The organism is Dictyobacter halimunensis, from assembly GCF_036245075.1.
Genome location: NZ_BSRI01000002.1, coordinates 4,556,053 through 4,786,738 on the forward strand (window position 1 = coordinate 4,556,053; position 230,686 = coordinate 4,786,738).

At 57.5% G+C, this 230,686-nt stretch carries 192 protein-coding genes, 2 tRNA genes, 2 pseudogenes and 1 riboswitch (2 of these 197 running past the window's edge); of the genes and pseudogenes, 110 read left to right on the top strand and 86 right to left on the bottom strand.

Translation table 11 applies throughout. The features are described from left to right. Positions 1-1,115 carry the 5' portion of an SWIM zinc finger family protein gene (locus tag AABA21_RS32710; protein ID WP_338256721.1) on the bottom strand. It extends 211 nt beyond the left edge of the window, so 1,115 of the gene's 1,326 nt are visible here — the first part of the coding sequence; it begins with the start codon at positions 1,113-1,115; its stop codon lies beyond the left edge, outside the window. Between the two features lie 242 nt (positions 1,116-1,357). Between AABA21_RS32710 and AABA21_RS32715 the strand changes: the two genes are divergently transcribed. The 6 genes from AABA21_RS32715 (at position 1,358) to xylB (ending at position 6,476) form a co-directional block, all read left to right on the top strand. Continuing rightward, the gene (locus tag AABA21_RS32715) at positions 1,358-1,744 is read left to right on the top strand and encodes a hypothetical protein (protein ID WP_338256722.1); all 387 of its coding nucleotides are present in this window, start codon (positions 1,358-1,360) and stop codon (positions 1,742-1,744) included. Between the two features lie 70 nt (positions 1,745-1,814). Next, the gene (locus tag AABA21_RS32720; RefSeq protein ID WP_338256724.1) at positions 1,815-2,207 is read left to right on the top strand and encodes an Hsp20/alpha crystallin family protein; all 393 of its coding nucleotides are present in this window, start codon (positions 1,815-1,817) and stop codon (positions 2,205-2,207) included. Positions 2,208-2,705: 498 nt separating this feature from the next. After that, positions 2,706-3,458 carry a hypothetical protein gene (locus AABA21_RS32725; protein ID WP_338256726.1) on the top strand — a complete coding sequence of 251 codons (753 nt, stop codon included), beginning with the start codon at positions 2,706-2,708 and terminating at the stop codon, positions 3,456-3,458. 40 nt (positions 3,459-3,498) lie between these two features. Further along, a riboswitch (Fluoride riboswitch) is annotated at positions 3,499-3,583 on the top strand. Positions 3,584-3,655: 72 nt separating this feature from the next. Next, complete coding sequence (gene crcB, locus AABA21_RS32730) at positions 3,656-4,042, top strand: fluoride efflux transporter CrcB (RefSeq protein ID WP_338256728.1); 387 nt, start codon at positions 3,656-3,658, stop codon at positions 4,040-4,042. Beyond that, on the top strand, positions 4,043-4,549 hold the full coding sequence (crcB, locus tag AABA21_RS32735) for a fluoride efflux transporter CrcB (RefSeq protein WP_338256730.1): 507 nt from the start codon (positions 4,043-4,045) through the stop codon (positions 4,547-4,549). It abuts the gene before it with no gap. A 388-nt stretch (positions 4,550-4,937) separates the two neighbouring features. Next, the gene (gene xylB / locus AABA21_RS32740; protein WP_338256732.1) at positions 4,938-6,476 is read left to right on the top strand and encodes a xylulokinase; all 1,539 of its coding nucleotides are present in this window, start codon (positions 4,938-4,940) and stop codon (positions 6,474-6,476) included. Between the two features lie 56 nt (positions 6,477-6,532). Here the strand turns inward: xylB and AABA21_RS32745 are convergent, their stop codons facing one another. Both AABA21_RS32745 and AABA21_RS32750 read right to left on the bottom strand, forming a co-directional pair. Beyond that, the gene (locus AABA21_RS32745) at positions 6,533-7,273 is read right to left on the bottom strand and encodes an endonuclease III domain-containing protein (protein ID WP_338256734.1); all 741 of its coding nucleotides are present in this window, start codon (positions 7,271-7,273) and stop codon (positions 6,533-6,535) included. Between the two features lie 114 nt (positions 7,274-7,387). After that, positions 7,388-9,484: a protein kinase domain-containing protein gene (locus AABA21_RS32750; protein ID WP_338256735.1), complete on the bottom strand. Its 2,097-nt coding sequence runs from the start codon at positions 9,482-9,484 to the stop codon at positions 7,388-7,390. Positions 9,485-9,878: 394 nt separating this feature from the next. Between AABA21_RS32750 and AABA21_RS32755 the strand changes: the two genes are divergently transcribed. The 6 genes from AABA21_RS32755 to AABA21_RS32780 all read left to right on the top strand — a co-directional run bounded on the left by AABA21_RS32755 (position 9,879) and on the right by AABA21_RS32780 (position 18,246). After that, positions 9,879-11,291, top strand: coding sequence for a sugar porter family MFS transporter (locus AABA21_RS32755; protein ID WP_338256736.1), 1,413 nt, complete (start codon positions 9,879-9,881; stop codon positions 11,289-11,291). Positions 11,292-11,777: 486 nt separating this feature from the next. Continuing rightward, a complete protein-coding gene (locus AABA21_RS32760) occupies positions 11,778-12,461 on the top strand; it encodes a metal-dependent transcriptional regulator (RefSeq protein ID WP_338256738.1) in 684 nt (227 codons plus the stop codon). A 122-nt stretch (positions 12,462-12,583) separates the two neighbouring features. Further along, the gene (locus AABA21_RS32765) at positions 12,584-13,906 is read left to right on the top strand and encodes an Nramp family divalent metal transporter (protein ID WP_338256739.1); all 1,323 of its coding nucleotides are present in this window, start codon (positions 12,584-12,586) and stop codon (positions 13,904-13,906) included. Between the two features lie 313 nt (positions 13,907-14,219). Continuing rightward, complete coding sequence (locus tag AABA21_RS32770) at positions 14,220-15,455, top strand: NAD(P)/FAD-dependent oxidoreductase (RefSeq protein ID WP_338256741.1); 1,236 nt, start codon at positions 14,220-14,222, stop codon at positions 15,453-15,455. Positions 15,456-15,816: 361 nt separating this feature from the next. Then, positions 15,817-17,544: a zinc-ribbon domain-containing protein gene (locus AABA21_RS32775; RefSeq protein ID WP_338256742.1), complete on the top strand. Its 1,728-nt coding sequence runs from the start codon at positions 15,817-15,819 to the stop codon at positions 17,542-17,544. A 411-nt stretch (positions 17,545-17,955) separates the two neighbouring features. After that, a complete protein-coding gene (locus tag AABA21_RS32780; RefSeq protein ID WP_338256743.1) occupies positions 17,956-18,246 on the top strand; it encodes a hypothetical protein in 291 nt (96 codons plus the stop codon). Between the two features lie 154 nt (positions 18,247-18,400). On the opposite strand, the gene AABA21_RS32785 is transcribed toward AABA21_RS32780, so the two are convergent. Together AABA21_RS32785 and AABA21_RS32790 are read right to left on the bottom strand one after the other, a co-directional pair. Further along, complete coding sequence (locus AABA21_RS32785) at positions 18,401-19,051, bottom strand: response regulator (RefSeq protein WP_126597536.1); 651 nt, start codon at positions 19,049-19,051, stop codon at positions 18,401-18,403. A gap of 71 nt (positions 19,052-19,122) precedes the next feature. Further along, positions 19,123-20,199 carry a sensor histidine kinase gene (locus tag AABA21_RS32790; protein WP_338256745.1) on the bottom strand — a complete coding sequence of 359 codons (1,077 nt, stop codon included), beginning with the start codon at positions 20,197-20,199 and terminating at the stop codon, positions 19,123-19,125. 780 nt (positions 20,200-20,979) lie between these two features. On the opposite strand from AABA21_RS32790, the gene extP reads away from it, so the two are divergent. From extP to AABA21_RS32825, 7 genes are all read left to right on the top strand, one after another. After that, positions 20,980-21,789, top strand: a complete 810-nt coding sequence (gene extP / locus AABA21_RS32795; protein WP_126597538.1) for a selenite/tellurite reduction operon b-type cytochrome ExtP — start codon at positions 20,980-20,982, stop codon at positions 21,787-21,789. Between the two features lie 56 nt (positions 21,790-21,845). Beyond that, complete coding sequence (locus tag AABA21_RS32800) at positions 21,846-22,397, top strand: hypothetical protein (RefSeq protein WP_338256749.1); 552 nt, start codon at positions 21,846-21,848, stop codon at positions 22,395-22,397. 25 nt (positions 22,398-22,422) lie between these two features. Continuing rightward, positions 22,423-23,109 (top strand): QcrA and Rieske domain-containing protein, encoded by a 687-nt coding sequence (locus AABA21_RS32805; protein WP_338256750.1) that lies wholly within the window; start codon positions 22,423-22,425, stop codon positions 23,107-23,109. 204 nt (positions 23,110-23,313) lie between these two features. Further along, a complete protein-coding gene (locus tag AABA21_RS32810) occupies positions 23,314-23,895 on the top strand; it encodes a hypothetical protein (protein WP_338256751.1) in 582 nt (193 codons plus the stop codon). A 38-nt stretch (positions 23,896-23,933) separates the two neighbouring features. After that, positions 23,934-24,293 carry a cupredoxin domain-containing protein gene (locus AABA21_RS32815; protein ID WP_338256753.1) on the top strand — a complete coding sequence of 120 codons (360 nt, stop codon included), beginning with the start codon at positions 23,934-23,936 and terminating at the stop codon, positions 24,291-24,293. A 113-nt stretch (positions 24,294-24,406) separates the two neighbouring features. Further along, entirely contained in the window at positions 24,407-25,804 is a 1,398-nt protein-coding gene (locus AABA21_RS32820; protein ID WP_338256755.1) for a hypothetical protein, read from the top strand. Between the two features lie 373 nt (positions 25,805-26,177). Beyond that, positions 26,178-27,011 carry a hypothetical protein gene (locus AABA21_RS32825; protein WP_338256757.1) on the top strand — a complete coding sequence of 278 codons (834 nt, stop codon included), beginning with the start codon at positions 26,178-26,180 and terminating at the stop codon, positions 27,009-27,011. A gap of 90 nt (positions 27,012-27,101) precedes the next feature. Here the strand turns inward: AABA21_RS32825 and AABA21_RS32830 are convergent, their stop codons facing one another. Both AABA21_RS32830 and AABA21_RS32835 read right to left on the bottom strand, forming a co-directional pair. Continuing rightward, complete coding sequence (locus AABA21_RS32830) at positions 27,102-27,665, bottom strand: DUF2269 family protein (RefSeq protein ID WP_338256759.1); 564 nt, start codon at positions 27,663-27,665, stop codon at positions 27,102-27,104. A gap of 109 nt (positions 27,666-27,774) precedes the next feature. Beyond that, complete coding sequence (locus AABA21_RS32835) at positions 27,775-28,047, bottom strand: hypothetical protein (RefSeq protein WP_338256761.1); 273 nt, start codon at positions 28,045-28,047, stop codon at positions 27,775-27,777. 153 nt (positions 28,048-28,200) lie between these two features. Here AABA21_RS32835 and AABA21_RS32840 point away from each other — a divergent pair, with 153 nt between their 5' ends. Beyond that, a complete protein-coding gene (locus tag AABA21_RS32840) occupies positions 28,201-29,631 on the top strand; it encodes a serine/threonine protein kinase (protein WP_338256763.1) in 1,431 nt (476 codons plus the stop codon). A 190-nt stretch (positions 29,632-29,821) separates the two neighbouring features. Here AABA21_RS32840 and AABA21_RS32845 read toward each other — a convergent pair whose 3' ends face one another. Beyond that, positions 29,822-30,814, bottom strand: a complete 993-nt coding sequence (locus AABA21_RS32845; RefSeq protein ID WP_338256765.1) for a quinone oxidoreductase family protein — start codon at positions 30,812-30,814, stop codon at positions 29,822-29,824. Between the two features lie 132 nt (positions 30,815-30,946). Here AABA21_RS32845 and AABA21_RS32850 point away from each other — a divergent pair, with 132 nt between their 5' ends. Further along, positions 30,947-31,501: a winged helix-turn-helix transcriptional regulator gene (locus AABA21_RS32850; protein WP_338256768.1), complete on the top strand. Its 555-nt coding sequence runs from the start codon at positions 30,947-30,949 to the stop codon at positions 31,499-31,501. On the opposite strand, the gene AABA21_RS32855 is transcribed toward AABA21_RS32850, so the two are convergent. Next, positions 31,498-32,514: a LacI family DNA-binding transcriptional regulator gene (locus AABA21_RS32855; protein WP_338256770.1), complete on the bottom strand. Its 1,017-nt coding sequence runs from the start codon at positions 32,512-32,514 to the stop codon at positions 31,498-31,500. The two genes, AABA21_RS32850 and AABA21_RS32855, sit on opposite strands and share 4 nt — an antisense overlap. Positions 32,515-33,012: 498 nt before the next feature. On the opposite strand from AABA21_RS32855, the gene AABA21_RS32860 reads away from it, so the two are divergent. From AABA21_RS32860 to AABA21_RS32895, 8 genes are all read left to right on the top strand, one after another. After that, complete coding sequence (locus tag AABA21_RS32860; protein ID WP_338256772.1) at positions 33,013-34,296, top strand: ABC transporter substrate-binding protein; 1,284 nt, start codon at positions 33,013-33,015, stop codon at positions 34,294-34,296. Positions 34,297-34,463: 167 nt separating this feature from the next. Then, a complete protein-coding gene (locus AABA21_RS32865) occupies positions 34,464-35,417 on the top strand; it encodes a carbohydrate ABC transporter permease (protein ID WP_338256774.1) in 954 nt (317 codons plus the stop codon). Between the two features lie 48 nt (positions 35,418-35,465). Then, positions 35,466-36,362: a carbohydrate ABC transporter permease gene (locus tag AABA21_RS32870; protein WP_338256778.1), complete on the top strand. Its 897-nt coding sequence runs from the start codon at positions 35,466-35,468 to the stop codon at positions 36,360-36,362. Between the two features lie 3 nt (positions 36,363-36,365). Continuing rightward, positions 36,366-37,493 (top strand): glycoside hydrolase family 43 protein, encoded by a 1,128-nt coding sequence (locus AABA21_RS32875; protein WP_338256780.1) that lies wholly within the window; start codon positions 36,366-36,368, stop codon positions 37,491-37,493. Between the two features lie 40 nt (positions 37,494-37,533). After that, a complete protein-coding gene (locus AABA21_RS32880) occupies positions 37,534-39,552 on the top strand; it encodes a glycoside hydrolase family 43 protein (RefSeq protein ID WP_338256782.1) in 2,019 nt (672 codons plus the stop codon). A gap of 307 nt (positions 39,553-39,859) precedes the next feature. Continuing rightward, entirely contained in the window at positions 39,860-40,261 is a 402-nt protein-coding gene (locus AABA21_RS32885) for a (deoxy)nucleoside triphosphate pyrophosphohydrolase (RefSeq protein ID WP_338256784.1), read from the top strand. Between the two features lie 145 nt (positions 40,262-40,406). Next, positions 40,407-40,859 carry a DUF1622 domain-containing protein gene (locus AABA21_RS32890; protein ID WP_338256786.1) on the top strand — a complete coding sequence of 151 codons (453 nt, stop codon included), beginning with the start codon at positions 40,407-40,409 and terminating at the stop codon, positions 40,857-40,859. Next, a complete protein-coding gene (locus tag AABA21_RS32895) occupies positions 40,846-41,169 on the top strand; it encodes a DUF1622 domain-containing protein (protein ID WP_338256789.1) in 324 nt (107 codons plus the stop codon). The genes AABA21_RS32890 and AABA21_RS32895 overlap by 14 nt, the downstream gene beginning before the upstream one ends. Before the next feature lie 90 nt (positions 41,170-41,259). Here the strand turns inward: AABA21_RS32895 and AABA21_RS32900 are convergent, their stop codons facing one another. Next, on the bottom strand, positions 41,260-42,381 hold the full coding sequence (locus tag AABA21_RS32900) for a TIGR03118 family protein (RefSeq protein ID WP_338256791.1): 1,122 nt from the start codon (positions 42,379-42,381) through the stop codon (positions 41,260-41,262). 424 nt (positions 42,382-42,805) lie between these two features. Between AABA21_RS32900 and AABA21_RS32905 the strand changes: the two genes are divergently transcribed. Together AABA21_RS32905 and AABA21_RS32910 are read left to right on the top strand one after the other, a co-directional pair. Continuing rightward, the gene (locus AABA21_RS32905) at positions 42,806-44,041 is read left to right on the top strand and encodes a glycoside hydrolase family 1 protein (protein ID WP_338256794.1); all 1,236 of its coding nucleotides are present in this window, start codon (positions 42,806-42,808) and stop codon (positions 44,039-44,041) included. A gap of 379 nt (positions 44,042-44,420) precedes the next feature. Next, the gene (locus tag AABA21_RS32910) at positions 44,421-45,878 is read left to right on the top strand and encodes a hypothetical protein (protein WP_338256797.1); all 1,458 of its coding nucleotides are present in this window, start codon (positions 44,421-44,423) and stop codon (positions 45,876-45,878) included. 176 nt (positions 45,879-46,054) lie between these two features. Here the strand turns inward: AABA21_RS32910 and AABA21_RS32915 are convergent. The 3 genes and pseudogenes from AABA21_RS32915 to AABA21_RS32925 form a co-directional block, all read right to left on the bottom strand. Then, a pseudogene (locus AABA21_RS32915) lies at positions 46,055-47,226 on the bottom strand (aminotransferase class V-fold PLP-dependent enzyme). A 90-nt stretch (positions 47,227-47,316) separates the two neighbouring features. Further along, positions 47,317-47,616, bottom strand: a complete 300-nt coding sequence (locus AABA21_RS32920) for a YciI family protein (RefSeq protein ID WP_338256802.1) — start codon at positions 47,614-47,616, stop codon at positions 47,317-47,319. Beyond that, positions 47,616-48,155 (bottom strand): TetR/AcrR family transcriptional regulator, encoded by a 540-nt coding sequence (locus AABA21_RS32925; RefSeq protein WP_338256805.1) that lies wholly within the window; start codon positions 48,153-48,155, stop codon positions 47,616-47,618. Before AABA21_RS32925 ends, AABA21_RS32920 begins: the two co-directional genes overlap by 1 nt. 528 nt (positions 48,156-48,683) lie before the next feature. On the opposite strand from AABA21_RS32925, the gene AABA21_RS32930 reads away from it, so the two are divergent. Next, on the top strand, positions 48,684-50,228 hold the full coding sequence (locus AABA21_RS32930; RefSeq protein ID WP_420917240.1) for a class I adenylate-forming enzyme family protein: 1,545 nt from the start codon (positions 48,684-48,686) through the stop codon (positions 50,226-50,228). Between the two features lie 33 nt (positions 50,229-50,261). Then, positions 50,262-51,059 (top strand): crotonase/enoyl-CoA hydratase family protein, encoded by a 798-nt coding sequence (locus AABA21_RS32935; protein ID WP_338256809.1) that lies wholly within the window; start codon positions 50,262-50,264, stop codon positions 51,057-51,059. Positions 51,060-51,154: 95 nt separating this feature from the next. Here the strand turns inward: AABA21_RS32935 and AABA21_RS32940 are convergent, their stop codons facing one another. Then, positions 51,155-52,351, bottom strand: a complete 1,197-nt coding sequence (locus tag AABA21_RS32940) for an NAD(P)/FAD-dependent oxidoreductase (RefSeq protein ID WP_338256811.1) — start codon at positions 52,349-52,351, stop codon at positions 51,155-51,157. 339 nt (positions 52,352-52,690) lie between these two features. After that, on the bottom strand, positions 52,691-52,990 hold the full coding sequence (locus AABA21_RS32945) for a hypothetical protein (RefSeq protein WP_338256813.1): 300 nt from the start codon (positions 52,988-52,990) through the stop codon (positions 52,691-52,693). Between AABA21_RS32945 and AABA21_RS32950 the strand changes: the two genes are divergently transcribed. From AABA21_RS32950 to AABA21_RS32970, 5 genes are all read left to right on the top strand, one after another. After that, the gene (locus AABA21_RS32950; protein ID WP_338256814.1) at positions 52,984-54,108 is read left to right on the top strand and encodes a MalT transcriptional regulator family protein; all 1,125 of its coding nucleotides are present in this window, start codon (positions 52,984-52,986) and stop codon (positions 54,106-54,108) included. The genes AABA21_RS32945 and AABA21_RS32950 overlap by 7 nt on opposite strands. Further along, positions 54,020-56,086, top strand: a complete 2,067-nt coding sequence (locus AABA21_RS32955) for a winged helix-turn-helix domain-containing protein (RefSeq protein ID WP_338256815.1) — start codon at positions 54,020-54,022, stop codon at positions 56,084-56,086. The genes AABA21_RS32950 and AABA21_RS32955 overlap by 89 nt, the downstream gene beginning before the upstream one ends. A 188-nt stretch (positions 56,087-56,274) precedes the next feature. Beyond that, positions 56,275-56,472, top strand: coding sequence for a hypothetical protein (locus AABA21_RS32960; protein ID WP_338256817.1), 198 nt, complete (start codon positions 56,275-56,277; stop codon positions 56,470-56,472). A gap of 49 nt (positions 56,473-56,521) precedes the next feature. Beyond that, positions 56,522-56,842: a DUF1330 domain-containing protein gene (locus AABA21_RS32965; RefSeq protein WP_338256820.1), complete on the top strand. Its 321-nt coding sequence runs from the start codon at positions 56,522-56,524 to the stop codon at positions 56,840-56,842. A 48-nt stretch (positions 56,843-56,890) separates the two neighbouring features. Next, the gene (locus AABA21_RS32970; RefSeq protein ID WP_338256821.1) at positions 56,891-57,721 is read left to right on the top strand and encodes an alpha/beta fold hydrolase; all 831 of its coding nucleotides are present in this window, start codon (positions 56,891-56,893) and stop codon (positions 57,719-57,721) included. Between the two features lie 210 nt (positions 57,722-57,931). Here the strand turns inward: AABA21_RS32970 and AABA21_RS32975 are convergent, their stop codons facing one another. The 5 genes from AABA21_RS32975 to AABA21_RS32995 form a co-directional block, all read right to left on the bottom strand. Beyond that, positions 57,932-61,330, bottom strand: coding sequence for an FG-GAP-like repeat-containing protein (locus AABA21_RS32975; protein ID WP_338256823.1), 3,399 nt, complete (start codon positions 61,328-61,330; stop codon positions 57,932-57,934). Positions 61,331-61,693: 363 nt separating this feature from the next. Then, positions 61,694-62,848 (bottom strand): glycine oxidase ThiO, encoded by a 1,155-nt coding sequence (gene thiO / locus AABA21_RS32980; RefSeq protein ID WP_338256826.1) that lies wholly within the window; start codon positions 62,846-62,848, stop codon positions 61,694-61,696. A gap of 584 nt (positions 62,849-63,432) precedes the next feature. Further along, a complete protein-coding gene (locus AABA21_RS32985; RefSeq protein ID WP_338256828.1) occupies positions 63,433-64,266 on the bottom strand; it encodes a hypothetical protein in 834 nt (277 codons plus the stop codon). 44 nt (positions 64,267-64,310) lie between these two features. After that, positions 64,311-65,225, bottom strand: coding sequence for a hypothetical protein (locus tag AABA21_RS32990; RefSeq protein ID WP_338256831.1), 915 nt, complete (start codon positions 65,223-65,225; stop codon positions 64,311-64,313). 219 nt (positions 65,226-65,444) lie between these two features. Next, positions 65,445-65,696, bottom strand: coding sequence for a P-loop NTPase family protein (locus tag AABA21_RS32995; RefSeq protein WP_338256833.1), 252 nt, complete (start codon positions 65,694-65,696; stop codon positions 65,445-65,447). Positions 65,697-66,265: 569 nt separating this feature from the next. Between AABA21_RS32995 and AABA21_RS33000 the strand changes: the two genes are divergently transcribed. Then, positions 66,266-68,959 carry a beta-propeller fold lactonase family protein gene (locus tag AABA21_RS33000; RefSeq protein WP_338256836.1) on the top strand — a complete coding sequence of 898 codons (2,694 nt, stop codon included), beginning with the start codon at positions 66,266-66,268 and terminating at the stop codon, positions 68,957-68,959. 268 nt (positions 68,960-69,227) lie between these two features. Here the strand turns inward: AABA21_RS33000 and AABA21_RS33005 are convergent, their stop codons facing one another. Beyond that, positions 69,228-70,145 (bottom strand): HAD family hydrolase, encoded by a 918-nt coding sequence (locus tag AABA21_RS33005; RefSeq protein ID WP_338256839.1) that lies wholly within the window; start codon positions 70,143-70,145, stop codon positions 69,228-69,230. A gap of 429 nt (positions 70,146-70,574) precedes the next feature. Here AABA21_RS33005 and AABA21_RS39600 point away from each other — a divergent pair. After that, a pseudogene (locus AABA21_RS39600) lies at positions 70,575-70,748 on the top strand (SMP-30/gluconolactonase/LRE family protein); the annotation flags it as partial. A gap of 110 nt (positions 70,749-70,858) precedes the next feature. On the opposite strand, the gene AABA21_RS33015 reads toward AABA21_RS39600, so the two are convergent. The 3 genes from AABA21_RS33015 to AABA21_RS33025 all read right to left on the bottom strand — a co-directional run bounded on the left by AABA21_RS33015 (position 70,859) and on the right by AABA21_RS33025 (position 72,533). Beyond that, positions 70,859-71,080 carry a hypothetical protein gene (locus AABA21_RS33015; protein ID WP_338256843.1) on the bottom strand — a complete coding sequence of 74 codons (222 nt, stop codon included), beginning with the start codon at positions 71,078-71,080 and terminating at the stop codon, positions 70,859-70,861. 326 nt (positions 71,081-71,406) lie between these two features. Beyond that, positions 71,407-71,724, bottom strand: a complete 318-nt coding sequence (locus AABA21_RS33020) for a hypothetical protein (protein ID WP_338256844.1) — start codon at positions 71,722-71,724, stop codon at positions 71,407-71,409. An 86-nt stretch (positions 71,725-71,810) separates the two neighbouring features. After that, positions 71,811-72,533, bottom strand: a complete 723-nt coding sequence (locus tag AABA21_RS33025; RefSeq protein WP_338256847.1) for a hypothetical protein — start codon at positions 72,531-72,533, stop codon at positions 71,811-71,813. A 342-nt stretch (positions 72,534-72,875) separates the two neighbouring features. On the opposite strand from AABA21_RS33025, the gene AABA21_RS33030 reads away from it, so the two are divergent. Continuing rightward, positions 72,876-74,345, top strand: coding sequence for a glycogen synthase (locus tag AABA21_RS33030; RefSeq protein WP_338256849.1), 1,470 nt, complete (start codon positions 72,876-72,878; stop codon positions 74,343-74,345). A gap of 54 nt (positions 74,346-74,399) precedes the next feature. On the opposite strand, the gene AABA21_RS33035 is transcribed toward AABA21_RS33030, so the two are convergent. Then, positions 74,400-75,911 carry an MDR family MFS transporter gene (locus tag AABA21_RS33035; RefSeq protein ID WP_338256850.1) on the bottom strand — a complete coding sequence of 504 codons (1,512 nt, stop codon included), beginning with the start codon at positions 75,909-75,911 and terminating at the stop codon, positions 74,400-74,402. A gap of 503 nt (positions 75,912-76,414) precedes the next feature. On the opposite strand from AABA21_RS33035, the gene AABA21_RS33040 reads away from it, so the two are divergent. The 4 genes from AABA21_RS33040 to serA all read left to right on the top strand — a co-directional run bounded on the left by AABA21_RS33040 (position 76,415) and on the right by serA (position 80,776). After that, positions 76,415-77,479: a LacI family DNA-binding transcriptional regulator gene (locus AABA21_RS33040; protein ID WP_338256852.1), complete on the top strand. Its 1,065-nt coding sequence runs from the start codon at positions 76,415-76,417 to the stop codon at positions 77,477-77,479. Positions 77,480-77,485: 6 nt separating this feature from the next. Continuing rightward, positions 77,486-77,647 (top strand): hypothetical protein, encoded by a 162-nt coding sequence (locus AABA21_RS33045; RefSeq protein ID WP_338256854.1) that lies wholly within the window; start codon positions 77,486-77,488, stop codon positions 77,645-77,647. Between the two features lie 232 nt (positions 77,648-77,879). Beyond that, positions 77,880-79,043 carry a pyridoxal-phosphate-dependent aminotransferase family protein gene (locus AABA21_RS33050; RefSeq protein WP_338256856.1) on the top strand — a complete coding sequence of 388 codons (1,164 nt, stop codon included), beginning with the start codon at positions 77,880-77,882 and terminating at the stop codon, positions 79,041-79,043. Positions 79,044-79,084: 41 nt separating this feature from the next. Then, entirely contained in the window at positions 79,085-80,776 is a 1,692-nt protein-coding gene (gene serA, locus AABA21_RS33055; protein WP_338256858.1) for a phosphoglycerate dehydrogenase, read from the top strand. 189 nt (positions 80,777-80,965) lie between these two features. On the opposite strand, the gene AABA21_RS33060 is transcribed toward serA, so the two are convergent. Beyond that, positions 80,966-81,307, bottom strand: coding sequence for a hypothetical protein (locus AABA21_RS33060; protein WP_338256861.1), 342 nt, complete (start codon positions 81,305-81,307; stop codon positions 80,966-80,968). Positions 81,308-81,660: 353 nt separating this feature from the next. Here AABA21_RS33060 and AABA21_RS33065 point away from each other — a divergent pair, with 353 nt between their 5' ends. Next, a complete protein-coding gene (locus AABA21_RS33065) occupies positions 81,661-83,013 on the top strand; it encodes a spinster family MFS transporter (RefSeq protein WP_338256862.1) in 1,353 nt (450 codons plus the stop codon). A gap of 43 nt (positions 83,014-83,056) precedes the next feature. On the opposite strand, the gene AABA21_RS33070 is transcribed toward AABA21_RS33065, so the two are convergent. Next, positions 83,057-83,129 (bottom strand) — tRNA-Gly (locus AABA21_RS33070). Positions 83,130-83,338: 209 nt separating this feature from the next. On the opposite strand from AABA21_RS33070, the gene AABA21_RS33075 reads away from it, so the two are divergent. Then, on the top strand, positions 83,339-84,100 hold the full coding sequence (locus tag AABA21_RS33075; protein WP_338256863.1) for a PspA/IM30 family protein: 762 nt from the start codon (positions 83,339-83,341) through the stop codon (positions 84,098-84,100). Position 84,101: 1 nt separating this feature from the next. Here AABA21_RS33075 and AABA21_RS33080 read toward each other — a convergent pair whose 3' ends face one another. The 4 genes from AABA21_RS33080 to AABA21_RS33095 form a co-directional block, all read right to left on the bottom strand. After that, positions 84,102-84,458: a hypothetical protein gene (locus tag AABA21_RS33080; RefSeq protein WP_338256865.1), complete on the bottom strand. Its 357-nt coding sequence runs from the start codon at positions 84,456-84,458 to the stop codon at positions 84,102-84,104. A gap of 313 nt (positions 84,459-84,771) precedes the next feature. Beyond that, positions 84,772-86,946 (bottom strand): molybdopterin-containing oxidoreductase family protein, encoded by a 2,175-nt coding sequence (locus AABA21_RS33085; RefSeq protein ID WP_338256867.1) that lies wholly within the window; start codon positions 86,944-86,946, stop codon positions 84,772-84,774. A 97-nt stretch (positions 86,947-87,043) separates the two neighbouring features. After that, positions 87,044-90,085, bottom strand: coding sequence for an exonuclease domain-containing protein (locus AABA21_RS33090; RefSeq protein ID WP_338256869.1), 3,042 nt, complete (start codon positions 90,083-90,085; stop codon positions 87,044-87,046). Positions 90,086-90,139: 54 nt separating this feature from the next. Continuing rightward, the gene (locus AABA21_RS33095) at positions 90,140-90,754 is read right to left on the bottom strand and encodes an XTP/dITP diphosphatase (RefSeq protein ID WP_338256871.1); all 615 of its coding nucleotides are present in this window, start codon (positions 90,752-90,754) and stop codon (positions 90,140-90,142) included. A 371-nt stretch (positions 90,755-91,125) separates the two neighbouring features. Between AABA21_RS33095 and AABA21_RS33100 the strand changes: the two genes are divergently transcribed. Then, positions 91,126-91,197 (top strand) — tRNA-Thr (locus tag AABA21_RS33100). A gap of 89 nt (positions 91,198-91,286) precedes the next feature. On the opposite strand, the gene AABA21_RS33105 is transcribed toward AABA21_RS33100, so the two are convergent. Then, positions 91,287-91,562 (bottom strand): hypothetical protein, encoded by a 276-nt coding sequence (locus AABA21_RS33105; RefSeq protein ID WP_338256873.1) that lies wholly within the window; start codon positions 91,560-91,562, stop codon positions 91,287-91,289. A 557-nt stretch (positions 91,563-92,119) separates the two neighbouring features. On the opposite strand from AABA21_RS33105, the gene AABA21_RS33110 reads away from it, so the two are divergent. Both AABA21_RS33110 and AABA21_RS33115 read left to right on the top strand, forming a co-directional pair. Continuing rightward, complete coding sequence (locus tag AABA21_RS33110) at positions 92,120-92,845, top strand: hypothetical protein (protein WP_338256874.1); 726 nt, start codon at positions 92,120-92,122, stop codon at positions 92,843-92,845. Positions 92,846-92,984: 139 nt separating this feature from the next. Beyond that, on the top strand, positions 92,985-93,365 hold the full coding sequence (locus tag AABA21_RS33115) for a hypothetical protein (RefSeq protein ID WP_338256876.1): 381 nt from the start codon (positions 92,985-92,987) through the stop codon (positions 93,363-93,365). Between the two features lie 67 nt (positions 93,366-93,432). Here the strand turns inward: AABA21_RS33115 and AABA21_RS33120 are convergent, their stop codons facing one another. The 4 genes from AABA21_RS33120 to pyk form a co-directional block, all read right to left on the bottom strand. Next, on the bottom strand, positions 93,433-93,984 hold the full coding sequence (locus tag AABA21_RS33120; protein WP_338256877.1) for a DnaJ family domain-containing protein: 552 nt from the start codon (positions 93,982-93,984) through the stop codon (positions 93,433-93,435). Between the two features lie 32 nt (positions 93,985-94,016). Continuing rightward, positions 94,017-95,222 carry a nickel pincer cofactor biosynthesis protein LarC2 gene (gene larC2, locus AABA21_RS33125; protein ID WP_338256878.1) on the bottom strand — a complete coding sequence of 402 codons (1,206 nt, stop codon included), beginning with the start codon at positions 95,220-95,222 and terminating at the stop codon, positions 94,017-94,019. A gap of 236 nt (positions 95,223-95,458) precedes the next feature. Then, positions 95,459-96,328 (bottom strand): RNA polymerase sigma factor, encoded by an 870-nt coding sequence (locus AABA21_RS33130; RefSeq protein ID WP_338256879.1) that lies wholly within the window; start codon positions 96,326-96,328, stop codon positions 95,459-95,461. A 273-nt stretch (positions 96,329-96,601) separates the two neighbouring features. Continuing rightward, on the bottom strand, positions 96,602-98,053 hold the full coding sequence (pyk, locus tag AABA21_RS33135) for a pyruvate kinase (RefSeq protein WP_338256882.1): 1,452 nt from the start codon (positions 98,051-98,053) through the stop codon (positions 96,602-96,604). 606 nt (positions 98,054-98,659) lie between these two features. On the opposite strand from pyk, the gene rpsP reads away from it, so the two are divergent. The 8 genes from rpsP to AABA21_RS33175 all read left to right on the top strand — a co-directional run bounded on the left by rpsP (position 98,660) and on the right by AABA21_RS33175 (position 105,998). After that, a complete protein-coding gene (gene rpsP, locus AABA21_RS33140) occupies positions 98,660-98,953 on the top strand; it encodes a 30S ribosomal protein S16 (RefSeq protein WP_338256884.1) in 294 nt (97 codons plus the stop codon). A 54-nt stretch (positions 98,954-99,007) separates the two neighbouring features. Further along, complete coding sequence (locus tag AABA21_RS33145; protein ID WP_126597586.1) at positions 99,008-99,238, top strand: KH domain-containing protein; 231 nt, start codon at positions 99,008-99,010, stop codon at positions 99,236-99,238. Between the two features lie 46 nt (positions 99,239-99,284). Then, positions 99,285-99,842, top strand: coding sequence for a ribosome maturation factor RimM (gene rimM / locus AABA21_RS33150; protein ID WP_338256889.1), 558 nt, complete (start codon positions 99,285-99,287; stop codon positions 99,840-99,842). A gap of 200 nt (positions 99,843-100,042) precedes the next feature. Then, positions 100,043-100,273 (top strand): hypothetical protein, encoded by a 231-nt coding sequence (locus AABA21_RS33155; protein ID WP_338256890.1) that lies wholly within the window; start codon positions 100,043-100,045, stop codon positions 100,271-100,273. 450 nt (positions 100,274-100,723) lie between these two features. Beyond that, positions 100,724-100,966 carry a hypothetical protein gene (locus AABA21_RS33160; RefSeq protein ID WP_338256893.1) on the top strand — a complete coding sequence of 81 codons (243 nt, stop codon included), beginning with the start codon at positions 100,724-100,726 and terminating at the stop codon, positions 100,964-100,966. A gap of 438 nt (positions 100,967-101,404) precedes the next feature. Beyond that, the gene (locus tag AABA21_RS33165; protein ID WP_338256895.1) at positions 101,405-103,279 is read left to right on the top strand and encodes a transketolase; all 1,875 of its coding nucleotides are present in this window, start codon (positions 101,405-101,407) and stop codon (positions 103,277-103,279) included. A 198-nt stretch (positions 103,280-103,477) separates the two neighbouring features. After that, entirely contained in the window at positions 103,478-105,100 is a 1,623-nt protein-coding gene (locus AABA21_RS33170; RefSeq protein WP_338256896.1) for a diacylglycerol/lipid kinase family protein, read from the top strand. A gap of 406 nt (positions 105,101-105,506) precedes the next feature. After that, positions 105,507-105,998 carry an LURP-one-related/scramblase family protein gene (locus tag AABA21_RS33175; RefSeq protein WP_338256898.1) on the top strand — a complete coding sequence of 164 codons (492 nt, stop codon included), beginning with the start codon at positions 105,507-105,509 and terminating at the stop codon, positions 105,996-105,998. 78 nt (positions 105,999-106,076) lie between these two features. Here the strand turns inward: AABA21_RS33175 and AABA21_RS33180 are convergent, their stop codons facing one another. After that, positions 106,077-106,733, bottom strand: coding sequence for a DoxX family protein (locus AABA21_RS33180; protein WP_338256901.1), 657 nt, complete (start codon positions 106,731-106,733; stop codon positions 106,077-106,079). Positions 106,734-107,233: 500 nt separating this feature from the next. Next, complete coding sequence (locus AABA21_RS33185) at positions 107,234-108,031, bottom strand: ribonuclease HI (protein WP_338256903.1); 798 nt, start codon at positions 108,029-108,031, stop codon at positions 107,234-107,236. A gap of 613 nt (positions 108,032-108,644) precedes the next feature. Here AABA21_RS33185 and AABA21_RS33190 point away from each other — a divergent pair. The 4 genes from AABA21_RS33190 (at position 108,645) to AABA21_RS33205 (ending at position 113,527) form a co-directional block, all read left to right on the top strand. Then, a complete protein-coding gene (locus tag AABA21_RS33190) occupies positions 108,645-109,655 on the top strand; it encodes a phosphotransferase (RefSeq protein ID WP_338256904.1) in 1,011 nt (336 codons plus the stop codon). A gap of 69 nt (positions 109,656-109,724) precedes the next feature. Then, positions 109,725-110,732, top strand: a complete 1,008-nt coding sequence (gene deoC, locus AABA21_RS33195) for a deoxyribose-phosphate aldolase (RefSeq protein ID WP_338256905.1) — start codon at positions 109,725-109,727, stop codon at positions 110,730-110,732. Between the two features lie 18 nt (positions 110,733-110,750). Next, on the top strand, positions 110,751-113,210 hold the full coding sequence (locus AABA21_RS33200; RefSeq protein WP_338256906.1) for an aldehyde dehydrogenase family protein: 2,460 nt from the start codon (positions 110,751-110,753) through the stop codon (positions 113,208-113,210). Between the two features lie 77 nt (positions 113,211-113,287). After that, positions 113,288-113,527 carry a hypothetical protein gene (locus AABA21_RS33205; RefSeq protein WP_338256908.1) on the top strand — a complete coding sequence of 80 codons (240 nt, stop codon included), beginning with the start codon at positions 113,288-113,290 and terminating at the stop codon, positions 113,525-113,527. A gap of 40 nt (positions 113,528-113,567) precedes the next feature. Here the strand turns inward: AABA21_RS33205 and AABA21_RS33210 are convergent, their stop codons facing one another. Continuing rightward, the gene (locus tag AABA21_RS33210) at positions 113,568-114,248 is read right to left on the bottom strand and encodes a response regulator (protein WP_338256910.1); all 681 of its coding nucleotides are present in this window, start codon (positions 114,246-114,248) and stop codon (positions 113,568-113,570) included. A gap of 2 nt (positions 114,249-114,250) precedes the next feature. Continuing rightward, positions 114,251-115,417 (bottom strand): sensor histidine kinase, encoded by a 1,167-nt coding sequence (locus tag AABA21_RS33215; RefSeq protein WP_338256912.1) that lies wholly within the window; start codon positions 115,415-115,417, stop codon positions 114,251-114,253. 336 nt (positions 115,418-115,753) lie between these two features. On the opposite strand from AABA21_RS33215, the gene AABA21_RS33220 reads away from it, so the two are divergent. Then, positions 115,754-116,182: a hypothetical protein gene (locus tag AABA21_RS33220; RefSeq protein WP_338256913.1), complete on the top strand. Its 429-nt coding sequence runs from the start codon at positions 115,754-115,756 to the stop codon at positions 116,180-116,182. A 69-nt stretch (positions 116,183-116,251) separates the two neighbouring features. Here AABA21_RS33220 and AABA21_RS33225 read toward each other — a convergent pair whose 3' ends face one another. Both AABA21_RS33225 and AABA21_RS33230 read right to left on the bottom strand, forming a co-directional pair. After that, entirely contained in the window at positions 116,252-117,787 is a 1,536-nt protein-coding gene (locus tag AABA21_RS33225; protein WP_338256915.1) for a PDC sensor domain-containing protein, read from the bottom strand. A 30-nt stretch (positions 117,788-117,817) separates the two neighbouring features. Further along, the gene (locus tag AABA21_RS33230; RefSeq protein ID WP_338256916.1) at positions 117,818-118,450 is read right to left on the bottom strand and encodes a DUF4388 domain-containing protein; all 633 of its coding nucleotides are present in this window, start codon (positions 118,448-118,450) and stop codon (positions 117,818-117,820) included. Positions 118,451-118,820: 370 nt separating this feature from the next. On the opposite strand from AABA21_RS33230, the gene AABA21_RS33235 reads away from it, so the two are divergent. From AABA21_RS33235 to AABA21_RS33270, 8 genes are all read left to right on the top strand, one after another. Continuing rightward, a complete protein-coding gene (locus AABA21_RS33235; protein ID WP_338256918.1) occupies positions 118,821-119,576 on the top strand; it encodes a sigma-70 RNA polymerase sigma factor region 4 domain-containing protein in 756 nt (251 codons plus the stop codon). Positions 119,577-119,854: 278 nt separating this feature from the next. Beyond that, positions 119,855-120,670, top strand: coding sequence for an anti-sigma factor (locus AABA21_RS33240; RefSeq protein WP_338256920.1), 816 nt, complete (start codon positions 119,855-119,857; stop codon positions 120,668-120,670). Between the two features lie 20 nt (positions 120,671-120,690). Continuing rightward, positions 120,691-123,654 (top strand): CHAT domain-containing tetratricopeptide repeat protein, encoded by a 2,964-nt coding sequence (locus AABA21_RS33245; protein ID WP_338256922.1) that lies wholly within the window; start codon positions 120,691-120,693, stop codon positions 123,652-123,654. 59 nt (positions 123,655-123,713) lie between these two features. Further along, on the top strand, positions 123,714-124,010 hold the full coding sequence (locus AABA21_RS33250) for a hypothetical protein (protein WP_338256924.1): 297 nt from the start codon (positions 123,714-123,716) through the stop codon (positions 124,008-124,010). Between the two features lie 123 nt (positions 124,011-124,133). After that, positions 124,134-125,606: a 3' terminal RNA ribose 2'-O-methyltransferase Hen1 gene (locus tag AABA21_RS33255; RefSeq protein WP_338256925.1), complete on the top strand. Its 1,473-nt coding sequence runs from the start codon at positions 124,134-124,136 to the stop codon at positions 125,604-125,606. Positions 125,607-125,623: 17 nt separating this feature from the next. Next, complete coding sequence (locus tag AABA21_RS33260; protein ID WP_338256926.1) at positions 125,624-128,188, top strand: polynucleotide kinase-phosphatase; 2,565 nt, start codon at positions 125,624-125,626, stop codon at positions 128,186-128,188. A gap of 105 nt (positions 128,189-128,293) precedes the next feature. After that, positions 128,294-128,674, top strand: coding sequence for an ACT domain-containing protein (locus tag AABA21_RS33265; RefSeq protein ID WP_338256927.1), 381 nt, complete (start codon positions 128,294-128,296; stop codon positions 128,672-128,674). Between the two features lie 118 nt (positions 128,675-128,792). Further along, positions 128,793-129,617, top strand: coding sequence for a phosphatase PAP2 family protein (locus tag AABA21_RS33270; RefSeq protein WP_338256928.1), 825 nt, complete (start codon positions 128,793-128,795; stop codon positions 129,615-129,617). A gap of 63 nt (positions 129,618-129,680) precedes the next feature. Here AABA21_RS33270 and AABA21_RS33275 read toward each other — a convergent pair whose 3' ends face one another. Next, positions 129,681-130,079, bottom strand: a complete 399-nt coding sequence (locus AABA21_RS33275) for a helix-turn-helix domain-containing protein (RefSeq protein ID WP_338256929.1) — start codon at positions 130,077-130,079, stop codon at positions 129,681-129,683. Between the two features lie 392 nt (positions 130,080-130,471). Here AABA21_RS33275 and AABA21_RS33280 point away from each other — a divergent pair, with 392 nt between their 5' ends. The 3 genes from AABA21_RS33280 to AABA21_RS33290 all read left to right on the top strand — a co-directional run bounded on the left by AABA21_RS33280 (position 130,472) and on the right by AABA21_RS33290 (position 132,452). Continuing rightward, entirely contained in the window at positions 130,472-130,753 is a 282-nt protein-coding gene (locus tag AABA21_RS33280) for a hypothetical protein (RefSeq protein ID WP_338256930.1), read from the top strand. 33 nt (positions 130,754-130,786) lie between these two features. Beyond that, complete coding sequence (locus AABA21_RS33285; protein WP_338256931.1) at positions 130,787-131,398, top strand: ATP-dependent Clp protease proteolytic subunit; 612 nt, start codon at positions 130,787-130,789, stop codon at positions 131,396-131,398. 262 nt (positions 131,399-131,660) lie between these two features. Then, positions 131,661-132,452, top strand: coding sequence for an alpha/beta fold hydrolase (locus AABA21_RS33290; RefSeq protein WP_338256933.1), 792 nt, complete (start codon positions 131,661-131,663; stop codon positions 132,450-132,452). A 315-nt stretch (positions 132,453-132,767) separates the two neighbouring features. Here the strand turns inward: AABA21_RS33290 and AABA21_RS33295 are convergent, their stop codons facing one another. From AABA21_RS33295 to AABA21_RS33330, 8 genes are all read right to left on the bottom strand, one after another. Next, positions 132,768-133,478, bottom strand: a complete 711-nt coding sequence (locus tag AABA21_RS33295; protein ID WP_338256935.1) for a LamG domain-containing protein — start codon at positions 133,476-133,478, stop codon at positions 132,768-132,770. 161 nt (positions 133,479-133,639) lie between these two features. Next, positions 133,640-134,668: a GAF domain-containing protein gene (locus AABA21_RS33300; protein WP_338256937.1), complete on the bottom strand. Its 1,029-nt coding sequence runs from the start codon at positions 134,666-134,668 to the stop codon at positions 133,640-133,642. A 145-nt stretch (positions 134,669-134,813) separates the two neighbouring features. Then, positions 134,814-135,935, bottom strand: a complete 1,122-nt coding sequence (locus tag AABA21_RS33305) for an SDR family NAD(P)-dependent oxidoreductase (RefSeq protein ID WP_338256938.1) — start codon at positions 135,933-135,935, stop codon at positions 134,814-134,816. A gap of 223 nt (positions 135,936-136,158) precedes the next feature. Then, positions 136,159-136,365: a hypothetical protein gene (locus tag AABA21_RS33310; protein WP_338256939.1), complete on the bottom strand. Its 207-nt coding sequence runs from the start codon at positions 136,363-136,365 to the stop codon at positions 136,159-136,161. A 12-nt stretch (positions 136,366-136,377) separates the two neighbouring features. Next, positions 136,378-137,175, bottom strand: coding sequence for a COG4280 domain-containing protein (locus AABA21_RS33315; RefSeq protein WP_338256940.1), 798 nt, complete (start codon positions 137,173-137,175; stop codon positions 136,378-136,380). A gap of 127 nt (positions 137,176-137,302) precedes the next feature. Next, positions 137,303-138,172: a class I SAM-dependent methyltransferase gene (locus AABA21_RS33320; protein WP_338256941.1), complete on the bottom strand. Its 870-nt coding sequence runs from the start codon at positions 138,170-138,172 to the stop codon at positions 137,303-137,305. A gap of 110 nt (positions 138,173-138,282) precedes the next feature. Continuing rightward, on the bottom strand, positions 138,283-139,050 hold the full coding sequence (gene fabG / locus AABA21_RS33325; protein WP_338256942.1) for a 3-oxoacyl-[acyl-carrier-protein] reductase: 768 nt from the start codon (positions 139,048-139,050) through the stop codon (positions 138,283-138,285). A gap of 683 nt (positions 139,051-139,733) precedes the next feature. Then, the gene (locus AABA21_RS33330; RefSeq protein WP_338256943.1) at positions 139,734-140,324 is read right to left on the bottom strand and encodes a pentapeptide repeat-containing protein; all 591 of its coding nucleotides are present in this window, start codon (positions 140,322-140,324) and stop codon (positions 139,734-139,736) included. 496 nt (positions 140,325-140,820) lie between these two features. On the opposite strand from AABA21_RS33330, the gene AABA21_RS33335 reads away from it, so the two are divergent. Next, complete coding sequence (locus AABA21_RS33335) at positions 140,821-141,123, top strand: gamma-butyrobetaine hydroxylase-like domain-containing protein (protein ID WP_338258516.1); 303 nt, start codon at positions 140,821-140,823, stop codon at positions 141,121-141,123. A gap of 133 nt (positions 141,124-141,256) precedes the next feature. Then, positions 141,257-141,379: a hypothetical protein gene (locus AABA21_RS33340; protein ID WP_338256944.1), complete on the top strand. Its 123-nt coding sequence runs from the start codon at positions 141,257-141,259 to the stop codon at positions 141,377-141,379. Between the two features lie 106 nt (positions 141,380-141,485). Here AABA21_RS33340 and ltaE read toward each other — a convergent pair whose 3' ends face one another. Then, on the bottom strand, positions 141,486-142,565 hold the full coding sequence (ltaE, locus tag AABA21_RS33345) for a low-specificity L-threonine aldolase (RefSeq protein ID WP_338256945.1): 1,080 nt from the start codon (positions 142,563-142,565) through the stop codon (positions 141,486-141,488). A gap of 241 nt (positions 142,566-142,806) precedes the next feature. On the opposite strand from ltaE, the gene AABA21_RS33350 reads away from it, so the two are divergent. Next, entirely contained in the window at positions 142,807-143,964 is a 1,158-nt protein-coding gene (locus AABA21_RS33350; protein ID WP_338256946.1) for an AI-2E family transporter, read from the top strand. A 3-nt stretch (positions 143,965-143,967) separates the two neighbouring features. Here AABA21_RS33350 and AABA21_RS33355 read toward each other — a convergent pair whose 3' ends face one another. Together AABA21_RS33355 and AABA21_RS33360 are read right to left on the bottom strand one after the other, a co-directional pair. Beyond that, a complete protein-coding gene (locus AABA21_RS33355; protein WP_338256948.1) occupies positions 143,968-144,147 on the bottom strand; it encodes a hypothetical protein in 180 nt (59 codons plus the stop codon). 296 nt (positions 144,148-144,443) lie between these two features. After that, entirely contained in the window at positions 144,444-145,514 is a 1,071-nt protein-coding gene (locus AABA21_RS33360) for a LacI family DNA-binding transcriptional regulator (protein WP_338256950.1), read from the bottom strand. A gap of 282 nt (positions 145,515-145,796) precedes the next feature. Between AABA21_RS33360 and AABA21_RS33365 the strand changes: the two genes are divergently transcribed. The 3 genes from AABA21_RS33365 to AABA21_RS33375 are packed head-to-tail and all read left to right on the top strand — an operon-like array spanning position 145,797 to position 149,882. Beyond that, positions 145,797-147,383 (top strand): protein kinase domain-containing protein, encoded by a 1,587-nt coding sequence (locus tag AABA21_RS33365; protein WP_338256951.1) that lies wholly within the window; start codon positions 145,797-145,799, stop codon positions 147,381-147,383. Positions 147,384-147,402: 19 nt separating this feature from the next. Beyond that, positions 147,403-148,041, top strand: a complete 639-nt coding sequence (locus AABA21_RS33370; RefSeq protein ID WP_338256952.1) for an RNA polymerase sigma factor — start codon at positions 147,403-147,405, stop codon at positions 148,039-148,041. Then, on the top strand, positions 148,041-149,882 hold the full coding sequence (locus tag AABA21_RS33375; protein ID WP_338256953.1) for an anti-sigma factor family protein: 1,842 nt from the start codon (positions 148,041-148,043) through the stop codon (positions 149,880-149,882). Before AABA21_RS33370 ends, AABA21_RS33375 begins: the two co-directional genes overlap by 1 nt. Positions 149,883-149,958: 76 nt before the next feature. On the opposite strand, the gene AABA21_RS33380 is transcribed toward AABA21_RS33375, so the two are convergent. Then, the gene (locus tag AABA21_RS33380; RefSeq protein WP_338256954.1) at positions 149,959-152,187 is read right to left on the bottom strand and encodes a protein kinase domain-containing protein; all 2,229 of its coding nucleotides are present in this window, start codon (positions 152,185-152,187) and stop codon (positions 149,959-149,961) included. 261 nt (positions 152,188-152,448) lie between these two features. Here AABA21_RS33380 and AABA21_RS33385 point away from each other — a divergent pair, with 261 nt between their 5' ends. Then, positions 152,449-153,513: a hypothetical protein gene (locus AABA21_RS33385; protein WP_338256955.1), complete on the top strand. Its 1,065-nt coding sequence runs from the start codon at positions 152,449-152,451 to the stop codon at positions 153,511-153,513. Between the two features lie 338 nt (positions 153,514-153,851). After that, entirely contained in the window at positions 153,852-155,030 is a 1,179-nt protein-coding gene (locus AABA21_RS33390; RefSeq protein WP_338256956.1) for a DUF4185 domain-containing protein, read from the top strand. A 122-nt stretch (positions 155,031-155,152) separates the two neighbouring features. On the opposite strand, the gene AABA21_RS33395 is transcribed toward AABA21_RS33390, so the two are convergent. The 5 genes from AABA21_RS33395 to AABA21_RS33415 form a co-directional block, all read right to left on the bottom strand. Next, a complete protein-coding gene (locus AABA21_RS33395) occupies positions 155,153-157,456 on the bottom strand; it encodes a peptidase domain-containing ABC transporter (protein ID WP_338256958.1) in 2,304 nt (767 codons plus the stop codon). A gap of 6 nt (positions 157,457-157,462) precedes the next feature. Beyond that, positions 157,463-157,651, bottom strand: a complete 189-nt coding sequence (locus AABA21_RS33400; protein ID WP_338256960.1) for a hypothetical protein — start codon at positions 157,649-157,651, stop codon at positions 157,463-157,465. Positions 157,652-157,871: 220 nt separating this feature from the next. Then, entirely contained in the window at positions 157,872-158,141 is a 270-nt protein-coding gene (locus AABA21_RS33405; protein WP_338256962.1) for a hypothetical protein, read from the bottom strand. A 73-nt stretch (positions 158,142-158,214) separates the two neighbouring features. Further along, a complete protein-coding gene (locus tag AABA21_RS33410; RefSeq protein WP_338256963.1) occupies positions 158,215-158,460 on the bottom strand; it encodes a hypothetical protein in 246 nt (81 codons plus the stop codon). A 106-nt stretch (positions 158,461-158,566) separates the two neighbouring features. Continuing rightward, positions 158,567-158,791, bottom strand: coding sequence for a hypothetical protein (locus AABA21_RS33415; RefSeq protein WP_338256966.1), 225 nt, complete (start codon positions 158,789-158,791; stop codon positions 158,567-158,569). Positions 158,792-159,215: 424 nt separating this feature from the next. Here AABA21_RS33415 and AABA21_RS33420 point away from each other — a divergent pair, with 424 nt between their 5' ends. Continuing rightward, on the top strand, positions 159,216-160,466 hold the full coding sequence (locus AABA21_RS33420) for a phospholipase D-like domain-containing protein (protein ID WP_338256967.1): 1,251 nt from the start codon (positions 159,216-159,218) through the stop codon (positions 160,464-160,466). A gap of 152 nt (positions 160,467-160,618) precedes the next feature. Here the strand turns inward: AABA21_RS33420 and AABA21_RS33425 are convergent, their stop codons facing one another. After that, entirely contained in the window at positions 160,619-161,545 is a 927-nt protein-coding gene (locus AABA21_RS33425; protein ID WP_338256969.1) for an SRPBCC family protein, read from the bottom strand. Positions 161,546-161,724: 179 nt separating this feature from the next. Here AABA21_RS33425 and AABA21_RS33430 point away from each other — a divergent pair, with 179 nt between their 5' ends. The 3 genes from AABA21_RS33430 (at position 161,725) to AABA21_RS33440 (ending at position 164,470) form a co-directional block, all read left to right on the top strand. Further along, entirely contained in the window at positions 161,725-162,675 is a 951-nt protein-coding gene (locus AABA21_RS33430; protein WP_338256971.1) for an AraC family transcriptional regulator, read from the top strand. A 38-nt stretch (positions 162,676-162,713) separates the two neighbouring features. Then, positions 162,714-163,343 carry an HD domain-containing protein gene (locus tag AABA21_RS33435; protein WP_338256973.1) on the top strand — a complete coding sequence of 210 codons (630 nt, stop codon included), beginning with the start codon at positions 162,714-162,716 and terminating at the stop codon, positions 163,341-163,343. A 509-nt stretch (positions 163,344-163,852) separates the two neighbouring features. Beyond that, on the top strand, positions 163,853-164,470 hold the full coding sequence (locus tag AABA21_RS33440) for a Tm-1-like ATP-binding domain-containing protein (RefSeq protein WP_338256974.1): 618 nt from the start codon (positions 163,853-163,855) through the stop codon (positions 164,468-164,470). A 53-nt stretch (positions 164,471-164,523) separates the two neighbouring features. Here the strand turns inward: AABA21_RS33440 and AABA21_RS33445 are convergent, their stop codons facing one another. Beyond that, the gene (locus AABA21_RS33445) at positions 164,524-165,051 is read right to left on the bottom strand and encodes a YceI family protein (RefSeq protein ID WP_338256976.1); all 528 of its coding nucleotides are present in this window, start codon (positions 165,049-165,051) and stop codon (positions 164,524-164,526) included. 404 nt (positions 165,052-165,455) lie between these two features. On the opposite strand from AABA21_RS33445, the gene AABA21_RS33450 reads away from it, so the two are divergent. Next, the gene (locus AABA21_RS33450; protein WP_338256978.1) at positions 165,456-166,544 is read left to right on the top strand and encodes an RNA polymerase sigma factor; all 1,089 of its coding nucleotides are present in this window, start codon (positions 165,456-165,458) and stop codon (positions 166,542-166,544) included. A gap of 7 nt (positions 166,545-166,551) precedes the next feature. Then, positions 166,552-167,622: a hypothetical protein gene (locus tag AABA21_RS33455; protein ID WP_338256980.1), complete on the top strand. Its 1,071-nt coding sequence runs from the start codon at positions 166,552-166,554 to the stop codon at positions 167,620-167,622. 47 nt (positions 167,623-167,669) lie between these two features. Here the strand turns inward: AABA21_RS33455 and hutI are convergent, their stop codons facing one another. The 4 genes from hutI to AABA21_RS33475 form a co-directional block, all read right to left on the bottom strand. Next, entirely contained in the window at positions 167,670-168,929 is a 1,260-nt protein-coding gene (gene hutI / locus AABA21_RS33460; RefSeq protein ID WP_338256981.1) for an imidazolonepropionase, read from the bottom strand. Between the two features lie 118 nt (positions 168,930-169,047). Next, a complete protein-coding gene (hutH, locus tag AABA21_RS33465) occupies positions 169,048-170,754 on the bottom strand; it encodes a histidine ammonia-lyase (RefSeq protein ID WP_338256982.1) in 1,707 nt (568 codons plus the stop codon). 86 nt (positions 170,755-170,840) lie between these two features. Then, positions 170,841-172,505 (bottom strand): urocanate hydratase, encoded by a 1,665-nt coding sequence (gene hutU / locus AABA21_RS33470; protein WP_338256983.1) that lies wholly within the window; start codon positions 172,503-172,505, stop codon positions 170,841-170,843. A 124-nt stretch (positions 172,506-172,629) separates the two neighbouring features. Further along, entirely contained in the window at positions 172,630-173,925 is a 1,296-nt protein-coding gene (locus AABA21_RS33475) for a formimidoylglutamate deiminase (RefSeq protein ID WP_338256984.1), read from the bottom strand. A gap of 195 nt (positions 173,926-174,120) precedes the next feature. On the opposite strand from AABA21_RS33475, the gene AABA21_RS33480 reads away from it, so the two are divergent. Continuing rightward, on the top strand, positions 174,121-175,053 hold the full coding sequence (locus tag AABA21_RS33480) for an IclR family transcriptional regulator (protein WP_338256985.1): 933 nt from the start codon (positions 174,121-174,123) through the stop codon (positions 175,051-175,053). Positions 175,054-175,099: 46 nt separating this feature from the next. Here AABA21_RS33480 and AABA21_RS33485 read toward each other — a convergent pair whose 3' ends face one another. Next, positions 175,100-175,936 (bottom strand): nucleotidyltransferase domain-containing protein, encoded by an 837-nt coding sequence (locus AABA21_RS33485; protein ID WP_338256986.1) that lies wholly within the window; start codon positions 175,934-175,936, stop codon positions 175,100-175,102. Positions 175,937-176,199: 263 nt separating this feature from the next. Between AABA21_RS33485 and AABA21_RS33490 the strand changes: the two genes are divergently transcribed. Continuing rightward, positions 176,200-177,243, top strand: a complete 1,044-nt coding sequence (locus tag AABA21_RS33490) for a phosphotransferase family protein (protein WP_338256987.1) — start codon at positions 176,200-176,202, stop codon at positions 177,241-177,243. An 85-nt stretch (positions 177,244-177,328) separates the two neighbouring features. Continuing rightward, the gene (locus tag AABA21_RS33495) at positions 177,329-178,147 is read left to right on the top strand and encodes an APH(3') family aminoglycoside O-phosphotransferase (RefSeq protein WP_338256988.1); all 819 of its coding nucleotides are present in this window, start codon (positions 177,329-177,331) and stop codon (positions 178,145-178,147) included. A 323-nt stretch (positions 178,148-178,470) separates the two neighbouring features. On the opposite strand, the gene AABA21_RS33500 is transcribed toward AABA21_RS33495, so the two are convergent. Further along, positions 178,471-179,439 carry a peptidoglycan-binding protein gene (locus AABA21_RS33500; protein ID WP_338256990.1) on the bottom strand — a complete coding sequence of 323 codons (969 nt, stop codon included), beginning with the start codon at positions 179,437-179,439 and terminating at the stop codon, positions 178,471-178,473. Between the two features lie 722 nt (positions 179,440-180,161). Between AABA21_RS33500 and AABA21_RS33505 the strand changes: the two genes are divergently transcribed. Beyond that, positions 180,162-181,085, top strand: coding sequence for a helix-turn-helix transcriptional regulator (locus AABA21_RS33505; RefSeq protein WP_338256991.1), 924 nt, complete (start codon positions 180,162-180,164; stop codon positions 181,083-181,085). A 33-nt stretch (positions 181,086-181,118) separates the two neighbouring features. On the opposite strand, the gene AABA21_RS33510 is transcribed toward AABA21_RS33505, so the two are convergent. The 4 genes from AABA21_RS33510 to AABA21_RS33525 all read right to left on the bottom strand — a co-directional run bounded on the left by AABA21_RS33510 (position 181,119) and on the right by AABA21_RS33525 (position 186,443). Beyond that, on the bottom strand, positions 181,119-181,844 hold the full coding sequence (locus AABA21_RS33510; protein ID WP_338256992.1) for an ABC transporter ATP-binding protein: 726 nt from the start codon (positions 181,842-181,844) through the stop codon (positions 181,119-181,121). A 317-nt stretch (positions 181,845-182,161) separates the two neighbouring features. Continuing rightward, positions 182,162-182,950: a hypothetical protein gene (locus AABA21_RS33515; protein WP_338256993.1), complete on the bottom strand. Its 789-nt coding sequence runs from the start codon at positions 182,948-182,950 to the stop codon at positions 182,162-182,164. Next, positions 182,947-183,462 carry an RNA polymerase sigma factor gene (locus AABA21_RS33520; RefSeq protein WP_338256995.1) on the bottom strand — a complete coding sequence of 172 codons (516 nt, stop codon included), beginning with the start codon at positions 183,460-183,462 and terminating at the stop codon, positions 182,947-182,949. The genes AABA21_RS33515 and AABA21_RS33520 overlap by 4 nt, the downstream gene beginning before the upstream one ends. A 176-nt stretch (positions 183,463-183,638) precedes the next feature. Beyond that, entirely contained in the window at positions 183,639-186,443 is a 2,805-nt protein-coding gene (locus tag AABA21_RS33525) for an ABC transporter permease (protein ID WP_338256996.1), read from the bottom strand. A 554-nt stretch (positions 186,444-186,997) separates the two neighbouring features. Here AABA21_RS33525 and AABA21_RS33530 point away from each other — a divergent pair. After that, entirely contained in the window at positions 186,998-187,993 is a 996-nt protein-coding gene (locus AABA21_RS33530; protein WP_338256998.1) for a GNAT family N-acetyltransferase, read from the top strand. Positions 187,994-188,092: 99 nt separating this feature from the next. Here AABA21_RS33530 and AABA21_RS33535 read toward each other — a convergent pair whose 3' ends face one another. Further along, positions 188,093-189,259 (bottom strand): YncE family protein, encoded by a 1,167-nt coding sequence (locus tag AABA21_RS33535; RefSeq protein ID WP_338256999.1) that lies wholly within the window; start codon positions 189,257-189,259, stop codon positions 188,093-188,095. A gap of 756 nt (positions 189,260-190,015) precedes the next feature. Between AABA21_RS33535 and AABA21_RS33540 the strand changes: the two genes are divergently transcribed. The 7 genes from AABA21_RS33540 to AABA21_RS33570 all read left to right on the top strand — a co-directional run bounded on the left by AABA21_RS33540 (position 190,016) and on the right by AABA21_RS33570 (position 197,829). Further along, positions 190,016-190,717: a hypothetical protein gene (locus AABA21_RS33540; protein WP_338257000.1), complete on the top strand. Its 702-nt coding sequence runs from the start codon at positions 190,016-190,018 to the stop codon at positions 190,715-190,717. Positions 190,718-190,734: 17 nt separating this feature from the next. Continuing rightward, entirely contained in the window at positions 190,735-191,514 is a 780-nt protein-coding gene (locus AABA21_RS33545) for a cytochrome c oxidase subunit II (protein WP_338257002.1), read from the top strand. After that, positions 191,511-193,454 carry a cytochrome c oxidase subunit I gene (locus AABA21_RS33550; protein WP_338257004.1) on the top strand — a complete coding sequence of 648 codons (1,944 nt, stop codon included), beginning with the start codon at positions 191,511-191,513 and terminating at the stop codon, positions 193,452-193,454. Before AABA21_RS33545 ends, AABA21_RS33550 begins: the two co-directional genes overlap by 4 nt. A 21-nt stretch (positions 193,455-193,475) precedes the next feature. Continuing rightward, positions 193,476-194,072: a hypothetical protein gene (locus AABA21_RS33555; protein WP_338257005.1), complete on the top strand. Its 597-nt coding sequence runs from the start codon at positions 193,476-193,478 to the stop codon at positions 194,070-194,072. Positions 194,073-194,333: 261 nt separating this feature from the next. Continuing rightward, the gene (locus tag AABA21_RS33560; RefSeq protein WP_338257006.1) at positions 194,334-195,947 is read left to right on the top strand and encodes a cytochrome c oxidase assembly protein; all 1,614 of its coding nucleotides are present in this window, start codon (positions 194,334-194,336) and stop codon (positions 195,945-195,947) included. 175 nt (positions 195,948-196,122) lie between these two features. Beyond that, positions 196,123-197,115: a heme o synthase gene (locus tag AABA21_RS33565; protein WP_338257008.1), complete on the top strand. Its 993-nt coding sequence runs from the start codon at positions 196,123-196,125 to the stop codon at positions 197,113-197,115. Positions 197,116-197,157: 42 nt separating this feature from the next. Next, a complete protein-coding gene (locus tag AABA21_RS33570) occupies positions 197,158-197,829 on the top strand; it encodes a TlpA family protein disulfide reductase (RefSeq protein WP_338257010.1) in 672 nt (223 codons plus the stop codon). Between the two features lie 383 nt (positions 197,830-198,212). Here AABA21_RS33570 and AABA21_RS33575 read toward each other — a convergent pair whose 3' ends face one another. The 7 genes from AABA21_RS33575 to AABA21_RS33605 form a co-directional block, all read right to left on the bottom strand. Next, the gene (locus AABA21_RS33575) at positions 198,213-200,120 is read right to left on the bottom strand and encodes a hypothetical protein (RefSeq protein ID WP_338257011.1); all 1,908 of its coding nucleotides are present in this window, start codon (positions 200,118-200,120) and stop codon (positions 198,213-198,215) included. A 563-nt stretch (positions 200,121-200,683) separates the two neighbouring features. Continuing rightward, positions 200,684-203,968: a type 2 lanthipeptide synthetase LanM family protein gene (locus AABA21_RS33580; RefSeq protein ID WP_338257012.1), complete on the bottom strand. Its 3,285-nt coding sequence runs from the start codon at positions 203,966-203,968 to the stop codon at positions 200,684-200,686. A gap of 62 nt (positions 203,969-204,030) precedes the next feature. After that, positions 204,031-204,345 (bottom strand): NHLP leader peptide family RiPP precursor, encoded by a 315-nt coding sequence (locus tag AABA21_RS33585; RefSeq protein ID WP_338257013.1) that lies wholly within the window; start codon positions 204,343-204,345, stop codon positions 204,031-204,033. 55 nt (positions 204,346-204,400) lie between these two features. Continuing rightward, positions 204,401-204,748, bottom strand: coding sequence for an NHLP leader peptide family RiPP precursor (locus tag AABA21_RS33590; RefSeq protein WP_338257014.1), 348 nt, complete (start codon positions 204,746-204,748; stop codon positions 204,401-204,403). A gap of 81 nt (positions 204,749-204,829) precedes the next feature. Next, positions 204,830-205,177 (bottom strand): NHLP leader peptide family RiPP precursor, encoded by a 348-nt coding sequence (locus AABA21_RS33595; RefSeq protein WP_338257015.1) that lies wholly within the window; start codon positions 205,175-205,177, stop codon positions 204,830-204,832. A gap of 193 nt (positions 205,178-205,370) precedes the next feature. Next, positions 205,371-206,696 carry a WD40 domain-containing protein gene (locus AABA21_RS33600; RefSeq protein ID WP_338257016.1) on the bottom strand — a complete coding sequence of 442 codons (1,326 nt, stop codon included), beginning with the start codon at positions 206,694-206,696 and terminating at the stop codon, positions 205,371-205,373. A gap of 90 nt (positions 206,697-206,786) precedes the next feature. Continuing rightward, a complete protein-coding gene (locus tag AABA21_RS33605) occupies positions 206,787-207,392 on the bottom strand; it encodes a DinB family protein (protein WP_338257017.1) in 606 nt (201 codons plus the stop codon). Positions 207,393-207,639: 247 nt separating this feature from the next. On the opposite strand from AABA21_RS33605, the gene AABA21_RS33610 reads away from it, so the two are divergent. Continuing rightward, entirely contained in the window at positions 207,640-210,228 is a 2,589-nt protein-coding gene (locus tag AABA21_RS33610) for a tetratricopeptide repeat protein (RefSeq protein ID WP_338257019.1), read from the top strand. Here the strand turns inward: AABA21_RS33610 and AABA21_RS33615 are convergent. Continuing rightward, the gene (locus AABA21_RS33615; RefSeq protein WP_338257021.1) at positions 210,225-211,640 is read right to left on the bottom strand and encodes a WD40 repeat domain-containing protein; all 1,416 of its coding nucleotides are present in this window, start codon (positions 211,638-211,640) and stop codon (positions 210,225-210,227) included. The genes AABA21_RS33610 and AABA21_RS33615 overlap by 4 nt on opposite strands. Before the next feature lie 781 nt (positions 211,641-212,421). Between AABA21_RS33615 and AABA21_RS33620 the strand changes: the two genes are divergently transcribed. The 3 genes from AABA21_RS33620 to AABA21_RS33630 are packed head-to-tail and all read left to right on the top strand — an operon-like array spanning position 212,422 to position 215,204. Further along, positions 212,422-213,489 (top strand): ABC transporter ATP-binding protein, encoded by a 1,068-nt coding sequence (locus tag AABA21_RS33620; protein ID WP_338257023.1) that lies wholly within the window; start codon positions 212,422-212,424, stop codon positions 213,487-213,489. A 31-nt stretch (positions 213,490-213,520) separates the two neighbouring features. Then, positions 213,521-214,381 (top strand): ABC transporter permease, encoded by an 861-nt coding sequence (locus AABA21_RS33625; protein ID WP_338257024.1) that lies wholly within the window; start codon positions 213,521-213,523, stop codon positions 214,379-214,381. A 7-nt stretch (positions 214,382-214,388) separates the two neighbouring features. After that, entirely contained in the window at positions 214,389-215,204 is an 816-nt protein-coding gene (locus tag AABA21_RS33630; RefSeq protein ID WP_338257026.1) for an ABC transporter permease, read from the top strand. A gap of 72 nt (positions 215,205-215,276) precedes the next feature. Here AABA21_RS33630 and AABA21_RS33635 read toward each other — a convergent pair whose 3' ends face one another. Then, positions 215,277-215,651: a hypothetical protein gene (locus AABA21_RS33635; protein ID WP_338257027.1), complete on the bottom strand. Its 375-nt coding sequence runs from the start codon at positions 215,649-215,651 to the stop codon at positions 215,277-215,279. A 226-nt stretch (positions 215,652-215,877) separates the two neighbouring features. Between AABA21_RS33635 and AABA21_RS33640 the strand changes: the two genes are divergently transcribed. After that, on the top strand, positions 215,878-219,411 hold the full coding sequence (locus AABA21_RS33640) for a protein kinase domain-containing protein (protein ID WP_338257028.1): 3,534 nt from the start codon (positions 215,878-215,880) through the stop codon (positions 219,409-219,411). 347 nt (positions 219,412-219,758) lie between these two features. Here AABA21_RS33640 and AABA21_RS33645 read toward each other — a convergent pair whose 3' ends face one another. Together AABA21_RS33645 and AABA21_RS33650 are read right to left on the bottom strand one after the other, a co-directional pair. Next, the gene (locus tag AABA21_RS33645; protein ID WP_338257029.1) at positions 219,759-221,492 is read right to left on the bottom strand and encodes an N-acetylmuramoyl-L-alanine amidase; all 1,734 of its coding nucleotides are present in this window, start codon (positions 221,490-221,492) and stop codon (positions 219,759-219,761) included. Between the two features lie 456 nt (positions 221,493-221,948). After that, positions 221,949-223,157, bottom strand: coding sequence for a PLL family lectin (locus AABA21_RS33650; protein WP_338257030.1), 1,209 nt, complete (start codon positions 223,155-223,157; stop codon positions 221,949-221,951). 488 nt (positions 223,158-223,645) lie between these two features. On the opposite strand from AABA21_RS33650, the gene AABA21_RS33655 reads away from it, so the two are divergent. The 4 genes from AABA21_RS33655 (at position 223,646) to AABA21_RS33670 (ending at position 228,285) form a co-directional block, all read left to right on the top strand. Further along, entirely contained in the window at positions 223,646-225,142 is a 1,497-nt protein-coding gene (locus AABA21_RS33655) for an RNA-guided endonuclease TnpB family protein (RefSeq protein ID WP_338257031.1), read from the top strand. A gap of 252 nt (positions 225,143-225,394) precedes the next feature. Next, entirely contained in the window at positions 225,395-225,892 is a 498-nt protein-coding gene (locus tag AABA21_RS33660; protein ID WP_420917241.1) for a DUF4334 domain-containing protein, read from the top strand. A gap of 309 nt (positions 225,893-226,201) precedes the next feature. After that, positions 226,202-227,317, top strand: a complete 1,116-nt coding sequence (locus AABA21_RS33665) for a methyl-accepting chemotaxis protein (protein WP_338257033.1) — start codon at positions 226,202-226,204, stop codon at positions 227,315-227,317. Positions 227,318-227,427: 110 nt separating this feature from the next. Next, complete coding sequence (locus tag AABA21_RS33670; protein WP_338257035.1) at positions 227,428-228,285, top strand: arginase family protein; 858 nt, start codon at positions 227,428-227,430, stop codon at positions 228,283-228,285. Positions 228,286-228,310: 25 nt separating this feature from the next. Here the strand turns inward: AABA21_RS33670 and AABA21_RS33675 are convergent, their stop codons facing one another. Both AABA21_RS33675 and AABA21_RS33680 read right to left on the bottom strand, forming a co-directional pair. Further along, positions 228,311-229,528: an MFS transporter gene (locus tag AABA21_RS33675; protein WP_338257036.1), complete on the bottom strand. Its 1,218-nt coding sequence runs from the start codon at positions 229,526-229,528 to the stop codon at positions 228,311-228,313. Then, a complete protein-coding gene (locus AABA21_RS33680) occupies positions 229,528-230,106 on the bottom strand; it encodes an ArsR/SmtB family transcription factor (protein ID WP_338257037.1) in 579 nt (192 codons plus the stop codon). Before AABA21_RS33680 ends, AABA21_RS33675 begins: the two co-directional genes overlap by 1 nt. Before the next feature lie 288 nt (positions 230,107-230,394). On the opposite strand from AABA21_RS33680, the gene AABA21_RS33685 reads away from it, so the two are divergent. Beyond that, positions 230,395-230,686 carry the 5' portion of a hypothetical protein gene (locus AABA21_RS33685; RefSeq protein WP_338257039.1) on the top strand. It continues 194 nt past the right edge of the window, so 292 of the gene's 486 nt are visible here — the first part of the coding sequence; the start codon lies at positions 230,395-230,397; its stop codon lies off the right edge, out of view.

Sequence of the window (230,686 nt, forward strand, 5' to 3'; positions counted from 1 at the left end):
TGGATCAAGCAGAGAAAGCGCTCCTGCCAGGGATTGCGACCGAGCTGCCGCGCTACGCCATCCTGGAAAGCGGCGAAGCTGGCGACTCCGGGGAGACGCTCCTGAATGGGCAGGCTGATGCCGTGGCGCTGGGCGAAGAGGGCGCGCTGCGGTACCACTCCAGGCCAGTAGACCAGTTCGGCCTGCTGATGGGTGCCCAGCGGATAATTCTCGCCAAATGGCGCGCCCATGTAGGAGAATTGCAGGACGAAGGTCGACTGGCTGCTGGCGGTGCCATACAGCCAGGTGCGCTGGGCGCGGCCGCGCTCGACGTTTTCGCGCGTCTGCCCCAGGAACAGCCAGTCATCGCTGATGTGGCTGCCCCGCTCGAGCACCTCCGGTTCTTTCAGCGCCCAGCCGACCAGCTGGCGAACGTTCTCTTGCATCTCCGCGCTCAGACGCTCCTGGTGCTGATAGGCTTCGCTCAGCAGTGCCAGCTTGCCCATCTGTGCCAGCAGCTTACTGGTCCAGTCCTTTGAGGCGTTGGGGATGGCGGCCAGGGCGCGGACGCGCGTCGCCAGTCCGGACGCCTGGGCGTCGACCATCTGCGCCGCCTGTTCCTCCCAGAAGGAGTTTGGCTGCGCCTCCAGGCTGCCCAGGCCGTTGCGGATCAGATCGTTGAGCCAGAGATCAAGCTGGTTGATGCCCTGCTGAACCTTCTCCTCGCGTTTCTCTATCGTTTTTTTTTGTTTGGCTGCATCTGGCGGCTGAGCGGCGCTGGTTGAGCGTGTCTCCTGGCGCTTCTGCTGGGCTTCGCGCTTGCTTAACCAGCTGCTCACCCATTCGACTGGCTCGCTCTCTGGCAGGGCTGTGGGGACCGAGGCGGCCAGAAAGAGGAGGCCGAGGCTATGTTTACAGGGAAGCTTGCGACTAGGACAGCTGCACTGGGTGGTGAATGTTGAGCGCTCGACGCGCACCTGGTAGAGGCTGCTCCCCTGGCATTCCCCCCAGATCGCCTGTCCGTTGTGCCCCAGGTTGCTCCAGAATTTCTCCAACGCGAGCTTCTTGCCTGCTTTGGCCGCGCTGGCATCGGGTGCCATCTGGCTGACCTGGTCGGTGGTGATGTGTAATTCCACGAGTGCGATTCCCCCGAAGAAGTTTTTTTTGTTCTACCATTATATTCTTTTCATGCCCTACCATTGCGGAAAGTCGTGCCGCGTAGAACTATGCTCCTGACTGAAACTTGCGCCCCTACTTCGTACGTGTGAGTTGTAGGACTTACCATGACGTGCACGGCTGATTTTCCAGCTCGATCCGTCGCCCTGACGCAGCGTGGCAGGGATGGATGCGTTTTTCTGATTTAGGAATGGAGGCACATATGGGTGCTCATCATGAGCAAGAATATACACGTAATCGTAGTGAGCAGGCTGAAGAATTGAATAGCGAGGCCCGTGATAAGGGCACAACGCCAGAAAAAATTCAGAAACAGTCACCTGCCATATCATCGGAGGGGGCCGTTCCGGGTCAGAAGCCAGACCACAAGCTGGTAGATGGCTACGCGATGACCCAGGGTGGTGAGACCGCGCAGCCCCAGCGCAATGAGAGTGAGGGCTACGATCCCACGCATAGCGGGGTACGTCGTTCACCCAATAAGCCGGGCGCGCCGACCGAAACTCCGGGCCGTGACGAAGGGACCGCCTGGTCTTCTCAGGAGCAGATGGGTAGCTTGAAAGATACCTATGACGAGAAGAATCCCGCTGAATAACCTGCCTGGTCTGGTGGTTGGTAGGGTTGAAAGTGTTGATATCAGTATGCAGAGCAGAAAGGCGTGAGGTATGCAAGAGAAAGCTAAGATTCAACACATACCGGTAAAAGTTTATCGCACAGCTGATCGTTTAATGGTTGCCGCTCCGATGCCTGGTCTGCAGCCAGAAGATATAACGGCCCAGGTGTCTGAGAATGGACACCTGATTATTGAGGGCGAGTTGCGCGGTATGCTCAAGGATCTCAAGGAATTGCTGGTGGACGAGTGGAGTGTAGGTGGCTATTATCGCGATATCGAACTGCCCGACAAGGTGGACGGGGTGCACGCCAACGCCAACTATGGCAACGGCGTTCTGGTAATCGCCTTCCCCTTAAGCGAGCAGATACAACCCGTAACGCTCAAACTGCAAAAGACGGCCACCGATCGCGGCGGTCGCAGTGGCAACGCCGGCCACACCTTCTAAATTTAATAACGTTTGTGAGGTGGTAGTGTGACACCAGGGAGGGGTGCATTCGCACCCCTCCCTGGTGTCACACTACCACCTCACAAACTTAAGGGATGCAGAGCCTCCTGACTGGGGGCGTGGGGGCTGTGCCCCCACCATCTCCCCCTCCCCGCCCGCAGGGCGGCACATTGAAGAAGTGAAGATATAGGCTGGATTGTGGCCACAATCCAGCCTATATCTTCACTTCTTCCTTTATGTAACAGGTTAAGAAAAGAGGGTACCGGTAAAGTTTTCTTAAGCCCGTATCAAACCACTGTTCATTTTAATTATTATATGTTTCAATATAAGAATAATAAGAGGATCGTTACAGACACGTAACGATTAACATGTATGAACATTGTTAATGACTGAGTGTGGTTTCGTGTATTGCTAATGAATGAGTGTGGTTTCGTGTTATGTCGGAATTCGTATTTTCATTGTATAGGTTTTATATCGCATAATAAATGAGGTGAGTGTGTGTTAACCCAACATGCTGTAGCACTTGAAGAAATACCTCCGCCGGTTCTGACTCCCTGCTACACATCGACGGTCAGTTCAATGAGCCTGCTGGAGTTGGTGCGGTTCTGTAAACAAGAGATGGTTAATTACTGCCGTGGTGAGGTCGGAGATGATTGCTATGCCCTGGAGATCTTCCGACGCGCTATGAAGTTACATGATGCGCAGGCCTGGGACGCGTTGCAGCAATGTTTTTCAGGGATCGTCCATACCTGGATGCGCCGCCACTCCAAGCGTGAGCGCGCCTATGCCCTCGATAGCGAAGAGAACTATGTCGCGCAGGCGTTTACACGTTTCTGGCAGGCTAGCGTTAATAATTCCGAACTTAAATTTACGTCGTTGGCCTCGGCCTTGAACTATTTGCGCGCCAGCTTGAATGGCGCCATTATGGATACGTTACGCGTATATACGCATCCAAATGAGATCCCGTTACCGGATGCAAGTGATCCGGTCTATAATTATGAACTGGCCGCCGAAGAGCCAGAAGATTTTGAAGAGCTGTGGTTTGTGGTGCGGTCTCTCCTGAGTGGCGAGCGCGAGATCCGGCTGGCCTATTTACATTTTCATTGCGGGCTCAAGGCACGCGAGATTATCCAGTTCTGCCCCGACGAGTTCAACGATGTGCAAGAAGTCTATCGTTTGCGCCATAACATTTTTAAGCGCCTGACGCGCCACGCCGACCAGATTCGCTGGCGCCTGAGTTGTATCGCCTGAGTGGATATGGTATCATAGCCAGAGATAGAATTCATTATTTGATCCAACTGGTGATGGAGCTCACCCGGTCAATGTTTGTATCGCGTTGACCAAACTGCAGAGAAGCTGATGGCTCCTGATGATGCAACGTAATAAGAGCCGCATCATCAGGAGTTTTTGTGTATTTAGCGATCTCAAAAGTAGGTAAAACAGGCTGTATGAATGTACCTTTTCTCGTGCAACTGGTAGGTATTGGGTGCGCAGGTGCTGTGGGAGCTGTCGCGCGTTACATGCTGGGATACATGATCACCCGGCGCGCCGGCTCTACGTTTCCCTTTGGAACGCTTGTCATTAATGTGAGTGGCTCGTTTTTTATTGGTCTCGTATTTGCGCTGACCGCCCGACACGTGGTGAGCCCCGCCGTTCAACTGATCCTGGCCACCGGTTTCCTGGGTGGCTATACCACCTTTAGCACTATGTCCTGGGAAGGGGTGCAGCTGGCTCGTGGTGGCAGGATATGGGCCAGCGCGTTGTACCTGGGGGAAAATGTGGTTCTGGGTATGCTGGCCGTATCCCTGGGCATCGCTGCAGGATGGTGGCTCTAAATGGGAAAAAAGCACCTGAATATATTGGGACTCGTGATTGTCTTTTGTGGTGGGTTTCTCGGCACGATCGCGCGCTATCTTCTCAGCCATGATATTCAGACCAGTCTGGGCAACAACTGGCCCTACGACATCCTGCTGATCAACATCACTGGCGCCTTTGCCTTGTCCCTGATCTCCACGCTGGCTGATGCCTCGCTCTACATCAGTCCGGCGCGCCGCCTCTTCCTCAACGTCGGCTTTATGGGCGCCTACACCACCTTCAGCAGCCTGGCTCTGGGCGACTTCACCCTCCTGAGCGGCGAGAAGGCCCTGCTGGCCCTGCTTTACCTGCTCTGCAGCATCATTGGAGGCATCATCGCCGTCGTACTCGGCCAGATCCTTGGCCTGCGTATCGTCCAGCGTCACACTCCCGCCACCGCCAGGCTCCCCGAATTAGAGGACATCACCCACAACGAAGTCCTCGAAGAAGAACGTTTATCCCCCCCATCATCACCCCCCTCTCCGTAGGTGCCGGACTCGCCCCAATACATTCAATGTAAGATCACGCAAAATGAGCAAAGACCACAGTACGTGCGGGGCTTGCCCCCGCTTGCTTGCTCCCCAAAAGAAAAGGTTCCTTGAATGCGACCAGGTACGGTTGCATGCGAAGCATAGCATCATACTCGTTGCTTATTCGAGCGGCGAGGAAACAAGCGGGGGCAAGCCCCGCACGTACTCTCCTCTCTTTTCTTGTTGCTTGCTCTAAAATTGAATGTTATTGGGGCTCACCCCGGCTTTCCGTACCCGTGCGTGTACATTTCATGAAACACGTGACCGTTACCAGAGCATTGGGCAAGGTGATCGTTTTTGGCGTACAATCATAAAAACGACACTCTGTTTGGTAAAGGAGCATTGTATGCAAACCCTGCTTGGTATCGATCTCGGTACAACCGGTGTTAAAGCTGCCCTCTTCGCGGCCGAGGATGGGCGCGTCATCGCTGATGCCTTCATTGAGTATCCATTATTTCACCCCCACCCTGGCTGGGCGGAGCAGAATCCCGCTGAGTGGTGGGAGGCCACCATCTCCGCCATTCGTCTGTGCCTGCGGGCCGGTGCTAGCAAGGGCGCGGCGGCCGAGGATGTGCGTGGACTCGGCCTGTCGGGCCAGATGCATGGCGTGGTCCTGCTGGACGAGCAGCAGCAGGTGTTGCGCCCCTGCATCATCTGGGCGGACCAGCGCAGCGACGATCAGTGTCGCTGGATTACCGAGAAGGTGGGGGCCGCTCAACTGATTGAATATGTGAGCAACCCGGCCCTGACAGGATTTTCGGCCCCCAAATTGCTGTGGGTGCGTGATAATGAGCCAGAGATCTTCGCGCGGGCCCGGACTATGCTGTTGCCAAAGGATTATATTCGCTATCGTCTGACCGGCGTGCTGGCGATGGAGATCTCGGACGCGGCCGGCACCTGCCTGTTGGACGTGAAGCATGGGGCGTGGTCGCAGGAGGTACTGGCCGCCCTTGAGCTTGATCCCTCGCTCCTCCCTCCGGTGGTGCCGGCCGACGCGGCCAGCGGAACCATTACGGCCGAGGTGGCCAACCAGACCGGTCTGCTGGCTGGCGTGCCGGTGGCGGGTGGTGGTGCCGATAACGCCTGTGGAGCCGTCGGCAATGGCGTGGTTGAGCCCGGACTGGCCCTGGTATCGGTCGGCACCAGCGGCATCGTGCTGGCCCATTCCAGTTCTCCGCAGGTAGATACCTCGGGCCCCGTTCCGCGCGTGCACACCTTTAACCATGCCGTCCCCAATGCCTGGTATCTGATGGGCGTCACGCAGGGCGCGGGACTCTCGCTGCGCTGGGTGCGCGACAACATCGGCCTGCCCGAGCGGGCGCTGGAGCGCTGGACCGGGATCGATCCCTATGAGCTCCTGTCGAAGGAGGCTGAAGGCGTTCCCGCCGGTAGCGAGGGCCTGGTCTTCTTGCCCTACCTGCAGGGTGAGCGCACACCCCATCTAGACGCGTATGCCCGCGGCGGCTGGATCGGCCTGACCGCCAGCCACGATCGTCGCCACCTGGTTCGTTCGGTGCTGGAGGGTGTGGCCTTTAGCCTGAAGGACTGCTATGCCATTATCCGCGAGCAGGGCCTGCAGCTTAACCAGGTGCGTGCCACCGGTGGCGGCGCCAAGAGTCCCCTCTGGCGCCAGATTATCGCTGATGTTCTGGGCGTCGAACTGGTCGTCACCAACTCCTCTGAGGGACCCGCCTTTGGCGCGGCCCTGCTGGCTGGAGTCGCCGGCGGCGTCTACTCCTCGGTACAGGAAGCCTGCGCCCAGACCGTACGCGTGGTACAGCGTACCGCTCCCGACGCCGCGACCTCTCCTGCTTATGAGCAGGCCTACGAGATCTACAAAGCCCTCTATCCAGCTCTCAAGCCCATTATCAGCCGTCCCCTTTAACCTCTCCTATACGCAATAAGGAAGCAGGAGCTGCTCGCAGAGCAGTTCCTGCTTCCTTATTGCGGCTTCACCACCGTTTTATAGTAGTCGCAGAGGTCGGTGATGGGGCAGCGGTTGCAGCGGGGATGCTCGTAGACGCAGACCCGCTGGCCGTGGCGCAGCAGGGCTTTGTGGAAGTTGTAGATGCTGCGCGCGTCCTGCGGTAGCAGGGCCTGGAGCAGGGTATGGGCGGCGTCGGCCGTAACCTTCTTGCCGATCAGCCCCAGGCGACCGGAGACGCGGTGGACGTGGACATCGACCGGCAGCAGCGGCAGGCGACAGGAGAAAAGCAGGACGCAGGCCGTCGTCTTGGGTCCCACCCCCTCGAAGCGGTTGAGCCAGGCAGCTCCCTCCTCAACCGGCAGGTCGCGTAGGAAGTTGAGATCGAGGTTGCCCCGTTCCTCTGTAATCTGGCGCATGATCGTTTGCAGGCGCGGGGCCTTGACCTCGGGCCAGTTGACGTTGGCGATGGCGTCCTGCACCTTTTCGGTGGGGGCATCGCGCACCGCCTCCCAGGAACCAAACGTCTTCAATAAACTATCGTAGGCCGCGGCCGTCTGCTCATCTTTGGTGCGATGCGACAGGATGATATCGACCAGCATGCTCATTGGATCTTTCTTTGACCATTCGGAGACGCCGTATGCCTCGGTCAGCCGCTGGCTGACCTCCAGCGCCTTTGCCGAGAGCGCCACGATATCCGGTGAGGGATAGCCATAGTCCGCCCCATTGCGCGCCGTTCGTGCAGGTTGTTTTACCATATTCCCATCCTTCTACTACACATGTCTGGAATCAGGTGCTGTTACCTGTATACACGGATCGGCAGGGGTAAGACGTTCCAGGGTAGCGCCGGGGAAGCGCCCGCGCGGGGCGCTTCATGCTAGCTGGAAGGCGTTGATCTCATTGTTGGCGATGATCACCCAGCCGTTGGCTACGTATGGACGGCTCATCCTGTCGGCATGCAATTTCAGCGGCGGCTGTATCAGCTTGCCGTTGTGGATATCGAATATGTAGAGCTCGGCGCTTCTGGTGGTGAGATAGAGAAGACCATCAACCACCAATGGGGTCGCGTCCGCTTCGTTTTTGAGATAGACGTTCCAGATCTGCTTGCCGCTAGCCAGCTCGACGGCGGACATTTTGGTGCGGGCCGTGCTGTTGCCAAAGACGCCCTGGGTGGTGAAATAGGCGATGCCGTTGGAGATTTCGATCTCATCGACGATCGCGTTTTCCAGCGGAATCGACCAGTAGGTCTCGCCGGTCTGCATGTCCAGCGCGTAGAGCTGCTCGTTGTAGGCACAGATACAGACGACATGTTCATCGAAGGGGACAGCAGCGTGGACCCGGCCTACATCGGCGTAGCTGGCCAGCTTCAGGCCGCGTTCGGCGTCGACCGCGTAGCAGTGTCCCCGCCCGGTGGCGATGTAGACGACGTTGTTGGCGATCAGTGGCCGTCCCTGCTGCGGCGCTTTGAGCGTCACGTTCCAGTATTGCTGCCCGGTGGCCGCGTTGAGCGCATAGACGGCGTGCCGGGAGTAGGCATAGACGATGTCGTTGGAGACGATGGGGGTGGCCTTGAGGTTGTCCTCGGTCTCGACGGTCCAGTAGAGCTCGCCTGTGTCGGCATCGAGGGCTGAGACCTTGCCTCCGTCTTCGATGTTGCCCGATGCGAAGTAGATCAGACCCTCGGAGACGACCGGGGCCTCGAAGATGCCGTATTGTGTTTTGTACGACCACAGGTGCTCGCCGGTTGAGAGGTCGAGGGCGCGCAGGTGGCGTGGACTCATGGTATGCAGGCTGGCTCCATTGTACGTGCCCGCGTAGACGATGCCGTTGGCTACCGTGGGCTCCGAATAGTAGACCTGGTTGAGCCCGCTGGTGGTGTTCCAGATGGGACGCAGCTGGCTGCCCGCGCGAGTCGCATGTTGCGAGGTCTGCGTTGAGGCGCGCTTCTTCAAAAACGCTGGCGGCGTCACCGGTTCGTTGCGCCTCCCGTGCCTGCCCTCGGCCGCCGTGGGATCGGTCTCGATAAAGCCGCGCTCCCCACGCTGCGTCTGCCGCGCTATCGGTTCCCTTGAGCTTGTGATCACCTCCCCTGGCTGATCCTGGGGCGCTGGTGCCTTGGCCTGCTGGGATTTTCTGGGCGCGCTGGCGTCAGTTGCATCGATCAGAGCCTGAATGAAATCGGAGACACTCTCATAGCGGTCGTCGCGCTCCTTCGCCAGTGCCTTGAGAACGGCTATTTCAATGCCCTCGGGGATGTCCGGATTAAGCTCACGCGGCTCGATAGGGGCCTCATAAATATGCTTGTAGCCGATGGTATAGGGATCGTCGGCCATGAAGATCTGCTGTCCGGTAAATATCTCGTAGGCGATGCAGCCGAGCGCGTACTGATCGCTTTTCTTGCTGATCTTGCCTTTGAACTGCTCCGGCGACATATAGGCCGGCGTGCCGATCTCATCGACGCGGCGCGTCTTTTGGATCTGCAGGGCGATCCCGAAATCGGCCAGCAGGGCATCGCCCCGCGCGTTAAAGAGGATGTTAGCCGGCTTCAGGTCCCGGTGCACCACATCCATATCATGCGCATGCTGGAGGCCACGTCCGATCTGCTGTAAGATGCGTACGGCCTCATCCGTATCTATCGGCTGGCCATTGAGCCCATCCAGGCGATCCCTCAGTGAGCCGCCGGGCGCGTATTCAGCTACAAAGAATGGATATCCCTCATATAAGTTAGCATCCAATACCTGCATAATATTGGGATGAGTCAATTCGTCTAGTATCACAGCCTCCTGGAAGAAACGATCAAATTCTTCTTGCGAGTTCAATGCTGTATTGAGCACTTTGATCGCTACTGGTGGCTTCTGTGATAGGAGGAAGTGCTTGCCCAGATACACACTTCCGAAGGCTCCCTGCCCCAATGATTCCACAAGAATATAACTGGCTAATTGCTTTCCTAATAATTCGTCCTTCACCATACGCATCCTTTGCACCGCGAAACTAACTGCTAATGTTGAATAGAATTATATACGATTTATCTTATATAAAGAAGAGTATCATAATTAGAGGGGCCGCAACACCATTGTTCAGAAGGTGTGATATGGCGGGGAGGGCGCTGCAGATGACGCTAGCGCGTGCCAGCTGAAAAAACATCAGCTTAAAGATCCACCGGCATAATCCATCGAAAGATGGATGTTCAGTTATAGTTGCGCTCATTATACTATGCTCGACACTATCATCCGCTCCTCATTGACGAGCAGCTTAGCTGGCCTTTTTCCAGGTAAACAGTGGTTGGTACGGCGTCGGATTATGATACATGAAAAAAAGCTATGGGACTGGCTGGTTTCATTCCTATGACGGGGGAGGTATTCTATGCAGAAAGCTACCGCTCCTCATTCGACGAAGAAGTTATCCGTCTACTTCATTACCAGCGTTGCCGCTTTAGGAGGTCTGCTTTTCGGTTATGACACGGGTGTCATCTCTGGCGCGCAGCTCTTCCTCGTAAAGACGTTTTCGCTCAATCCTCAGCAGCAGGAGCTAGCCGTTAGCGCCGTTCTCATCGGTGCTATCATCGGCGCGATTGTTGCTGGGAAGGTAAATGATGCCTTTGGACGTAAGAGAACACTTCTGCTACTGGCTGTTATCTTCACGCTAGGTGCGCTCCTGACAGCCGTCTCGCCGAATTACACGCTCTTTCTTATCTTCCGAGCCATCGTCGGCCTCGGTATTGGTGCGGCCGCCAGTGTCGTACCCGTCTACATCTCGGAAATGGCGCCGTTCCAGATGCGTGGTAAGCTGGTTACATTCAACCAGCTGGCCATCACGATCGGCATCGCAGTCTCCTACTGGGTGGATCTGGCCTTTGCCCATGCTGGCATGGGTTGGCCTCCTATGTTCGCGACGGCCGCCATCCCTGGTCTCCTGCTCTTTCTCGGCATGTTGATGAGCCCGGAGACGCCGCGCTGGTATGCCAGTCGGGGACGCTGGGTCGAGGCTCGCCAGGTGTTGGAACGTATTGAAGGAGCCGACCCCGAGTTTGAGATCGCGGAGATCCATACCTCTCTGAGCGTTGAGCAGCATCAGGGGCGCATTCGCGATCTGTTCACGCCGGGCGTGCGCATGGCCTTGCTGGTTGGTGTCGGGCTGGCGGTATTCCAGCAGTTCGTGGGTATCAATACCGTGATCTACTACGCGCCAACCATTTTCCAGTCGGCCGGTGTGTCTTCAGCCAGTAGCGCGATCCTGGCTACCAGCGTGGTCGGTGTGGTCAATGTGCTGGCTACCATCGTTGCCCTGCTGTTGCTCGATAAGGCTGGTCGACGTGTTCTACTGATCTCAGGCTGCATCGGCATGATCATTGGCCTGGCCCTGCTGGGCGCCATCTTCGCGACCGGGGCGGGCAACGCGGGTCTGCTGACCCTGCTGGCGTTGATGATCTATATCATCTCCTTCGCCATCAGCATGGGCCCCGTCTTCTGGCTGATGAGCGCCGAGGTCTTCCCGACCTCTGTGCGTGGTGCCGGCGCCAGTGTCTGTTCGTTCTCCAACTGGGTCGCGAACTTCATAGTCAGCGTCACTTTCTTGAGCCTGATTGGAGGCATTGGAACCGCCCACACCTTCTGGCTCTACGCCGTCATTGGCGTTGCCGCCCTGATCTTCTGCTGGTACCTGGTGCCCGAGACCAAAGGCAAGACGCTGGAGCAGATCGAGGCTTACTGGAACAATGGACGTCGCTGGATCAAACCCTCTACGCTCTCCAAGGCCAGACTCAAGCCCACACCGTAACCTTTGTGAAATTTCTACAGAAGCAGGGGTTGCCGTCCAACCAATCAGTGAGGACGGCAACCCCTTTTCGCTCCTGATCTGTTCCTTTTTTTATGCCATAACCCCGAATGCTGTGCAGAGTATCCAAAAACGTCATTGACGACGGCGCGCCTTGCTTCCTATACTGGTATCGTGAGCAAATAACCCTCGCGGACCCCTTTCCGGCTGCCAACAGGGTTCGCCTGCTATTATCGTGCGGCTACGTTTCTCCTCGGAGCACAATGAAGTGTTGAGTCGCACATGCTCACCTCTTCCCTCAAATCATTCCTGAAGAAAGTGACGAGCGCCCTGGTTGCTCACGCCATTGGCGTGAGCAACCAGGGCGCTCGTCACTTTCTTCTTCTTCGTGCCGCCACAGGCGGCACGAAATCTCCCCTTGACCATATTTTAGCAATATGGTAATATATTTTTAGCCTACTAAAAAATTATTTTTGGAGGAGAAGGAAATTGCAGAAGCCTATTCAGGAGCTTGCTCCACGCATCAGCGATTGCCTCAAGCTTATCTATAGTATGCAAGAGCACAATCAAAAGGTCTCAACTTCCGCGGTGAGCGAGAGGCTGCGCGTGAGCGATGCGACCGCGACAATGATGTTTAAAGACTTCGCCGCCGCTGGCTGGGTCGAGCACGTCCCCTATCATGGTGTGCGCCTGACTCCCCTTGGCGAGCAGAAGGCGATAGAGGTTATTCGCCATCACCGGTTGCTCGAACTGTATCTGGCGCGCGAACTGGGCTATAGCTGGGATAAAGTTCATGAAGAGGCTGACCGGCTGGAGCACGTCATTTCTGAAGAGTTCGAAGCCAGGCTCGACCAGCTGCTGGGCTACCCCACCATCGATCCCCACGGCGACCCCATCCCCAGCAAAGACGGGGTGATCGCGGTACGCCGGGGCATCAAGCTTTCCCAGATGGAGGAGGGGCAGTGCGCGCAGATCTTGCGCGTCAGCGATCAGGATCCCGAAAAGTTGTGCTACCTGGGCAGCATGGGCCTCTATCCTGAATCCCGCGTTCAGTTGCTCGCGCGCGCGCCCTTCGGGGGTCCACTGCAGATCCGGGTTGGTGAGGAAGGGGCTCAGGTCGATCATATGCTGGGGGCTGAACTGGCGGAGCATATTATTGTCTCGGCTTCATAGCGCGTCTCACATATCTAAACCTGGCCGTATACACATTAAGACGTATTACTATGCCAGGCAGGTACCGCTCGCTGTCCTTAAATAATAGTATGTGACATATATTGTAGATGAGGAAGTCTCGTATGGCATTATTAACAAAATCACGTAGCAAAGTGGAATATGAGGCACCTGTACATCTGCGTCTCCTCTGTGCGGGGAAGCGTTTGTGGACCGGTAATAACCGCCTGGGTCTGGGTGCGCAAGAGATTCTGAAGGCGCTGGGCCCTGGTTTTTTGGTCAGTGTTGGATATATGGACCCCGGTAACTGGGGGACGAACCTGGCCGCGGGCGCTGGCTTTGGCTATCAATTGCTGTGGGTGATCCTGTTCAGCAATATCATCGCTATCTTCCTGCAAATTGCCTCATCTAAACTGGGGATCGCGACCGGCAAGGATCTCGCTCAACTTGCGCGAGAGTATTTCCCTCGTCCGGTTGTCATGGCCTTCGGCGTTACGGCTGTACTTGCCATCATGGCCACCGACCTGGCAGAGATCCTGGGTGGCGCCCTGGGCTTTCAGATTCTCTTTGGCATCCCTCTGGTCGTCGGCTCGATCATGACCGCCATCATTGTGATGGCCCTGCTCGGCTTGAGTCGCTGGGGCTTTCGCAAGGTCGAGTATATTATCATTGGCTTTGTCTCGGTTATCGGATTAGCGTATGTCTATGAAACGGCCTTGCTGCACCCGAACTGGGGGAGCGCGGCGTTTCATGTAGTTGTACCGCAATTATCTTCTGGCAGTATTATGGTTGCCGTTGGTATCCTTGGTGCGACGGTGATGCCGCACAATGTGTTTCTGCATTCCTACCTTTCTCATCAGCGCCTCAGTGGTCCTGAGGCCCCGCTGGCCGAGCGACGGCAGGTGTTGCGCCTGTCGAAGATCGATACCATCGCCGCGCTCAACGTCGCCTTCTTTGTCAATGCCGCCATGCTGGTGGTGGCGGGTGCCGTCTTCTATCATCATGTCAATGCTGATAATCTGGACCTGTCGACCGCCTATGTCTCGCTGATCCCGGTGCTGGGTACCCTCGCCGCTATCGCCTTCGGCATTGGACTGCTGGCGTCGGGCCTCTCGTCCTCTATGACCGGAACGCTAGCTGGACAGGTCGTCCTGCAGGGATTTTTCCAACGCTCGATCCCGGTCTGGGTCTGGCGTACCATTACGCTGATTCCGGCCCTGATTGTCGCGGCGCTGGGCATCCCGACGGTCCAGGTGCTGGTGATCAGCCAGGTCGCCCTGAGCCTGCAGTTGCCTTTCACCATTGTCGCGGTGATTGCGCTCTCCCGCCGCCAGGATCTGATGGGCAAATTTACCGATACGCGTGCCCTGTCCATCATGCATATCCTGCTGGCGCTGCTGATTACCGGCCTTAACGTCTGGCTCATCTACAGCTACCTGCCCCTCTAATCATGGGTATGGTGACACTGTCGGGTGGTCGCGATCGCCCGACAATGTTACCATACGCCCATAGCCACACATGTCATACTCGACCATGGTATTTACCGGTCGAGTATGCTAATATTTTGCTAACCTGGCATAACGAATCAGCAAGAATGTCCAGGGAGGCAATCACCCTGGGTGCGAATATAAGGGGTGCAGGAGGGCTCGCCGCCATCCTGCACCTCCCGCTTGGGGAGCGTAGAGGGCTAACCCTCTGCTTAAATTAACGCCTATGGGGTAAGTCCCTGGTCAGCGATATTTTCATATAAGGAGAGACTTTTTGGCAACTCACGAGAAAAGATATGTGATCATCGGCAATGGCGTTGCCGGCACAACAGCCGCAGAAACCCTGCGCAAAAACGATCCCAACTGCAATATTCATCTGCTCACCAATGAGCGCTATCCGCTGTACAACCGCGTGTCGCTGCCACGTTTCTTGCAGGGTGTGCTGCCAGAACAGAAAGTCATGATCCGCGACTTCGCCTGGCATGAGCAGCGCAACATCCAGTTGATTACCGAGGTCCTGGTCTCGAATGTCAATACCGAGGAGCGCGTGGTCCGTACCGAGGATGGGCGCGAGTTCCCCTATGACGCCTTACTAGTCGCTAGCGGCGGCTGGGCCAATCCTCTCAATGTCCCTGGTGCGAGCGATACCAAACATATTTACAACTTTGTTACCCTCGACGATACCAAAACCATTGTTGAGCGCATGCTGGAGTCACGTACCGCGCTGGCCTATGGCGGCAGCTTTATCGCCTATGAGCTCTGTGACGGCTTCGCCATGCGCAAGCTGAATACCACCTGGCTGATGCGTGGTCCCTACTGGCTGCGCAACTCGCTGGATACCGATGGCGGCGAGGTCGTGGATAACATCGCCAAAAAGTTCGGCGTTGAGGTCATCCACGGCGACGAGATCGATTCGGTCGTTCCTTCCAATGGCGTACCGAGCTACGTCAAGACCAAGAAGGGGCGTGAGATCCAGGCCGACATGATCGGTGTGGGCCTGGGCATTACACTCAATACGCAGATTCTGGAGGGCTCACCCATCGAAGTCAATGGCGGCGTGGTCGTCAACGAGTACCTGGAGACCAATATCCCCGGCGTCTACGCGGCCGGTGACGTGGCGAACTTCTACGACTCCACCATTAAGCGCCACCATACCATGGGCACCTGGGATAACGCCAAATCCCATGGGCAGGTCGCGGCCACCAACATGGCTGGTGGCAAGCAGGCCTACGTGGACATCCCGACCTATACCAGCCCCTTGTTCGACGTCAATATCGCCGTCGTTGGGAGCGCCGAGTCCAACAATCCCGAGATGGAGACCGTCGCCCTGCGCGAGCCGGGCGAGAAAGGCAACGAGAACTATCGCCGCCTCTTCTTCCAGGAGAACAAGCTGGTCGGCGTCCTGATGATTGGTAGCCCTAAGGGACGCAAGAAGCTGATCGATGTCGTGAAGAACCAGCAGCCCTTCGCCACCGCCGCCGAGCGCGAAGCCCTCCTCACCCTCAAATAAAGAAAAGGCTTCATGAAAAAGTTGTGGGGCGGCATGTGCGCAGTGCGCACATGCCGCCCCACAACTTTTTCATGAAGTTAGAGAAGAGAGATCTGAGAGCGCTCCTTCCCGTTATATATGGTGGTGCAAGAAGAGCGCTCCTTCCCGTTATATATGGTGGTGAGGAGAGAGCGCCCCTCACACCACCATATACAACCCGCCGGGTGCTACGCACCCGGCCAGGCATAAAAAAGAATTCCAAATAATATCCGAATATGTTTATTAATGTATATATGTGCTATCTTTGAGGCTGTTACTTGACTGTTTGCAGCTTTTCAGCTAACGTAAAGTGCGATAAGAGCTAGTTAGTAGGAGATGCTCCGTGGCGACAGTATGTACCCATTGTGGGACGGAAATACCGCGAGATGATGTGCGGTTTTGCAATCATTGCGGCGCCCCCATTCCTGATCATCCATTACATTCTGATGCGCGCATGGCGGCCGGAGAGAATGCACCTGACAAGATCAACGATGCACTGGAATCATCATCGTCATTGCCAGAGCAGGTGGCCCGGCAACCATTCGCCCCATCGAATCGGGCTGCCGAGGCGGCCAACGCGAAGAAAGTTGATAATTCCAATGTGACGCCCTGGCTGGGCATTCAGGGATATGATGCTCCTGCGCCACCTCCCCGACCAGAGTCGCGTGTTACTACCAGAGAAGAACAGCCTGCCGCTGGACCTTCTACCGGCAGCGGTGAGAAGGCGCCCGCGCAGCGCTCGTCCCGGCCCGCTCCGGCCCGGCCCATCGATAATGGGGCCGCCGGTGGCAATGCCGGTGCGCGCCGCTCCGGACAGGGGGCCCGGTTTGGACGCGGGCGGGGGAACCCGGATCAGTCTCCGACCAGCTTTACCTGGCCTGAGCCGATGACGCATGTCATCGCGGGACGCGAGGATGCCAGTAATTCCCAGGATGAGCCAAAGGATGCTTTTCCAGTCCTGCCTACGACGCCCCCACCTGCTCGTGAGTTGCATACAAAGTTCTGGGACAACGTTGAGGAGGCACCAACCGTAACCGACGTGCCCGCTCCTTCGGCCTCTGAGCCTTCCTCCGACTCGCCTGCCGCTGCTCAAGCGCGCTCGCAGTCGCGGGAAACAGAGATTGAAGATCTGCCGACGAGCACCTTCTCTCTGGCAGACGTTGAAGAAGAAGATCCAACCTCAACGACACTGACCCATTTGCCGACTACGTCCCTGGCCGCGGTGCCTTCGTCCGTGCAGCCGCAGAGCCGGCAGCAGAGGCAGGACGAGGCTACCCCATCCAGGGAGCCGGCCGCTGATGAGCATATCGATCAGATGCCAACCGCGCAGTGGCAAAAGCCGGACCTGGTGAAGGGGCAGACGCCATCGAGCCCCGGCAGGGGAAATTCGCTGTCCGGCCTGACTTCCTCTGTTTCCCAGGATCAACAGCCTGCGGCCGTGGCATCGGTCCAGCCGCCGGTTGCCGCTGCTGTTGCGGAACCCGTTGGGCAGGAACGCCCGGCGTCACCACCCTCATTCGCGCCAGCGCGGCCAGAGAAGGCGAAAAAGCGCCTGACCCTCATCGCTATTGCGGCTGTCGTTCTGGTCTGCCTGCTGGCTCTGGGAGGCTGGTTCTTCGAGTCTCATTCTTCCACGTCCGTTCAGGCCACCCGGCCAGTGCAGTCGGTGACGAATGATCCCCTTGGCGTATCCCTGGAGTATCCTACGGGATGGAAGAGTAGCCTCGCGGGCACAACTCTGAAGCTGGCCGATAGTAGCAATACCGCCCAGATCACGATTGCCAGATCTGCGTCCGGCACTACCGATGCCGCTAAATACCTGCAGCAGCAGGCGACGAAGCTGGGTATGACCAATGCGAAGCCCGGCGGCACCGTCACCTTTGCCGGGACCAACTGGAAGCAGATCCAGGGCGACTTTCAGGTCTCGGGCGCCAGCTATACAGGTACCATTTATGCCGGTATGCATAATAATCAGCTCTACACCTGGACACAGGTGGCCCCCAAGAATGTGGCGCAGGATGAGGAGAGTCTGGTGTTCGCACCCGCTCGCTCAAGCCTGCAGTTCCGCTAAAGTCAGCATTAACAGGCCGGACAAAAAGAGATTGCGCCGAGATGCGCAATCTCTTTTTGTCCGGCCTTTTCTTATAGGTCTCTGCGCCAATGAGAGACGCCGCACAACGTTTGGGACTGCTTGTATGGTATAATGACACTCGGCCCGACTCGCGCGGGCTGATTATCCTATATGGCTGTTACAGGTATATTAGAGCGGGACTCTATTTGTATGCATGCGTAATCCGTCGCGTCTCGGCAGCGATATACCTTTGGAATAAAGTTTTGCTCACCGGCATAGGATCTTTGCAACGCATCAATTTGGAGAAAGGAGCGCGTAGCAGCATCACTACTACGCCACATGGACAAGCACATGGACGATATTCATTTCGAACGCCATTTTCGCACGCCCCACTCAGAAGGTTATTACATTATGCAGGGTAACAACCTGCAGAGCAATAACCGCCTGGGAACCGTTGACATACACTTTACCACGACCGCGGTGCATGGCACCCTTATTTTGGAGCGTGAACTGGAAGAGTCGGATCTGACAAAGCTGATCGAGCAGATTGATGAGGATCTGGTGCTTTCTGCCGATATGCCGCGTGACGACTTCCTGGTCAGCGTCTACGTCGGTAAAGATGTTGGTTTCTACAGCGATGAGTATTTCGCTGAAGAAAATAATGAGTCTCTCGACTTTGACGAGGACGACGACTCTCTTTAATGCCAGCGTGGGGGCGCTGACGCCCCCAATCTTATTTATCGAAGGGGTGTCTGGGGCGCGCAGAGCGCGCCCCAGACACCCCTTCGATTCATGCGATCCCCGTAGGTGCCGGGCTTGCCCCAGCTTTGCCGCGAAGCGGCATTGTACCCGAGCGTTAATCTTCCAGAAGCCCGCGGCGCATGGCGTATTTGACGAGTTCGGCGCGGCTGTGGAGGTTGAGCTTGTCCATGATGTGGGTGCGGTGCGTGTCGACGGTTTTGGGACTGATGATCAGGCGTTCGGCGATCTGGTTATTGGTATGGCCTTCGGCGACCAGCTTGAGGATCTCGCGTTCGCGTTCGGTCAGGCTGCTGTAGCTGTCGCGCTCTTCGCCGGTGCGTACGCGTTGCAGATAGTCTCCGACGACGACCGATTGGGCGGTGGGGGAGAGATAGAATTGCCCGCTTTTAATGACGTGAATGGCGGTGATCAGTTCGGTGTCGGCCGCCTCTTTGAGCATGTAGCCGGCCGCCCCGGCGCGCAGGGCCTGGAAGACGTATTCATCATGCTCATGCATCGTCAGGACCAGGATTCTGATGTCGGGCAGCAGGCGCCTGATCTGTTTGGTGGCTTCGATGCCGTTGATGTCGGGCATCGTAATATCCATCAGGATGACGTCCGGCTGGAGGCGTTGCGCCTCCTGAATTGCCTGACGACCATCCTGCGCCTCGCCCACGACCTCCATATCGGGCTGAGCGTTCAGCATCATTTTCAGGCCCGCGCGTAAGATAGTATGGTCATCGGCCAAGAGTATCCGTATCTTCATGTTTTTATTTCATCCCTAATGGTGCTTCTATGGCATTGTGCGTCAACAGTCAACATTGTCGATCCAACCGCTCAGGTCGCGACGGCCACGTTAGAGGATGCGAGCTGGATGGGGATGTGGGCGCGAATCACAGTGCCCTGTCCGGGATGCGATTCGATATCCAGTGAGCCATCGAGCAGTTGCGCCCGCTCAAACATGCCGACCAGTCCCCAGCCGCGCTCCTGGCCGAGGGTGGGTTTTGTCTTCAACTTCTCGACGTCAAAGCCTTCGCCATTATCGGAGATCGTGACATCGATGGCGTCGTCCCCTTCGCGTAAAATGACGCTTACCTTGCGCGCATGCGCGTGACGGGCCACGTTGGTGAGCGCCTCCTGTACGATGCGATAGAGGACCGTTTCGGTCTCGGAGGTCAGGCGGTCCTTCATGCCGGTGGTCTGGAAATCAACATCGATATCGGTCTTCTGCTGATACTCTTTGATATACCAGCGCAGCGCGGGCATCAGCCCGAGGTCGTCCAGCGCGCTGGGACGGAGATCGATGCTCAGGCTGCGAATGGCGCGCAGGGTCTGGTGGGCCAGCTGGCGCGTCTCCGTGATGCGTTCGCGCGCCTCGGGCGATGTAATGGATTCCTCCAGGACAGCAAGGCTGATCAGCAAGGAGGTCAACACCTGCGAAGTCTCATCGTGGAGCTCGCGCGCTACGCGTTTGCGCTCCTCTTCCTGCGCGTTAATGATCTGCGCCGCCCGCTGGCGGTTCGCCTCATCGATGGCCTCAAGCATCATATTGAAGGTGCGCGCCAGCTGATCGGCCTGTGGATCTGTCCCCGTCAGCGGGGCGCGCAGCGTCCGTTCGCCTTCCTGCACCCTGTTCATCACCTTTCCCAGGTCTAGCAGAGGACGGAACGCGAACTGCAGCAAAACAAAGTTGAGCGCAATGCTGACCAGCCAGCCAACGGCCACAAAGATGATCAGAGGCACATAGGAAAATGTATTGAGCCTCGTCGCCAGCCACGTACCGCCGGTTGCCCCCGCGAAAATAATCGCGCTATTGGCCAGCAGCACACGGTAGAAAACGGGCAATTCGTTCAGGGCCCCCAGCAGCCTATGGCTGCGAGGCGTTTTATTCTCATGTATTTGAGCGTCAGACATCGCGAAAATCTCTTTATATGCACAAATTTGGAAGGTGTAATGATATCTATAGTAATTGTATCGGTTATTCTAACCGACGTCAAACCAGCTCTGCCTCTGCCGCACTCGCCGCCTGCGGCGGCAGAGAATTAAAAAAGAGAGGAGTGATGGTGGGGCGCCTAGCCCCACCATCACTCCTCTCTTTTTTAGACAGAGGGTTAGGCATGCAAAGTCAGGGTGTTGGATGACCCTTGTATCCCCCTCTGCAAAAGGCGGGAGGTGCAGGAGGGGCGCCTAGCCCCTCCTGCCGGGGTTTGGGGTGTCCCCAACTTGCAAAGATTTCATAATTTTGCTGCCCCGCGCTAGCGCGGGGCAGCAAAATTATGAAATCAGGTACACCCCATGAAAAAATCAGGTGCATACCTGATGCCTGAGCCTCACAGGCACTGTATCTTAGGTTTATATGTCTAATGGAAGGATTGAGACGCTTGGGAAAATAATCCGTTTCTCTTCCATCTCGTATAGACAATCCATTATAATCTATGGTGAAGAGGGCAAAAGTTCTAACTTTATCTCAGCAACATGCCGTCGTCGCTCGACTTGTGAAACATACTGTGGAGAAAGAGAAATGCTCGGTATGCTCGGACGGCTGACAGGCAATGTCGACTAGAGGGGGTACCAGTGTTGAGGTACGTATGCTATAATCAGCGACACATTACAAGAAGAACTTTTGCGATGATATCTTTCCAACCTGATCAAGCCTAGCACCTTTTTTGGGCTTGATTCTTTTGAGGAGGCACAGTGAGCTCTACCAATAAAAGCTTGCTCGACGCGGCCACGCAGAAGATCGTCGAGAGCCAGGTCTGGCGTTCCATCTTCCGGCACGGCTATCCAGATACTCCATTGAACCAGTCTCTGGTCATGATGAGTAACGTATTTTTACATCTTCATCCGGTGAAAGTTAGCCGGCAGGCGATGAAGATCACGTACACCTGGTGTATGGGCGGCATCTCATTTTTCTTATTCTTGCTGCTAACGATTACCGGCGTTTTCCTTATGTTCTATTATGTACCTGATACAAATGTTGCCTATCAGAATATTAATCAATTAAGTAGCGCTGTTTCCTTTGGTCATCTTGTGCGCAATATGCACCGTTGGGCAGCCCACTTGATGGTTGTATCGGTGACGTTGCACATGATTCGTGTCTTTTATCATGGTGCATATAAGCCACCCCGAGAGTTCAACTGGGTGGTTGGTGTGCTGCTATTCTTTGTTACTCTGTTCTTGAGTTTTACCGGTTACCTGTTGCCATGGGACCAGATCGCTATCTGGGCTATCACGGTCGGTACTAACCTGGCTCCGTATACGCCGTTGCTGGGCAACCCCGTATATAAAGTGTTGGTAGGTGGCGGTGCCGTTGGTCAGGCTACGTTGATCCGCTTCTATGTTGGTCACGTCATCCTGTTGCCATTGGCCGGTGCTATCCTGATGGCGGTCCACTTCTGGCGTATTCGTAAAGATGGTGGTGAGGCTGGTCCTCCTCCTCCTTCACGTCGAGAGTTGGAAGCCCGTGCCGAGCGCGACCAGACGCTGTCTGGCGTGCGTGGATAAAGAGCCAGGCCGTAGGATGACCCTACGGTGTCATGCATGCATGAGAGGATACCTCTATGTCGATTGAACAGAAAGAACCACCAAAGGTACAACAGCAGGTGTCGACGCCGGCGGCACAACGCCGCTACCGTACCCTGGCGGTGGTGAAACAGGAGGCGATTACACGTGTAGAGAAGCCACTCGAAGATTCGGTCTTCGTGTGGCCCCACCTGCTCGTACGTGAGTTCTTTGCAGCGACCGCCTTGATGGTGATGGTTACGCTGCTCTCATTGGTTATCGACGCTCCTTTGCAGGAACCGGCGACTCCTAATACAACGCCAAACCCGGCGAAAGCCCCCTGGTACTTCCTGGGCTTGCAGGAACTGCTGCACTACTTCCCGCCAACCACGGCTGGTGTGCTGGTACCAGGTTTTACGCTGGCTGCCCTGGCAATTCTGCCATATGTAGACCGTAATCCGAGCCGCGCTTATGCTGATCGTAAGGTTGCAATTGTAACATTTACTATGTTTGTTGTTTTCTGGGCGGTGATTACGTTGGCCGGTAGCTTCTTCCGTGGCCCCGGCTGGCTCTGGGTGTGGCCGTGGCAGCATGTCTACTTTGATCTATAGGCTGAGGAAAGAGGATTTCTGACTTATGAGTATTGATACACCTCCCATTTCACCGCAGCAGTATGAAGTGCTGCACGGTGGTGGTGCAGAAGCTGCTGAGATTGCGAAGCAGCGTATCTCACGCCGACGTTTCCTTCGCCGGTCCATGCTGGCTGTCTGGGGTGTTTCTGCCACCTCCGCGGTTGCCGGAGCTCTATTCTATATGTATCCCAACCTGTCGGGTGGCTTCGGCTCAACCCTGACGGTAGGTAAGGTGAGCGAGTTCAAGGCGTCGAAACCTTCTGAGTTTAAACTGGAGCAGCAGGGCGTCTACCATCGTCCGGTGGCTCGTACCTATATCATTCACCTTGATCCATCGACGCAGTTCTTGCTGAAAGGCGGCGATTTAAGCAGTCAGCTCTCTTCGGAGAACGTGGTGAAGGATAAGGACGGCTCCTACTGGATCGCGCTCTATCAGAAGTGTGTGCATCTTGGCTGTACCGTGCCGTTCCGTGATAACTGTGATAGCTTCAAGTGCCCTTGTCATGGTTCGCACTACAACGTCACCGGTGAGTACCTGGATGGTCCGGCTCCGCGTAGCCTCGATCGTTTCCAGGTGTCGATCCAGGGTGAGGATGTCGTGGTTAATACCGGTGTCATCAATTCAAACGTTGCGCACCCTGATGTCACAACGAGATTGGTCGCGGCCCCTACTGTGGATTGTTCCTTATAAGGTGCCGTTTGGTATTCTGACTCGCGTCAAATATGCATTCGTAAAACCAATACATCACAAGCAAGCTGTCTCTACTGGTCGCGATTCGCATATCGGAAGAGGCAGTCTGCTTCTGCAAGACAAGAAATTCGCGCTGAGAACACCTTGAGGTTAGCGCCCTCATGGGCGAGGGACCGATAGGCTGCATATCAAAAGGTGTGTATTATGGGAAATTTAGTACAAGCTGTGGTGGGTATCATCATTCTGCTGGTAGTCGTCGGCGGCTTGCTGTATATATTCTACTCGAGGACAAACGCGGTAGAGAAGACGGGCTTTGGCTCGATCATCATGCTGGGCCTCGTCGCCCTGATGATCCCGGTCTTCTGGATTGTTGAGGGTGGAAATCAGGTACAGGCTACCACCAATCAGCAGAACCTGGCCATTCAGCGTGGCATGCAGACGTACGCGACGAACTGTACGCTCAACTGTTATGCCATTGTGAACAATAAGGTGCAGAACGCGACCTATAACGGTTATGAGATGAGCTACTTCAGCTCCCAGACTGACGATAATCTTCGCCGTATTATTAGCGCTGGCATTTATAATCCTAAGGCCGTGAATCAGCCCGCCAATCCCAACGCTATCCCGAAGGCTGATACCTATGGTGGTGCGTTGCTGAGCAATGATATCGATTATTTGATGGCTTTTATCCGCTCGACTGATCCAAAAATCATGAGACGAACGGTCTTAATGGTCTGCCAGACTACCTGCAGGCCAACAATACGACCCTCTATAATGCCGCGGTAACCTACGGCAAGGAAGGTCAGTTTGGTGCATCTCAGGACATGAGCAATCAGTCCAGTATTACGCTGAACATCGTTGATCCTGGCACCAATGGCGTGACCTGCCAGAGCCAGTCGGGCTGCTTTACGCCGATCAATGTCAAGGTCAAAGTTGGCACCAAGATTACGTGGGTCAACAAATCCAAGCTTGCGCACACGATTGTCGCTGTTCAGGGTCAGGATATCGCGCAGCCGAAGGCGGCCAGCCAGATCTTTGACTCCAAGAAGCAGATCGCGTCCGGCGATTCGTTTACGTATACAGTTACTGATGCTGCCTACAATTTCAATTCCGATACGCATCGCGTGCTGTACTACTGTTCGATCCACCCGGATATGGTGGCACAGCTCGTTATAACGAAGTAACTGTTGAGATCGCGTCCCGGCCGGGACGCGATCCCGTTCCAGATTCTGATCGCTGCTCATGCCGGTTCGCTGGATAATTATGATGAACGGCATGTCGAAAGGAATTGCGATTCATGCAACAAGCAACACAAAAACGTGAATTGCCGGAACGAATGTCGTGGGCGCGTGCAATGATTTTTGCCATTGGCTTTTTCTTGCTAGCCGCGATCCTCGTTGGGCAAATTCCGGGTTATGTTTATAATGCGATGACGGCATCGAGCCTGGTGGAGTTCGAGCGGGGCACGTTCAGCCTCGGTCTGATCTGCCTGGCCTGCTTTGCTGTGATCATGGTCATTGAGTTCCTGTTTGATCCCAAACCGGTGATCTCTCCAGTTCTGATGGCGGGCGTCGGTGCTATTATTACGATCGTTGGCCTGGCGATAACCGTCGCGGTCTCCGTGACCGGTTACCAGTCGTTCCCGAGCGCGACCACGAGTATTGCTCCCCTGCTGGGCGGCAAGTTCCTCTGGTTCCAGCCGAACGCGATCGACCTGATCGCGGTGGGCCTGATCATTCTGTTCGTCGGCCTGGCCACCGTCTTCTACAGTGTGCTGGCGATGGGCGAGAGGCGTAATCCAGATCGACGAGACCTGGGTACGACTCCGGCGATCCGCATTATGCTGATCATCTCCAGCCTGCTGCTGATTTTCTTTGTCTATTGTTACAACTACAATCCATTGCCGGCCAGCGTTCAGTCGGTTGTGCTTAACATCGTTCTCGGTGTCTCGGTATTTCTGGCCCTGGGTGCCTTCGCGCTGCGCCTGCACTATCTGATGCGCCCGGCGCGTAAGAACACCATGGCGGGTCTCTACGCGGTTGGCGCGCTGGGTCTGGCTCAGACCGGTGCCCTCCTGCTTGTGTTCTGGCTGGTAGCCTATCCTTTGCTGACGTTTCTTCATCCATTGCCAGTACTGGGACCCTACCTGACCAACTGCACACGCGCGAGTGTCATTCCTGGTAGCTGCTCTTTCTCGCAGGATGCCGGCTATATCATCGATGCTGTGATTACCTCCAGCTTCTTTGGTGCGATGCTGGCCGCGATCTGGGCCTGGAAGTCCAATCGTAACATGGTGGTTGTCGGTGGCGTAGTGATTACGGCTGTGATCGCTCTGACCGCCCTGGTGATGCACACCTCGGCCACTGCTCTGCCAACGGCCATGATGCTGTGCGCCGCCATCCTGATCGTGGCGACCGTCTGGAGCATGGCTGCCCGCCGTGAGTTCGCCGTGGTTGGTGAGAGCAACCTGGGCTGCCTGGGCCAGTGGCTGGTCGTGGGCACCTGTCTGTTCATCTATCTGTCCGCGTTCGCCTTCTTCTCGATGGCCAACTTCGCGGCGGAAGAGACGCCACCAAACATCCCGAACCCCATCAATACCGCTGGCGCCACAGATTCGTTTGTGATGTTCGCGCTGTTCGCGGTGCTGGGCGCGATCCAGTTCTTCTTCCTGGCTCGCAATCGCTACCGCGTCTAACCCACGCAACCCTGTCCCAAAAGAAGAAAAAGAGGAGGGCCGATCAACACGATCGGCTCTCCTCTTTTTTTCCTGTTCAACTTGCCATTACTATAGCATATATTTCATCGCTATTTTCAATAGATTTTTGCGATATTTCATCGCAGCATCAATTTACAGGCGAACGACGGATATGATGTCTATTCCTGCTCGTATATATATGACTTGCTTGCAGATTATTCTGTCGTGGTTATATTCTTTATCATGAGCAGGTTGACTTTTCCATGCGATTTATTTACTATTGCGAATAGAACCGCGTTTTTCGCTCTGGCAACAGGATGTCCTTAAGGAAGAGTACTTGCTTTTAGTTGATTTCAAGGAGGAAATGATGCTCATGAGGCAGAATAAGGCAAACGTTCACCGTATATTGGGCAAAGGCGCGCTTATTGGATCATTAGTCGTGTGTCTCGCGTCGCTATTTGCCGTGGCATATACAACATCGGCCTATGCGAAGCAGAATATGACCACCCACCATTATGGCGGGAAAAACTTTGCGGGCTGGGATACGGTCGTTGGCGATGGTATCTATGCCGCACCCGGCGAAGCCCCCGTTTCCACCAGTGACATTGAGACCGATAATTTGCCAGATTACAGTCTCCTGCAGGCCAACATCCAGAGACGTGTGATCATGGCTCACAACATTACCTACAAGAAGATCATTGATAGCCAGGCGTTGACGGCGGCTCACGAGGTGGGTTATACATTTCGGCTACCATATCTTCCCTCTACAAGCAATACCAGCGAAAATGCTCAGACGCTTGAAGGCGGCCTGTTTGTGTGGGACGGCGCTAACACCCGGCTTGATTATGGCGCGGCCTTTCAATGGCGGCTCAATCCCTGGGCGCCAGATTTTGGTAAGCTCTATGCCTGGCAGGCCAATGCCGATGCGGGCCACTGGGCAGAGATTGGTTACCTCAAACCTGACACCGCGTGGCACCACCTGGAGATCCGGCTCGATATCCAGGCGCGGCAGGCTATCTTGAATGTTGATAATATCCAGGATACGTCCGCCTTTTCAAGCGTTACCAAGCCCGCTGATTGGGGAACCGAGGTCGCGGCGCGTTTGCAGGCAGAAATTATCAGCATTGATCCTCGACCGAGCAACCAGATTCGTGCTTTGCATCAAGGAGAATTCAAGAACTGGCACTGGAACTGGCTTGCTCAATAAGTATGCTAGCGTTCCCCACTCGGCAGCGACACGGCGTGCATGCACGCCGTGTCGCTGCTAACTCGCGCCCGGATGCGCCTGGTTTCTATTCTACATAGCGACCCGGATGCGGCGTGAAGCTTTCAGCGATAGCTGTCCCGCGATGAGGCCGACGCCGAGGGCTATGATCATCACTACAGTCGAGCCGAGCCAGTCAGGTTTGATGACCATGAGCGCGACCGCCCCCAGAGCCATGATCGCTGGGAGTAGTGTATAGGCTTGCAGCACTGGATCTATCGTCAGCTTGCGCAGGGAGGCGGGCACCGGTCCATCCTGCGCATCTTCCATGGCTCTCTGAATGGCCTTCATGCGCGGACCGTTGATTACCGGGCTCAGTATGCCCAGAATGACCAGTATGCCCAGCGAGAGGTCGATCCAGGCCTGATTCCAGCCCCACGTGGTGAGAGCCATGAAGAGACCGCTGGCGAGAATCAAGATGGCCGAGATGGGGAGCACCGTCCCAATCACATGGCTGATAGCCATCCACTCACGCATCTGCGTCGTTGTTTGCGCGCCGCGCAGCCGCGCTACGATTATGAGCTCCAGACTCATAGCGATAAACAGGCCGAGAACACCAATGATATGGAGAAGTAGTGCATAGGGATACAGTTCCATGATCAATTATTTCCTTTTCTTTTTTACCTAAGTTTGTTAAATGACCTTTGGTAACTAATAGGCAAAAACATATGCCATGCGATCCTGGGAATGAGACTTTACGACGAAGCTATCTTCTCTCTGAGGAGGTACCCGGCGCGGATGTCGGGGCTGCGTGTTCCCAGGCTAGCAGACTATCCTGAATCGACTGCTCAAGCAGGTGCATGGCCTCGCTCTGGCCTCCGATGATGCGGTCCGCCATCGTTAGCGTTACCAATCCATGGGCGGTGCTCCATACGATATTTACCTTTTCGGCCAGGTGATCCTGCGGCCAGCTGCGAGATTCGAACACCCGCCGAATCACGTCGACCACCACATTTTCACAAACAGCGCTTTCTGGCAAAAATCCATTCTGGTGTAATGTCGCTATGGCGACATTACACCAGAATGGATTTTTGCCAGAAAAATAGCCTATTTTGTGGCACGAAGCGCCTCCTACATACGTGTAAACAATGTAGGGAAATATGATTTTATATTTATGAAGAGCGAGAATACTATGCAAAATTTAGTAAATACAAATATAGCGCATTACACTATCGTTCGGCATCTCGCCAAAGGGGGGATGTCCGATATCTACCTGGCGCGTGATACCCATACCGATCAGGAGGTGGCGCTGAAACTGGTTCCTACGAATAACCAGGAGCATTGCCAGCGCTTTCAGCAGGAGGTGCGCGCCGCGGCCTCTCTGAGCCATGATCATATTCTGCCAGCCCTGGACCATGGCGAGTTCGATTCCTGGTGCTACCTGGTGATGCCCTACGTTTCTAACGGTACCCTGCGTGATCTGACGGAAGCGGGTCCCCTTAGCCTGGAGGAGACGGGCACATATTTGCATCAAATTTCATCCGCTCTGTACTACGCTCATCAGCATGGCATCATTCATCGCGATATCAAGCCGTCAAATATACTGATGCGCGACCGGGATTTTGCGTACCTGGCAGATTTCGGACTGGTTAAGAATACCCGCAGTGTGGCCGAGAGCCTGACCGAGACCGGCTTTTTAATCGGGACCGCTGCCTATATGGCGCCCGAACTGGCCGAGGCGGACGCGACCTATCTCAGCGATATTTACTCGCTGGGGATTATTCTCTTTCAGATGCTGACCGGCGATGTGCCGTTCAAGGGCTCAACCCCGGTTGGAACCTTTATGCAGCATCTCTCTAAGCAGCCAACACGTCCTTCTCAGATCAACTCCCAGGTGCCGGCAGAATTGGACGCGGTGGTTCTCCGTACGTTGGCGAAGGAACCGACGCGCCGCTATCAGTCGGTGCAGGCTCTTGATCAGGCTTATCAAGAGGCGCTGGCTGCCTATGCGCGACGCTGCGCGGACAGCCAAAGAACAACGCAGCGCGTCGGCGTCCTGCTCCATAAACGCCCCCGCAGTGTGGTAGCGGCGGCCGCCGCGCTGGCGGCTATGGCCACGCTCTCGCTGGGCGCGTCGGCGCACGTGTTTTATAATGCGTATACCATACCCGATGCCTCTGTTGCTAACAGCATTGTTCAGCAAACTAATGGCACCTCTCCAATCCTTGATCAGGCGCTCTATATGGGCAACAACCTCGGGAAACCGTTTCTCCCGAGGCCGACCGCCACGCCGACTCCCGCGCCCGTCATGCCGACTCCCCCGCCGATTACGCCAGCTAACACGGCGGCTCCTATTATGCCAGCCAAAACGGCGGTTCCCGTTACTACCACTCCGGCCCCGGTAGCCAATCCGGCCACCAGCCACGCTAGTGCTAAGTCCCACGGCCATGAGAAGGCAAAAAAGGATGGCTCCGATCACCATGAGAAGGTAAAAAAGGATGTTCCCGATTACCATGAGAAGGTAAAAAAGGATGTTCCCGATTACCATGGTGGCGATAATAGCAAGGGTCCTGAAAAGCACAATGGCGGCGACCATGGCAAGAGCCACGGCGGCAAAGAATAAAAAGTGAGTCGGGTAAAGCATGCTTTCACCCGACTCACTTTTTATTTGTCGATGATCACGGCCGTCCCCCGGTCATCGGGAGTAGGGGATAGCCACCGTAACCACCACCTTCTGTGCCGCCATGGGCATGGATCGCTTCGTTGTCGTTCTGATGTTCATTACTGGCCTGTCGTTTTCTTTTTCCTGGGAATTAGATGCGGAGCAGCATTTTGCCGGTGGAGGCGCGCGATTCCAGGAGGCGGTGGGCTTCGCTGGCCTGTTCCAGAGGGAAGATAGTGGTGATATCGATCTTGATATGGTCGTGGGCGACCAGGTCGAGCGCCTGGCGCGCCGTGGTGGCTACCAGTTGTGGGGCCACAGCACTTAACCTGCCGAGGCTATAGCCCATGACCGCCTTGCTCTCAAGTAAGAGCGCGCCCGGTGTAGCCGGCAGGGCTTGCGGTCTGCCCTGGGGATCGTTGGCGTTGCCGAAGATAACGAGCCGCCCAAACGGTGCCAGGATCGAGAGGCTCTGGCTGCGAATTGGCTCTCCAATGGCTTCAAGTACGATATCAACCCCGCGCCCTGAGGTAAGCGCGCGCGTCTCCTCAAGGAAGTTCTCATAGAAGATCACGTGGTCGTAGCCAGATGATCTGGCGTAGTCTGCTTTCTCGCTGCTGCTCACGGTACCAATAACCTGTCCTGCTTCCAGGTAGCGCGCCATCTGGACCGCGATGGACCCTACACCACCGGCGGCGGCATGAACGAGCACCGTATCACCCCGTCGCATGCGCGCGACATTGACGAGCAGATCATAGGCCGTGGGAACTATGGTGGGAAAGGCCGCCGCCGTCGCCAGGTCGATCTCCTTATCCGACGCGTCCAGGGGAAAGGTCAGGACCGCTTGGGCCAGGGCGATCTCCGCGTAGCCACCACTCTCCGTAAAGGCGGCTACAGGCTGTCCGACGCGCAGCTCTTCGACTCCTGCGCCAAGCTCCTGGATGTATCCAGATACATCCAGGCCAGTCACAAACGGCGGCTGCTCGCTGTGTCGTCCGCCACGCCGCGCCATCGTTTCCGCGTAGTTTACGCCCGCGTAAGATACCTTGATCGCCACCTGTCCCGGTCCCGGCTTAGGGGTTGGAACATCACGTACCTTCAATACTTCTGGCCCACCAAACTCAGTCACAACGCTTGCTCGCATCCCTGTACTCCTTTTTTATGACTATCATCTCTTTATCTCGCTCGAAGAGAACAATACAACTCTGATATCAGGAAGTATAGAGAAGTTACTTCTATCTTGTAAGGAGGTACCAGAAAGTGGTATAGTTACCGCATGGTAACCAGAAAGAAGCCTGTTGAACCAACTATTCACCCGGACTGTCGGACGCGACGCGGGCTGGAATTGATCGCGGACCAGTGGACAATGCTCGTTGTGGTGGCCCTCCAGGAGGAGACCCTGCGCTTCAGCGATCTGCACGCGCATATTGAAGGCATCTCCAAGAAGATGTTGACGCAGACGCTGCGCAAATTAGAGCGTAACGGCCTGGTGAAGCGCGTCATCTACCCGGTCATCCCGCCCATGGTCGAATACTCCCTGACGCCTCTGGGCCGGACGTTGATCGATCCGATCTGGGCGCTACGTGCATGGTCTGAAAGCTACATCGAAGAGGTCGAGCAGGCGCGCACAACCTACGACCAGCAGGATAAAAGCCTCCTTCAGGATCAGATCATCGCCCTCGTCCGCGACCGCGCCCCTCGTAGGTTCGGGCCTTGCGCCCGATTTCCCCATCTCGTCCGAAAACGTTCCCATATGTTCGGGCCTTTGCGCCCGATTTCCCCTTCGCTTCTCGAAAACGTTCCCATATGTTCGGGCTTCGCGTCCGATTAAGCCCGGCGGCCGGCGGTGCTTTCGCGTACGATGAGTTGGAAGGGCGCTTGCGTCTGGCGCGGGGGACCGCTGTAGGTCTCTTCGATGCGGTCGAGCAGGAAGGAGACGGCGAGGTCGCCGATCTGCTGTTTGTTGGGGGCAATCGTGGAGAGGGAGGGGACCGAGAAGGGGCTCTCTTTGATATCGTCAAAGCCGATCACAGCGACATCCTCGGGTATGCGGTAGCCCCCCTCGTAGAGCGCGCGCATGGCGCCCAGTGCCAGCAGGTCGTTGAAGCAGAAGACCGCGTCGGGCGGCGTCTCCAGCTCCATCAGCTGGTGCATGGCCCGAATGCCGTCGATGCGATCATATTCAACCGAGCGAATTACCAGGTCTGGATTCCACTCCATGCCAGCCTCGATCAAGGCTTCCCGATAGCCCTGCAGGCGCAGGCGGGCGGTGTCCCCGGCGCTGACCTCCTGCGCGCCGATGGCCGCGATCCGTTTGCGCCCCAGGCTGATCAGGTGCTGAGTGGCCAGTTTGGCCGCCGCCACGTTATCGATGACCACGTGATCATAGGGGACGTTGAACAGGCGCTCGCCCAGCAGCACCAGCGGAACATTGACGCGCCGCTTCTGCAGATCCTCTGCCTCCAGAGCTAGCGGACTGAGGATGACGCCGTCGATCAGGTGCGGATACATGCCGTTGATGACCAGTGTCTCCTTTGATCGCTCTCCATCCGTAGAATCAATAAGTACCGTATATGAGCGCGCGGTAGCCGCGTTGATGACGGCCTTGCCGATATCAGAGAAATAGGGATTGGTCAGAAAGGGGATCGCCAGCGCCAGAATACTGACACGGCCCTTGCGTAGATAGCGCGCGGGGAGATTCGGCTGATAATTGAGCTCCGCCAGAGCCTTGTTGACACGTTGCCGCATCTCAGGTGTGACATGCTCATATCCATGCACGACATTCGATACCGTCTTGATCGAGACACCGGCCCTTTGTGCCACGTCCTTTAATGTCACTCCCACGCCTCTCTCTCCTTTTTGAGACTTCTTCCTGAGTTTATAAGGAAGAATGTAGCATAGCCGTGCTCAACTGTCAAATTTTCCTTTTCACGTTCGCTGGCAAGAAGGAATTCAAACATTTACGGAAAAATTAAGCAGCCGGAATATTGACTTTTTTCATACCCTCGTGTTATAGTGTTTACAACGTTGTAAACACTATAACATGAACCGCGATAATCAAAGATACGACAGATAGACATGCTGCGAAGCATAGCCCTGATAGGATAGGATGTGGAGATCTTTTCCTGGCAGGTTGTTTGTCTGGCGTTATCTTTTCCTTCAGGAACCTCTCACCGTCATTTTTCATTTATGGTGGGTTGGCGACATGCTGATCGATATAATGACATGTTGTCATGTACTGATGGGCTTTATCGCATGTAAAGTGGCCAGGCTCAACGCAGAGTTTGTATGGTATTTATTGGAGGACAGGATATGTCTTACGGGTCAAAGAGGATGATGGGTGTGTCTGCACTCATGTTGACCATTCTTACGGTTGTGCTGTCCGCGTGTGGCGGTTCCACAGGATCGACCAGTAACACGGGGCAGAGCGGCAGCAATTGTTCAAACGTACAGCTTACCTTCTGGAATGCTTTGAGCGGCCCTGACGGCCCGGTGGTCCAGCAGCTGGTAACGCAGTACAATTCATCTCATCCCGATAGTAAAGTAAAGATGAGCATCATTCCGTTGAACAATTTCGCGACCAAGCTGGATACGGCTGCGGCATCCAAAACCCTGCCCGACGTGGCGATCATTAATGAAGACCAGATCGCGACGCAGGCGTTCCGCAACGTGATTTCCCCGATTGATGATGTGATGCCGAAGATCGGCTATAGCGCTAACGATTTCCCAGCCCGCGCCTGGTCTCAGGACGAAGTGGCCGGCAAACGCTATGGCATTCCTCTGTTCATCAATACTATGACGATGTTCTACAATGCCGATCTGCTGAAGCAGGCTGGCCTCAGCAATCCCCCTACGAACGATGCTGAGTTCCAGAAAGCGGCCGCCGCGATGAATACGGGTGGCAAGCATGGCTTCCAGATTACCACCGGTTTCCCGGTGCAGCAGATCTTCCAGCAGCTCTTGCATCAGTTTGGCGGCAGCGAGTTCAATGCCGACAATACACAGGCGACCTGGAATAGCCCCGCTGGCCTTAAGGCACTGCAGTGGATGAAGAATGCGCAGGCTAAATACTCGCAGCCCAAACTGCCAGTTGATGCCGATGTAAACTCCTTCAAAGCTGGTAGCGCCGGTATGATCTGGAATGGTATCTGGCAGGACACCAATGTGACTGGCGATGCCGTTGAGTTCAAGGGCGAGGCGGCGGCGACCCCGCAGATCGGCACGCAGCCTGCAACCTGGGCTGGTATGGGTTCACTGACCATCCCAAGCAGCAATACATCGAGCTGCACCCGTTCGGCGGCGGCGACCTTCATTAAGTACGTAGTCGACAACTCGGCCAAGATGGCTCAGGGCGGTGACCTGCCCGCGTACCGCAAGGCACGCAACGATGCCTCCGTCCAGAACATTCCTTTGATGAAGGCGGTCTCTCCATCGGCTGAGAACCCTGTCTTCCCACCTTCGGTGCCGGGTATCTCCGATGCCTTTACCCCGCTGGGCAATGCGGTCGGCGCGGTGATGGCGGGCACGAGCCAGGATCTGCAGAAGTCCCTGGATACTTCGGTTAACCAGGCCAACCAGATCCTGAAGCAGAACCAGCAGAAGTACGGATCCACACCGAAGAAGTAACCAGTCTTCAGAGGGTGTGTGTCGGTGCGCTGCTGAGCATTCGGCCAGGCTTGTGCATCATAAACGAGAAGTAGAGTAGATACGTACGTTTCTGTATCACGTCCAGACTTGCCCTTCCATGTGCGGGTCGGGGCGTGATATAGCTTCTATTCGGAGAGACTGCATCAATGTCGAGCGTAATACAGCCACAACAAGTGGCGGATGATACCACTGTCCGAAGAGGGGGGGCGCGCAAGTTTCGGCTTACCCCATACCTGTTTATCTTGCCGCATTTTATCTTCTTCGTCATGTTTATCGGTTATCCATTCTTTAATGGACTCTATCTTAGTCTGTTTCGCTATGATTATCTGCAGCCGGCGACCAATGCTTTCGTGGGCCTGCAGAACTATCTGGATCTCTTTACGCAGGGGAGCGTGACCTTCCAGAATTTCTGGAACTCGCTGTGGAATACGGTCCAGTTCGTGGTCTATAGTGTGCCACTGCTGGTGGTCCTTCCGCTGCTGCTGGCCCTGTTGCTTAATGCCAAGATTCCGGGCGTGACCGTCTTCCGTACGATCTACTTCGCTCCGTGGGTGCTCTCGGTCTCTGTGGTGGGTCTGCTGTGGTGGTGGATCTTCCAGAGCGCGGGCGGCCTGGTCAATACCTACCTGACCATGTGGAATCTGCCGGCGCCGGAATGGCTGTCGACGCTGCCGTGGGCCTGGGTCTCTATCGTGATCGCGACTATCTGGTGGACGATGGGCTTCAATATGATCATTCTGCTGGCGGCCCTGCAGGGTATCCCGACTGAACTGTATGAGGCGGGCAGCGTGGATGGGGCCAATAAATGGAATATGTTCTGGAGCCTGACACTCCCTATGCTGCGACCGATCCTGCTCTTTATCGTGATTACGTCGATCATTGCCTCATTCAATCTGTTCGGGCAGCCGTTTATTATGACCCAGGGTGGTCCCGCTCTGCCTTCGGGCAGCGGCGCGACGACGCCGGTGATGTATGAAATCTACAATGAGGGTATCGTGCGTCATTTCGTGGGTAGTGCCGCGGCCATGTCTTTAGTCGTCGCCGTTATCATGATTGTGATCTCTTATGGGAACTTCCGCCTTTTCCGGGAGCGTTCATAAGCGATCCTTTGGTGAAAGCATTGCAAGAATAGAAGGAGTGTATTGAGAATGGCAACGACGGCCAATTCACGCGCGAAGAGCCAGCGCCCTGGCGCGGATATGCGACGCCAACGTCAGATAAACACCATCTGGCAGCGCACCTTGATCTATATCGTATTAATCTTTATCGCGCTGCTGATCATCCTGCCCCTGCTGTGGATGCTCTCGACATCCTTGAAGCCCAAGGCGGAATGGTTCCTGCAGCAGATCTATTGGATCCCGAAACGCTTTACCTGGAAGAACTATACCGATCTCTTTAACAATCCCGATACGCCGATCGGCCGCTGGTTCGTGAATAGCCTGGGGATCGCCGCTGTCAGCACCGTGCTGACGCTGTTCCTGGATGCGCTGGCCGCCTATGCCTATGCGCGGCTGGAGTTCGTGGGGCGCAAGACGCTCTTTACCATCTTGCTGGCGACGCTGTTTATGCCCGGCCTGATGTTTTTGATCCCAAACTTTTTGACCATCTATAACCTGGGACTGCTCAATAGCTACGCGGGCGTGATCCTGCCTGGACTGGCCGGCGTCTTTGGCGTCTTTTTCTTGAGCCAGTTCTTCCAGTCGATCCCGAAAGAGCTGGAGGAGGCGGCGCAGATCGATGGCGCCACTACCTTCCAGACCTTTTATCAGATCGTGCTGCCGCTGTCGAAGCCGGCTCTGGCGACTCTGGCTGTGATTACCTTCCTGGCCAGCTGGAACGATTTCCTGTGGCCGCTGCTGGTGTTGCAGGACCCCAATATGTATACGCTTCCTCCCGGCCTGAGTACCCTGCAGAGCTCGTATGTAACGCTGTATGGACCAACCATGGCGGCGGCTGTGATCGTGGCGATTCCGGTGTTGATCATCTATGTCGCCTTGCAGCGCTTTATCGTCCAGAGTGTGGCCAATACGGGCTTGAAAGGTTAAGAGATGATCTCTTCACTGCTTCGTTCTTACAGTAAGAGCGTCAAATCAAGTCAGGTGAATCAAATCAGGTTGTGGCTGGGATCTCTGCTCCTGCCTGTGGTGTTGCTGTTTATCACCACAGGCTGCGCGCAGCAGGGGCAGCAGACTCCGGCAAAGAATAAGGCAGGAACTATGCAGCAACAGACCTTCCAGAATCCGGTGATCGATAGCGATTTCCCGGATCCTGGTATTATCCAGGATGGCAATTATTACTATTCATACGCGACCAACGCGGCGGGCAAGAATATACAGGTGGCTCGCTCCAGCGATCTGGTGCATTGGGAGATGTTGTCCGATGCGCTGCCGGCGCTGCCATCCTGGGCTGTGCAGGGCGGCTCCTACGTCTGGGCACCAGATGTGATCAAGATCGGCAATCAGTATGTGATGTACTATACACTGCGCGATTCGCAGACCAATGTGCAGTGCGTGAGCGTGGCGGTCAGCGATAAGCCTGATGGTAAGTTCAAGGATAGTAGCACGAAGCCGTTTATCTGCCAGCCCGATCAGGGTGGGACCATCGACCCGTCCCCTTTCCGCGATGGCGATAAGCTCTACCTCTATTTCAAAAATGACGGCAATAGCATCGGCCTGACCACCTATATCTGGGTGCAGGAGCTGTCGGCCGATGGCCTGAGCCTCATCGGTAAGCCGGCTCAGCTGATCCACAACGATCAGAACTGGGAGGGTAACCTGGTGGAGGCTCCCAACATGTTCAAGCACAACGGGAAATACTACCTCTTCTTCTCCGCCAATAGCTACGCCGACGAGTCCTACGCCGTCGGTTACGCCCTCTGCCAGAGTCCGACCGGACCCTGCCAGCCGGCGGCCGAGAATCCCGTTCTGGCCAGCCAGATGAAGAAGTCCCCCTTCGTCATCGGCCCCGGTGGACAGACCCTGTTCCAGCTTGGCGATCAGACCTGGATCATCTATCACGCCTGGAATACCAATGCGGATGGATCGCGTGGCGATAGCCGCTGTATGTGGCTCGACCGCGTTACCTGGCAGGACGATAAGCCTCATATCCAGGGTCCAACAACGCAGCCTCAGCCCGTTCCTTCTGTAAAGGGATCGCAAGGTGAACTGGCCCGTTAGGCCGATAGAAAGAGCGAGGTATTTTCTGGTGGAGCGTGTGATGTCTGTACAGCAGCAGGAGGCATTGTGTAACCCTTTCTGGTCAAAGGGCTTTGCCGATCCATTTGTATTGAAGGTGCGGGGACGCTACTATGCGTACGCTACCGAGGGCGAGGCCCATCCGGCGGAGCATTCCCGTGTCTTCCCTATTCTGACCAGCAGCGATATGGTGTCCTGGCGCGAGGTGGGCAAGGCCATGGCGCACCTGGGATCCCCACATTTCTTCTACTGGGCGCCCGAAGTGACCGAGCATAACGGCCAGTTCTATATGTACTATGCGGTACATACGGAGGAGTTCGCGGGCGGCATTCGCGTCGCCGTCGCCGATCGGCCCGAGGGTCCCTTCATCGATAGCGGCCACGAGTTGACGAAGGATCTTGTGCCCTGGGCCATTGATCCGCATGTCTTTAAAGATGACGATGGGCAGTGGTATCTCTACATGACCATCGAGTATGTTGATGCCGCGTCTGGCCTGGTCGGTAGCGGCAACGCCGTCGCTCGCCTGCGCGATCCCTTTACCCTGCAGGAACCGTTGACGCGCGTGACGCGTCCTACGCAGCCCTGGCAACTGTTTGAGCAGCGGCGCGCCTCCAAGGGTGGCCTCGACTGGTACACGGTGGAGGGGCCGGCCGTGCTGCGCCAGCGCGGACGCTACTATCAGATGTATTCCGGCGGCTGCTACTACCGGGACAACTACGCTATCAGCTACGCGGTGTCCGATACCCCCATGGGACCTGATGGGTTACACGACACCTCCTGGCAGGACTGGTCGGGGCGGCAGGGAGATCCCCGCCTCGTGCATGGCGATGCGTCGCTGATCGGTCCCGGCCACAACTCGGTGGTGCTGGCGCCAAACAACGCCGATTACTACATCGCCTATCACGCCACCCAGTCGGGCATGAAAGTGCGCCAACCGTGCCTGGATCGCCTCTTTTTCCATGGCGATGAACTGTGGACCCCGGCCCCGATCCACACGCCGCAGGCGGCCCCCGCCATGCCGCGCCTGCGCGATCTCTTTGATGCCCCCGAACTCCAGCCAGCCTGGCGGCAACTGTCCGGCCACTGGACTATTTCGGCCGATGAGGAAGCGGTGGCGCAGAGCGACGAGCGCGCGCAACCTGCTGAACTGCGCCAGCAGGTGCAACTCGGCAGCGATTGGCTGCTTGAAATCAACCTCAAACACCTGGGCGGCTCCGGTGGCTATGGTGTGTTGCTGCGCGGCGATGATAGCGATAGCCCGCTTCAAATCCTTCTTACCGCCGATAGGCAGCTTGTTTGTATAGATACAGCCAGCGGCGCCAGCCAGTCCTGGCCCTTGCCGGAAGACATCCTGCTTGAGTGCTGGCATCAGCTTCTGCTCTCGCTGTCCAGCTCCGTGCTCGACATTCGCTTCGACGGCCGACCAGCCATCGAGACCATCCTGTCCCGGCCGGTCCACAGCTTCGCCCTGACGACCGACGCCTGTTCGGCCGCCTTCAGCGGCATCAGCCTGACCGACCACTTCCGCGACGAGTTCCTCAATCCAGACCACGCGCCAGTTCTGCTGGGCTGGTCCGGTGTTCTCGCGGACTGGCAGGTCCGTGACGACGCGCTGCACCAGACCAGCGCTGCGAACGGCACCCACGTCATTTATAAAGGCTCTCGCTACACGCAGTTTGAATGCGGTGCTACCATGAAGTTGGAGCAGGGAAGTGGCGAGAACGGGGAAGGTACCATCGGCCTTGCATTGCAGGCCGAGGAGGGGGAGCCGATCATTATCTGGCTCCAGCAGGAAGCCACAGGCGCCACCTTGAGGCTCAAGGGAGTACGGGAAGAGAGCGCGCAGACGCTGCCCAACGTCGACCTCCATGGCTGGCATACCCTGCGCCTGGAAGTTCGGCCCGACCGGGCTCACGTTTTCCTCGATGGGCCTGAAATCGCCGAATTTCCTATATCCGAGGGAGCCCGCCGCATCGGCCTCGCTACTAGCCATGCCGCCGCATCGTTCATCGGCGTCTGGCAAACCAACCAATCATCGTAGGTGTCGGACTTGCCCCAATACGTTCAACGTAAGGAAATGCAGAAATAGAAAGAGAAGCAGTACGTGCGGGGCTTGCCCCCGCTTCCTTGCTCGCCGCTCAAAACAGCAACGGAAATGATGCGATGCATCGCATGCAACTGTTCCTGGGCGCTTTGAAGGAGCTTTTCTTTGTGGGAAGCAAGCAAGCGGGGGCAAGCCCCGCACGTACTGTGGTTTTTTCTCTTTCTGCATTTCCTTACGTTGAACGTATTATGGCAAGTCCGATACCCACAGGGGGCGTTTGGTTGAAATGAGGGAGAACGTGTCGATGAAAAAGGTTACCGCGGCTATTCTTGTGTTGGATGGGAAAATTCTGATCGCCAGGCGACAAGAGGGCGATGTGCTGGAGCACAAATGGGAGTTTCCCGGCGGCAAAATTGAACCTGGCGAGACGCCGGAGCAATGTCTCAAGCGTGAAATGATGGAGGAGTTCGGCGTCGAGGTCGAGATAGGCAATTTTTTCTGCTCGACGGTCTACCGCTATCAACATATCGAGATTGAGCTGCTGGCCTATCATACGGCGTACCTGGCGGGCGAATTTCAGCTCAATGTCCATGCCGAGATACGATGGATCGCTCCCGGCGATCTTAAGCACTACGATTTTTCCGCCGCCGACATTCCTATCGCCCATCAGTTATATGAGAAACTCAATACACCACATCGCTCCTAAATGCCTTGAGAGAGCTTGAGCGTTCGTGTGGTGCCAGCGGAGCCGGCGGTCCTCCATAACTTTTTAGAGCTTTTCAACGTGTTTGCTAATAGAGAAATATATCGTAATAGAATATTTTACCTTATTCGCTATGGCAATGGAGGAAATGTTGGAAACGCTATTGAAACTGTGGACTGGCTATCTGGCATCAGGGGTGGAAGGGATAGCTGGACTACTTATTGCCATTGCCGCCCTGCAGGCGACCGTTCGCGCTCTGCTCCTCTTTTTGGGTAGGGGAAAGGGAACCAATCAGCAGCAGGAGCCACAGACGGAGAATATTCGTCTGCGCCTGGGTCGCTGGCTGGCTCTGGCCCTCGAATTTGAGCTGGGCGCTGATATCCTGCGTACCGCTATCGCGCCGACCTGGAACGAGATCGGCCAGCTGGCCGCCATCGCTGCCATTCGTACCCTGCTCAACTACTTCCTGCAGCAGGAGATCGATCGCGCGGCCCGCCGTCAGCCCGACACGTCTCTGCAGCCACACACGCCGCGCTCCGGATCAACAGAAGAAGCAGCTCCCACCGCTACCAGGAGGAGCATCACCAATGCTCTTCAATAGCTTTTTTAACTTTACTACCTGGGCCACGCTCATCGAGTTCGCGGGCGCGCTGCTGATCATCGCGTATATCCTTGCTTCCCTGTTTGTGTTGCTGCGTACCCGCGATATTACGCGCGCCCGCCTGGTGGTCGCTGATGGCGTGATTACCGGCCTCAGTTTCAAACTCGCCGGTACCCTGCTCAAGACCATCGACCTACGCAGCTGGCAACAGATTCTGATGTTCGCGGTCATCTTTGCCCTGCGCACCCTCCTGAAACGCTTCTTTACCTGGGAACGCGCGCGCCTGCAACGTCAGGAATCTCAGCTCTAAATCCATGCCGGACTAAGGGTTACGGGAACGCCCATTCATGCTCCACGTGGAGCATGAATGGGCGTTCCTTTGAGACTTGCTTAAAGCGTACTATTTGTGCTTTTTATTGTTGTTATCTTTGTCAAACTCGATCGAGCCGAACAGACCATGTGCCTCGTCCGCGATTCCGGCGGCAAAGAACAAGGTGTTCCGTGGACCCGCCAGTTCATCGTTTCCGAAGGCCAGGCCCCACAGTCCATTGATGACAATGGGTGAGCCGAACTTATTATTCAGTGATCCGAGGAACGTGCCCGTCATGGGATTGAACGCGTTGATATGACCGTCGCCAAAATTGCCTACCAGCAGAGCATTGCTGAACGGGCCGAAATCCTTTGGTGCCAGAGTCATTCCCCAGGGCGAATTGAGCACGCCATGCGCGATCAGGCGCTGCAGCAAAATTCCATTCGGGCTGAAGACATCAACGAAGCCATTGCCCGGACCCGCTACATCGTCGTGCTTTTCTGCATTCTGCAGGGCAAAGCTAACAAAGATCTTACCATTAATGTTCTGGATACCAAAGGGAGCGAAGCACTGGGTAGTGTTGGGGAGACATGTATTCGCTATCACTGGATCGGTGAAGGATTTGACCAGGTTAAATTGTCCATCGAACATCTCAACGGTGCCAAAGCGGAAATTGGCGGCGTAGAGAAAGTCCCTGCCCGCGGAATTACGCCCGATGGCCAGTCCTTTATAGACGGCCCCCAGGCCAACCTTTGAACGATCTACCTTAAGAATGGCATGGGTGAGATCCACATTGGGATTCCAACCGGAGATGGTGCCGTCTTCGGTGGCGAAAATGAATTTGCTGGGACGCGATCTCCCATTGGCAGAGATGACAAAATCATCTGTATTGTTGAAGACATTGCCTGTTGGGGTCGCGGTTGTTCCAGACGGGCTGCCTGACGGTGGCGGGATAGTAATCACGAGCGGATTACCTACCGGGAAGGCTTTTCCGTTTCCCAGATAAGATGTCGCGACGCCGGTGCCATTGTCCGAAACGATCCACGGACCCTTAGGACTATGCGAGATGCCCCAGGAGTTGACCAGGTTGGGATCAAGAAAGCGGGCGACACCCGCGATATCAGAAACCAGGTTGGTCTGTTGATAAAAGCCTCGATTAGATGGGCCGCCTGTGGCATGCGTAGGCGATACATATAATGCCCCGCTTACCATCACCGCTCCTATCAGAGCGATAAGCACGAATCGTAAAGATGTACTGTACCCCTTCGGAAAGAAAGAGAAACGCATCGAAAGCCTCACTTTCCACAATTCACTCTAGTGCTAGATCGAGTGCATTCTTTCTGACACATTGAGAAGTTTCTTTCACAATCTGAAATCTCATCTGAAAATTTGATCAGTTGTAAGTGTAATAATCTTAAATTAGTGGAAAAGTGGCATATATATATTCTGAGATGCATGATTGACACTTGATGGCTTGTTCGTTAAGGCGATTGTTGTGTACAATTAACCCAACAATGCCTGGTGTGAGGCGATTATGCGATTATGAGTAAAATTGACCCTATCTATGTCTCATGAGGCAGGCAAATGACCGCGCTCGAAGACGAGTGCATATCCGCATCGAGAGAAGGAGCAGATCATGGAGTTTTCGTTTCCCTCTGGATTTTTCTGGGGTATGGCCACGGCGGCCCACCAGGTGGAAGGCGGTAACGTCTACAACGATAACTGGGTACTGGAGCACGTGCCCGGGACTTCCTATGCCGAGTCGTCGGGCGATGCCTGCGACCACTATCATCTCTATGGCGAGGACATTGCCCGGCTGGCCGAGCTGGGCTTCAATCTCTATCGTTTCTCGCTAGAGTGGGCGCGCATCGAGCCGGAGGAGGGGGAGTTCTCCCTGGCTCAGCTCGAACATTATCGGCGCGTGCTGGCCGCCTGCCATGAGCATGGCGTCACCCCGATGGTGACCTTCCATCACTTTACCTCGCCGCGCTGGCTGGCCGCGCAGGGCGGTTGGGAGGGACAGCGGACCCCGGAGCGCTTCGCCCGCTTCTGCGAGCGGGCAATGGCTCATCTGGGTGATCTGATCCCCCAGGCTTGCACGATCAACGAGGTCAATATCGGACCGCTCATTTCATCTATTGTTCCGAACTTTGCCTCAACGCGTACACAGCCCTGGTACGAGGAGGCGGCACGTCGCGTCGGTAGCGATGCCGCGCACTTCGCTCCATTTCTATTTGCCGATGTTTCACATGGTCGCGAGATCATTATGGCGGCTCATCACCGAGCTGTAGAGGCCATCAAAGCCGAGCGAGGCGACTGCCAGGTCGGCCTGACGCTGGCGATGCAGGACATCCAGGCCGGACCCGGTGGGGAGGAGATGGCCGCACACATGCGCCATGAATTGCAGGATGTCTATCTACAGGGGACGCAAGGCGACGACTTTATCGGGGTGCAGACCTACTCGCGCCAGCGCTTCGGTCCACAGGGTCCGCTCCCGGCGGAAGAAGGGGTTGAGCTGACGCAGTCCGCATACGAGTTCTGGCCCGAGGCGCTGACGGCGACGATCCGCTACGCCAGCCAAGCGACGGGCCTGCCCGTGATCGTGACGGAGAACGGCATCGCCACCGAGGACGATACGCGGCGCATCGCCTATGTCGAACGCGCGCTGCGGGGCGTGGCCGACTGCCTGCGCGAGGGCATCGACGTGCGCGGCTACACCTACTGGTCGGCCCTCGACAACTTTGAGTGGCAATCAGGCTTTGCTCCAAAGTTTGGCCTGATCGCCGTTGATCGCCAGACGCAGCAGCGCACCGTCAAACCCAGCGCCCGCTGGCTCGGCCAGGTCGCTCAGGCCAACCGCCTCCCACAATAAAGAAGGTTGTAAGCGCAAAGCAGGGAGTTGCAGGAAGGGCGGCGAGCTTCTCCTGCAACTCCCCTTCCCCATTACCTCAACAAATAAAATGGGGGATTGCGCATCGAATTTTAGCTCTTCTTAAAAACTCATTCTGAGAAAGATGATGTTTTTTTTATTATAAGCACAAAGAACCTTTGAAATTCGCCTAATAACACAACAATTAAATGCTATTGAAAAACGAATATTGCACTTCTAGTGTTGAAATAATTTGCTGCATGTGTTACTATTGGAAAATACTTTGAAGGAGCAAATATAACATTTTCTGAGGATCTACTACCTGTTTCTTTACGATCTCTCTACTGTTCGCTAGAGAGAAGATACAAGGAGGTTACATAAAATGCTCAGGATGCAGGCACCTCGTCAACTTCTCCTCAGACTGGCAGCGTTTGTTCTGGCATTGCTCAGTCTCCTCTTTTTTGCTTTTCCTGCTCAAGCCAGTGGTGCAAGCTTCACAACATTTGAGCTTTCAAATACTCCGGGAACCGTCTGTCCGGGCGGCACAAATTGTACGAATAATGCCTCGGAGCCGCAGATCCGATCCGATCCTGCCGGACACTTCTTTGCCTCCTCAGAAAATGGTTTAGGCTCGGGTACCGAGGCATGGAGCTCTTTCGACAGTGGGCTTCACTACACGGCCCTTACTTCACCCAATGCAGTATCAAAAGGTTCGCCTGTGGCGCCTGGTGGTGGTGATACTGATGTAGCTACCGCGCCGGTGAAAAATGCGGCAGGTATGTACAACGTCTATGTCGCGAGCTTAAACCTGGCTAATATCGATGTGAGTACATCTAAGGATGCGGGGAAGTCGTGGACGTTGAATCCGACCAGCGCCTCTGTACCCGGTGATGACCGCGAGTGGATCGCCGCCGATGGGGCCTCCAAAGTTTGTATCTCGTATCATGATGTGTCTACTAATAACATTGATGTCAATTGTAGCTACAACGCGGGAACAGCCTTTACCCAGCTTGGTGAGGCCTTTGATGTCAACCATGCCTTCCTGGCGCAGAACAATGAGATTGGTAATCTGGTGATTGATCCCAAGACTCATTTCATCTACCAGACCTTTAGCGGCATCGCCAACGCTGGCGAGGTGTCATGTAGTCAGGCGGGCTCTTGTGGCTACCATGTAGTCTGGGTGGCTGTCTCCACGGATGGAGGCAAAACGTTTACCGATCATATGGTCTATAACAATCCTGATAAGACGGTTAGCTATGGGCATCAGTTCGTCAATATGAGCGTCGACCGTGCGGGCAATGTCTACTCGGTCTACAGCGACAATCACAACGTTTCCTATAGTTTCTCGACTAACCATGGCACAATCTGGTCTGCTCCTGTCGTGGTTAACGCTGCCCCGTCCAATACGGCCATTGAGCCCTGGAGCGTCGCGAATAAAGCTGGCAAGATTGATATTGTGTGGTATGGCACCTCCTATTATGACGGAACAACGCCGCCGGATAGCTATCCTTCGAGCGCGGCCTGGTATGTCTACTTTGCTCAGAATGTGAGCGCGACAACTGCGGGCAGCGCCTTCACCCAGAATCAGGCGACGCCTATCGTTCACTATGGCGGTGTCTGTGAGGGAGGCATCAGTTGTACCGGCAATCGGGATCTCTATGATGATTTTGGGGTCGCGGTCAATCCCACCAATGGTATGGCCTCGATCGTCTACAGTGATGACCAGTACACCAATGACGCCAATAATCCACCCCAGGCGGGCTGTACAGCGTCGACGTCGAACTCAAGCAAGTGTGATCACACGTCGATTGCGACGGAGACCGCAGGGACAGGTATCTAGCCGGTAGTCGTTCCTATCCACGGACGGTATGGTATGCTTGCTCCCCCATCCTTCAGCCGGAGGATGGGGGAGCAATCTTTATTTGTTCGATATCACGCGGGCGCTCGCCGCGAGGCGGCCCATCCCCTGATGACTCCATGTTGGGCAAGCCCGACAGCGATGACGTTTCACGTTCTTTACAGGGCAAACGCGGAGTCCGCGAAGATTGTTCGCAGGGCCGTCAATAGGCGCTCGACGTCGGCGGGACTGTTGTAGCCCTGGATCGAGATGCGGATGAAGCGCTGACCGTTCCAGACCATCACCGGGATCTCGATGCGCCACTGCTCGCGCAGCTGACGCTGCAGAGATGCCGCATCGCCATCGGGCAACTGTACGGAGCACATCTGCCCCAACCAGCTATCGGGGCAGATCGGTCTGATTCCCGTTAAATTGACGATCTGCTGGCGCGCGGATGCCGCCAGTTCGTGACACGCAACCCGCACTGCGTCCCAATCATGCTCGCGCTGGAACGCGATAGCGGCGGGGACGCTCAGATAAGCCGAGGGATCATCGGTGCCGAGCCAGCCGAAATAGTCCTGGAACCGTGAAGGACCCGGCGCCAGGCTCTCCCATCCCCAACTAACGACGAGCGGCTGCAAGAGCTCCTGCCGCTCGGGATGCGCATAGAGGAACGCGGCCCCCTTGGGCGCGCAGAGCCATTTATGGCAATTGCCGATATAGAAGTCCGCGCCGATCTCTTCGAGATTGAGCGGGATCTGCCCGGGAGCGTGCGCCCCGTCGACGACCGTGATGATGCCCGCCTCGCGTGCCCGCTGGCAGATCTTCGCCACCGGAAAGATCAGCGCCGTGGGTGAGGTGATATGACTGATGAAGATCACCTTTGTGCGCGGCGTCACGCCTCGCCACAGGTGCTCGATCATCTCCTCCTCGCTTTCAATGGGAAGCGGAATTGGTTGGTTGATGTAGTGCATCCCACGCTGCGTACAGAGAAACTTCCAGGTACGGTCCGACGCCCCGTACTCATGATTCGTCGCCAGTACTTCATCACCAGGCCCCAGCGCGAGCGAGCGCGCCACGATATTTACCCCGACCGTCGTGTTGTGCACAAATACAAGATGATCGGCCTGCGTTCCCAGATAAGTGGCCAGTGGTGCGCGCGCCTCATCCAGCAACCCATGAATGCGGCGCCCCAAAACTCAACGGGATCCGACTCCAACTCCCGCTGCCATCGTTGATAGCTATCAAAAACCGGCCTGGGACACGCCCCAAAGCTGCCATGATTCAAAAACGTAATATCCGGACGCACCTGAAACTGCTCTGCCGCCACTGGTAGTTCGACAACGCTCATAAAGAAGATCCCTTTCGTTCTCTGCTTCCCCTCTCGCCAGACTGAACATGAGAAAGGATAATGAATAATAATTATGTAAACAATACTTCATTATTGGACATTCCGAGCCTGGTACTGATTAAAGTAGGCATGCCAGGGATGAATATGCGGCTCAAAGACCCGCGCCTGCACCGCGGGATCTTGAAAGACCAGTTCCCGCGCCTGCGCTTCGTCGGATGTGTCGAGAATGCCCAGCCCGCCCTGGTTGTCCAGGAAAAAACCACCCATAAGAAGCTGCTTGCTGATAAAGCGCTGCTTCATATATCGGCCATGCTCACGAAAAAAGGGCTGCTCGGTGACGGCTTTCTCTTCTATCCAGGCCGGCCCATGTGTATAGATCACGACGAACATTATCGCATCTCCTTTTCAAAACACTGTTGTACCAGCTGGTATAAAGCGCCGAGATCCTCGCCCTCGATGGGTGGAATGATGTGCTGGCTGCCAACGTAGATGCTGTAGAGTACCCTGGCGAACTGCCGGGCGGAGAGGTGATCGGCCCCGCTGTCAGCGACCAACTCTTCCAGATACTCCAGGCGCTGCTGATCGATGCGCTGCTGGTGCATCCGCACCTGTTCATCCTGTAACGCCCAGGCGCGCAGGGCAACATCGAGCCGGGGAGGCTGTAGGCTCGCTCGTATCACCCGCGCCAGCTTTTCTGACGGGGCAGCCTCCTTTTCGGCCCATTGAATAATGCGCAGCGTCCCCTCTTCGGCCCAGAACTCCAGCAACCGCTCCTTAAAATCCTGATAATTGGCGAAGTGATGGTAAAAGGACCCTTTGGTCACCCCCAGACGATTGGTCAGGGACTCAATCGTGAGAGCTTCGGCCCCCGCCTCTTCAAGCAAGGTAAGTCCTTCCTCCAACCACCTGCGCCTGGTGAGAAGCGCCATGATTCATTCCTCCTTTATTCACTACATTTCTCTTTTTCAAAGCATACCATACGGTATGGTATGCTTACAAGAGGCAACGATTTACCTGGGAATGGGGCCGTTACGCTCCAGGCCAGGGCTTGCCCCCAATATGTTCAGCGTAAGAAAATGCATGAAGAGAAAAGACCACAGTACGTGCGGGGCTTGCCCCCGCTTTTGTCCTTCCTGCTCGGAGAAGCAAAAGAAAGATGCTCTGCATCAGCAAAATCTTGCATTGATGAGCGGCGAGTAAACAAGCGGGGGCAAGCCCCGCACGTACTTTGTCTCTTTCCTTGTTGCTTGCTCTCAAGTTGAACGTATTGAGGGCAAGCCTGGCATCTATGGCGGCGATCATCTTTCTTTGGGGCAAAAGGTGAAATTTTACCATTTGAGGAGCGACGATCTTTATTGCAGCGACGCACTTTTTTCTGTTACACTGAATGCGGCGTTAGGGTCGGATCATGATATTTCCAGCTGCACTTGTAGTTGTGCAGAGAGAAGGAGGCGATGATGCTCACTGTTGATCTTATTCGCCGGGGTGCGCGTCAGCATGCTGAGCGCCGGGCGGTGCTTTTCGGCGATCAGATGCTGACGTTTCGAGATGTGGATGATATTTCTAATCGCTTCGCGCACGCGTTGATCAATGCCGGGCTGGACAGGGGCGTGAAGATCGCGCTGCTGGTGAACAATGGCCTCTATAGCATTCCCCTGGACTTTGCCTGCGTGAAGGCTGGGCTGAACCGGGTGCCACTGAACTCACGTCTGTCGCTGCGCGAACATCAGCATATGCTTGCCGAGACGGGCGCCCAACTGCTGGTCTATGGTCCGGATCTGGCGGTGCGCGCGGGTGAACTGAAGCAGCAACTGCCACAGTTGAAACTGCTCAGCCTGGGTGGCGGCGGCTCCGACGATGCCGATCTGCTCGATCTGGCGCGCACGGCTGATTCCACCGATCCCAATCTGCCCATCGAGCCGGATGATGTGCTGTTAACGCTCTATACCTCGGGCACGACGGGCACGCTGAAGGCGGCCCAGCACACGCAGCGCAGCTACGCGGCGATCTGTGCTAATATCCTGGCCAATCTGCTGACCGTCGAACGGGACGATGTGATGCTGCACGCCGCCTCGCTGATCCACGCCAGCGGGACCTTTGTGCTGCCGTTCTGGCTTCATGGCGCGGCGTCCGCGGTGCTGGCGCGCTTCGAGCCAAACGAGTTTCTGGCCAGCATCGCGCGCTGGAAAGTGACCAAGATTAACCTGGTTCCCACCATGCTGACGATGCTCTTCTCGCTGCCGGGCATCGAGCAGGTCGATGTCTCCTCGCTCAACGCGGTAATCTATGGCGCCTCGCCTATGCCTCTGCCGGTCATTCAGCGCGGGCTGCAGCTCTGGGGACCCATCTTTACGCAGTACTATGGCCAGACCGAGGTGCCGCTGTGCATCAGCGTCCTGCGCAAAGAAGACCATGTGGGACCGGGCGCGGAGGAGCGCCTTTTGTCCTGCGGGCAGCCGGTGGTCGAGGCAGAGGTGCGGCTGATCGATCAGGAGGGCAGAAATGTGGCTGTGGGTGAGCCGGGCGAGATCGTTGTGCGCGCGCCATTTGAGATGGCCGGCTACTTCAACGCGCCAGATCTGAACGCAGAGACGTTCCTGCCGGCTGGCTGGATTCGCACACGCGACATCGGCCGCTTCGACGAGCAGGGCTACCTCTACCTGGTTGATCGCACCTCGGATATGATCGTCTCGGGCGGCTATAATGTTTATCCTCGCGAGGTCGAGGATGCCCTGCTGGCGCACCCGGCGGTGCAGGAATGCGCGGTAGTTGGCGCGCCGGATGAGCGCTGGGTTGAGACGGTCGTGGCCTTCGTCGTGCTCAAGCCGGGTGCGCGGGCGACTGAGGAAGAATTGATCAGCAGTGCCCGCCAGCGGCTGGCGTCCTACAAAGCCCCTAGATCGGTGCGCTTTATCGAGCAGGTTCCCAAAAGCGCCGTCGGTAAGGTCTTGCGACGCGCGCTACGCGATCCGCTCTGGCAGGGCTACAAACGTTCGATTTAAACGACGCAGCTACACGAGAGGAGGAACGCGATTATGTCAGTGCGGGTTGAACGCGAGGGACCGATCACCACGGTGATCCTGAGCCGGCCGGAGGTGCGCAACGCCGTCGATCGCCAGACGGCGCAGGAACTGGCCGATGCCTTCCGTGCCTTCGATGCCGATCCCTTCGCGCTGGTCGGTGTGTTGGTAGGCGATCACGGCCAGTTCTGTGCTGGCGCGGACCTCAAAGCCTTCGCGGCCGGCGAGGGTAATCGAGTCGAGCCCGACGGCGACGGTCCCATGGGTCCCAGCCGCATGCTGCTGAGCAAGCCCGTCATCGCCGCCATCAGCGGCTACGCCGTGGCCGGTGGACTGGAACTGGCGCTGTGGTGCGACCTGCGCGTCATGGAAGAGGACGCCGTGCTGGGCGTCTTCTGCCGCCGCTGGGGCGTTCCCTTAATCGATGGCGGCACCATCCGCCTGCCGCGCCTGATCGGCCTCAGCCGCGCCCTGGATCTGATCCTGACCGGCCGAGCCGTTGGAGCGCAGGAGGCGCTGTCCATGGGACTGGCCAACCGCGTCGTCCCGCACGGCCAGGCGCGCCAGGTCGCCGAAGAACTGGCCGGCCAGATCAGCCGCTTCCCCCAGGCCTGCATGCGCAGCGACCGTCTTTCCGCCTACGAACAATTCGATCTGAGCTTCCAGGAAGCGCTGGCGAACGAGTTCCAACACGGGTTGAGCGTACTTCAAGCGGAAGGAGCCACCGGCGCGCAAAAGTTCGCTGGCGGCGCGGGCAGGCACGGCAGCTTTATCATCGATGATGATCCAGATGCCGGGCAGCACAACCATTGAACGTCGAAGAGATGCTCCTGAACCAGCGCGGCCAGGAGCATCTCTTCGACGCTAAGATTAAGGGAAGAGCTTCAGGTGGGCGATGATAGTATAGCTCACGCTAGCAGACTGGCAATATGCTCAGGAGCAAAGAATTCAGCAGCCGGTACCGAGCCTTGCAGGACACCAAGATAACGAGTTGACTCTTCCGGGTCAGCCGCAATAGCGCTCAATAGCGTTTGCGTATCAGGTGGCAGTGGTGCTAGCCTGGCAAACTGCATGGTGGACTGATATTGTGGCAGGCGACTTTCATTGCGTTCCTTCTCATACGCTGCCAGTGTTTCCTCCATTGTCGTCTCTCCGGACAGGCCACGCATAAGTGCTTTTGCCAGCATATCAGCATCTTCCAGCGCATCAGCAATACCCTGAGCCAGGATGGGATCTTTATGATAGCCAGCGTCACCCACCAGTGCCCAGCCCGGACCATACGGCTTATGGAAGAAATTGGGAACGTGCCCGGTACCGATGAAACGGCCCACTTGCTTTTCTGGACGCACCTGCGTAGCCAGCTCTGGTATCTGGTCAATGAGTTCGTAGTAATGGGTAGCTACATCGGTGCGGATACGCGCGAATTCTTCGGTCGGCCACTGAGCGCCAACCAGCAACAGATTATCATTCGTGGGAACTGTTACTGTGAAATGATGAGGACGGATATAGGCCTTCACTCCAGAAACAATGGTGGTATCACGAAAGAAACTATAGTAGCCGCAGGTCAGGGTCGGAGCTATATGATATGCTTCTGGTTTGACAGTGCGAGCAACAAACGAGTGTACACCATCGGCCCCGATGACAATTCGTGCTTTCTCAGTCACGCTTGTTTCCTGTTCTGTACGGGCGCGAATGCCAGTAATATACCCATCTTCGTTCATCAATAATTCTTGCACGGTGGTATTATCGCGGAACTCCGCTCCGGCTTCCACCGCCGCCGCTACCAGAAGAGGATCCAGCAAATAGCGCCGTGGCGCGCAGGAAAAATCGATCCCATCAACCGGATAAAATCCGGCCTTCAACTCCATCGGACCCAGGTCAAACGTTGCCGACCGTAGTTGTGGGCAATCGGTCGCTAATACATCATCCAATATGCCCCAACGCTTCAGCAAAGCCAGACCTCGCGGATGGGTGTATAAGCCAGACATGATATCAGCCGGAAAACGAGCTTTATCAACGAGTAGTACGCGGTAACCCCGGCGAGCCAGCAACATCGCCAGCGGTGCCCCAGCACAACGAGCACCAACAATAATCGCGTCATACATAGAGGTTGTCTCTCCTTTTCTTTCCAGCGCGATGCAGTAAGAACCCCCTCATCAATAAAAAGTGAATGTTGAAATAGGAACAGCAAATAATGGCAGAGCATGAACATCATACCCATCCCCCCATTTTTACTCATGCCCATCTAAATTGATTTTGCTACTCCGATGTATCAACGTGTGCCAGACATTTTTTGGTCCATAAAAATGTAAGGAGGTATCTTATGCTTATATTCATTCCTGTAACCTGTATATGCTTTCGCGCCTCCAGCGCTGGGTGTCATTCATGTTATTGTAAAAAGAGAAGGTGGCAAGAAACACGAAACGCCCGTGTAGGGTCGACCTTCAACGGTCGACCGGGCCGCTTGCGGCCCCCGTACCCAGCCGGTTCGGCTTCTCGTGGAAAACATCTCGCCCCACGTGGTACCCGGTAAGCAACGTTCGCTTTTGGGTACGCCTGCGCGACGTTGCGGGTGGGGACGACGTGGGTTGCCGTCGCTGGCGCTGGCGGCCCGGTCGACCGTTGAAGGTCGACCCTACAGTGTTGTACGCCTTGCTCATCAATACGGCGTGTGCTACACTGGCTGCTGTTGGGTTGGGTGCAAAAAGCGGAGGAAAACGTACAGTAGAAAGCGTCCATGCCAAAACGATCACTCTACATCCTCGCCTGGTCCACGGAGCACCAGCGTTATGAGCTCTCTCGCGGAGGAAGCCTCCAGCGATGCTTTGCCTTGCATGACGAGCAGCCCTGGCTGGACTGGCTCGGTGAGCAGACCTCCTTTGCTTTTCACGGGCAGCGTGGGCATCTGAGCGTGGTCAGGGAGGGACGGGCGCGCGGCGGGGGATACTGGTATGCGTATGGCACCCCGCAGGGTGGCTCCCGCAAACATTATCTTGGCCCGACGCCGAAGGTGACGCTGGCACGCCTGGAAGAGGCGGCTGGTTCCCACACGAGCCTTCCTCCAGCGCCGTCGCGCCAGCCTCTTGCGCTGCCCGTGCTCGCCTCCAAGCTCTCGCCTCCACGGCTCCCGGCGACGCTGGTTGAGCGTGTCGATCTGCAAGCGCGTCTGGAGCAGGCGCTGGCCCTCCCGTTGACCCTGCTCTCCTCTTCTGGTGGCTGGGGGAAAACGACCCTGCTCTCCGCGTGGGCGCGGCGTTCATCTCATGTGATTGCCTGGCTCTCGCTCGATGAGATGGATAGCATCCCTGTTCGCTTCTGGAGCGCCGTGATTGCGGCACTGCGTACCCCCCATGCCGGGATCGGCGCGACGGCGCTGGCCCTGCTGTACGCGCCGCAGCCCGTGCATCTTTCGCTCATCTTGACCTCCTTGCTCAATGACGTGGCTACCCTGGAAGGGACCACGGTGCTGGTGCTGGATGACTACCATCTGATCACAGATGCCGCCATCCATGAGTCCCTGCTGTATGTCCTTGAGCATCTGCCCACCAATCTGCGCCTGCTGCTCTCGACCAGGGTTGATCCCCCTCTTCCGCTCGCCCGCCTGCGCATGCGCGGGCAGATGAGCGAGATCCGCGACCAGGATCTGAGCTTTCGAGCCGACGACGCCCGGCATTTCCTGCTGCAACGCATGGAACTGCCCCTGGCGGAGACGGAGGTCACAATCCTGGAGCAGCGTACCGAGGGGCTGGATCGCGGGTCTACAGCTCGCGGCGTTGGCGCTGCGCCAGAGCACGGACCACGCCGCCTTTGTGCAGACCTTCGGCGGCAGCCATCGCTATGTGCTGGACTATTTTCAGGATGATATCCTGGCTCATCTGCCGCCAGCCGCGCAGGATTTCCTGCTCCAGACCGCCATCCTCTCGCGCTTACATGCCCCGCTCTGCCAGGCCGTGACCGGCGAGACGGCCAGCCAGGAGCTTCTAGAGGGTCTAGAGCGCGAGAATCTCTTTCTTGTTCCCCTGGATGAAGAGCGGCGCTGGTACCGCCTGCACGAACTGTTTCGCCAGACCCTGCTGGCGCGCCTCACCATGAGCCATCCCGAGCGGGTCCCCGTCCTGCATCTGCGCGCTGCCCACTGGTACGGGGCGCAGGGAACGCTGCGCGAAGCCCTCGCCCATGCACTCGCCGCTGAGGACTTCGCCTATGCCGCCCATCTGATGGAGCGTGCCGCCGCCGAGGCATGGACCATGGGAGAAGCGCGCACCGTCCACGCGTGGATCGCGCTGCTGCCGGACGAAGTCTTGCGCGCCCATATGCCTTTTGCGCTCGTCGCGGCCCTGCGCCTGCTGCACACCCTCTTTGGAGCTTCGGATGAGCAGCAACGAAGCGCGGTCGGACCCACGATCGACCGGGTAGAGCGTTTGCTGAGTGAAGCGGACCTCACCACAGCGGAGCATGAACGCCTGCGCAGGCGCGTGCGCCTCTTTCACCTGTGGAGCGCGGCCAGCCGGGCCATCGGGCTCCGCGATATGACGCGCCTTCAGCAGTGCTGCCAGGAGATGCTGCCGCTGGCCGGGGAAGACGAGATCATCTGGCAGATGGCGCCGCTGTTTGTCAATGTTATCCTGTGCATGAATACGCTGGAGGCATGTGATGATCTCAAAGCGGCCCTGCTGGCCGCGAGTCAACAGGCGGAAGAGACGCAACAACGCTATGAATGGCTGCGCATCAGGCAGTGGCTGGCGCTGATCCTCTGGGAAGCAGGAGATCTACACCAGGCCGAACAGGAGTGCCGCCAACTCCTCGCGCTGCTCGAACGGGAGGGCACGCAGCACACCTCCATTGAAGGTTATCTCTTCCTCACCCTGGCCCGCATCTGCTGGTCCGGCAATCGCTGCGAAGAGGCGCATTCCCACCTCGCCAGCGCGCTCCGCCTCGCCCAGGACTGGCAGTATATGGCCCTGCTTGCGGAATGCGTCGAGTGCGAGGTGGTGTTCGCCATCGACCAGGGCAGACTCGACGAGGCGGAGCAGGCGCTGCATACGCTGCGGCACCTGGCACAGCAGGGCGGGATCGCTATTCGTCTCCCCCAGGTCGAAAGTGTCCAGCTGCGGCTCTGGTTAGCGCAGGGAAACCTCGCGGCGGCGCAGGACTGGGCCGCTCAGACCCGTTTTGATCAGGACGGTTCCTGGGAAACCTCCCTCTCGCTGGCCCGACTTCAACTGGCGCAGCACGCCTATGTGGCAGCCAACTCCATACTGACGCGTCTGTTGAGCAGTGCTGAACGGGGCCGACGCCGCGAGCGGGTCGCGCAGACACTGGCGCTCCAGGTGCTTGCTCTCGCGAGCCTGAAGGAGCGCGAGCAGGCCCGGCAGCTCGCGCTGCGCCTGCTCCAGGTAGCGAAACCGGTTGGTCTGATCCGTGTTTTCCTGAACGCCGGCGAACCTATGCGCCGCACACTGCAGCAGCTCCACGCCACACGCGCAACCGAGACCACGCTCCCTGCCGACCTCTCTGGTCATCTCACACTCCTGTTGGAGGCTTTTGAGCAAGAGGAGAGGCGGCACCATCTCTCGGCGCCGCCTCTGACCCGGCACAGAGAAGCCAGCCTTTCGCCTGATGCCGCGCCCGCCCGGCCGACCCTTCATGAACCGCTCAGCTCTCAGGAACAGCGCGTGTTGCGCCTGCTCGTCGCCGGCCAGACCTATGCCGAAATAGCCCACGAGCTGATCGTTTCCCCCAACACGATCAAAACCCAGGTGAGCAGCATCTATCGCAAGCTGGGTGTCAGCCGCCGCGCCGAAGCCAGTCTCGTTGCCCAGCAGCTCCACCTGCTCTAACCTCTATATTCTTCGTCCTCTTTCTGAGAGATGTTCTCCTACCACCATGGTTGTGTACAACCGCGATGCACCCAACACCAGGGAGCCAATCACCCGTTTAATCACCAAATCAGGTGAAGGCAGGCGCCAGCTTCTCCAGCTATACTTCTTTGCGTGAGGTAGATCACCACCAGTCAGGAGGAACAAGGATGCACGTGCAGATCAGCGTGAAAGGGCATCTGGCCCTGCGCTGGCAGGAATGGTTTGGCGGACTCCAGATCGCGCATCTGGAGGATGGCACATCGCTCCTCAGCGGAACCCTGCCAGACCAGGCCGCACTCTATGGGGTGCTCTGGCAACTCTGTGACCAGGGGATCGCGTTGCTCGCGTTCACGAGCAGCCATTGAGGCGCACATCAATATTTCCAGCTCAAAGACTGAAAAAGGAGATAGATGCATGGCAACGTATGCTGTAGCTCGCTTATGGGATGTCGTAATGGGACCGCAGATTGTCCAGTACTTAGAAGAGATCGATGCGACACTCGCCCCATTCCAGGGCCACTTCCTGGTTCATGGCGGAGGGTTCGAGAAGCTTGAAGGAGATTGGACGGGAGACCTGATCATTATCGAGTTCCCGAATCGGCAACACGCTCAGGCCTGGTACAACTCAGAAGCCTACCAAAAAATCCTTCCCTTCCGCCTATCCAATACAAAGGGGGAAGTGATTCTGATCGACACCGTACCCGGTGATCATAAAGCCACAGATATTCTCGGATGAGTAAGAGGAGAGTAAGCCACTCTCTCAAAGAAAGAAGAGGAAGAAAAGATGCCATATATTCACACCAGCGATTCCACCCAGCTCTATTACCGCGAATGGGGCACAGGTGCCCCCTTACTCTTCGTCAGCGCCTGGGCCTTTAGCGGCGCCATGTGGGAGTACCAGATGCTCCACCTCTCCGAACGCGGACTGCGCTGTATCGCCTTTGATCGTCGTGGGCATGGCCGCTCGGATGATCCCGGACGTGGCTTTAACATCGATCGCCTGTCCGATGACCTGGCGGAAGTGATCGAGCAGCTCGATCTGCGTGATCTGACCCTGGTCGGCAACTCGATGGGCTGCGGTGAGATCGTCCACTATCTCGCGCGCCACGGCACCAGCCGCGTCGCCCGCGTCGCGCTCACGAGCGGTATCACCCCAGGCACGCTCAAATCGGCGGAGAACCCGCAGGGACTTCCGAAGGAGGCCTCCGAGTTCGCTATCTCGATGATGCAGCAGGACCGTCCGCTGTACATGACGGATGGTGCCATCAAATACTTCAACCTGGGATCGACGTGGCCGGCGCCGCCACTGCTCTCCTCAGAGATGGTGCAATGGGCGATCCGGCTCATCCTTGAGTGCTCACCCAAAGCCAGCATCGAGTGCTTCCGTGTCTCCGCGCAGACCAATTTCCTGCCCGATCTGCCCGCCTGTACCGTGCCCACGCTGGTTCTGCACGGCGAGGCCGATCAGATCGCTCCCCTGGACTTGTGTGCCCGCAGGACCGTCCAGGGCATTGCCGGCAGCGAACTAAAAACCTATCCCGGTGGCGGCCACGGCATGTTCCTCACCCACAAAGAGCGCCTCAACGAGGACCTGCTAACCTTTATTCAAGGCTAGCAGGTCACAGATCCCTCTGAAAATATAGCTTATACTCTTTCCCATAAGCTCTACGTGCTTGGCGAGCTCAAAAAGAAGCTCAACAGTTGGTGCATCGGAGGCTCATTCGAGCCTCCGATGCACCAACAAATAAAACGCAGCAGGCATCCGCATGCAGATGCCTGCGCGGGGCGCTCATGCGCCCCGGAAAAAAGCGTGTCTGACACTCCCTTAGGTGCCAGGAAGCGAGATTGGCTGAAGTGAGGTGTTTTCCCAGCCGTTGGTACAAGTAAAAAAGTCCTGGCGAGAAACTCCTAACTGAGTGAATAGATCATCCATGACTGCCTGGGCAGGATACAGGGCCGGATTAATGGGGTGTTCGTAGCCGGGTACACCGTTCCAGCTTGTGTCACCTTTTGAATTGCCTGGCGTATGGATGATATACAGATTGCCCACATAGCTCCCTGAAGGAGGTGGGGAAGCCCAATAGGCATACGCTGGTGCGCCTACATCGGTTTCCTGATATTCAACAAAGAGGACAGGTTTCGTCGCCGGGTAGTTCCTCCACTCGCTGACGACGTAGCTTTGAGGAATCAGCGTCCGGTAGAAGCCAATTTTCGTCTGGTTGTGGATTTTTTCTACCAGTTGTTGTTGATCTGATGGCAGCCAGGTCCAGATCGTTTGAGCCAGGCGCGCCACAATGGAAAGGAGGAGCCCATCTTGTAATATCCTCTCCGTTTGCCTCCCATTTAAGTTTACGAGAGATTGATACACACTGATAATATTGGCCTGAATGCCTGCTGAGTTTGGCGGCGCGGGTTGATTAGAGGTAGCAGCCCCGGACGCGAGTGCCCCAAACAGATCTGACCCCACGAGCAAGGCCATCTGCCCTATTCTTCCCTCAGGTATAACACTTGCTACACCCAGGGCGTCACCCATAATTGTCAGCAAGATGTCAGACCAGGAGTTATCGGATGGAGGGGTCGAGGAAATATCTTGTAGTTTGCTGACGACATCGTTCAAATCTCCTGTTTGCTCTATTTGCAAGGCGTTGAGGAGGGTACCCGTTCGCTGATACAATGTCTGCACCTGGCCGGCTGCCTGTAGTTCTCGCGCCAGGATAGATTTTGTTGCGTCCCAGTCCTCCTGCGTATAATTGGGAGCATTTGGCGGCCTCTGAAGATCATTAAGTTTACCAGGCGAGAGGGAATCCTGGAGACTTAGATTGACATAGCGCGCGCGAATATTTCCCTGACTTGCGGAGTCCAGCTGGCTGCTGATGTATTCGTAAGCTGCCTGTTGCGCAGGTGTAAATTGGGGGAAAGGAGTTATTGGCAGTGTTAGCAGTTGTTGCAGGCTCTCCGGTGTGATCCATCTGGCCCCCACGACTGTAGCCAGGTGTGCGCCTGGCCCCAGGTCGCCAGAGTTCCCACTACCCTCATCCAATCCCCAATATGCAGCTAACCCGGAGACGTTTTCTGTCGGGGGATAAAGCATATCCGCCTGGATCTTCTGGGCTGTGCGTGCTTCTTGCCACAGCGCAATATTACGCAAGTTGCCACTGAAAAAGCGCTCTCCACCGGCTCCTCGTGCTCCGATCGCCCACGCTCCCTGCACCGCGACCGCTCCGGTGGAGTCTGTATTCCTGGCTACTTCCTGCCCATTACGATAGAGTATCCACTGAGTGCCATCATAGACACCGCTGAGGTGAACCCAGCGCCCCAGGTCGGAGAGGGGCATGGGGAAAACGGCTACATGGTCTGCGCCGTTCCAGGAGCCCACCTGGTACTGCCCATTGGCGATCCGTAGAAAGACTTCTCCCGCGGGATTGAGCGCATAGCCGTGCGCGATGATATTGCGTATGCCGTCGTTGGCGGCTGGCTTCAGCCATGCCTGCAGCGTGATCGGGCCGGTGAACTGCAGATCGCTGGGATTTCCAGTATCAGTGCTGGAACTCCTAAGATCAACGAACGCGCCTGTCCCATCGAAGTTGAGTGATACATCGTAGTTCAGGCTGGTGACAAAGGTAGGCCACACCGTGGGGACCTCGGACCAGGTGAATACGATACGTTGTTGCTTCAGCGGGCTTCCCGCTGGTAATTGCACACGCAGCACAAGGTCAGGAAGGTTGCTATTCGCGCGATTGAGCCGAGCCGTAAAGAAGTGCCCCGGCAGCACTGCCAGCTGGTAGGGACCCGCAACCTGCGCGCCAGCGGTTGTTGCCTGAGCCGCCCTGCGACCTTGAATGCTGAAGAGTGTACAGGTAAATGTGTTAGAGTCTCCTGCTGGGATTACTTGTTGTATTGCGAACGTGCCATCTGGTAGCGTAGGGTCGGGTTGAAGACGATAAGAGACCTCGTAGTGTGGGGCCTGAAACAGTACTGGCATATTCATGAGAGAAGTATTGTAGTGCCATCCAGTGATACCAATGGCTGCGCGTGCGAGCAGCTCGGCCTGCCCATCGCCATCGATATCGGCCGCCTGTATGGTTGAGTAGTATTGCGGGTTACTCCAACCGCCTGTATCATTCAGCCCGAGGGTATCGCTTTGCAAGTTGTTCCACGTGCTCGTTGCGAGATTAAATGCATAAGCAAGTAATCCTCCGCTCCCGCGTACAAGCAGCTCGGCCTGCCCATCAGCGTTGATATCGGCCAGTCGGAAGGTTCTGTAGTATTGTGGTAGGCCCCAACCAGCGCTATCGGTCATCCCGAGATCTCCCGCGTTCAGGTCATACCAATACTTATGCGTGACATCAAAGGCATAGGTGAATAGTCCAAAGGGCCCCCGGAAGATCAGCTCATCTCGCCCATCGGCATTGATATCGGCCAATTGGAACGTTTCATAGTATTGTGGCTGATTCCATCCATTAGCATCTTCTGTTCCTGGAATGGGGGCATCGAGATCTTGCCATTTGTTATTGGAGAGATTAAAGGCGAAGGTGCGCAGACCCGCCGCGCTGCGCACAAGCAACTCGGCCTGCCCATCTCCGTTAATATCGGCCAGTCGGAAGGTTCTGTAGTATTGTGGCTGGTTCCATCCCCCAGCATCGGTCAGGCCGAGAGCACCAGCATTTAAGTCATACCAATACTTACGCGTAACATCAAAGGCGTAGGTGAATAGTCCAAAGGGCCCCCGGAAAATCAGTTCATCTCGCCCATCGGCGTTGATATCGGCCAATTGGAACGTTTCATAGTACTGTGGCTGGTTCCATCCGTTGGCATCTTCTGTTCCTGGAATGGGGGCATTGAGGTCCTGCCATTGTTTGTTTGTTCGATTAAAAGCGAAGGTGCGCAGACCCGCCGCGCCACGCACAAGGAGCTCAGCCTGCCCATCGCCGTCAATATCGGCGACCCGCAGTGTTCTATAATATTGTGGCTGATTCCATCCCCCAGTGTCAGTGAGCCCGAGCGTACCAGCCTGTAAGTCCTGCCATTGCCTGCTTGCAGGATTGTACGCATATGTGCGCAAGCCGGCGCTGCCACGAATCATAAGCTCTACTTGCCCATCTCCATTGATATCGGCCAGCCGCAACGTCTCATAGTACTGTGGCTGATTCCAACCAGCCGCATCGCTTAGCCCAAGGTTACCAGCTTGCACGTCTTGCCACTGGCTCCCCATAGAAGTAGGCATAATGAGATTCCTTTCATAGCAAAATAGAAGAACATCAAACTTTACAACCATCAAATAACGCCGCAAGAACTGGTAATAAATGCCATATGCATGTTTTTTCAGCTAATCAGCCGATCAAATTTGCAATGAGGAGTACTACCGTATTGTTGCAGAAATTGATCCCCTTAAATTAAGAGGATACATGATACGACCTGGATTATCAATAAATTTGACATGAAATTTTTGGGTTTACGAGTATAAAGATTCTTTGGGGTAGTAGCAAATACTATGGAGAGTGAGCAGCTTTTTGGTTGGCATGAGGAGGGAAAGAGCTGGGCCTGCCCTTCCATGCGTGAGCATGTCCAGCTCTTTCGGGAGCGTGTTTTAGCGCGCTACGAGGCCGCGCCATCCTCCAAAGCGATCTGGATCGAAGGTGCTCAGATCCAGGTCGAAGGGGGTGACGTGCCGCTGTATCTGTTCGGCTATGATGTGCCCGACTAACGGCCCTGCTAAGATCCCGTCTCTGTACAGGCCACCGGCGAGCCACAGCCCATCGGTGCTCTTGCTCGGCCCGATGAGGGGCAGGTCATCGCGTGAACCCGGGCGTATGCCCGCCCAGGAGCGTTCGAAGCGCGCGGACCCCAGAGCAGGAGTGAGCTTCTGCACCGTTCCCGTCAGGCTCGCGATTCCTTCCACGGTGACCGCTTTGTCGAATATCCCGCGCTCTATGGTCGACCCCACGCAGATCGAGCCATCGGCCTTGGGGACGATGCAGCCCATGCCGGAATAATAAATGGTGTGGCGCAGGTGCTGGTGGGGTAAAGGGCTCAGGGCCATCATCTGCCCCTTCACAGGGAAAACAGGAGCTTGATCTGGCTGAGAATGCCATGCGGATGTCCATGCTCCCGCGGCGAGCACCACCGCTGCGGCTGCTATAGGTCCCTGATCCGTTTCTATCCCCACGACCTTATTTTCACGCACAATCATCTTCCCAACCGTTCTCCCCTCGAAGATGCGCGCTCCATGCCTGCTTGCGGCTTGCGCAAAGGCCTGCGTCAGCTTTGGGGACTGCACGTTGTGTTCCCGTGGTGAAATAAGCGCGCCCTGTACCCGGTCTGATAGGAGCGGCTCCGCCTTTAGAGCCTCTTCACGATCCAGCCACCGCAGGCCTGGCAGCACATCTTTATAGATATTCTCTACCTTCTGCCATTTCGTGGCTGCCTCATCATCAAAGGCCAAACGCAGTGTCGGAGTGTGCGAATATCCGATGTGGGTATCCGAGAATTGCTGTATTTCTTGCTCTACCTGCTCATGAAACTGCAAAGCTGTAAGGTAGAACCGCTCAAGTGGTTGAGCGGGATCAGTATTTTCTCCTCCCAGAGGGGCCAGCATACCCGCAGCTGCCCGCGAGGCCTCTTCCGCCACAGACCCCTTATCAAGCAAGGCCACGGCTATCCCGGCCCTGGCCAGATAGTATGCAGTTGCACAGCCTACAATCCCCGCGCCAACAATGGCAACATCATATTTCTCACTTGCCATGTCTTCCTCCTTTTATACTCGCTTGACGCAGCGTCGAAAATACAGGTGGCATCTACGCTTCCAACTCGATCATTGATTAGTCGTGGTACTGCTAGATAACACTATTAGCGATCCACCAGCCACAGGAGATGGTTATGGCGTTGGTGTTGGAAGTAGTGTTGAAATGTTTGTACCATCTTTCACTTTTGAGCAAATGTAGCTGCCCACCAAATTTAGCAAGCCGCTATCTCGCACGATATAATGCAACGAGGCTCCCTTGCTTTGTATATCGCCTTCACATAACTCGTTGCCTTGAGGTGCTTCACTCATATGATAGAGCATTTTGCTTTGTGAACTAACAACTTCATCACAGGCATGGTTAGCGGCTATTCCTGATAGCGTAACATTGGCGGCGGCTCCGCTCACGCCAATTGTACAGGTAGTGGATATGGGAAGTATGAGATCACCATATGCTAAATATGAGTATGCACAATAGCAGATGATAAGTATTGCACATGCGCTACCAAAGATGAGCACTTTGTTTGGAGGTCTATACACGTTCTAAACCCTTCCTCTTAGAATCTTTGATTTCTCTTGCACGTAATTTACAGACAATACTGTGTAACAATCTGTCCATAGGTCGATTGGCCATCATCGCCGAGTAAGAGGCACCGTCCATGCAGATACTCTGCTTCCGGCTGACCGCAAGAAACATGCATCCCACTTGAGGCCGGACTGCTATCATTACATGACATCGAATCGGTTTCTACTTGTTGCCATGCGCTTCTGGCTTCATTTCCGTTTGCGTATACCCATAATCCAAAGTGCCATGTGTCTGCACACTGTTGTGGAGATTCAAAGGGACAGCCGCCCCATTGGACGGAACTGCGGGCATATACGTTGATGAAGTAATTATCATGCGACCAATCCCATATGGTGTCATTGGTCGATTCTATAAACATATGCTGGTCTTGCTCTTGCATGTGTTTCACAATATCCATGGCCGTATAATCATTGTTTGGTGCAGGTATAACCGCCGTGGTGGGAGTGGCAGACGTGACCGCCGTGGTGGGAGTGGCAGATGTAACTGGAGTAGGCGTGTTTTTCACATGGTTAAGGGCCGTTGCTGTTGGATGTATTTTCTGCTGTGGAATTGCTGCCACATTTTGGTGAGAGGCAACAGGTGGCAGGATAAAGAAGAGAGCGGTCGCTCCAACTATACATCCAATCAAAAACATGCAAACTTCAGATAAATAACGTCGATGAAGAGGCACTCTCTTTGTGTGGCCTGGAGCGGATGGGTGAACCGCGATAGCATACGGATTACTATAATAATGCTCCTCGTTTTCTGGCAAACCTTCATAGGGATCAGGTGCTACAGATAAAGTAGGATCAAGCTTTGGATATTGGGTCTCATTCTCCTGGTTATGGTTATCCATACTTTGCTATTCTCTTTCTAAAAAGCGTAATATCCTGCACTCAATCAATTGGGGCTATTTCCGCATCCAGCTGTATTGTTCATGACATAACCACGCCAGTACCAGGGATTTCTACCAGACATATAGCCAGTATTGGATTGCTCGAAAATGAAGACGGTGGCATTCGGCTCTGTTTGTAGCGTTCCCGGTGTATTTGGTTCTTGTGTTGTTCCAACGATATACATCGTACGAGCGTTGTGTATCACAATCCAGGGAGGCAATCCTTGTGAATTATAGTTGTTATTGCAGGTATAGCCTTTTTGTGCTGCCGTAATGACGGGATATTGAATGAGAAAACCTAGACTACCACTAACCAGTTGATCATGTGTATCTTTCCAATTTCCAGAACCTCCATCAGTATATAGGGCAAGGGCTTGAAAATTATTGGTATCAGTTGCTTTACTGATGGTATCGTACTGTTTCGCAGACATCGCTTCTGCGAACCCCTTGATATAAGTGTCAAAATCAGGCGATTGCGTTGCTTGTACAGCATCTAGTGTAGGTGTTGGTGCCATCATCGTCACAGGCGCTGTAGGAGTAGAAGAAATAGCTGTGCTTTTCTCCTGGCTTAAAACTGTCGCAGTTGAAGGTATGTTCTGTTGCCGGGCTGCCATTGTATTTGGGTGTGCATTAACTGGCGGTAATAATGGCCTGATAATATAAAGGATAGTAGCCCCAATCATGCATCCGATTAAGAATGCGCAAAAGCCCGAAAAATAACGATTATTCAGGTATGTTTTTCTGGCGTTCCGACTGGGAGGAGGTGGAGGAATTGGAATAACATGCAGGTTATCATAATAATCCTCTCCTTTTTCTGTTGCATCTTTAACTAATGGACCTGCATTGGAGTCAGATGCCGCTGCTAATGTCGGGTCGAGCTTTGGATGGCTTACTGCTTCTTTTTGATTATAAACATCCATGGTCAATCATTCTCTTTCCTAAAGAATGTAGTAAAACGAGCACTTTTGTATCCATAATACTTATAAATTGAATAGCTAATTAATAATACACCAGGGGAAATTATACATCTTGCAACATTGCAAAACAACTATGACGCCATATTTCTCAAGAAGACTTTCCAGGTGAATCGCCCCAGGGTAAAGCAGATGATTGCTAATCCCAAACGTAATCGAAGCAAATCAATTTAAGATCCTCTCGTCTAAGCTGAATGCGCTTGCCGCTGTCCTGTTTCTTCTCAGGGTTGCTTTGTTGATGATGGGGGCGAAGTGGCTGACGACCTTCGCGCGCTCTTTGACCTCGGTGCCGCTATCCATGCGGCGGATGGTCGGCTCTCCAGCGCTGGTGCGCCAGTTCTTACCCTCCTCATCCTGAGCGCACAGATTGCGGTAGAGGTAGCGCGCCGTGTCCTTGTAGTAGGTGAAGATGAGCACCTTGCGCCCATTGAGTTCGCCGGCCAGCAGCTCTTTGAGCTGGGCCAGCTTGGCGTCGCTCTCGCGAGTCTAAGCACAACAAAATATTACTTATATGGATTTTATCGATACCAAAATTAAAAGAGGCTAATATTGTTTTTATGGTGGGAAAAGCCCAACATGCAATTGGCGTTATTGTCAAGCATAGGTGTCCGACTTGCCCCAACCTACCTTCAATTTAATCATTATTGTTATTATTTATAATAAATTTAACATAATGTTGAATTTGTGTAAAAATTCACTTAATATAACCGGGTTAGTATTCCCTTTGTACTCCTGCCTCCATATACTGATATATGTTGAATAAGCCAGACATGTATTTATATATGCAGGTATGTGGTTTTTGTGCATCTATACACAAATCACTGCAATGGATCATACCTCTGCCATCCGGGCTTCATCGACCTGCCGCTACTATATTAGCAGCAAGACGAGCACGCATTTTGTGCTTGCGATGCCAGGATGAAGAGGAATTGAGCCACTGTGACGTGAAACGCAACTGTCGTTTTCATAGCAGGAAAGTTATGTATATGCAAAAACAGATAAGGGGTTGGTCGCATCTGCTCAATGTGGTACACGGACACCGCAGAGTAACGGCCATCACCGCTATTCTTCTAGTCGCTCTGGCTGCGGTACCTTCAACTATCTTTGCCGCTCAGCAGGGCTCTCCCTCAAACGTGCCGGGGACACACGATGGTCGCACGCAATTGATCAATAATTGGACCGTGACACCGGCAGGGCGGCAGACCGATCTGGGTGATCTGCCGTTGAACTCTGTGCTTTCCCCTGATGGTCGCTATCTGCTGGTTTCCAATAGCGGCGCTGGCGTCCAATCACTGCAAGTCATTGAGACAAAAAGCAATACAGTTATCCAGAGCATTCCTTATGATGTCCCTCATAGTGTCTTTGTCGGTCTGGCCTATAGTCAGGATGGCAAAAAGGTGTATGCCTCGGGCGGTGGTGAGGATGTCATTCATACGTTTGATGCCGCCGCGTCTGGTAAACTGACCGCTACCGGCGATATCAGCATTGGTACGAAACAGAGTAATCCCTTTCCAACCGGGTTAAGCGTGAGCCGGGACGGCACAAAGCTGTATGTGGCCAACAACCTTGCCAATACGGTCGCCGTGGTTGATACGCAGACCCGCCAGGTAACGCAATCCATCAAGATTGGATCGTATCCCTATACCACACTGATGAGCAAAGATGGCAAGACCATCTATGCCTCAAACTGGGGCGATGCGACAATCTCAATCATCAATGCCGCCACCAATGCGGTTACCGCTACTGTTCCGGTGGGACAGCACCCCACTGCTATGGCGCTTTCTCCTGATGGCACACGTCTGTATGTTACAGATGCCAATAGTGATGCCGTTTCTGTCGTTAATACAGACGACGCGAAAGAGGCCGAGCGCATTTCTGTCTCTCCTTATAAGGGTGCGCCTCTGAGTAGTAGTCCGCAGGGACTGGCAATCAGCCCCAATGGACAATTTTTGTATGTCGTTGATGCCGGTAACAACGAGGTGGCCGTAATTGAGCGGCACGGGGACAGGCATAGCGTTATCGGTCGCATTCCGACGGCCTGGTATCCTACCTCGGTGAGCTTCAATCCGACAAGCAATATGCTCTTAGTAACCAATGGCAAAGGCCTGGGTGCCGGACCCAACGATAAGCCGGGTACCGATCCCAATCCTACACGTCGCAATGCTCCTGTTGTCAACGGGGTTACAGGCTACAATGATGGATACTGTAACTGCAGCTTCGACCAGTATTCTGGCAGCATGATTGTTGGCACACTCTCCAGTATTGCACTTCCCGGTCGTGGTCAGCTGGCGGTATATACGGACCAGGTTGCGCGCAACGATCGTGAGCAGGGCAATAATGAGGCTGAGAATGAAGCCAATGGCAACAACCCTATCCCACTGCATGGTCAGAAATCACCGATCAAGCATGTCATTTATATCATTAAAGAGAATCGCACCTACGACCAGGTCTTTGGCGATATGCCGTCTGGCAATGGTGATCCCAACCTGACGCTGTTCCCAAAGAACAATACACCCAATCTGCATGCCCTGGCCAATCGTTTTGGTCTGCTCGACAATTTCTATGCTGATGCAGAGGTCAGTGCCGATGGGCATAACTGGGCGACCTCCGCCAATGCCACTGACTATAATGAGAAGATGTGGCCGCAGAACTATTCGCCCGGTCCTGGCCGCAATCGTCCTTACGATTTTGAGGGTGATAGCAAGATCAACCTGTCGCCGGGAGGCTATCTCTGGGATTCTGCTGCCCAGGCGGGCATTAGTTACCGCGACTACGGTGAGTTTTATAAGTTCAGTTCGGCGGCCCCTCATCTGATCCCGGCCGATCAGGCAAGCTCATGCCCTGGACCGATCGCCCACTCCTATACCGGTGTAACTATCCCGGCAGGCCAGGTACTCTGCTTCCCCGCGGGCTCGGTGAACCCGCAGACGACCCCGAACCTGGTGGGCCACTTTGATCCCAAATACAGAACGTTCGATAGCAACTATCGCGAGTCCGATCGTGTCGCCGAATGGCAGCGCGAGTTTAACCAGTTTGTCTCTAACGACAATCTGCCACAGTTAGAGTTTCTGCGCCTGCCCAATGATCACACTCAGGGCACCACGCCTGGAAAGCTCACGCCGCAGGCCGCGGTGGCTGAGAATGATAACGCCGTGGGACAGGTCATCGATACTCTCAGCCATAGCAAATACTGGGGTTCAACGGCCGTCTTTGTTACCGAAGACGATGCCCAGAACGGACCCGACCACGTAGATGCGCATCGTACCGAGTCGCTGGCCATCAGCCCCTATACGTCGCGCACGCAATCTGCAACCGATCATACGCTCTATGATACGGCCGCGATGGTTCGCACCATGGAGCTGATCCTTGGCCTGCATCCGTTGAGCCAGTATGATGCTAACGCCGTACCCATGTGGCGTTCATTTACCAATAAGCCAAACCTGGCGCCCTATACGGCGCTCCCCGAATCCATCCCGGTCACCCAGACGAATAGCACGACCGCCTATGGAGCTCAGGACTCGGCCAAGATGAACTTCGCCCAGGAGGACGAAATCCCCATGGATCAGTTAAATCAGATCCTGTGGCACTCGGTCAAGGGGGCGAATGCGCCCTATCCAACCCTCTCCAATTCATTGGGGAGCAATAATGTCCCGGCAGCCTCGCGTGATAGTGATGGCTAAAACCCCTTCTCTACACTGAATTTCAGAGATAGTATCAGGAGAGCAGCCAGGGAACGGAGATGTCACATCCGTTCCCTGGCTGCTGTTTTTCCTGACCTTCATTCAAGGTTAGCTGTCTACAGGTTCGAGTCATTGATCAACTGGATCAGTTCCTCATGAATATGGCTATTGCTATAGATGAAGAGTGGCTTGCTCGTATTGTGCGTGATGGTCGTGATCTTATTGTCAGCAGGTGAGGGGTATATAAACGGCTCTGCTGCCAGTCCCCTTAAAGCCAGGACAATAGTTCACTTAGATTGTCAATGATGAGTTGTGGCCTGATATGACCCCTGGCAAAGCATTCCATAGCCGGGTACTCGTCCTCACCAATGCGCTGTGCTAAAGATGCCGCGAGACCTTCTTTCTTGAAGAGGTCCATTTGACGCTGGTTATATTCAGCCACGGAAATGCCCTCGTTCGCCTCCATATGCGCCTGAATTTCAGCATAGTTTTGGGGCTTCCAGACGGCAAAGATGCCAAGCTGTTGTGAACCGGCAACATCAGCAATCAGGGAGTCTCCGACCATCATTGTCGTCTTCACGTCGGCGTTGCAGGCGTTCAGCGCGTGTAAGAAGATGTCAGGATTGGGTTTACGGATGTGCAGATCAGCTGAAATGGCCATCTTGCCATAATCGAGATAGGTAAGTAACCCCATGCGCTGAAGATCTTCCCGAAACGGTACACCGCCCCAATAGCGGTTTGTAACGATACCCATCTGGAAGCCACGCGTCTGTAGTTTTTGTAATGTAGATATGGTATCCGCAAATAAGCGACGCGATCGCGCGATATTTACCTGTAACGCATCAAAAATAGCCTGTCCTAATGCCGGATCGGCGTTCTGCCAGCCTGAAGCATGTAAAACCTGCTGAACCATGGTAGATCCGAGAGGCTCAATGTAGGGATCTTTTTCAATCTCAATCTTAAACTGTTTCAACAGCATGTCTCGCAGCAATCTGCCCGCCTCGCTGTCATTTTCGCTTAGCAGGGGACTGGATTGCTGAGTCTGCCGAAGTATATCGATGGCCCGTTGATTCGCCTCTCTTTCCAGCTGACTTAGATCGCGTTCATCGCGATACCAGAGCGTGTGGCCCAGGTCAAAGAGTAAGCATTGGAACGTGCGATCAATGGTTATGCTATTTTGTCCCACGAACATTTCCTCCACATTTAGGGTTTAGTATTTTTCCCTTCACCTTGCCCGCGTAGCGGGCGAACAACCCACAAACGGAGTTTAGCAAAGTACTGGTATTGACAACCCAAGCATAGAACAGAGCATTTAACTGCAGGTTATATCGAGATTAAATTAGTATAAATTTGTTACAATTAACATATGTTACAAATAAACTCTGTACTCTAATTACACCGACAATGACAGATTTCGGTTGACCCAGACAGACGAATCACACCGGATTTTGAGCTCCCACGGACCCGCTTATCTTTCGTTTCCATATATATATCTTCCTGTAAGAATGGCTTAGAAGTGATGATTTTCATCACGGTCAAGCAGGAAATTTTTATCTCGCATGACGGTTTTTTACAGAGAATATGGCGAGAAAGCCCCGTCCATTCATGGCTGATTCTTACCTTAATCACCCTGGATGGCAGAGCTCGGAAAGTTGCGGATGATCTCTCTTTCCCCAACGGTATGGTGATAACGCCTGATAACGCAACACTGATTGTCTCAGAATCCTTCACGGGTCGGCTTCTTGCATTTGATATCGCCTCAGATGGCAGTCTCTCCAATCCGCATGTCCCTCGTCTGGTTCATCTTCTGCCTGTTTGAAGTGTTTGGTGAGATTGCGGGCCCGTGTTTCATAGTGTTCGCGCAGGTGCTGGACTACTTCCTGCGAGACTTCATCGGGATCAGGCGAGAAACTCGGCAAGCGGGAAAGAGTGATGATTACGGGATGGGACCAGATAGTTCTGCCGGTGAGCTGTGAACAGGACCGAGTTAATGCCTGCGTGATGGGAGCGCGGTGCGACGGAGAGGATCTGATCGGGATAGTGGCCGTCCATCGCGAGCCGAACGCGATTGAAGATTGCAATCGTCGGCTGGAAGATGTCGCTGCGCAGGATGACGGCCATGTCATTCTGCTCCAGTCGGACCGGACCAAAGCCAGGAGGTGCTGGTCACTCGGGAACGTCTTGGCCTCCTGGACTGCATATACCTTCTGTTTTTGTTTCTGAGACGTTGCCAGGTCAATCGGCATATAATCCGGGTAGTGTGTTCCAGCCTTGAAAAAAAGATTTTTCTAAACTGGGGATATAGTGCTGGAAATAAGGAAGTCCCCAGGCTACCAGGATGTCTACTCCCGTGGAAACAGTAGGTGGAAATTGCTGTTCGAGATTCTGTAGAACGGACTCCAAATGTTGCTGCGCCTCCTGCAAAGCCTTCGCATTCGCCGGGACGTTTAATGTCGAGCGATGATATGGTTGTGGAGAGGATGGACCACAACTGGAATCGTATCAGAGCCACTGCCGCTTAAACCTGAACTATTAACATTGACGATGCGAGTACTGGGGACGATATACTGTTCTTGCGGTAAAGGTTGGCCGTCCGCGAAAGCAACCTGCTGGGGCTTTTTAGCAAGATTGTCGATGAACTCATAGAAGACGCCGGCAGATGCCAGGGCCACGCTGAGGGTGCGTCCCGTCCCTACAAGAAACTCTCGTCGACTCAATTCCTGGCAGGGTTCTTCCGCGGATATGTTTTCGTCACTTTTTTGCATACAATGACCTTGCTACCTGGTAATGGGATCCTTCTCTTTCATCTGCGAATCTCTAGCACAATTGGGATGGAGTGAGGATAGAACTGCTATTCATTTTTATCCCTCTTACTGACGTTGGCTGCTGTTTGGCCAAAGAAGTAGCCCAGGAGGACAAGAAAGCCATCATTGAGGATCTGTGGTGTTACCACATGGGTAAAGGTTGTGACTATCAAACAAATGACAATAATAAAGAGTAATAAGGCTCCTAGAATCGTTGAGATAGACTCTTTTGCCAGCAAAGATTGCCGTATTGCCCATTGCTCTTTGAAAACTTCTCTCTCTGCCATTTTCTTATCGATGTCGTCTTGTGCTTTTTTCCTTTCCTGCTCCAACTGTAGGATAATTTCTTGTGATTTGGAGTTAGAATCAATCAACATTGAAATTTGATTTTTTAATTCATCTTGCGTTTCATCCCTGGCATTAGAAACTATTTTTACAAGCTGATTTTCAGAGGATTTAGTTCTTAGATGATCCATTACAATTGCCTTAAGCCTGAGGAGGATTACACGAATCTCAGTATTCCCAATGGGAGGAGTTGTATCGCTATTAAGCCTGATCAATAAATCCAGTGTTTCTGATCTTTTTTCAAGCTCTTCAAAAGATTGTCCTCCCAGGCTATCCTCATTAAGACCCAATTTCGCTAAAACTTTATAAAATGGGTGCAACATAGCTGCGGATAGTGCTTTTCTTCCGCCATCGCTTGATTTGTTTATTGTGGTAATGATATCCATTACATCACCTACATATACTTTATCTATTGAATCATACATTTGCTTTTTACCTATCCTCCTATTTGTATCATGGTATAAACCCATACTTAATTAAAATGTATCGACTCCCTTTTTTTAAAAGATTAATTTTTCCAAGATCTTATATGATATATGTTACCTTTTTGATGGAAAAATATATCGTAAACCTGCCCGACCAGCCTCTCAAAGAGTAAAAATTTTGGTAGTCAATTGGCAGCAATCTGTACCGATTACAACAGATTTTAGCCGATCCAGACAGACGAATCACGGCGGATTTTGCGCTCCCACAGATCCGCTTACCTTACGCCCGACCATGCCAACATGCTATAATGGGGTACATTTCGTGAGTGGGAGGGAACTTGTATGCAGTCCGAACAACCCCTCAAGGTTCTGATCCTTGCGGCTGAGATTGAGCCGTTCGTCAAGGTGGGAGGCATGGCGGAGATCGTGGGCGCCCTGCCCAAGGCCCTGCAGGCCCTGGGACATGATGTGCGTCTGATCATGCCACGCTACCGCCAGGTTGATGAGCAGCATTTTCAGCTATCGACAATCCTTGATTCGATCTCGGTGCCCATGGGCAACTTTAAGATCTCCGCCAGCGTGCGGGAGGCGGAGATCGGCAATCATATCCCTGTTTATATGATTGACGCCCCCCGGTACTTTGATCGTGAAAATATTTACGGCTATACAGATGATGGTGAGCGATTTATTTTATTCTGCCGGGCCGCCCTGGAGGCGGTTCGCTCTTTAGACTGGTCGCCCGATATTGTCCATTGTAACGATTGGCATACTGGCATTGTGCCAAACTGGCTCCATACCATCTATCGCTCTGATGACTTTTTTGAGCATACCGCTTCGGTCTATACGATCCATAATCTGGCGTATCAGGGGATCTTTGGTTATCGGCTGCTTGAGGTGGCGGGCGTGGCTGCCAACGGTTTTGTCTATCCTCAGATCGCGGAACTGGCGAATGTGGTCGATATCATGGGGCGTGGCATCCTCTTCGCCGACGCGGTGACGACGGTGAGCGAGCGTTACGCGCAGGAGATCCTGACGCCGACCTTTGGTGAGAAGCTGGACCATATGCTGCGCTCGCGCCGCGATCGATTGTTCGGCATCCTCAACGGCGTGGATTATCAGGAGAATAATCCAACCAACAATACCTTTATCCATGCGCCGTACGATGCTGATTCTCTGGAGAAGCGGTCCGAGAACAAGGCGGTCCTGCAGGAGCAGGCGCACCTGCCGGTCAGGCCGGATGTGCCCTTGCTGGCCATGATCTCGCGCCTGGCCGATCAGAAGGGCTTCGACCTGCTGGCGCAGATCATCCATCCCTTGCTGGCTCAGGGGGTGCAGTTCGTCCTGCTGGGCGTCGGCGACCAGCACTACCATGAGATGTTCCAGAAGTTGGCCGCCAGCTATCCCGACCAGGTCGCGATCTTCCTGACCTTTAATACCGAGCTGGCGCAGCGCATCTACGCGGGCAGTGATATGCTGCTGATGCCCTCGCGCTTCGAGCCCTGCGGCACCAACCAGATGTACGCCATGCGCTACGGCTGCGTGCCCATCGTGCGTCACGTCGGCGGTCTGGCCGACACTGTGCAGGAGTACAATCCGCATGGCAGCGGGGGCAATGGCTTCGTCTTCCAAAACTACGACGCCTGGGAGTTCTTCGCCGCCATCGTACGCGCCCTCGCCCTCTATCCCTTCAAAGACATCTGGCGCACCCTGCAGATGCGCGGCATGGCCGCCGACCACTCCTGGCATGCCTCCGCCCTGCGCTACGTAGAAGTCTACCGCAACGCCCTCGAATACCACAAAACCGGCAAATAAAACTCACGATGCGATGAGCTCCCGCGACGCCATGTGTCGCGGGAGCTCATCGCATCACGAGCCTTCTGGCTTTTGATGTGATGGTTGCGCGCTGCCAGTATCTTTGAGAAAACAGACCGCTAGGATGGCCAGCAGGCAGAAGACGAAGATGGCCAGGAAGCCATGCTGCAGAGCCAGGGTAAGCGTGGTCTTTGTTTTCTGACCTGAACTGGCGAGCGATTGGCTGAAGACTATCCCGACGATGGCTACTCCCAGCACCGAGCCAAGCTGCCCGAGGTAGCGCACGACGGCGCTGCCCACACCTAGCTGGTTCTGCGGCAGGATATTCTGAACGGCCAGGTAGAGCACGGAGAAGATCGAGCCGATGCCCAGCCCCGCCATCAGCATAAAGATGATCGCCGTCCAGAGGGTTGTCGCGGGTGTCATCCTCATCAGGAAGAAGACGCCAAGGGTCATGAGTAGCGTTCCTGCCAGAACGATGGCCTGGTAGCGTTTGCGGATCGCGATCAGCCAGCCGGCCAGGGTTGCTCCAATCGTGATGGAGATGAGGAAAGGTGAGAGGCTGACGCCCGAGTCGGTGGCCGATATGCCCAGTACTTCTTGTAAGAAGAGAGGTAGATAGATCGACAGGCCGAGCAGGATCATGTAGACCAGCAGGGACAGCAGGGTATCGGCCGCGAAGATGGCGTTGCGGAAGAGACGCAGGGGAAGGATCGGTTCGCTCGCGTGGCCTTCAACCCATAAGAAGAAGAGCAGGCCGATGATCGCTGTCGCCAGTATGCCGGCTACTTGTGGCGAGGTCCAGGCATAGGTGCGATCGCTCCCCCAGCTCAGTCCCAGCAGCAGACATGTCGTAGCTACTCCACACAGGAGCGCGCCGCTGACATCGATGTTGCGCAGGACCGACCGCCCGTTCGATTGCAGACTGCGCTCGGAGATATCAGCGGGCAAGATGATGAGTAGCGTGGTGATGGCGATGAGGCCGAGCGGTATGTTCAGGTAAAAAATCCAGCGCCAGCGCGTGCCCTCGGTGACCAGCGAGGCCAGCAAGGGACCGTGATCAGTGACCAAGCCACCCAGTCCAGGACCCAGTAAGTTGGCAAGCGCGTAGACGATATTGACGCTGGCCTGCCATTTCGCACGCTCCTGTGCCGGAAAGATGTCGCCAATTAATGTCGCTACCAAGGTGATGCCGATGCCGGACCCCAATCCCTGCAGCGCGCGAAAGGCGATCAGCTGATCCATATCCTGAGCGGCTCCGCACAAGAGAGATCCCAGCAGAAAAACGCCGGCCCCTCCCAGCAGAAACCATTTGCGCCCAAACTGATCCGAAAATTTCCCGGCGATCGGAATGGTAATGGTCGATGTGAGCAGGTAGGCCGTTGCCACCCAGCTATAGCGATCCGTCCCCTGAAACTGGCGAATGATCTGTGGCAGCGCCGGACCAACCATCGTATTATCGAGCGCCTCCAGAAAGAGGGTAGCGAGCAGGGCCACAAGAACGCCAGATAATACCAGCCCATGCAAGCGGCGCCCTTGTCCTACAGTAGATGTCATGACCTTCATAGCGATTGGATCCCTCCTGTATATGCCCATGTAACTGCTGCGCATACAAGCAATCTATATACTTCTGCTTTGTGTTTTTTTCGTTGAAATATTTCGAAATCGATTGCGATAAATTTTCGACATAATGAAAATAACACACGAAAAAACGGTTGTCAAGGACCGACCATAAGAAACGTCCATCGCAGGTTTGGACCTTGCGTCCCACTACCTTCAACTTTAGAGCAAGTAACAAGAAAAGAAACGAGAGTACGTGCGGGGCTTGCCCCCGCTTGTTTCCTCGTCGCTCGAAAAAGCAACCAACAGGATGCGGGGCATCACATGCAACTGTTCTTGATCGCCTTGAAGGTGCTTTTCCTTTTGGGAGTAAGCAAGCGGGGCAAGCCCCGCACGTACTGTGGCCCTTGCGCCCGATTTCCCTTCCACTGAAGAATTGACAATACCACGGCCACGGCGCTACACTTGATTAAACTTATCGAAATGGTTATCGAAAAAGCAGGTGAAAAATGACGCAACCTTCAGCCAAATCTCCCATGACGATGGCGCAGATTGCGGCCGCCACCGGTGTTTCGGTGGCGACGGTCTCGAAGGTGATCAATCAGCGCTCGGATGTGGCACCGGCGACCCGCGAACGTGTGGAGAAGGCGCTGGCGGAGCAGGGTTATATCCTCAATCGGGCCGCCCGCTCGTTGCGGCAGGGGCACAGCGGACAGATCGATTTTCTGGTCGGGCAAGAGCTGAACAGCTATTATGCCTTTGAGATTTTGCGTGGCGTTGAGGAGGCGTTACTGACCACTGATGTACGTGTGGTGCTGGCCTCAACCCATGCTCATCGGGAGCGGGAACAGCAATGGAGGCAGCGCCTCTCCGCAGGCGCGATCGACGGAGCGGTGCTGGTACTGGCCGATAAACGTTCCTTCTATCTGCAGGAATTGCATCGGCGTAGCATCCCTTCTGTCGTGGTGGATCCTTTCGGCGAACTGGGGCCGCAGGATCTTTCGGTGAGCGCGACAAACTGGGCCGGGGGAAAGCTGGCAACCGAGTATCTGCTCTCGCTGGGACACCGCCGCATAGCTGCGTTGATGGGCGAGCCTGCTCATCCCTGTACCCAGGATCGGCTGGCGGGCTATCGCCATGCCCTGCAGATGGCGGACGTCCCCGTGGACCCTTCCCTGACGCGTTTCGCCGATTTTCATGTTGAACAGGCCCACCAGGAGATGGCGCAGCTGCTAGCACTGCCGGAACTGCCAACCGCCGTCTTTGTCGGCAACGATGAGCAATGTATGGGGGTATACAGGGCGCTGGCCGAACGCGGCCTCACCGTTCCTCACGACATGAGCGTACTGGGGTTTGACGACATGCCCTACGCGCAATGGATGACGCCAGCCTTGACCACCATCCACCAGCCCCTGCTGGAAATGGGCCGCGTAGCCACCAAAATGGTACTACGCCTCATCGCCGATGAACCGGTCGAAACCGTTCGCGTTGAACTGGCGACCCCCCTGGTCGCCCGCCTATCCTGCGCCCCCCGCCGAAGGCGTAAGGGATTCAGGATTCTCCCCGCCGGGTGAATAGGGATGTCCCCGCAACCCGGCGCGACCACGCTCCCCCAACCCGACCACGCCCCCGTAGGGTCGACCTTCAACGGTCGACCGGGCCGCCAGCGCCAGCGACGGCGGCCCCGTACCCCCACAACAACGCCCCACACACGAACCCAAACGAACGCGCCCCCTCCATAACGTTTCTTGTTTAGCGAACACCCATAAACAGAGAAGAACTTACGGCAATTCTGCCGTATATGCTATACTTGGAAGAAAGAAAGACCCCTCGAAGTTGCGCGGCGGATAACAATGTTGTATATCCGCCATATGTCATTGCAATGAGGCAGGCAGAGCGAGAATACCATGCCCGGTACAGCACCACATTACAGACGTTGGTATTCAACTGATAGAGAGATGGAGTAAGAAAGCAATGACCATTCAGGAAAGAAAGGCGATCCCAGTACCCCAGGTAGAGGCGAGAACCCCCGTTCCCCGGCAAAATTTGCGCGTTCCCGGTCCCACTCCCGTCCCTCCCGATGTATTGGAAGCCCAGGCCGCCCCTATGATCAATCACCGTGGCCCCGAGTTCTCGGCTATCATGAAGCGGGTGACGCCACGCTTAGAATATTTCTTCCAGACCCGTTCGCGCGTCCTTACTTATCCGGCCTCCGGTACGGGCGGTCAGGAGTGCGCCGTCGTTAACGTCTTCTCGCCCGGCGACCACGTGGTATCTATCATCATCGGTAACTTTGGCACGCGGCTGGCGAAGATCGCGGAGGCCTACGGTGTCAAGGTGTCGCGCATCGAGTTCGCCTGGGGCGAGGTCGCCGATCCCGCCGTGGTCGAGGCGCGTCTGAAAGAGCTGGCTCCCTACAAGGGCGTGATGATGACGCACAACGAGACCTCGACCGGCGTCACCAATGATATTCAGACGCTGGCCGCGCTGGTGCGCCGCCTGAGCCCCGATGCCCTGGTGGTTGTTGACGCGGTGAGCTCGTTGAGCAGCCTGCCGCTGGAGATGGACCCCTGGGACCTGGATGTTGTGTTTACCGGTTCGCAGAAGGGATGGATGATCCCTCCCGGCATTATGATGATCGCGGCCAGCGAGCGCGCCTGGCAGGCCCATAAGACCTCGAAGATGCCCCGCTTCTACTGGGATTGGAGCTCGACGTTGAAGTCGCTGGAGAGCACCTGGCAGCATCCGTCGACTCCTCCGGTCTCGCTCTTCTATGCGCTGGATGTGGCGCTGGAGAAGATGCTGGACGAGGGGCGCGAGGCCATCTTCGCGCGTCACGTGAAGGCCGGCGATTATGTACGTGGGCGGGCGCAGGCCATGGGACTCGAACTGCTGGCCAAGGATGAGCGCTACGCCTCCAATACCGTAACAGCTATCAGGGCGCCCGAGGGCATCGAGACCAAGGCGCTGCTCAAGAAGTTGCACGACCAGGATCAGATTGTGCTGGCCGATGGACAGGATCATATGAAAGGCAAGATGTTCCGTATTGGTCACCTGGGCTACTTCACGGACGCTGATCTGCAGCAGGCCATGGATGCGGTCGAAAGGCATCTCAAGGAGCTGGGCTACCGGGCGTAGATCACGCCAGACCCGGCAACAAGCAAGAGGAGAAGAGAGCAATGGCTGAAGATGTCACCCATCCTGAAAATATCAAGGTACTGATTACGGATCGCATCGCGCGCGAAGGCGTCAACTTCCTGCGCGAGCAGCTGCCCGAGGCCCAGGTCGATGAGCGGCCCGGACTGAGTCCCGATCAGCTGAAGGCGATCATCGACGAGTATAGCGCTCTGGTGGTGCGCAGCGAGACGCAGGTCACCGACGAGGTTCTGTCGGCCGGCACGCGCCTGAAGATCGTCGGCCGCGCCGGCGTGGGCGTCGATAACATCGATACCAACTCCGCCACGCGCCACGGCATCATCGTCGTCAATTCGCCGACCGGCAACATCATGGCGGCGGCTGAGCACACCATCGCCATGCTGATGGCGCTGGCCCGCCACGTGCCGGCGGCCGACGCCAGCATGAAGGCCAACAAGTGGGAGAAGAGCCGCTTCCTGGGCATCGAGGTGCGCAACAAGACGCTGGGCGTCATCGGACTGGGCAAGGTCGGTATGGCCGTGGCCCGGCGCGCCCAGGGCCTGGAGATGAATATCATCGCCTTCGATCCCTTTGTCTCGCCCGAGCAGGCGCGCAAGTCTAACGTAAGCATGATGAGCCTGGAAGAGGTGCTGCGCCAGGCGGACTTCGTGACCCTGCATACCTCGTTGACCAGCGGCCCCAGTGGGACGCGTGGTCTGATCGGCGAGCCCGAGCTGCGCATGATGAAGCCGGGCGCGCGCTTGATCAACTGCGCGCGCGGTGGACTGATCGACGAGGAGGCGCTACTAAAGGTGCTGGATGAAAAGCATATCGCCGGGGCGGCGCTGGACGTCTTCAGTCAGGAGCCGATCCGCGACAACGCCTTGCTACAGCGGCTGGTGGCGCACGAACAGATCATCGCCACCCCGCACCTGGGCGCCTCCACCGAAGAGGCACAGGTCGGCGTCGCCACCGATGTCGCCGAGCAGATCGTCTCGGTGCTGCGCGGCGGCTTCCCACGCGCGGCCGTCAACGCCCCGCTGATCCTGCCTGAGACCCTGAAGATCCTGCAGCCTTATATGACGCTGATCGAGAAGATGGGACGCCTGTACACGCAGCTGCAGCCTGAGCCGCTGCGCAAGATCGAGCTGACCTATAGCGGCGAGATCGCCAGCTACGATCTGCGTCCGCTGCAGGCCGCGCTGGTCAAGGGACTGCTCGAATCGGTCTCGGAGGCGCACGTCAACATGATCAACGCGCAGGTGCTGGCCAAAGAGTGGGGCATCGAGATCGTCGAGCAGAAATCGACTACCCCGGCCGAGTTCGCCAACCAGGTCACGCTACGCGTGGTCAGCGATGGTCGCGCCGGTGGCGAGAACAATCCTGAAAACTTCGTCAACGTGCTCAGCGGCACCGTCATGCACGACGAGCCACGCATCGTTCAGGTCGGCCCCTACTGGACCGAGTTCGCGCCGGAGGGTCCCATCCTCTTCTGCCGCAACATCGACCAGCCGGGTATGATCGGCATCGTCGGCACCGTACTAGGCAAGGCCAGCGTCAATATCCGCCACATGGATGTGGGACCTAGCGTACGCCGTGCCCGCGCCTACGACGCCAAACGTCCCGCCGACTCCGCCCTCATGGTCATCCTCGTCGACAACCCCATCCCCGAATGGGCCCTCGACGAAATCAGCCAGGCCGGCAATATCTTCGGGGTCAAGATGGTCAATTTATAAACGCACCACGGCGTCCCATATACGAGAACGCCCCCCATCACACGTATATGTGTGATAGGGGGCGTCCATGCGGTGAAGCGGTAAGCGGGTCGAGAGTTATCTACGTAGGTTCGGCCCTTGTGGCCGATTATCGCCGGCCCCCGAACCGTCCAATATAGCCGGAACGTAATGTGTGCGATCCGCGAACCGTCAAGCGGCGCGGTAGCGGCGTCGACGACCGCCAAAGCCACCTGTGAGCAGGTGCCAGATGGCGATCAGGATGATGGCGCCGATCAGGGCGCGAATAATCGGGACGCCGAAGAGGTAGATGTCTCCTACACCGGAGATGGTGATGACGTTGGTCATCAACCACGCGCCGATGACTCCGACGATAATCGCGCCGATAATGCCGAACGGGACACGCCAGCCTACGATCATTTCCGCAACGACGCCGACGATGGCGGCAATAATGATGTACAGAATGACGTTCATACCAAAGGACCACACGTTATGACCGATTGTGATGGTTACCCCATCTGCAAGAACTAACATGGTACACTCCTTTGCATCTTTTTTTCGTTCTCGATAAGTCCGGAAACTAATGTATGTATGAAAATACCAGCAAGGCGATGAAATAGGATAAAACTAATGGTTATGCCATACACAGATATGCTCATCACTTTCTATACGTTCTAACCCTGCTATAAAGTTTCGAAAATGCTGTGTTCGCTCTGTAAGTCTGTAGAAATAGCTGAAATGGCTGAAAAGGACTATGGCTGACGTTGAATTTATGGGAAACGCTGTACAATATACAACATAAGACCTGACAACTACGTAGCTTCTTATTGATGACCTCTTTCTGTCTGAACTGTGACGTTATGAAAATAGATAAAGGATGCCCATTTATGGATACGGCGACTTCCTCTAAGCTTAAGCAGCGGCGCCTGGCGCGACCAACCGCCGCGCAGGCTCGTTTCGCGTTTATTATTCTATTAATTATAAATATTCTCAATTATACGGATCGTTCTATCCTGGCGGCGGTACAGGTTACTATTCAACATGAATTTCACCTGACTGATGTGGAATTGGGATTGCTGAACTCTTCGTTCCTGTTTATCTATGGATTGGCGACGCTACCGATCGGCATCTGGGCGGATCGCGGTATTCGTAAGAATATCGTCGCGGCCTGCGTGGGGATCTGGAGCGTGGCGACGGCGTTGAGCGGCCTGACCCACAACTTTATTCAGCTCTTTCTGACACGCTCAATCCTGGGGATCGGTGAGGCTGGCTATGCGCCGGCATCGGTGTCGCTGATCGGCGACTATTTCAATAAAGAGCGGCGCGGCTTCATGCTCTCGGTCTGGTCGGTCGGCAACCTGATCGGGACCGCCCTGGGACTGATCATGGGTGGTATTCTGGCGGAGGCGTTGGGGTGGCGCTGGGTCTTCTATATCGTTGGCCTGCCGGGCCTGCTGGCTGCCTTCTTTATCTGGCGCTCGGTCGAGCCGAGGCGCGGCGCCTTTGATATTGAGGGTGAAGACGAGGATGGCGATGAGGCGGCCGCCGCCCACGGCAGCATCGGCGGCAACATCCTGCAGGTTGTGCGGCAGCTCTCGAAGACGCCCACCTACTGGGTACTGGTCGCCGCCTTCATCTGCAGCTTCTTTATCGTCGGGGCCGCGCTCTCCTGGATCCCGACCTTCCTGCACCGCGAGTTTCAACTGAGCGTGGCGAAGGCTGGCTCTATCTCGGGTGGCGTGCTGGCTGGTGGCAGCCTCGTCGGTACCCTGATCGGCGGCTGGCTGGCGGACTTCCTGCAGCGACGACTGCCGCAGGGGCGTATGATCATCACCGCCGTAGCCTTCCTGGTCGGTGCGCCCCTGACCTGGATCGCGATGAATATGAAATCTCTACCTGCCTTCATCGCTGTCTTCTCCCTGGCGATTATCTGCCTGAGCCTCTGCCTGGGTCCGATTCAGGCCATCATCCAGGATATTACGGTCCCCAATATTCGCTCCACGGCGGTCGGCCTGGCGCTTTTACTGGGACACCTGCTGGGTGACGCGGCCTCGCCGTTGATCGTGGGCGCCATCAGCGATAAAACGCACTCGCTCGGTTTTGCGCTGCAGATCACAGGCCCCACCTGTCTGTTTCTGGCTGGCCTGATCTGTCTCATCGGCGTCAAAACGGTGGCGGGCGATATTCAGCGGGCGCATCGGCGTATCAACCGGCGCGGCGGAGGGGTATCCACAAGGTAATAGAAGAAGCCGCCTACTTACGTAGGCGGCTTGCTTTTTTTGAAGCGGGTTACGGGGATCGAACCCGTGATCTCAACTTTGGGAAAGTTGCATGTTAGCCACTACACCAAACCCGCGCTGTCATTGTTACTGACAAGACGAATTATAGCCGATCGAGGGTATGTTGTCAAGCTTTTTTATTGCTGAATTTGTGTCATGGACAGAAAACGCGTCAACTATGGTATGATTAAAATAAAAAGCAACGAAACTCTTCTTCAGGCGTATACTGTACGTACCATAAATCAGGCTCGAAATTATCAACACTTATCGATGTCAGGAGGATGCTATGGGGCTTTTTTCTCGCCTCGCCAACCTGTTCCAGATCCGGGCCAGCGCCGCCCTCGACAAGGCTGAAGATCCCGGGCAGGTGATGGATTATTCCTACAATAAGCAGTTGGAGCAGTTGCAGCAGCTCAGACGCTCGGTCGCCGATGTGGTCACCCAGGAGAAACGTTTAGAATTGCAGCAGTCGCAGCTGCAGGAGAAGTTGAACAAGCTCGATTCCCAGGCTCAGCTGGCGTTGCGTGCCAACCGGGAGGACCTGGCGCGCATGGCGCTGCAGCGCAAAGAGGTCCTGATCGTGCAGTTGAATGGCTACGAGCAGCAGATCGCGCAGCTCAAGGCCCAGGAAGAGAAGCTGATTACGATGGAGCGGACCGTCTCTGCGCGTATCGAGACGTTCCGTACGCAGAAGGAGATGGTGAAGGCGCAGTATAGCGCGGCACAGGCACAGGTGAAGATCAACGAGGCGGTCACCGGCATCTCGCAGGAGATGACCGAGATGAACCTGGCCATGCAGCGTGCCCAGAACAAAGTTCTGGACATGCAGGCACGTGCCAACGCTATGGACACCCTGATCGAGCAGGGCACGCTTGGTGAGCAGGGGCTCCTCGGCGCCGGCAGCGGCGATACGCTTGACCGCGAACTGCAACAGATTGCCGCCGAGCAAAATGTGGAGTCACAATTGCAGGCCTTAAAGCAACAGCTGCAGCTCGAAGGTCCAGATGCTCAATACAAACAAATTAAAGGGCCAGCTACTGAAATGTAGTCTAGCCCTTCTTCTGTTCCTTTTCCTTACGCGCCTTGTCTTTATAGTACGATTTTGGCTTTGGACGACGCTCGGTATCTATGTAGGCTGCGGGAGCGGCATCTTCGCGCGCCGCGATCTCGGCATCGTCGCGCTCGCTGATCAACTCCTGTAGATCATTGTAGACGTTGTAGTTATCCAATGTTTCAGGCATGCGCAACATGTGACGCAGCACCTGTACCTGAGAGATACTCGTGCGGTCATTTCTAGCAGCCTCTGCCTTTTTCAACAGTTTCTCTACCAGGTCCATGCTATCATCATGCGCCCCAATACCCTCGAGCCGCTCTCTCACCACCAATAACTGCTCATATAAGTTCATTTCGACACTCCTCATAAATGGCAGGTCTCAAAAATCTTTTAAAGTTATGGTAACATAGAGCATAAAACCCGTCAAATAAAATGGACCAACGGTCGCCTTTTCTTTTCTTTTGGTGCCGCCTGCGGCGGCGCGAGAGAGGGGGAGGAATGACTATTGGGGGACACCCCAAATCCCCGGCAGGAGGGCTAGCCGCCCTCCTGCACTACCCGCTTTTGTGGTGCCTGCGGCGACATGAGGAGGAGAAGAGACTATTGGGGGTGTCCCCCAAACCTCCGGCAGGAGGGCGGCTAGCCGCCCTCCTGCACTACCCGCTTTATCGGGGGACGAAGACGCCGACGGCGTTTTCGTGCGCGGCGTCTTCCGTTTCGTTGTGTTCTACGGCCTCGACGGAGACGAGGTTGGTGTAGAAGGTGCTGCCCCCGTTGAAGTCGGCCAGGCGGTCCGAGGTGGTCCAGTTGACGTTGCGCCGGTCGGGGCTGAACTTTGGCCACCAGACGGTGGTGGTCGCCAGAACGCCAGGGCGCACATCCTCTGAGACGTCAGCTACGAGGTGGCACCAGCCGCGTTCGTTGCCAACCTTGACCATCTGCCCGTTGCGAATGCCGCGTACCTTTGCATCCTCTGGATTGATGCGCAGGGTGGGCGTGCGCTCCTTGGAGATCAGCGTCGGCTGATTGGCGAAGGTTGAGCTAACAAAGTGGTGGGCCGCCGGATTGAGCAGGGGCAGCAGCTCGTCCTTGCCTGCGATCTGCGCCGTCGCAGGGCGTGTCTCGACCTCGGGCACCCAGTCGGGCACTGGATCATAGCCTTTGGCCAGCGCCTGCTCGGAATAGAATTCGACCTTCTGTGAGGGCGTGCGGAACACGCCATCCTGGAATGGTACCCGCTCGTTTTCGGGGATGGTCAGTGGGATCGAACCTTCCGCCTTCAGGCGTTCTAGCGTGATGCCCTGCAGGGTGGGCTGTTTGCCGGCGGTCGCCGCCAGCACCTCTGCGATCACGGACTCGGCGTCCTGCTGCAGCCACGGTTCCTCGAAACCCATGGCCGCCGCCAGCGCGCGCATGACGTCCCAGTTGCTGCGCGCCTCGCCCTGTGGCTCGATGGCGGGCGTATTATACTGCAGGGACAGGTGCCCGTACGGTTTGTGCAGGTCCACCTGCTCCAGCTGGCTGGTCGCCGGCAGGATAATATCGGCGTAGCGCGCCGTGTCGGTCTCGAACAGATCGTGAACCACCGTGAAGAGATCCTCGCGCAGCAGTCCCTCAATCACCTTGCCCGAGTTGGGCGTGGAGGCCGCCGGATTGCCATTGTAGACGTAGAGCGAGTAGACCGGGGGATCGGCCTCGCCAGTCAGGACGGCGCCCAGACGGTTCATGTTCAGGCTACGTGTGGGCGGGGGACAGCTCTCCTCGTGCGCATGCCCAAGGGCCGCCTTATCCCACTTCAGCCAGTCGCTGGTACTGTACATCAGGCCACCGCCGCGTACGCCGTATTGTCCCACCACGGCCGGCAGGCTGACCAGGGTGCGTACCGTCTGACCACCATTGGTATGCCGGTTGATGCCATCTGAGATGCGCAGCATGGCCGGTTTCGTCGTGGCATAGGCGCGGGCAAGCTCCACGATCGTCTCGCGGGCCAGCCCCGTGATAGCAGCCCCGCGCTCGGGCGGATACTGCATGATGCGTTCGCGCAGCTGTTCCCAGCCGACGGTATGCTGCTCGATCCACGCCTCATCGTGCAGACCCTCGCTCACCATCACATGCATCATCGACAGGGCCAGGGCCGCGTCCGTACCAGGCAACGGCTGGATATGCTGATCCGCCGAGCGAGCGGTCAATGTGCGAATGGGATCGATCACCACGATGCGCGCGCCCTTGCGCTGCGCCTCGCGAAGGAAGGGGACCACGTGGGGCGCCGTGCTGGCGGGATTACTGCCCCAGATCAGGATCAACTTGCTGTGCACCACGTCCTCAGGCGAGGGGGCCAGGCGTCCACCGATGGTCAGCATCACAGCATCTTCGGCGGCATAGCCACAGATCGCGCGCACCAGCTGGCTGGCGCCCAGGCGATTCCAGAAGCGGGCATCGGTCACGCCGCCCTGCACCAGGCCCAGCGTCCCCGCGTAGCTATAGGGTAAAATACAATCAGCGCCATGCTGCGCGCTGATCTGCCGCCAGCGCTCGGAGATCTCCGCCAGCGCCTCATCCCAGGAAATACGCGTAAACTGACCGCTCCCCTTGGGACCGCTGCGGCGCAAAGGATACAGCACCCGCTCCGGGTGATAGACGCGCTCCAGGTAGCGATTGACCTTGGCACACAGCCAGCCGCGCGTCACCGGATGATTTGATCGCCCCCGCACGCTCACCGCGCGCCCATTCTCATCCACATGCGTCTCCAACGCGCACGTATCAGGGCAATCATGAGGACAGGCCCCATAAACCACGCGCAGACCGCGCTCCCCCTTCTCTCTCTCTCCAGATACTCTCACCGACATACTCTCTTTCATACGTTCGGACCTCGTGTCCGATTATCTCTCGGCTCTCGAAAATGTCCCCATCATGCGTCGGACCTCGCGTCCGATTAGATTAATCCTCCCACGTGCCCTCGCCGGTCAACCAATCCAGTATAGCATCGGGCATCAAAGAGGCGGCGGCATGGCGCTGCGAGCTGCGTGGCAGGCTATGCAAGACGGTTGAGCCGTACTCTTTGGAGGTGATGCGTCGGTCGAAGAGGACCACCGCGTTGCGCCTGCCGTCTCCCCACATGAAGCGGTTGATGGCCCGATTGACCCTTAGGGTAGCGATCGGCACGGCCAGCTGGCGCAGCTGGTCGGCATAGTGTTCGGCCCGCGCCGCCATTGGCGGATCGTTTAGCACCGGCATGGGCAGGCGGGAAATAAACAGGCAGGCTGGCGAACGCACGATCTCGTCGGCATGATCCCAGAAGCTGCCCGTCCCCAGAATCACCACCCGCTCCTGCGACTGGAAGACCTGCCACAGCTGGCGTGGCGAGCCATCGGCCCCCTGTCCCAGCACGAGGATGTTGCGCGCCTCAAGGATAGGTTTGATCGCGGTATAGGTGCTGCGCAACGCGGCATGCGATGTGAAGAGGGCCACCACCTGCCCTTCAAGGGCTGTGGCCAGGTTCACCAGCGTGTCGTCCAGGTGGCGCTGATACTGGGGAGCATTGGGCTCCGGCACATCGTTTGGCAGATACAGCAGCGTCTGCTCCTGGTGCTCAGTGACTGCCGAGCAGACGGCCACGGAATCCTGGTCGAGCCCCAGGCGCTGGCGCGCGAAGGAGAATGTGCCATCCACCGAAAAGGCCGTGCCGGCGAAGATCGTGCTGGCTCGCTCCTTGAGCAGCAGTTGCCTCAGCATGCTGGATGTATGTATGAGCTGCGAATAGAGGATCGGCGCGGGCTCGATAGAGATCGCGCTGGAGCCGGGCTCGGCGACCTTTCTGTTCGCGTGCTGCTGAGCCGCCGTGGGAGGAGTCGGCGGCATGCGCAGCCAGTAGACAGAATCCCCTTCTTCCAGAGATGTGGCCCGCTTCACCATCTGTAGTTGCTCGGTCAGCTGATAGGCGGCTGCCACCAGCTCGGATGCCACCGACGTATCCTCGCCGCTCCCCTGATCCTGGCGGCGGCGATTGTTCTGCCGGGCCAGAATGCGCCGCTCACCATCATTGGCCAGGTCGATGACCGAGCGCAGACGCTGCTCCACCTGTTGCCACGCCTGCTCCACCTCGTTCCACGCGCCCAATTGGCGTATATGGTTTGTTAGCCGCAACGGCTGATCTGGTCGCTGTTCATAACCTCGCGCTTGCCCTCGACCCTTGTCGCGTCCATGCTGCTGGACGGACTCATCGACCAGGCTGCTAAAGGCCAGAAAGAGGCGCCCCACGGCCATGCGTGCCTGGCGCAACGTCTGAAACCACTGCAGCAGCCGCTGGTCCAGTTCGGACTTGGGCACGGTCGGCGTGGTGGATAAGCCGCCGGGACCATTATCGCGCAGCGAGGGCGCCGCCAGGGCCAGCAGACCCTGATAGCGTCCATCGGCCAGCTCGGCACCGATGGTATTGAGGACCCGCAGCACCTGCAGCTGATCGAACTCTGTGCCGCCCCAGCGGATATTCTCTTCCTCAATCAGATCGGCATCCAGTATCAGGCGCCGATCAATCTCGGCCAGCAGCGGCTGCCGCAATGAGAGATCATCAAACAGGCCGGCATGCGTCGTCACCACGATGCGGGCGGCCCGCACGCGCTCCTCAGCCAGGCTCACAAAGCAATATCCCTTGCTGCGATAGGTACAGCGCTGATACGTTTTCTCGAAGCGCTCATCGACCGATCGCCTCTGCTCGAAGCTGGATGAGATGCGATCCCAGGCCGTAATCTCTTGCTGCAGCAGTGTCAGCTCGCTGCGATCGCCCTGCAGCGTCTCATGAGTCCACAGGCGCAGCTTGGCCAGTCCACGCGCCTGCTCGGCCGTCAGCTCTCCGCTGGTACGCCGCATGGCGGCCCCGAACCAGCGATGGGTACATAGATAGCCCCCATGCTCCGCCAGGTAGGCCACCGAATGGTCGGACCTCATCTTTTGTTGCAGCAGGGGCAATGTCGTATCGATCAGGCGCCGCGCGCTCTGCTGATTGGCGCAGGCAATGACCAGCCGGCGTGGACCATTCGTTTCAGTATTGGGGTCGGTGGAAGGAGGGGTATCTAGCCACTCCAGTGCCGCGAGCAGGGCCGCCGTATAGTCATGGCCGCCCAGCGTCAGTTCCAGCAGCAGCGGCTCACGCTGCTCCAGCGAGCTAAGAATAGCCTGGCGCGCAACCTCGTTGCCGCGCACGGCCGGAGTCTCAACGGGCACATCGGCAACTGGCAGCGCGTCAGCGGCGGGCGACTCCTCGGCGTCCTGCGGGCGTCCAATTGCGAACGAGAGCACACGTGGATCCATGCCCAGCTGAGAGGCGAAGCGATCGCCCAGGCTGCCACGCGAGAGCCTGCCGACCACGCCATCGCGCTCCTGCCGATCGCGCACCTCCTGGCGAAAAAAGTGCAGCAGCGGCCATGAACGCGGCGCATCCAGATTGGCCAGGTCGTTCAGCACATCCAGGTCCACCGCCTGCAGGCGTTGATGCAGAGCGTTAAAGACCTCCATCGCCAGCACGGTATCGACCATCGCGCGGTGCCGATCGTGCGGCACACGTACCCCCAGCGCCTCGGCCACCTGCCCCAGGTTATAGCTGACCAGCGACGGCAGCAGTACAGTTGCCAGTTCAAAAGTATCGATAAGCGGATTAGTACGCGCTATGCCGCGCATGCGCAAAAAGCCGGCATCAAACGGGATGCTATGCCCGACAATAGGGAGATCGCCAAGGAAGTACTGCAATTTGTTTGCCACAGCGGAAAAAGGAGGGGCGCCAGCAAGGTGCTCTGGCTTGATGCCGGTCAGGCGTTGTACGCGATAGGGAATCGAACGGCCGGGGGCCACAAAAGTCTCTAATGTATCGATTATTTCGGTCCCCTGAAATTTGACGGCGGCAATCTCAAGAATAGTATCTTGCTCGGGATGTAAGCCAGTCGTTTCTAGATCAAGGGCAACACGAATGGCAGATCGTTTCGCCATAGATTATCGGTCCTCATCTCTCTCGGCTACTTTCAATAAATATCATCCCCGGCACTATGTAGGAGAGGAAGGGGATGGCGGCCAGTGTTCGAGCAAGGCTCGGGCTTTTAATGCGGCCCGCCCACGATGGCTGATGCTATTTTTGTGCTCTGGCTCGATTTCGGCGGTCGTCTTCCCCAATTCTGGAACCAGAAAGATCGGATCATAGCCAAAGCCATTGCTACCACGAGGGGGGTCAGTGATCAGACCTTCGATCGACCCTTCAACACTCTGATGATAGCCCGAAGGTTCGGCGATGGTAATCACACATTTAAAGCGAGCGGTCCGCTTCTCCGGTGGTACACCGCGTAAGCGATCGAAGAGAATAGGGAAGCGTTTCTCGTAGGGGGTATCTACGCCAGCAAAACGTGCTGAATAAACGCCTGGAGCCCCGCCCAGTGCATCGATTTCCAAACCAGAGTCATCAGCGAGAGAGAGTGTCCCCGAAGCACGTGCGTATGCCAGGGCTTTTAATTCTGCGTTTTCTTGAAAAGTTGTTCCGGTCTCCTCAACATCAAAATCGATATGAACATCGTTGAGCGAAAGCAATTCATACGGTAGATTCGCGAAGATTGCTCGATACTCTTCCAACTTATGACGATTTGTGGTTGCTACCAATAGGGCGCGCATATAAGACTCCAAACTAGGCGGAACCGAAACATTGCCACCATTCTACCATAAGACGGTAGAGTTGTCGAGAAAAAAAGAGGGTGTGAGGATGTGGGATGCACGCCCGGCGTGCATCCCACATCCTCACACCGTAACGACGAAACACCGTAGGCGAGGATGCTGGGGGCATCCTCAACCGGGCTTGCCCCGGCTTGTCGCGAAGCGACCCCGTACCCTCACGATCAAGCTCCTCGTGGTATTTTTCACGCATTCTTGCGAAGCATAGAAAAATTGCAAAAAAATGCTTGACATAGTACTGGTTTACATGTATAATCCGCAGTGTTAAGAGAAACGCGGCACATAAGCCTGCTTCTCATAACAAACAATACCCAGCCGATGTAGCTCAGGGGTAGAGCAACGCTTTCGTAAAGCGTCGGTCGTCGGTTCAATTCCGACCATCGGCTCTTTTTTATGTTTAAGGCCAGTATAAAGCCACTTTTGAAGCGGCTTTATACTGGCCTTATTTTTCTCTCTATTGTGCTGGCGGCTGGCCTTAGGAGGTCAGGGAGCGGAGGAGGTAGGCGGTGAACTCGCGATGCTGCTCCTCGTCGACCATGCGTAGATCTCTCATCAGTGTGAGCAGGGTCAGGATCTGGCCGGCGATCAGGGCGTCGGTAACGACGGTGCGTACACTTTCATCCTGGATGTTAAGGGTAGCGTCCGTGGCGGTGGTGCGATGCACGAGCATGTGGTTGACCGATGATTGAAAATCACCAGAGATCTTGTCGCGCAAATCTTCTATAGCTTGTTGATACGTTCTATCCTGCATTGATCTTTCCTCCAGATCACATTTCGCATATATATAATGCTATCTATCTATCTTATCTCCAATAACGATATATTAAAAATGCAGTAACGATAAAAGCAGGTGGCAATTGGTTGAAGCGATGAGCCTGTGAATAGTATAACAAGTAGCCGCGCTGCTATATTAGTCGATCGTGGCACTTGATATTCCCATGATATTCATATTGAGAAGCTCATTGCTAGCTTACCTTTATTAAAGGCAAGCTAGCAAAAATTGGCTATGCAAGGCATGCCCTGATCCCCATATTACTATTTCAGTAACGGAAAATGTATGTTTGCAGGATGCCTCAACCTTCTATAGCGGGTACTTTTTAGTTTTGATGGTGCTGGCGACCTCTTATTATATCTTAGATCGATATGCTTTTATGGCAGGATTGAAGGATATGGCTTCTTGGGGCTCTTTATAATGACGACGAGTGTACAAATGACATCGCTTTTACGCGTATATATGTACTCTCAATGAGAATAAGACAGTCAAAGAGATTGTCCAGATAAAGAAAACAATGCCGAAAGGAAAGTTTTATGGCTACTACATCTGTACGTGAGGAAGTTCGTGGACAAGCTGGCAAAGCAGGCCCTATCGAAGCTATGCCGCTTATTTTAGCCACTCTGATGTCTCGCCGCGAGGAGCGTGATGAGAACGATGGCATCCAGCATCCACTATTGCTGGCGACCTTGCTGGCGCGCCGTGCCGAGAAGGACGTGGAAAGTGGTATCCCGAATCCACTGTTGCTGGCGACCTTGCTGGCCCGTCGTGGTGAGAAAAGCGAAGAGGGTGGCATCAACCCGATTGTGCTGATGACCTTGCTGGCCCGTCGTGGTGAGAAAAGCGAAGAGGGTGGCATCAACCCGATTGTGCTGATGACCTTGCTGGCCCGTCGTGGTGAGAAAAGCGAAGAGGGTGGCATCAACCCGATTGTGCTGGCGACCTTGCTGGCCCGCCGTGGTGAGAAAGGCGAAGAGGGTGAAGAGGGCTTCGGCATCAACCCGATTGTGCTGGCTGCGCTGATGGCTCGCCGCCGCGAGCATAGAGGAGGCGGCATCCTCCCGGTCGTGCTGGCTGCTTTGATGGCGCGCCGCCGTGGTGAAAAGGAAGAGGGCGAAGAGGGCTTCGGCATCAATCCAGTTGTGCTGGCCACCCTGATGGGCCGCCGTGAGGAGCACGAGGAAGAGGGCTTCGGCATTAATCCAGTTGTGCTGGCCACCTTGATGGGCCGTCGTGAGGAGCGCGAGAAGCAGAACGTCTAGTGTCACGTGGTACCCCGGGGGAGCGGCGTCCTGTCTCTCAGGAAGCAGTGCGCCCCCTCGCGGGCGTCCGCTGGTGCCCTTTTTATTTGTGGTGTAGAAAATCGCGCACCCTCAGAGATGATGAAAGGGAAGCATAATCGTGAAAAATAATCCCGGACAATCGGCCAGTCAGAGCACCATAGATCCGATAGTCGAAGCACTTATCAAAGAGCTGATTGGAGGTGCTTCCTATCAAAAATCTTCATCGCGCGGTGAGGATAAGATCACGGCGGTCCTGGCGGAAGCCTATATGGCCTCCTTGAAACCTTCGGAACAGGCTCAGGGGGCGCCGGGGACATCGTTGGAAACGATCGTCCTTGCCGAGGCGCTGGCCCCCGCGCTGGCGGAAGCGCTCGCCCCGGTCCTGGCGGAAGAACTGGCTCCCGCGCTGGTGAAGGCTCTGGCGAAAATGCCAGATATCCTGGAAAGCAAGCAGGGATCCAGCTCCAAAAGAGGTTCTGACAAACAAGAAACTGATTAATGCTGTGGACGCGCCCCTCGCGGGCGCCTGTTTCTTTTCCGTACGCATCCCCGCCTCTCAATGATGGCTACTTGAGATCGAACAGGGGGCAGCGCTGGCGAAATTCTGCGACCAGTTTGTCTACCTTCAGAATGGGCCTGTGCATTGCGGAAGGCGTTGAGACATTGAGGGTTAAGATCTTGCTGTTGATGCGGCGCAGGGCCTCGTCGTATTCAGTGGCGGCCTTCTCTACGGAGGCATTGAAGCGGCGCTTCTCGCTTTCAAAGGGAGCCAGCCTGCGCGCGGTCAGGCGCTGATGTTGCGAGATCAGGTACTGAATCTTTTTTGTGGCCCGGTCCAGGTCGGCGTCGATCTGCTTCTGCAGCTCGATCTCTAAGGGCACAAAGCCATTATCCTTCAGGAGTTTGTTGGCCATGCTGTGTTCATCCCTGGATGACATATCCAGCTGAAGTGGCTTCCCCATCCCCTTCAGATTGTCAAAGTCCCCGCGTTCCTGCGCCTGGCGGATCATTTCTTCTACATAGTCTCCCATGCGTCGTCCGCGATAGGTGTGGCGCTGCTGCTCCTCCGTATCTACATCGGGTTGCTCTGCTTTCTTGCGCCAATCGACAAATTTCATGCAGCACTCTCATTCCTTATATAGAGACGTCTTTATTCCTTTCTTTCTCTATCTATTATAACGCGTTTGATGGCGCTGCGGGCAACCTCATAGGCGGCGGATAGTGGAATATCGTGCGCCTTTGCCACGCGCTGGCACTCCTCGTACTCGGGCGCGGCCTGGATCAGCTGGCCGCCCAGGCGCTTGACCTTGACCAGCATTGGGCCCAGCTCGGTGTCGATGCGCACCTGTTCACGCTGCGCCTTGAGACGGCGAATGTGCTGTATCCTGACGCCGAGCGTAGTCGTTTCGCGCAGCAGGAGCAGGGCCAGCGGCTCTCCGAGATCGGGTGCGCACATCACGGTCAGCAAGGTGGCGGGACGATTCTTCTTCATCTGAATCGGGGTATAGGTGACATCCAGCGCACCGGCACTGAAGAGCCGTTCCATCAGACCACCCAGCAGCTCGCCGGTCATTGTATCAAGATGCGTCTCGATCACGGCCACCCAATCGCTGTCGGCTGGCTGCCCGGCTACTGTTCCACTGGAGGCTGGTTCGCCACCGGTCGACGCTGGCTGACCAAAACACATGCGTAGCGCTCCGGGCCAGTTGTGTCCGGTCGCCCCCAGACCATAGGTGGTCTGTTCAATAGACATGGTGGGAGGATCGAAGCGCGCGTGGGCCGCCAGTATGGCGGCGGCGGTTGGCGTCACCAGCTCTCCCGGCAGGACGCTGGCTTGCCAGAGCGCCGGCGACCCTCGTAGCATCTCCAGCGTCACCGGCGAGAGTACGGGCACGAGTTGCTGTTCCTTCTCCACCACCCCGCTGGTGAGGGGCAGGGGAGAAGCAAAGACGCCGCCAGGAGCCAGTTCCCGCAGACCCGCCAATACGGCCAGCATCTCATGCAGCGTAGAGGACGGCACGCGAATGGCCTCAACAGGGACTCCTGCGACGGCCGCCTCAGCCTCCACCAGGCCGTGCAGACAGTCCAGCACCTCATCGCGTAGCCGCCCAGCCTGTAAACGGCCCTCCCATTCAGACAGAGAATACCGCGCCTCGCTCTCCCCGTTCTTTATAAAGATCCGAGTCCCCTGCCCCAGTGCTTTGACGGATTCGAACTGGTATGCCTCGGCTCCAGGGGACACCCGCGCCACCGCTTCCCTCAGGCTGTCCAGCGGCAGACCGGCATCCAGCAGCGCGCTCAACAGCAGATCGCCGCTCACCCCCATTGAGCAATCGATATAAGCAATGGTATTCATGAAAATCCATCCCTTCTGGTTTAAAACGGGCAAAGACCACCGTAGGTTCGGCCCTCGTGGCCGATTTTTCCTCCCCCCACGAAAACGCCCGCCGTAGGTTCGGCCCTTGTGGCCGATTTTTCCTCGCCTTTGGTGGACATGGAATGTGCGTGGAGAGGAAATCGGCCGCGAGGGCCGAACCTACGGCTATGGAGGTCAGACGCGTTTTGGTCATGCGCATTCATACATAGAATGTATCATACATTCCCCCGTCCGCACAGTTCGTTTATATCTGCCTGTAGCTTGCTTATAGCCGGTGAATACGTGACGCGGTTCTGCTCGTGAGCGAGGCTGGCCGAAAGGGTATGGATCGCGTCATGCAGGCGATTGCGCACGGTACGGTCGGAAATCCCCAATTCCCGTGCCGCGTCCTTTTCTGTCTTGTCGGCCCAGTAGATCAACAGGACCACGGACCGCAGGCGTTCAGGGAGTCGGCTGACAACCTCGATCACTACGCTGGAATCGATTGAGCGCAGCATTAGATAAGCTTGCTCGTCTTCAATATCCAGGGGGTTATGCATATAGTCAATACATGGGGACACATGATCCAGGCTCAGCAGCAGGCGGCGGGGAATGCGGCGCCCCTTCTCGACGTGGGCTGTGCTGAGCCGTCCCTCGCGTAGCATAAACGAGCGATAGACATGCATGCGTTCATAGCGCACACAGTGGATAAAGTTTTCTTCCCAGAAGTGGCGTAGGGGATCGAAGATGGCTTTTAAAATTGCTTCATTTAAATCTGAGCATAAATCTAAGCCCATATTCCACTGTTCATCCCATCCCAACCCATAGCATTTCTGCACCACGCCACTGGCCCACAACTCGTTTTTCGCCAGCGTGCTTGCCATGATTACCTCCGCGATACGCCGGCTCCCCATGTGATCCTGATGGCGACGAGCGAAACGCAAAGATTTAACCAGCACTTCGCGCGGCAACTCCGCCCGCTCGACGACGCGCCAGAATTCTAATGAGTCATACACGGGCAGTTCATTGAATGTCTTGATGATATGCAGGCGCCGCTGCTCAATATCAATACTATACTTTTTACGGGATGCCCCCACTACTTCCACCTTATTTTCCTCAAACTATTTACACATAAAAAAAGAATGTATTGCACATCCATTCCTATAAAAATCTCGTGTGCGCTACTATATACCAGAGCCATAAAAAACGTCAATATCTATTAGCACACTTAATCCCTCTCATATACAGTACCTGAAGTTTCTCCAAAAGCGGAAATGAAATAAAGATATTTTTCTAGCGCTCCAACGAGAAAGCGGAAGGGATGGGAAGGCATCTACGCCTTCCCATCCCTTCCGCTTTCTCGTTGGAGTAAATCCTTCTTATTCGTCGGCGGCCTGGACGCGGTGGAGCTTGACAAAGTTGGTGCGCGCCCGGCTGGCCACGGGCAGCCCTCCCATGATGACCACGTATTCGCCTTGCTGGACCAGCTGGTCTTCGATGAGGCGGTGTTCAACGACCTCGATCAGCTCTTCGGTGGTGCCCGTCATCTCGATGCAGTGCGAGCTGACACCCCAGCAGAGGGCGAGCTGGCGCCGTACCCTTTCCGAGGGGGTGTAGGCCAGGATGGGAACGCGGGGACGGTCCTTGGAGATCAGGTGGGCCGTGTTGCCGGTGCGGGTGAAGACGACGATGGCCTTGACGCTCACTTCCTCGGAGAGGGCGCGCGCGGCATGGCTGACGGCCCGCGCCTGCGTGAGCCGCTGGTGTTTAGGTTGCTGCGCCGTGCGGTTGCCCGTCTCGGTTTCGAGGGCGATGCGCACCATCATCTCGACCGCTTCAATTGGATAGGCCCCGGTGGCCGTTTCGGCGCTCAGCATGACCAGGTCGGTTTTGTCCAGTACGGCGTTTGAGACATCGTTGACCTCAGCCCTGGTGGGGCGTGGATTGGTGATCATCGATTCTAACATCTGCGTGGCGGTAATCACCGGCAGACCCAGCTCGTTGCACCTGGCGATGATATGCTTCTGGATCATAGGAACCTTTTCGGGGGCCATCTCGACGCCCAGGTCGCCGCGCGCGATCATGACGCCATCGGTCACCTCAAGGATCTCATCCAGGCGGGCGATAGCCTCTGGCTTCTCAAGCTTGGCAATCAGCGGGATCGGCAAGGGATGCTTCTTATAGTTATCATTCTGTTGTAACTGAAGTTCGTGGATAAATCTTTTGGCCTCAAGGATGTCCTCCGGCTTGCGTACAAAGCTGAGGGCGACATAATCCACGTCGTGCTCGATGCCAAAGCGCAGATCCTCACGATCCTTCTCGGTCATGGCGGGCGCGCTGACCGCGACTCCTGGCAGATTGATACCCTTATGTTCTCCCAGCGGACCCCCATGCACCACCTGGCAGCGCACATCGGTAGCGTTTTTGTCCAGCACGCGCAGCTCCAGCAGACCATCGTTGAGCAGGATACGGTCACCCGGCTGTACGTCACCGGGGAGCTGCTGATAAGTGGTAGATATAATCTTTGCTGTTCCCGGCACATCGCGGCTGGTAATAGTGACCTCCGCGTTATCGACCAGCATAACGGGTTTCTTATCCTGTAGCGAGCCGGTGCGGATTTTAGGTCCCTGCAAATCCTGTAAAATAGCGATTGGGCAACGCAAGCGGTTAGAAACGGAGCGTATCCGTTCGATGACGACGGCATGTTCCTGATGTGTACCATGTGAGAAATTGAGTCGTGCCACATTCATACCGGCCTGCATCAACTCCTCTAGCCGCTCCTCACTATTGGTGGCTGGTCCTATGGTACAGACAATCTTAGTTCTACGCATGTTATCAACTATCCTTTTTTTTGCTTTTTTGTCCCTTCTGGGCGTCCATTGAGATCACCAGTGATAGCCTTGCGATGCTTTCCATATTGAGCGTTCCTCATCGAACATTTCAGCCATTCTGCCAGCATTATAGCACTCCTGACGGCTGGACAACATGTCTATGTGGGAGGTGCAGGAGGGCGGTGAGCCCTCCTGCCGGGGTTTCAGGGGAGTCCCCTGGCCCTCTCTTCTCTTTCCCGCGCCGCCGTAGGCGAGAGGTGCAGGAGGCGGCGAGCCCTCCTGCCGGGGTTTCAGGGGGAGCCCCCTGGCCTTCTCCTTTCTTTCCCGCGCCGCCGTAGGCGAGAGGTGCAGGAGGCGGCGAGCCCTCCTGCCGGGGTTTGGGGTGTCCCCAACCTCCCTTTCCCTCTCCTCTTCCCCGCCGAAGGCGGGGAAAGCCCCAGGGCCGCAGGCACAAAAATCAGGCGCAACACGCAACATTGACAATTCCGCGGCAGCGTGCTATTCTAATCAAGCCGTAATTTAGAGCCACTATTATGTGCTGTGAAAACGTGGCGCTGCTGAAAATACAGCCCCCTTTGTGTGGGGCAGAGGTGGAATTAATAAAGCATGACTGTCAAAATTCGCTTAAAACGTACGGGGATGAAGAAAGCCCCAAGCTATCGTGTTGTGATCGCTGATGCACGCTCCCCCCGTGATGGCCGTATTATCGAGAATATCGGTTGGTACAACCCACGCGTCGAGCCTTCCGCCATCAACATCAACGAAGAAAAAGCTCTCAGCTGGTTGAAAAACGGTGCGCAACCCACAGAGTCCGTTACTCTGCTCCTCAAGCGCGCTGGCATCCTTGACCGTTTCACACAAGAGAAGGCCGCTGCTAAAGCTGCTCCCGCTGCTGAATAAAGAGCGTCCTGCTTACTGGCACCGGCCAGGTTGTATCTGAAGTAAGGATACTATATGCGGAAACTGATTGAGTATGTAGCTCAGTCATTGGTGGACGATCCTTCCGCCGTTCAGGTGCGTGAAGTTCGCAACGATCGTAACGCGCTCGTGCTCGAGTTGCACGTGGGGGCCGATGACTTTGGTAAAGTAATTGGTCGCCAGGGGCGTGTCGCCAAAGCGATGCGTACACTGCTACGCGCGGGCGGCACCCGTGAAGGTCGTCATACCTCACTTGAGATTCAATAACCAGAGTTTTTCTCAGGCTGGTCAGACAGAAATAGAGCTACGTGCTATGCAAAACACGACAGAATGGGCTACTATCGGAAAAATAGTGGCCCCTTTTGGTATTCGGGGTGAGGTGAAGGTCTTCCCACTCAGCGATGTACCCGATCGCTTTGTGTCGCTGGAGACCGTCTATCTGGCGCCCGACCACCATCGCCTCTCCATTGTCGGGGTGCGCCCCCACAAGGGAGATATGCTGCTACTCAAATTTAAGGGTATCGATGACGCTAACGCTGCCGAGAAGCTGCGTCAACGCGATATTGTGATTCCTCTCTCCGAACTGGCCAAATTGCCGCCCGATTCATACTATCAGCATGATATCCTCGGCCTGCGCGTCCTGCGCATGAGCGGTGAGGAGGTCGGTGTGATTACCGACATCTGGACCACGGGGGGAAACGATGTTTACGTCATCAAGGGAACGCAGGGTCAGCAGATTTTGATCCCGGCCATCAAAGAGGTCATCAAACAGATTGACCTGATCAGGCAGGTGATGTATATTGATCCTATGAAGGGGTTGTTGGATGATGAGGCGGTGATAGATGATCCTAATCAAGAAGAGATCGAATAACCAGGCAAATGTACCATCTGTACGGATAAGGGGCCAATGGAGGCCGTCGGGGATCGCATCTTGTGGTCCTTATTCTACAAACGACGCGGTGAAACAAAAAAGAACGTTTAGTCGTGTTTGTAACTGGTACCTTGTGTTTCTACTGTTGTTGCGTTGATTGTATAACACGCCGCAGTATATCCTGTAGGGGGAGGAAATTTATGTCCGACCACATGCCGACTCTTGCTGATGTTTGTAGTGCCATTGCCGAAGGAAGACTGACCGCCGCCTCTGATGGCTCTACCTATCAGGTTAATGCGTTTGAGTTGCGTCGTCACTTCAATAAACGTTACTCCCTTCCCGCTATTTCTTTCCTGGAAAACATGCTCTCGCCCGCTCATTCCGATTCCTGCGACTCCACCAATCTCGACCTCTGCAGCTTTGGCCGCTAGAGGCCTTTTTTGTGGTGCCGCCGACGGCGGCACCACAAAATAGAGAAGACCAGGGGAGACCCCTGGACCCCCACAGGGGCTAGCCGCCCCTGTGAACCCCGCAGAACCTGTGCAGGGCACCACACGCAAAATAGAGAAGGCCAGGGGAGGTCAGGGGCCTTACAGGGGCTGGCTGTCCCTGTGAACCCCGCAGAACCTGCTGTGTGGTGAATTTTCAAAAGCTGTTTTGAGATGAGAATGAGAAAAGTTGCGCAGTTGGATGCGAACGACTATAATATGACTTGAATTTCAGCGGGTCGATTTAACCAGCGACCTGTTGATCGATATTATCATAAAGATTTGCTCGACCCGGCATATTTCTGATTTTTAATAGAAGAGATGTGTCTCACGGCCGCCTGCAATAAACAGCATAGGAATATGCTCTATGCGGTCTTGAAGGAAAGGTATGGTATGGAGCCACTTAATTCAGACTATGAAGTTGTTGTTCGTGAACCGAACCCCCGTGCGCGTTTTAACTGGCTATATGTTTTCCCGATTCTGGGGGGACTGTGGCTGCTCTATTTACTCCTGGCGGCCGTCTTCCAGTTTCCGGTAACTGGCGCTGTCGATCCCGTCATGGCATTTATGCTGGTGATGTTTTTTGTGATGGCTGGCCTGCTGTTCTGGGCCCTGGCCCCCAGAAATCGCCACTAAACCGGGTTCCCACGCTTCCAAAATGAGGCATACACCCTTCGCAAAAGATCGTGTATGTCTCATTTCATTCGTTCCGCTCTAGAATCACTTTATCTGTTCTATAACCAGCTCCGCTTCCTCTGCTAGAAAATCCACCTCCACCCCCGCGCAAGCAGATATTCTGAAACTATTGGTCCGCGCCCAATCGTGTTAAAAGGTGTTGTGGTCGCTATAGGCAGACCCTTCACAAAGCTGTTTGACAGCGTGCATAATAAAAACTGACAGGACCGTTTCAGCGTGTGCTCGCGGCCTTGTTGTCACTCTATACATTGATATCAGGTAACCGATATTTCGGCCTTTGGCATCGCGCAAGCTTTTCACCGCTTGCTTACCAGCTACCTGCATATGCAAGTAAACCGGGATGTAAAGTGTACGATGCTCGTATAGTGAGGAGTACTTATGACAACTGCAGAAACGACTTCCCAGGTGCAACAATGGACAAATCTTGCCCAGCAATTACGTGTTGATAGTATCCGTTCGACGACTGCGGCAGGTTCTGGACATCCTACTTCGTCGATGTCAGCGGCCGATCTGATGTCGGTCTTGATGTTGAGCCACCTGCACTACGATTACGGGGATCCGAAGAATCCTGCGAACGATCATTTTATCCTGTCCAAGGGACACGCGGCTCCGCTGCTGTATTCGATGCTTAAGGCGGGTGGGGCGATTGAAGATGAAGAACTGTTGACGCTGCGCAAGTTTGGCAGCCGCCTGGCCGGCCATCCCACCCCTGAGCTTCCATGGGTGGACGTGGCGACCGGTTCTCTGGGACAGGGCCTGCCGGTCTCGGTCGGTATCGCGGCCGTGGGCAAGTACCTGGATAAGCTCCCTTACAAGGTCTGGGTCCTGCTGGGCGATAGTGAGATGGCTGAAGGTTCTAATTATGAAGCCTTCCACCTGGCCGAGCATTACAAGCTGAATAACCTGATCGCGATTATCGACTGTAACCGTCTGGGTCAGCGTGGTGAGACCGAGCTAGGCTGGAACACCGAGGCCTACGCGGCCCGCGCCCGTGGCTTTGGTTGGAACGCCATCGTCATTGATGGCCACAACTACGAGGAGATCGACCAGGCTTATCGCCAGGCTGCCGAGGCCACTGATCATCCGACCGTCATCGTCGCCAAGACCATCAAGGGGAAAGGCGTCTCCTTCCTGGCCGATAAAGATGGCTGGCATGGTAAGGCATTGAGCGCCGAGCAGGCCGAGCAGGCCATCGACGAATTGAAGCCAGCCGCGCGCAGTATGGTCTATCCTGTACAGAAGCCCGCGCCCGCCAAACCAGCCCCACTGGGAGAGAAAAAGCCCCTTGAGCTACCACGCTACGAGCTTGGTTCGACTGAGGCGACGCGTAAAGCCTACGGTGATGCGCTGGTCGCGCTCGGTGCCGCCAATCCCGAGGTGGTCGTAATGGATGGTGAGGTCAGCAACTCCACCTACGCCAACGAGTTCACCAAGGCCTATCCCGATCGCTACTTCGAGCAGTATATCGCGGAGCAGCAGATGGTGGCCTTTGCAGTTGGTACCCAGGTGCGTGAGAAGGTTCCCTTCGCTTCGAGCTTCGCGGCTTTCCTGTCGCGTGCCTATGACTTTATCCGCATGGCCGCTGTCTCACAGGCCAACATCCGCCTCTCTGGCTCACACGCCGGAGTCTCGATCGGTGAGGATGGACCTTCGCAGATGGCCCTGGAAGACCTGGCGATGATGCGCGCGATCTGGAATAGCACGGTGCTCTATCCCAGCGATGCCAACCAGACGGCTAAGCTGGTCGCGGAGATGGCTGACCACGGTGGCATCTCCTACATCCGCACGACACGTGAGAAGACGCCCGTCATCTATGGTCCTGATGAGACCTTCCCCATCGGTGGTAGTAAGGTCGTGCGCCAGTCGGATAAAGACCAGGTGACTGTGGTGGCGGCAGGTATCACGCTGCATGAGGCTCTGGAAGCTTACGAACAGCTCAAGAGCGATGGCATCAATATCCGTGTCATCGATGCCTACTCGGTGAAGCCCATCGACGATGAGACCCTGCTAGCGGCCGCTGCTGAGGCTGGAGGTAAGATCATCACGGTCGAGGATCACTGGCCCGAGGGTGGTCTAGGTGAGGCTGTGCTGGAAGCGTTCGCGCAGGCCGCTGTTCCTATGCCTCAGGTCATTAAAATGGCCGTTGAGTCGATGCCAAGCTCCGGCAAGCCCGCCCAGTTGCTCGAAGCCGCCGGCATCAGTACCCACGACATCGTCCAGGCCGTCAAAACCCTGGTTCGTGGCGCAAAATAAAATTATTCGTAGATAAACGAGTATAAGAATATGAAGCGTAGCAGGTGCGCATATGCACACCTGCTACGCTTCATATTCTTACACTCGTTTATCTCATACCTACAAATATCCCACTCTTGAAACTGAACTACAGCGCCTCGCGTGTCCCTAGCAGATTAGTTAACATTTTTCTATCTTTATAGCAGCGAGGGGGTATCTATGTCTAATAAAACTGCTTCCTTTCTTATCAATCCGCGGGCAGGCGAGAATACGGCGAAGTTGTCGGATATTCTGGCTGTGCTGGCGGCGGGTGGATACAAAACTACGATCGCCTTAAAAGAGTACGGCAAGCATATTATGGCTATGTCGCGCGAGGTGACGCTGGGCAAGAAGAGTGATGTGGTTATTGCCTATGGCGGCGATGGCACGCTGAATCAGGCCGTCAATGGTGTGATGAGCGTGAAAGGCAAGCGACCGACCGTGGCGCTGATCCCCGGTGGGACCGCGAATGTGTGGGCCGGCGAGATTGGTATTCCAACCGATCCTGTGAAGGCCGCATTGGCCCTTCTCAATAGCGAGACGCGCAAGGTGGATGTGGGGCGTATCTCGTTACGCTCGATCGCTTTTCCGGGCGACGATAAGCCCTCGATTTCACTCTCTAAAGCTGGTAAAAAGGCTACTGAGGAGAGCGGGGAGGTGCGCCACCATTTCCTGCTGATGGCGGGCATCGGCCTGGACGCGGCCATTATGAGCGGCGTCTCCAAGCCATTGAAGTACCAGATCGGACCTTTCGCCGTTGCTGCGTCAGCTGCTAAAGAACTGCCTACGCAGCACCCTTTCCCGGTTGAGATCCTGGTTGGTGAGGGGAACGATTCGCTCTGGCGGGGTGAGGCAATCCAGATCGTGCTGGGCAATACGCGCCGCTACGCCAAGGTTGAGCGTATTACGCCGGATGCCTATGTAGATGATGGAGCCATCGATGTCTGCGTGATTACATCTGGCAATGCATTGACGACCATGCAACAACTGTCGTCGCTGCTGCTGCGCCAGAAGCCGGACAACACGACCGCCGAGTACTTCAAGGGCGCCCATCTGCGCATCAGAGTACCAGCCAGCGCCCCCTTACAGGTAGATGGCAGCTCGATCAAGCTCAAAGATTATCTGAGCTCCAGCGACTGGGAGAAATTGGCGCATTTAAATAAGGAGGCCCTGGACCAGGTCTATATCACCTATCAGATCGATACGCTGCCTCAGGCCCTGCCGGTCGCTATTCCCAGGACGTATGATGAGGAGCTGTTCGAGCACACCTACCATCCGGCTGATAAAGATCGTGTTGACCATCAAGAATCAGATCCGGCCCCGACCCAGAGGGTCAGGCATGGCCTCTTCAGTCGCCATCGTAAAGATGATGCAAAGGCCGTCGATACCTCCGCCCAGAAGCATACAACCGCGGTAGAGACGCTAACGGAGTCAGAGCTGCATAGCGACGATGATAAATCCGAGCAAGAGATGGAGCACGTCAAGGAACTGAGCAAAGAGCTGCCTGATGTGATGGATGCCCTGGCCTCCCATGGACGCAAGGTAGCCGTCTACGGTAAAGCACCCAACGCCTCGGCGCCCAACACCTATGTGATCGCCGGAGAGGTCCAGAAGAGATCAGGTCAGTCCGATCCAGGCGCGGTAGTCGTGAACGAGAAGACCACCATCTTCGACCGCCAGGGGCGTCGCATCTCCAACATCGAGGCCGCCATGCGCGACCTGGCCGAGGGCGCGGTGATCATCGTCGATGGCAAGTGCAGCAAACGTAACGTAGTCCAGGCCAAACGCTTGGTGCTACCATAAGACCACTCCTTTTTATTGTTGATCCCTTTCCGCGTTTACCATACATAGGATCAACCATAAATCTCGTCTGAGAATCCTGCGGCCCGCCTGCGCTTTCACACCTATGTACGGTGCTCGCAAGTCAGTATTATGGTGGTGCATCGGAGGCGCATCCGCGCCTCCGATGCACCACCATAATACAAAATCACTGCGGAAGGCAGATGTTTTACGCTAGCGATGTTGCACGATCATAAGTGAGTTAGTGCGACAGGGGCGCATTCGCGCCCCTGTCGCACTAACTCAAAAAAACCAGTGCGGCCGCGCACGCGGACGTCCGTGCGGGGGCGCTCACGCTCCACCAACGCGAGAAGCGTGGGGCGCTTGCGCTTCTCAGACCTATAGGGCTGAAAGGAGCTTATTCACGCCTATGCGCTACCATCTACGAGAACACGCCTGGGGCCTGACCGACACCTTTACTGTACGCGACGACGCCGGAAATGCTGTCTTTGAGATCCATGGCAAATTCTTCCACGTGGGCGATAACCTGGTGATGCGAGACCTCTATAGCGGCCAGCAGCTGGTCCAGATCAAGCAAAGACTGATCTCCCTGCGGCCCAGCTATGATATTTTCCGCAATGGTGAGCACTGGGCCAACGTGCATGAGCAGTTCCGCTTCTTTGGCGAGCGCTTCAAGGTCCAGGGCGACAATGGTATGGTCTTTCATATCGATGGCGATCTCTGGGCCTGGAACTTCGCGATCAGTGACGACGCCGGCAACCTGCTGGGGCGCGTCGGTCGTGAATTTTCGCTGTTCCACGAGAGCTACGGCGTCGATGTCGCCAACGGCGTGGATGCCCCCTTCATCATCGCCCTCGCCGTCGTACTCGAAATGGTAAAGGACCATCAAGAAGATCATTAATACGAGTAGAGTATGTGGCGGCCCCGACGCGAGAGCGTCGGGGCCGCCACATACTCTACTCGTATTAATGATCTTGTCTCAGCTTGCCAGCGAGGGTTTGTTGCTGGTCGGTTTTGTTTCATTTTTATGGACGAGCGTACCGGTCCAGGGGGTACCGAGCAGCGGGAGCAGGTAGCGGTCGATACCGTAGTAGCCGCCGATCCTCCAGGCCAGGACCAGGAACAGGGCCAGCGTACCGATCACAGGGTTGATGCTCACAGCGCCTGCCAGCATGAAGTTCAGGTTCATGAAGACTCCGAAGAAGGCCGCGATACCGGTCAGGGCACCGAAGATCAGGCCGAGGCCGACCAGGATCTCACCAAAGGTGACGGCATAGGCGAAGACCGCCGCGTTCGGCAGGGCCACGTTCTGCAGGAAGGCCGCGTACCAGCCCTGTACCGCCGGATGGGCTCCCGTAGCCTGGGCCAGCGCGCCCGCCACAAAGCCCTTCATGGCCGCGCCATCATGTCCACTGAACACCCAGGGACCACCCTTGGCCACCTCTCCAAATGAGCCGATGGCGATTGAATGACCGGTCAGCTTCTCGAAGCCAGCGGTAATCCACTCATACCCAACATACAGGCGAACGATAAGCCACAGCCATGCCATCCGTGTATCGGCAAACAGGAAGCGAGCAATCGGAGGCTCTGAAATCTGTGTGGCTGTGCGTGGTTGAATTGCTTGAAACTGACGCATGATCGAATCTCCTTTTCGAAACATCGATATGATTAAATCTTGATGATAGCGTGCTACAAAACTCTTTTTCTTTGCTTGAGCCATCCAGGAAGAACCTCGCTCCCTTGCCACCCACTCTTTTCTTTCCTGTTCTCTCTGTATCTCTCACATCCATAGAATAAGCCCTTCCCCTCTCATAAAGATCACAAAAACGAAGGAAGAGATCACCGTGACTTCACAATGCGGATCTCGCATTGTGAAGTCACGGTGATCTCTTCCTTCGTGCCCGAATGCCATATATTTCGCGCCTGCGGCGCTCATGTATTTTTCCAGAGGGTGATGCAACGGGTGGGTGCGTCCTCACCCACCCATTGCATCACCCTCTGGAAAAAATGGGGCTTGACCGTAGGTGCTGGGCTTGCCCCAGCTTTGTCGCGCAGCGACCTGTGCCCGGCCGGTTCGATACCTTGTGAATGATCCCTCGCTCTACGCGCTTTCCAAATAGGGCAGCTCCCTGGATCTCATAGATGGTATTTAACGACCAGCTTCTGTAGCCAGCTGCTCTGTTTGTCGGAGGGGACAAAGTTGTTCTTGCGCAGGCGCTTGGTCATGTCGGCGATGAACTTGCGCTCCTGCTGCGTGACGCGCCCACTGTCGGGATCGATCGTATCCACGTAGGCCTGGAGCTGCTGTACCTGCTTGCGGATAGTGTTGATCTGAGAGCTTGAGAGGCCGCTGCGCGCTTCGGGAGTCTGGGAGCTTTGCCAGTGCTCGAAGCCATCTTTGTTGTTGTTCCAGGCGCCAAGGCCCGCCAGGTAGTCGGCGCGCTCGTTCTGCTCGTGTCCGGCGTGTCCGCGTACCCAGATGAATTTTGGCTTCGCCTTGCGATAGCTGAGCATCTGGCGATAGATCTCCCACAGATCGGGATTGGCCTTCATCTGATAGACGCCGGTGGCGACCTTGATGGTATACTCGCTATCGCTGTAGATTGTCAGTGGAAGCGTGGGGGGCGCGATCGAAAGGACGGCCAGGACCGCCGAGATCTCGGCGCGATTGTTAGTGGTAGTGGGCGACTTGGGAATGTGCCCGTAGCACTCCACGCACGGAGCCTGCCGGGGAAGCTGCTCTCCGACCGCGTCGACGGCCGCCCACAGCAGGGCGCTCCATCCGGCCGGTCCGCCGGGATTTTTGATGCACGCCCCATCGGTATAGGCGATCACCCCGCTCTTATCCAGACCCGGCAGCCCGGACCGTACATCTATATCGAGAACAGCTTTAAGGATCGAACTCCACTCTAACGAGGCTTGAATTTCGCTCACGCCAAAACAACCTTTCCTGGTATTGATCGATATCACATGTATGGTGCAGTTTAACACAGACCCCTCCTCATCGTCACCATCTCGCCCGCCATCACCGTAGGTTCGGCCCTCGCGGCCGATTTCTCCTCCCCGCATGAAAATGCATCCCACATATGCAATATCTGTTTCCGGTCCCGCGCGTTCGGCGGATATTATTGTGCGTGGAGAGGAAATCGGCCGCGAGGGCCAATACGTTTAACTTGAGAGCAAGCAACAAGAGAAACGACCAGAGTACGTGCGGGGCTTGCCCCCGCTTGTTTCCTCGCCGCTCGACAAAGCAACCAATAGGATGCGGTGCATCCTATGCAACCGTCCTTGATCGCTTTGAGGGGCCTTTCCGTTTGGGATGCAAAGAAGCGGGGGCAAGCCCCGCACGTACTGTGTTCTTCTCTCGTTTTGCACGATCTTCAATTGAACGTATTGGCCGCGAGGGCCGAACCTACGGAGGGATCGTGTATGGGGGAACACAATATCAGTCGCTTATGGTAGAATTGTGTTGGGTTTGTTTATGTGTATCACTCCCCGCTTGTTGGGATGGGATACACGCAGCAACAATAGAGATCAGGTATTTTCGATGAATACTATGCAAGTCGTACATCTATGCGCCATGGCAGGATTGGGGGAGCCGCTGGAGGAACCTCAGGCGGTTACCGGCGGGCTGCTGCATCGCGTGTGGCGGCTCAAGACCAGCACCGGCACGTTCGCGCTGAAGCAGTTAAACGCGGCGCTCTTACAGCGGCCGGGCGTTCACCATGCCTATCGCTTATCTGAAAAGATCGCCGGTGAGATGGCGGCGCGGGGCATCCCGGCCGTGGCGGCGCTGGCGCATGACGCGGGCGATGTCCTCTACGAGCTGGATGATATGACCTTGCTTGTCTATAAATGGGTCGATGGCGCGGTGCTATCGACTGAAGGCGTGACGCTTGAGCAGGTGCGCCAGGTCGGAGCCCTGCTGGCGCGCATGCATGCCCTGAACCTGCGTCTCCCCGAAGTGCCGCCCCTTGAGTGGACGCACTTTGAGGACGAGGACTGGGACATCCTGACCTTTCAGGCCTCTGATCTCAATCTTGCCTGGGCCAATCCGGTGCGCTCGGTCCTGCCGCGCCTGCTCGAATGGACCCGCGCCTATGAAGAGGCCGGCAAGGTGTTGAGCCAGCATATGCTGGTGAGCCATACCCATTGCGATCCCTCCAACGTCATCTGGAGCGATCCCAGGACCCCCTGGCTGATCGACTGGGAGGCGGCTGGACTGGTGAATCCGACCATGGAACTGGTGGGGACCGCCCTGACCTGGAGTGGCCTGCTCACGGGTGAGGGCGATAAGGAACGTTTCACCGTCCTGTTGACAGCCTATTGTGACGCCGGCGGGACAATCGTCAGCTCCGGCCAGGACGCCATCAATGGCTACATGGGCACCATGCTTGGCTGGCTGCTCTTTAACATGCGTTGCACGCTGGGCGAATCTGTGGCCTCAGATGAAGAACAGCTCATCGGCCTCCGTGAGACGACCAGCACGCTGGCTAGCTTGCGTATTCTGGCGACCCACGCACCCACCTGGGCCGCCCTGCTCGACGCCTGTCACTAGCCTGCCCTCTTATTTCAATATAATAGAAGAAATGCCGTTTTTCATTGTACCGTCAAAGGGAAAAAATCCATGACCACGACTAAAGCGCGTACAGAGCCGGTAGCGGGCGACGCACAGCCAGCTACCACCGAAACCCTGGAACGAAATCCAGGGATGCCCCTGGACCTGGGGTGGGTCGGTCGCGTACACATCAATCGCAGCGCGATCGAACGGCGTGCGGCCACCCTGCCGGCGCGCCGCACCGTGAAAAAAGAATGGCAGGCCGCCTGGCTGCTGCGGGCCATTACCTGCCTGGATCTGACGACGTTGTCGGGCGACGATACCCCCGGCAATGTACGACGCCTGTGTGCCAAGGCGCGCCAGCCGGTGCGACCGGAGATCCTGCAGGCACTGGGCTTCGACAGCCTGCACGTCGGGGCGGTCTGCGTCTATCACCAGTTTGTCGAGACGGCCGTCGAGGCCCTGAGCGGCAGCGATATTCCGGTGGCCGCCGTCTCGACCGGCTTCCCGGCCGGCCTCAATCCGTTTGAGCAGAAGCTGCAGGAGATCGCGGCCTCCGTGGCGGCCGGTGCCCGCGAGATCGATATCGTGATCTCGCGCCATCATGTGCTGACCGGCAACTGGCAGGCGCTGTATGACGAGGTCAGGGCGTTCCGCGAGGCCTGCGGCGAGGCCCACCTGAAGACGATCCTGGCCACCCACGAGCTGGCGACCCTGCGCAACGTCGGCATGGCCAGTCTGGTCTGCATGATGGCCGGGGCTGATTTTATCAAGACCTCGACCGGGAAAGAGCCGGTCAACGCGACGCTGCCGGTTGGCCTGGTGATGGTGCGCGCCATTCGCGATTACTATGAGCAGACCGGTTATAAGGTAGGCTTTAAGCCGGCCGGTGGCATCCGCGCCGCCAAAGCCTCGCTGGACTGGTTGGCCCTGATTAAAGAAGAGCTGGGCAACGAGTGGCTGAACAACAATCTATTTCGCTTCGGCGCCAGCGGCCTGCTATCCGACATCGAGCGCCAGCTAGCCCACTTCGTCAGTGGTCAATATGCCGCCGCTTATGAAAATCCGATGGTCTAGTCTGGGAAGGTGATGTTAATGAGTATCATGGAAATTTTTGAGACGATGGAGTACGGCCCGGCCCCGGAGGCCTCTTCTCTCGCACTGGCCTGGATAAAAGAGCATGAGCCGTTCCAGCTGTTCATTAATAATGAGTGGACCGCGCCCGCCGCTGAAACCTATTTTGAGAGCAGCAATCCCGCCACCGGTAAGGGACTGACAAAGGTCGCCGCCGCCGATAAGGCCGATGTAGACAAGGCGGTGGCCGCCGCCCGCAAGGCGTTTACCTCGTGGAGCAAGACGCCGGGACACGTGCGCGCCCGCTATCTCTACGCTATCGCGCGCCACATTCAGAAGCACGCGCGCCTGCTGGCGGTGCTGGAGTCGCTGGACAATGGCAAGACCATTCGCGAGACGCGCGATCTCGATATCCCGCTGGTGGCCCGCCACTTCTATTATCACGCCGGCTGGGCCCAGTTGATGGAGAGCGAGCTACCCGGCTATCAGCCGGTCGGCGTGGTGGGGCAGATCATCCCCTGGAACTTCCCGCTGCTGATGCTGGCCTGGAAGATCGCGCCCGCGCTGGCCATGGGCAATACCGTGGTGCTGAAGCCGGCCCGCTATACCTCGCTGACCGCTTTGAAGTTCGCAGAGATCATGCAGGAGGTCGGGCTGCCGGCGGGCGTGGTCAACATCGTCACCGGCGAGGCCTCCAAGGCCGGCGACGCGCTGGTCAACCATCCCGACATCGATAAGATCGCCTTTACCGGCTCGACCGACGTTGGCCGCAGCATCCGCAAAGCCACGGCGGGTAGCGGCAAGAAGCTCTCGCTTGAGCTGGGCGGCAAATCGCCCTTCATCGTCTTTGACGACGCCGACCTGGATAGCGTCGTCGAGGGTGTGGTCGACGCCATCTGGTTCAATCAGGGCCAGGTCTGTTGCGCCGGCTCGCGCCTGCTGGTGCAGGAGAACATCGCCGAGCGCCTGGTCAAGAAGCTGCGCGCGCGCATGGAGAACCTGCGCATCGGCGATCCCCTGGACAAGACCATGGATATCGGCGCTATCGTCTCGCCGGGACAGCGACAGGAGATCCAGAACCTGGTCGATATCGGCGTTAAAGAGGGGGCGCAGCTGTGGCAGCCGTCTACGGCCTGTCCGACTGATGGCTCGTTCTTCCCTCCGACCCTGTTTACCAACGTGGCACCCGCCTCGACACTGGCTCAGGTAGAGATCTTTGGTCCGGTGCTGGTCACCATCACCTTTAGAACCCCCGCGGAAGCGGTTGAGATCGCCAACAATACCCGTTACGGGCTCGCGGCCAGTATCTGGAGCGACAACATCAATCTGGCCCTGGATATCGCTCCTAAGTTGAAAGCGGGGAGCGTCTGGATAAATAGTACCAATCTGTTTGACGCGGCCTGCGGTTTTGGCGGTTATCGCGAGAGCGGCTATGGTCGCGAGGGCGGCAAAGAGGGACTCTATGAGTATGTGAAGCCTGCCTGGCTCGCCGCGCACCACGGCCGTTCCGGCGGCGCGAAGGCGGCCGCGCACTCCGCAGAGCAGCTGGCGGCCAGCAACGGCAACGGCGCGGTCCACACGGATGCGCTGGAGGAGTTCTCGGTCACCGATGCGCAGGATGGCTATGGTTTCCCACCCATCGATCGCACGCCCAAACTGTTCATCGGTGGCAAGCAGGCGCGGCCGGACTCCGGCTATAGCCTGACGATCACGGGTCCCAGCGGGCGCGTGCTGGGTGAGGTCGGCGAGGGCAATCGCAAAGATATCCGCAATGCCGTGGAGGCCGCGCACAAGGCCAGCGGCTGGGGCGGCGCCTCCGCGCACAATCGCGCCCAGATCCTCTACTATATCGCCGAGAACCTGGGCACGCGCGAGGCCGAGTTCGCGCGCCGCATCGCCGAGCAGACCGGTCGTAGCTATGCCGACGCGCTCAACGAGGTGCAGACCAGCCTGTCGCGCCTCTTCAGCTACGCGGCCTGGACCGATAAGTTCGAGGGGAGCGTACATCTGCCGCCGCTGCGCGGTGCCGTGCTGGCCATGAAGGAGCCCATCGGCGTCATCGGCCTGGCCTGTCCAGACGACTATCCGCTGCTCGGCTTCGTTTCGCTGGTCGCCCCGGCCATCGCCATGGGCAATACCGTGGTGGCTATCCCTTCGTCGCGCGCGCCCCTCAGCGCCACCGACTGCTATCAGATCTTCGAGACCTCCGATGTGCCGGCCGGCGTTATCAACATCGTCACCGGCGAGCGCGAGACCCTCAGCAAGGTCCTGGCCGAGCACCACGACGTCAACTCCATGTGGTACTTCGGCAGCGCCGAGGGTTCGAAAGCCGTCGAACTGGCCTCGATCAGCAACATGAAGCGCACCTGGGTCAACTGCGGTCGTGGCCGCAACTGGCTCGATCGCGTCCAGGGTGAGGGCGAAGAGTTCCTGCGCGAAGCCACCCAGGTCAAAAACATCTGGGTCCCCTACGGCGAATAAAAAAGTACCCCTCGTGGCGCCGTTAGCTGGCGCCACGGGGCAATACATTCAACTTTAGAGCAAGCAACAAGACGTTCATGTCTGGTGATACCACCCGGCATGAAAATGTTCATTTTCAGAGGAGAAAAGAGACCACAGTAGGTGCGGGGCTTGCCCCCGCTTGCATGCTCGCCGCTCGAACAAGCAACGAGCATGATGCGATGCATCGCACGCAATCGTTCCTGATCGCTTTGAAGAAGCTTTTACTCTTGGGAAGGAAGCAAGCGGGGGCAAGCCCCGCACCTACTGTGGTCGTTTCTCGTTTTGCATTTCCTTAAATTGAACGTATTGGTGCCATGGGGCCTTTTCGCACCTGGGCTACAACAGACCGAGCTCCCTGGCTTTGAGGGCTGCCTGCGTCCGGTCGCGCACACCCAGCTTGCCCAGGATGTTGCTGAGATGGTTTTTGACGGTGCCGCCCGCGATGTAGAGGGTCTCGCTGATCTCGCGATTAGACGCCCCGCGCGCCAGCAAGGTCAGGATCTCTCGTTCGCGCTCGGTCAACTGCTCCATGTCTCCCCCACCGATCGACGTCGGAGCGGCGGGCTCGCTGGGCATCGAGGAGAACGTAGCGATAACTTTACTGGCAACATCGGGATGCAGGAGGACCTGCCCCTGGGCGACCACGTGGATGGCCGTGGCGAGCTGCTCGGCGGTGATGTCCTTGAGCACGTAACCCAGCGCCCCCGCTTGCAGGCCCGCCTGGATCAGCTCTCGATCATCAAATGTTGTCAGGATGATGATGCGGATCTCGGGCCAGCGCTCTTTGAAGGCGCGGGTAGCAGCTATGCCATCCATGCGTGGCATACGCACGTCCATCAGCACCACATCGGGGACCAGACCCCTGGCCTGAAGGTGTTCGGCTGTAGCCAGTGCCTCCACTCCATCACCCGCCATGCCAACCACCTCCAGGTTCGGCTCCAGCTCGATCAGCTTGCGAAAACCCTCGCACAGCAGGCGCTGATCATCCACAATCATCACACGCAGATGCTCTGCCATGTCTATCCCTCCACTCTCATTGCGTGTGCGCGTATGGCCCTACCTTCCTCCCGCATTTTGCGCGGGATCACCACTTCAACGCGCCAGCCGTGCCCCCGATCGGGTCCGGCCCGCAGGGTTCCATTTAGCAGCGCGACACGCTCACGCATCCCTGGCAGACCGAAGCCAGACGCCTCATGTTCGCGATAAGGTGAGGTCCCTTTCCCGTTATCCAGTATGGTCAGCTCCACCTGGTCGTCGCCCGTGGATAGGTGCAGCAGGACCTTTGTTGCCTGCGCATGTTTGCGAATATTGGTGAGTGCTTCCTGCGCACAGCGGTAGAGTGCCAGGCTCAGTTCCGGATGCAGCGGGTGAGTCGCCTCTTCCAGATCGAGCGAGATCCGGGTCTGATGGCTGGTCGCTTCAAATTCCGCCACTAGCCTGCGCAGCTGCTCCTGCAATGAACCACTCTCGGTTTCGTCGGGTCGCAGCGCCTCAACGGAGTGACGTACGTCCGTCAGGCAGGACTTCGCTACCTGCCGCGCCAGGAGCAACTCCTCACGCAGACGGGGATCGCCGCGTGCTTCGAGCTGAGTCGCCGTTTCCAGCTGGACCGCGAGCAGCGTCAGCGCGTGGCCCAGCGTGTCGTGGATCTCGCGAGCGATGCGGTTGCGTTCGCGAATGACCGAAAGCTCCTCTACCTGGTCACTATACTCCTGTAGTTGCGCATGGGCCGCCTCCAGCTCGCTGATTGTCGCTGTGCAGCCACAGGTGGCGCCAAACGAGATCAGCAGGATCATCTGACCTCCGAGATCCCACTGTTGGAAGATGAGAGTGATCGCGAGGCTAGTGCCCACGCAGAGGGCGGCCGCCGCGATTAAAGCGAACGTGCGTGGTCGACCCGCCATCAGTATACAAGCAGTGGTTGTCGGCAGGATCGGTAGCCAGTAGATATCGTCTCTGCTCGGCAAAGGGATGAGCAGGGAGGCACAGGCCAGGCAGAACAGGGCGAGCCACCAGAACGGATGCGAACGTTGTCTCCCGCTATGGTAGATCAGGAGCCAGGGGATATAGATCCCTGTGAGCAAAAGCAGGCCGAGCGGATTGAAGCGCTCTAGAACGAGACCAAAGATATAGCCTATCCCGACGACGCAATAGGCGGCCCATTGCGTGAACCAGCCTAATGGCATGTGTTTTGGGTGTATATGTGGCGCGCTCTTATAAATCATGCATCCGTCCGTCAATGGTAGCTAACTTGCATAAAGTTATGCTTATTTTTTTCGAGTATACCTCATTGGCTTTCTTGTGTGCCAGTGTCTGCGGTCACGGATGCAGGTGGGGGAGCATGACCTTAGCCATAGTAGCCGACTTTCAAAATAGGTCCACGTTCGTGACTGTTGGGGCATGTGTCGTCCGACGCATTCCGGCTATACTCGGCACCAGAAAGATTGATTACTCACCGTGGCCTGTCCATCCGGTGCAACAGAATAGTGAACTACACTGAAGAGAAAGAAAGGGACATACTTATGCCTACTGCCGGTCTGGATGCAGAACTCCTGCATCATTCACAGAGCCAGACGACGTTTCGCAGCGTGAAACTGCTCGTCGGCTGCTATCTCGCTATCAGCGTGCTTACCCTCCTGGCGGCTATTGTATTGCGCAATAATCCTGCTATCGTGACTCCCGCCGTCTGGATTCGTGGCATCATTGTCGTTGCCAGCGCCTCGCTCACGGCCTCCTTTACCGCCCAGATGGCTCGTGGCTCCAGGCGCGGCTATCTTCGACTGCGCATCGTCTCCGCCATCATGCTGATCGCCGTCGTTGTTATCATCGTGCTTCCCGGCACCTTCCCGCTCTGGATGAAGATCGAACAGGGAGTCTGTGGACTGCTTCTGCTCGGTGTCGTCGTGCTCGTCAACGGCCGGCATCTGCGTTCGACCTTCGCGCGTCGCTAAAGCAAGCGCCATCATATCAAAAGGCCCTGGGGAGAAGGATTTCTCCCCAGGGCCTTTTGATATGACTGTTTAACGGCCGACGACGGAGCGGAGCTCCTGTACGACCTGTTCGAGCTGTTCGGCGGCATCGGTAGCGGACGACGCGCCGGACTGCAATTGTTCGGTTACCTGGGTGGCCACTTTCAGTGCGGTGGCTAGCTTCTGGTTGCTGGCATGCTGGTAATCCAGAGCACTGACCAGGTAGTTAGCCGAGCGCGTGATCTCATCCAGTGCCTGTTCCACCTGGGCCGGATTCATCTGGTTGCGGTGCTGCCGAATGAGCTGCGTGGTGTTATTGAGTTTATCCGAGGCGACCTTGGCGGCCTCGGTATAGTACTGCACCGATTGCAACCCGACCTGCGAGGAATCCACCACCCAGACCTGCTCACCGGCGGCATCCTGCTGGCTCTGGGCCAGGATGCTCAGCGCCTGGCTGTTGCCGCGCAGGCTCTCAACGGCGCGCTCGATCGGACGCGAGATACCGAAGCCGGCGAACGCGCCGCCGATGGCGACGATCAGGGCTGCCAATCCGGCCAGCCAGTAGATGGTCGTTACCTGCTGATTGGCGATGTTGGTGACGCTATTGACCGGGCTGAGCACAAAATATTGCCAGGGGACGGTGATGGCTGTCCGGCGCGCCACCTCAAAGTCTTCCTGCTGACCCTGCGGGCGGGCGGTAAAGATTTCGGATGCGTGATTGTTTCCAATGTGGCTACCCAGCGCCGGATCATAAGGGCCGTTGATCTGCGATTGGTCGCCGTAGCGTTGCTGGTTGAGGATCTGCTGCTGGGTATCTGTGGTGAGCGGCTTGATGCTGGTAAACAGTCGGTTGGGATTGGTGTCGGCGATGCGCACCCCGCTCTCGTCGGTGATAAAGGCGTAGCTGCCCTGACCATGAACATTCAGGTCCTTTTTGACGATCTCATTCCAGATATAGTCCATTTTTAGCGTGGCGCGCATGAAACCCAGAACCTGGTGAGGATTGGCATCTGGTATGGCCGTCGGAAAAATAGGAGCGTAAATATCAACGGTCGCAACCTTTGTGCCGGGATCATAGAACACTGGCGAAATAAATTCTTTGCCCGCCTGAATGTCTTTTAACTGTTGGGGTGTCGCATAGGCATTGCCACGTTTGGGCGTTCCGTTAGGATAGGATTGAATCAAGTCGCCCTTTGTATTAAAGAGCGCCCAGTGACTATAGTCCTTGCTGCGGCTCTGCCCCGCTTGTAAAGCAAACGTGGAGTGCAATAGTCCGTCTTTATATATCGCCGGCGGCGTGGTCTCTGGCGAAAGCGCCATAAAGGCCTGAACGCTGGGCACCTGGGCGAGTGCCACCGCATCCAGTTTGCGTTCATTAAAATAGGTATCGATCAGCTGCACGCGCGTCTGCGAATCGCTGGTCATGGCGTCGTTGGCCTGGTTGAGCAACGTTGGCCGCGTCTGCGTTATGATGAACAGAACTACCAGCAGCAGCGGGATGATCGCGGCGAACACGTAGCCGATCGAGATGCGCAGAGGTAGTGGAAATCCTCCTCGTCTTTTAGTTTGTTTATGTGTTTGAACCATATTTCTTATTGATCCTTTGTTTTAGTGCGGTTAGCGAACAATTCCAATGCGTTCCAGGTCATACAGAAGTTGTTGAACCTCTCCTGGTTGACGACCTGTCAGGCGAATAAGCTCCATAACGGATCGACTTCCGTCGATGAGTAGATACAACTGACGGTGATGACGTGAAAGGTTGGCCTGGGCCAATCTTCTCAAGCCTTCTTCAGGGGTGCAGGCGCGTTGGGGTCCGCTTTGGCTGGCCTGGATAGAGGGGATAGGCGTGGGCATAGATGGCAAGGCGGGCATGGGCCCTGTGCTGGGTCGCCGCCGGGAATCATGTGGCAAGGGAGATGACACCGATGGACGAATAGCAGGTAAGGATGGATTGGTGCTTGCCGATGATGAAATCTGCAGATTCTCCATCGGGCCCGTGGCTCTATCGATATCATTTACAAAGATAAAGCGACACGGTCCCCAGGTTTTGAGCCAATCCATGGCGGCTTGCCCTTCAAGTTGCCCACATTGAGCTGAGATGATGCGGCCCTGTAAAAAAGTGATCTCTCCCCACTCCCTCTGTGGCTCGTCCCCTCGTTCAATGGAGAGCTGTCCTGTTTTGCGCCCAAGTTGGAGAACTTGAATTACATTCATTAATTGATCTGTCGCGATACCGCGTCGTGATGCCATGAGCGTCTTGCTCCGTCTCTAAGCAGGTTAAACCCTTAAGTTTTCTCTATTGCAGATTGTATAAGCATAGCATAAAGAACGGAAAGTGTGATCATTTTTGCCTTTTAATGAACTGAATCGCCTATTAAACAGGACCATTTTCCTTTCGTTACTGAGTAATATAAGTCCTAAGTGATAGTTGCGGCATTGCCTGTTTTTTGTTTTTCTGAGGTATGATCAGTGGGTGGCTATAGACCCTTAAACATGCGATAATAAATCAAAACGTTGTTGAGGTCTATTTGTGGTCTACCAGAAGCATGCAGCCGTAGTTGTCCAGTACTGTGCTCTTGAACGCGTGCAGCAGTTTGAAAGTAGGGAGCTATAATCTTTGATGGAGTCTCACAACCCCTCTCAGCCGCCTGGGTCTGGGCGCGATATGAGAGGAACTGGTGACAGCGCACCACCCACGGAGCTACTTTCGATTAACGAATTGGCTCGCCGTTGCTCGGAGGAGACCAATAAGTTCCTGAAGCAGAACGTTTCCAATGAGCGTTATTGCCTTGAATTATTTCGCCGTGCTATTATCAATCGCGACGAGGGGGCGTGGAGCTATATCTATCAACAGTATGCGCCCCTGGTCCTGACCTGGGTGACACAGCACCAGAGCGCCGCCCCGATCCTGGGACAGGATGGGGGAGCGCCGCTGGTCAATGCCGCCTTTGCCAAGTTCGCGCAGGCGCTGACCCCGCTCAAAATTGCCAATTTTGAATCGTTGGCGGCTATATTAAAATATATGAAGATGTGTGTGCATAGCGTGGTGGCGGATGAGGTGCGGGTGCGGCAGGCGCGCCAGTATGAAGATACACTGGATTCCATCGAGCATGAGCCGGCCAGTGATGATCCGGCCGAGGATGTGGTCTCCAGCCTCGCGGCGCAGCATCTGTGGCAGATTATCCTGGAAGAGGTGCGTGGTGAAGATGAGCGCATCCTGATCTATGAGGCCTACGTTCATGGCATGAAGCCAGGCGAGATCAGCGCGCAGCATCCACGGCACTTCGCTTCGGTTGATGATGTGTACCGCATTAAGCGCAACGTTTTGGAGCGCCTGCGCCGCAATCGGCGCCTGCAGGCCCTCTTCCGGCGCTAGCTATTTCCCATCCCTGCACGTTGGTATGGCGAGAAATCTCGCATGATGGGTCCGAAAAGCATGAATGGGCTCGTTTATTTTGATGAAGGAGTAGACCCAGGGTCTTCTTTCCAGGCTTTCAGCTTTGTAGAGTGAATGTGCCTGCGGTGTGGCTATCGTATGGCTATATTGTATGCGCGGACGCCATCTCTACCGTTCTACCTGTATACGGACGATCCCGCTGGGGGAGGGAGAAATGTGCTGAACCTGTAGCCTATGTTGATATAGAGGAAACGCTGATGGAGTGTCGTGAACCAGGTGCGATCAGCAATGAAGAGCTCATTGCCTACCTTGAGGGCGAACATGTGCGGCCCGCTGTGGTAGAGCACCTTGCGCGCTGTCAAAAATGTTCGTCCCAGCTGGCAAGCTATCGTCGTATGGAACGTCGACTGAGCCAGAAGCTGTATCGCTGGGACTGCCCGTCTAATCAGGTTCTGGGTGATTTTGCCCTGGGTCTGGTCGATGGGGATCATGCCGTCGCTATTCAGGCGCACCTACGCATGTGCGTGCTCTGCTCGGCTGAAATGGTGACGCTGACAAATTTTCTGGCCGCCGATCCGCTGCCTGTGGCCGTTGGTCGCGTGGGTAGCCCGGTGGTGTCTCGCCATGCCTCACGGCCGCTGCAGGATATCAAGCGTACGCTGGGGCAGGTGCGTGAGCAGACGGCGGAGGGGGCGCGGCGTATCGTTGCCCTGCTGCTGCCTCCCCAGCCAGGATTCGCCTTCCAGCGTAGCCTGGCCGAGCCAGGGTTAGCCTGGCCGCGCGACTACCAGGCTGAGGATGTCCATATATCCCTGCAGCTTGAGAGCAGCCCCAGGCAGCGCGGCGCTTTGCAGTTGATCGGCCTGGTCACGCGCCAGGGCAGCGCGATCAATGCCCTGCAGGGCACGGCCGCGCAACTGATGACCGCCGAGGGAGTCGTCCAGACGCAGCACATCGATGAGTTAGGCAACGTTATCTTTCCCGCCTTGCAGCCCACTACGTATACCATTGAACTCCAGTTGCCTGAGGGTGTCGTAGTCATCGATCAACTCCCGGTACAAGAGGCGCGCTAGATAGAGAACCTGGCAAAACCATGACCCCTCAAGATCTTGTGGCGGCGCTGGTCGGCATGAACGAGGAGCAGGGGAGGCAGCTGTTGCTGGCCCACCTGCCCTTTTTCAGTACGCCGGCCCTCGATCGCCTGGTGTATGGGCTCAAAAAAGAGGCCGATCGCAGCTGGAATGCCGACGTGGAGCGCTCTTTGACGCTCTCGGGCTACCTGGTGTTGATCGGCGACTTCACGAAGAGCACCTATTATCATGCCCTGGGATTGATGGCGCGCGGAGATGCGCTGCGCCGCCTGGCACGCAATCAGGAGTCGCTGCCGTTTTTTGATGCCGCCGGCGAGGAGTTTCTGTCGATCGGCGATGAGGTGAGTTGGGCGCGTACGCGCTTTGGCCGCATCAATGCCTGCCTGGGCCTCAACCGCACCACCGAGGCGATCCAGGATGCCGAGAAGGCGCGCACGATCTTTATGCGCCATGGCAAGCTGCTGCGCGCGGGCCAGATCGATGCCAACGCGGCCATCATTAACTTCGAGCTTGGCCGCTATGAGCAGGCCCTGCACCTGTTTGATCGCGCCATCGAGACCTACCTGCTGCATGACGAGAATGTCGATCTTTACCTGGCCCGCGCCCAGGGTAACAAGGCGCTGACCCTGGCGGCGCAGGGCAAGTTTCGCGAGGCCGTGGCCCTGCATGAGCAGGCGCGAGCCACCTTTGATCGCTATGGCGAGCGCGAAGAGATCTCGGTGGCCCGCGAGGAGCTGAATATCGCTGATATCTACGCGGCCCAGGGCCACTATAGCCAGGCACTACGCCTCTACAATCAGAGCCGCGAGCGCTTCCAGCGTCACAAGATCATTTTCGCCGCCTACGAGGTAGCGCAGCAGATGTGCCTGTGCCTGGTGCGCCTCAATCGTGCCCAGGAGGCCTACGAGCTGGCCAGTGAGACCATCGATTACTTCCGTTCCTCGCCCTCCCAGCGCCATAACCTGGCGCGCTCCCTGATGCATAAGGCCGCCGCCACCATTCTGCTGGATGATATACGCTCCTCTGAAGAGATGCTGCGCGAGGCCAGCAGCCTGCTGGAAGAGGGCGGCTTCCATCGCCTGGCGGTCCTGGCCCGTCTGCAGCGCGCCGAGCTCTACTTCGCCGATCAGCAGGTCGAGGCCAGTGCGCGCGAGGTCGAGCACGTGGCCGACATCTTTGCTGAGCAGGAGGACCTGCCCCGGCTGGCCCAGGCGATCTTGCTGCAGGGTCGCATCGCCGACGCGCGCGGCGACATTCCGATCGCCCAGGACCTCTGCTCGCAGGCGCTGGACATCGCCCAGGGGCAGGGCCTGCTTGAGCTGCAGTATCGCTGCTTCGATCTGCTGGGTCAGCTGGCCGAGCGTCGCGATGATCTCGAGGGGGCCGCCAGCTACTATGACCAGTCTATCCAGGGCATCGACGAGGTGCAGAGCCGTCTCGTGCTGGATGAGCGCACCAGCTTCCTGGAGAATAAGCGCGATATCTATCAGCGCGCCATTATTCTGGCCCTGCGCCGTGGCCAGGTCGAGCAGGCCCTGACCTACGTCGAGAAGGCCAAGTCGCGCGTGCTGGGCGACTATCTGCGTCACAATATCGATATCCGCGTGCGACCTGATGACCGCATGAGCGAGGATATTCTGGATGCCCTGGTCAAGGCGCGCGAGGAGCATGCCTGGTTCAGCTCGATCGTCTACCATACCGAGGATGAGTCCAACTTGAGCGATACGGCCGTCATGCGCATCCGCGCGGTCGATCCCGCTACGGCCCGGCAGGAGATGCAGCGGCGCGAACGGCGCATTGAGCAGCTCTTTGAACAGATCCAGCTGCGTTCGGCGGGTTCGCTGGTCCCACGTTCCCATGCCGATTGGAAGTATCCAGGCATGGCCGAGCTGGGCCAGAAGCTGGCCCCCGGCGCGCATCTGCTCGAATATTATCTCTCGGACCGCGACCTCTACATCTTTCACCTGACCTCCTCCGGCATGACCGTGCGTACCGTTCTGGACGCCGTGGTCCAGCTGGAACGGCTCTATTCCCTCTGGCGTACGAATCTGGACCTCTCGGGTCGCGTGGCCAACACCGCCGATCAGGCCCAGGCCTTTCTGAGTCTGCAGAGCAATAGCCTGGGACTGCTCAAGCGCTTCTATGAGCTGCTTCTGACACCAGTGGCGGATCTTCTGCGCGGCTGCCGTCATCTGACGATCGTCCCTTATGGCATGCTGCACTTCGTCCCCTTCCACTGCCTCTACGACGGGCAGCGCTTTGTGATCGAGAAGGCCGAGATCTCCTACCTGCCCTCCACCACGCTGATGGATATTTGTCGTCGCCGTGGCCAATCAGTGCTGGAGCGCCACATCCCCCTCCAGCAATCGCTGGTCATGGGGCTCTCCGACAGTGGACGCCTGGAGTACGCGATCCAGGAGGCGCGCACGGTGGCGCGGCAGCTCCAGGTGCACTGCGCGCTCAACCAGGAGGCCACGTCGGCCCTGCTCTGGCAGCGCGGCCCCCTCAGTCCCATCGTCCATATCGCCGCCCACGGCCTCTTCCGCCTGGATGCTCCCAACTTCTCCCACATCCAGCTGGCCGATCGCCAGCTCAGCACCATCGAGGTCTTCAACCTCAACCTCTCTCAATGCTCGCTGCTCGTCCTTAGCGCCTGCGAGACCGGCCGCGCCGTCGTTGGCGGCGTCGACGAAGTCATCGGCCTCGGTCGTGGCTTTCTTTATGCCGGGGCCGCCTCCATCCTTCCCACCCTCTGGAAGGTCGACGACGCCAGCAGCGCCGACCTGATGGCCCACTTCTACCAGGCCCTGCTGGGAGGTGCCAGCAAAGCCACCGCTCTGGCCTATGCCCAGCGCGTCTTTATCGCCCAGGCCCGCGCCACCTCCGCCCACGCCTACCGCACCCACCCCTACTTCTGGGCCGCCTTCCACCTCATCGGCGACGCCGGCCCCCTCCTCCCCGCCTGAAATTGCCGGGGAAATCGGGCACGGCCCGAACCTATGAGCTGGGGGATGGGGTGCCATTCATGTTGTTGCAAAAAGAGAAGGCGACAAGCAACACGAAACGCCCCACCAACGAGAACCGCCCACGTGGGGTCGATCTTCAACGGTCGACCGGCCCGCGAGCGCCAGCGATTGCGGGCCACGTTCCCCCACGATACCACTTCCCCTGCCTTCCACGCTGGGAAACGTGGTTCCCACACGTGAACGTTGCGCAGGCGTTCCTAAAAGCCAACGTTCCTCCTGGGGTACCACGTGGGGCGAGATGGTTCCCACGAGAAGCCGAACCGGCCGGGGACGGGGGCCGCCGTCGCTGGCGCTGACAGCCCGGTCGACCGTTGAAGGTCGACCCTACACGGGGATGTTTGCGCTTTTCCACGTTGCTTTGATGCTGTACAATGGATGGGTTATGCGACATTATGTGAATTGGGTAAGGATACCTGCCAATGTTATTGACGATTTCTACTACCTACCAGCCCGCGACGGAGCTGGGTTATCTGCTGCATAAGAATCCTACACGGCTGCAGACGTTTGATTTGAATTTTGGTCGGGCCCACGTTTTCTATCCGGAGGCGAGTGAGCAGCGCTGTACCGCTGCTCTGCTGCTCGATGTTGACGCTGTCCAGCTTGTGCGTGGTAAGGGCAATGCCGGCTCTTCACTGGATCAGTATGTGAATGATCGCCCTTATGTGGCCTCGTCCTTCCTTAGCGTGGCGCTGGCCGATGTGTTCGGGACCGCTCTCAACGGACGCTGTAAGCAGCGTCCCGAGCTGGTTGTGACCCCGCTACCGCTGCAGGCGCAGATCGCGGTAATCCCCTGTCCGGAGGGAGAGGAGTGGCTGCGGCGACTGTTTGAGCCGCTAGGCTATAGCGTGGAGGCGGTGCAGCATCCCCTGGATGAGCTGCATCCCGAGTGGGGGATGAGTTCCTACTTTACGCTGACGCTGCGCGCCGAGTGCCGTCTGAGCGAGCTGCTGACCCACCTCTATGTGTTGATCCCGGTGCTGGATAACAGCAAGCACTACTGGATCGGTGATGATGAGGTCAACAAGCTGCTGACACGCGGACAGGGCTGGCTGGAGAAGCATCCCGAGCGGCGGCGCATCGCCTATAACTATCTGCGCCACAAGAAGAGTCTGACGCGCGATGCCTTGTCACGCCTGATTCCTGAGGAGGCCGAAGTTGAGGCCACTGATCTTGAGGCCACCGACGAACAGGTGAGCGAGGAGGACACGTCCACGGAGGCGCAGTCCGCCGCAGCTGAAGCGGCGCGGGCGACACAGGAAAAGAAGGAGAAGCGCAAGAGCCTACATGAGCAGCGCCTGCAGGCCGCGCTAGAGGCGGTGAGGCAGCGGGGAGCGAAGCGCGTGCTCGATCTGGGCTGCGGCGAGGGCCGTTTGCTCAGGATGCTGCTGCAGGAGAAGAGCATTGAGCATATCCTGGGCCTGGACGTCTCATATCGCGCCCTGGAACTGGCCCAGAAGCGTCTGCATCTGGATAGGATGCCGGAGCGACAGCGCGAGCGTCTGACGCTGGTGCATGGTGCCCTGACCTACCGCGACCAGCGCCTGGAAGGCTACGACGCCGCCTGCGTGATCGAGGTGATCGAACATATGGATCAGCCCCGGCTGCGCTCCTTTGAGCGCGTGCTGTTCGAGTTTGCCCATCCCGAGACGGTGGTGATTACCACGCCCAACGCCGAGTACAACGTCAAATTTGAGACGCTGGACGCGGGCACCTTTCGCCACCAGGATCATCGCTTCGAGTGGACGCGTGAGCAGTTTCAAAACTGGTCGCGGCAGCTGGCCGAGCGCTTTGGCTATCAGGTGCAGTTCTCTCCCATTGGACCCGAGGATGCCGAGGTTGGCGCCCCCTCGCAGATGGGCATCTTCTCACGTCACCAGTCACTAACACAGTAGGTCCGAGGTTTATATCGATGAAGATTACTATTCCGGAATTCGCGCTGGTGGTGTTGATTGGCCCCTCCGGTTCGGGCAAGTCTACCTTTGCGCGTACCCACTTCAAGCCGACCGAGATCCTGTCGTCCGACTATTGCCGTGGTCTTGTCTCCGACGATGAGAACGACCAGGCGGCGACCAGAGATGCCTTTGAGGTGCTGCACTTTATCGCCGCCAAACGCCTGGCCGCCGGTAAATTAACGGTTATTGATGCCACCAATGTTCAGGCAGAGGCGCGCAAGGCTCTGCTGACCCTGGCCCGGCAATATCACTGCCTGGTATTCACGATCGTCTTTAACCTGCCGGAGAGCGTCTGTCATGAGCGCAATCGTCAGCGCGCCGACCGGCAGTTTGGTCCCCATGTGGTTCGCCTGCAGTCGGCGCAGATGCGCAAGTCGCTGCGCACCCTGAAGACCGAGGGCTTCCCGCAGGTCGTGGTCCTCTCGTCGCCGGAGCAGGTGGCCGAGGTCGAGATCGAGCGCCAGCGGCTGTGGAACAATCTGAAGCACGAGCATGGTCCCTTTGATATCATCGGCGATGTGCACGGTTGCTTCGATGAGTTGTGCCTGCTGTTACAACGGCTCGGCTACGTGGTGGAGCAGCATAATGATGGAGAGGAGCCGCGCTTCCAGGTGACGCATCCCGAGGGTCGCAAGGTGATCTTCCTGGGTGACCTGGTCGATCGCGGGCCCGCTACGCCGGCCGTCCTGCGCCTGGTGATGGATATGGTTGCTTCTGGTAGCGCCTTCTGTGTGCCCGGCAACCACGATGCCAAGCTGCTGCGCAAGCTGAAGGGCAGGGATGTCTCGCTCAAGCACGGCATCGTCGAGACGCTGCAGCAGCTTGAGTTGGAATCCCCGGAATTCAAGCAGCGCGTGCTGGCGTTCATCGATAAGCTGATCAGCCACTACGTGTTGGACGATGGGAAGCTGGTGGTGGCCCACGCGGGACTGCCGGAGGCCATGCAGGGGCGTGGCTCGCGGGCGGTGCGCGAGTTTACGCTCTACGGCGAGACCACCGGGGAGACCGACGAGTTCGGCCTGCCAATCCGCTATAACTGGGCCGCCGACTATCGCGGTCGTTCCATGGTGGTCTATGGCCATACGCCGGTTCCCGAGCCGACGTGGCTCAACAACACCATCAACATCGACACCGGCTGCGTCTTCGGCGGTCGGCTGACCGCCCTGCAATATCCCGAGAAAGAACTGGTCTCGGTGGCGGCGTTACACACCTATTGTGAGCCGGTGCGTCCACTGACACCCGTGGCGGCGCCCGAGCTCTCCCTGCAGCAGCAGCACGATGATCTACTGGATGTGCAGGATGTGAGCGGCAAGCGCCTGCTGGAGACGCGCCTGCAGGCGAAACTGACGATCCGCGAGGAGAACTCCATCGCCGCCCTGGAGGTTATGAGCCGCTTCGCCGCCAATCCTCGCTGGTTGATCTACCTGCCGCCGACCATGTCGCCGAGCGAGACCAGTCAGCAGCCGGGCTTCCTGGAATATCCGGAGGAGGCTTTTGCCTACTATCGTCGCCAGGGCGTCGAGCGCGTGGTGTGCGAGGAGAAACACATGGGCTCGCGCGCCATCGTCGTGGTCTGCCGCGATGAGCAGGTCGCGCGCCAGCGTTTCGGCGTCATCAACGAGGGCATCGGCATCTGCTATACCCGTACCGGCCGCCACTTCTTCGACGACGATCAGCTAGAGGCGGCCTTGCTGGGACGCGTCCAGGCCGCCCTGAACGCTAGCGGTTTCTGGGAACGGCTCGAAACGGATTGGGTCTGCCTGGACTGTGAGCTGCTGCCGTGGTCCGTCAAGGCGCAGTCACTGGTCTTAAAGCAGTATGCCGCCGTGGGGTCCGCGTCGCGCTACGCTCTGGAATCGTCCATGGCCGCGCTCGAACAGGCTCAGGAGCATGGCATAGAGGTCGATCAGTTACTGGGTACCTATCAGCGGAAGCAGCAACTGGCCGGGCGCTACGTCAATGCCTACCGCCAGTATTGCTGGCCCGTCAATAGCCTGGATGATCTCAAGCTGGCCCCGTTCCATATCCTGGCCACGCAGGGAGCCGTCCACATCGACAGGAACCACGCCTGGCACATGGAAACGCTGGCCGAGGTCTGTCGCGCCGATCCGCAACTGCTGCTGGCCACGCCCTACCGCGTCATCGATGTCAACGATCCCGCCAGCGTCGAGCAGGGCATCGACTGGTGGAGCCAGCTCACCTCGCGTGGTGGAGAGGGCATGGTCGTCAAGCCCTATGATTTTATCGTTTCGGGATCACGTGGCCTGCTGCAGCCGGCCATAAAGTGTCGTGGACCTGAGTACCTGCGCATCATCTACGGCCTGGAGTACGACGTGCCCGAGAACCTGAGCCGCCTGCGCTCGCGTGGCCTCGGTGCTAAGCGCTCGCTCGCCCTGCGCGAATTCGCCCTCGGCATCGAAGCGCTTGAACGCTTCGTCCGTGGCGAACCCCTGCGCCGCGTCCACGAATGCGTCTTCGGCGTCCTCGCCCTCGAAAGCGAGCCCGTCGATCCCCGCCTCTAACCCTTGATATAATATGGACCACCGATCATCTATGCGACGATCGGTGGTACACTTCTTTTGCGGTAAAATGGGGGTATTATTGACGTTCGGATGAAAGGGATATCTATGCGCCTGGTTTTGTTGGAGATGGAACTGGCAGTGTGCCGCCTGGGACCCGAAGAAGAGGTGCCCATCTGGGCCGTGCGGCGGACCGGCTTCTTTTCGCTTACCGCGACCGAGGATGAGCTGTCGCTGGTCTGCGTGGCCGACGCCGTTCCAGAGGGTGTGCGCTGCGAACGTGGCTGGCGCGCATTGAAAGTAATAGGACCTTTGGACTTCTCGCTGGTTGGTATTTTGGCCTCCCTGTCTGACACGCTGGCGCGGGCGCAGGTCTCCATTTTCGCCGTTTCTACCTTTGATACCGACTATATCCTGTTCAAAGAGGCGCAACTGGCACAGGCCAGCACCGCGTTGCGGCAAGGTGGTCATGAGCTCATTCGTTTCTAATGCGACTTTTGCTGAAATATCTTGTTTTGTACTGTAGAGCATTGTATCTATTTAAGCTTATCTGTACGTACTCTAAGCAGATGTTTATTCATTAATATAAAATGCAACGAGGATGACAATGTCTACAACTGCTAATCCCCAGGGCATACAGCGGCCAACGGCCCAGCGAACCGCGGGCGGTGAAGACCGGCAGAACGCGAGGAGGCGTTATGCAATCCAGTTTGCCGTCTGGTGCATCGGACTTATCGTTTTCCTGATTACCTGTGTCATTGTCCATGGGCATCCCAAACCATATTCCTTCGATCTATCGATCACCCAGACGGTGCAGGGATTTCATGTGCCGGACTATATCAACGCGATCTTCACCTTTCCCAGTACATTGAATAATCCCGTTCCTTCGGAGGTCGCGCTGGGCCTCTGGCTGGCGTTCATGCTGATTATGGCCTTGATCACCCGCCTGCGTGGCAGATCGCCCCTGACCTGGCTGCAATCGGTAGTCTTCCTGGTGGTGACCGTGATGAGTTCCGCTGGCCTGAACGTGCTGGCTGACGACCTGGTGGCCCGCCCGCGGCCAAATCCCCATACCGAGCCGATCCATGTGATGGGGCCGATCGTGCCTTTCCCGACCTACCCTTCAGGACATACGGAGCACGACGTGGCCTACTATGGCTTCCTGCTTTACCTGAGCTTTACCAAACCGGTGCGCGAGTGGCGCTATCGCTGGTTTTTGCTGCCTCTGCAGATCTACGCGGTCTACGACATTCTGATGATCGGGTATTCTCGTATCCTGGAAGGTGATCACTGGTTCACCGACGTCATGGGCGGCTATCTCGAAGGAACGGTCTATCTGTTCTTCTTCATTTTCCTCTACCGCTGGACCACTACCTGGCTGGCCAAATGGCGCGAAGAGAGACAGGCCAAGAAGGCGGCCGCCCATGCATGATGAATGATACAAAAAATGCGTGCTCAGCACGCATTTTTTGTATCATTCATCATATTTTCCGTCTTAGCGTGGTGTCAGGTGGCGAGAGAGCAAGAAGGAGCCGATATTGGTGATGTTCTCGATCTCGCCTCCATCCAGCAGATTGACGATGCGCTTGATGACTGTACGGCGCGGCTGACCGGTGGTAGTGGGCACGGTAAAGCCGATCACGCGTGTATACTCGGGCTCGCGCTCGCTACGAATCGCCTCCGCCATCATCTCCAGCAGTTCCGCGATATCTAATCCCAGCGCCCGAGCCAGGCTCTCCAGCACCTTGGCCGAGGGATACTTCTGCCCACGCTCAATCTCTCCTACATAGATCTCTGAGAGGCCAGCTTTCTCTCCCAACTCTTTAATTGTCAGATTGCGATACTGGCGTTCCTGGCGTACGACGCGCCCCAGTGTTTCCTGTAAATCAGCCATCGTTCATCCCCTCATGGTATTCACCAGATAATTGTTGTTCTTTATTATATATGTTTTCAGGGTCCACTGTATAATTTTCACCTATGCTGAGAGCATTGCTCCAAAAACTCACATGCTAACAGCATAGCTATACCCTATCAAGATAGGCCATGCGCCTGCTATATTCAAGATAAATAAATCGTCGTCACCGTCGTCGTGGATGCTGGGTTCGCCCCTAAAGGCGTTAACTAAGCCGAGGAATGACCCTCTGCGCTCCCCAGGCGGGAGGTGCAGGAGGGCGGTGAGCCCTCCTGCCGGGGTTTGGGGTGTCCCCAAATCTCTTTCTCTCTTTTTACGCGCCGCCGCAGGCGGCGCGAGAGGAGAAAGGAACAAAAAAGAGGAGAATAAGGATTATGTTTTTTTCACCACAACCGTTTGCACCGAAGTTAGCAGATCATGAGGTACGCTCATACTTACCAATTCCAACCGTCTATGATGCCGCGCCCGCTAAACAGGCGCAGTGGGAATACCACCTGCTCGCCATCAATACCCGTGAGGATGCGCTGGCGGATGCCGAGCAGCTCAACGAACTGGGGAAAGACGGCTGGATCCTGGTCAATATCCTGGATGAGCGGACCTCGGGGAAGGGTTCCCACGTCTATTATTACTTTGTGCGCCAGAATTTGAATGCTTAACTTATCAAGATGAGTTAGAAGGAGAAGATAGATATGATGGCTTCCAGTGTACTGGTTCCAACCGTTTTAGAGAATACCGGACGCGGTGAGCGCGCCTACGACATCTATTCGCGCCTGCTCAAAGAGCGCATCATCATGGTCAACGGGGCCGTTGAGGATACTATGGCTAATCTGATCGTGGCCCAGCTTCTGTTCCTGGCATCCGAGAGCTCGGAGCGCGAGATCAACATGTATATCAGCTCGCCCGGCGGCGTCATTTCCGCCGGACTGGCTATCTACGATACGATGCGCTCGCTGCCCTGCCCGGTCGCTACGACCTGCGTCGGCTACGCGGCCAGCTTCGGCACCATCCTGCTGCTGGCCGGTGATAAGGGCCGGCGTCGCTCGCTACCCCATGCTCGCATCCACATGCACCAGCCCCTGATCCAGGGTGGTATCGGTGGCCAGGCGACCGACATCGACATCCATGCCCGCGAGATCCTCTACACCCGTGATGTCATGAACGGCATTATCCAGAAGCACACAGGACAACCTCTGGAGCGCATCCGCCACGACACCGAGCGTGACTACTTCATGAGTGCCGAAGAGGCCGTCGAATACGGCATCATCGACGAAGTCCTGCCCCTGGCCGAAAAAGAGGGATAATTTATATGAAATGGGAGGTGCGAAACCTGCGTGCTCAGCACGCAGGTTTCGCACCTCCCATTTCATATATTATTTGATTATAAATGCCCCCGTAGGTTCGACCCTTGCGGTCAAAAATCCCCTTTTTTCCGAAGAAACTCTGTATGTATCTATTGTGAGCAAGATCAAAGAAGTTTTTTCTGCCCTGAGACCATATACTGGTTTTGCATATAAATGGTCACAATTAAAAATAGAGAACAGGCATGAGGAGGAACATAGAAGCATGGGTACAGTTTATTCAAAAGACGGCACCGCGATCGCGTTTGATCGTTCAGGTGAGGGGACGCCGCTGATCCTGGTCGATGGCGCCATGTGCTACCGTGGATTCGGGCCTATGGGCGACCTGGTTCCGAAGCTGGCGCCACACTTTACGGTCTTTAGCTACGATCGCCGTGGCCGAGGCGAGAGCGGCGATACGCTTCCCTATGCGGTCGAGCGTGAGATTGAGGACCTCGATGCCCTCATTCAGGAGGCTGGCGGATCGGCCTTTGTCTATGGTATCTCTTCGGGCGCGGCGCTGTCCCTGGCCGCGACCGCCAGTGGACTCGTTATCAAGAAGCTGGCCCTATATGAGCCGCCCTTCAACCTTGATGAGGGTACGCGTGCGCAATCGTTGGCGAGCCTGGCGCAGCTCAGACGCTTGAGCGCCGAGGACCGCCGGGGTGAGATGGTCGAGGCCTTTATGACGCAGGTTGGTCTCCCGGCCGAGGCTATCAGCCAGATGCGCAACGCTCCGTCATGGCCAATGATGGAGGCGCTCGCTCCTACACTGGCATACGACCTCACCATCCTGGGCGATGGCTCGTTGCCGCGTGGGCGGGCCTCATCCATCTCGATCCCCACGCTTGTGATGGCTGGCGGCGCAGGCTGGCCGTGGATGCTCGATAGCACGCAAGAGCTCGCCAGCGCTATCCCCAACGCCCAATACCGCGTTCTGGAGGGCCAGACGCACGAGGTCGCCGCAGACGCCATCGCACCTGCCCTTATCGAATTCTTTATCCATACCGTGCTATAACGCATCCCGTAGGTTCGGCCGCAAGGGCCAATACTTTCAACTTTAGCGCAAGCAACAAGAAAAATGACCACAGTACGTGCGGGGCTTGCCCCCGCTTTTGTCCTTCCCGCTCGAAAAAGCAACATGAAAGGTGTCCCGCATCAGCAGAAGCCTTCATTGATGAGCTCCAAGGAAGCAAAGCGGGGGCAAGCCCCGCACGTACTGTGGTCGTTTCTCTTTTTGCATTTTCTTACGTTGAAAGTATTGGCCCTTGCGGCCGATTTTCCTCGTCCCACGATAATGCGCCCGTAGATTCGGCCCTTGCGGCCGATTTTTCTACAACGGTTGAATGTGGATGCTGTCGATGGTGAGCGATTGGGCGGCGGTCGGCGTGGCCCCGAAGCGTAGCACGCCGCGTGGCGTGGCGACGGCGTACTGGTTGTCGAGCCAGGCCACAAAGCCCAGGGGACGCGTGGGTGGCTGCGGCGCGCGCAGCACCAGGTTGTCGTCGACCCAGAAGCGCGCCTCGCCGGCGCGCCATTCCAGGCTATAGCTGTGCCATTCTGTGATGTCGGTCTCGATCAGCGCCTCACGAGCCCCGCTCAGCCTCTGCAGCCAGCGGGCGGCAGGGGCGCTATCCTGGCTCACGCGACCCCAGCCGGTGGCCAGGGCGGTAGGTAGCGTCGCTAGCAGGGCGCCAGGTCGCATGCTGTGGATGACCTGGGCCTTCCAGCCCCAGCCGGGCACACCTGGGACCAGGGCCATGTTCGAGGGCGGGGCGGCATAAAAGAACCAGACCGCCTCCGGCAGCATGAGCACATCGCCGCGTACCGAGAAGGGATAGTTCCAGAAGCCGAAGCCGGCTGTGCCGCGTAGCACCGTCATATCATCCGCGCCGGTGGTCGCGCCTGCGGCCGGATGGGATGCGCGGGCCCGCACCTCCATACGCAGGGGTGGACGCCAGGGAAATTGCGCGCGCGCCAGTTTCCCATAGTCATCGATCTGGGCGTCGGCATAGTCCCCGGCCGGATTTTCTGGCAGGAGCATCTGTAGCGTTGCCGTCTCAAGTTGAAGTTTGCCTGTGCCGATGCAGGTCTGCGTCCAGTGGGAATGAATGCCCTGCTCGAAGTTGTCGCTAAAAGCTGCCTGTAGCGTTGCTCTACCCTCTACTAACTATCTACTATCTGTGTATCCTGCTTCCTGCACGTTTAATTCAGGTTGTTGGTTTCTACGTCCAGGGATATGACCTTACGAGCTGGTATTTGCAGGAGCTCTTCCTCTAATCGCTGCCAGACCAGCATGTCCGCCTGCTGGTTATTGACCGGCTTATTCCTGGTTGCGGCCCGCAGCATAGTCTCCGCCACCATCTGGCGGAAGTGCGAGAAATATTCTTTCTGCTGCCGATGGGAGGGCATGACGCAGAGCGCGATCTCTTCAGGCGCGTAGAAATCCTCGGGTTCAAAGGCCAGCGCCACCAGGTCTGCGTACTGCTGGACCAGGTCTGTGCGCGACTGCGATAGAAAGTAGTCAATCTGCGTGCTGGACACGAGCAGAACACCGGCGATCTTACCGGCGTACAGGATGGGATAGATGGCCGTGCTCTTCTCGTGCTCGACGCGCGACGCCGGCATCAGATTATGTTCTTTATCCAGGTTCTGGATGATGCCCGGTCGGCAGAGCGTCACCACGTTCCCGGCCAGAGACTCGGCCCCCAGGAACATCGCGTTCTGCTCGAGGTTGCCCACCCAGGGGGGCGTTCCCAGTCCAACGCTTTCACGCAGGCTGCGCACCTTCTTGTATGGGCCCGAGGGTGGCATGCAGCGCACTACCCAGATTGACATACCATGGCGCTCAGGATCGAGCTGTCCTATCGCCTGTTGCAAGATCAGATGTGAGGTTGACCAGAAGCGTAAATTCTCGGTTGTAGATGCACGCGCCACCAGTACGCGGGCATAGAATTCGGCGGGAATGGTTTTCAGGGTAACTTCTTGTGGCGCAGCCACGATCTCGGCGACGCCCCGCTCTTCTTTTACCAGCTGACGCATCTGTTCCTGGTAGCGTTGTGGTAACGCGTTAATCAACTGGCGCAAGTTCTGTGGACGGGGATCAGACTCCCCACCGACCCAGCGCGTAAATGTGATAGGCGTAACGTTCAGCGTATCGATGAGATGCTGCTTTTCTTTCGGGTCGCTGATAATTTGTCCTAATAATTCGCGCCACGTCCGTGCTTCTTGCATATTTTTACCCTAATCGCTGAATTCGACATGAAAAGCGCCTACTTGAAACCATGATACCAGCTAACAACTATGACGTCAACAGTAAAAAGTTATATTGGCATAAAAAAAGTCTTAAGGCGTAATCAAGAGTCATAAGGGGAAAGAGTCAGCAAAAAAGCGCGCTTTTTTGCTGACTCTTTCCCCTTATGACTCTTTTATTTGGGGGGATTCTGGTTATAATCCTGGGAGGCTTTTGGCCCAGGCTGGTGACGAACGAACGGGTGATCGGCGTTTCGCTATCGCGTCCCTGGTGGGATCCTTTCCCTTTGTCATTTTTGCTGGGGATGATGCTGGCGGTGAGGCTTAAGAGCGGCGCGACGACCTCGGGCAGGGCTCCGTTGAGGCGCGCAGCGAGCTGGGCCGGGAGCGTGATGATGACATGGCGACTCCCCCTGCGGGCACCGCGTACGATATACTGGGCGGCCCTCTGGGCGCTGATCGAGAAGCCCGGCAGGGTGTCCAGTAGCGTGAAAAGCGTGTACTCGGTGCGATGCTCATCACCCTTCATAACGGTGTTGATGTGCGATCCCGTGCGCATCAGGCCGGGAATGACGGTGGTTACGCGTATCCCATCCCTGGCCAGCTCGCTCTGCAGGCCTTCGGAGAAGCCGACGGCGGCGAACTTGGCGCTGGAGTAGGGTAGTAGATGGGGGACGCTGACCTTGCCGCCGATCGAGGTGATGTTGACGATGCGACCGCTCTTGCGCTCACGCATCTGTGGCAGGACGGCCATCGTCATATTGTAGATACCCCAGAACATGATGTTCATGGCATCCTCAAAATCTTTGCGCGTCAACGTCTGCAGGGGACCCGCGCTGATGATGCCGGCATTGTTGACCAGGATGTCGATGCCGCCAAAGTGGGTGGTGGCCTGCTCGACCGTGCGCTCCACCTCCTGTGGCTGCGTTACGTCACAGGGGAATACCATAACCTGGGCCCCCATCTGCTCCAGTTTTACCTGCGCGCGCTGCATCTCATCCTCGTCGCGGGAGCAGAGCACCAGCTTCGCGCCCGCGCGGGCAAACTCCCCCGCGATCGCCAGCCCCAGGCCGCGCGATCCGCCCGTAATCAACACCACTTTTCCCTTTAGATCTATCTCCTGCTGGCGCTGCAGCACCTGGCTCACAATTCCGACCCCGGCCAGCGCGGCCAGCACCTTCCATCTCGTGCGTAGTATACCCATGATGTTATACAGCCAATCCCTTCTTCTCTTCTGCCTCGTATCCAAACGTGCAAACTCACCATCAAAACTATAGGTTTGTTATGTACACGATTGACCCGCCCAATTGGCCGCCATAATTAACCATCAACCCGAAACGGAGAGGGGCATGCATACCACCGGCATGCATGCCCCTCCGGCCGACTCCGCCCCCCATCGTAGGTTCGGGCCTTGCGCCCGATTACCCCTCCACGCACGTCAACGCCCACATAGGTTCGGACCCTGCGCCCGATTACCCCCTCGGTTTGATCTCGCGCAACAACGTGGTGATCAAGATGGCCAGCAGGGCGACGATCAACAGAGGGCCGGTGATGACGCGGATCGAGGCCAGGGCGGCCACGTTGTTGATCAGCAGCAGAACGGCCAGCAGAACCAGGACGCCGATGAGGATGACCATGTCGCCGACGATGAAGTTGTAGACGGCTTTGATGATGTTCATATGTATCCCTTCCTACTTGTGCTCCAGCGCCGGAGGAACCATCGCGGCCGAGGTTGAGCGCTGCTGTTTGGTCTGTTTGAGCCAGGCGATCAGGCCCAGCGTCGTGAGCAGATAGAGGGCCGCCAGGATGATCAGGAAGGCGTCCGAGAAGAGCCATTCAACGCCCAGCCCCTCTCCGGTCCAGAAGGTGCCGAAGGTGGTGAGCATGATGCCAACTACGAATTTGAGCGTGTTCTCAGGGATTCTGGTCAGCGGTGCGCGTACCAGGGCCCCCAGCAGGATGACCAGCATGCCGGCCACGGCCGCGCCGACGGCCGCCATGCTGATGCCGCAGCTCTGCGAGCAGGTCGGGGTGATGGCGCTGCTGCCGAAGGTGATGACGATAAAGGCGACCTCCAGACCTTCGAGCAGGACCGCTTTATAGGAGAGGGCCAGGCCAAAGGGATGGACGCGCGGCGATACGGTCTCGCCTCGCGCGCGGACCTCGGCCATCGTCTCTTCAAAGATGGCCTCTTCGTCGTGCAGCGCTTTAAGTCCGCTGTAGCGCAGGATGGCCTTCTTGAGCCACTTGAGGCCGAAAAGGACCAGCAAGACGCCGATCACGAGGCGCAGGATGGCGAGTGGAACAAACTGAACGAGGGCGACGCCAAAGGTGGCGATGATAAGGGCGAGGGTCGCGGCGGCGGCTAAGGCGCCCAGCAGCGAACTGCGCCAGTTAATGGTGACGCCGACCACAAGCACAATGGTGAAGGCTTCTACAAACTCAACGGCCGAAGCGAGAAAGGCTCCTGAAATAGCGGCCCATTGCATGCATATGCTCCTGTTCTAGCGAGGGTGTGCATTGCTAGCGGTTAAATAAGAAAATAGATCATGAAAACCCTTCTGTCGATAAGGATTCCCATGACCTATTGTAACACATCATATGCATCTATCGGTTTTAATTTTTAATCGCGACCATCTGCAGCCAGGTGCGAGGGATCTCGGTGAGTCCGAGCTCTTCTCCGGCCTGGTAGACGGCGACTTCCAGGGCTTTTGCAGCCAGGGGCAGCGCCACGCCAGGCAGGGCACCCTCGATGAAGAGCCAGTACTGACCCAGATCGCGCCAGCCATCCAGCGAGATGATGGCGTCGTTCTGTTCTGTCTCGACGTTGGCGAAACCGCTCTGCTTGAGATCCTGGATATACTCATCTCTGGTCATCCATTGCATCGCCATCGCTTTCGCGTCGCGTGAGAGACGAGCCTCTGGATGCTCTTTTTTCAGCCAGCCCACGGCGCGGCGCGTCCACAGACGGTAGAAGCGTTCGGTGCCAGGGACATAAGTGCCCTCGTAGAAGGCGCTATTGCAGCCAAAAATACCTTTGGGGGCGAGGATGGAGGATACCTGTTTGAAGGCCGCCAGTTTGTCGGGTACCAGGTGGATGGCGTTGCAGAAGAAGGCCGCGTCAACGTTCTGGACGATGTGTGGCAGGTCTTCGGCCTCTCCCTGCAGGAAGTTCGCCGGGATGGGGAGTCCTGATTCCTCCATGCCCTTTTGCGCGCGCCGCAACGCCTCCGCCGATGGATCAACGCCCACCAGCTTGATGTTGCTCACGCGCCCCTGCTTGACGAGTTCTTCCGCGATGAGACGGGTGACCGCGCCGGTTCCACATGCCATGTCCACAATCGTCAGCGTTTCGCCTTCCGCTTGTGGCTTGAGATGGGCGAGCGTCTGCTTTACCAGCGCGCGGTTCACCTCGGTATAGAATGCATGGGCTGCGAACGGCTCGAACGTATATAAATTAGTCTCATCAGTTTCAATAAGTCCCATAATAAATGAAGCCTCCTTAACCAAACTGTTTGTTAAAGATTAGATCAAATTTAGTGGCAACTTGTTTCACTGATATGCGAAATTGTTCGAGCAACGTTGAACCTCCTGACCTACATGTGCATCGACATGCCGCCATCGACCGCAATCACCTGCCCGGTGATATAGCCGGCCTCCGGCGAACACAGGAACGCGGCGGCGGTAGCCACTTCATCGGTGGTGCCGAAGCGGCCCAGCGGCGTGTTGTCCAGCATATATTTGCGCTGCGGCTCGGTGACGATGGATGTCAGCTCCGTTGGCACAAAGCCAGGGGCCAGTGCGTTGGCGGTCACATTGCGGCTCGCCATCTCGCGGGCTGTACTCAACGTCAAAGAGATAATCGCGGCCTTGGAGGCGCCATAGTTGGCCTGTCCGGCCGGACCCATCAGGCCCGCCACCGACGCGATGTTCACGATGCGTCCCCAGCGTGCCTTCATCATGCCGCGCAAAGCTGTTTTGGTACATAGGAATGCCGCGCGCAAATTCGTATTCATCACATATTCAAAATCGGCCAATGACATCTGCAGGATTAGCTTATCACGTGTCGTACCTGCGTTATTGACGAGAATCGTCACTGGACCCAGAGCTCCGGTCGCTTCTGCGAAGAGCCGGGCCACATCTTCTTCCTTGCTGACATCAGCCTGGACCGCGATACATCGCCTTCCCAACTCCTCGATACTGGCCTTGGCCTGCGCAGCCGCCTCAGCGTTACTGCGATAATTGATGACTATATCCGCGCCCATCTGCGCCAGTCGCTGGGCGATAGCGCGACCGATACCCTGGCTGCTCCCGGTAATCAGGGCAACTTTGCCCGTTAGTGGAAGAGGATGTTCATTTGACATACATTTGTTCCTTCAATCGAAATAGTTTTTATGGCTACCTGGCTTGTTGTAGTATAGCATAGAGCCTCTAGCCCATTCCAATTGTCCCCCGCCGCAGGCGGGGAAGGGGAGGAAGGAAGACTGGGGGACACCCCCAGACCCCCGGCAGGAGGGCTATGCGCCCTCCTGCACCTCCTGCCGGAGAGTGGAGAGGAAGGAAGACCGGGGGACACCCCCAGACCCCCAGCAGGAGGGCTGCCCGCCCTCCTGCACCTCCCGCTTGAGAGTCGGGAAAGAAGGGATTGGTGGGGGACACCCCGGCAGGAGAGCCAGGCGCCCTCCTGCACCTCCCGCCTAAAGAAGGCCGCCTCAATATAAAGAACGCATGCGGAAAAGAAGGCTCCAAATAAAACGCCCTCGTAGGTTCGGCCCTTGCGGCCGATTTTCGCTTCACGCCCACCCATGCCCCTCGTAGGTTCGGCCCTTGCGGCCGATTTTCTAAACGCGAGAACCACGGAAACGAATGTGAGGGGCATGTTCATGCCGGGGGAGAAATCGGCCGCAAGGGCCGAACCTACCATTCACAATGATTTTTCCCCTTTGCATCCCGGTCATCTGGCGGTCGCGTTCCCCGAAACACGTTTCGTTTGATTGATACGAAACAGGAGCGCATCCCGGTGCCGGGATGCGCTCCTGTGGAGGTATTAAATTGTGGTGCGTGGGACCCGTGGTAGCGTGATGTCGATGCCGGGGTCGAGCCGGGTGTAACGATCGATGATGGCGCCGCGAATCTGTTCGTTGGTCAGGTTGCGCGCCTGTAGGAGCGAGGCTCCGGTGAGCCGGGTGTCGTAGAGGTCGGTGACCAGCAGGTTGGCCCCGCTGAGGTCGGCGTTCGTGAGATCGGCGTGCGTGAGGTTGGCCGCCGATAGGTCGGCGTGGGTGAGCCGGGCGTCGCGCAGGCAGGCGCCGGTCAGATCCGCCATGAAGAGATTGGCGTGCGACAGGTCGGCGTTGCGCAGATCCGCGTAGCGCAGGTAGCGATACGAGAGATCATGGCTGGCGAGGTTGGCACCTTGAAAGCTGCGCGGTAACTGATGGATGTCCGCCGCCTCCGATACCGCTGGCTTTTGGGCGGAAGCGGTGTGTCCTCCAGGCGTGGCAGGTGAGCGAGCTCGTAGGTGACGCGCTCCGTGACCTGGATGCTGCGCCGACGATCCTCGAAGTGCATACGATCGATATGGGCGGTCAGGCGCTGCTCCATGGCGATCATGTCCTTTTCGACCCGCTCCTCCCATCGTTTCCGACGTACCCCCTGGGCCTTTTCCCAGGCCTGTAATTGACTGAGTAGCCGCTCGATGCCCCGCCGTTGCGACCGGGCAACCGAGATGGCCAGGCCGATAATAATGATCCAGCAGCAGATAATGCTGCCGGGAATAATGATTTCACTCATCCTTCACATCCCCCAACGTTTTCTATTTCGTAGAACGTGAATCGGTGCATCAGAGTAACTAAAAGAGCCGAAATAGATTGTATTTTAATACATGTACCATACGCATGATGCTTAATTTGCGAGGACGCATGCACCACGCCCCAGGTCACACCCGTCTGTATAGCCCCTGAAGGCAAAAAGATATATAATAGCGCTACACAGTATATAGGTGGTGTGGTGTGGTCAGCCGTGCGCATGCAGCGCACGGCTGACCACACCACACCACCTATAAGAGATGACAACATTCCTATAGGAGCCTTCTATGTCGCAATATAATCATCCATCCCCAACCTCTTTTTTTCCTGGATGAGGAGAAGCGCACACTGTATCTTTCGTGGACCGACGAGCACGAGAGCGTCCACGATTGGGAGCAGCTGCGCTGGGCCTGCCCCTGCGCCTGGTGCGCCGGTGAGGGCGGGCAGCCGGGCGTGCTGGCCAGCAAGAAGAGCCTGAGTCGCGAAGAGACGACCCTGGTCAATATCGAGCCGGTCGGTCGCTATGGCCTGACCCCGGTCTGGGAAGATGGCCATAAGACGGGTATCTATACCTACGAGAAATTGCGCGCCATGTGCGAATGCGATGAATGTAGGAAGAAAAGGCCGTAACAAGCATAAGCTGTTAGCATTCAATCCCCACATCGTTTTAGCTAGTGAAAAGAAGGTAGTGTAAGTAAAACTCTCTAGAGTATTCTGGCACTCGAAATGGCTAACTGAGTGAGACGATGGAGGATTGATTGATATGAGTACACGTGGGCGTTCGCGCCTGTTGACTTCGCGCTGGCTCTTGCGTATCTTTTTTGCCCTGGTCGTCAGTGGGTTGCTGGTGCTGGCGTTCTTCGCCAGCAATGCCATGTCGCACTAGCATTGCTGCTCTACTCTATGGCGATAGATATACATACAGTAATGGGGCCGCGGCGATACAAAGCAGGTGTGCTACTCCTGACCTGTTTGTATCGCCGCTGAAGTGACTACGAGGAGCGCATCTCCTGAAGCACCTTTCTGATGTCGACCAGGGCCCGCTCTATGTGCTCGGCCTCGATGCCCGCGTGGGTGACGGCGCGAATATGTTTTTCGCCCATGCGACCCAGCAGAACGCCGTGCTCACGCACCTTGCTGAGGAAGAGGTCGATCTCGCTATCGGAGAACGGCTGCTCCCCATGTTGGAGCGAGAAGAGCAGGATGTTCGTCACCACCTGGTCCGGTTGAATCTGGACATGGGGGATGTCCGCCAGGCCATACGCCAGGCGCTCGCAGTTCTCATGATCCTCCGCCAACCGATCCACCATCTGCTCCAGCGCCACGATGCCGGCGGCGGCCAGCACCCCCGCCTGCCGCATTCCTCCACCCAGTACCTTGCGCATGCGCCGCGCGCGACGAATGAAGTCCGCCTCGCCCACCAGTAGCGAGCCCACTGGCGCGCTCAGTCCCTTGGAGAGACAGAACATCATCGAGTCGACGCTAGCCGCCAGCGTGCTCACCGGTACCTTCAACGCGGTGGCCGCGTTGAAGACGCGCGCGCCATCCATATGCACCGCGACGCCGCGATCATGGGCCAGCGTGGTGATCGACTCTATCTGCTCCACCCCCAGTACGGTGCCGCCGCAGCGGTTATGCGAATTCTCGATACAGACCAGGGCGGTGGACGCCGTGTGTTCGTCGCTCTCATCGGCGATGCCGTGTGCGACCGCGTCAATATCAAGCATGCCATCGGGATGGGTGGGCACGACATACATAGGCGATCCGCCGAGGGTGGAGGCGCCGCCGGCCTCATAGCGGTAGATGTGCGATTGATCGCCGACGATGACCGCCTGTCCTCGGCCCGCATGGGTCAGGAGGGCGATGGCGTTGCCCATGGTGCCGCTGGGCACGAAGAGCGCGGCCTCCTTGCCGGTGCTGTGCGCGGCCATCTCCTGCAAACGATTGATGGTGGGATCTTCACTGTACACATCGTCTCCCACCTCGGCCCGGTACATAGCCTCGCGCATCGCCTCCGTCGGCTGGGTTACAGTATCACTACGCAGATCAATATATCTATCATCAATACTCATAAAATATTTCTGCCTTTCCATAGATGCATACTATATTCTTTTCTCGCATCTTCAGTATAGCCTATGCAGGCAAAGCCATGTTTTAGGAGTTGGTGCAATACCACGGGTGGGTGCATTCGCGCCCACCCGTGGTATTGCACCAACTCCTAAAACATTTATATTTATACATCTTTGCTCTCTTTATTATTAAAGAGAGCGATGTGTTATGCAGGCCGCCTGTGCCTGGAAGGAATTGGGGGATATGTCGACGACGAGACACCTACCGCAGGACGCACCTGCTAATGAAAACGATATCAAATGGAAGCGACGGCGGGACATTCCTGTGGCGATCCTGGCCTGGATCGGCGTGGTGGCGGTGGTGCTGTGGGGTGCGGCCCACATAGTACGGGCCCTGCTCCTCCTGATTATCGCAGCCCTGCTGGCCTATGCGCTGATGCCAGGCGTGAAGTGGCTGCAGCGCTTTATTCCGCGCCCCTTCGCCATTGTAAGCATCTGCCTGATCACTCTGGCGTGCCTGAGCCTGCTGCTCTACTTCGTGACCAGCACCGCCGTGCATCAGTTTACCTCGCTGGCGCGTTCGCTGGCCTTTGTGCTGGCACCGCGCCATGGAACCACATCTCCGCTGGAGCACTTTCTGCAGTCCTTCGGTATTACGCAGCAGCAGATCATCGCGGCTCGCCAGCAGTTGATCGCGCGCGGGGAGAACCTGGCCAGCAGCGCCCTGCCCCTGATTACCAGCATTCTGGATGTTCTACTCGACACGGTGGTGGTGGCGGTCATCACCATCTATTTCCTCATCGATGGCCCCCGGATCAATCGCTGGTGCCGCCACAATCTGCCTGACAAGGCGCGACCGGATTTTCTGATCGACACCCTGCAGCGCGTGGTGGGCGGCTACATTCGCGGCCAGTTGATCCTGGCTACCCTGATCGGCCTGCTGGTTGGCATCGGCATGGCGCTGTTCCGCGTGCCATACGCTCTGCTGCTCGGCGTGCTGGCCTTCATTCTGGAGTTCATCCCCATTCTCGGCACCCTCATCTCGGGCGCCATCTGCACCCTGATCGCCCTGACGCAGGGTATCTGGATCGCGGTCGGCGTGCTGATCTACTTTATCATAGTACACATCCTTGAAGGCGACATCGTCGGTCCCCGCATCGTTGGCGAGGCCATCGGCCTGCATCCCATCGTCTCGATCGCCGCCGTCATCGCCGGATCGCAGCTCTTCGGCATCTGGGGCGCCCTGCTGGCCTCCCCCATCGCGGGCGTATTGCAGGCCCTGCTCATCACCGTCTGGCTCGAATGGCGGCACACCCACCCCGAACAGTTCGGCCGCCAGCGCGCAAGATCCTCTCCCCAGGATGATGGACCCCTTGACGACGGCGATCAACCTCAAAGATAGCCGCTACCGTGATTGATGCTCATCTGAATTGGCCCGCCGCGCCGTGTTTGTCTGCCCAGCAGTCATTGTTTGCTGCTCCGCCTCAGGCGTGTGGCTATATCTCATTACCAGGTACACCAGAAATCCCAGCACAATAAAGAACAAAGGAATCAGACTATACGCCAGGTATGCCTCTAATAACATCGCGCTTCCTCCCATATATATGGCGCCGGCAACCACCGGGTACATTCATCGCATTCTATATACACGTTTCTGACCGATACACGTTTCTGACCGCCTCCCGGTCAACCAAATCCCTCCCAACTTTTCCGTTTAGCAGTATGCAAAACGAGAAACGACCACAGTACGTGCGTGGCTTGCCCCCGCTTTTGTCCCTCCCGCTCGAAAAAGCGACAATAAATATTTTTTGCATCAATATAAACCAGCATTAACGAGCGGCAAGCAAGAAAGCGGGGGCAAGCCCCGCACGTACTGCATTTTTATTTATTGTCCATGTCAGAGGTGGTGTGGGCGAATGGGATGGTGGAGGCGCGTTTGACGATGGTGGTCGGGAATGTTTCCTGGACGGTTGTGTCCTGGTGTTGCAGAAGGGCCAGGATCTTCTGGGCGCCGGCCCGACCCAGCTCGCGCAGGGAGATATTGGCGGTGGTGAGCGCTGGCGTGACCATGCGCGCCATGGGGAGGTTGCCGAAGCCACAGATGGAGATGTCCTCGGGCAGGCGCCAGCCGTGCTGATGCAGGCCATACATCAGGCCAAAGGCGGTCTCGTCGTTACAGGCGAAGACGGCGCTGGGCCGCTTCTCGCGTGGCAGCTGGTCCAGCATGGCGGCCGCCCGCTCGCCGCCGGCCTGGGCGAAGTTGCCGGGGAACAGCAACGTATCATCGGGCGTGATGCCGGAATCGGTCAGGGCCTGGCGATAGCCCTGCAGGCGCTGATTGGCGACCGTCACATTGGCGGGCCCGGTCACAAAGGCGATGCGTGTATGTCCCAGTTCGAGCAGGTATCTGGTCAGTTCGTATGCGCCGCCGAGGTTGTCGGGCTGGATCGAGGGCGCCTGGAGATTGTGGGGCGATAACATGACGATGGCCGCGCCCCTGCGCTGGATCTTTTCGATCATGTCATCGATCTCAAGCTGCTCGGGGACGCTGGTCTCATCGGAGCCGCTACCGGTGAAGATAATGCCATCGGCCCGATAGTCCTGCAGCGTCTGCAGATACGAGAGCTCGCGGATCGGGTCGCGCTCGGTGTTGCAGATGATGGTGAGATAGCCGTGGCTGTTGGCGACCTCCTCGACCCCGCGCGCCACCTGCGCGAAATAAGGATCGGCGTTATCTCCTACCAGGACCGCGATCAGCTTGCTGCGCTGCGCTTTAAGGCTACGCGCCAGCGAGTTGGGAACATAGCGCAGCTCTCTGGCGGCAAGCAATACTTTCTCGCGCGTCCCCTCGCTGACAGGATAGGTCGAGCCACTCATGACCCGGCTGGCCGTGGCAACGGAAACCCCCGCTTTCTTCGCCACATCAACGATAGAAGGTGATTCTGAGGTCATCTATTTTTTCTCACCCATATACAAGCTATTCAATCAACAGAAACTGAAAAGCGCCCAATCTTCTCGCACTTTAACAAAAATTCTATCCCCTGTCAATTTTCGAGGCTCCTGTCCTGCTATACCGCAAATACCTGCGGGCAGAAGTGCGGTGAAACCCTCCTTCACGACTGACCGGTAAATGCTCTACAAGTAGAGATGAGACGTGCTATAATGGGCCTTTGTATCCACTGCGCTGGCGAAGAGCGGCGTGTTCTTATAAAGAAAACGAATCGAGGTGTTTCTATGCAGCTCCAGATCCATATAGGTCAGAAGATTGGTGATTACCGCATCGTGGATGAGATCGCCAGAGGGGTGTACGCGTACGTCTACAAGGCGGTCCACAGCTTTCTGTCGCAGCGTCCGGTGGCCCTCAAGATTCTACACACTACCTTTGTCGATCCCGGCGCCGAGCAAGATATACTCCATCAGGAAGCCCAGATCCTGGAGCAGCTGCGCCATCCCCATATTTTATCCATGATCGACTTTGGTACCCACGAGGGCGCGCCCTATATCGTCAAGGAGTACGCGCCGGGCGGATCGTTGCGCGATCACCTGCGCCATCCCCTGCCCCTGTCGCAGGCGCTGGCTCTGTTGGATCAGGTCGGCGAGGGCCTGCAGTTCGCCCACACCCACAGCGTCGTGCACTGCGATCTGAAGCCGGAGAACATCTTATTTAACGCCGACGACCATGCTCTGATCTCGGACTTCGATATCGCGCGCGTCCTGAAATCGGTGAAGACGTCGGGCCACGGCATCGGGGGCACCCCATCCTACATGGCACCCGAGCAGTTCCAGGGCAAGGTGAGCTATGCCAGTGACCAGTATGCGTTGGCATGCATGGCCTATGAGATGCTGACCGGCCAGCGTCCCTTCGCAGGCAACGACGTCGCCACCCTGATGCAGAAGCATCTCCACGAAGAGCCCGTGCCGCCCTCCCAGTTGACCAGGGGGCTGCCCCATTCCGTAGATCAGGCCATCCTGCGCGGCCTGTCGAAAAAGCCCGCCGATCGCTTCAAGGACGTGGCCGCCTTCATCAAAGCACTCGACACCCACCATCAGCACTCCTCCGAGGTGACCACCGCCGACTGGCCCGTCCCCGCCGTCGCACCCCGGCGTGGCAAGCGCCTGATCCTGCGCGCCCCCGGCACCCCCAGAAGCGCCAGAAAGACTCCCGTCGACGATAGCGTCTTCTACGAAGAAACCGTCCCCATGAACGCCGAAGCCACCCTGGCCGACCTCGCGCCCGCGACCGCTCCACGCAAGCGCCGCGCCACCAGCAAAACCTCCACCACCAAAAAAGTCACACCCCGTACCAAAACCACAAAAGCCGTGGAGAAGAGTGCCACCACCAAAAAAGCTCCGGCCCGCGCCAAAACCGAAAAAGCCGAGAGTAAGAGTACCGCGAAAAAAGCTCCGGTTCATGCGAAAACCGAAAAGGCCGAGAGCAAGACCCCTATCAAGAAAGCACCTGCACGCTCTAAAGCTGAAAAGCCCGCCACCAAAAAAGCCCCCGTTCATGCCAAAGGCGAAAAAGCCGAGAGCAAAACCTCTGCCAAAAAAGCCCCTACGCGCGCCAAAACCTCCACCAAAAACACACCACCTCGTAGGTTCGGCCCTTGCGGCCGATTTCTCCTCCCCGCATGGATATGCATCTCACATGCGTTTTCGTGCGTGGAGAGGAAATCGGCCGCAAGGGCCGAACCTACGATTTTCGTTTCCGATGCCGTTACATTGAAGCTTATGGGGCGCAAGGCCCGAACATGTGTGTCCGCTTTTTTATGGATGAGGCGTTATGGAAACGAGATATTTTCTTTGCCCACACAAAGATGAGAAGGAGCTGTCAAAGTGTATGGAGCAACAGGTATCAGATAGCGATGGGGAACTGGCATTGATTGAGCGGGCCACTCATGGAGATGCCGAGGCTTTTCGCTATCTGGTGGTTTTGTATGAGGGCCGGCTGATTGCCTATCTGACACAGATGCTGGGGGGCGATAGGGAGAATGCCCGTGATGTCGCGCAGGAAACATTTATCGCCGTCTATCAAACCCTCCCACATTGGAAGCCGTTGGATTATGTGAACACCGAAGAGTCCGGTCCTCCGGGAAAAGAGGCCCGCTTGCTGGCACCGTGGCTCTACCGGATCGCGACCAATCGCGCGCTTTCCCTGTTGCGCAAGCAGGATGTGCGTCGGCGGATGCATGGTCCGGCTGTTAACCGCTCCGAAAACAGGGAGGTGCCATTTGAACACGGCGCGCAGCAGCCCTCATTTGAGGATAGCTCGATCGCGCGCGAAATGCTGCGCGCCGCGCTCAGTACGCTGGATGAGGACGACGCGGCCTGCCTGGTGCTGCACTACGTCAGCGGGGAGCGCTATGGCGAGATCGCGGCCCGTCTCGGCATGAGCAGCGAGGCCGTGCGCAAGCGGGTGTCGCGCGCGCTGATCGCTCTGCGCAAGGCGTACAGGTTGTTGGATACGGAGGTGTGCTAATGAGTGATATGCAGGCTCTAACCCATGATGAGGCCAATGCCCTTCTGGGTGATTACGTTTCCGCCGAACTCAGCGAGCACATGAGATCCCGTGTTGAACTACACGTACGCAGCTGCCCACGTTGCCAGCAAGATATTGCTGAGATTGAACACGTCCGCCGTCTGATGGCGACCCTGAGGGATGGCGCGCCGCCGACCACCGCATCTTCTCTGGCTGATGCTGTGCTGACAGGACTCGACCAGCCGTCGGCGTTGCAATCTACCGCCTTTCAATTGTTGCCAGCAGAAAATAATCAGCAGAATGACAAAAATGCTTCACCTCCCCGTCCGCTTTTTGGGGATTCAGGCGTTATGGATACAGAAATCGCGCACAGGGAAGATGCGCGCGATCAATACAATAGTACAAAAGATTATGGTCTGAAAAATGTATCTGATCCAAATGCCAATGCTCAAAAAAGGATGCCTGCTATGCAACAACACATTTATGTAAAACGCCAGACAAACACTTCTCTCTGGATCACGCTGGTGGCGGTCGTGGTGGTGGCCGTTATCGTTGGTAGCTTCTTTAGCTTACGCTCGCTACTGGTCAGCCACAACAACAACAATCCGCGGCCTCCACACTACCCGGTTCCCGCCGCGACCGCGACCGCGTCGCCAACCGCTCCTGCGACCCCAACGCCGTCGCCGACTGCCACCAACGTCACGCAACCGGTGCCGCCGACGCGGACAGATTGCCCGGCCCCTAACACAGCGCGTGCTATGGTGACGGCTCCCCTGGCTCAGGGTCCACATCCGCAGATCGTCTATGTTGCCGATTCGAATAGCATCATGCGCTACGATACCGTTTCGCACCAGAGCAGTGAGATTTACGCTGTTCCCAGCCCATATATAGTTAGATCCAGTTTCCTGTCGTCTGATGGACAATGGGTATTGTTCTCGCTGTTCGATACTACGAAGCCTGGCGACACTGCGTATGTCGAATTGCGTATGGCGCGCGTCGATGGGCAGGGGGCACAGACGCTCTTTTGTGGTGAACTGGCCAACCTCACCTGGTCGCCCGGTAAAAAGTGGATCGCCTTTGACGATCCTATTCAGGCCGTTGGTGTAGCCGATACGATCCACCTGATCAACACCACAACCGGGCAGTATCTGGACGCGGTAGATATTCCTCAGCAGAATACCCCTCCTGGATACAATCCACGCCCCTCGTTCTGGGGTTCGCCCACACAGCTGTACCTGTCGGATGGGCTTGGTTCAGTCCCCTCCCATACCTATCTGTTTGATCTCGACAATGGCACACATCAGGACCTCAGCGCATTGCCTCTGGTCAGTACACAGCAGTATGTACAGGGACGTGCTGATGGCTCAAACATCTACCTGCTTGCGTCCTCCTGTTCGGGGGCGGAATGTGGTACTAATCAGGCAGGCATGTCAGAGATCGAACGCCTCTCGACCGACTGGAAGTCGCCACAGGTGTTGTTTAAGAAGCCGCAACTGCTCCTGAACGACTTCAGCGTAGGTGGTACAAATCTGCTGGTGATCGCCAGCAATCCCGCGGCGAGTACACGTGAACTGTGGCTGGTGAAGACCGATGGCGGCGGCACAATCCGGCTTGCCGGCGCACAGGGCAACTGGAATTCAAATCCCAATTTCATGAATGTTGCCAATGGTACGGTGGCTACCTCCGCTGACGGCAGTATGTTCGTGGTCTCTAACTGGCCCTCAGCTTCGGGGACCACTCCTGAGATCGTCTATGGATCATCCAAAGCGGGTGGTACCCTGACGGCGGTCCCCCAGACCAGCGGTACCTACCAGTATGCTCTGGGTTGGACCTCTCTGTAGATCGTATTGCTGGGATTGCCCACAACAAAGCAGGGGACACAGCCGCTACTGGCTGTGTCCCCTGCTTGTTTGCTTTCTAGGCGGGGTCGATCAGGCGACCCATGATGCTGTAGACGATCAGGATGACCAGGCTGATGACGATGTTGATCAGCACGATCAGGCCGATCTCGGGGAAGAGGCGCCACCCCCTGGCGTTGTAGATGATGAAGCCAACCACGGCGGCCATGGCGATCGCCGCCAGCAGGCAGGCGCGGATCGATGAGCCAATGCTAGGGAACTTGCGGCGGCGCAGCATGCTGAGCCCGGCGATCAGTCCGGCGATGCCGTAGAAGGCCATCGGGAACCACCAGGCGTGATACTGCGGCCCAAAGTTGACGTTATGGAACAGGGTATTCGTCAGCGTGTCATTGCCGCGGTACATGAAGTCGGCGACCATCGCTCCGCCAGCACCCACCAGGATGCCCACGATCGGACCAAACGAGGCCCCGAAGAAGAGCGGCAGCACCAGCAGGATTGGGATGCTGCGGCCATAGATGATCGGCCGGAAGCTATGCAGGAAGCAGAACAGGACGATGCCGACGACGGTAGCCAGGATCGGCCACTTCCAGGCGTTCAGCGGTCCCAGCCACTCGGCCATCGATTCCCTCTCCCTGGGTTCATCCGCGTAGGAGGGACGCGGCGCTGGACGCTCGTCGCGCTCGGGCGCGCTATACGATTGTTGCGGACGATACTGTTGCTGCTGCAGCACCGGTGGCTCCTGCCGATACGGTGCCTGATTGCCATAGCCTCCCTGCGGTCCCCGGTGCTGCTGCTGATAGCCCTGCTGCGGCCCATTGTTATAGCCACCGGGATGATTGGGTTGCTGCTGCGGAGGTCGCTGCATCGGTGGATACTGCTGCTGGGGGGGCCGCTGCTGCGCATTACCCTGCATCGGCGGACGCGGCCCATTCTGGGGTCCACCCTGAGGGGAATTGTTGCTGTGCAGAAACATCTTTTGCTGCCCAGGCTGGTTTTGCTGCTGCTGTTGCTGTTGTGGATACGCAGTATTGGGCTGCTGGGGCTGCGGCATGCTGGTCTGCATCTCTGTGCGATCCGAATGCATCGTCGGCGCCTGCCCCTGGTTCCCCAACTGATTGCCGATATTCTCCCGTCCGCTTGCAGCCATGCCGCTATTCTGTTGTTGCTGCTGGGTAGTATAGGGATTATTCGTATTGCTGGCCGGGCCGTCCTGCCGGGTCCCCATCTGCTGCGTGCCATACGTGTTATTGGCCTGGCTATTCTGCTGCTGCTGAGTGGCATAGGGATTATTTGTATTGTTGGGCTGGCTGCCCCCACCTGGATTGAAGGGCTGCGACATCAGTCCCGTAAAAGGGACCGGTGGAACGCCGCCCGCATTTGGCGCCTGTGGCGGTGCCTGCGTACCCGATTGCATGGCGACCGTGCTGTATGGATTTGGCGGTATGCCCGCGCCCTGTACCAGACCGGTCGGATTGGATTGGGCCGCCTGCGCCAGCGCGCTGGCGAATGCTTTGACGCTCTCGAAGCGCTTCTTGGGATCTTTGTCGAGGGCCTGCATGACCACGCGCTCGACTTCAGGCGCGATCTGTGGCAGCTTCTCTCGGATGGGAGGCGGGGACGCGAACATATGCTGCGTGCACATCTCGGTGAACGAGCCGTGGAAGGGCCGATCGCCGGTGAGCCACTCGTAGACGACGACGGCCAGTGAATACTGGTCGCTGGCCGGCCTGGGCTTACCCTGGATCTGCTCGGGCGACATATAGGCCACCGTGCCGATCACATCCTGCGTTCCCTGGTAGCGCGAGCTCTGCGCCACCAGCGCGATCCCGAAATCGCTCAGCAGGATCTCGTTGCGCCTGCCAACCAGCATGTTCTCCGGCTTCACATCGCGGTGAATGATATGCTCATCGTGGGCATACTGGAGCGCGTCCGCCACCTGGGTCACGTAGGGAACGACGGTCGCCAGGGGCAGCGCCACGCCACGCGTATGCCGCTGGCGCAGCGTCCCATTGGGAGCATAGTCCATCACCAGATAGGGCGTCTCACCCTCGATACCAAAATCTAGCACACGCACAATATTGGGGTGTGATAGACGTGCAATCGTCTGTGCCTCTTTTAAGAAACTATCTGAATCGTCCGAACCAGAGAGTCGTGCCTGTAAGATCTTAATGGCAGCCTGTGACTTCAGGTAGAGGTGCTCCCCCAGATAGACCTCGGCGAAGCCGCCCTGGCCCAGCAGTTGCACTAGCGTATAGTTTCCCAGTCGCTGCCCTATGCGATCCGCCATCCTTGCTCCTTTTTTCTGCGCTTGTCAGCCCGCAGACGTATTTCCTGGCCCAATTGTAAAGAAATGAAGCAAGTACGTCAAGCTTTTACCTCATACATGGCCGCTCCGGACCCTCACCCCGCTTTGTGTCCGCCCCCGTAGGTGCCGGGCCCGCCCCAGCTTGGAGCGCCGCGACCTCGTGCAAATACCTGAAACTGAGTGCGTGTAACCCCGGCAAATACGTTATACTATGCCCATCATTCACAAAAAGGAGTATGCCTCATGCATACAAAGATTACCTCATTTAGCGAAGCTGATATTGAAGAGGCTTCTGAATTGCTTGCCCGCCGCCACCAGGGCGACCGTATTCACGAACCTGCTCTCCCTGAGCGTTTTAGCCGTCCGTCCGAAGCTCGTCTTGAGCTTGAACAAACCTGGAAAGCGTCAACTGTCAACGGTATGAGTGCAGGTGGTGTAGTGGCCCGGCAGGACGGAAAAATGGTCGGCTATCTGATTGGTGTGCCGAAGATTAATGAGATGTGGGGCCGCAGCGTCTGGGTTGAATATGCCGGACATGCTCTTGATCGCTCCTATAGCGCGGAACTCTACCGTGATCTCTACGCAGCCCTCTCCCCGACCTGGGTTGCCCTGGGATGCCTCTACCACGTTACCAATATCCCTGCCTCAGATCAGGCTGCTATCGATGCCTGGTTTAATCTCAGCTTTGGTAAAGAGCATGTCTATGGCCTGCGTGAAACGGCGCCAGCTTCCTCGTTTGATGTTCCTATTGATCCGACGCTGGAGATTCGCCGTGCCAGCCCTGCCGACCTGGACATCTCTTCGCAGCTGGATGATGTGATCTCATTGCATCAATCTCGCTCACCCGTCTACTCAATAGTCACGCCCTATGATAGAGAAGAGGTCCGGCAGGAGACGCTGGAACAGCTTGAAAATCCAGAATGGAAGACATGGCTCGCCCTGCGCAATGGGCAGCTCGTCAGCACTCAGGTCTACTTACCTGCTCAACCGCCGCGTGGCATCGGCAACATGGTGCTCCCAGAAAAATGCAGCTTCCTGGGATTTGCCGCGACGCGAGAAGAGGAGCAGGGACAGGGTATAGGCCGCATCCTGACAGCCCACGGCCTGGCTGATGATTATGCCACTGGCTACGCTTTCTGCTTCACTGACTGGCGTGCCACCAATCTGCTCTCCTCGCGCATGTGGATGCGCCAGGGATGGCGACCGATTGCATACCGTCTGACACGTCGCCTTGATGAACGCGTACTCTGGAGCCATGCCAAAGCCTCTCCAGCTCCCTGGCTCGATAAAAGATTTGCCAATGAGTAGAGCATTGCTGATTAGCGTTCTGAAACTACCGGTCGGAAAAGAATCGCGGAACACTCATAAATGGCCGCAATGGCCGCCCTGAACTTCGCCCCGTTTTCGTGTCCGCGTAAGAAACATGTTTTCTCTAAGCAACCATGCATAGATGCTTCTCTTGACATTTGCATTAATAGCCGTCTATACTTACTTTTGATCGCGATCACCCGGCGCGAATTGAAATCGCGCATTCATGTAAACGTTTTCACAGCTTCGTAGCATGATTTTACCTTCAGTTGGATAGCGGCCAATGCTAATCCAGAAGATCGTCAACGGATCATATCTGTAGAAAGGAATCTAGATACATGGCTGAAAGCAAGAACACAGACCAGCAGGTAGCTCGACATGAAAAGCGTGGAGTGACGAGGAGACAGCTCCTGGTGCAGGGGACGGCTGCGGCGGTGGCGGGATCGGGGTTGCTGATGTTCGCTAAGCCCGCCTTCGCCGATACACGATTCCAGGCGAATACTACTGCAGCGGCGAAGCAACTGACGAAAGGCAGCGCTGGTACCTATATGATTGCGCGCGAGAATGGGCCCGGTCCCCTCAACTATACGGATACGCGGTGGGGGCTCAATGGCGCGGACCTGGGCCATATGTTTATGCATCACGACAAGATGTATATGGTATTTGGCGATGGCTTTGGCGGCCCGAACGCGGACCCCTTTTTCTCGCAACCGCATGGTGATTGGCGTAGTAATACCATGGCCTGGATCGATCGACCACAGTCTCCACAGAACGGACTTGTCTTCAGCGGGATGATCACCGATAGACCCGGGCACGCCAAAGAATTACTCTCTTCACAAAAAATACCAGGGGTTGAAAATACGGTCATCCCGACATATGGTGTATCAGTTGTTGATCGCATGTTTTTACATTACATGTCCGTACGTGAGTGGGGTGCGCCGGGTCATTGGACTTTGAATTATGCGGGCCTGGCTTACTCGGACGATGAGGGCCAGAACTGGACCAAAGATATGAGTGCAACCTGGCCTGGAGACAGTAATTTTGGGCAGGTTGCCATTGTCGAGCATGAGGAGTACCTCTATTTCTTTGGTATCCCAGGTGGCAGATATGGAGGGGTTCAGCTTGCCCGTGTGCGACCGCAATCGATTCTCGATCTGGCGGCTTATCAGTACTGGAATGGTAGCTCCTGGCTGACCAACAATCTCGCGGCCGCGGCGACAATTGTTCCCGCTCCGGTCGGAGAGCTCTCCGTGCGCTGGAACTCCTACTACAAAAAATGGATCATGATGTATCTGAACGATCCACAGTACCGGATCGTCTTGCGCACGGCTGATAATCTGACGGGACCCTGGAGTCCGGAGCAGGTAATTGTGACCGGCCAGCAATATCCACAGCTCTATGCTCCCTATATCACGCCCCTCTGGAACAATGGGCCTGATGTCTTTTTCACCATGTCGATGTATGGTCCCTATAGCGTCTATTTGATGCATACCACCGTACAGAGTCTCGGCAAGTAGAGATTCTATTGTGTGAGGAAGAGCCATCTATGCTGCGGATCTCCACGGCGCATGTGCCGTGGAGATCTCTTTTGTTCTATTCTGAAAACCTGTGCCATCTGATAATCCGGTTGTTCATCCCGTTAGCTTGCTTTGACTTCTCCGCTGGCGAGCTGGTTCTGGATCAGTTGGGCGTAGTAGCTATTTCTCTGTAAGAGCTGCTGGTGGGTGCCCTGCTCGATCAGGCGGCCGTCGTCGAGGACGAGGATCTGATCGGCGTTGCGGATGGTGCTCAGGCGGTGGGCGATGATGATCTGGGTGCAGGGGAGAGCGCGCAGGTTGTGTTCGACATGCTGCTCGGTGACCACGTCGAGGGCGCTGGTGGCCTCGTCCAGCAGCAGAATCGCCGGTTGGCTGGCCAGGGCGCGGGCTAGCGCCAGCCGCTGCCGCTGTCCACCCGAGAGGGCGCTGCCGCCCTCGGAGACAAATGTCTCGTAGCCCATGGGCATCTTCTGAATGTCCTCGTGCAGATCGGCCAGCCGCGCGGCCTGCATTACGGCCTCCATGCTGATGTCGGGCGCGTTAAAGGCGATATTCTGGCGGATCGTGCCACTGAAGACGCTGGCGTCCTGCATGACCACGCCGAACTGGGCGCGCACCGCCTGGTAGCTCAGGAAGCGCAGCGGGATGCCGTCGTAGCCGATCTCTCCCTGATCGGGGATGATGAGTCCCAGCAGCAGCTTGCCGAGGGTGCTCTTGCCCGAGCCGGTGCGGCCGACGATGGCGATCTTCTGCCGGGGCTGTACGTTCAGCGAGATGTCTTTGAGGATGTGGGAGGCATTCGCGTCGTAGCGAAAGCTGACATGGTCGAGGCTGACGCGTCCGCTCAGTCGTGGCGGCTGCTGCACGGCCTGGATGTTCTGTTCTGGTCGGGCGTCGAGTACGTCAGCGATGCGTTCAAGGTGTGAATTGACCAGCTGGATCTGTTGGGCGCTGCGCACCAGGGATGAGAGCGGCGACAGCACGTAGGCGCCCAGCGTGCTTAATCCCACCATTGCGCCCAGCAGCAGGTGGTGGCTCATGACCTGCTGGGCGCCCAGCCATAGCAGCGCCAGCGGAGCCAGGGCCTGCAGACTGACCAGGCAGGTCGCGATGGCCGAGCTGAAGTAGGTGCGTCGGATCGAGATGTTGAGCTGGCCGACGAAGAGATTCGACCACTGCTCGAAGGCGCGCTGTTCGGCGCCGGCGGCCTTGATGCTGCCAATGCCGGTGAGCATCTCGCCCACGTAACCCTGCAATCTGCCCGCGCTCTCTAGATCCTGACGCGCGAGCGTGCGCATCCGTCGGTTGGTACACAGCAATAGCAGGACCTGGAGTAGGCCGACCCCCAGCACGGCGGCGCCAAACAGCGTGGAGTAGCAGAACAGGATGACGAGCGAGATGATGATGGTGCAGCTATCCAGGCAGGTCGAAATCAACTGGTTGCTGACGATCTCGCGCACCGAGGCGTTGCTGCTGACGCGGGCCAGGATATCGCCACTGCTGCGCTTCTGGAAGAAGCTGTGGGGGAGCGAGAGCATGTGCTCAAAGAAGTTGGGCAGCATCGTCAGGTCGATGCGCGTCTGCAGGTATGTCAGCAGGATCGTGCGCAGCAGCGAGGTGATAAACTCGGCGATCACGACGACGATGGCCGCCGCGCCCAGCAGGAGTAGCAGGCTCACCTGTCCCTGGGGGATGACCGCGTCGATGACGAAACCGGTGGCCAGCGGCAGGGCCAGTCCCAAACCCTGTAAGAGCAGGGTCGCGGCGGCGATCTGCAGCAGGATGATGGGCGCGCGGCGCACATATTGTTTCGCGTAGCTGTATAGAGTGATTCGTGAGCTCGCGGTGTGGCGCACAAATTGTGTTCCCGGCTCCAGCATAATGACGACGCCGGTAAAGTTCTCCTCGAATTCCGCGCTGGAGACGCGCCGGCGCCCCAAAGCTGGATCGACGATGTCGACGCTGCGCGGACCCCAGCGCTCGACGATCACGAAATGGTTGAACTGCCAGTGGACGATGGCCGGTAGCGAGACCGAGCGGAAATCGTTATCACGCAGCGAGATGGGCCTGACGCGCAATCCGTACTGGCGGGCGGTCTTCACGATCTCTAGCGCCGAGAGGCCATCGCGTCCCACGCTGGCCTGATCGCTGATCTCGGCGCTGCTGGTCTTGCGGCCATGATAGCACAGAATCATGGCCAGGCAGGCGGCCCCGCACTCGACGGCGTTCATCTGCAGCAGCACCGGCACCCGGCGCCGTAGCATCCTATGGCACAGTCCCGCCATGACCAGCCACAGCACCTGGAAGCATCTCACCATGGGCGCGGGCCGCCCGGAGTGCTCATCCTGCGGAGCTTGCGCCACCACCTCACGATTGTCATTGCCAATGACCTGCATATGATTCATATAGTATTACCTCCCGGCAGATGGTGCCAGCGTTGTATAGATTAGCAGACCGACCAGGGTGAGCTGGAATAACAGGATCCAGAGCCAGAGCAATAATAGCGGCGACACAAAACGTGGTAGGACATCTTTCTCTCTCTTCTGAACATAATGTTGGATGGCTTGCTGCCGGAAGATAGGTCGACGCTGATGCATCATTACAACGTTCCTTTCTGCATAACTCGTATGTATAGCAAAGCTCTTTTTATAGCTCCATTTTTTATGTTGATCAGTACCTATTCAGGCATTCGCTATATGCTTTTAAAATAATAGAGGTGTATGGAGACATCCCTGTCAAAGAAATCTCCATACACCTGGTTGTCATACAGCTACATTGCACTCTTTATGAAGAACATCTCTCTATGCTTTTGCGCGCTTTTTAGAAGTCGTCATCGCCACCAAAGTCGTCATCGTCGCCCCAGCCACCACCGTAGCCGTAGCCGTAGCCGTAGCCGTAGCCGTAGCCGTAGCCGTAGCCGTAGCCATAGCCATGGCGATGGCCATGCCCATGGTGTCTGTGGTGACCACCATTGACCGATTGCAGTTCCTCTTCATTCAACTCGACATTATTTTGTACTGGCTCTACAGAATTGCGCTGCTGCTCATCGTTGCGTACGTTAGATGTGGAAAAAATGTTGTTAAGCTTCATCGTGTTGTTCCTTTCATTTGCATTTACATTGCACCCTTTGTGAAGGACATCTCTCTATGCTTTTGCGCGCTTTTTAGAAGTCGTCATCGTCACCAAAGTCGTCATCGTCGCCCCAGCCACCGCCCCAGCCCCAACCGTAACCATAGCCATGACCATGGCGATGATGGCGATGGTGGCGGAAGTGCCTGTGGTAACCGCCATTGACTGATTGCAGTTCCTCTTCATTCAACTCGACATTATTTTGTACCGGCTCTACAGAATTGAGCTCCTGTTCATCGTTGCGTACGTTGGATGTGGAGAAAATGTTGTTAAGCTTCATCTGGTTGTTCCTTTCATTTGCATTGATTGATGCATTGAACCTGTTCACTAGAAGTTGCAAAATGTTGACGCCTAAAAATGGACATCTTTACGTATGCGGACATCTACTAGTCGTCGTAGTCATCGTAATCAAAGTGGCGACGCGAGGACCGGCGCTTGATGACCACGATCTTTTCAAATGAGCGCCTGCTACCGTAGCCATCATCAAAATCATCATCGTAATCACCCCAACCACCCCACCCCCCGCTGATGCCCGCCAGCTCCTGCTCGTTCAATTCGATCATCCCCAGTGGCTCGACGGCGCTACTCTCTGCGTTATTCTTGTTCAGCATGGTGTTTTCCCTTTCTGCTTTAGCCTTGTTACCCCTGCACATGCTCTACTTCCGAACGGGATAGTCATGTATGCAGGCGGTCTACACTCATTGGTTGACTTTATTGTGTTGTTCATGTACTGAAGGAGACATTCTCAATTGAGAAGTATCTTATGTGAGTAGTTTAGTCGGAAGCAAGCGAGTTAACAATGTTCCACTTCACAATTACACTGTGAAACTATGCACTATTAATAAATTGACCTGTTTGTAACATATATAATCAAGTAGATGGGGTTTGGATGCGCACGCTTCACGCCTGTGCACAATCCCTTCAAATTTAAGAGATGAGATATGAAGCGGGATGACAAAATTTGTGGTCGCGCCGATAATTATGTATAGGAGGATGTATGTGGTGCTTTGAATCCTATGCGGGAGTGGTGAGACTATGATATGGCGAGTTGTTCAGCGTATCCCTGTGCGTCGGTTGCTTGTGTGGCTGTTGGCGCTGATCGCCCTGCCACCACTTCTGATGAGCTTTATCCTGGTACTGGTCGATAGCATCAGGAAGCATACACGTTCGCAGGGACACTTCTTGAGCCTGCGCAATGAGGCGCCGGTCCACATGGGGGAGACCGAGGTGCAGTTCTATACCTATGGCAACGATCTGTACCGGGCCATGCTGGAGGCGATTCGACACGCGCGGCAGCGCATCCTGTTTGAGACCTTTATCTGGAAGGATGATACGATTGGCGATCACTTTAAGCAGGCGTTGACCGAGGCGGCCCGGCGCGGCGTTGAGGTCTACATTATCTATGACCTGTTCGCCAATCTGGTCGTTTCTCGCTCCTTCTTTCAATTCGACCCGGCCATCCAGGTCCTGCCCTATCCACTCTTCTCCTTCCCATTCAGGCTCTTCCAGCTCAAGACCTATGCCCGTGATCATCGCAAGTTGCTGATCGTCGATAGCCAGATCGGCTTCATTGGAGGTTACAACATTGGGGACTCCTATGCGCGGCACTGGCGCGATACCCATGCGTGCCTGGTCGGTCCGGGCGCGCGCGAAATCGAAAATGTCTTCATCGACTTCTGGAACGAGCACAAAAAGAAGCAACAGCCTGAACTGCCCGATGTAAAGAAGCGCGACTGGAGCCATAACCTGGCCATCCAGCGCAACGATCCCATGCTTTTGATGTTTCCGATCCGTTCGATGTATCTTGAGGCCATCGATCGTGCCCAGAGTAGCTTCTATCTCACCACTGCCTACTTTATTCCTGATCGGGGCATCCTGTATGCCCTGATCAAAGCGGTCAAGCGGGGTGTCGATGTGCGCATCCTGGTGCCGGCGGTCTCCAATCATATCATCGCTGACTGGCTCTCCCACGGCTTTTATACCCATTGTCTCAAGCACGGCATTCGCGTGTTGCTCTACGCAGATGCTATGATACATGCGAAGACGGCCACCGCCGACGGCCAGTGGTCCACCGTGGGGACCGCCAACCTGGACCGCCTGAGCATGGTGGGCAACTTCGAGGTCAACGTCGAGTTTTATAATCAGGACGCGGCCAGAGAGATGGAGAAGATCTTTGAGTATGACGCGGCTCGCTCCCATGAGCTGACGCTGCAGCAGTGGAGCCGGCGTCCCATCTACTGGAAGATTGGCGAGTATATGCTCTATCTGCTGCGCCCGCTCTTCTAGCAACAACCCATTATATGGTGGTGCACCCGGAGCGCATCCGCGCCCCTGTTGCACCACCATATAAAACCAGCGCGTCCGCTACGCGGACGCGCGTGCGGGGCGCGCACGTGCCCCCAACATGACGGAAATCAAACACATTCCTATAATAGGGATTACCCTTCTTTCTGGGTAGGCTTCCCTTTGCCTGACGTGATAAGACTGAATAAACTGTCGTTAATATAAAAGCTCCATGCATCTGAGCAATCACCGTAGCAGGCGAAGACGGGTGTCAGGCCGATATGGGTGAAATGCAGCTCGGTTCTATCCCCCTTCTTGCCTATCTCAAAGACGATGTCAGTACCTGTCCACTCGTCCGACTTTTTAACGAATGCCAGCTGGCTGTCCACGACATGCCAGACGATTTTCTCCCCCGGTACCAGTTGAGTGATCTTCTGGATGCTGCGGTGCTGATCCTCGTGGCTGACCGTAAACTCGGCGCCGAGGGTGTCAGTGCTCCCATCCATTTCTTCTGACCACCATCTACGAACGTTGTTGACGGCTGCAAAGACTTCTTCCGGCGTCTGGTCTACTGTAAACGAAGTGGTGTAATGCTGCTCACTCATTTGGCGAGCCTGGCTGACAATGTCTTCTATAGGATTTGGATGCCCTTTACCCGTAGCGATGAGGTCGCGCAAACTGCCGGTTATGTACGAACCCCAGGCGTTCGAGCAAACGTTGTAGCATTCATACTCAGGCACGAGGCCGATATGCGTAAAGTGAACTTCTGTTTTGTCATCCTTCCTGGCGATGTCAAAGACAATGTCTGTCCCGGTCCACTCGCTCTTGTCCTTCACAAAGTTAAAGTAGTTGTCTGCAACGTGCCAGACAACTTTCTTCTCAGGCACAAATTCGGTGATCTTCATCGTAGAACGGTGAACATCCTGGTAGTGGTACGTAAACTCAGCTCCGAGCCTGTCGGTATCCCCTTCAACTTCCTGTGACCACCACCCACGGACATTGTTGATAGCATTGAAGACCTCTCCCGGCATCTGATCTACCAAAAAGGTTGCGGTGTAATGTTGCTGGTCAAGTGCGTTCACTTGTGTTCCTTTCTTTCCTTTTTTTCTCAAAGGATTCGGAATAGCCTGTCAGTAGGATAGATCCACTTGCGTTTTGCAAGTATACGCGGAGTATACCTTTGAATGCCGTGGTAAACTATGCTAAATCATCTCAAAGAGTTGTCTGATCGTCTCAAAAGAGACGGCAGCTGGAGAAAACCATGGATGTGTTCACCGATGTTCTGAATGCGCTCGAACTAAAAGGGCGGATCGCCGCGCGTAATGCGCTTGTTCCTCCCTGGCGCTACAATTTTGCCGCCAGCCAGGATATGATCTTCCACCTGCTCAGCTCTGGTGGTGGTTCCCTTTTTATAGAAGGAGACTCCACGCCGCTGCGCATCGAGGGTGGGGGCGTGCTGCTTTTTCCCTTTGGTAACGCCCACTCGATCTGTGATAAACCCACATCACCCCTGACCAACATCGTACAGGTGACGTATTCCACGCAAGGTGAGTACCGGACTACCCCGGATATAGACGAGGGATCAAAGATGATTGTGCTCTGTGGCGCATTTCGCCTGGAGCGCCCCGGAGCGTTTCCTTTGTTGCATAGCTTGCCAAAAGTCATCCATATCCCTGCTGAGCAAGGTAACATGGCGCCTGGCTTCAGCGAGATTGTGCGTTTGATTATGCGCGAGGCAGCTGCGCCCCGATTGGGTACGGAGGTGATGCTCAGGCGCTTAACCGAACTCCTTTTTATTCAAATCATTCGCATCTGGGTTGAACAGCAAGCGGGAGTCTCAAAAGGATGGTTAGCGGCGCTCCATGATCAGTCTATCAGTGCCGCTCTGGGTTTGATCCATCAAGCGCCTGAACATGGATGGACGGTGGAGGAACTGGCGGCGGCGGTAGCCCTCTCCCGCCCGGTTTTCTCCGCCCGCTTCACCCATCTTGTGGGGGAACCACCCATCAAGTATCTGACCCGCTGGCGCATGCACAAAGCGATCGGCCTGCTCAAAAATGATGTTGAGGTGGAAAAGATCGCCGAGCTTCTAGGCTATGAGTCAGGAGTGGCGTTTCGCAAAGCCTTCAAGCGAGAGATCGGCATGCCTCCAGCCAGGTATCGGAAGCTTGGGGTAAGCAGCTTCCGCGACGTAGTAAATAGTGTGAGCTGATTATTATTGATGATTATTACTGAAAGGAACGGAATCCGATGAACGATACATTGGTGACGCGTGCTTTTAAGCTGGCGGCCGAGTTGCACGCGGGACAGACGCGTAAGGCTTCGCTGGTCCCCAATACTCCTTACCTGGGTCACCTGATGGAGGTGGCGGGCATAGTGATGTCCAGCGGTGCGCCCGAGGTGGCGGTGGCGGCGGCCCTGCTACACGACGCGATCGAGGATCAGGGAGCCGGAACTCGTACACTGATCATGGAGCAGTTGGGAGATGAGGTGCTGCGCCTGGTCGAGGAATGCACAGAGCCTGGTACCGGTGGTCCCACCAAAGCCCCCTGGCGCGAACGCAAAGAGGGATATCTACAGCAGGTCCATACAGCCTCTCCCTATGCCCTGCTGATCAAGTGCGCGGACAAGCTGCACAACGCACGCGACCTGCGCAAACAGGTCTGGTTCGAGGGCGCGCGCGCCTATACAGCCTTCAGCACCGGCAAGGACGACAAGCTCTGGTTCTACAACGCCTTCGTGCGGGCCGCGCGCCAGCGCCTCGCCACACTGCAATACCAGCAGCCCTCAGAAGAGCCCCTGCTTCAATCTATCACCTACCTCCTCGACGAACTCCAGACCGTCCTCCACGACCTCGACCACACCCCATCGCCCTCGTAGGTTCGGCCCTTGCGGCCGATTATGCGCCTCCTCCACGCAAATATTCGGCCCGCGCGGCCGATTTTCTCTTCACGCACGTCAACGTTTGTCGGGCGCGGAGTGTCATATTGGGTGATCATTACGTGCTTAAGGCATATATGTTGCGGACAGGGTTAATCGGGAGCAAGGCCAGAAGCTACGGCATTGGGATAATTGGGGGGTCATGGGAGAGTACAAAATGTGAACTATGTTATATACTTATTATGGAGGATAATTTTTCAGGCTGTCGCATCCTGTGCGTAATTCTCAAAGATGAAGGATCGGCGCAGGCTGTCACAGCGTTTTTTCAACTGATTGTTCCCGGGTGCTAACTGAGTAGGGCCGTTGCTGATGTGACGCATCATTGTCTTGTCTTGTCATGATCGCCGGGCCGATGAAGGTCTATGGGTTACCGGGCCAGCGTTGAGGCTGGTACCGAACCGGGTGAGCTTCGCGCCCGTGCTGATCCTTATTTCTAAGGAAGTGTGCAGATGACGACAGTTGTACTGCTTGGAACATTGGATACCAAGGGACTGGAGTATGCCTATGCGCGCGATTGCATTCAGGCAGCTCAATGTAAGGTGATGTTGATGGACGCGGGCAGCAAGGGAGTGCCACAGATCCAGCCCGATATTTCAAGGGAGGTGGTCGCGCGCGCCGCCCATATCGACATCGCTCAACTCGAACACGCCGATCAGGCGACGGCCATCAGGACGATGGCGCAGGGCGCGACCTCGCTGGTAGTTGAACTATTTGCGCGTGGGCGCCTGCATGGCATCATGACCATCGGTGGCGGCGGCGGATCCACGCTGGCTGCCTGCGCCATGAAGGCCCTGCCCCTGGGTGTGCCAAAGCTCCTGGTCTCCACGCTGGCGGCCGGTGATGTGCGGCCATTTGTGGGCGCGATGGACATCTCGATCATGTACTCGGTGGCGGATATCACCGGCATCAATAGCGTGACGGAACGCATTCTGTGCAATGCGGCGGCGGCCATCGCCTCCATGGCCCAGGCTTACGATCACTTTGAGCTCTCTGCCCGGGCCCGCCTGCATCCTTACCTCACGCATCCACCTAAAGACATCATCTCAGCCTCATCACTGCCCTCATAAACATGTCCGTGTGGTGCTTCCGACCTCGTCACATATGCGGCGAGGTCAGGTTTTTATGACGTTTGAATGGCCTCGAGGTGGATCTCGATGCGAGTCTCATTTCCTATAGCTGCGATGCCGTCAATTAAACGGCGATTGAAGACCATGCCGAAATCGCGGCGATCAATGGTGGTGACGCCGGCCAGCCCGATGCGCCATGCCTCGGTCAGAGGATCGCGGTTGGTGCCGGTATAGGTGACCTGGAAGGTAATCGGCCGCGTGACCCCGTGCATGGAGAAGTTACCGTCGACCAGGCAATGGTTCTGGTCAACCAGCCGTACCCGCGTGCTATCAAATAGCATATAGGGATTCTTGATGACATCGAGAAAATCGGCCGAGCGCAGATGGGCGTCGCGCTGGGTCGAACCGGTATAGATGCTGTCGGCCTTGACCTGGGCCTGAATGGTTGTTCTCTCCGGCTGCTGGGTATCTAAATCGATGATGCCATGCATATCAGAAAAGCGTCCCTTCACCACGCTAATCTTCAAATGCTGAACGGTAAACTCTACCAGACTATGCAGGGGATCAATGGTAAATATCATGTCATGCTCTCCTAAACCTTTTTTCTCGCGATAGAGGCAGTCGAACCGCCTCTGATGCTGATGGGGTATAGTAGGTAGATGTTTATTTGTTCCTATATGAGTAATAATTTTACCACTGGTAGTTAGAATTGGTGTAAGAGCATAACATATTGTATATGTGTATAAATCTCAAAGCACAGCAGCCTGGCAGTACAACCAATGTACCGCCGGACTGCTGTGCTTTCTATAAACTGTGCTATTATCATATATCAATATGAGATAGCCAGTGGTGTTCCTATGGGGCACATCATAGGTGCCGGGTTCACCCCGGTTTTGCTTCGCATTTTCAGACACTTCCCGAGAAAAGTGTCGTATTCTGCGTGGCTCGTGCAACATATATGGAAGGAGCAGGAAAGGAGACGCGTATGCTGGGGGACGAACAATTTAACCTCTTTCTTTTGCAGCAGCAGCCGGCGCTGAGGCGGCTGTGCGTGTACATGACCAGAACCGAAGATGTGGTGGACGATCTGCTGCAGACGATCCTGCTGGAGGCATGGGAGCATCGGCACTCCGTCCGTGATGAGCGCGCGCTGCCGCAGTGGCTTTCCGCTATCGCGCGCAATGTGTGCAGGATGTGGCTGCGCCACAAGGTTCTGCGCCAGGAGCGCGCGCCCCTGCTGGACCTATCCGAGGCGCTGGACGAACCAGGAGGGATGGCGTTGGAGGAGGAAATTGAGCAGCGCGAACTGGCACGCCTGCTCGATCGCGCTCTGGGACGCCTGCCTGTCGAGACGCGTGCGCTGCTGATCGCTCACCTCATCGAGGGACGATCCGCCAGCGAAAGCGCCCTCAGATTGGGCATTCCCGTGCGTACGGTGGAGAAGCGCCTGGAGCGTGGTAAGAGCGCCTTTCGCCATCTACTGCAGACCGACTTCTACGCTGACCTGACCCCTTATATCCTTCCCATGCGGCAGGGAGGACCCTGGGAGACGACGCGGCTCTACTGTCCTCACTGCGGGCAGCACTTCCTGCGCTCACGTTTCTCAATGGGATTACTGCAGTTCGACTGCCCCGCCTGCGCCTCCGTAGAAGGACCCTACATCACGATGTTCCCCACTGTCGGCGTGCGCGGCTATCAACGCCTGCTGCAAGCGATGATGAAGACGCTGGAACGGCGTTACGCCGACTCGCTGGCGCATGCGAGCTATCCATGTCCCGGTTGCGGACGCACTACACCGCTGCAGCGCGGTCATGAAGAACTGTTGCTCCGTTGCCCTCACTGCCACACCATCAACCAGAACTCCCTGCCCTTTCTCGCTCTCGCGCTCCAGCCGGGACGTCAGTTCTGGCAGGAGCAGCGGCGCATCTGCCTCTTGCCGCGTAGCGAACTGGAGGTCGCCGGGCGGCCGGCACTGCGCGTGGCCTATCAGGCCGTGTCCAGCCAGGCCACGCACGAGGTCTTCTTTGCGCGCGACACCTTTGAAATACTCTCAATTCAATCGACGAAAGGTTGACCATAGGATGCATACAACGACGCGCTGGCACATTACGCCCTCACTCGTCTTCGACATGTTCTGCTGGATCAATATCCTGACCGGCGATCCCTTCTATGTGCGCTATTATTCACAGGACTATGAAGCGTTTCAGGAACGCCTGACGCCCGAGGTCCAGGAGGCGCTGCGGCGCCTCAAGACCACGGTCAAGGATGAGGGCCAGCAGATTATCTCGGCGCTGCTCTGCCTCTATTTCTCCGCCACTGCCGACCAGACGCTCGATGATGTACTGCGTACCCTCGCTGATAGCGACCAGATGTATCACAATCTGCGGCGCACCCCTTACTACCAGCAGGAGCGCTGGGCGCTCTATACGGCGGCGCGTCCAGATCTGACCACTATCGTGCGCTTCCTGCAGGATACTGACTTTGAGGGCTACTGGCGCGGCAGCATCCTGCCACGCATCGAACAGCGCGTGCGTGAGCTACAAGAGGAACTGGGGCGCTTTAATATCGTGGTTGAGGACGAAGCCGTGCTGGGCGCATCCCTGCCCTCGGATGAACTGACCGTCTATGTGCTCTACTACGTTCGGCCGCACGGCATCAGGGTGATCGGGACGCGCTTTATTACCGACGTCAGCTATCCCGCCGCGACTGTAGCCAGGATCGCGGTCCACGAGATGTTCCATCCTCCCTTTGATGAACATAGCCCTGATTTCCAGGACTGCCTCGCGTCCCTGCGCACAGATCCCTTCCTTGCGCGCACATTTGAAGGGCGCAATCCCGATTATGGCTACAACACCTTCAAAGGCTTTATCGAGGAGAGCTGCGTGCGGGCGCTGGAGCAGTTGGTTACCGAGAAGCTCGGCATCGCGCGCTGCGAAGCAAGTAAACGCTGGCGCGACGAGGACGAGGGCATGCACGTCTTCGCCGCCTGCATCTATGCCTCCATGCGGCGGGAAGCCTACAATACCCGAGGGGAAACCTTCCAGCAGTTCCTGCTGCGCATGGTCCGTTCAACCTTGCGTCCCGGCACCCTCGAACAAACCTACACCACCTCCATGTCCCCATCGCCATCATCATCATCGCCCTCATCGTAGGTGCGCCTCTTGCGGGCGCTTGCCGCGAAGCGGCCCCACGCCCCGATTTAAAGGATCATGATGGATTGGACGAGGTTGGTGCCGAAGTGGTAGCCGATCTCGTGGTAGTCGTGGATCGACCATAGCGCCAGCTCGCAGCGCTTGCCGATCTCCAGGCTGCCGACCTGGTCCTGCAGCGCCAGGGCGCGGGCGCCGTTGATGGTGGTGGCGCTGAGCGCCTCCTCCAGGCTCATGCCCATGGCGGACATGGCCAGACCGAGCATCATCTGCATGTTTTCGCTGTACGAGGTGCCAGGATTAAAGTCGGTGGCCAGGGCGACCGTCAGGCCGTGGTCGAGCAGGCGGCGGGCAGATGGATAGGGGCTGCGCAGCGTATAGGAGCAGCCAGGAAGCAGCGTGGCGACCACGCCGGCGGCGCGCATGGCCTCCAGTTCGGCGTCGCTGGCGTAGTCCAGGTGGTCCGCCGAGACGGCCTCCAGTTCGGCGGCCAGCTGGCTGCCACCGGAAGGACTGAGCTGGTCGGCGTGGACCTTGAGCTGGTAGCCCAGCTCTTTGGCGCGCGTCAGGATGCGCCGGCACTCCTCCAGCGAGAAGGCCTCGCGCTCGCAGTAGACGTCGCAGAAGCGCGCCATCTCGGCGAAGGCGGGCAGCATCTCCTCGACCACCAGATCGACGTAGGCCGCGCGCTGATCGCGGTACTCGGGTGGCACGCTATGGGCGCCCAGAAACGTCGGTACGGCTCGGATGTGCTCGTGGGGCAGAGAGGGACTACAGTTCAGGTCGTTGATGATGCGCAGGCAGCGCTCCTCGGCCTCCATGTTCAGGCCGTAGCCGGTCTTGATCTCGACAGTCGTGGTTCCATGGGTGCGCAGCGAGTCCAGCCTCTTGAGGGCCAGGTCCATCAGCACCTCCGCGCTGGCGGTGCGCGTCGCGTTCATAGTGGTTAGAATGCCGCGTCCCTGTCGCAGCAACTCACCGTATCCGACGCCCTGCCGGCGCAGGTGAAACTCCTCAGCCCGGTCGCCTGCGAATACCAGGTGCGTATGCGAATCCACGAAACCCGGCGTAACCACGCATCCATAAGCATCCACCACATTCACCGGCTGCTGATCGGTACAGACCTGCATGGCATCGACCTCGTGATCCGGGCCGATCCAGCTGATGACGCCATCATTATCAACGACGATGGCCGCGTTGGACAATACCTGTAATGGACCGTTGGCGCCATCGATGGGCGTCTGTGCCATGCTGACCAACTGGCCGATATTGCGTACGATGGCTCTGACCTGGAGCTGCTGTTGTTCCACTTCGCGTATCTCCTTCGATATTTTTAAGCCGGGGCAAGCCCGGTTTAAGCCGGGGCAAGCCCGGTTTAAGCCGGGGCAAGCCCGGCACCTACGGTGGGTTTCGTTTGGCGTTCCGTCGTTATTCGATTTCGGCTATCTGGCCGGATTGGATGAGCTGGACGAGCGTTTCGATGTCGCCGGAGAGTACGCGGTCGTTGGTCAGGGTCTCGACGTGGGCGCGCACCAGCTCGCGGGCGCGCTGCACGCCGGCGCCGGGCAGCAGCGGCAGACGGAAATCAAGCAGCTGCGCCGCGCACAACAGTTCGATCGCCAGCACCTGCTGCGTCTGCTCGATGACGCGGCGCAGCTTGTGGGCGCTGGTCACGCCCATGCTGACAAAGTCTTCCATGCCGGCCGAGGTCGGGATTGAGTCGATGCTGGCCGGGTGGGCCATGACCTTGATCTCGTTGACCAGCGAGGCGGCCACGTACTGCGCGATCATCAGGCCCGAGTGCAGGCCGGGATGCGGTGTGAGGAAGAGGGTGGTCTCTGCACCCTTTTCCTCCCAGTCGTGGGGACCGATGACGTTGTAGACGCGGCGCTCGGAGAAGCTAGCCAGCTGGGCCAGGGCGATGGCCAGCATGTCCAGGGCCAGCGCCAGCGGCTGCCCGTGGAAGTTGCCCCCGCTGAGCACGTCGCCCTCGTCGGGAAAAATAAGCGGATTATCGGTGACGGCGTGCAGCTCACGCTCGAAGATGGTGGCGCAGTACTCGATGGCGTCTCGCACGGCCCCCAGGACCTGTGGGGCGCAGCGCAGCGTGTAGGGATCCTGCACGCGGGCACAGTTCTGGTGACTGGCGTTGATCGCGCTCTCACGTACCAGCTGCCGCAGCCGTTGCGCGCTCACGACCTGCCCCGCCTGTCCCCGGCGGTGGTGGATGCGCTCGTCCAGCGGCACGTGGCTGCCCAGCAGTCCTTCCAGGCTCATGGCGCAGGCCACCTCGGCGCTGCGCAGCGCCACCCGCGCATCGACGATGGCCAGCACGGCGATGGCCTCCATCAGGTGCGTACCGTTGATCAGGGCCAGTCCCTCTTTGGTGTGTAGCCCGACCGGCTTGAGTCCCGCCTGTTCCAGCGCCTGGGCGCCCCACATCTTTTTGCCCTGATAGATGGTCTCACCCTCGCCGATCAGAGTCAGGGCCAGGTGCGCCAGCGGTGCCAGGTCACCACTGGCTCCCACCGAGCCGCGCGACGGGATCAGCGGACAGATGCCCGCGTTGAGCATGTCCGCCAGTGTCTGCACGATCTCTACATGCACGCCGGAATGGCCACGCGCCAGGCTGGCGGCAAGCAGCAGCATCATGGCGCGCGTCACCTCTTCGGGGAGCGGTTCGCCGACGCCCGCCGCGTGGCTGCGAATCAGATTATACTGTAGCTCGACCTGCTGATCGGAGGAGATACGCATTTTGCTGAGATGTCCAAAGCCTGTGGTGATGCCATAGACCTTCTTGCTATCGTCCACGGCCAGCCGATCGATGACCATGCGGGCGGTCCGGATTCTCTCCAGCGCCTCCTCGCCGATGGTGACTGGCGCGTGCAGTCTTGCTACCGCCACCACATCGGCAAAGCTCAATGCCTGTCCGTTAATAATGACCCGTGTGGGCACTTCCAGATGATGATCTGCGCTCAAAGCTTTGTCCTTTCTGACGACATATGTCAGACTCTTTCTCGCCGTTGAGAAGGTATTGTGTTCGCCGTCATGGGGGCGCTGACGCCCCCAATCATTTTTATTTAAGGTGTCTCTGGCAACACCTGCGCAGCAGGTGTTGCCAGAGACACCACACATTCTTTTTTTTACTACAGGCACGCCGCTTCGTAGGTGCCAGGCTTGCCCTGGCTTGGAGCGCCGCGACCCCGTGCCCGGGCGCTTTTTTACCTATTTTGTTCGCGCATGGGAATCTTCATATTATATTGTTGCGCGTGTGTCAATGCTTCTTCGTAGCCGGCGTCGACGTGGCGGATGACGCCCATGCCGGGGTCGTTGCTGAGGACGCGGGCGAGCCGCTCCGCCGCCTCGGGAGTGCCGTCCGCCACGGTGACCTGCCCGGCGTGCATGGAGTAGCCGATGCCGACGCCGCCTCCATGGTGTAGCGAGACCCAGGTGGCGCCTGATGCGGTGTTGACCAGGGCATTGAGCAGCGGCCAGTCGGCGATGGCGTCGCTGCCGTCCTTCATGCCCTCGGTCTCGCGGTACGGCGAGGCCACCGAGCCGCTATCCAGGTGGTCACGGCCGATCACGATCGGCGCCTTGACGATGCCTTTGGCTACCAGCTCATTGAAGGCCAGTCCGGCGCGGTCGCGCTCGCCGTAGCCCAGCCAGCAGATGCGGGCGGGTAGACCCTGGAACTGGATCCTCTGCCGCGCCAGCGTCAACCAGCGCTTGAGGTGCTCGTCCTCGGGAAACAGTTCTAGCAGCGCCTCGTCGGTGCGATAGATGTCTTCGGGATCGCCTGAGAGCGCCACCCAGCGGAAGGGACCCCTGCCGCGACAGAAGAGCGAGCGGATATAGGCGGGGACGAAGCCGGGGAAGTCCATGGCGTGCGTCTCGCCGGCCTCCAGGGCCTGTCCGCGCAGGTTGTTGCCGTAGTCAAACACGATGGAGCCGCTCTTCTGCATGTCTAGCATGGCGCGCACGTGGGTGACCATCGATTCTTTGGCGCGGCGGATGTACTCCTGGGGATCGCGCTGGCGCAGCTGCGCGGCCTCCTCCAGCGTCAGCCAGGCGGGGATATAGCCATTGAGGGCGTCGTGGGCCGAGGTCTGGTCGGTCACCATGTCTGGGATGATGTTGCGGCGTACCAGCTCCGGATGGATCTCGGCTGCGTTGCCCAGCAGACCGATAGAGAGCGGCCTGCCAGCAGCGCATGCCTCACGCACCATCGTCAGCGCCTCGTCCAGCGTGTAGGCGATCGTGTCGCAGTAGCCGGTCGCCACGCGCCGCTGGATGTGCGACTCATCGACCTCGACGGCCAGGCAGACCCCCTCGTTCATGGTCACGGCCAGCGGCTGGGCGCCGCCCATGCCACCCAGGCCGGCGGTCAGCACAAATTTCCCCTTCAACGTCGAGCCGAAATGTTGGCGCGCCGCCTCTGCGAACGTCTCAAAGGTCCCCTGCACAATGCCCTGTGAGCCGATGTAGATCCAGGACCCGGCGGTCATCTGCCCGTACATCGTCAGGCCCAGCGCCTCCAGGCGCCTGAACTCATCCCAGTTGCCCCAGTGCGGCACCAGGTTCGAGTTGGCGATCAGCACGCGCGGCGCATTGGTGTGCGTGCGCAGGATGCCGACCGGCTTGCCCGACTGCACAAGCAGGGTCTCATCGTTCTCCAACTGTTTGAGCGAGCGGATGATCGCCTCGTATGCCTCCCACGAGCGCGCGGCCCGACCCGAGCCCCCGTAGACCACCAGGTCCTCCGGTCGCTCCGCCACATCGGGGTCCAGGTTATTCATCAGCATACGCATGGCCGCCTCTTGCTGCCAGCCCTTACAACTCAACGTTGTCCCGCGCGGCGCGCGGATCTGCGTTTTCTGTACCATGTTTCGGTCTCCCTTTCACCGTTGAAACAATGCGTCATCTTCCCGTTGAAATAATACGTCACCCTGCCGCCGTAGGTGCCGGGCTCGCCCCGGCTTGCCGTGCCCCATGTCCCCACGCCCATTTTCATGCCGACCAGACGCGCCGGCCTTGCACCCATGTCTGCTGGACGACCTGGGGCGCGGAGGCCCCAAAGCACAGCACGTCCGGCAGATCTTCTGGCGTCCAGCCGTCTAGCACGGGCGCCTTGAGGTCGATAGCTATAAAATCGGCCGCCATGCCGGGCGCGATCAGGCCGCTCTGCAATCCGAGGGCCTGTGCGCCCGAGCGCGTGCCATACGTCAACAACAGGGGGCCGGGCGCGCCCATCTCGTCGGGGATCAGTACGCGCCGGCGCTGGTAGCGCATGCGTGCCGAGTATTCAGCCCAGCGCAGCTCTTCAAATGGATCTAGACGTGTATTGCTGTCGGAGCCGATGGTGAGGGGAATATTGGCCTGGACCAACTCCGCGTAGGGGGCGATGCCATCGCCCAGGTCGCCCTCGGTGGTCGGACAGACACAGACTGTTGTCCCCGACTCGGCCAGCAGGGCGATCTCGTGCTCATCGGCGTGCGTGGCGTGCACCACCGTCGTCAGGGGACCCAGGACCGAGCTGCGCCGCAGCAGCTCGACTGGCCAGCAGCCCTCGGCCTCCAGGCACTGCTCGATCTCGGCCCACTGCTCATCAGCATGGATATGAAATGGGAGCTGGTATTGCCGGCTGTATTCAGCGATGGCCTCAAGCCAGTCGGGTGGCACGGCGCGCACCGAATGGGGCGCCACCCCGCAGGGAATCCCACTGAGACGCAGAGCCTCGGCACGTTCAAGATAGGCGACCAGCGAGGCGTCGCAGAAGCGGCGCTGCTCGGCCGAAGGAGGCTGCTGAAAGTCACCGCGCGCATAGGCCGTCAGCAGCAGCACCACGCGGATGCCCGTGTCGCGTCCCGCCTGCACCACCGCCTCGGCCAGCGCGTTGGGGTGTGAGTAGGGTTTCCCATCGGGCCGATGATGCACATAGTGGAACTCTCCCACGCTCGTATAGCCGGCCGCCAGCATCTCGCCATACACCTGTCGGCTGATCTCGTAGATCGACTCGGGGGTCAGCCGCTGCGCCTGCGCGTACATCGCGTTGCGCCACGTCCAGAACGTATCGTGGGCCGAGAGCCGTCGCTGCGTATGCCCGCGCAGCCCCCGCTGAAAAGCATGGCTATGCGTATTGACAAACCCCGGCAGCAGAGCCATCCCCGGCAACTCCTCTGTCACCTCCACCCCTTCTTCCCGCTCCACAACCTCTACAATCATCCCCTCATCCGAGACCCGCACCACCTGGTTCGCCAGCAACCCTTGAGGTGTATAGACATAATCAGGAGCCAGACCCTTCATAGCACAACTCCGCACTCGTATCTATCTATCCTGAATTCCACTCAGTGAAAATAACTATCATTCACTGAAAATGTACCACGAAGAAAAACCCCCTGTCAACCACATATCCCCCCTCATAAGTTCGGACCTCGCGTCCGATTATCTCCTCGCCCCTCGACCAGGCCTCTGGCCTGTGGCGCTTTTGTGGAGCCTGATTTGACGCCGCGAGGCGCATATGCTATATTGCCGGGGCTGCCATCTTCTTTTTCACTGAATGAAAATCACGCACAATTAAATTGCACACAATTAAATTGTGTCAGGCAAATCGGGCCAAAAAATAATATATACCTACTGGCACGGGTGGTGTCATCCAGCGTTGACCCATCCGGCATAGGCGACGCGACGTATGACACCAACACAATCACGAAGGAGTACGTCTTGAAAGAAGCCCCGGACACGACTCAGGCCGTTGGGCCGGTCGAGCGAGCTCTTCATCTCCTTATCTGTTTTCAGACGCATGGCGATGGTCTGTCCCTGACCGAGTTGGCGAAGATGACCAATCTGTCGCCAGCGACGGCGACCCGGCTGCTGCGCGTGTTGGAGCGCTACGCCTTTATCCGCCGTGGACCTGATCGCCTCTATCGTCTGGGCCCGCAGGTGATGCAGCTGGGCTTGGCCGCGCTGCAGGACATGTCGCTGTACGAGATGGCCCGTCCCCATCTGCGCCAGCTGGCCGACGAGACCGGCGAGAGTGCCCACCTGGGCGTCCTGCTGGGAGAGGACAGCGTGCTCTACGTCGACCAGGTCTCCAGCCGCCAGGCCGTGCAGGCCGGCATGTGGGTCGGCAGAACCGTGCCGGTCAGCAACACCGCCATCGGATCCGCCATCCAGGGCCGCGTCGATCGCAGCGGCTACGTCGCCCGCCGCGATGCCGTCGAGCCCGACGTCTCCTCGGTGGCCGCGCCCATCTACGACCAGGGCGCTCAGGTGGTTGGCGCCATCAACGTCATCGGCCCCAGCTATCGCCTCTCCGACGAGCAGCTCGCCCACATTGGCACCCTCGTCGCCGACCACGCCCGCCAGATCTCCCTCGCCCTCGGATCTCCCTTCTCCGCATCGCCGTTGGGTCGGCCCTATGGTGGTTCATAAAAATTCAGCCAGCTTTGATTTGTGGAAAAGATTGAAGATTAGAGCGTTACCAGCGCCGACCGAGTGTATCCTGTAGATGTTGGCGGGTAGCAGCCTCGAATGCGGCTGGATACTGTAAACCGTTGGCCTCCATCAGGCGACGTGCACGTGGTAAGAAGATGCGAGCATATGCCATGCGACCCTGTATTATAGATTCTATGGTTGGCTCCAGTGCGGGTACGCTATTCAGCGTTGCTCGTTGCTCCTCGTTCAGATGAATAGCGACGTGTCGTTTTCCGGTAACGGCACGGTCAATACCATTCTCCATCAGCAACAGGCTGATGAGCATGCTATGTATGGCCAGTTGCCCCTCCATGCCAATGGGCACATCATCGCGCTCGACCACAATCGGCAGCATGCCCAGGAGACGAATGAACTCCTCGACAATGTAGGCGAGTTGCTTTAAGGGCTGTTTCTGGGCAGAAGCGGTGAGATGAATTTGCCGGGCCGTATTATCCTTATCGAATAACAACTGTGCCGCTTCAAGCGTGCGCGGCTTTGTATCACTTGCCGCTTGAATAACAAGATCGAAGCGTAGGTAATCCGCTGTGATGGCGCTGATGATAGCTTCCTCTGGCGGCCTCGGCCAGCGCCGCTTCCATACTGTAAGAGCGACGAGGTCAACGAGCTCTTGCCACCACTGTTCAATGGTTAAGAAGGCATCCGCCTTGACGGCTACACGTAAGTCGACATCGCTCTGCGCGTCCGCTGATCCGGTCGCCAGGCTGCCGGTGAGCCAGATAGCAAGCACGCGTTCGTCGCTGCTCAGTGCTTTTGCTGCTCGTTGCGCGAACGCGGCCAGTTCAGCGACTCTCTCTTCGGCGGTTACTCTGGATTGTGACATCTTATCAATCCTTTCATCTTATTGTTCGTACTACTGCTCGCTTTTCGCGTTTATGACCAAATCTCTCAACCGGATTGAGCGTTTCCCTATAACCACATGTCCTGCTATAATCAAAGGGCTTTTATCCTTTAAGCTGCTTGAATGGCTGGCCCTTCCTCGCGCTCACAGTCACAGGAGGTGTGTTATGGGAAATACAGACACTATGCATGATATAACAATATCACCCCTTTCGTTTGTGTATTTCCTAAAAAAGGAGTTTTCCTGTGGTTGAATATACGCTGATCGAGCGTGAGCCCGGCGCGCTTCAGCAGCCGATTTCCCTGGAGCAGATCCAGACCATGTGCCGACGGGCGTTTGGGGAGGAGCGGTCGCTGCTCTCCGTGAAGGAGCTGGGTGGCGGGGGACACAACAATACCTACCGTGTGCAGCTGGCGGATATGGAGCCGGTGATCCTGCGCGTCTCTCCTGAGCGCGGACCTCACCTGGCGCACTACGAGATCGACTTGATGCGCAACGAGCAGTATTCTCAACCTTTCCTGGCGCCGATCGCTCAGCTGCTTCCCAGGACTCTGATGATTGATTTTACCCAGCAGCTGCTCGGGCGCGATTATATGTTTCAGACCTTCATGCAGGGCGAGCTGTGGTCGGATATCGAGAACGAGCTGACCATGGAGGAGGACCTGGCCCTCTACCGGCAGCTGGGCGAGATCGCTCGCGTTATTCACGACGTCGAGGGCGAAACATTTGGTCAGCCCGCGCCGGGCCACACATTCGACAGCTGGAGCGCCCAGGTGTTCCACACCCTGGAGCATACTATCAAGGATATCGATGCGGCCCGGTTGGATGCCAGCGATATGCGCGCCCTGCTTGCGATGGCGCGCGACCACCAGTCACTGCTCGATGAGGTGCGCCGTCCCCGCCTGCTACACGGCGATCTCTGGACCTTCAACTTGCTGGTCAGACGCGGCAACGAGAATCAAACGCCTACCATCAGTGCCGTCCTCGACTCCGATCGCTGCTGGTGGGGCGATCCCCTGGCTGACTGGACGATATTCCTGCTGCGCATCAAGGGTACCGAGAGCCTCGACCCCAAAGTCGTCGCCGGCACGCGGGCCTTCTGGCAAACATATTCTGATAGAGGAGTGGAGCCATCCGATCACAGCTCCCAGTTCCGCCTCCACGTCTACTACGGCATGAGCTTTGGCGCCGCCCGCCTCGAACTTCATCGCCGCCCCAACCACGACCTGGTCAGGCAGACCTACCTGCGCCTACAGGAGATCCTAGAGTTCTTGCACTCCCTCATATAAATAAAGCGCACTGAAGTTCGGGCGTAATCCTATGAATTGAAGGCAATATTTTCAACCCGAATTAATGCAAAATGGAGCAAGTTACATGATGACAGGGGCAAACGATTGGCAGGCCCACCTGCCTTCTTCTTTAAGGGATTTGTTGGAGGAGGCAAACTGGGAGGCTGATGAACTGGGATGCTCCGGCAATGCTATCTATCGCGTGGGGCCGCGCTACCTGAAGATCGCCCCGTATCAACGCGTGCCCTTCCTGGGACAGAGCGCGCTTGAGGCGGAGGCCGTGCGCCTGCGCTGGCTGCACGGCCTCCTGCCGGTGCCGCATGTCCATTACTACGCGCACGACGATCAATACGAGTTCCTTTTGATATCGGAGATCGCTGGCCTTGTGTCCTGCGACCAGACCTTCAGCGATCGCGTACCCGAGGTGCTGCGCTTGTTGGCCCAGGGGCTGCGGATGCTGCATGATGTAGATGCCAGCGGTTGCCCCTTTGACTGTACGATCGCTACCAGGATGGAGCAGGCACGGCAGTACGTTGAGCAGAATCTGATTGATCCATCTGAGTTTAACCGCGAGTTTCAGGGGATGAGCGTCCGAGACGTATACGAACTGGCGCTCAGGCTGCGCCCACAGCATGAAAAGATCGTGTTGACACATGGCGATTACTGCCTCCCCAACATTCTGCTGGATCGCCAGCTTGAGCGCGTCACTGGTTTTATCGATTGGGGGCGTGCCGGCCTCGCTGATCCCTATCAAGACCTGGCGCTGGCCGCGCGAAGCCTGACTCTGAATTTTGGCGAACAATGGGTGCCACTGCTGTTTGAGGCGTATGGACTCCCCGATCCCGATCAGGATACCTTGCGCTATTACCGGGCGATGGATGAGCTCACGTTCACGCGGGCATAATTCATTGTGTCGCCAAAAGACAAGACAACGAGAAACCCGAAACACCCCTTGAAAAAAGGAACGCCCTGTAGGGACGACCTTCAACGGTCGTCCGGGCTGCCAGTGCCAGCGACGGCAGCCCACGTACCCCTCCGCCCCCGCTTCTCATGTCTTACACGCTCGCCCACGTGGTACCAGCACGTCAACGCCCCACACGCGTACCCAAAAGATGTCCTCCATGAGGGACCGAACCGGCAGGGTACGGGGCCGCAAGCGGCCCGGACGGCCGTTGAAGGTCGTCCCTACGATTACGTTTCGTGTTGGAGGGAATTTGTCCCGCGTACTTATTTTGATATGTTGCCGCCGACGAGCAGGCACCAGAAGTCCAGGTCGGTGATATCTTTCTGTGGGAGATGGTGTATCTGCTGGAAGCGATGAATGGCCGCCATGGTCTGTGGACCCATTTCGCCATCGACGGATACTTTGGGGACCAGGTGCAGTGGCTGCAGGCATTCTTGCAGGGCCGCGACCTGGCTGCCACGGCTGGCGGGGTCCGAGGGGACGATCAACTGGTCCCAGGTGGCGCTATTGACAACTCCATCATCTGGTAGCCCCTTGCTTTTCTGAAAGGTTTCCACCGCGTGCTGCGTTGCCGGACCAAAGGCGCCGTCTACATCCGCCGGGCCGAGGTCGTATTGGCGCGACCGGAGCATGTATTGTACCACCCGCGTCAGCTGGTTGTGATGACTGATATCATACTTTACGGTCGGCCAATGGCGCGGAGAGGCTGGCTGTGCATTGCCCTGCGTGAGCCAGACGACGGTGCCACCGGTGAGCGCGAGCGCACCCAGGGCGATGCCTCCGGCTACCAGTATGCGCCTGCGCGGCAGCGTACGCCGTTTAGCGATCGCGGGCTCGGACTGGTTGCCAGGTTCTTCAACGGGTGCCTCTGTCGGACTTTCGGCTGTGGTTGCCGCGAGGGAACGCGGCTCCCCTCCCACCGGGGAAGGGTTCTCCTCTACTGGATCGAGCGCGTACCCTAGCTCGTCGGGCCGCATCTCGAAGGTCTCACAGAGCCGGCTCAACTGCTGTGGCTGCGGACGCGACACGCCGTTTTCCCAACGACTGATCGTCTCTTTGGCGACGCCGATGTGCTCCGCGAGATCCCCTTGCGACCAGGTACGCATCCTGCGCGCCTGGCGCAACAACTGATTCGCGCGTGTAGCTGATGTGGCGGGTTTGCTGCTGCCTTTTTGTTGACCATTCTGCCTCTCGCTGACTTGTCCAGATCCCTCCTGCTTATTTCCCGTCACCAGTAACCCTCCTTTACATGTAACTGTCGTCTCTCCTATAAAAGTATCTGTATCAATATAACTGGAAAAAACATCAAGATGGGGTATATGTCTCCTTTTATTTCACCAATACTATACTTCAACCCCTTTTAATTTGTAAAGTATTCAGTTTCCATCTGCGAATGAACCTCTGGCATAAAAAGCGCATCTTATTGTTTATGATGCGTAAAAGCTGGCCGCTACATCGCTGTCGTTGCCATCTCGGACGTTGTCACGGCATGTTTTTGTGCAATAACATATATTCGTCAACGATTTGTCATCAAAACGACAATGATTTGTCATTCTCCTGGTGGCGTGTCTCTGTTATTGTTGATGAGGTAGTGAGCCAGCGCGCTCTGTTTTATCACTGTGAGGAGAGAACGCTGGCCCTTGTCTGGCATCTGTGTGGCACCAATTGTGTCCGCTTTTGCTGCTCTGAGCATATATACTTTTATGTCAATCAATGAACCCGGCTACATGCGAGAATTGGAGTATGCATATCATGAAAAATCCAGGGCGTGGAAAAAAGAAGATCGGTTCGCCACTCGATACTCCCGAGGATACTACCTCCGAGCGCGCACAGACCGGACGCGGAACGTTGCCTCCGTATGGGGTTACGCTGTTGGGAACGTGCGCATCCAGTAAAAATGTTTGTTGGAAAGCCTTGCCCGCTACGAGGAAGGTACGGAGGCGGTGGAAACAAAATGAATCGCGTTGACCGTTTGACGGCTATTCTTTTATTGCTGCAGGGCGGCAAGCGGAGCGCGGGCGATCTCGCGCGCCATTTTGAGGTGTCGCGGCGCACGATTCAGCGTGATATCGATGCTTTATGCGAGATGGGGATACCGGTCGCGGCCGATCTGGGTGTTGCCGGTGGCTATAGCCTGCCGCCTGATTATTCGTTGCCACCACTGGCCCTGACCCTGCATGAGGCCCTCCTGTTGCGCATGGCTCTCAGCAGCATCTCCCAGCTGGGCGAGATGCCCTTCAAGCGCGAGCGTGAGACGCTGCTGGCCAAGGTGCAGACCCTGCTGCCCCGGCGGGAGAGGACGCACCTGGATCAGGTCGCGCAGACGCTGTCGCTCGATGTGCCGTCGCGGCCCTATCAGACCCCGTTCCTTGAGCATCTGCTGGAATGCGCCACCCGCGAGCGCTGGGTGATGGCGGAGTATCGCTCGGAGAAGGGAACCTCGTGGCAGACGCTGCTGCCGCTGCGCCTGCGCACCAGCGCCGGTCTGTGGTATTGCGAGGCGTATTCGTTTGAACGCGGTGAGACGCGTGTCTATCGCGTTGATCGCTTCTTAAGCGTGCGCGCGACCGCCCCGCCGCAGATGGAGCAGCCGCCCGAGCCGATTCGCCATACCGATCCCTCCTTCCCCGAGGTGCGCATCCATCTGACGGCGCGCGGCGTCATGAAGTTGGAGCGCGTGGAGCACCTGGCCTCGCGCCTCCAAATGCAGGAGAATGGCGAGGGCTTGCTGTGCATGCATCTACGTCCAGCCGATTATGACTGGCTGGTCGGTGTGTTGCTGGGTATGGGGACCGACGCGCAGGTGCTTGAGCCCGCCGAGTTGCGTCTGCAACTGCAGCAGGCGGCCCGCGCGCTTGTAGACCACTGCGCCCAATGATGACATGCGCCCCCCACGCGGCTTCCACGTTTTTTACCGTGCGTGGGACGTTGTTTGACCGAGCTCTATGCGACGATCGGCGCGGGTGGCGATGTCCTGGTCATGCGTCACCATGATCAGCGTCTGGTTGTAGCGTTCGCGCAGATCCTGAAGCACCTGCAATATTTCATTGCCGGTGGCGGGATCAAGGTTGCCGGTGGGCTCATCGGCCAACAGTACCGGTGGCCGGTTAATCAAGGCGCGGGCGATGGCGACGCGCTGCTGCTCCCCGCCCGACATGCGCGCCGGGACGTGCCCGGTGCGCTCGCCCAGTCCGACCTGCTCTAGCAGATCACGCGCGCGCTGCTTGAGATCGAAGTCGAGCTTTTTGCGGTAGGGAAGCAGGGGCGCCATCACATTCTCCAGCGCGCTCATGCCGGGTAGCAGGTAGAAGAGCTGAAAGACGAAGCCGACCTTCGTGCGGCGAAAATCGGCGGCCGCCACACCGCGCAGCTGATGTACCGCGACCTCGTCGAGCCAGATCTCGCCGCTGTCAGGCGCGTCAAGCGCCCCCAGCAGCGTTAGCAGGGTCGTCTTGCCCGACCCCGACGGCCCCGTGATAGCCACAAACTCGCCGAGCCGCGCCGACAGGTCAACCCGCCGCAGCACATCGATCCTCCCCTGCGGCGTCTTATACGCCTTACTAACCCCCCGCGCCCTCACAACAGACTGCTCCTCCCTCTCCTGGCTGTTTGCTGACTGTTGTCGTATTTCTTCCATTTTCTCTCCCATTTCTTTGAATATCTTTTATTCTCATAATCATCACCTGCGGCCTGCATAAGATTTCGCATCGACGGTGCTCAAGAGTCAATTTTGTGTTGGCGCATCACTCACTACCCTATAGCACCCAGCACCTCATAAAGCGTTGGCGCATCACTACCCTATAGCGTTCAGCACCTCAGTATATTAGTTCATCGGGTGCGCATTCGCGCACCCGATGAACTAATATATAAAACTAGCGCGGCCGCGCAGCGGACGCGCGTGCGGGGGCGCCCACGAGCCCCCACCAGTAAAAAGTGTGTTTGACACCACCCCTCTTATTGGAGGAGCTCCCAGCTTGGCAGGGGCCGGAACTGGCGCGCGATGGCCACCAGCTCCGATATGGGGAGCTGGCTCATCACCTGGCAGGTCATCCCCTCCTGGAACCAGCGCAGCGTATGGTGCCCCTGCTCATCCTGGAAGAGCTGCCCCTGGACGGCGCCGATGGTGATCGGTTGCGCGCTGCTGGCCGGAAAGAGCAGGTTCCCCGGCTGCTCATAAACAAGGAGCTCCTGCTCCAGGATGCGGTAGTCGGCGCTAAATACCATGAAGAGACGCGGATCCGTGCTATCGGCGATCAGACCCGCTTTGAGCGCCTCTGCCCCGGCTGGCAGTAAGCGGGGCAGCAGGGGACGCTTGCCGGTAGTCTTGAGCGCCACCAGGGCCACGGATGAGATGTTTACCTGCTCAAAGCTGCTGGACGCCTGCCAGACATCGCGCCCCGCCTGTAGCGTCTGAGCCGATAGCTGGCTGCCAAGCGGACAGGCCCCGCTGACGCCAACGAAGAGCAGAAAGAGCGCCACCACCATCAGGCATCTATGTAGCAGCGAGCGGCGCCAGGCCTGCCTGTGCAGCCTGTTCGCGTGCAGCTGGAGCGGTTCCGGCCACGGCTGCCTCTCCTGCTGCTTCCGATAGTCTGATATGCTCAGCGGGGACAGCGCCTGAGTGAGCTTGCCAGCGACCCGCAGCAGTTCGTCGTCATCCTCGTCCGGCGCCTGCTGTCCGCTGGCGATGGCGTCGAGCCGCTGCCACCACCGCTCGTCAAAATTATGTTCAGGTTCGTTCATGGAGCGTCTCCTTCGCTGGTGAGGGCGTCGCGCAGCTTGCCCAGCGTACGGTGGAGCAGGGAGCCGACCGTACCAACCGGCACACCGAGCACACGCGCGATCTGCCGGTTGGTCAGGTGGGCTACAAACTTCAGACCGATAATCTCGCGTTCGCGCTCCGAGAGGCGCGCCACCTGCGCCAGCAGCAGACGCTGCTCCTCCCGCGCCAGCGCGCTCGCCTCCGGTGAATGGACCCGTGGCTGTTCCATAAAGGCCAGCTCATCCAGCGAGACCTCCGGCCGCGAACGCCGAAAGGCATCCGTGACGCAGTTGCGCGCGATGCGAAAGAGCCACGCCGCCGTCGCGTCCGGCTCTCTGAGCTCCGCGAGATGGGTCAGCGCCCGCTCAAAAACCATCGACGTAATATCCTCCGCGCTCTCGCCTGCCCCCGTATGGAAGCGCACATAGCTCAGCACCCGTTGATAATATTCTTGATAGAGCCGATCAAAAAAGACGTATTGATCCTTATTCATGTATGGGCCGAGTCCATCCCATTCCGGCGATCCTCATTTCTTGAAACGAAACGTTAACCCCCCGTACGTGTCGCGCTTGCCCCGACTTACCGCGAAGCGGCCCCGTACCCGGCCGCCCATGTTCCCCCAACGATACTACCTCCTCAACACGGGCGCTCTCATTAACACGGGCGCTCTCATTCGGCGCGCAGAATCTCCGTGATCGGCAGCCGCTTCGCCTGCCGCATGGCGGGAATGGTAGCCAACGTCCCCAGGATGCCCATGACGATCAGGACGGCCAGCGCGATCAGCGGCGTCGGCACAATCCTTTGCGTCGCGTGCTGCTGGACGAGAATCCACAGCGCCACGACGGCACCCGGAATGGAGCCGCAGACGATGAGCGCCAGCCCCTCCTGCATGAACATCCGCTGCACCAGTCCGGGACGCCAGCCGACCGCCTGCAGCAGCCCGATCTCCTGGCGGCGCTCGCGCACCTGCAGCAGCAGCAGGTTGGCCACGCTCAAGAAGGTGAACACGAGCGCGAAGACGACTCCTGCAATCTGCGGCAACTGCGTCTGGATCAGCACGGTGTCTCCCAGAATGGTCCCCTGCAGCGATTGGCGGAAGGCGACCAGCCCATTGAGCATGATGATGAGCAGCAGCGCGGTGAAGAAGGCGCTGGCCATGGCGATCAGGGCGCGCATGCGCATGCGTGCCAGGTTGGTGAGCGCCAGCGAGAGCAGCGGTGACAGCCACGACCACGCGCGTGTCTGCCTCTCCCTATCCGCCCGCCCGCTTGCCTGTGCACCCGCGCCAGCGCGCAGCGCCTGCGCCGGTCGCACGCTCCAGATGTAGCCGAGGGGATAGATGACGCTGAGCAGGGCCAGCAGCAGGATCACCGGCAGTGTCCAGATCACCACGGGCAGCAGTGGTGGCATCTGTAACAGAACCGCCAGCAGCAGGGCGACGCCGATACCACAGATGCCACCAACCAGCGCCAGCAGCAGCACCTGCCCGAGAAACATGCGGATCGGTTGCCAGGGTCGCCATCCCAAAGCGCTCAGGACGGCGAACTCGCGCTGTTGCGCGCTGGCCAGGGCGCTGAAGTTGACGATCAGATAACCCAGGCAGACCAGCAGGATGGCGGCCAGGAAGAGCAGGCGCGTGCTCCCCAACTGCGAGATGTAGAGCACGGCGGCTCCAATGTAGATCCAGGAATCCCTGACCCAGCCGATGGGGGCGATCTCGCGTGTCGAGCCGTTCTGCCCCGCGTGTAGCCCCGGCAGATAGACCAGCGTGGGCTGCGGCGAGGAGCCCAGCGTCACGAAGACCTGCAGCCCCGTCTGCTGGCGAATCTCCTGTGCCACCTGTGCTACCTTGCACCAACTGGCCTCGCTGGCGCTGCCCACGCCGGCCACGCGCACGCGGATCACACTGATGTTCTTGTCGCCCATGATCTTTTGCGCAGCCGCCATCGTCGTCAGCGCCACCGGCGGCTGCAGCATAAAGCCCGCCGGATTGGTGGTCGGCTGCAGATCTTTCGCCGCCACCGGCTTACCTTGCGCATCATATTGTAGCTGCGCCGGCTGCGCCGCGTACGACGTCTCCGGTAGCCAGTTCAAAGGATTGCCAAACTGCGCCGCGATCGAGGGACTGGTAAACTGACCCACAAAGTTCGTTTCATAATTGGCTTTGATGTACATGGGCGCTTGCTGGCTGTCATTTACATGCAGCGGTGTCAGATCGCGAAAGGCCACGTCAGGCCCCTGTTGGGTGGAAGGGACCGTTTCAGGTGCGCCGTTTTGCTGGCCCTGCAGGCTTTTCGGTAGAGCAGGGGGATGCTGTGTCGTGCTGGGAATCAATGTATAGGCTGATCCACCCTGCCCGTCGGGTGCGGGAACGGATTGATAGGTCAGGCCGGAGGGTTGAGAAAGAAATGTCATGGAATTATCACCCCCCAGATTATCTATCGGCTGCCAGGAGCGCGAGTTCCATTGCAGCGCCGGTAGATAGCCCTGCTTGAGCACGCCCGGCAGGCTATTCTGTAGCGTCGGCGCCTCTGTAGAGACTATTTGCTGCTGGTTGGGAAGATGGGTCAGGTAGCTAGCTCCGCCGCGATCGATGACCTGCTGTAGATCGATATCCTGCCCCGTCAGGCGTTTGAAAGATACCTGTAGCTTGAGCTGTCCCGGCAGGCGCTGTTGCAGCAGGAGCGGAACCCCGTACCTGGGTATATTGGTAACGGGTGTAACGGACATACTTCCATTTGGCGCGAGGGTATCCTGCTCGCTAAGCATGCGACCGTTGGCGATATGCTGGTCGAGATGGACCAGCTGGTTCTCTGCATTGGGATCGATCGCTGTCAGCAGAAATGGGCCGGTATTGACGCTGGTGAATGTTTGCGGTCCACCACCCCCATTAAATCCACACGAGCTATCCGTGACCTGGATATGCTGTTTGTCCAGCGCCGACGAGAGCGCTTGATGAGAAGATAGCCTCTGGCGAAGACTGTCGATAGTATCGCAGGAGGGTGGTAGATAATAGAGTGAACGCTGCTGCCGCTCGGTCAACGTCTGTATGCCATTGGATGCGGTCAGTGTCCAGTCGGCCTCATAGTAGCCGCCCGGCAGCCGTTCGGTGGAAAAGGCCACGTCCGGCGGCGGGATATTGACATAGCCCAGGTATGAGATGGGCGCGGCCACCTCGACCCCTGAAATCTTTTTGATCTGCTGGTATTGCTGCATGCTGATGCCGCCGCCGTAGCCAGCCATAAAGTCGGCCGGCACCGTCTTGCTCGCTGGTGGCTTCGCCTGTGGTGGCAGCACTACCAGATCATAGGTCGGTCGCCAGTTCTGACTGATGATATCGTTGGCCCGGATCACCGTGCTCTGGGTGGTCGCCGTCAACAGGATCAGCGTGCACGCCGCCAGAAAGAAGCCGCCTCCGGCCAGCAGCGTCGTGCCGCGCCTCCTGTGCAGCATCGCCAGAAGTACCTGCCACATCTTGATCTCCTTCTCAATCTCTTCTCGCTATATATAGACGCGAAAGTCCGAAAAGTATTGCGCCCTTCCCTGCGTAATTTTGTCTTCCCTCTATTCCTGTGGTAAGATTTCCTTAAGAAGAGTGTCAGACTGATGTGCGTGATAGCCCCCGTACGGGCGGCCGCTACGCGGCCGTTTTGTTTGTATGTTGGTGCAACCGGGGCGCACCCGCGCCCCGGTTGCACCAACATACAAACAAGGTTTTAGCCCTTGCGTACTTGAGGATTACTTATATGTTGATGCATCAGGTACGCATCTGCGCCCCGGTTGTACCAATATACAAACAAAGTTTTAGCCCTTGCGTACTTGAGGATTACTTATATGTTGATGCATCGGGGGCGCATTCGCGCCCCCGATGCATCAACATATAAATTCAATGCGGCCGCGCAGCGGCGCTCACGCTCGCTAATATAAGGTTATATATCTGTTTATTTCTCCATGTTGATCGTGTATAAAAAGAACCAATGAGAAGAGATAATTAATAGCAGAGATACTATAAAGGAGTTATATACACAATGGATGGCGCGTCGAAGAAGATTGAGGAGAACGCAGAGCTTTCGCTAACGTCGGCGACAAAGCTAGAATATGCGGGTGTGCAGATGGTGCGCGCGACCACGGAGGACGAGATCACCACCCTTGAGAATATCTGGTCCGCCTCCCAGGATGCTGACGAGGCGGCCTTCAAGCCGGATGAGGGCTGGTGGTCGCTCCACGATTGGGCGACCGAAAGCTGGCTGCTGGTCAAGGATGAGGTGCCTGTCGGCGTGGCCGCTATCCATATCACCCAGGAGAAAGAGGTGGCGGAGGCCCGACTGGCCCTGTTGCCCGAGTATCGGCAGCCCGTGCTGACGCTGCTGATGATAGATCATGTGCTCTTAATCGTGCAGTCAAAGCTGAAGACGCGGCTGCGTATCGTGTCTTCGGGCAACACAGACTGGACCGGCAACGCCTTGCGGGAGCGCGACTTCTCGTTGTTGCGCTCAATTCATATGATGCTGCGCCCATTACCGCCCACGCCTCTGCCGGTACGCGCTGTCGAAGGTATCCGCGTACGCTCGCTGCATCCCGGCGAGGAGCAGGCGGCGCTGGACGCCCTCAATCGCGCCTGGGCCGATACCTGGAACTTCCGCCCCATCACCATGGAGATGCTGCTCTCCGATCTCAATGGGAAGCTGGATAACTTCTTTGTGGCCGTTGAAGAGAATGATGACAATCATATCGTGGGAACGGTCCACGCGCTGTTCGACCGCGAAGGCCACAACCCCGATGGTCAGCCTTCCGCCTGGATCTCCAATCTCACCACCGACCCCTCCCAGCGTGGTCGCGGCCTGGGACGCCTGATGCTGACGATCGGCCTGAACTACCTCATTGAGCAGGGGGCCGGCTCCGCTACCCTCGGCGTCGATGGCGGCGCCATAGCGCCCGTCTCCCTCTACCGCTCCGTCGGCTTCGAGGCCATCCGCACCATCCAGATCTGGGACCTCGATCTCACCACCACGCTCACCGCATAACCCACCCGGCGGACCCCATCATACGCCGGGGTCCGCCCCCAACACCCTTCCACCTCTCCTCATCATATGTCGGGCCACCCCGATTACCCACGCCCCCCATCATAGGTTCGGAGCTCGCCTCCGATTAATTCTCCACCACACCACCAACGCGCCCACGGCCAGACACGGCAATATATACATCAATGGGTTGGTCGTCGGTCGTGCGGGTGTCGGCGGAGGCGCCAGCGTGGGCGGATAGAGTCCGGTGATGATGAAGTGGGGCGCTCCGCCGACGTGGATGCTGGCGATACTGCGGCGCGCGGGAATGTCCAGCATCATGACGTCACCGCCAGACAGGGCGACAAAGCCTAGCTGACCGTCGTTGGTGATGGCGACCGATGCGGGAACACCGCTCAGAGGGATGATCTGCACCGGTTCGCGCGGCTGCCCACGCGTGTCGGCGTCCACTGGCGTGAGTACATCGAGCTGATGGTGTTGTAGATCGGGGACGTAGACCTGCCCGGTGGTGTCATCGTAATCCATGGGACCAAACTGGCCTCCCCGCAGCAGCGTGCGCAGGACGCGCCTGCTGTTGAGATCAATCGCGATCACGCTCCCCTGGCGCGTGGTAATATATGCGCTGAATCCTCCAGGAATGCTGATGTTGCGCGGCCCCTCCTCGATGCGCAGCGTGCCCAGCAGGTGGCCGGTCTCCTCGAAGACCGTCAGGGTCGTGTCGCCACAGATCCAGAGCTGGCCGGGCGTGCCAGGATTCGCGCTGTCCGTTGTGTTCGCGGCCACCGCCATCCCATACACTGCCTCGTGCGTCTGAAAAGTGCGTTTGACGGCGCAGGTCTGGGGATTGAGGGCGCGCACGCCACTATCGTCTTGCCCCGCCGCGTATAGAGTGCTGGCATCCAGGCTCAATGCCAGCCGCTCTGGCCGCCCCGGCAGCCTCGCCACGCAGCGCGCTCGTCCCGTGCTGGCATCGATGCTGCTGACGCGCCCCAGTTCCGGCTGAGCCAGGTAGAGCGACCGACCATCGGGACTCAGCAGCACCATCTGAGGTCCCCCGCCCTCTGTCAGCGTGCGCCTTACACGCTGATCGGCGATATCGATCATGCTCACACCCGCGCCCCCACCCGCCACGTAGGCCAGCTGAGGCGCTCCACCATCCGCCCGCACCGACGCCGAACCCACCCCTATTTTCATCACTGCCATCAACGCCATCAGCGCTATAATCGCATACACAGAAATATCGCAACGAACGCGGTATTTCCCTCTCATTGTAGATCCTTCCCTTCCATCTGCCATACAACTTCGCGTATAAGAATTTTTTTAAGCGGTGGTGCAACTGGTGGGGGCCCTGTGCCCAATACGACCAGTTTAAGAACGTGCAAAACGAGAAAAGACCACAGTACGTGCGGGGCTTGCCCCCGCTTTTTTCCTCGCTGTTCGAAAAAGCGACAAGCATGATGCGATGGATCTCATTCGACCGTCCGCGATCGCTTTGAAGGAGCCTTTCCTTTTGGGAAGCAAGCAAGCGGGGGCAAGCTCCGCACGTACTGTGATCTCTTTTCTTGTTGCTTGCTCTAAAGTTGAAAGCATAGTAAAGTAAACTCAAAAACCAAAATTATATTAACACTCGTTTCGCCATAAAAGATATTGAATTATATCATGTAACGATCATAATATGCAAAGGTTCGTTTTATACAGATTTCTTATTCATCTCATGATTCAGCCAAAAAGAAGACATATAGGTTTGAATGTGTATATCAACCATATACAAATACATTTTTATATGGTATACTCAAATTACATCCAACACGCTAAATACATTGTAAACGTTTGTTTAGTTGCAGTCATCCTTTGTTATATAAGACGTGCATAGCCACTGCTATGCAATCCAGTAAGCTGGCAACTGTAAGTTGTTGTTTTATAGCTAAAGTATCTCCATTAAATATTCATCCTGTGTAGTGTGACTCTACACATAGGTTGCCACATGGCCAGCCTGTGTGTTACATGCGGATGAGGAGGACGACTGTGAAACAGCATGCCTCTGGTATTATTCTGGGTGTTGTTGGAGCGCTTGTGCTGGGATTCGCCATTGTGGCCTCGATCTGGCGGGGGGTAACCTCGATCGATGGTCTTGGCTATGAACCAGGGGTGCTGCGAGCCTCTAAAACGGGGGTGCACGCGGCGACTATCTCCCTCTCCACGTTCCCCGATAGCTACGTCTGCCACCGGGGGGTGAGCGCGGAACAGCTTGAATGGGTGAGCTATTGTCCGTCGACGACCCTTGAGGTGCCCGCCAATAGCCTGGTTACCGTCGTCATCGATAATTACGATGGCGCGACCACGCTGGTCAATAGCTATTTCCGGCAGGTGCAGGGCACGGTCGGCGGGGTCGAACTGGTGAATAACAAGCCGATGAGCCAGGTGAGCGTGGACCATGTCTCGCATACCTTCACGCTGCAATCGACGCCCGAGACGAACAATCCTCTGTTCGTGAGCGTGCCGATCGTGGCGGTGGCCGACGATGCCCCCAACGTGGTGACGATCGCGGGCAACCAGTATCCCAAGCCCAATGTGATCTCGTTCCAGTTCCGTACGGGACCGGCGGGCAGCTATGTCTGGCACTGCTACGATCCCTGCGGAGAGGATCGCGAGCCCCCATATGGCTTTACTGGCCCCATGTCTACCACCGGATTTATGGCCGGTACGCTGACGGTGACAAATTATTAGTGGGAGGGGAGAGATAGATGTCTGAGGAGAATGTCGAGAGGATCACCGAGGGAATGCGGCCCGTGCACGGGGAGGCACGCCACCTGCGCCGCGCGCTCACCATCTGGGCGCTGCTCTCCATCATCGGGACCGTAGCCGTCATCTTCCTGGTCCCGTTGCTGCTGCCTGTGGCCGCGGACGACTTTGACGCGGCCGATAATGGGACGCTGGTCATTTTTACAGCTCTGGCCGTGCCGGTGGCGCTCTTCGTGTTTGTCTTTCTGGGCTATAGCCTGCTGGCCTTCCGGGTCAGGGAGCGGCCGACCGAGGTGGGAGCGCCACTGCATCCGACGCCCGCCTTGCAGTTCGGCTGGCTCTGCGTGACCGGACTGCTGTGCCTCTTCCTGGTGATCTGGGGCCTGCTAGCTTCGTATCAGCGCACGGTGGCGGCGCCATCGAATACGCTGGTCATCCAGGTAACAGGTCAACAGTGGCTATGGAACTTCAGCTATCCACAGTATAGCGCCTCCACACAGGGGCAGGTAATCAAACTGCCGGTGAACCGTCCCGTGGAGTTCCAGGTTAGCTCGAAGGATGTGCTGCACGGCTTCGCCATTCGCGCCCTGGGGATACGCGTGGATGCCAATCCGGGCCAGGTGACCTCGACTCCGGCCGTGGCGCCGACGCGCATCGGGCATTATAGTGTGGCCTGTGTGGAGCTGTGCGGACTCTATCACTCGTATATGTGGTCGGCGGTTGATGTGGTGAGCGATTCAGACTTTAATGCCTGGATCGTCAGTCAGGGGGGACATGTATGACTGAAGTTAAACGCGTGAATCTGTTGCAGAGGCTGTTTCCCAGCGTGCTCTCTGGCATCCTGCTGGGCGTGCCGGCGGCCGTAGGCGCGGCGTTGCTGGTGGCTATCTGGTATCCAGAAAATTACGATGCGCAGGTGGTGGCCGCCTATAGCGCCTGGACACTCTTCTTCTTTGTCGGTATCGGCGCCTTTAATGGAGTGGCGCGCTGGGGCTTCGCGCGTCGCGACGCCACGCCGGCCGAGGAACTGTACCTGGCGGGCAAGGGCCAGGGTTTCTGGCGCTACTTCCGCTATACCACCGACCATAAGGTGGTGGGAATGCAGTACCTGTTCACGGTGTTGATCATGTTCTTCCTGGGTTCGATGGGCGCCTTCCTGATCCGCCTGGAGCAGTCGCGGCCGGGGGCGGTCTTCCTGAATCCCTCTACCTACAACACCATCGTTGGCATGCATGGCATCCTGATGATCGCCGCCACCGTCGTCATGATCAGCGGCCCCTTTGGCAACTTTGTGCTGCCGATCATGATCGGGGCCCGCGACATGGCCTTTCCCAGGCTGAACGCGTTGAGCTACTGGCTGCTCTTCGCGGCCATCCCGGTCTTCTTCTCGACCATGCTCCTCGGCGGCTTCCCAACCGGCTGGACCGGCTATGCGCCGCTCTCGGTGCAGGAGTTGACGCCGGGCATGGATGCCTACTGTTTTACCATCATCCTCTTCGCCATCTCGACCACGGTGGCGGCCCTCAACATCGTGACGACCGTGCTGGTCTTCCGCGCCCGTGGCATGACCTGGGGACGCCTGCCGATCTTTGTGTGGGGCGTCCTGCTCTCGGTCGTGCTGGGTCTGACGGCCTTCCCATCCTTCTTGATGTCGCAGGTGATGGTGGTGATGGATCGCGTCTTCCAGACCTCGTTCTTCGTGGCGTCCTTCGGCGGCAGCAACTGGCTCTACGAGCACATGTTCTGGTTTATGGGGCATCCAGAGGTCTATGTGATCGCGCTGCCGGCGATGGCCGTGGCGGCCGAGGTCACCTCGGTCTTTACGCGCAAGCCGGTCTTTGGCTATCGCATGATGATCGGCAGCCTGGCGGGCATCAGCGTGCTCAGCGTCCTGGTGTGGGGACACCACCTCTACACCAGTGGCTCGGCCGGCGCCCTCAACAGCCCCTACATGCTCGATACCGAGCTGATCTCGGTCCCGACCGGCGTGTTTTTCCTGGGCATTATCGGGACGCTGTGGCGCGGCAAGATCTGGATGGCGGTGCCGCTGCTCTTCGTCGCCGGCATGCTGGTCAACTTTGTGATCGGTGGCGTGACCGGCATCTACCTGGCCGATCTGCCGACTGATGAGATCTTGCACGGCGGTATGTTCGTGACGGCCCACTTCCACTTTACGCTGGTCGGCAGCATGGTCTTTGGCTTCTTCGCGGGCCTCTACTACTGGTTCCCTAAGATGCTGGGGCGCCGCCTCAATCCCGTGCTGGGCCGGCTCCACTTCTGGCTCTTTGAGATCGGCTTCCTGGGGACGTTCCTGTCGCTGTTCTACGCGGGACTGCAGGGGGAGCCGCGCTGGTCGGCCAATGTGGCGCCGCCCTATGCCGTGCCCAACCTGGTTGCCAGCCTGTTCGCCATCCTGATCGCGGCCTCCGTGTTCATTCTGGTCTGCAACGTGGTGATGACGCTGCTGGTCGGCGAGCGCGCGCAGGCCAACGAGTGGGGCGCCCGGACCCTGGAGTGGATGGTGCCTACGCCGGTGCCGCTGGAGAACTTTGAGCACCTGCCCGAGGTGAAGGATCTGCCCTATGATTATGCCTCCCCGGCCCCGGTGGCGGTGGAGATGCCAGCCGTCCTCCCTAGCACGCCGCGCGACTACCACCTGCCCGCGTCGCTGACGGATGGCGACAGGACCGAGACCACCCTGGAATCACCGCTGGAGAATTGAGTGCGTGCGCTGAAAGGAGATATGCATATGGATACGTCGCTGGAGCAGATGCACGACATTGATCAGCATGCCCGCTCGCTGCGGGCCAGAGCGGCCGTGCTGCTGCTGATTCTATCGGATGCGCTGTCGGTCGTCGCCATTATGGCCGCCGGTGGCTACCTGAGCGCGCTCAACACCCTGAACCAGTATCGGCTAGCGAGCGAGCGCCCCCCGGCTTTCTGGCCCGGACTGCTGCTGACCATAGGACTGTTGCTGAGCGGCCTGTCCTACTACGCCTGGGAGCGTTCCATGCTCAAATTCGAGGGTCACGGCCGGCACCTCTTCCTCTTGCTGGCCCTGTTCCTGATGATGCTAGCCCTGGCCGGCCAGATCTGGATCGGTGTTACCCTGGGATATGCGCAGCCCTTCGACGCCTACGTGAGCCTCGTGCTGCTGTTCACATGGTACGCGGCGATCCACCTCCTGCTGGCGGTCATCGTTGGCCTGCTCGTGCTCGGTCGCGTGCTGCACGGACGCATGGCCGACGCGGTCTACCTCGTCAGCGCCACCGGCTACTGGTGGTACTACACCGTCGCGGCGGGTCTGGTCATGTGGCTATTCATCACCCTCTTGCGGTGACGCTGTGGGAGTCACAAGCTGAGGCAAGCCCTAATGCATTCAACTTGAGAGCAAGCGACAAGAAACATTACCAGAGTACGTGCGGGGCTTGCCCCCGCTTCCTTCCTCGCCGCTCGAAAAAGCAATAAGAATAATGTGGTGCATCCATACAACCGTTTCTGGTCGCTTTGAATAGGCCTTTCCTCTTGGAGAACAAGCAAGCGGGGGCAAGCCCCGCACGTACTCTGGTCATCTTTATTCTTAAAGGCATGGAGGTGGTGTATGTTGTGGCTGGATAGGGATGGGTGGCCGGTGCCGCCGGTGGTGCTGTTGATCTGCGTGGTGGGGGAGATGCTGTATCTGCGCGGCTGGTTGGTGGTGGCCCGGCGTGAGGGGGCGCGGGGACATGGCTGGCTGTGGCGTGGGTTCTGCTTCGTGGGCGCTATCCTGGTGTTTTTGCTGGCGGCCAGCAGCTTTATCGATGAGCTGTCTGAGCGGCTGTTCTGGGTGCATATGGTGCAGCATCTGCTGTTGCTGGTGGTGATGGCGCCGTTGCTGGTGGCTTCGGCTCCGCTGCTGCCGATGTGGTGGGGCCTGCCGCGATTGGCTCGATCATGGCTGCGGAGCGTAGCCTCCGGGCGCGGCGGGCGCCTCTGCGCACGCCTGGGACGTTGGCTGCGCCGGCCCACGATGTCGTGTGGACTGCTGCTGGTCGGCATCTGGATCTGGCACTGGCCACCGCTCTATGACCTGGCGCTGTCGAAGGATCTTATTCACGATTGGGGCGAGCACCTGAGCTTTAACGCTGTCAGCTTCGTGTTCTGGTCGCAGGTGATCCCCTCGCCTCCGCTGCGTGCTCGCGCGAGCTCGCTGGGACAACTGGGCTGCATCGGGTTCGCCATCGCGCAGAACCTCGCGCTGGCTGTCCTGCTCGGCTTCGCGCCCCACTCCATCTACGGAGCCTACGCGCATCGCGTGGCGTGGCCGGGCTCGCTCTCGCCTCTGCAGGACCAGCAATTTGGAGCCGGCATTATGTGGACCTTCGGCGACGTGCCGTTTGCTCTCGCCTTCAGCATCCTCCTGCAACGCTGGCTCCTTCTCCACACCAGCGACACTTCCTCCATATGTTCGGACCTCGCGTCCGATTTTCCCTCGATGCACGATAACGTCCCCGATCGGCGGCATGGCGTCGTTGGTGGAGCATTCGCGCCTGGGAACGGGGCCGCTGCGCGGCAAGCGCCCGCAAGGGGCGCACGTACGGTGACGGCGGTAGCATGTGTGGCAGTGGTGGTGTTCGGCTTGCTGTGGGGGAGCCGGACCTTGCTGGCGGCGCGCGGTCAGGCGGCGCGACCGCCGGCGACGAGTACGGCCATCGGCGGCTTCCCGATGGCCGGAAAGAGTGTGCCGGATTTTACCCTGCTCAACCAGTTCAATCAACCGGTCAAGCTCTCAGCGTTGCGTGGACACGAGATCGTGCTGGCCTTTATCGACGCGCGCTGCACCACGCTCTGTCCACTGACCGCCGAGATTATGTATAACGCGAAGGCTCGTCTGAAGCCGCAAGAGGCCGATAGGGTCGTGCTGCTGGCCGTCAACGCCAATCCGGACGCCACCAGCGTTACCGAGATCCAGTCCTGGTCGATCAAGCATGGGATGCTGCACCAGTGGCAGTTCTTGACCGGCAGCGCGCGGCAACTGCAGGCCATCTACCACCAGTACAACGTCTACGACCAGGTTGGGTCCGACAACGCGGTGGTGCATGATCCCACTATATTCATCATTGATGCCACCGGGCGTTCGCGCCTCTACTACGAAACGCTCTCCTCCAGTCTTACGGCGGATTTGCGTAGCGAGGAGGATGGCTTGCTGGCCGGAATGCGGCGCTGGCTGCCTTAGCACCGTTCGAACGAGGATCGTAGGTGCGGGGCTTGCCCCCGCTTTGCCGCGCAGCGGCCCCGTACCCGGGTGCGAGCGTTCCACCAACGATACCATCTTCCCTCTCAAAGGTATGCCAGCATGTTATGTTGAACGTATTGTAAGCGGGTCCGGCACATACGGGAGGTTTTGCATTATGAAATTATTACACCGAAGATCATGGACAAAGGTTGGGGCTCCTACCGATCTCAGCATCGTTTCTGGGATGCGGGGTGGTGCATTGGAGGTTCAGATTGCGGGAACACGGCGTGCATCGGGTGACAGGGGGACGCTGTTGGCGGCGTATATCAATCTGATGAAGCCACATGTGACGGTGCTGCTGCTGGGCGTGACCGTGGCGGCGATGGTGATCGCGCGTGGAGGAAGCCTGCCCGCTGCGGGACTGATCGCGGCGACGCTGCTGGGCGGCGCCCTGGCGGCTGGGAGCGCCAACTGCATCAATTGCTATCTCGATCGCGACATTGATCTGTTGATGGGGCGCACGCGCCGCCGCACGCTGCCCTCGGGACGCATCCGGCCGCGCCAGGCGCTGCTGTTTGGGATCGTGCTGGGCGTGGTCTCCTTTGTGATCCTGACCATCTTTGTCAACCTGCTCAGCGCCTTGCTGGCCGGTTCGGCCATCCTCTTCTATGTGCTCGTCTATACCATGTGGCTCAAGCGCACGACGCCGCAGAATATCGTGATCGGAGGCGCCGCCGGCGCGGTCCCCGTGCTGGTCGGCTGGGCGGCCGTCACCAACAGCCTCTCGCTGACGGCCATCCTCCTCTTCGCCATCATCTTTTTCTGGACCCCGCCCCACTTCTGGGCGCTGTCGCTGCTGATCCACAAAGATTACGCGCGGGCGCGCATCCCGATGCTGCCCGTCGTCAGGGGCCGGCGCGAGACGCGCCGGCAGATCGGCCTCTATACGCTGCTGCTGGTGGGCATCACCCTGCTGCCGTGGCTGCTGCACGGCCTGGGGAACCTCTATCTCCTGGGCGCTCTGCTGCTGGACGCGATTCTGGTCTACATGGCGCTGCGCCTGCTGCTGGATCGCACAAAGCGCTGGGCGCGCACGCTTTTCTGGTACTCAAACTGCTACCTGGCCCTGCTCTTTGCCGCGATGGTGCTTGATCGTGTGTTGCGCTAAACCAGGAATACATCCATAGTGAAGAAAGGAGTGGAATGTTTTATGTCACAACCTGAGAAGGCTACCACAGATCAGGCCACGCCCCCCTCGAGATCGTTTCTTGCACGCCTGCGCCGGCGCGGCGTGCTTCCCATCGTTTTGCTGGTCGGCGGCAACCTCGCGCTGCTTGCGCTGCTGATCATACAACTGCTAACGCCGTTCGCCCCTGCGCAGCCTGGGACCAGCGGCCGCCCGGTCAGCGACGGCGACTTTGCCAGTCCGCTGCTCGGCAGGCCCGCGCCAGATTTCACCCTGACGCTGCTCGCCAGCCACGACACGTCTGCCGCGGACGCTTCTCAATCCATGCTGCGGCTGTCCGATTATAAAGGAAGGCCGATCATCCTCAACTTCTGGTCCTCCTGGTGCACACCTTGCAACGACGAAGCCGCCTTCCTGCAGCGCTCGTGGCCCACGCTCAACGCGCGCGGCATCGCCCTGCTCGGCATCGACGGCCACGAGAAGCGCGACGCCGCCCTCGCCTTCATAAGGCGCTATAACATCACCTATCCCAACGCGCAGGACACCCTCAGCTCATCAACCACTATCGACTATAACGTCGCCGGCCTGCCAGCCACCATCTTTATTAACCGCCACGGTACCGTCGTGGCCCATTGGATCGCGCCGCTCAACGCCCACGGCCTCCAATCCGAAATGGCCCGCCTCGACGCCCGTTGATGGAAGTTTGGGGCTCGTAATGCCGGGCTTGCCGTTGACACATTCAAATTTAGAACATGCATAAAGGAAAATGAAGAAAGTACGTGCGGGGCTTGCCCCCGCTTACTTCCTCGCCGCTCGAAAAAGCAACAAGAGCGATGCATTGTATGCAACCGTCCCTGATCGCTTTGAAGGTACCTTTTCTGGTGACAAGCAAGCAAGCGGGGGCAAGCCCCGCACGTACTGTAGTCTTTTCTCTTCATACATATTCTATGGTTGAACGTATTAGAGCTCGTCCCGGTGCGACTCCTGAGCTCTCATGCCCTGTATCTGTGATGCAACAACAAACCGGGATGGCATAGCTGCCATCCCGGTCGTGAGTGCCTGAGTCTGTGCTGTGGGTATTACTGAACGTTCAACGCGACATCGTCCACGTAGATGTTGGTGACGAGCGAAGAGTCCGTGGTGCCCAGGAAGTAGACCTGAACGCTCTGACCTTTGTAGCTCGACAGGGACGATGTTACATCAAAGCTGTACTGTGTCCAACCATGGGTGTTCGCGTTACACTGCTTCTGAGGAGTTGCGATGGTCGTACCGGACGATGTGCGCAAGCGAGCGTAGAAGTAGTCATAGCAGGTGCTACCACTCTCACTGGTGCTGATGTATGTCCAGTAGGTCAGGGTAATCTTGGTTGCCGTTGATGGGATGCTGACGGTCTGGTAGATCGCGTCGCTACAATTGTTGTAGCCACAGAGGTAGGCGCTATGCGTGCCGCTGTGCGGATTGCTGGTGTCGACGATCTCGTAGCCGCCGGTCGAGCTTTCCACCCAGGGGCTCGAACCACTCTCGAAGCCACCATTGGTGATCTTATTACCGCCGCCACCACCGCTGGAACCAACCGAGACGGTTACGGATGTGCTGTGGCTGGCGCTACCCTCGGTGCCGGTGACGGTAACCGTGTAGGTGCCGGAAGCAACAGTTGAGCCAACCGAGACGGTCAGGGTCGAAGAACCGCCGGCCGTAACAGAGGTTGGGGACAACGAGGCTGTCGGGCCGGAAGGAGATACGGAGGCCGTCAGGCTAACGGTGGCAGCGGAACCGCTGGCGACCGCTGTGCTGATGGTCGAGGTGCCGTTGCTGCCAGCGTTGATCGACAGGCTGCTTGGATTGGCGCTGATCGAGAAGTCGTTGCCACCGCCGCCGCTGCCACCAACGATGCTGTGCGAGATATCGCAGCGGTTGGTGTCATTGGACCAGGTGGACTGCATCGCGTAGGTACCGTTGCCCATGGTAACGTTGGCGGAAGCACCCTGACCGGAGCTGATCCAGGCGCACTCGTCAGCGTTTTCCTGACCGCTGGAGGCGGTCCAACCACCGGCAGGATTCTGGTCGGTGATGGTCTCGGCATACTCGTGGCCTTCAACCATGGTGTAGCCATCGTCGGGGCCGTTAGAGTTCACGAAGTTCTGGCCGCAGCTGGACCCCTGGTCCATCACATACGGCATGTTGGTGAAGGCGATATCACCATAGGGAGAAGACACTGCGCCACCGCTCAGAGTGCTGTCACCGTTGTAGTCGTGCCAGGCGCAGAAGCCACCGGTCTTGTAGTTGTCCGGATTGGCGCCCGTTGGCGACAGGATGACATACTGCGCGTAGCGGTTGGCCGACGAAGAGGTGTTGCCGAAGTGAGCAGCTGCGTTAACCGCCTCAGTGCCGATCTGGTGACCGCTGGCCGCGCTCGGGGAAGCAGCGGAATTGTCATACCAGACGCCGGAGAGCGCGCCATTGGTCGGATAACCGACGTGCGCGGCAGTAGAGGGGCAGGTGCTGGCACCAGTGGCGACACCGGAGCCATCACAATACTGAGTCATGACACCGGACCACAGCTCGTTGCCTGTGCCCAGGCCCTTGAACATCTTCTGCAGCAGGGGAGCGCCACTCTTAGGATCATTCGAGAAGGTCAGGTTGCCACCGCTATCGGTGCTCTGCGTGCCCCACTGAGTGCCCCAGAAGACTAAATAAACTTTTTCATGACCACTGGTGACGCCGATGCCGTCGATACCACCACCATAACCAAGCGTGTTGCCGGTGACGGCCGGGTGTGTCTGGCTATAGGCCTTCATCTTGTTGTTCTGTGCAATAGTAGGGACCGCGCCGTGACGATAGCTGTGTTGATACGCCGGCGAATAGGGATTAACGCCAGCCGCATTGTCAGCGCTTGAGGTTGCCGCGAAGGCAGTTGCCTGTGACAGCGCCGTCAACAACAGCATAAATACCGTCAGAGAGAAAAATTGCATCGCTCGTTTCCGCACAAATAAACTCCTTTTTTTAAGGCAATAGAAACGTTTCTCTAGTGGCGGACATATTCAAAAAATTATAGGTAAGATGGTTGGCACTCAATTACGCCCATCTTTACATGTAAGTATATAATCAATGGCTTGCCGATCACTTCAGTTCAAATTACATAATATTTTCACTTAAAGCGTAAGATTACAAAGAATTGGTAACATATTGTATAAGATTTTTCGCGAGGAAGCGGTGATACACAGGGAAGCGTTCATATATAGTTGATTCTATGGTTAGAAGCTCGCCCGCAATTATTGCATCTTATGCCCGTAGGTCGTAAGGCCGCCTTCAATTAAAACTCGCCTCCGATTTTTCTCCTTCCTTTCTCCTCCCATAGAGGAAAAATACCCGGGTGCGAGCACCGAATCTATGCCCCTGACTTACATAAGACGGCAAGCGAAAATTTGTTGGTTTATATAAGGTGCAACAGGTGCGCATTTGCGCACCTGTTGCACCTTATATAAACCAAACCGTAGGTGCGCCCCTTGCGGGCGCTTGTCGCGAAGCGGCCCCGTGCCCGGGCGCTCACCTAATCCCAAAGGAGGATTGAGGGGAGTTGGTCGGGGGCGGTCATGCGCAGGAGCGTATAGCCCAGGCCGGCGGTCCCCTGGAAGAAGCCAAAGTGCTTGACCTGGCGCGGCAGGAGGGGATCCAGGGAGAAGCGGCCGGCTTTTTCCGCCCTTTGTACGATTTGCCACGTGGCCTGCTCGGCGGCCAGCGCCAGTTCGGGTCTGCGCAGATAATGGGCGGCTGCCAGCAGGATATCGAGGCGCCCCATGTTGCCGCAGCAGAGCTGGTCGAGTCCGCGCACGCCTTCATCCAGCGTGCGACGCAGGGCGATTTCTATGTCGGCGCGCACCTGCTCGGTGTCGAGCGCGGCCAGCCCTCCTACGCGTGCCAATCCGATGCCGGGCGCGCCATGGCACCAGGCGACACGGTAATCCAATGGATCGTCCGAGCGCAGGTCGGGCCAGTTGTTGATCTGGGACTGGAAGGTGCTGTCTTCGTAGGCGATGCCCTCGCTGGCCGCCTCCAGGTAGGCGCTATCTCCAGTGACGCCATACAGGCGCAGCAGCGCGTAGGTGATGCCGGCAGCCCCGTGTGAGAAGCCGGTCAGGTGCTTGCCGTTGAAGCCGGGCCAGCTTTTGTATCCCGCAGGACTCATGGTGCGCGCTGCCAGCAGCCGCTGTCCGCAGGCGATGGCCTTCTGTAACAGTTCGGGGTCGGGCGCGACCTGGTAGAGGGCCAGTAGTACCAGCAGCGTGCCGGCTGCCCCGGCAAAGGTATCCAGCGCCTGGTCGTGCTCAATGCGTTCAAAGGTGATCAGGTCTACCGCCTGCCGGGCCTCTCGCAGCAGCGCGGGCTCGTCCAGCCACTGGCCGATGTACATCATACTATATATAATCGAGCCCAGTCCGGCGGCCGCCCCAATGCCCAGTTTCAAGAGCAGTTCTTTTCCATATGTACGTAGAGCCTGGCGCAGGTTCTGCAGCGCTCCCAGGGCCAGGTCGCGATAGCCGCTGCCACCGGTCACTTTTTCGACCGCCGCCAGAAAGAGGGCCACGCCGCATGACCCTGAATAGAGGTCGCTAGCGATCATCTGCAGCTGGTAGCGCTGGAAGCTGAACATATACTGAGGGACGATCCAACAGACGCTGCCATCGGTAGCGCGAATGGCGTGTTGCTCGATCTCCCGGGCCAGCGACAGGGCACTGGCCAGAAAGCCCTCTTTTCTCGCGGCTCTGTCCTCCTCCTCCCTTATCTCCCGGTCGCTCACGTCGCTGACAGGACTGTCGGGGAGCGCATCACGGGCTATCAGTGAATAGAGCGAACCAGCAATAAAGCTGGTCTGGAGCTCAAGGTCGGCCTCGCAGAGCGACTGGATTCTGGCGCTGACCAGCTCGAAGGACGGTTCGCGGAAACAGTCTTCTATGCGTGTTCCATCGGGAAGCAGCAGGGCGGCGCTATCGGCCGAGGTAGCGAAGAAGGGGATGTCTATCTGCTGGAGCTGCTGCTTCTCGCTGGCCAGCACGGGCCACCAGCGCGATCGCTGACGATTCTCCAGGGGCACATCCGTAGATGGCAGGACCGCCAGCGCCAGCGATTCCATGTGGATGCTGTGATCGGCTCCGTCGTGGAGATACTGTGGCTCCAGCAGCTGGTACGTCAGCGTTCCATAGACCTGCGTATTGCGATAGATCAGGCGCAGACGCTGCTGCTTGAGTCCATGCAGGGGGCTATCGGGAGCGAGCAGGGCCGCGCGCTGCCGGAGCAGGAAGCGATAGCATTGCTCAAAGCCTGTGATCACATCTGTAATGTGCTCTTCCACGCGCAGGCTGACACCCTCCTGAGCCAGGTACTCGGCCGATGGACCGATGGTGAACGTTCTCTCCTCCATCGTCATGCGGTCCGTATTGATATATTCCCAGCGCAGATCTTTGCTTTCATAGATCAGCTCATCGGGACCACGCAGGCCGCTGATGTCGTAGACCTGCTCTTCGTCGCTGTCGATCTGCCAGCCGGGTAGCATGCTGGTATGCAGGACGGATTCCATGATCATTTCGTGGGCCAGCATCTGCGCCTGGGCGCCATCATTAATGCTCTCCACCCTGGCGCGGTGCTGCATCAGCGCCTCCGCGTCGATCAGGACCGGATATTCGCCGTGTACGATCATATTCTCATGATGGCAGTCGGCCCCGACCAGGCTATAGACCAGGCACAGCAGCATCCCCGCACGTTGATAGTAGCGCCGGGCCGCCTCTTCATCTTTACAGCGCAGCTTTTCAACATACTCGCTCCAACCATATTCTCCCCGATCCAGTACGGTTAGCACTTTAAATGCAAGTGGGAGCTCCCTGTCGTTGCACCATTGTAGTAACTGGTTGAAGGCCGCCTCGATCCCCATCTGCTTCGGCTTGTAGATAAGCTTCAATCCATTGTCGAAGGTCAGGGCTAGCACGCTGCGCCGGCCTTTGTGAGGATCGGAGAGTCCCGCCTGGATGCCAGTGACCTGTCGCAGGGGATCGCTGGCGAATGTCTGCTCGATCAGCGACCAGTCGTCTGCCAGCCGCCGGAGAAATTCTGTCTGGGACTCGACCCACAGGTCCGTGATCACGGCCAGGATGCGGCCCAGCACGGGATAGGTCTGAAAGAATGGCAGCAGGCCATCGGCCAGCATCTGCTCGATGAATTCACTGTAGATCTCCCGCGAGTCGTCCTGCTGCAGATCCATGAGCAAGCGGCTCAGTGAAGACGTGCGCCGGGCGCGCAGGATCGAAAACTCGAGGTGGAATGTCTTGAGCGAGCAGAACGAGAGGTTGCGCAGCAGTTCACGCTCCAGTTCTGCATGGGCGCTGTCGTTGAGCAGATCGTAACAGTCGCCTGCTTGTGCCCGCAAACGCTGGCGGGCGTTGAGGATGAATGGCAGCAGCAGTTCTTCAAAGGCCAGGGGAAGGTCCGCGACCAGGCAGCGCGCGCCCTCCTGCCGCAAGTGTTCCGCGCTGGTGGCTCTTCGCAGAACTTCCTCCAGGGTATGCACCCACGCGGGCAGCTGCGCGTCTTCCGCCAGCCGGACGGTGCCAAGCATTCTCCGCACCTCCACGCTATCCAGGTTATCCCACTCCAGGCGCAGCTTGAATACCTCCCAGTCGCCTTTGGCGACGATCTGGCACCAGCGCTTGAGGCGTGCCTCGGCCGCCTCGGCATTTTCCGTACCCTCATCAGGAATAAAGCTACCCTGCAGCCGCTCTTCAAGCGAGCTGGCCGCCGCGACGATCTCTCGTAGCGCCGTGTGTGTCGGTGACAGTGTTTGCATGGACCCTTCCCCTCGGGATACGCCGCGGGAGCATCGGCTCCCGCTACCTCTTATTCCTATAACTATAAATCTCGATAGCCGGGGCGGGGACCGAAGACGTCGCCGCCGCCGATCTGGCCAGCATTGCCGCTACCACCATTGATCTCGGTGAGCTGCGCGTCGTCCAGCTCGACTTCCGCAACCTGGCTGGCGGGGAGCACAACGCGCAGGGTATGATGGCGATCCTCCTCCACGTGCACTACCGCGCTGGCCGGGAAGGTAACCCCGAACGCCTGCTCAATAGCGGCTCTGGGATCATGGAGCAGCTGGCGGCGGAACGCCTGATCGCTCTCCGCGCGGGCAATAATACGGGTTTCCAAGGAATGTTTGTTGGTCATCTTTCTCAACCCTTTCTCTAATAGAGGTGCAGGTTCAAACTCGCTAAAAAACTGACTATGAGCAGCCACAGCCTTTTTGGAATGATTTTAATGTCTGGGCTGTGGTGAATCCACAGGTGCAGCAGTTGCTGATGTCTGGCCTGCTAGGGGGCATGCCGCCGACCGCGGAGGCGAGTTCCTCATCGGACAGCTCGTGTGCGCCGCGCTGCTGGGTCGCCGGGATGGTCAAATGGATATCATTGGGTGATTCTTCGTGGATATGGATGCGGGTGTTGGCCGGGACATCGACGCCGAAGGCTTCTTTCAATGCTCGTTTGGGATCGCTGAGCAGGCGCTGGCGGAAGGCGGGATCGCGCATCGCCTTATCAACAATGCGCTGGTCCGCTTGATTGTGTTGTGACATTTTTTCCCCTCTCATGCTTCTAAATCATATGCTTTACAACCTTGTAGTGGGGCAGGATGTGGTTGGTCCAAGAACTGGAGATTAGCAGCCACAACCTTTTTGGACCGATGTAAACGATTGAGCGGTGCTCATTCCGCATGTGCAACACTTGCTGTTGCGGTCAGGATCGCTGGAGCGCATGCCGCCGACCGCCGAGGCCAGCTCTGCATCGGAGAGATCGCGCGAGCTGCGCTGCTGGGCTGCCGGGATGATCATATGGATTTCAGAGGGTGAGGCCTCGTGGACATGGATGTTGGCGCCAGCCGGGACATCGATGTCGAAGGCCTCCTTCAATGCTCGTTTGGGATCGCTGAGCAGGCGCTGGCGGAAGGCGGGATCGCGCATCACCTTATCAACAATGCGCTGGTCCGCTTGATCGTGTTGTGACATAGTTGTCTCCTCTCATATCTCTCGGACTCCCGGGTCCGAGCCTATAACGGGAATGTGGATGGGCCGGGGCAGGTCGGACTTGTTGACTGCGACCCCGGCGGGCACGTTATCGAATACCAGGGGCGTCGGGCGCGTGGTCCGCGCCCCCGGCAGGAATGCTTTCATATATCACAGATCAATCAATTGGATCCTGTTACGCGTGCGCTGGCCAGACATGAACGGTGTGGTCGGCGCTGGCTGAGGCGATATACTGGCTGTCCGGCGACCAGGTGACGGCGTAGACATAGTCGGTATGTTTGCTGTAGGTGAAGGCGTTACTTCCGGTGGTGGCATCCCATACCTGCACGGTCTTGTCGTAGCTGGCGCTGGCGATGCGCTTGCCATCGGGCGACCAGGCCACGCTGGCGACGCTCCCCTTATGACCGCTGTACATCAGCAGTTTCTTGCCGGTGGTGGCATCCCACACATAGGCCATCTGGTCATCGCCGCCGGAGACGATCTTGCTGCCATCGGGCGACCAGGCCAGGGTATAGACGCGATAGCTGTGTCCCTTGAAGGTCGTTATCTGTTTGCCCGTGGTGGCGTCCCACACCTGGACCGTCCCATCGAAGCTGCTCGATGCCAGCTTCTTGCCATCGGGGGACCAGGCTACGCCGGTGACGGTATCTTTATGGCCTGTGTAGGTGAGGATGTGTTCACCGGTCATGGCGTCCCAGACCTGGACGGTCTTATCGTAGCTGGCGCTGGCGATGCGCTTGCCATCGGGGGACCAGGCGATCGAGACCACGGCATCTTTGTGTCCCTTGTAGTTTGAGATGCGCTGCTTGCCATCGACCTTGATCACGTCGATGTCCTGGCTATTGCCGCCGCAGGCGATATATTTGCTATCGGGCGACCAGGCGACCGCGTTCATCACCGTGTAGCCGCTGAAGGTCATCACGTTTTTGCCGCTGACGGCGTCCCAGACCTGCGCGGAGTCGTCGCCGAGTCCACCGGAGGAGGCGATCTGCTTGCCATCGGGCGACCATTTGACCTGCCAGACGACCGAGTTATGCCCCTTGTACGTGTATGGTTGAATGTTGAGCGTGGGCGCCGCTGGCGTGGGATGCGATGTGGTGGTGGAATTGGACGTGCTGCCGCTCTTCCCATTCAAACGTGGCAGCACGAAGAGGCCCACGCCACCGATGATCACGGCCAGCGCGACCAGCACGCCGACGATGCCGACCACCGCATTGCCTTTGCCGCGCGGTGGTCGATTGGGCGCACCTGCCATGCCCCCCGCAGGGGGAACGGGCGGCCTGCCCATCGGATTGCTATATGCTCCCTGGGGCGCGGCGTAGGGAGCCGGTGGCGTGTTGCTGGCATACCCTCCATACTGGCCCTGGCTTTGCTGGCCCGGCGCGCCACCGGCGACCGGTTGTGGTGCCTCGTAGCGCTGGCCACAATTATGGCAAAACACCTCTTGCGGCGCCAGACTCGTCCCACATGTGGGGCAGATGCGGCTGGATACCTGTTGCATCGGGTCGTCCTTTCCTGTCTGATCATAAAGAATACATTGAGTGCGTGATAAAAAATCAGATTGTATGCGTTGCCAATCCCAATTGGCGTGCTAGCCTGGATTGAACGGGAACGGCTGGGCTGGCAGCGCCATCTGCTGCCGGATAAATGCCACCTCTCCCAGCAGATAAGCGCTTTGATACCAGATGATGGAGGAGAGCCACCACCCTCTGGATCTGCAGCGCAGGAAGCGTTCCAGCCAGAGCATCTCGCTCTCTCCCAGCACGCCGGCGGCCAGGACCCGCTGAAAGTGTTCCTCCGGCACCAGCTCATCCAGGCCCTCGTCGCCCAACGACGCGACGACCAGGCGTGTCTGCGTCTCCACAGCCAGCCGGTAGGCGCGCACCGCCACCGGATCAATGGCGGTATTAAATGCCCGGCACTCCTCGCCCGTCATCAGCCCCCCCATATCGTGGCGCGCGCATCCCAGCCGTTCCACCCAGTTTCCGGCCAGCAGTACCTGAGGCCGCCCCTGCCCGAGCATGGTAATGGACACATCTTCCCAGCGCGTAACATGCCACAGCAGCCAGATCAACGAATGCTGATTCGCCCCCGGCGCCTGTCGCAGCTGGTCATCAGCAATATCCACCAGCAATAACTCATCGGCCAGCATCCGCACAACGTCATATTGCAGCAAAAAGAACGTTTGCGCGTCCATTGGCTTCCCTCTTTCCCCTACCTCTGCGTCAAAATATGCTCCCTGTTTCAATAAGATATGTTCCATCTCATCTCACCATCGCATGCCCAAAAGGCATCATTCCAAAACAATGTGATGTCTCTAGTATGCCTGCAAACCCGAATATGTTAAAATAGCATCGATGTATCAAATAGGTAGCAAGAACGTGTCACGCCGGGGATAGTGGAAAAATCTCCTGAATGCGCCCTTAATAGCGGAGGATTGCGCCATGGGTTCACAGTTGCACGGATCGTCGTCGCGTCTAAAAGTGGAGCGTGAGCTGCGCGGCTGGTCGCAGCAGTATGTCGCGGAACAGATTGGCGCGGATCGTTACTATCTTAGTCGCTGGGAGCACGGCAAGACGCTGCCCAGCCCCTACTATCGCGAGAAGCTGTGCGCGCTGTTCGGCAAAAATGCTCGCGAGCTCGGCTTTCTATCTCGTTCGGAGCAGTCCCCCGCATCCGCGAGCGAGGAGGAGGCTCCTTCTGAGACCATGGCTGTCGCGCCACCTCGGTCCGACGTGGCTATCATTGATCCCACCATTCCGCCCCTGCCGGGTCCCGCCCATGACCTGGTCGGACGCCAGGAACTGCTCGATCACCTTAAGACGCGCCTGCGCGCCGGCTCGCCCTCAACGATGATGGCGTTGAGCGGCCTGCCCGGTGTGGGCAAGACGGCTCTGGCGACCGCGCTGGCGCACGATGAAGAGGTACGCGCCTTCTTCCAGGGTGGCATCCTCTGGGCCGCCGTGGGCAGGCAGCCGGACGTGCCGGGCATCCTGAGCCGCTGGGGAACGCTGCTCGGTATCTCTTCCATCGAGGCGGCAGGCCTGACTACTCTCAGCGCCTGGACGCAGGCCATACGTACGGCCATCGGCACGCGACATGTATTAATAATTATCGATGATGCGTGGGCGCTGGAGGACGTGGTCGCCTTCCAGATTGGCGGCACCGGCTGCGCCTACCTGGTGACGACGCGCTTCCCCCAGCTGGCCTCGCATGCCGCCGCCGACGATGCCCTGGTGGTGCCAGAGCTGTCCAGCGCCGATAGCATGATCCTGCTGGAACGACTGGTACCGCTGGTGGTGAGCAGCGAGCAGGCGGCTGCCGGAGAGATCGCGCAGCTGGTGGGAGGTCTGCCGCTGGCCCTGCTGCTCACGGGCAATTTTTTGCGCGTCCAGACCTATAACCGGCAGCCGCGTCGCGTGCGCCAGGCCATCGAGCGCCTGCGTACGGCCGAGATGCGCCTGCACCTGCGGGAGGCACAGCCCCTCTCCCAGCGCTCGCCGAGCCTGGTTGACGTCCCCGCCATCTCGCTGCACACCCTGATCGCCGTCAGCGATCAGCAACTTGACCAGGAGGCGCGCGCGGCCCTGTACGCCCTCTCCGTCTTCCCGCCCAAGCCCAATACCTTCAGTGAAGAAGCAGCCCTGGCCGTGTGCGGCTGTTCCGTGGACATCCTGGATGCTCTCAGCGATGCGGGTCTGCTGGAAAGCTACGCCCCCGATCGCTACGCGCTGCATCAGACCATCGCCGACTACGCCAGCCTGCAGCGCGGCGATCCCGCTCCCGTCGCGCTGCTGATCCACTACATGACCGACTATGTGCATGCCAATGAGGAGGACTATCCCCGCCTGGAACTGGAGAGCGCGAATGTGCTGACCGCCTTGCGCCTGGCCGACGAGCACGGACAGTCGGCCGACCTGGTGGCCGCCGGTAATATCTTCGCCGCCTTTCTCTCTGTTCGCGGCGCCTATACGGAAGCGATCAGTCTGCTCGAGCGCGTGCGACGGGCGGCCTCTGACCTGGGGGACCAGCAAGGATTGGGGACCGCGCTCTCCCAGCTTGGTGAGATTGAGATGAGTCAGGGCGAGTATCAACGGGCCTACGATCACCTCCAGGAAGGGTTGACGCTGACCAGCTCCCGGCACGATCCAATGCTCAGTAGCCAGCTGCTACGCATGCTGGGCTGTGTCGAGAGCTATCAAGGCGCATACCACGAGGCGGAGTCCCATCTGCGGCAAGCCCTGGAGCTGGCCCGCCAGACCGGAAACGAGGAACTGCAGTCCCTCGTTCTGCGCAGCTCAGGTGCCGTTGCCAACGACCTGGGGAAAGTCGCCGAGGGGGAACGCCTGTTGCGAGAGGGATTAACGCTGGCACGCCGCATCGGCAAGCCTGAGCAGATCTGCCCCCTGCTGGTCAACCTCAACCAGGTTACCATGATGCGCGGCCGCTTCGCTGAGGCCGATAAGCTGGCGCGCGAAGCCCTGGACATCGCGATACAGATCAATTACCTGCCCGCGCAGTGCCTGCTCTACTCGCATATGGGCGTGGCGGCCATGGAGCAGGGTCAATACGAACAGGCGCGCGCAGCGCTGCTGCAGGGATTGGCGCTGGCTCGCCAGCTTGAGCATCCCGAATACCTGATCGGCTTGCTCTGTAACCTGGGGCGATTGATGTGGAAGCAGGGTGACATATCCATGGCCGAAACGTATCTCCAGGAGGCCCAGACAAAGGCCCGCACTATCGAGTTCCCCTGGCTACAGGCCGGGGTTCTCTACGAATGGGGCGAGCTCTACCTCCAGCAGCAACGCCTGCAAGAGGCGCGGGCCGCGCTCGACGAATCATATCGCCTCAGCGCCCCCGACTCGCCGGAAGGCGCTGCCCTGGCCCGCTATGTACAGTCCCGCGTCGCCGCCGCCCTCAACGACCCAGACCTGGCGCGCCGCTACGGGGCCGAAAGCCTCGCCCTGCTCCAATCCATGGAGGAACACTACCGCACCGCCGAGGTCCAGCAGTGGCTCGCCATGCTCGCCTAGCTCACGCGAAACACCTGCAGCGCGAAGCCAGCGAACAATGAGTAATGTATTCCCACCCTGACATTATAGTCCTGGGCATTATAGGTCGCGAGGAAGCGGCTATCGGGGGACCAGGATAATTGGATTGGGGCTCTCGGGGCCTGGTATGTGAATAATGCCGTTCCGGTGCTGGCATCCCAGAACTGGATGGTTGAGGTGAGCCCTCCTTTGTCGCTGGATAAGCCATCAACGATATTGCCCGCCGCCAGAAAGCGTCCATCGGGCGACCAGGCAAAGCTTGTGAGCATACCAGTAACTCCCTGGCAGGTGAAGAGCTTTTGCCCCGTGTGGGCATCATAGATCTGCACGCTCTTCTCTCCCGAAAGTTCATTGTAGATTCGCAGCGCCAGGCGCGCCCCATCGTTGGACCAGGCCAGAAATTGATCGTGCTGGTCAGGTAAGTTGAAAGTTCCTCCTAGCCCCCGGATATCAGAAGCTACCATAAACTGTTGAATAAGCTTGCCCGTTTGCGCGTTTAGCATGTGCATTTTTGACTTACCCGCCATAATCTGCCATAGCAATAGCGTCTTCCCATCAGGAGACCACTGCTGTAATATAGCGTTAGTGGTGTAAGCTGTGGCAGCGGCAGTATATGTCCAGAGGAGCTGATCTCTGGCGACATGCCAGACCTGGATGGCTCCATCGGAACAGATCAAAGAGAGGCGCGTGCCATCAGGAGACCAGGCCATGGTTCTGACGTAAAATCTCATTTCCGGCTCTGGCCCTGGACGCAGCGCCTGAACCGGCCAGGATGTGAGCAGTTGGTTCTGCCGTATATCCCAGACCTGTACATTCTTGCTCTGCTGTTTGCCGCTACTGCTCTCATCCTGATACTGCGCGAAATAGCTGCCTTCGGGAGACAAATCAGAGCTATCCGCGTATCCAAGTGGCGGCGATTTCCAGATCTGTTTCCCGCTCTGCAGATCCCAGGCAATCGCCCTGCGTTCATTAAGGTAACTTTGAGCTTGAGTATCTCCAAACTCAACCATATATCTGTGATCTGACGACCAGTACAACTGCCTTCTACCATAGGGAAAGGCGCTCGTCAGCGTTTTGACCCGTTCCCCGCTTATTACATTGATGATGTTGTAATTTGGGGTCTGAGTATCGACGATGAGTAGATGGCTACCATCGCGCAACCAGCGATAGGGGGATGCACTCGGGTCTCCTGGAATGCTGAGCAGCCGGTGTTTATCAACCGGCATGGTTTTTAATGCCGTAGGGTTGATATGCTGCTCCCACAGTTCCCCTAATAGCTTTAACCCGGCATAGCCGTTGAGCGCCAGTCCTGCCAGCGTTAAGCCCGCGATCAGCTTCCTTCTCTGCGCGAATCCCGGCCGAGGCTTCGCCCGCCCCTGTATCTGCTGCTTCATGCTCCTCCAGGCCCTTATTTTGCTGCCGCTTTTCTACGCAAGCGACACATATGTATTCGTAAGAGGTAATACGTTCCATCCACAGCAAAAATCACCATAGATCGAAACGTCCCTCCAACGTGAAACGCCCGTGTAGGGTCGACCTTCAACGGTCGACCGGGCCGCGAGCGCCAGCGATTGCGGCCCACGTACCCGGCCGGTTCGGCTTCCCGTGGAGAATATCTCGCCCCACGTGGTATCCCAGAGGGAACGTTCGCGTTCAGGTTCATGTGCGGAACGTTCCTCCTGGGGTACCACGCGGGGGGCGTGGAGGACATGGGAAGCGGTGTCGTGGGGGTACGTGGGCCGCAATCGCTGGCGCTCGCGGCCCGGTCGACCGTTGAAGGTCGACCCTACTTGACAAAACACAATGGTTGCCGCTACAATTGCTCTATACGTTATATGCTTTTATGTTGGACGTATCATTTTGGATGAAGGGAACGCGATGAACATGGTACAGGCAAAAGCTGCATGGCTTCTTACCTCCACTATGTTTTTTACCTCCATCGCCCATTGTCAGCCCCGTACGGGCTATCCATGGGCCGGGTGTCGCTGTCCTCTCATTCCCCCTACGCAAACTTGAACCTGTCGTAACACAGCATCTGTCAGCCAGACAGATTGAGATACAAGGGAGAGGCCCGGGTGACACCTACCGGGGCCTCTCCCTTTTTTGCTTTTGGCTGATCATTTTGTCGTTACATGAAGCGGGTCAGGTTGGTTGTTCAGGCAAAGGAGCAGGCCTATGTCGATTGTCGAGGTGAGTCATTTAGCCAAAACTTTTCGCAGCCGGGAGCGAGCCTCCGGCCTTGCTGAGAGCGTGCGCTCTTTCGTGCGGCCGCGCTACCGCTCGCGCGAGGCGGTCAGGGATATCAGCTTTGAGCTTGATGCGGGCGAGGTGCTGGCCTTTATCGGTCCCAACGGGGCCGGCAAGAGTACGACCATCAAGATGCTGACTGGCATCCTCTATCCCAGCGCCGGGAGCGTGCGCGTGCTCGGCTATACCCCCTGGCAGCAGCGGCGCCAGCTGGCCTATCATATCGCTAGCGTGTTCGGGCAGAAGTCGCAGCTCTGGTATCATCTGCCGCCGCAGGATACCTTTGATCTGCTGGCGCGCATCTACGAGCTGGATATGAATGAGTATCGCCGGCGGCGCGACTTCCTGATCGAGGTCTTCGATATCGCCGATTATATCCGCACGCCCGCTCGAAAGCTGAGCCTGGGGGAGCGCATGCGCTGCGAGCTGGCCGCCACCTTCCTGCATCGGCCGCGCATCGTCTTTCTGGATGAGCCAACCATCGGGCTGGATGTGATCGCCAGGCAGCGCATCCGCGATCTCATCGCCCGCCTGAACACCGAAGAGGGGGTCACCGTCCTGCTGACCTCCCACGACGCGGGAGACGTCGAGCAGGTCTGTCGCCGCGCCATCGTCATCAACCACGGCGAGATCATCCTCGACGAGTCGGTGGCGACCCTCAAGCGCGACTACCTCAAGGAGAAGACCATCGACCTGCAGCTGGCCGGTACGGTCGATGAATTGCTCAGCCCTGGATCGGACGAGCCTCAGCTCTCCATACCTGAGCTGCGGCACGCGGGTATCCGCGTCCTTCAGGCGCAGGAACATAGTCTGCGGCTGTCCGTCGATACGCTGCGTTGCCCCCTGGAGCCGGTGGTGGCGACTATCATGCAGCGGCAGCACATCCTGGACATGACGATCTCGGACCCACCGATGGAGACGATTATTGCCAGCATCTATGGCAGCCAGTCCCCGGCGCCGATCGCCGCCGAAAACGTAAGCTCGTTGGCAGGATAGGCAGACATACTGATGAAAGGATAAGTGTCCTATGCAGACGCAGATAGGGAAGGCTCCTGCTGGAGGTCTGTGGGCGCGCGTGGTGAGACGCGTGCGCCTCTCCAGCTTAAAATACCTGGCTATCCTGCGCGTGAGCGTGCTGAATAATCTGGCCTACATCATGGAGGTGTTCTTCCGCGCCCTGATGCTGGTGGTGCTGGTCTTTGTGCTGACCCAGCTGTGGAAGACGACCTTCGCCCTGCGCGGGGCACGCGTGCTCAGCGGCTTCACCATTGCGGACATGATCTGGTACCTGGTGGCCGCTGAGGCCATCGCCCTGAGTCTGCCCGCGCTGACCAGGCGCATCGACCAGGAGGTGCGCTCGGGACAGCTGGCCTACCTGCTGGGACGGCCGTCCAGCTATGTGCTCTACAACTACGCGCACTACCTGGGGGAACGCCTGGTGCGCCTGCTGATGAACGCCGTGGTCGGCGCGCTGCTGGCCCTGCTGATGGCTGGCCCTCCCCACTTTACCTGGCAGGGGGTGCTGGCGTGGCCGCTGGTCGCCCTGCTCGCGCTGAGCATCGACTTCGTGATGCACTTCAGCATCGGCCTGCTGGCCTTCTGGAGCGAGGAGACGCAGTCGTTCTCGCTGATCTTCAGCCGGCTGACGCTGGTGCTGGGAGGTGTGCTGGCCCCGCTGGAGATCTTCCCGCAGCCGCTGCGCAGCATCGCGCAGTCCCTGCCGTTCAGCGCCATCCTCTACGGACCCTCGCGCACGCTGGTCCATTTCGAGGCCGCTCGCCTGCTCTCGCTACTCGTACAGCAGTGTCTGACCCTGCTGGCCGTCATCGCCATTATGCTGATCATCTACCGCTTTGCCTTACGCCGCGTCAACATCAATGGAGGTTAAAGAGAGGATGCAATACCTAAAAACATGGCTCAAGCGCTGCGCGTCGGAGCTGCGGCTGATCGCGGCCTACTCGGTGGCGAACGTGCAGTCCGCGCTTGAGTATCGCTCCGCCTTTATCGTGCAGGTCGTCTCCATGGCCGCCAACGACTCGTTGTGGCTCTTCTTCTGGTGGAACTACTTCAAGCAGTTCCCGCTGGTCAACGGTTGGCAGAGCACGGATATCGTCATCTTATGGGCGATCGCCGCCGGTGGCTTCGGAGTTAGCGTCACCATCTTTGGCAACGCGCGCCAGATCCCTATGCTGATCATGAACGGAGGTCTGGACGCCTACCTGGGCATGCCGCGTTCCGTGCTGCTGCACGTCTGCATCGCGGCCACCGATCCAGCGGCCTGGGGAGATCTCCTCTTTGCCGTCGGCGCCTACCTACTGCTGGTGCGCCCCGACCCATGGAATATCGCGCTCTTCTGCCTGCTGCTGCCGCTGACCGCGCTCATCTATACATCATTCCAGGTCCTGCTTGGCTCGCTGGCCTTCTTTCTCGGCAACACCGAAGGTATGTCCCAGCAGGCCTTTAATGCCCTGATCTCGTTCAGCTCATATCCAATGGATATCTTCAACGGCGTCGTACGCGTGCTGCTCTTTACCGTGCTGCCGGCTGGCTTCATCTCGTTTGTGCCGCTGCAGCTCCTGCACCGCTTCTCGTGGTCGTTGCTGGGTGTCATGCTGGGAGCCGTCCTGATCTTCACCCTGGGCGCCGTTGCCCTCTTCCGCGCCGGGCTCCGCCGCTACGAAAGCGGCAACCTCATGGGCGCCCAAATATAACGTGACCCGTCCCCTCGGGAAGGGGACGGGTCACCATAGGTTCGGACCTCGCGTCCGATTACCCGCTCCCGATTATTTGCGCGTGCCTCGATAGGCGATAGGCCCCTCATTGACGCGCTGGAAGTAGCCAAAGAAGCTACTCATATCGCTGGCAAAGCTGATGGCAAAGGAATTCCCTTGCTGGTCGCGCCAGGAAATGTTGGCGGGCGGCGATCCAGTACCCGCGTCAACGCTAAAGCTGAGGTCAGCGGCCGTATGCCAGGAGGTAATCGCCCCCCATGAATTCTGGGTCGCGTAGGTATAGGTGGTTCCATTCTTGGCCGCCTTGTCCCCCATGGGATGGGCAAAAGCCGTTCCGCCCCTGCTCAGCAGCAGCGTCGCCATACCAGCCGTACCCGTTCTCATAAGAAAGTCGCGCCGGGCGCGCATCATCCTTTTGCTTTTCATCACATCTCCTTTTTTCGTCATTTGATAGACGAAATGATTTCAAGATCTATAGCTCACATTAAGCTCTTAATATCATCTTACCGACAAAAACCAAAAATCATTATCGAAAGCTATATATTCGATGCTGTAAAATCTGTGAATTCCATCGTTTTGCTAATGAAATGTATATTTTCTATTTCTAAGGTTGGATAAAAACCGATCGCGTATGACCAAAGGGGGGATTGGCATGATCGATCTGGTCGGTCACCAGTTGGGGAATTATCGTGTGCTGCGCCGCCTGGGGCGCGGTGGATTCGCGGACGTTTATCTAGGCGAGCAGATTCATCTGAAAAATGATGCCGCCATCAAGGTGGTGCGTACGCCGTTTACGGAAGAGCAGAGCGACGCTTTTTTGCGTGAAGCACGCATCATGGCGCACCTTGAGCATCCACATATCGTGCGCGTGCTCGATTTCGCGGTCGCATCGGGTATCGCCTACCTGGTGCTTGAATATGCGCAGGGTGGTACGTTGCGAACCATATGTCCACGAGGGACCCGACTTCCCATGGATACGCTTTTGCGTGTGCTCAGGCAGGTAGTCTCGGCCCTGCAATATATCCATGACCAGGGCCTGGTGCATCGCGATATCAAGCCGGAGAATATCCTGTTGGGTTCACAGGGAGAGGTGCTGCTCAGCGATTTTGGCCTGGTGGTCTTCGCGTCCTCCATGCACCCCTATAGCACACAGGACAGTCTCGCGGCTGGCGCGGGTACCTCAGCGTACCTGGCACCCGAGCAGATGCGGGGCCGGCCGCAGCCGGAGAGCGACCAGTATTCGCTGGGGGTCGTGCTCTTTGAATGGCTGACGGGCACGTTGCCCTTTCATGGATCGCCGATCGAGGTTGCCATGCAGCATTCATTGACGCCTCCGCCAGCCTTGCGCACGCTGCGACCCGATCTCCCTCCAGCCGTCGAACAGGTGGTGATGAAGGCTCTGGCCAAGGAGCCGGGGCTACGTTTCGCCCGTGTACAGGACCTGGCGCTGGCTCTAGAGCAGGCCGTGCGTGACGTGCCTGTACCCCTTCCTTCCCAACCCATTACGACACAGCTTTCTTCCGGGACAAGTGGCAAGCATACAGAAGATCCACCTCCTACACCGGAGTTGTGTGGGAACGCCCCTGTATTTTTCACGCCTCTACTGGGGCGCGAGCAGGATGTGGAGCGCGTATGCGCCCTGCTACGGCAGCCGAACGTGCGCCTTCTGACCCTGATGGGACCGGGCGGCGTGGGAAAAACGCGCCTTGGCTTGATGGTCGCCACGCGCATGCGCGCCTCCTTTGACGACGGAGCCTGCTTCGTCTCGCTGGCCCCCATCAGCGATGCGCGGCTGGTCCTCCCTACCATCGCGCAGCAGCTGGGGGTGAAAGAGGAGGGGGAGCGACCCATCCTGGACCTGCTCATCGCCGCCCTGCGCGACCGCCATCTGCTGCTGCTGCTGGATAATATGGAACAGGTCGCGGCAGCGGGTCCGTTGCTGGTCGACTTGCTGGCCGCCTGCCCACGCCTCAAGCTCCTGATTACCAGTCGCGCCCTGCTGCACCTGGATGGTGAGCAGGCCTTTTCGGTCCAGCCACTGGCCCTGCCCAACCTGCAGCGGCTTCCGGGACAGGAAGTGCTGGCAGTGCAGGCGGCGGTGGCGCTGTTCGTGCAGCGCGCTCAGGCGCTGCAGTCTGATTTTCGTCTGACCGACGCCAACGCTCCCGCCATCGCGGAGATCTGCGTGCGCCTGGATGGCCTCCCACTGGCGATCGAACTGGCGGCCGCGCGCAGCCGTTTGCTGACCCCCCAGGCGTTACTGGCACGGCTCTCTCCGCGCCTGGCGCTCCTCACCAGAGGAGCCACGACGCTACCCGCGCGCCAGCAGACGCTACGCGGCACATTGCAGTGGAGCTATGATCTGCTAGATAGCTATGAGCAGCGCCTTTTCGGCTCTCTCTCCATCTTTGTCGGCGGTTTTACGCTGGAGGCCGCCGAGCGCGTGTGTGGCGCGCTGTTGCGCGATGAACAGGATGCGACGATCCTGGATGGCGTGGATTCGCTGCTGGAGAAGAGTTTGTTGTATCGCGTGGAGCAACCAGCAGGTGAGGTGCGTTTCTCCATGCTTGAGACGATCCGTGAATACGGCCTGGAATGCCTGCAGACCAGTGGGCATCTGGAGGACGCGCGGCGGGAACACGCGCTTTACTACCAGAACCTGGCGCGCGAGGCGGGAGCTGACATCAGCCGTCCCGAAAAGGGGCTCTGGCTCGACCAACTGCAGCGCGAGCGGGATAATCTGCGCTCCGTTCTGAACTGGCTGCTTGAGTGCGGCGAGGTGGAGCAGGCCCTGAACCTGTGTAATGACCTGTTCTGGTTCTGGTGGACGCGCGACTATCCAGGTGAAGGGCGCATGTTTCTGGAGCGTGGGCTCTCCATCATCGGCGACCGGCTGGACGCCGTTCGGGGCTGGGCGCTGCAGACGCTGGGCATCCTGGTCAGCAATCAGGGAAACTTTGCCCACGCCGTGGAGCTCTGGCAGGCCAGTCTGGCCCTGTTCGAGCAGATAGATGGCACGCTGGGCAGCGGTTGGGCGCTTAGCAATATCGGCATCGCCACCATGTATCAGGGACAATATGCCGAGGCGCGGCAGATCCTGGAGAAAAGCCTGGCCCTGTTTCGCCAGCTGGACGCGCGCAGAGAGCGCAGCCCCGCGCAGATAGGATCTTTACCGGTCTCGGGCGGCGTTGCCTTTACCCTTCATCGCCTCGCCTCTATCGCCAATCTGCAGGGAGAGTATGCCCGCGCCAGCACACTCGCCGCGGAGAGCCTGGCGTTCTTCAGGACAACCGGAGATAGCCTTCGTATCTCCCCCATTCTGGAGATCCTGGCCGTGGCGGCCATCAACCTGGGCGAATATAGCCGCGCCCGGGCATTTCTGGATGAGAAGCTCGCCCTTGACCGTGAGAACGGTGTCAAGCGCATCATCGGCATTACGCTCATGCTACAGGGTCAACTGGCCGTTCTGCAGGGCGAGATTGATCGGGCGTATGACCTGCTGGCTGAGAGTATCGCCATCTTGAGAGAGATTGCATCGAACTGGCGACCGTCCCAGGATAACCTGGCCGAGGCGCTCTCCTTCTCTGCCCGTGTCGTCGAGCGCCAGGGAGATCCAGTCCGGGCACGAACCCTGCACGGGGAGAGCGTGGAGGCGGCGCGACATCTGTCCACCCCTCACATCCTCGCCTTCAGTCTGGAAGGGCTGGCCGCAATCGTAGCATCCCAGGGCAATCCCGCCTGGGCGGCCCGCCTCTGGGGTGCGGCCGAGGCCCTGCGCGCGAGCAGGGGAACACCCCTGCCTGCCGCCTGGCGATCCGACCATGAACACGCCATCGCCATTGCCCGTGCCACCCTTCCCGAACAGAACTTCTCCTACCTCTTATCCACGGGACGAACCCTCCCATTGGAGCAGGTCCTCTCAGACCAGCAACCCGTATTGCCGCCCCCGGACGAGCAGAAAACCGCCATCAAAGCGCCCTCCGCCTCATCCCCTGGTGGCCTCACCCCACGCGAGATGGATGTACTGCGCTTGCTGGCTCGCGGCCTCACCAGCGCCCAGATCGGCGAACAGCTGACCATCAGCCAGGTCACGGTCAACGCCCACATACGCTCCATCTACAACAAGCTCGACCTCAGCACCCGCAGCGCCGCCACCCGCTACGCCATCGAGCACCACCTCCTATAGGTTCGGCCCTCGCGTCTAATACTTCCAATTTAAGATCATGCAAAACGAGAAAAGGCCCCAGTACGTGCGGGGCTTGCCCCCGCTTGTTTGCTTCCCAAAAGAAAAGGCCCCTTCAAAGCGACCAGGAACGGTTGCATAGGATGCATCGCATCCTATTGGTTGCTTTTTCGAGCGGCGAGGAAACAAGCGGGGGCAAGCCCCGCACGTACTCTCACCTCTTTTCTTGCTGCTTGCTCTAAAGTTGAAGGTATTGGACCTCGCGTCTGGTTTCCTCTCCACGCACAAAAAAGGACCCGCCACCGTGCGCCGGGCAAGCGGTGGCGGGTCCTTTCTGGGCCGTGACGTTGCTATTTTTTGATGCCGTGGACGGTGGTGACCGACGTGGCGGGTACCCATGCTTCGCGATGGTTGTAGTTGATCTCATACCAGAGGTTGGTGGTGCCATCCTCGTTGGTGGTGATAACGGACGCGAAGATGGAGTTGTTCGGCGCGTATCCGATGACGGTGGCGCCGGTCGCCGGCTTGCCGTAGATCGGCACGTCCTTGCCATCGTTCGATGTCAGGGTCACCGGCGTGCCGTGCCCCTTCACGACCGCGTCGGGCGGCACAGCCAGCCAGGCCAGGTGCGCGTGCTGCACGATGCTGGACGGATTGCTATGCGCCTGGTCCGACTCGCCATACCAGATCTCGTACATCATGTTGCCAGTGCCGGCTGGGTCTTTGACTTTGGCGAGATAGTAGTAGCTCATGTTGCTCTCGACGTTGTTGGTCTCGTCCGTGACGTCGGTCGGGTCGACAAGCTGTGGAATCAGGCCTGATTTGGTGCTGGGACCATTATACAGGTAGAAGAAATTGAAGTTGGCCGGGGTCTCGGTCCCATTGCCACCCAGCGGGCGCGCCGCTGTTTTGGGCTGAAGGCTGATGATATGCGAATCGGTCGGACCATCCGCGAAGGGGATACCCTGCTTGTGGACGAGATTCAGGTAGTAGGTCCAAAGCCAGTAGGGACCTGGATCGACGTGGTTGGTGGTCAGAATCGGCGATGGCACCGTGCCGTGCGATACCACGTGCTCGTGATCCAGAGGGATGTCGAACTTGTTCAGCAGGTAGGCGGTGAGCTTGGCCGAACCCAGGTACTGGGCCGCGTTATACCACAGGTAGCCGGTCGCGTCCCAGCCAATGTGCTCGATGCCGATCGAGTGCTGATTATACCAGTAGTTGCCTACCTGGTAGCCCACGTCCTTATCATGCAAGAACTGGTAGACCGTCCCATCGGTATCCACCACGTAATGGATGCTGACGCCGCTATTGGGATCCTGGAACACGTTGAACGTGCCCTCCAGCGATTCCTCGGTGTCATGGATGACCACATAGTTGACCGTCAGATCATCTGGTCGATTGGCGTCCTCATAGGTGCAGTGGGGATAGCCAGCGGGCACGATATTGCAGTCGAAGGTATTGGGGTCGACGATACAATCGACCGCGCCCGGATAGTCGACATTGCCGTCGTTTTTACAGCCCGGCGCCGGAGTGATGGCCTTCACCGGGGCGGCCGTCGAAGTATTGGGCTGCACATGTTGTGGCGCGAGCGTAACGGTCTCACCGCTGTCCGTGGGCGCGCTAAAGCCGCTATTGAGCAACTTGTAGAGCGCGTCGGCATACATGATGGCCGTCGTGTGCGTCTCAGAATGGCTATATTGCGCGACCTCACCATACCAGTCCGCCAGCTTCGTGGGCTCCGTATGGCTGGGAGAGAGCTTGATCGCCTCATCCTTCAGCACGGCCGCGCCGCCGCGAATGTTCAGGGTGATATCGTTCTTCAGTTGATCGGTCGACACCCCCAGCTTTTGAGCGGCCAGGGTCAGCGTATCGGCCCGCTTATTCTGCATCAGGTGCATACAGCCGAAGCCATGGTCCAGGCTCGGCTTGCCCTGATGGTTGCTCAGGCGGCCCTCCATATAGCAGAGCCCCTTCAGCACTTCCGCCGGCACGCCGGTCTCCTTGGAAGCCTGCGCGATCGCATCATTAACGGTTGCATTCCCCTTAGAGGCCGCAGTAGCCGCGTATGCGCTGCTGCTCATCAGCCCGATAGCGGTGGAACATAATAAACAGAGAAGTGAGGGAATTAGCACGAAATACTTGAAATACAAAGATCGCGGAGATTTTTGCATCCGTGCAAAACCTTTCATTGATAGGTTCAAGCACACGTTTAATGTATGCATGAACAAATAACAATAGAAATGCCATGATCATGATTCTTTCATACAAAAAAAGATCACAGTATCGAAAAGTAGAATGCCCGACTCATACATATTAGTATAAAGAAGCATCAACAATATGTCAACCAAAAACCAAAAATGAATAAATACATTCATGAACCGTAGGTGCGCCCCTTGCGGGCGCTTGCTGCTGTAGGTGCCGGGCTTGCCCCGGCTTATCGCCAAGCGACCCTGTTTCCCTCGCGCTCGGTCCCTTTCGGATCACGAGGGAAACAGGGTCGCTTGATAGCTCCAATCGGGCGAGAAAGCTGAACCTGTTTATACGGTGCCGGCGGCGCCAACCGAGGTGAAGCTCAGCGTGCCGCCGTTGCTCTCCTGGTGATTCACGTCGCCGAAGAAGGACTGCCAGGAGCCGTTGGCGAAGCGGATCGTGTGCCAGAGGTCCTTGTTCAGCCCTACTGCCGTCACCTGAAGCTCATCGGCCACGTTGGCGCAGTCGACATCCGAGAAGCGTAGCAGCTTGCCGTTGCTCTCCTGATCATTGACGTTGCCGAAGGAGGACTGCCAGGAGCCGCTGGCGAAGCGGATGGTATGCCAGAGGACGCCTTTCTCATCGGTTGCCGTCACATGCAGATTCCCATTGATGGCGGCGCATCCTACCGATGTGAAGCGTAGCGTTTTGCCGTTGCTCTCCTGGTCATTGACGTTGCCGAAGGAGGATTGCCAGGAGCCATTGGCGAAGCGGATCGTGTGCCAGATGGTGCCGTCTCTATTGATCGCGCACACATGCAGATTTTCGCCGACGGTGGCGCAATCGACATCCGTGAAGTGCAGCAGCCGGCCATTGCTCTCCTGATCATTGACGTTACCAAATGAGGGTTGCCAGGTGCCATTGGCGAAGCGGATCGTATGCCAGATGGTGCCAAACCTGGCCAGGGTCGTTACGTGCAATTTACTGCTTGCAGTGCCGGCGCAGCTCACATCGCTGAAGCGCAGCAGCCGGCCATTGCTCTCCTGGTCATTGACGTTGCCAAACGCGGGCTGCCAGGAGCCGTTAGCCAGGCGGATGGTATGCCAGATGATCCCATCACGCCCCACCGCCGCCACATGCAGGCTGTCAAGGACGCCCCCGCAATCGACATCGGCGAAGCGCAGCAGCCGGCCATTGCTCTCCTGATCATTGACGTTGCCAAACTCGGGCTGCCAGGAGCCACCGGGAAAACGAATAGTATGGTAGATCCTGCCATCGGTTCCCAGGCCACAGGTCTGCAGGCGCGTCGTACCTATGGCGCGTTCCGTCATCTCCCAACGGGCTTCTTCTCTCTCCTCCCAGCACGGTATCTTAGGGGTCACGGCGGCCTCGGCGACTGGCAAGCGACCATCGAGCAGGTGCAATCCCACCACGCTCGCCCCTAGCACTAGACCCTGTGTGAAAAGGGCCCGACGACCAATTGAACCAGCCATCGTACCATTCGAGCCGCGTTGCTCTTCGCGTTTCCCCAAAGAAGTTTTCTCCGATGAAACCATAGACACGTTCCTCCTCACTTCTCTCACGGAGATGTTTATCTTTACATAAAAATGGGTCTTATCCTCTTACAGTTTACCCATGCCGCAAAATAAAGCTTGTGCACGGTAGCGGAAGTAGATAAACAATGTCATGACCTCTACTATGCGCGACCCATGTAGTGACAGCTAGCCCGCTTCGCAACTGGATTGATCGACCCTATGAGGAACATAATTTTGACAGGAGAACCCGCCGCAAGCCACTGGGTTTTGAACCCAGGTGGTCAGGCGGGGTTGCCCAGGCTTTAGCCCTTGCTTGTTGCACGCCCCCTCCCAGGTGGTGTAGAATAGAACACATATTCAAGTAATCGAGTCATTCACACCTCTGAAAGCCGCGTGCTTGCAGTTCTTTTCTTGCATATCCAAGGACTGCGCTCTCGCCATCGCGGTACGGTGAAGTAGGTACTACGTTTCTGAACGGCCCTTCTACCGGTGGGAAAGGAGATCAGGCTATGGCTACTGCAACGACGACCCTCAAGCAAGTGCTCAGCGGTCACGCTGACCGTACGGCCTGGTTTACGGCGACTCAGGCGTTGTTTAACCGAGTGGTGGCCTTTTATTTTGGTGTAATCAATGCCCATGATGGGGTGCTTGAGCTCTCCAACCAAGAGGCCCTCACCGCCCTGGAAAAGCTGACGCATGCCACCACCGCCAACCCTGATCCCATCATGCCTTTGCACGAGATTGCCTACCCCATTCCGGCGTTGTTTCGGCGTGCTGCCATCAATGCCGCTCTCGGTTCGGCGCGTTCCTTCTTTACCCATCTCTCCAAATGGAAGGCGCGCAAAGCCAAGGCGGAAGCCAAAGGCAAAAAATGCGGGGATCGCCCCCCTGTGCCTCCACGCACCTGGAACAAGTCTGTGCTTTTTTATACGGGACAGTGGAAGGAACGGACGGACACCTGCATTGTGCTCAAAGTATGGACGGGCTCTTGTTGGAGTTGGGTCAAGATACACACCCTGGGGCGGGAGGTGCCTGAAGGCTCTACCCTGGGGAGCCCTTCATTGATTCGCAAAGGGGATCGCTGGTGGCTGCACACGCCCCTTGAGAAAACGTTCAAGGGTCCAGCCAACGTGGCCCATCAGTTGAGCGGGCCGGCGACCAAACTGTGCTCCATTGATCTCAATCTCGGCGAAAACCTCGCCGTCTGTACCATCCAAACTGCCGAAGGTACGGTCCTTTCCACGAAATTCCTCAAAGGTGGCAAAGAAGTGCACGACTTTAGGAAGAGGCAGCTTGGCACAATTGCACGCAACCGCAACATGACTGGCCTGATCGCTCAGGGTGAGCAGGATAATGCGGCCCGCTGGCAAAAGATCAGCCATCGCGATGACGACCTGGCCCATCAGATCAGTGCTCGTATTGTCCAGTTTGCGCGAGAGCAGGGCGCCAGTATCCTGGTCTTTGAACATCTGGGTCATCTGAAACCCCAGCAGGGGAAATACAGCCGCCGAGGCAATAGCAAACGGGCTTTCTGGATGAAAGGGCGCATGTTCCGCTACAGCAAGTACAAAGCCTGGAACGCTGGCATCGTGACGAGCCGGGTGAATCCGCGCCATACGAGCCGAGAATGTGCCTGGTGCCATGAACTGGTGGCCCGCTACAGTCAGGGGCAAGCCGAGGAAGGCTACACGATGGGGGCACCACTGGTCTTCTGTGCGAAATGCGGCATGCGGGGCAATGCCGATCGCAATGCCGCCATCGTGATTGGGCAGCGTCTGCTCCAACGACAGGGGAAAAAGCCTTCCCCTTCTCATGAAGCGCATGAGGAAGCTGCGCAAGCAGCAGGTGTGGGCATCTGCCAGGAAGCCGGAGGGGACGAGGAACCATCTATTCCTCCATCTGGGCATGCAGGTCTCCAGTGGCATGGCACCGCCAAAGAGGAAGGGCGCTGGATGGAAGCGCCGTCCTCATCTATTCCTGTTCAATTACGGCTTTTCAGCGAGTAGCCTCTAGCAGACACATACTCAGAAGGCCGCGGACCCAGGAGTGGAAGAAGCTGCCGCCCTTCTAGGGCGTGCGGAGTGTCACAGAATGGAGTGGCAACGTCACTCGACGGAAGTAGCCCGAAAACCCGTGGAGATAGGTGGGGTGTTATAACCTGTTGATCATAGCGCTTATATAGATCGAGCGAGAGGAGAACGCTGATGTCAGAAGTCAGGGACGCTAACGTATCGCTAGAGGGGGCTCACCGGGATCGCATGAGTCAGCAAGAGGCGCTTGCACTGTGCGACGCGCTTCCGAGCGTCGATATCGAGACCCTGACGGGCCTCTGGCGTGGTAGCGAGGTCTCGACCAACCATCCCATGGATGGGCTACTGGCGGCGTGTGGCTGGTACGGAAAAGAATTTATCGATCGTGATAATGTCCATCCGCTGCTGTTCGCGGATCGGCGCGGAGAGCTCTTCGCCATCGATCCCCAGCGGCTCCCATTGTCCATGGGACTCAAATTGCGCTTCTTTCTGCGTACCCCACTAACGCACCGAGCCGTGTTGCTGCTACGTATCCTCTTACAGACCCGGCGCACCCGAGCCCGCGTACGCATGCTCGAGTATCGCGGCAAGCTCAGCGCCACCATGATCTACGACAACCTCCCCATCTACGACACCTTCCGCCTCATCGACCACAACACCCTCCTCGGTATCATGGACTACAAAGGTATGGAGCAACCCTTCTTCTTCAAGCTCCGCCGCGTTTGAGCGTGCCAAACACCTCTTGCTGGTGGGCGTGAGCGCCCCCTCGGCCGCACTGGTATTATGAGATGTGCAACAGGGGCGCGAATGCACCCCTGTTGCACATCTCATAATAGATCTATTTAACACATCCTTTCGACTGAGATTTCGTTTGACTTTACATAAAACCTTACCAAAAATAATTGGAACTCAAAAAGTACTATGCTCTCTTGTTTTATGTATGATAATATAGCAAACTAAGAAGAGCGTATAAAAACCTATTTGATGATCAAACGATAGAAGCGCGAAGCTTTGTAGTGTGAGGAGTGACTGTGTATGGGTAGCAAGCGTCCATCTCCTTTAGAAGACAAAAATGGCCAGAATGGCGATAATGGGAATACTAATTGGTTTCCCCCATCTGATCAGCAGGCTCAGTCGACCAGTTCGATGAAGGCACTGCGCGTATGGTATGGGATCGCGACCCCCTCTGAAGTGACGGTGAAGCCTTCCTTTGCTACCCAGGATAAGCAGCGTCGCCTGCGGCTTGCCAGCGTGATTCTGCTGCTCATGCTGGTGGTTCTATTTGCCTTTATTCGTCTGGCGCTCTTGAGCCATAATCCACTGCTCTTCCCCATTATCCTGGCGGGCATCGCTATCTGCTTGTTGACGATCGTCCTCAATCGCCGCGGGCATGTGACCGCGGTCGGCATACTGAGCGTTATCACCGTCAACGCCGCCATCATGCTCAACCTGCTGAGCGCGCCATCTGGCCTGCTGACCATGAACGGCTTCCTCACCTTTGACCTCCTCGTCTTCTCAGAGTTGCTCGCGGTCTCCCTGCTTCCGCCGAGTAGTGTCTTTGTGGTGGCGGCCCTCAACATCGGCTGTATCTGCGCGGACCTCTACCTGCAGCCGCATGCTCCTGACCTTGCGCACCTATGGGCCATTGAATCATACACCTTGCTGGTGCGTCCCATCGCCCTGCAGGTAGTTGTCGCTGTTGTCACTTTCTTGTGGGTGCGCGGCGCCCTGCGCGCCCTCAGGCGCGTTGACCGCATCGAAGAGGTTGAGCGCCTGCAGCTTGCCCTGGCCGAACAGAAGCGCGACCTGGAGGTGGGCATCCGGCAGATCCAGCAGGCCCTGACCGAGGCCGCCAACGGCAACTTCACCGTACGCGCCCCGCTGGCGCAGGAGAACGTCCTCTGGACCGTCGCCTCCTCGCTTAATACCCTGCTGGCGCGCCTGCAGCGCTCCAATCAATCCGAATATGAGCTCCAGCGCATCCGCAGCGAAGTGCAGCGCCTGATCAACAGCATCAACGAAGCCGAGGCCCGGCGTGCGCCGCTGCGCCTCTCGCCCACCGGCACCCTGCTCGACCCGCTCCTCAAGAAGCTGGTAGCTCGCCAACCCATCCAGCTCGCCTCCGATCCCGACCGCCCGGCACGCACATAGTCCCCCACCGTAGGTGCCGGGCTTGCTCCGGCTTATCGCGAAATGACCCCTTAATGTACACGTGATGAAGAATAGAGTGTTTTTTGTTTCAAATTGCGGAGGCAGATGGCATGCATATTCAGTTGATAGAGGTGCCCTATGATTCGGGGTGGCGTGGGATTCGCATGGGCGCTGGCCCTGGATATTTTGTGGAGCATGGGGTGGTTGAGAAACTGCGGGCCGCTGGGCACGTGGTCGAGCTTGAATGCATCGAGGCGCAGCGCCTCTTCCTGGCGGAGAACTATACGGCCTTTGAATTGAATCGTCAACTGGCCACACACGTGCGTGCGGCCAGAGAACGGGGTGCTATGCCGCTGGTCCTGGCGGGCAACTGCAATAGCGCGCTGGGGATTCTTGGTGGCTGTGAGGCGGCGCAGGCCGGTGTGATCTGGTTCGATGCTCACGGTGATTTCAATACCCCCGAGACCACTACCGGAGGCTTTCTAGATGGTATGGGCCTGGCGATCGCCACGGGACGCTGCTGGTCGCCCCTGGCGCGGAGCATTTCCGGCTTTACTCCCGTTCCTGATGAGCGCGTTCTCCTGGTTGGGGTACGCCAGCTCGATGATGGGGAGCAGGAACTGCTGGTGCGGTCACGCATCACGCTGCTCAAGGGAGAGCGCATCCGCGCGCTGGGAATTTCCGGGAGCCTTGAGCCGGCCCTGGATGGGCTACGCGCCCATGTCCAGCACGTGTATCTGCATATCGATCTCGATGTCCTCGACACCAGCATCGGGCGCGCTAACTCCTACGCCGAGCCCGGTGGTTTGCTGATCGAGGAGATGAAACAGGCCATCACGCTTATCGCTCGGCGCTTCGATATCGCGGCCGTCGCCTTCACCTCCTACGATCCCTCTGGCGATCCCGCTGGCCACATCTTTCGCGCCGGTATTCAGATCATGGAGCATGTTCTCACTGCGGTGTCGTAATCGCGGGAGTATGCACTTTCGATTGTCAATCGAGGGCGCGCAGCGAGGGGACGAACAGGCCGCCGAGCGCGCTGAGCGCCATCAACAGGCCCGCCCCGAGGAAGAGGACCTGCACCCCGGCGCTGGCGGCGATGTAGCCCGAGAGCGATTGCGAGAGCGGCACGAAGCCGACGCTGGCCAGCATGAAGAAGCTCATTACCCGACCCAGCAGCCCCCTGCTGACGTGTTCCTGGATTAGCGACAGGAAGACCACGAGAAGGATGCCGTTCAGGAAGGCGACAACCGCGAGGCAGAGCATGGCGAGCAGCAGGGGCGCGAAGGCCACCCCTATCATGATCGGACCCTCGATGAACTGGAGCAGGCAGAAGAAGCGTCCCCGCCGCTGGCTGGGATTTCTGAAGAGCGGCACGAGTATGCCGATGATCTCGCCGGCGGCAAAGCTCCAGATCAGCAGGCTATAGCCGCTGGCACCGATGTGCAGCACGTCTCGTGCCAGCAGCGGCAGACCGATGGCGCTTGGTCCGATGGCCGCGATGGCGGCGCAGGAATCGATCAGCAGCAGCGAGAGCAGCCATGGCGTGCGGCCGAGATAGGCAAAGCCCTGCAGCGCGTCCTGGAAGACCGACGACGACTCGCTCCTTTCCACGCGCCCCAGCGGCGCCATCATCCAGGTGACGAAGACCGCCACCGCGAATGAGAGCGAGTTCAGGGCGAAGGCCAGCGCCGGACCGCTGTGCGCCACGATCAGACCCGCCGGTACCGCGCCCAGGAAGTTGCCTACCTGGTTCAGCATCTGCATCAGGGCGTTGCCGCCGCTCAGCGCCTCAGATGGTAGCAGGTGCGGGGTGATGCTGCCGGCCGCCGGATTAAAGATGCCAGTAGCCAGGCTGTATACGATGAGTAGCAGGCCCAGTAGCCAGAGTGGCAATACTCCCATCAGCGCCAGCAGCGCGATCGCGCCCGACATCACCATGCGCGTGGCATCCGCCCAGAACATGACGGTGCGCGCATCGAGCCGATCGGTAATCACACCTCCGGCCAGCGTGATCAGAGCTTGTGGCACGCTGATGGCCATCAGCATCAGCGCCAGGTCGAGCGGCGAACCGTGCCGCTGCAGGACCAGCCAGATCAGGGCCACGCTCTGGAATGGTAGGCCCAGCGCCGAGATGGCCTGCCCGATCCACAGCAGGCGAAAGTCGCGATAGCGGAAGGGCTGAAAACCTTGCTTGAGTCCCTGAAACATTATTCTTCTTTTCCTTCCGCCGTCTCTTTGCCTGGCTCAGGCAACGTATGTAGGAGATAGGCCAGCGCCACAAAATGTTCGCGGCTCGCACGCTCGGGATCCTGCATAGCCTGATATATCTCCTCACGAAGCGCGTCCAGGTGGTTCTGGATGCGCTCCAGCCGCTCCGTCGAGACGCGGATGGGCTCATAGGCAAAGGAGAGCTGTGGCAGATGATAATCGAAGTGCCGGTTGGCCTGCATAAATTCCTGGCGCACCACCTCAAGCGTCTTCGCCGTCAGACCTTCCGCGTTGGCGGCCGCTCCCGTCTGACTTCCCAGGCGAATGACCCGCGCTACCGCCCGGTAATACTTCTCGATCACGCCCCCCTTTGGCTGCTCCGAAACGATCTCTATCAGACCAGCCGTCAGCAACTCGCGCACATGAAAGTACAGCCGTGGCGGCGTCACCTCGAACCTCGTCGCCATCTGCTTATTGGTATAGGGCGCATCCGTCAGCAGATTCACAATGCGCTGCCGCATCGGGTGCGCCAGCGCCCGCACCTGCTCCGGCGTCTCAAGGATAAGCTCATCTCGCATCACTCCTCCCTCTCATTGATTAAATTTTTATTTAATTGATAAGTAATAATTTAATCAATGAATCGAAGTTTGTCAATACAAGCAACCATCGCTCGCCGTAGGTACCAGGGTTCCCCTGATAAAAGTCACAAATAACAAATATATTTGACATTTCTGTTATTTGTGTTATTATGTACAAGAGGAAGATCACTCCAGATCAGAAAACTGGAACGTTTTGTCAAGAAGCTGGCTCTCACTGTTTGGGGCGAAGAAAAATATCTCCAGAAAAATTGAAGAAAGGTATTTCGTATGAATAAGGATGAGCAGTTGCTGTATGCAGACCACATCAGGCATTTTTATACCCTGCGGTACGGTTTTCCTCGCATGGTTGGTCGGCTGCTCGGCTATCTCTTGGTCTGTGTTCCCGAGAAGCAATCAATGAACGAGCTTGCTGATGCGCTCATGGCGAGCCGCAGTGCCATTGTTGGTGCGGTCCAGACGCTGGAGAATTACCACCTGGTCAATCGAAACCGCGCGGCCGGTCAACGAAGCGACTCAATCAGTCTCAATGCAGCTGGTCTTGAGGGGAAAGGATTTGACG

Bases quoted from the DNA above. Each gene is read 5' to 3' on its own strand.
- AABA21_RS33120 (WP_338256877.1), bottom strand. From the start codon at position 93,984: ATGAAATTTGTCGATTGGCGCAAGAAAGCAGAGCAACCCGATGTAGAT.
- AABA21_RS33350 (WP_338256946.1), top strand. From the start codon at position 142,807: ATGTCGACGACGAGACACCTACCGCAGGACGCACCTGCTAATGAAAAC.
- AABA21_RS33370 (WP_338256952.1), top strand. From the start codon at position 147,403: ATGGAGCAACAGGTATCAGATAGCGATGGGGAACTGGCATTGATTGAG.
- AABA21_RS33360 (WP_338256950.1), bottom strand. From the start codon at position 145,514: ATGACCTCAGAATCACCTTCTATCGTTGATGTGGCGAAGAAAGCGGGG.
- AABA21_RS33665 (WP_338257033.1), top strand. From the start codon at position 226,202: ATGGGTAGCAAGCGTCCATCTCCTTTAGAAGACAAAAATGGCCAGAAT.
- fabG (WP_338256942.1), bottom strand. From the start codon at position 139,050: ATGTCAAATGAACATCCTCTTCCACTAACGGGCAAAGTTGCCCTGATT.
- AABA21_RS33380 (WP_338256954.1), bottom strand. From the start codon at position 152,187: ATGGCGGATCGCATAGGGCAGCGACTGGGAAACTATACGCTAGTGCAA.
- AABA21_RS33610 (WP_338257019.1), top strand. From the start codon at position 207,640: ATGGGTTCACAGTTGCACGGATCGTCGTCGCGTCTAAAAGTGGAGCGT.
- AABA21_RS33430 (WP_338256971.1), top strand. From the start codon at position 161,725: ATGGATGTGTTCACCGATGTTCTGAATGCGCTCGAACTAAAAGGGCGG.
- AABA21_RS33050 (WP_338256856.1), top strand. From the start codon at position 77,880: ATGACCATTCAGGAAAGAAAGGCGATCCCAGTACCCCAGGTAGAGGCG.
- AABA21_RS33650 (WP_338257030.1), bottom strand. From the start codon at position 223,157: ATGGTTTCATCGGAGAAAACTTCTTTGGGGAAACGCGAAGAGCAACGC.
- AABA21_RS33590 (WP_338257014.1), bottom strand. From the start codon at position 204,748: ATGTCACAACACAATCAAGCGGACCAGCGCATTGTTGATAAGGCGATG.
- AABA21_RS33660 (WP_420917241.1), top strand. From the start codon at position 225,395: ATGAGTCAGCAAGAGGCGCTTGCACTGTGCGACGCGCTTCCGAGCGTC.
- AABA21_RS32905 (WP_338256794.1), top strand. From the start codon at position 42,806: ATGGAGTTTTCGTTTCCCTCTGGATTTTTCTGGGGTATGGCCACGGCG.
- AABA21_RS32815 (WP_338256753.1), top strand. From the start codon at position 23,934: ATGAGCAATCAGTCCAGTATTACGCTGAACATCGTTGATCCTGGCACC.
- AABA21_RS32825 (WP_338256757.1), top strand. From the start codon at position 26,178: ATGAGGCAGAATAAGGCAAACGTTCACCGTATATTGGGCAAAGGCGCG.
- AABA21_RS33420 (WP_338256967.1), top strand. From the start codon at position 159,216: ATGATATGGCGAGTTGTTCAGCGTATCCCTGTGCGTCGGTTGCTTGTG.
- AABA21_RS33035 (WP_338256850.1), bottom strand. From the start codon at position 75,911: ATGAAGGTCATGACATCTACTGTAGGACAAGGGCGCCGCTTGCATGGG.
- AABA21_RS32805 (WP_338256750.1), top strand. From the start codon at position 22,423: ATGAGTATTGATACACCTCCCATTTCACCGCAGCAGTATGAAGTGCTG.
- AABA21_RS33245 (WP_338256922.1), top strand. From the start codon at position 120,691: ATGACCCCTCAAGATCTTGTGGCGGCGCTGGTCGGCATGAACGAGGAG.
- AABA21_RS33355 (WP_338256948.1), bottom strand. From the start codon at position 144,147: ATGTTATTAGAGGCATACCTGGCGTATAGTCTGATTCCTTTGTTCTTT.
- AABA21_RS33165 (WP_338256895.1), top strand. From the start codon at position 101,405: ATGACAACTGCAGAAACGACTTCCCAGGTGCAACAATGGACAAATCTT.
- AABA21_RS33615 (WP_338257021.1), bottom strand. From the start codon at position 211,640: ATGAAGCAGCAGATACAGGGGCGGGCGAAGCCTCGGCCGGGATTCGCG.
- AABA21_RS33025 (WP_338256847.1), bottom strand. From the start codon at position 72,533: ATGTATGATTCAATAGATAAAGTATATGTAGGTGATGTAATGGATATC.
- AABA21_RS33255 (WP_338256925.1), top strand. From the start codon at position 124,134: ATGTTATTGACGATTTCTACTACCTACCAGCCCGCGACGGAGCTGGGT.
- pyk (WP_338256882.1), bottom strand. From the start codon at position 98,053: ATGCGTAGAACTAAGATTGTCTGTACCATAGGACCAGCCACCAATAGT.
- deoC (WP_338256905.1), top strand. From the start codon at position 109,725: ATGACCACGACTAAAGCGCGTACAGAGCCGGTAGCGGGCGACGCACAG.
- AABA21_RS33040 (WP_338256852.1), top strand. From the start codon at position 76,415: ATGACGCAACCTTCAGCCAAATCTCCCATGACGATGGCGCAGATTGCG.
- AABA21_RS33455 (WP_338256980.1), top strand. From the start codon at position 166,552: ATGCATACAACGACGCGCTGGCACATTACGCCCTCACTCGTCTTCGAC.
- AABA21_RS33015 (WP_338256843.1), bottom strand. From the start codon at position 71,080: ATGGCCGTCATCCTGCGCAGCGACATCTTCCAGCCGACGATTGCAATC.
- AABA21_RS33265 (WP_338256927.1), top strand. From the start codon at position 128,294: ATGCGCCTGGTTTTGTTGGAGATGGAACTGGCAGTGTGCCGCCTGGGA.
- AABA21_RS33330 (WP_338256943.1), bottom strand. From the start codon at position 140,324: ATGGGAGGAGCGGGTCGAAAAGGACATGATCGCCATGGAGCAGCGCCT.
- AABA21_RS33170 (WP_338256896.1), top strand. From the start codon at position 103,478: ATGTCTAATAAAACTGCTTCCTTTCTTATCAATCCGCGGGCAGGCGAG.
- AABA21_RS33550 (WP_338257004.1), top strand. From the start codon at position 191,511: ATGACTGAAGTTAAACGCGTGAATCTGTTGCAGAGGCTGTTTCCCAGC.
- AABA21_RS33445 (WP_338256976.1), bottom strand. From the start codon at position 165,051: ATGATATTTACCATTGATCCCCTGCATAGTCTGGTAGAGTTTACCGTT.
- AABA21_RS33230 (WP_338256916.1), bottom strand. From the start codon at position 118,450: ATGGCATCACGACGCGGTATCGCGACAGATCAATTAATGAATGTAATT.
- AABA21_RS32850 (WP_338256768.1), top strand. From the start codon at position 30,947: ATGGTAACCAGAAAGAAGCCTGTTGAACCAACTATTCACCCGGACTGT.
- AABA21_RS33520 (WP_338256995.1), bottom strand. From the start codon at position 183,462: ATGAATAAGGATCAATACGTCTTTTTTGATCGGCTCTATCAAGAATAT.
- AABA21_RS32990 (WP_338256831.1), bottom strand. From the start codon at position 65,225: ATGGATGTTTATAATCAAAAAGAAGCAGTAAGCCATCCAAAGCTCGAC.
- AABA21_RS32970 (WP_338256821.1), top strand. From the start codon at position 56,891: ATGCCATATATTCACACCAGCGATTCCACCCAGCTCTATTACCGCGAA.
- AABA21_RS33525 (WP_338256996.1), bottom strand. From the start codon at position 186,443: ATGTGGCAGGTACTTCTGGCGATGCTGCACAGGAGGCGCGGCACGACG.
- AABA21_RS32810 (WP_338256751.1), top strand. From the start codon at position 23,314: ATGGGAAATTTAGTACAAGCTGTGGTGGGTATCATCATTCTGCTGGTA.
- AABA21_RS32745 (WP_338256734.1), bottom strand. From the start codon at position 7,273: ATGGTAAAACAACCTGCACGAACGGCGCGCAATGGGGCGGACTATGGC.
- AABA21_RS33510 (WP_338256992.1), bottom strand. From the start codon at position 181,844: ATGGAAGAAATACGACAACAGTCAGCAAACAGCCAGGAGAGGGAGGAG.
- AABA21_RS33620 (WP_338257023.1), top strand. From the start codon at position 212,422: ATGTCGATTGTCGAGGTGAGTCATTTAGCCAAAACTTTTCGCAGCCGG.
- AABA21_RS33535 (WP_338256999.1), bottom strand. From the start codon at position 189,259: ATGAGAGGGAAATACCGCGTTCGTTGCGATATTTCTGTGTATGCGATT.
- AABA21_RS32755 (WP_338256736.1), top strand. From the start codon at position 9,879: ATGCAGAAAGCTACCGCTCCTCATTCGACGAAGAAGTTATCCGTCTAC.
- AABA21_RS32900 (WP_338256791.1), bottom strand. From the start codon at position 42,381: ATGGTAAGCGGGGCATTATATGTATCGCCTACGCATGCCACAGGCGGC.
- AABA21_RS33095 (WP_338256871.1), bottom strand. From the start codon at position 90,754: ATGCGCGCCCTATTGGTAGCAACCACAAATCGTCATAAGTTGGAAGAG.
- xylB (WP_338256732.1), top strand. From the start codon at position 4,938: ATGCAAACCCTGCTTGGTATCGATCTCGGTACAACCGGTGTTAAAGCT.
- AABA21_RS32830 (WP_338256759.1), bottom strand. From the start codon at position 27,665: ATGGAACTGTATCCCTATGCACTACTTCTCCATATCATTGGTGTTCTC.
- AABA21_RS32875 (WP_338256780.1), top strand. From the start codon at position 36,366: ATGATCTCTTCACTGCTTCGTTCTTACAGTAAGAGCGTCAAATCAAGT.
- AABA21_RS33045 (WP_338256854.1), top strand. From the start codon at position 77,486: ATGTCCCCGCAACCCGGCGCGACCACGCTCCCCCAACCCGACCACGCC.
- serA (WP_338256858.1), top strand. From the start codon at position 79,085: ATGGCTGAAGATGTCACCCATCCTGAAAATATCAAGGTACTGATTACG.
- AABA21_RS33485 (WP_338256986.1), bottom strand. From the start codon at position 175,936: ATGTCACAATCCAGAGTAACCGCCGAAGAGAGAGTCGCTGAACTGGCC.
- AABA21_RS33640 (WP_338257028.1), top strand. From the start codon at position 215,878: ATGATCGATCTGGTCGGTCACCAGTTGGGGAATTATCGTGTGCTGCGC.
- ltaE (WP_338256945.1), bottom strand. From the start codon at position 142,565: ATGAGTATTGATGATAGATATATTGATCTGCGTAGTGATACTGTAACC.
- AABA21_RS32880 (WP_338256782.1), top strand. From the start codon at position 37,534: ATGTCTGTACAGCAGCAGGAGGCATTGTGTAACCCTTTCTGGTCAAAG.
- AABA21_RS32920 (WP_338256802.1), bottom strand. From the start codon at position 47,616: ATGTTCGTCGTGATCTATACACATGGGCCGGCCTGGATAGAAGAGAAA.
- rimM (WP_338256889.1), top strand. From the start codon at position 99,285: ATGCAAAACACGACAGAATGGGCTACTATCGGAAAAATAGTGGCCCCT.
- AABA21_RS32840 (WP_338256763.1), top strand. From the start codon at position 28,201: ATGCAAAATTTAGTAAATACAAATATAGCGCATTACACTATCGTTCGG.
- AABA21_RS32940 (WP_338256811.1), bottom strand. From the start codon at position 52,351: ATGTATGACGCGATTATTGTTGGTGCTCGTTGTGCTGGGGCACCGCTG.
- AABA21_RS33390 (WP_338256956.1), top strand. From the start codon at position 153,852: ATGGCTGAAAGCAAGAACACAGACCAGCAGGTAGCTCGACATGAAAAG.
- AABA21_RS32750 (WP_338256735.1), bottom strand. From the start codon at position 9,484: ATGGTGAAGGACGAATTATTAGGAAAGCAATTAGCCAGTTATATTCTT.
- AABA21_RS33440 (WP_338256974.1), top strand. From the start codon at position 163,853: ATGACGACAGTTGTACTGCTTGGAACATTGGATACCAAGGGACTGGAG.
- AABA21_RS33505 (WP_338256991.1), top strand. From the start codon at position 180,162: ATGAATCGCGTTGACCGTTTGACGGCTATTCTTTTATTGCTGCAGGGC.
- rpsP (WP_338256884.1), top strand. From the start codon at position 98,660: ATGACTGTCAAAATTCGCTTAAAACGTACGGGGATGAAGAAAGCCCCA.
- AABA21_RS32890 (WP_338256786.1), top strand. From the start codon at position 40,407: ATGTTGGAAACGCTATTGAAACTGTGGACTGGCTATCTGGCATCAGGG.
- AABA21_RS32790 (WP_338256745.1), bottom strand. From the start codon at position 20,199: ATGTCTGACGCTCAAATACATGAGAATAAAACGCCTCGCAGCCATAGG.
- AABA21_RS33340 (WP_338256944.1), top strand. From the start codon at position 141,257: ATGAGTACACGTGGGCGTTCGCGCCTGTTGACTTCGCGCTGGCTCTTG.
- AABA21_RS33240 (WP_338256920.1), top strand. From the start codon at position 119,855: ATGGAGTGTCGTGAACCAGGTGCGATCAGCAATGAAGAGCTCATTGCC.
- AABA21_RS33275 (WP_338256929.1), bottom strand. From the start codon at position 130,079: ATGGCTGATTTACAGGAAACACTGGGGCGCGTCGTACGCCAGGAACGC.
- AABA21_RS32960 (WP_338256817.1), top strand. From the start codon at position 56,275: ATGCACGTGCAGATCAGCGTGAAAGGGCATCTGGCCCTGCGCTGGCAG.
- AABA21_RS33280 (WP_338256930.1), top strand. From the start codon at position 130,472: ATGTTTTTTTCACCACAACCGTTTGCACCGAAGTTAGCAGATCATGAG.
- AABA21_RS33580 (WP_338257012.1), bottom strand. From the start codon at position 203,968: ATGCAAACACTGTCACCGACACACACGGCGCTACGAGAGATCGTCGCG.
- AABA21_RS33235 (WP_338256918.1), top strand. From the start codon at position 118,821: ATGGAGTCTCACAACCCCTCTCAGCCGCCTGGGTCTGGGCGCGATATG.
- crcB (WP_338256730.1), top strand. From the start codon at position 4,043: ATGGGAAAAAAGCACCTGAATATATTGGGACTCGTGATTGTCTTTTGT.
- AABA21_RS33450 (WP_338256978.1), top strand. From the start codon at position 165,456: ATGCTGGGGGACGAACAATTTAACCTCTTTCTTTTGCAGCAGCAGCCG.
- AABA21_RS33080 (WP_338256865.1), bottom strand. From the start codon at position 84,458: ATGAACTTATATGAGCAGTTATTGGTGGTGAGAGAGCGGCTCGAGGGT.
- AABA21_RS33410 (WP_338256963.1), bottom strand. From the start codon at position 158,460: ATGAAGCTTAACAACATTTTCTCCACATCCAACGTACGCAACGATGAA.
- AABA21_RS33530 (WP_338256998.1), top strand. From the start codon at position 186,998: ATGGATGGCGCGTCGAAGAAGATTGAGGAGAACGCAGAGCTTTCGCTA.
- hutU (WP_338256983.1), bottom strand. From the start codon at position 172,505: ATGGTACAGAAAACGCAGATCCGCGCGCCGCGCGGGACAACGTTGAGT.
- AABA21_RS33270 (WP_338256928.1), top strand. From the start codon at position 128,793: ATGTCTACAACTGCTAATCCCCAGGGCATACAGCGGCCAACGGCCCAG.
- AABA21_RS32765 (WP_338256739.1), top strand. From the start codon at position 12,584: ATGGCATTATTAACAAAATCACGTAGCAAAGTGGAATATGAGGCACCT.
- AABA21_RS33475 (WP_338256984.1), bottom strand. From the start codon at position 173,925: ATGAAGGGTCTGGCTCCTGATTATGTCTATACACCTCAAGGGTTGCTG.
- hutH (WP_338256982.1), bottom strand. From the start codon at position 170,754: ATGTGTGGTGTCTCTGGCAACACCTGCTGCGCAGGTGTTGCCAGAGAC.
- AABA21_RS33000 (WP_338256836.1), top strand. From the start codon at position 66,266: ATGCAAAAACAGATAAGGGGTTGGTCGCATCTGCTCAATGTGGTACAC.
- AABA21_RS32950 (WP_338256814.1), top strand. From the start codon at position 52,984: ATGCCAAAACGATCACTCTACATCCTCGCCTGGTCCACGGAGCACCAG.
- AABA21_RS33405 (WP_338256962.1), bottom strand. From the start codon at position 158,141: ATGAAGCTTAACAACATTTTTTCCACATCTAACGTACGCAACGATGAG.
- AABA21_RS33175 (WP_338256898.1), top strand. From the start codon at position 105,507: ATGCGCTACCATCTACGAGAACACGCCTGGGGCCTGACCGACACCTTT.
- AABA21_RS33365 (WP_338256951.1), top strand. From the start codon at position 145,797: ATGCAGCTCCAGATCCATATAGGTCAGAAGATTGGTGATTACCGCATC.
- AABA21_RS32975 (WP_338256823.1), bottom strand. From the start codon at position 61,330: ATGCCTACTTCTATGGGGAGCCAGTGGCAAGACGTGCAAGCTGGTAAC.
- AABA21_RS32845 (WP_338256765.1), bottom strand. From the start codon at position 30,814: ATGCGAGCAAGCGTTGTGACTGAGTTTGGTGGGCCAGAAGTATTGAAG.
- AABA21_RS32910 (WP_338256797.1), top strand. From the start codon at position 44,421: ATGCTCAGGATGCAGGCACCTCGTCAACTTCTCCTCAGACTGGCAGCG.
- AABA21_RS33555 (WP_338257005.1), top strand. From the start codon at position 193,476: ATGCATATGGATACGTCGCTGGAGCAGATGCACGACATTGATCAGCAT.
- AABA21_RS33090 (WP_338256869.1), bottom strand. From the start codon at position 90,085: ATGGCGAAACGATCTGCCATTCGTGTTGCCCTTGATCTAGAAACGACT.
- AABA21_RS33250 (WP_338256924.1), top strand. From the start codon at position 123,714: ATGTTGTTGCAAAAAGAGAAGGCGACAAGCAACACGAAACGCCCCACC.
- AABA21_RS33290 (WP_338256933.1), top strand. From the start codon at position 131,661: ATGGGTACAGTTTATTCAAAAGACGGCACCGCGATCGCGTTTGATCGT.
- AABA21_RS32925 (WP_338256805.1), bottom strand. From the start codon at position 48,155: ATGGCGCTTCTCACCAGGCGCAGGTGGTTGGAGGAAGGACTTACCTTG.
- AABA21_RS33595 (WP_338257015.1), bottom strand. From the start codon at position 205,177: ATGTCACAACACGATCAAGCGGACCAGCGCATTGTTGATAAGGTGATG.
- AABA21_RS33215 (WP_338256912.1), bottom strand. From the start codon at position 115,417: ATGCCATTAGGCTGGTTCACGCAATGGGCCGCCTATTGCGTCGTCGGG.
- AABA21_RS33545 (WP_338257002.1), top strand. From the start codon at position 190,735: ATGTCTGAGGAGAATGTCGAGAGGATCACCGAGGGAATGCGGCCCGTG.
- AABA21_RS33395 (WP_338256958.1), bottom strand. From the start codon at position 157,456: ATGAATCATATGCAGGTCATTGGCAATGACAATCGTGAGGTGGTGGCG.
- AABA21_RS33655 (WP_338257031.1), top strand. From the start codon at position 223,646: ATGGCTACTGCAACGACGACCCTCAAGCAAGTGCTCAGCGGTCACGCT.
- AABA21_RS32870 (WP_338256778.1), top strand. From the start codon at position 35,466: ATGGCAACGACGGCCAATTCACGCGCGAAGAGCCAGCGCCCTGGCGCG.
- AABA21_RS33570 (WP_338257010.1), top strand. From the start codon at position 197,158: ATGTCACAACCTGAGAAGGCTACCACAGATCAGGCCACGCCCCCCTCG.
- AABA21_RS33155 (WP_338256890.1), top strand. From the start codon at position 100,043: ATGTCCGACCACATGCCGACTCTTGCTGATGTTTGTAGTGCCATTGCC.
- AABA21_RS33300 (WP_338256937.1), bottom strand. From the start codon at position 134,668: ATGCAAGAAGCACGGACGTGGCGCGAATTATTAGGACAAATTATCAGC.
- AABA21_RS33585 (WP_338257013.1), bottom strand. From the start codon at position 204,345: ATGACCAACAAACATTCCTTGGAAACCCGTATTATTGCCCGCGCGGAG.
- AABA21_RS32800 (WP_338256749.1), top strand. From the start codon at position 21,846: ATGTCGATTGAACAGAAAGAACCACCAAAGGTACAACAGCAGGTGTCG.
- AABA21_RS33515 (WP_338256993.1), bottom strand. From the start codon at position 182,950: ATGAACGAACCTGAACATAATTTTGACGAGCGGTGGTGGCAGCGGCTC.
- AABA21_RS33210 (WP_338256910.1), bottom strand. From the start codon at position 114,248: ATGGCAGAGCATCTGCGTGTGATGATTGTGGATGATCAGCGCCTGCTG.
- AABA21_RS33285 (WP_338256931.1), top strand. From the start codon at position 130,787: ATGATGGCTTCCAGTGTACTGGTTCCAACCGTTTTAGAGAATACCGGA.
- AABA21_RS33200 (WP_338256906.1), top strand. From the start codon at position 110,751: ATGAGTATCATGGAAATTTTTGAGACGATGGAGTACGGCCCGGCCCCG.
- AABA21_RS32985 (WP_338256828.1), bottom strand. From the start codon at position 64,266: ATGGATAACCATAACCAGGAGAATGAGACCCAATATCCAAAGCTTGAT.
- AABA21_RS33635 (WP_338257027.1), bottom strand. From the start codon at position 215,651: ATGAAAAGCAAAAGGATGATGCGCGCCCGGCGCGACTTTCTTATGAGA.
- AABA21_RS33020 (WP_338256844.1), bottom strand. From the start codon at position 71,724: ATGCAAAAAAGTGACGAAAACATATCCGCGGAAGAACCCTGCCAGGAA.
- AABA21_RS33675 (WP_338257036.1), bottom strand. From the start codon at position 229,528: ATGTTTCAGGGACTCAAGCAAGGTTTTCAGCCCTTCCGCTATCGCGAC.
- AABA21_RS32930 (WP_420917240.1), top strand. From the start codon at position 48,684: ATGCTCACTGTTGATCTTATTCGCCGGGGTGCGCGTCAGCATGCTGAG.
- AABA21_RS33065 (WP_338256862.1), top strand. From the start codon at position 81,661: ATGGATACGGCGACTTCCTCTAAGCTTAAGCAGCGGCGCCTGGCGCGA.
- AABA21_RS33225 (WP_338256915.1), bottom strand. From the start codon at position 117,787: ATGGTTCAAACACATAAACAAACTAAAAGACGAGGAGGATTTCCACTA.
- AABA21_RS32895 (WP_338256789.1), top strand. From the start codon at position 40,846: ATGCTCTTCAATAGCTTTTTTAACTTTACTACCTGGGCCACGCTCATC.
- AABA21_RS33670 (WP_338257035.1), top strand. From the start codon at position 227,428: ATGCATATTCAGTTGATAGAGGTGCCCTATGATTCGGGGTGGCGTGGG.
- AABA21_RS33385 (WP_338256955.1), top strand. From the start codon at position 152,449: ATGCATACAAAGATTACCTCATTTAGCGAAGCTGATATTGAAGAGGCT.
- AABA21_RS33435 (WP_338256973.1), top strand. From the start codon at position 162,714: ATGAACGATACATTGGTGACGCGTGCTTTTAAGCTGGCGGCCGAGTTG.
- AABA21_RS33320 (WP_338256941.1), bottom strand. From the start codon at position 138,172: ATGGGACTTATTGAAACTGATGAGACTAATTTATATACGTTCGAGCCG.
- AABA21_RS32865 (WP_338256774.1), top strand. From the start codon at position 34,464: ATGTCGAGCGTAATACAGCCACAACAAGTGGCGGATGATACCACTGTC.
- AABA21_RS33105 (WP_338256873.1), bottom strand. From the start codon at position 91,562: ATGCAGGATAGAACGTATCAACAAGCTATAGAAGATTTGCGCGACAAG.
- AABA21_RS33145 (WP_126597586.1), top strand. From the start codon at position 99,008: ATGCGGAAACTGATTGAGTATGTAGCTCAGTCATTGGTGGACGATCCT.
- AABA21_RS33205 (WP_338256908.1), top strand. From the start codon at position 113,288: ATGTCTGGTGATACCACCCGGCATGAAAATGTTCATTTTCAGAGGAGA.
- thiO (WP_338256826.1), bottom strand. From the start codon at position 62,848: ATGGCAAGTGAGAAATATGATGTTGCCATTGTTGGCGCGGGGATTGTA.
- AABA21_RS33110 (WP_338256874.1), top strand. From the start codon at position 92,120: ATGGCTACTACATCTGTACGTGAGGAAGTTCGTGGACAAGCTGGCAAA.
- AABA21_RS32820 (WP_338256755.1), top strand. From the start codon at position 24,407: ATGCAACAAGCAACACAAAAACGTGAATTGCCGGAACGAATGTCGTGG.
- AABA21_RS33030 (WP_338256849.1), top strand. From the start codon at position 72,876: ATGCAGTCCGAACAACCCCTCAAGGTTCTGATCCTTGCGGCTGAGATT.
- AABA21_RS33190 (WP_338256904.1), top strand. From the start codon at position 108,645: ATGAATACTATGCAAGTCGTACATCTATGCGCCATGGCAGGATTGGGG.
- AABA21_RS33680 (WP_338257037.1), bottom strand. From the start codon at position 230,106: ATGCGAGATGAGCTTATCCTTGAGACGCCGGAGCAGGTGCGGGCGCTG.
- AABA21_RS33600 (WP_338257016.1), bottom strand. From the start codon at position 206,696: ATGCAACAGGTATCCAGCCGCATCTGCCCCACATGTGGGACGAGTCTG.
- AABA21_RS33375 (WP_338256953.1), top strand. From the start codon at position 148,041: ATGAGTGATATGCAGGCTCTAACCCATGATGAGGCCAATGCCCTTCTG.
- AABA21_RS33060 (WP_338256861.1), bottom strand. From the start codon at position 81,307: ATGTTAGTTCTTGCAGATGGGGTAACCATCACAATCGGTCATAACGTG.
- AABA21_RS33260 (WP_338256926.1), top strand. From the start codon at position 125,624: ATGAAGATTACTATTCCGGAATTCGCGCTGGTGGTGTTGATTGGCCCC.
- AABA21_RS33180 (WP_338256901.1), bottom strand. From the start codon at position 106,733: ATGCGTCAGTTTCAAGCAATTCAACCACGCACAGCCACACAGATTTCA.
- AABA21_RS32965 (WP_338256820.1), top strand. From the start codon at position 56,522: ATGGCAACGTATGCTGTAGCTCGCTTATGGGATGTCGTAATGGGACCG.
- AABA21_RS33315 (WP_338256940.1), bottom strand. From the start codon at position 137,175: ATGCAATGGGCCGCTATTTCAGGAGCCTTTCTCGCTTCGGCCGTTGAG.
- AABA21_RS33310 (WP_338256939.1), bottom strand. From the start codon at position 136,365: ATGAACATCATCAAAGCCGTCTACAACTTCATCGTCGGCGACATGGTC.
- AABA21_RS33630 (WP_338257026.1), top strand. From the start codon at position 214,389: ATGCAATACCTAAAAACATGGCTCAAGCGCTGCGCGTCGGAGCTGCGG.
- AABA21_RS33415 (WP_338256966.1), bottom strand. From the start codon at position 158,791: ATGCTGAACAAGAATAACGCAGAGAGTAGCGCCGTCGAGCCACTGGGG.
- AABA21_RS32935 (WP_338256809.1), top strand. From the start codon at position 50,262: ATGTCAGTGCGGGTTGAACGCGAGGGACCGATCACCACGGTGATCCTG.
- AABA21_RS33605 (WP_338257017.1), bottom strand. From the start codon at position 207,392: ATGGACGCGCAAACGTTCTTTTTGCTGCAATATGACGTTGTGCGGATG.
- larC2 (WP_338256878.1), bottom strand. From the start codon at position 95,222: ATGAATACCATTGCTTATATCGATTGCTCAATGGGGGTGAGCGGCGAT.
- AABA21_RS32780 (WP_338256743.1), top strand. From the start codon at position 17,956: ATGCAGGGTAACAACCTGCAGAGCAATAACCGCCTGGGAACCGTTGAC.
- AABA21_RS32715 (WP_338256722.1), top strand. From the start codon at position 1,358: ATGGGTGCTCATCATGAGCAAGAATATACACGTAATCGTAGTGAGCAG.
- AABA21_RS32885 (WP_338256784.1), top strand. From the start codon at position 39,860: ATGAAAAAGGTTACCGCGGCTATTCTTGTGTTGGATGGGAAAATTCTG.
- AABA21_RS33625 (WP_338257024.1), top strand. From the start codon at position 213,521: ATGCAGACGCAGATAGGGAAGGCTCCTGCTGGAGGTCTGTGGGCGCGC.
- AABA21_RS33645 (WP_338257029.1), bottom strand. From the start codon at position 221,492: ATGAGCAGCAGCGCATACGCGGCTACTGCGGCCTCTAAGGGGAATGCA.
- AABA21_RS32720 (WP_338256724.1), top strand. From the start codon at position 1,815: ATGCAAGAGAAAGCTAAGATTCAACACATACCGGTAAAAGTTTATCGC.
- AABA21_RS33495 (WP_338256988.1), top strand. From the start codon at position 177,329: ATGATGACAGGGGCAAACGATTGGCAGGCCCACCTGCCTTCTTCTTTA.
- AABA21_RS33295 (WP_338256935.1), bottom strand. From the start codon at position 133,478: ATGCTCCTGCCAGAAAATCCGGCCGGGGACTATGCCGACGCCCAGATC.
- AABA21_RS33565 (WP_338257008.1), top strand. From the start codon at position 196,123: ATGAAATTATTACACCGAAGATCATGGACAAAGGTTGGGGCTCCTACC.
- AABA21_RS32785 (WP_126597536.1), bottom strand. From the start codon at position 19,051: ATGAAGATACGGATACTCTTGGCCGATGACCATACTATCTTACGCGCG.
- AABA21_RS33160 (WP_338256893.1), top strand. From the start codon at position 100,724: ATGGAGCCACTTAATTCAGACTATGAAGTTGTTGTTCGTGAACCGAAC.
- AABA21_RS33075 (WP_338256863.1), top strand. From the start codon at position 83,339: ATGGGGCTTTTTTCTCGCCTCGCCAACCTGTTCCAGATCCGGGCCAGC.
- crcB (WP_338256728.1), top strand. From the start codon at position 3,656: ATGAATGTACCTTTTCTCGTGCAACTGGTAGGTATTGGGTGCGCAGGT.
- AABA21_RS33400 (WP_338256960.1), bottom strand. From the start codon at position 157,651: ATGATGCATCAGCGTCGACCTATCTTCCGGCAGCAAGCCATCCAACAT.
- AABA21_RS33220 (WP_338256913.1), top strand. From the start codon at position 115,754: ATGCCTACTGCCGGTCTGGATGCAGAACTCCTGCATCATTCACAGAGC.
- AABA21_RS33560 (WP_338257006.1), top strand. From the start codon at position 194,334: ATGTTGTGGCTGGATAGGGATGGGTGGCCGGTGCCGCCGGTGGTGCTG.